231 protein-coding genes, 5 tRNA genes and 1 other RNA gene (2 of these 237 running past the window's edge) are annotated in these 223,846 nt (G+C 55.9%); 109 read left to right on the forward strand and 128 right to left on the reverse strand.

What is annotated here, in order from left to right:
- The 4 genes from recA to ACR0AK_RS06920 form a co-directional block, all read left to right on the forward strand.
- Window positions 1-530, forward strand: partial view of a recombinase RecA gene (gene recA / locus ACR0AK_RS06905; protein ID WP_170557243.1) — the 3' end only. The gene continues 538 nt to the left of window position 1, outside the view; only the last 530 of its 1,068 coding nucleotides appear in the window; the start codon falls outside the window, past its left edge; the stop codon is at window positions 528-530.
- Between the two features lie 218 nt (window positions 531-748).
- The gene (gene alaS / locus ACR0AK_RS06910; protein ID WP_480793643.1) at window positions 749-3,421 is read left to right on the forward strand and encodes an alanine--tRNA ligase; all 2,673 of its coding nucleotides are present in this window, start codon (window positions 749-751) and stop codon (window positions 3,419-3,421) included.
- A 1-nt stretch (window position 3,422) separates the two neighbouring features.
- Window positions 3,423-3,710 (forward strand): DUF1330 domain-containing protein, encoded by a 288-nt coding sequence (locus ACR0AK_RS06915; RefSeq protein WP_170557245.1) that lies wholly within the window; start codon window positions 3,423-3,425, stop codon window positions 3,708-3,710.
- A 366-nt stretch (window positions 3,711-4,076) separates the two neighbouring features.
- Window positions 4,077-4,700 carry a transglutaminase-like cysteine peptidase gene (locus ACR0AK_RS06920; protein WP_480792817.1) on the forward strand — a complete coding sequence of 208 codons (624 nt, stop codon included), beginning with the start codon at window positions 4,077-4,079 and terminating at the stop codon, window positions 4,698-4,700.
- Window positions 4,701-4,846: 146 nt separating this feature from the next.
- Here ACR0AK_RS06920 and ACR0AK_RS06925 read toward each other — a convergent pair whose 3' ends face one another.
- From ACR0AK_RS06925 to ACR0AK_RS06935, 3 genes are all read right to left on the reverse strand, one after another.
- Window positions 4,847-5,755 (reverse strand): hypothetical protein, encoded by a 909-nt coding sequence (locus tag ACR0AK_RS06925; RefSeq protein WP_480792818.1) that lies wholly within the window; start codon window positions 5,753-5,755, stop codon window positions 4,847-4,849.
- Between the two features lie 331 nt (window positions 5,756-6,086).
- Window positions 6,087-7,904: a translational GTPase TypA gene (gene typA, locus ACR0AK_RS06930; protein ID WP_480792819.1), complete on the reverse strand. Its 1,818-nt coding sequence runs from the start codon at window positions 7,902-7,904 to the stop codon at window positions 6,087-6,089.
- A 76-nt stretch (window positions 7,905-7,980) separates the two neighbouring features.
- Window positions 7,981-8,316, reverse strand: coding sequence for a multidrug efflux SMR transporter (locus ACR0AK_RS06935; protein WP_368040238.1), 336 nt, complete (start codon window positions 8,314-8,316; stop codon window positions 7,981-7,983).
- Window positions 8,317-8,520: 204 nt separating this feature from the next.
- On the opposite strand from ACR0AK_RS06935, the gene ACR0AK_RS06940 reads away from it, so the two are divergent.
- Entirely contained in the window at window positions 8,521-8,652 is a 132-nt protein-coding gene (locus ACR0AK_RS06940) for a hypothetical protein (protein ID WP_302477265.1), read from the forward strand.
- A 53-nt stretch (window positions 8,653-8,705) separates the two neighbouring features.
- Here the strand turns inward: ACR0AK_RS06940 and ACR0AK_RS06945 are convergent, their stop codons facing one another.
- Genes ACR0AK_RS06945 through ACR0AK_RS06955 form a run of 3 tightly spaced genes read right to left on the reverse strand, consistent with a single transcriptional unit; the run spans window position 8,706 to window position 10,758 of the window.
- Window positions 8,706-9,863: an HD domain-containing protein gene (locus tag ACR0AK_RS06945; RefSeq protein WP_480792820.1), complete on the reverse strand. Its 1,158-nt coding sequence runs from the start codon at window positions 9,861-9,863 to the stop codon at window positions 8,706-8,708.
- Window positions 9,860-10,105, reverse strand: a complete 246-nt coding sequence (locus tag ACR0AK_RS06950; RefSeq protein WP_170557255.1) for a hypothetical protein — start codon at window positions 10,103-10,105, stop codon at window positions 9,860-9,862. The genes ACR0AK_RS06945 and ACR0AK_RS06950 overlap by 4 nt, the downstream gene beginning before the upstream one ends.
- The gene (locus ACR0AK_RS06955) at window positions 10,105-10,758 is read right to left on the reverse strand and encodes an alpha/beta hydrolase (protein ID WP_170557257.1); all 654 of its coding nucleotides are present in this window, start codon (window positions 10,756-10,758) and stop codon (window positions 10,105-10,107) included. Before ACR0AK_RS06955 ends, ACR0AK_RS06950 begins: the two co-directional genes overlap by 1 nt.
- Before the next feature lie 177 nt (window positions 10,759-10,935).
- Here ACR0AK_RS06955 and iscR point away from each other — a divergent pair, with 177 nt between their 5' ends.
- The 10 genes from iscR to ACR0AK_RS07005 all read left to right on the forward strand — a co-directional run bounded on the left by iscR (window position 10,936) and on the right by ACR0AK_RS07005 (window position 19,451).
- Window positions 10,936-11,394 (forward strand): Fe-S cluster assembly transcriptional regulator IscR, encoded by a 459-nt coding sequence (iscR, locus tag ACR0AK_RS06960; RefSeq protein ID WP_170557259.1) that lies wholly within the window; start codon window positions 10,936-10,938, stop codon window positions 11,392-11,394.
- 60 nt (window positions 11,395-11,454) lie between these two features.
- Window positions 11,455-12,498: a cysteine desulfurase family protein gene (locus ACR0AK_RS06965; RefSeq protein ID WP_480792821.1), complete on the forward strand. Its 1,044-nt coding sequence runs from the start codon at window positions 11,455-11,457 to the stop codon at window positions 12,496-12,498.
- Between the two features lie 18 nt (window positions 12,499-12,516).
- Window positions 12,517-14,037 carry a Fe-S cluster assembly protein SufB gene (sufB, locus tag ACR0AK_RS06970; RefSeq protein ID WP_170557262.1) on the forward strand — a complete coding sequence of 507 codons (1,521 nt, stop codon included), beginning with the start codon at window positions 12,517-12,519 and terminating at the stop codon, window positions 14,035-14,037.
- 37 nt (window positions 14,038-14,074) lie between these two features.
- A complete protein-coding gene (locus ACR0AK_RS06975; protein ID WP_480792822.1) occupies window positions 14,075-14,950 on the forward strand; it encodes an FkbM family methyltransferase in 876 nt (291 codons plus the stop codon).
- 39 nt (window positions 14,951-14,989) lie between these two features.
- The gene (sufC, locus tag ACR0AK_RS06980) at window positions 14,990-15,745 is read left to right on the forward strand and encodes a Fe-S cluster assembly ATPase SufC (protein WP_170557265.1); all 756 of its coding nucleotides are present in this window, start codon (window positions 14,990-14,992) and stop codon (window positions 15,743-15,745) included.
- Complete coding sequence (sufD, locus tag ACR0AK_RS06985) at window positions 15,745-17,025, forward strand: Fe-S cluster assembly protein SufD (RefSeq protein ID WP_480792823.1); 1,281 nt, start codon at window positions 15,745-15,747, stop codon at window positions 17,023-17,025. Before sufC ends, sufD begins: the two co-directional genes overlap by 1 nt.
- Window positions 17,025-17,510: a YIP1 family protein gene (locus ACR0AK_RS06990; RefSeq protein ID WP_480792824.1), complete on the forward strand. Its 486-nt coding sequence runs from the start codon at window positions 17,025-17,027 to the stop codon at window positions 17,508-17,510. Before sufD ends, ACR0AK_RS06990 begins: the two co-directional genes overlap by 1 nt.
- Window positions 17,507-18,073: a Yip1 family protein gene (locus ACR0AK_RS06995; protein ID WP_480792825.1), complete on the forward strand. Its 567-nt coding sequence runs from the start codon at window positions 17,507-17,509 to the stop codon at window positions 18,071-18,073. Before ACR0AK_RS06990 ends, ACR0AK_RS06995 begins: the two co-directional genes overlap by 4 nt.
- A 14-nt stretch (window positions 18,074-18,087) precedes the next feature.
- Entirely contained in the window at window positions 18,088-19,308 is a 1,221-nt protein-coding gene (locus ACR0AK_RS07000; protein ID WP_170557272.1) for a cysteine desulfurase, read from the forward strand.
- A gap of 66 nt (window positions 19,309-19,374) precedes the next feature.
- Window positions 19,375-19,451: transfer RNA gene (locus ACR0AK_RS07005), tRNA-Arg, on the forward strand.
- Between the two features lie 111 nt (window positions 19,452-19,562).
- On the opposite strand, the gene ACR0AK_RS07010 is transcribed toward ACR0AK_RS07005, so the two are convergent.
- Complete coding sequence (locus tag ACR0AK_RS07010) at window positions 19,563-19,739, reverse strand: hypothetical protein (protein WP_170557273.1); 177 nt, start codon at window positions 19,737-19,739, stop codon at window positions 19,563-19,565.
- Between the two features lie 279 nt (window positions 19,740-20,018).
- The gene (mepK, locus tag ACR0AK_RS07015) at window positions 20,019-20,588 is read right to left on the reverse strand and encodes a peptidoglycan L,D-endopeptidase MepK (protein WP_170557274.1); all 570 of its coding nucleotides are present in this window, start codon (window positions 20,586-20,588) and stop codon (window positions 20,019-20,021) included.
- A 354-nt stretch (window positions 20,589-20,942) separates the two neighbouring features.
- On the opposite strand from mepK, the gene ACR0AK_RS07020 reads away from it, so the two are divergent.
- Genes ACR0AK_RS07020 through ACR0AK_RS07035 form a run of 4 tightly spaced genes read left to right on the forward strand, consistent with a single transcriptional unit; the run spans window position 20,943 to window position 25,183 of the window.
- Window positions 20,943-22,547, forward strand: coding sequence for a L,D-transpeptidase family protein (locus tag ACR0AK_RS07020; protein WP_480792826.1), 1,605 nt, complete (start codon window positions 20,943-20,945; stop codon window positions 22,545-22,547).
- 36 nt (window positions 22,548-22,583) lie between these two features.
- Window positions 22,584-23,675, forward strand: a complete 1,092-nt coding sequence (gene lpxD, locus ACR0AK_RS07025) for a UDP-3-O-(3-hydroxymyristoyl)glucosamine N-acyltransferase (RefSeq protein WP_480792827.1) — start codon at window positions 22,584-22,586, stop codon at window positions 23,673-23,675.
- 32 nt (window positions 23,676-23,707) lie between these two features.
- On the forward strand, window positions 23,708-23,965 hold the full coding sequence (locus tag ACR0AK_RS07030; protein ID WP_170557277.1) for an acyl carrier protein: 258 nt from the start codon (window positions 23,708-23,710) through the stop codon (window positions 23,963-23,965).
- A gap of 9 nt (window positions 23,966-23,974) precedes the next feature.
- Window positions 23,975-25,183 carry a beta-ketoacyl-[acyl-carrier-protein] synthase family protein gene (locus ACR0AK_RS07035; RefSeq protein WP_170557279.1) on the forward strand — a complete coding sequence of 403 codons (1,209 nt, stop codon included), beginning with the start codon at window positions 23,975-23,977 and terminating at the stop codon, window positions 25,181-25,183.
- 69 nt (window positions 25,184-25,252) lie between these two features.
- Here the strand turns inward: ACR0AK_RS07035 and ACR0AK_RS07040 are convergent, their stop codons facing one another.
- Window positions 25,253-25,861 (reverse strand): invasion associated locus B family protein, encoded by a 609-nt coding sequence (locus tag ACR0AK_RS07040; protein WP_480792828.1) that lies wholly within the window; start codon window positions 25,859-25,861, stop codon window positions 25,253-25,255.
- 432 nt (window positions 25,862-26,293) lie between these two features.
- Between ACR0AK_RS07040 and ACR0AK_RS07045 the strand changes: the two genes are divergently transcribed.
- Complete coding sequence (locus tag ACR0AK_RS07045; protein WP_480792829.1) at window positions 26,294-27,835, forward strand: helicase HerA-like domain-containing protein; 1,542 nt, start codon at window positions 26,294-26,296, stop codon at window positions 27,833-27,835.
- Window positions 27,836-27,879: 44 nt separating this feature from the next.
- On the opposite strand, the gene ACR0AK_RS07050 is transcribed toward ACR0AK_RS07045, so the two are convergent.
- The 8 genes from ACR0AK_RS07050 to ACR0AK_RS07085 all read right to left on the reverse strand — a co-directional run bounded on the left by ACR0AK_RS07050 (window position 27,880) and on the right by ACR0AK_RS07085 (window position 34,832).
- On the reverse strand, window positions 27,880-28,131 hold the full coding sequence (locus ACR0AK_RS07050; protein ID WP_480792830.1) for a hypothetical protein: 252 nt from the start codon (window positions 28,129-28,131) through the stop codon (window positions 27,880-27,882).
- Window positions 28,132-28,317: 186 nt separating this feature from the next.
- A complete protein-coding gene (locus tag ACR0AK_RS07055; protein ID WP_480792831.1) occupies window positions 28,318-29,631 on the reverse strand; it encodes a branched-chain amino acid ABC transporter permease in 1,314 nt (437 codons plus the stop codon).
- A complete protein-coding gene (locus tag ACR0AK_RS07060) occupies window positions 29,628-30,638 on the reverse strand; it encodes a branched-chain amino acid ABC transporter permease (protein ID WP_170557289.1) in 1,011 nt (336 codons plus the stop codon). Before ACR0AK_RS07060 ends, ACR0AK_RS07055 begins: the two co-directional genes overlap by 4 nt.
- A 116-nt stretch (window positions 30,639-30,754) precedes the next feature.
- Window positions 30,755-31,108: a hypothetical protein gene (locus ACR0AK_RS07065; RefSeq protein ID WP_480792832.1), complete on the reverse strand. Its 354-nt coding sequence runs from the start codon at window positions 31,106-31,108 to the stop codon at window positions 30,755-30,757.
- 222 nt (window positions 31,109-31,330) lie between these two features.
- Window positions 31,331-31,654 (reverse strand): hypothetical protein, encoded by a 324-nt coding sequence (locus tag ACR0AK_RS07070; protein ID WP_170557293.1) that lies wholly within the window; start codon window positions 31,652-31,654, stop codon window positions 31,331-31,333.
- Window positions 31,655-31,904: 250 nt separating this feature from the next.
- Window positions 31,905-32,735, reverse strand: a complete 831-nt coding sequence (locus ACR0AK_RS07075; protein ID WP_170413257.1) for an ABC transporter ATP-binding protein — start codon at window positions 32,733-32,735, stop codon at window positions 31,905-31,907.
- Window positions 32,732-33,520, reverse strand: coding sequence for an ABC transporter ATP-binding protein (locus tag ACR0AK_RS07080; RefSeq protein WP_480792833.1), 789 nt, complete (start codon window positions 33,518-33,520; stop codon window positions 32,732-32,734). The genes ACR0AK_RS07075 and ACR0AK_RS07080 overlap by 4 nt, the downstream gene beginning before the upstream one ends.
- Before the next feature lie 130 nt (window positions 33,521-33,650).
- Window positions 33,651-34,832: an ABC transporter substrate-binding protein gene (locus ACR0AK_RS07085; RefSeq protein WP_170557297.1), complete on the reverse strand. Its 1,182-nt coding sequence runs from the start codon at window positions 34,830-34,832 to the stop codon at window positions 33,651-33,653.
- Window positions 34,833-34,985: 153 nt separating this feature from the next.
- Here ACR0AK_RS07085 and ACR0AK_RS07090 point away from each other — a divergent pair, with 153 nt between their 5' ends.
- Entirely contained in the window at window positions 34,986-36,080 is a 1,095-nt protein-coding gene (locus ACR0AK_RS07090) for a PQQ-dependent sugar dehydrogenase (protein ID WP_480792834.1), read from the forward strand.
- A 7-nt stretch (window positions 36,081-36,087) separates the two neighbouring features.
- Here ACR0AK_RS07090 and ACR0AK_RS07095 read toward each other — a convergent pair whose 3' ends face one another.
- Window positions 36,088-37,092 (reverse strand): GlxA family transcriptional regulator, encoded by a 1,005-nt coding sequence (locus tag ACR0AK_RS07095; RefSeq protein WP_170557299.1) that lies wholly within the window; start codon window positions 37,090-37,092, stop codon window positions 36,088-36,090.
- A 169-nt stretch (window positions 37,093-37,261) separates the two neighbouring features.
- Between ACR0AK_RS07095 and ACR0AK_RS07100 the strand changes: the two genes are divergently transcribed.
- Complete coding sequence (locus ACR0AK_RS07100; RefSeq protein WP_480792835.1) at window positions 37,262-38,632, forward strand: class II 3-deoxy-7-phosphoheptulonate synthase; 1,371 nt, start codon at window positions 37,262-37,264, stop codon at window positions 38,630-38,632.
- Window positions 38,633-38,695: 63 nt separating this feature from the next.
- Here the strand turns inward: ACR0AK_RS07100 and ACR0AK_RS07105 are convergent, their stop codons facing one another.
- Window positions 38,696-39,370 carry a PAS domain-containing protein gene (locus tag ACR0AK_RS07105; protein ID WP_480792836.1) on the reverse strand — a complete coding sequence of 225 codons (675 nt, stop codon included), beginning with the start codon at window positions 39,368-39,370 and terminating at the stop codon, window positions 38,696-38,698.
- Between the two features lie 245 nt (window positions 39,371-39,615).
- On the opposite strand from ACR0AK_RS07105, the gene ACR0AK_RS07110 reads away from it, so the two are divergent.
- The 12 genes from ACR0AK_RS07110 (at window position 39,616) to ACR0AK_RS07165 (ending at window position 51,386) form a co-directional block, all read left to right on the forward strand.
- Window positions 39,616-40,506: a YicC/YloC family endoribonuclease gene (locus ACR0AK_RS07110; protein ID WP_480792837.1), complete on the forward strand. Its 891-nt coding sequence runs from the start codon at window positions 39,616-39,618 to the stop codon at window positions 40,504-40,506.
- A gap of 17 nt (window positions 40,507-40,523) precedes the next feature.
- A complete protein-coding gene (gene gmk, locus ACR0AK_RS07115; RefSeq protein WP_170557303.1) occupies window positions 40,524-41,165 on the forward strand; it encodes a guanylate kinase in 642 nt (213 codons plus the stop codon).
- Window positions 41,162-41,686: a gamma carbonic anhydrase family protein gene (locus tag ACR0AK_RS07120; protein WP_480792838.1), complete on the forward strand. Its 525-nt coding sequence runs from the start codon at window positions 41,162-41,164 to the stop codon at window positions 41,684-41,686. Before gmk ends, ACR0AK_RS07120 begins: the two co-directional genes overlap by 4 nt.
- A 31-nt stretch (window positions 41,687-41,717) precedes the next feature.
- A complete protein-coding gene (locus ACR0AK_RS07125) occupies window positions 41,718-42,764 on the forward strand; it encodes an ATP-binding protein (RefSeq protein ID WP_480792839.1) in 1,047 nt (348 codons plus the stop codon).
- A gap of 196 nt (window positions 42,765-42,960) precedes the next feature.
- Complete coding sequence (locus ACR0AK_RS07130; RefSeq protein ID WP_480792840.1) at window positions 42,961-44,001, forward strand: substrate-binding domain-containing protein; 1,041 nt, start codon at window positions 42,961-42,963, stop codon at window positions 43,999-44,001.
- 84 nt (window positions 44,002-44,085) lie between these two features.
- Window positions 44,086-45,558 (forward strand): phosphate ABC transporter permease subunit PstC, encoded by a 1,473-nt coding sequence (gene pstC / locus ACR0AK_RS07135; RefSeq protein WP_480792841.1) that lies wholly within the window; start codon window positions 44,086-44,088, stop codon window positions 45,556-45,558.
- On the forward strand, window positions 45,555-46,916 hold the full coding sequence (gene pstA, locus ACR0AK_RS07140) for a phosphate ABC transporter permease PstA (protein WP_480792842.1): 1,362 nt from the start codon (window positions 45,555-45,557) through the stop codon (window positions 46,914-46,916). Before pstC ends, pstA begins: the two co-directional genes overlap by 4 nt.
- A 12-nt stretch (window positions 46,917-46,928) precedes the next feature.
- Window positions 46,929-47,726, forward strand: a complete 798-nt coding sequence (pstB, locus tag ACR0AK_RS07145) for a phosphate ABC transporter ATP-binding protein PstB (protein WP_170557311.1) — start codon at window positions 46,929-46,931, stop codon at window positions 47,724-47,726.
- Window positions 47,727-47,742: 16 nt separating this feature from the next.
- Window positions 47,743-48,444 (forward strand): phosphate signaling complex protein PhoU, encoded by a 702-nt coding sequence (gene phoU / locus ACR0AK_RS07150; RefSeq protein WP_170557313.1) that lies wholly within the window; start codon window positions 47,743-47,745, stop codon window positions 48,442-48,444.
- Between the two features lie 12 nt (window positions 48,445-48,456).
- Window positions 48,457-49,146 carry a phosphate regulon transcriptional regulator PhoB gene (gene phoB, locus ACR0AK_RS07155; protein WP_170557315.1) on the forward strand — a complete coding sequence of 230 codons (690 nt, stop codon included), beginning with the start codon at window positions 48,457-48,459 and terminating at the stop codon, window positions 49,144-49,146.
- A gap of 125 nt (window positions 49,147-49,271) precedes the next feature.
- Complete coding sequence (locus tag ACR0AK_RS07160) at window positions 49,272-50,501, forward strand: acyl-CoA dehydrogenase (protein WP_480792843.1); 1,230 nt, start codon at window positions 49,272-49,274, stop codon at window positions 50,499-50,501.
- A 117-nt stretch (window positions 50,502-50,618) separates the two neighbouring features.
- Window positions 50,619-51,386, forward strand: a complete 768-nt coding sequence (locus tag ACR0AK_RS07165; protein WP_480792844.1) for an SDR family oxidoreductase — start codon at window positions 50,619-50,621, stop codon at window positions 51,384-51,386.
- Here the strand turns inward: ACR0AK_RS07165 and ACR0AK_RS07170 are convergent.
- Entirely contained in the window at window positions 51,383-52,252 is an 870-nt protein-coding gene (locus tag ACR0AK_RS07170) for an acyl-CoA thioesterase (RefSeq protein ID WP_480792845.1), read from the reverse strand. The genes ACR0AK_RS07165 and ACR0AK_RS07170 overlap by 4 nt on opposite strands.
- A gap of 49 nt (window positions 52,253-52,301) precedes the next feature.
- Window positions 52,302-53,477, reverse strand: coding sequence for a serine hydrolase domain-containing protein (locus ACR0AK_RS07175; RefSeq protein WP_480792846.1), 1,176 nt, complete (start codon window positions 53,475-53,477; stop codon window positions 52,302-52,304).
- A 249-nt stretch (window positions 53,478-53,726) separates the two neighbouring features.
- Between ACR0AK_RS07175 and ACR0AK_RS07180 the strand changes: the two genes are divergently transcribed.
- The gene (locus ACR0AK_RS07180; protein WP_480792847.1) at window positions 53,727-54,335 is read left to right on the forward strand and encodes a DsbA family protein; all 609 of its coding nucleotides are present in this window, start codon (window positions 53,727-53,729) and stop codon (window positions 54,333-54,335) included.
- 8 nt (window positions 54,336-54,343) lie between these two features.
- Here the strand turns inward: ACR0AK_RS07180 and ACR0AK_RS07185 are convergent, their stop codons facing one another.
- Window positions 54,344-55,369 carry a phosphotransferase family protein gene (locus tag ACR0AK_RS07185; protein WP_480792848.1) on the reverse strand — a complete coding sequence of 342 codons (1,026 nt, stop codon included), beginning with the start codon at window positions 55,367-55,369 and terminating at the stop codon, window positions 54,344-54,346.
- A 23-nt stretch (window positions 55,370-55,392) separates the two neighbouring features.
- Complete coding sequence (locus tag ACR0AK_RS07190; protein ID WP_170557326.1) at window positions 55,393-56,211, reverse strand: SDR family oxidoreductase; 819 nt, start codon at window positions 56,209-56,211, stop codon at window positions 55,393-55,395.
- Between the two features lie 134 nt (window positions 56,212-56,345).
- On the opposite strand from ACR0AK_RS07190, the gene ACR0AK_RS07195 reads away from it, so the two are divergent.
- The 3 genes from ACR0AK_RS07195 (at window position 56,346) to ACR0AK_RS07205 (ending at window position 58,675) form a co-directional block, all read left to right on the forward strand.
- Window positions 56,346-57,347: an NADPH:quinone oxidoreductase family protein gene (locus ACR0AK_RS07195; protein ID WP_480792849.1), complete on the forward strand. Its 1,002-nt coding sequence runs from the start codon at window positions 56,346-56,348 to the stop codon at window positions 57,345-57,347.
- Between the two features lie 126 nt (window positions 57,348-57,473).
- Entirely contained in the window at window positions 57,474-57,923 is a 450-nt protein-coding gene (gene aroQ / locus ACR0AK_RS07200; protein WP_170557328.1) for a type II 3-dehydroquinate dehydratase, read from the forward strand.
- Window positions 57,920-58,675 carry a LuxR family transcriptional regulator gene (locus ACR0AK_RS07205; protein ID WP_480792850.1) on the forward strand — a complete coding sequence of 252 codons (756 nt, stop codon included), beginning with the start codon at window positions 57,920-57,922 and terminating at the stop codon, window positions 58,673-58,675. Before aroQ (ACR0AK_RS07200) ends, ACR0AK_RS07205 begins: the two co-directional genes overlap by 4 nt.
- A 374-nt stretch (window positions 58,676-59,049) precedes the next feature.
- Here ACR0AK_RS07205 and tsf read toward each other — a convergent pair whose 3' ends face one another.
- From tsf to ACR0AK_RS07230, 5 genes are all read right to left on the reverse strand, one after another.
- Window positions 59,050-59,925 carry a translation elongation factor Ts gene (tsf, locus tag ACR0AK_RS07210; RefSeq protein WP_170557331.1) on the reverse strand — a complete coding sequence of 292 codons (876 nt, stop codon included), beginning with the start codon at window positions 59,923-59,925 and terminating at the stop codon, window positions 59,050-59,052.
- Window positions 59,926-60,001: 76 nt separating this feature from the next.
- Entirely contained in the window at window positions 60,002-60,805 is an 804-nt protein-coding gene (rpsB, locus tag ACR0AK_RS07215) for a 30S ribosomal protein S2 (RefSeq protein ID WP_170413159.1), read from the reverse strand.
- Between the two features lie 166 nt (window positions 60,806-60,971).
- On the reverse strand, window positions 60,972-61,826 hold the full coding sequence (olsA, locus tag ACR0AK_RS07220) for a lyso-ornithine lipid O-acyltransferase (RefSeq protein WP_480792851.1): 855 nt from the start codon (window positions 61,824-61,826) through the stop codon (window positions 60,972-60,974).
- Window positions 61,813-62,568 carry an L-ornithine N(alpha)-acyltransferase gene (gene olsB, locus ACR0AK_RS07225; protein ID WP_480792852.1) on the reverse strand — a complete coding sequence of 252 codons (756 nt, stop codon included), beginning with the start codon at window positions 62,566-62,568 and terminating at the stop codon, window positions 61,813-61,815. Before olsB ends, olsA begins: the two co-directional genes overlap by 14 nt.
- Window positions 62,569-62,666: 98 nt before the next feature.
- Complete coding sequence (locus ACR0AK_RS07230; protein ID WP_170557337.1) at window positions 62,667-62,849, reverse strand: DUF3553 domain-containing protein; 183 nt, start codon at window positions 62,847-62,849, stop codon at window positions 62,667-62,669.
- A 44-nt stretch (window positions 62,850-62,893) separates the two neighbouring features.
- Here ACR0AK_RS07230 and ACR0AK_RS07235 point away from each other — a divergent pair, with 44 nt between their 5' ends.
- Window positions 62,894-63,490, forward strand: a complete 597-nt coding sequence (locus tag ACR0AK_RS07235; RefSeq protein WP_170557338.1) for a histidine phosphotransferase family protein — start codon at window positions 62,894-62,896, stop codon at window positions 63,488-63,490.
- Here the strand turns inward: ACR0AK_RS07235 and ACR0AK_RS07240 are convergent.
- The 10 genes from ACR0AK_RS07240 to ACR0AK_RS07285 form a co-directional block, all read right to left on the reverse strand.
- Entirely contained in the window at window positions 63,487-64,749 is a 1,263-nt protein-coding gene (locus ACR0AK_RS07240) for a glutamate-5-semialdehyde dehydrogenase (protein ID WP_480792853.1), read from the reverse strand. The genes ACR0AK_RS07235 and ACR0AK_RS07240 overlap by 4 nt on opposite strands.
- Window positions 64,750-64,793: 44 nt before the next feature.
- Entirely contained in the window at window positions 64,794-65,900 is a 1,107-nt protein-coding gene (gene proB, locus ACR0AK_RS07245) for a glutamate 5-kinase (RefSeq protein WP_480792854.1), read from the reverse strand.
- Window positions 65,888-66,922, reverse strand: coding sequence for a GTPase ObgE (obgE, locus tag ACR0AK_RS07250; protein WP_480792855.1), 1,035 nt, complete (start codon window positions 66,920-66,922; stop codon window positions 65,888-65,890). The genes proB and obgE overlap by 13 nt, the downstream gene beginning before the upstream one ends.
- A 37-nt stretch (window positions 66,923-66,959) precedes the next feature.
- Window positions 66,960-67,496: a GNAT family N-acetyltransferase gene (locus ACR0AK_RS07255; RefSeq protein ID WP_480792856.1), complete on the reverse strand. Its 537-nt coding sequence runs from the start codon at window positions 67,494-67,496 to the stop codon at window positions 66,960-66,962.
- On the reverse strand, window positions 67,493-68,101 hold the full coding sequence (locus ACR0AK_RS07260; RefSeq protein WP_480792857.1) for a LysE family translocator: 609 nt from the start codon (window positions 68,099-68,101) through the stop codon (window positions 67,493-67,495). Before ACR0AK_RS07260 ends, ACR0AK_RS07255 begins: the two co-directional genes overlap by 4 nt.
- Window positions 68,098-68,598 carry a GNAT family N-acetyltransferase gene (locus ACR0AK_RS07265; RefSeq protein WP_480792858.1) on the reverse strand — a complete coding sequence of 167 codons (501 nt, stop codon included), beginning with the start codon at window positions 68,596-68,598 and terminating at the stop codon, window positions 68,098-68,100. Before ACR0AK_RS07265 ends, ACR0AK_RS07260 begins: the two co-directional genes overlap by 4 nt.
- Window positions 68,599-68,682: 84 nt before the next feature.
- Complete coding sequence (rpmA, locus tag ACR0AK_RS07270; RefSeq protein ID WP_058271644.1) at window positions 68,683-68,952, reverse strand: 50S ribosomal protein L27; 270 nt, start codon at window positions 68,950-68,952, stop codon at window positions 68,683-68,685.
- An 11-nt stretch (window positions 68,953-68,963) separates the two neighbouring features.
- Window positions 68,964-69,581, reverse strand: coding sequence for a 50S ribosomal protein L21 (locus ACR0AK_RS07275; protein ID WP_170557349.1), 618 nt, complete (start codon window positions 69,579-69,581; stop codon window positions 68,964-68,966).
- A gap of 208 nt (window positions 69,582-69,789) precedes the next feature.
- Window positions 69,790-70,590 carry a DUF2059 domain-containing protein gene (locus tag ACR0AK_RS07280; RefSeq protein WP_480792859.1) on the reverse strand — a complete coding sequence of 267 codons (801 nt, stop codon included), beginning with the start codon at window positions 70,588-70,590 and terminating at the stop codon, window positions 69,790-69,792.
- Window positions 70,590-71,432, reverse strand: coding sequence for a DUF2059 domain-containing protein (locus ACR0AK_RS07285; protein WP_480792860.1), 843 nt, complete (start codon window positions 71,430-71,432; stop codon window positions 70,590-70,592). Before ACR0AK_RS07285 ends, ACR0AK_RS07280 begins: the two co-directional genes overlap by 1 nt.
- A 123-nt stretch (window positions 71,433-71,555) precedes the next feature.
- On the opposite strand from ACR0AK_RS07285, the gene ACR0AK_RS07290 reads away from it, so the two are divergent.
- A tRNA-Ser gene (locus ACR0AK_RS07290) sits at window positions 71,556-71,645 on the forward strand.
- A 232-nt stretch (window positions 71,646-71,877) separates the two neighbouring features.
- Here ACR0AK_RS07290 and ACR0AK_RS07295 read toward each other — a convergent pair.
- Window positions 71,878-72,078, reverse strand: coding sequence for a hypothetical protein (locus ACR0AK_RS07295; protein ID WP_480792861.1), 201 nt, complete (start codon window positions 72,076-72,078; stop codon window positions 71,878-71,880).
- A 490-nt stretch (window positions 72,079-72,568) separates the two neighbouring features.
- On the opposite strand from ACR0AK_RS07295, the gene ACR0AK_RS07300 reads away from it, so the two are divergent.
- The 8 genes from ACR0AK_RS07300 (at window position 72,569) to ACR0AK_RS07335 (ending at window position 80,941) form a co-directional block, all read left to right on the forward strand.
- The gene (locus ACR0AK_RS07300) at window positions 72,569-73,063 is read left to right on the forward strand and encodes a hypothetical protein (RefSeq protein WP_170557353.1); all 495 of its coding nucleotides are present in this window, start codon (window positions 72,569-72,571) and stop codon (window positions 73,061-73,063) included.
- A gap of 183 nt (window positions 73,064-73,246) precedes the next feature.
- On the forward strand, window positions 73,247-74,275 hold the full coding sequence (locus ACR0AK_RS07305) for a zinc-binding dehydrogenase (protein ID WP_480792862.1): 1,029 nt from the start codon (window positions 73,247-73,249) through the stop codon (window positions 74,273-74,275).
- A 75-nt stretch (window positions 74,276-74,350) separates the two neighbouring features.
- Complete coding sequence (locus ACR0AK_RS07310) at window positions 74,351-75,226, forward strand: branched-chain amino acid ABC transporter permease (protein ID WP_170557355.1); 876 nt, start codon at window positions 74,351-74,353, stop codon at window positions 75,224-75,226.
- Between the two features lie 3 nt (window positions 75,227-75,229).
- Window positions 75,230-76,327 (forward strand): branched-chain amino acid ABC transporter permease, encoded by a 1,098-nt coding sequence (locus ACR0AK_RS07315; RefSeq protein WP_480792863.1) that lies wholly within the window; start codon window positions 75,230-75,232, stop codon window positions 76,325-76,327.
- A complete protein-coding gene (locus tag ACR0AK_RS07320) occupies window positions 76,324-77,088 on the forward strand; it encodes an ABC transporter ATP-binding protein (RefSeq protein ID WP_480792864.1) in 765 nt (254 codons plus the stop codon). Before ACR0AK_RS07315 ends, ACR0AK_RS07320 begins: the two co-directional genes overlap by 4 nt.
- Entirely contained in the window at window positions 77,085-77,858 is a 774-nt protein-coding gene (locus tag ACR0AK_RS07325) for an ABC transporter ATP-binding protein (protein WP_480792865.1), read from the forward strand. The genes ACR0AK_RS07320 and ACR0AK_RS07325 overlap by 4 nt, the downstream gene beginning before the upstream one ends.
- A 5-nt stretch (window positions 77,859-77,863) precedes the next feature.
- Window positions 77,864-79,750 (forward strand): AMP-dependent synthetase/ligase, encoded by a 1,887-nt coding sequence (locus ACR0AK_RS07330; protein WP_480792866.1) that lies wholly within the window; start codon window positions 77,864-77,866, stop codon window positions 79,748-79,750.
- A 30-nt stretch (window positions 79,751-79,780) separates the two neighbouring features.
- Window positions 79,781-80,941, forward strand: a complete 1,161-nt coding sequence (locus tag ACR0AK_RS07335; RefSeq protein WP_480792867.1) for an ABC transporter substrate-binding protein — start codon at window positions 79,781-79,783, stop codon at window positions 80,939-80,941.
- Between the two features lie 73 nt (window positions 80,942-81,014).
- Here ACR0AK_RS07335 and rpsI read toward each other — a convergent pair whose 3' ends face one another.
- Window positions 81,015-81,500: a 30S ribosomal protein S9 gene (gene rpsI, locus ACR0AK_RS07340; protein ID WP_058271904.1), complete on the reverse strand. Its 486-nt coding sequence runs from the start codon at window positions 81,498-81,500 to the stop codon at window positions 81,015-81,017.
- Window positions 81,501-81,505: 5 nt separating this feature from the next.
- On the reverse strand, window positions 81,506-81,964 hold the full coding sequence (gene rplM / locus ACR0AK_RS07345) for a 50S ribosomal protein L13 (protein WP_010440027.1): 459 nt from the start codon (window positions 81,962-81,964) through the stop codon (window positions 81,506-81,508).
- A 244-nt stretch (window positions 81,965-82,208) separates the two neighbouring features.
- On the opposite strand from rplM, the gene ACR0AK_RS07350 reads away from it, so the two are divergent.
- Entirely contained in the window at window positions 82,209-82,571 is a 363-nt protein-coding gene (locus tag ACR0AK_RS07350; protein ID WP_480792868.1) for a nuclear transport factor 2 family protein, read from the forward strand.
- A gap of 4 nt (window positions 82,572-82,575) precedes the next feature.
- Here ACR0AK_RS07350 and ACR0AK_RS07355 read toward each other — a convergent pair whose 3' ends face one another.
- Window positions 82,576-83,979: an aminotransferase-like domain-containing protein gene (locus tag ACR0AK_RS07355; protein ID WP_170557369.1), complete on the reverse strand. Its 1,404-nt coding sequence runs from the start codon at window positions 83,977-83,979 to the stop codon at window positions 82,576-82,578.
- A 99-nt stretch (window positions 83,980-84,078) separates the two neighbouring features.
- On the opposite strand from ACR0AK_RS07355, the gene ACR0AK_RS07360 reads away from it, so the two are divergent.
- Window positions 84,079-84,306 carry a DUF1127 domain-containing protein gene (locus ACR0AK_RS07360; RefSeq protein WP_170557371.1) on the forward strand — a complete coding sequence of 76 codons (228 nt, stop codon included), beginning with the start codon at window positions 84,079-84,081 and terminating at the stop codon, window positions 84,304-84,306.
- Between the two features lie 60 nt (window positions 84,307-84,366).
- Here the strand turns inward: ACR0AK_RS07360 and ACR0AK_RS07365 are convergent, their stop codons facing one another.
- The gene (locus ACR0AK_RS07365) at window positions 84,367-84,810 is read right to left on the reverse strand and encodes a PaaI family thioesterase (protein WP_170557373.1); all 444 of its coding nucleotides are present in this window, start codon (window positions 84,808-84,810) and stop codon (window positions 84,367-84,369) included.
- A gap of 39 nt (window positions 84,811-84,849) precedes the next feature.
- Here ACR0AK_RS07365 and ACR0AK_RS07370 point away from each other — a divergent pair, with 39 nt between their 5' ends.
- From ACR0AK_RS07370 to gluQRS, 4 genes are all read left to right on the forward strand, one after another.
- On the forward strand, window positions 84,850-85,653 hold the full coding sequence (locus tag ACR0AK_RS07370) for an enoyl-CoA hydratase (protein ID WP_480793644.1): 804 nt from the start codon (window positions 84,850-84,852) through the stop codon (window positions 85,651-85,653).
- A gap of 264 nt (window positions 85,654-85,917) precedes the next feature.
- Window positions 85,918-87,270 carry a methylenetetrahydrofolate--tRNA-(uracil(54)-C(5))-methyltransferase (FADH(2)-oxidizing) TrmFO gene (gene trmFO / locus ACR0AK_RS07375; RefSeq protein WP_480792869.1) on the forward strand — a complete coding sequence of 451 codons (1,353 nt, stop codon included), beginning with the start codon at window positions 85,918-85,920 and terminating at the stop codon, window positions 87,268-87,270.
- Window positions 87,271-87,279: 9 nt separating this feature from the next.
- Window positions 87,280-87,894 (forward strand): class I SAM-dependent DNA methyltransferase, encoded by a 615-nt coding sequence (locus tag ACR0AK_RS07380; protein WP_170557379.1) that lies wholly within the window; start codon window positions 87,280-87,282, stop codon window positions 87,892-87,894.
- The gene (gene gluQRS / locus ACR0AK_RS07385; RefSeq protein WP_480792870.1) at window positions 87,891-88,787 is read left to right on the forward strand and encodes a tRNA glutamyl-Q(34) synthetase GluQRS; all 897 of its coding nucleotides are present in this window, start codon (window positions 87,891-87,893) and stop codon (window positions 88,785-88,787) included. The genes ACR0AK_RS07380 and gluQRS overlap by 4 nt, the downstream gene beginning before the upstream one ends.
- 5 nt (window positions 88,788-88,792) lie before the next feature.
- On the opposite strand, the gene hisI is transcribed toward gluQRS, so the two are convergent.
- Window positions 88,793-89,182 carry a phosphoribosyl-AMP cyclohydrolase gene (gene hisI, locus ACR0AK_RS07390; protein WP_480792871.1) on the reverse strand — a complete coding sequence of 130 codons (390 nt, stop codon included), beginning with the start codon at window positions 89,180-89,182 and terminating at the stop codon, window positions 88,793-88,795.
- Window positions 89,183-89,230: 48 nt separating this feature from the next.
- Between hisI and ACR0AK_RS07395 the strand changes: the two genes are divergently transcribed.
- Window positions 89,231-89,683 carry an iron-sulfur cluster assembly scaffold protein gene (locus ACR0AK_RS07395; protein WP_480792872.1) on the forward strand — a complete coding sequence of 151 codons (453 nt, stop codon included), beginning with the start codon at window positions 89,231-89,233 and terminating at the stop codon, window positions 89,681-89,683.
- 59 nt (window positions 89,684-89,742) lie between these two features.
- On the forward strand, window positions 89,743-90,381 hold the full coding sequence (locus ACR0AK_RS07400; protein WP_170557387.1) for a MarC family protein: 639 nt from the start codon (window positions 89,743-89,745) through the stop codon (window positions 90,379-90,381).
- Between the two features lie 185 nt (window positions 90,382-90,566).
- Here ACR0AK_RS07400 and ACR0AK_RS07405 read toward each other — a convergent pair whose 3' ends face one another.
- The 5 genes from ACR0AK_RS07405 to sciP all read right to left on the reverse strand — a co-directional run bounded on the left by ACR0AK_RS07405 (window position 90,567) and on the right by sciP (window position 96,231).
- Entirely contained in the window at window positions 90,567-90,689 is a 123-nt protein-coding gene (locus ACR0AK_RS07405) for a hypothetical protein (protein WP_302477268.1), read from the reverse strand.
- A 111-nt stretch (window positions 90,690-90,800) separates the two neighbouring features.
- A complete protein-coding gene (recG, locus tag ACR0AK_RS07410; RefSeq protein WP_480793645.1) occupies window positions 90,801-92,891 on the reverse strand; it encodes an ATP-dependent DNA helicase RecG in 2,091 nt (696 codons plus the stop codon).
- Window positions 92,888-95,014 (reverse strand): NAD-dependent DNA ligase LigA, encoded by a 2,127-nt coding sequence (gene ligA / locus ACR0AK_RS07415; protein WP_480792873.1) that lies wholly within the window; start codon window positions 95,012-95,014, stop codon window positions 92,888-92,890. The genes recG and ligA overlap by 4 nt, the downstream gene beginning before the upstream one ends.
- 124 nt (window positions 95,015-95,138) lie before the next feature.
- Window positions 95,139-95,855, reverse strand: coding sequence for a response regulator transcription factor CtrA (gene ctrA / locus ACR0AK_RS07420; RefSeq protein WP_170557390.1), 717 nt, complete (start codon window positions 95,853-95,855; stop codon window positions 95,139-95,141).
- 97 nt (window positions 95,856-95,952) lie between these two features.
- Entirely contained in the window at window positions 95,953-96,231 is a 279-nt protein-coding gene (sciP, locus tag ACR0AK_RS07425) for a CtrA inhibitor SciP (RefSeq protein WP_480792874.1), read from the reverse strand.
- Between the two features lie 129 nt (window positions 96,232-96,360).
- Here sciP and mnmA point away from each other — a divergent pair, with 129 nt between their 5' ends.
- Window positions 96,361-97,506 carry a tRNA 2-thiouridine(34) synthase MnmA gene (mnmA, locus tag ACR0AK_RS07430; protein ID WP_480792875.1) on the forward strand — a complete coding sequence of 382 codons (1,146 nt, stop codon included), beginning with the start codon at window positions 96,361-96,363 and terminating at the stop codon, window positions 97,504-97,506.
- 10 nt (window positions 97,507-97,516) lie between these two features.
- Here mnmA and ACR0AK_RS07435 read toward each other — a convergent pair whose 3' ends face one another.
- The 18 genes from ACR0AK_RS07435 to ACR0AK_RS07520 all read right to left on the reverse strand — a co-directional run bounded on the left by ACR0AK_RS07435 (window position 97,517) and on the right by ACR0AK_RS07520 (window position 113,639).
- Window positions 97,517-98,092, reverse strand: a complete 576-nt coding sequence (locus ACR0AK_RS07435; RefSeq protein WP_170557393.1) for a hypothetical protein — start codon at window positions 98,090-98,092, stop codon at window positions 97,517-97,519.
- Window positions 98,085-99,251 (reverse strand): lipid-A-disaccharide synthase, encoded by a 1,167-nt coding sequence (gene lpxB / locus ACR0AK_RS07440; protein ID WP_480792876.1) that lies wholly within the window; start codon window positions 99,249-99,251, stop codon window positions 98,085-98,087. The genes ACR0AK_RS07435 and lpxB overlap by 8 nt, the downstream gene beginning before the upstream one ends.
- Window positions 99,251-100,045 carry an LpxI family protein gene (locus tag ACR0AK_RS07445; protein ID WP_480792877.1) on the reverse strand — a complete coding sequence of 265 codons (795 nt, stop codon included), beginning with the start codon at window positions 100,043-100,045 and terminating at the stop codon, window positions 99,251-99,253. The genes lpxB and ACR0AK_RS07445 overlap by 1 nt, the downstream gene beginning before the upstream one ends.
- 3 nt (window positions 100,046-100,048) lie before the next feature.
- The gene (gene lpxA / locus ACR0AK_RS07450) at window positions 100,049-100,834 is read right to left on the reverse strand and encodes an acyl-ACP--UDP-N-acetylglucosamine O-acyltransferase (protein WP_480792878.1); all 786 of its coding nucleotides are present in this window, start codon (window positions 100,832-100,834) and stop codon (window positions 100,049-100,051) included.
- Complete coding sequence (gene fabZ, locus ACR0AK_RS07455) at window positions 100,831-101,304, reverse strand: 3-hydroxyacyl-ACP dehydratase FabZ (protein ID WP_480792879.1); 474 nt, start codon at window positions 101,302-101,304, stop codon at window positions 100,831-100,833. The genes lpxA and fabZ overlap by 4 nt, the downstream gene beginning before the upstream one ends.
- 72 nt (window positions 101,305-101,376) lie before the next feature.
- Window positions 101,377-101,889: an OmpH family outer membrane protein gene (locus ACR0AK_RS07460; protein ID WP_480792880.1), complete on the reverse strand. Its 513-nt coding sequence runs from the start codon at window positions 101,887-101,889 to the stop codon at window positions 101,377-101,379.
- Between the two features lie 79 nt (window positions 101,890-101,968).
- On the reverse strand, window positions 101,969-104,329 hold the full coding sequence (bamA, locus tag ACR0AK_RS07465) for an outer membrane protein assembly factor BamA (RefSeq protein WP_170557400.1): 2,361 nt from the start codon (window positions 104,327-104,329) through the stop codon (window positions 101,969-101,971).
- Window positions 104,330-104,455: 126 nt separating this feature from the next.
- Entirely contained in the window at window positions 104,456-104,584 is a 129-nt protein-coding gene (locus ACR0AK_RS07470; protein ID WP_302477269.1) for a hypothetical protein, read from the reverse strand.
- Window positions 104,585-104,673: 89 nt separating this feature from the next.
- Window positions 104,674-106,026 carry an RIP metalloprotease RseP gene (gene rseP, locus ACR0AK_RS07475; RefSeq protein WP_170557402.1) on the reverse strand — a complete coding sequence of 451 codons (1,353 nt, stop codon included), beginning with the start codon at window positions 106,024-106,026 and terminating at the stop codon, window positions 104,674-104,676.
- A 4-nt stretch (window positions 106,027-106,030) separates the two neighbouring features.
- Window positions 106,031-107,203 (reverse strand): 1-deoxy-D-xylulose-5-phosphate reductoisomerase, encoded by a 1,173-nt coding sequence (gene dxr, locus ACR0AK_RS07480; protein ID WP_480792881.1) that lies wholly within the window; start codon window positions 107,201-107,203, stop codon window positions 106,031-106,033.
- A gap of 2 nt (window positions 107,204-107,205) precedes the next feature.
- On the reverse strand, window positions 107,206-107,988 hold the full coding sequence (locus ACR0AK_RS07485) for a phosphatidate cytidylyltransferase (RefSeq protein ID WP_170557406.1): 783 nt from the start codon (window positions 107,986-107,988) through the stop codon (window positions 107,206-107,208).
- The gene (gene uppS / locus ACR0AK_RS07490; RefSeq protein ID WP_170557408.1) at window positions 107,985-108,716 is read right to left on the reverse strand and encodes a polyprenyl diphosphate synthase; all 732 of its coding nucleotides are present in this window, start codon (window positions 108,714-108,716) and stop codon (window positions 107,985-107,987) included. Before uppS ends, ACR0AK_RS07485 begins: the two co-directional genes overlap by 4 nt.
- An 8-nt stretch (window positions 108,717-108,724) precedes the next feature.
- Window positions 108,725-109,288, reverse strand: coding sequence for a ribosome recycling factor (gene frr / locus ACR0AK_RS07495; RefSeq protein ID WP_058271567.1), 564 nt, complete (start codon window positions 109,286-109,288; stop codon window positions 108,725-108,727).
- A gap of 185 nt (window positions 109,289-109,473) precedes the next feature.
- Window positions 109,474-110,469, reverse strand: coding sequence for an acryloyl-CoA reductase (gene acuI, locus ACR0AK_RS07500; protein WP_480792882.1), 996 nt, complete (start codon window positions 110,467-110,469; stop codon window positions 109,474-109,476).
- Between the two features lie 59 nt (window positions 110,470-110,528).
- Window positions 110,529-111,632, reverse strand: coding sequence for a dimethylsulfoniopropionate demethylase (locus tag ACR0AK_RS07505; protein WP_170557412.1), 1,104 nt, complete (start codon window positions 111,630-111,632; stop codon window positions 110,529-110,531).
- Complete coding sequence (locus ACR0AK_RS07510) at window positions 111,633-112,139, reverse strand: DinB family protein (protein ID WP_480792883.1); 507 nt, start codon at window positions 112,137-112,139, stop codon at window positions 111,633-111,635.
- A complete protein-coding gene (locus ACR0AK_RS07515) occupies window positions 112,139-112,843 on the reverse strand; it encodes a DUF1326 domain-containing protein (protein WP_170557414.1) in 705 nt (234 codons plus the stop codon). The genes ACR0AK_RS07510 and ACR0AK_RS07515 overlap by 1 nt, the downstream gene beginning before the upstream one ends.
- Before the next feature lie 4 nt (window positions 112,844-112,847).
- On the reverse strand, window positions 112,848-113,639 hold the full coding sequence (locus ACR0AK_RS07520) for a DUF2182 domain-containing protein (RefSeq protein ID WP_480792884.1): 792 nt from the start codon (window positions 113,637-113,639) through the stop codon (window positions 112,848-112,850).
- Between the two features lie 86 nt (window positions 113,640-113,725).
- On the opposite strand from ACR0AK_RS07520, the gene ACR0AK_RS07525 reads away from it, so the two are divergent.
- The 7 genes from ACR0AK_RS07525 to ACR0AK_RS07555 all read left to right on the forward strand — a co-directional run bounded on the left by ACR0AK_RS07525 (window position 113,726) and on the right by ACR0AK_RS07555 (window position 118,474).
- Window positions 113,726-114,457, forward strand: coding sequence for a FadR/GntR family transcriptional regulator (locus ACR0AK_RS07525; protein WP_170557416.1), 732 nt, complete (start codon window positions 113,726-113,728; stop codon window positions 114,455-114,457).
- Between the two features lie 10 nt (window positions 114,458-114,467).
- Window positions 114,468-114,830, forward strand: a complete 363-nt coding sequence (locus ACR0AK_RS07530; RefSeq protein ID WP_170557418.1) for a DUF4345 family protein — start codon at window positions 114,468-114,470, stop codon at window positions 114,828-114,830.
- 36 nt (window positions 114,831-114,866) lie between these two features.
- Window positions 114,867-115,213, forward strand: a transfer-messenger RNA (tmRNA) gene (gene ssrA, locus ACR0AK_RS07535).
- Window positions 115,214-115,312: 99 nt separating this feature from the next.
- Complete coding sequence (locus tag ACR0AK_RS07540; protein WP_480792885.1) at window positions 115,313-115,744, forward strand: ester cyclase; 432 nt, start codon at window positions 115,313-115,315, stop codon at window positions 115,742-115,744.
- A gap of 126 nt (window positions 115,745-115,870) precedes the next feature.
- Entirely contained in the window at window positions 115,871-116,686 is an 816-nt protein-coding gene (locus ACR0AK_RS07545) for a chromate resistance protein ChrB domain-containing protein (protein WP_480792886.1), read from the forward strand.
- Window positions 116,683-117,936 (forward strand): chromate efflux transporter, encoded by a 1,254-nt coding sequence (gene chrA, locus ACR0AK_RS07550; protein WP_480792887.1) that lies wholly within the window; start codon window positions 116,683-116,685, stop codon window positions 117,934-117,936. Before ACR0AK_RS07545 ends, chrA begins: the two co-directional genes overlap by 4 nt.
- A gap of 76 nt (window positions 117,937-118,012) precedes the next feature.
- Window positions 118,013-118,474, forward strand: coding sequence for an SspB family protein (locus tag ACR0AK_RS07555; RefSeq protein WP_480792888.1), 462 nt, complete (start codon window positions 118,013-118,015; stop codon window positions 118,472-118,474).
- Window positions 118,475-118,507: 33 nt separating this feature from the next.
- Here the strand turns inward: ACR0AK_RS07555 and ACR0AK_RS07560 are convergent, their stop codons facing one another.
- On the reverse strand, window positions 118,508-119,071 hold the full coding sequence (locus ACR0AK_RS07560; protein WP_480792889.1) for a hypothetical protein: 564 nt from the start codon (window positions 119,069-119,071) through the stop codon (window positions 118,508-118,510).
- Between the two features lie 207 nt (window positions 119,072-119,278).
- Here ACR0AK_RS07560 and fumC point away from each other — a divergent pair, with 207 nt between their 5' ends.
- The 5 genes from fumC (at window position 119,279) to ACR0AK_RS07585 (ending at window position 122,246) form a co-directional block, all read left to right on the forward strand.
- Window positions 119,279-120,670, forward strand: coding sequence for a class II fumarate hydratase (gene fumC / locus ACR0AK_RS07565; protein WP_480792890.1), 1,392 nt, complete (start codon window positions 119,279-119,281; stop codon window positions 120,668-120,670).
- Window positions 120,670-121,191: a gamma subclass chorismate mutase AroQ gene (aroQ, locus tag ACR0AK_RS07570; protein ID WP_480792891.1), complete on the forward strand. Its 522-nt coding sequence runs from the start codon at window positions 120,670-120,672 to the stop codon at window positions 121,189-121,191. The genes fumC and aroQ (ACR0AK_RS07570) overlap by 1 nt, the downstream gene beginning before the upstream one ends.
- Window positions 121,188-121,364, forward strand: coding sequence for a DUF4169 family protein (locus ACR0AK_RS07575; RefSeq protein WP_480792892.1), 177 nt, complete (start codon window positions 121,188-121,190; stop codon window positions 121,362-121,364). Before aroQ (ACR0AK_RS07570) ends, ACR0AK_RS07575 begins: the two co-directional genes overlap by 4 nt.
- Window positions 121,361-121,579 (forward strand): ribbon-helix-helix domain-containing protein, encoded by a 219-nt coding sequence (locus tag ACR0AK_RS07580; RefSeq protein WP_480792893.1) that lies wholly within the window; start codon window positions 121,361-121,363, stop codon window positions 121,577-121,579. Before ACR0AK_RS07575 ends, ACR0AK_RS07580 begins: the two co-directional genes overlap by 4 nt.
- 64 nt (window positions 121,580-121,643) lie before the next feature.
- The gene (locus ACR0AK_RS07585) at window positions 121,644-122,246 is read left to right on the forward strand and encodes a DNA-3-methyladenine glycosylase I (RefSeq protein ID WP_480793646.1); all 603 of its coding nucleotides are present in this window, start codon (window positions 121,644-121,646) and stop codon (window positions 122,244-122,246) included.
- A 2-nt stretch (window positions 122,247-122,248) separates the two neighbouring features.
- Here the strand turns inward: ACR0AK_RS07585 and ACR0AK_RS07590 are convergent, their stop codons facing one another.
- From ACR0AK_RS07590 to ACR0AK_RS07605, 4 genes are all read right to left on the reverse strand, one after another.
- Window positions 122,249-123,130 carry a fructose bisphosphate aldolase gene (locus ACR0AK_RS07590; protein WP_480792894.1) on the reverse strand — a complete coding sequence of 294 codons (882 nt, stop codon included), beginning with the start codon at window positions 123,128-123,130 and terminating at the stop codon, window positions 122,249-122,251.
- A 72-nt stretch (window positions 123,131-123,202) separates the two neighbouring features.
- Window positions 123,203-124,552 carry a cytochrome P450 gene (locus ACR0AK_RS07595; RefSeq protein ID WP_480792895.1) on the reverse strand — a complete coding sequence of 450 codons (1,350 nt, stop codon included), beginning with the start codon at window positions 124,550-124,552 and terminating at the stop codon, window positions 123,203-123,205.
- The gene (locus ACR0AK_RS07600) at window positions 124,549-125,763 is read right to left on the reverse strand and encodes a hypothetical protein (RefSeq protein ID WP_480792896.1); all 1,215 of its coding nucleotides are present in this window, start codon (window positions 125,761-125,763) and stop codon (window positions 124,549-124,551) included. The genes ACR0AK_RS07595 and ACR0AK_RS07600 overlap by 4 nt, the downstream gene beginning before the upstream one ends.
- Before the next feature lie 63 nt (window positions 125,764-125,826).
- Window positions 125,827-126,579: a cytochrome c biogenesis CcdA family protein gene (locus ACR0AK_RS07605; RefSeq protein ID WP_170412974.1), complete on the reverse strand. Its 753-nt coding sequence runs from the start codon at window positions 126,577-126,579 to the stop codon at window positions 125,827-125,829.
- Between the two features lie 105 nt (window positions 126,580-126,684).
- Here ACR0AK_RS07605 and ACR0AK_RS07610 point away from each other — a divergent pair, with 105 nt between their 5' ends.
- Complete coding sequence (locus tag ACR0AK_RS07610) at window positions 126,685-126,918, forward strand: sulfurtransferase TusA family protein (protein WP_480792897.1); 234 nt, start codon at window positions 126,685-126,687, stop codon at window positions 126,916-126,918.
- A gap of 46 nt (window positions 126,919-126,964) precedes the next feature.
- Here ACR0AK_RS07610 and ACR0AK_RS07615 read toward each other — a convergent pair whose 3' ends face one another.
- The 7 genes from ACR0AK_RS07615 to purC form a co-directional block, all read right to left on the reverse strand.
- Window positions 126,965-129,802, reverse strand: coding sequence for an Rne/Rng family ribonuclease (locus ACR0AK_RS07615; RefSeq protein WP_480793647.1), 2,838 nt, complete (start codon window positions 129,800-129,802; stop codon window positions 126,965-126,967).
- Between the two features lie 509 nt (window positions 129,803-130,311).
- A complete protein-coding gene (locus ACR0AK_RS07620) occupies window positions 130,312-131,646 on the reverse strand; it encodes a sigma-54-dependent transcriptional regulator (protein WP_170557445.1) in 1,335 nt (444 codons plus the stop codon).
- 12 nt (window positions 131,647-131,658) lie between these two features.
- A complete protein-coding gene (locus ACR0AK_RS07625; RefSeq protein WP_480792898.1) occupies window positions 131,659-133,437 on the reverse strand; it encodes a sensor histidine kinase in 1,779 nt (592 codons plus the stop codon).
- Between the two features lie 36 nt (window positions 133,438-133,473).
- On the reverse strand, window positions 133,474-134,142 hold the full coding sequence (gene purQ, locus ACR0AK_RS07630; protein WP_170557449.1) for a phosphoribosylformylglycinamidine synthase subunit PurQ: 669 nt from the start codon (window positions 134,140-134,142) through the stop codon (window positions 133,474-133,476).
- A 22-nt stretch (window positions 134,143-134,164) separates the two neighbouring features.
- Window positions 134,165-134,395 (reverse strand): phosphoribosylformylglycinamidine synthase subunit PurS, encoded by a 231-nt coding sequence (gene purS / locus ACR0AK_RS07635; protein WP_109311572.1) that lies wholly within the window; start codon window positions 134,393-134,395, stop codon window positions 134,165-134,167.
- 118 nt (window positions 134,396-134,513) lie between these two features.
- Complete coding sequence (locus tag ACR0AK_RS07640; protein ID WP_480792899.1) at window positions 134,514-135,182, reverse strand: MarC family protein; 669 nt, start codon at window positions 135,180-135,182, stop codon at window positions 134,514-134,516.
- Between the two features lie 140 nt (window positions 135,183-135,322).
- Complete coding sequence (gene purC, locus ACR0AK_RS07645; protein ID WP_170557453.1) at window positions 135,323-136,078, reverse strand: phosphoribosylaminoimidazolesuccinocarboxamide synthase; 756 nt, start codon at window positions 136,076-136,078, stop codon at window positions 135,323-135,325.
- Window positions 136,079-136,265: 187 nt separating this feature from the next.
- Between purC and ACR0AK_RS07650 the strand changes: the two genes are divergently transcribed.
- Window positions 136,266-136,583: a DUF1476 domain-containing protein gene (locus ACR0AK_RS07650; RefSeq protein WP_170557455.1), complete on the forward strand. Its 318-nt coding sequence runs from the start codon at window positions 136,266-136,268 to the stop codon at window positions 136,581-136,583.
- A gap of 116 nt (window positions 136,584-136,699) precedes the next feature.
- The gene (gene bmt, locus ACR0AK_RS07655) at window positions 136,700-137,716 is read left to right on the forward strand and encodes a betaine--homocysteine S-methyltransferase (protein ID WP_480792900.1); all 1,017 of its coding nucleotides are present in this window, start codon (window positions 136,700-136,702) and stop codon (window positions 137,714-137,716) included.
- A 5-nt stretch (window positions 137,717-137,721) separates the two neighbouring features.
- On the opposite strand, the gene ACR0AK_RS07660 is transcribed toward bmt, so the two are convergent.
- From ACR0AK_RS07660 to ACR0AK_RS07705, 10 genes are all read right to left on the reverse strand, one after another.
- Entirely contained in the window at window positions 137,722-138,498 is a 777-nt protein-coding gene (locus tag ACR0AK_RS07660) for an enoyl-CoA hydratase-related protein (RefSeq protein ID WP_480792901.1), read from the reverse strand.
- 74 nt (window positions 138,499-138,572) lie between these two features.
- Window positions 138,573-139,028, reverse strand: coding sequence for a cytochrome c-type biogenesis protein (locus tag ACR0AK_RS07665; RefSeq protein ID WP_170557461.1), 456 nt, complete (start codon window positions 139,026-139,028; stop codon window positions 138,573-138,575).
- Complete coding sequence (locus ACR0AK_RS07670) at window positions 139,025-140,989, reverse strand: heme lyase CcmF/NrfE family subunit (protein ID WP_480792902.1); 1,965 nt, start codon at window positions 140,987-140,989, stop codon at window positions 139,025-139,027. Before ACR0AK_RS07670 ends, ACR0AK_RS07665 begins: the two co-directional genes overlap by 4 nt.
- Before the next feature lie 75 nt (window positions 140,990-141,064).
- Window positions 141,065-141,643, reverse strand: coding sequence for a holin family protein (locus ACR0AK_RS07675; protein WP_480792903.1), 579 nt, complete (start codon window positions 141,641-141,643; stop codon window positions 141,065-141,067).
- Window positions 141,634-142,245: a holin-associated N-acetylmuramidase gene (locus tag ACR0AK_RS07680; protein WP_480792904.1), complete on the reverse strand. Its 612-nt coding sequence runs from the start codon at window positions 142,243-142,245 to the stop codon at window positions 141,634-141,636. Before ACR0AK_RS07680 ends, ACR0AK_RS07675 begins: the two co-directional genes overlap by 10 nt.
- A gap of 122 nt (window positions 142,246-142,367) precedes the next feature.
- On the reverse strand, window positions 142,368-142,814 hold the full coding sequence (gene ccmE / locus ACR0AK_RS07685) for a cytochrome c maturation protein CcmE (RefSeq protein ID WP_480792905.1): 447 nt from the start codon (window positions 142,812-142,814) through the stop codon (window positions 142,368-142,370).
- A 7-nt stretch (window positions 142,815-142,821) separates the two neighbouring features.
- Window positions 142,822-143,850, reverse strand: a complete 1,029-nt coding sequence (gene argC, locus ACR0AK_RS07690) for an N-acetyl-gamma-glutamyl-phosphate reductase (RefSeq protein WP_480792906.1) — start codon at window positions 143,848-143,850, stop codon at window positions 142,822-142,824.
- A gap of 94 nt (window positions 143,851-143,944) precedes the next feature.
- A complete protein-coding gene (murI, locus tag ACR0AK_RS07695) occupies window positions 143,945-144,754 on the reverse strand; it encodes a glutamate racemase (protein WP_480792907.1) in 810 nt (269 codons plus the stop codon).
- 8 nt (window positions 144,755-144,762) lie between these two features.
- Window positions 144,763-145,641, reverse strand: a complete 879-nt coding sequence (locus ACR0AK_RS07700) for a lysophospholipid acyltransferase family protein (protein WP_480792908.1) — start codon at window positions 145,639-145,641, stop codon at window positions 144,763-144,765.
- A gap of 80 nt (window positions 145,642-145,721) precedes the next feature.
- A complete protein-coding gene (locus ACR0AK_RS07705) occupies window positions 145,722-149,141 on the reverse strand; it encodes an indolepyruvate ferredoxin oxidoreductase family protein (RefSeq protein ID WP_480792909.1) in 3,420 nt (1,139 codons plus the stop codon).
- 171 nt (window positions 149,142-149,312) lie between these two features.
- Here ACR0AK_RS07705 and ACR0AK_RS07710 point away from each other — a divergent pair, with 171 nt between their 5' ends.
- The 6 genes from ACR0AK_RS07710 to grxD all read left to right on the forward strand — a co-directional run bounded on the left by ACR0AK_RS07710 (window position 149,313) and on the right by grxD (window position 156,356).
- Window positions 149,313-150,218, forward strand: a complete 906-nt coding sequence (locus tag ACR0AK_RS07710; RefSeq protein WP_170557479.1) for a LysR family transcriptional regulator — start codon at window positions 149,313-149,315, stop codon at window positions 150,216-150,218.
- Between the two features lie 278 nt (window positions 150,219-150,496).
- Window positions 150,497-152,743, forward strand: coding sequence for a mechanosensitive ion channel domain-containing protein (locus tag ACR0AK_RS07715; RefSeq protein ID WP_480792910.1), 2,247 nt, complete (start codon window positions 150,497-150,499; stop codon window positions 152,741-152,743).
- Between the two features lie 189 nt (window positions 152,744-152,932).
- The gene (gene purL, locus ACR0AK_RS07720) at window positions 152,933-155,092 is read left to right on the forward strand and encodes a phosphoribosylformylglycinamidine synthase subunit PurL (RefSeq protein WP_480792911.1); all 2,160 of its coding nucleotides are present in this window, start codon (window positions 152,933-152,935) and stop codon (window positions 155,090-155,092) included.
- 137 nt (window positions 155,093-155,229) lie between these two features.
- A complete protein-coding gene (locus tag ACR0AK_RS07725; RefSeq protein ID WP_058277851.1) occupies window positions 155,230-155,466 on the forward strand; it encodes a BolA family protein in 237 nt (78 codons plus the stop codon).
- A 250-nt stretch (window positions 155,467-155,716) separates the two neighbouring features.
- Entirely contained in the window at window positions 155,717-156,007 is a 291-nt protein-coding gene (locus tag ACR0AK_RS07730; protein ID WP_108858707.1) for a hypothetical protein, read from the forward strand.
- Window positions 155,994-156,356: a Grx4 family monothiol glutaredoxin gene (grxD, locus tag ACR0AK_RS07735; protein ID WP_170557485.1), complete on the forward strand. Its 363-nt coding sequence runs from the start codon at window positions 155,994-155,996 to the stop codon at window positions 156,354-156,356. The genes ACR0AK_RS07730 and grxD overlap by 14 nt, the downstream gene beginning before the upstream one ends.
- On the opposite strand, the gene ACR0AK_RS07740 is transcribed toward grxD, so the two are convergent.
- From ACR0AK_RS07740 to ACR0AK_RS07750, 3 genes are read right to left on the reverse strand one after another with little or no spacing between them, the layout of a single operon-like run.
- The gene (locus tag ACR0AK_RS07740; protein WP_480792912.1) at window positions 156,357-156,707 is read right to left on the reverse strand and encodes an MliC family protein; all 351 of its coding nucleotides are present in this window, start codon (window positions 156,705-156,707) and stop codon (window positions 156,357-156,359) included.
- Window positions 156,704-157,099: a cell division protein ZapA gene (locus ACR0AK_RS07745; protein WP_170557489.1), complete on the reverse strand. Its 396-nt coding sequence runs from the start codon at window positions 157,097-157,099 to the stop codon at window positions 156,704-156,706. The genes ACR0AK_RS07740 and ACR0AK_RS07745 overlap by 4 nt, the downstream gene beginning before the upstream one ends.
- On the reverse strand, window positions 157,099-157,896 hold the full coding sequence (locus ACR0AK_RS07750; protein ID WP_480792913.1) for a hypothetical protein: 798 nt from the start codon (window positions 157,894-157,896) through the stop codon (window positions 157,099-157,101). The genes ACR0AK_RS07745 and ACR0AK_RS07750 overlap by 1 nt, the downstream gene beginning before the upstream one ends.
- Before the next feature lie 234 nt (window positions 157,897-158,130).
- Here ACR0AK_RS07750 and tkt point away from each other — a divergent pair, with 234 nt between their 5' ends.
- On the forward strand, window positions 158,131-160,155 hold the full coding sequence (tkt, locus tag ACR0AK_RS07755; RefSeq protein WP_480792914.1) for a transketolase: 2,025 nt from the start codon (window positions 158,131-158,133) through the stop codon (window positions 160,153-160,155).
- Window positions 160,156-160,211: 56 nt separating this feature from the next.
- Here tkt and ACR0AK_RS07760 read toward each other — a convergent pair whose 3' ends face one another.
- Window positions 160,212-161,174, reverse strand: a complete 963-nt coding sequence (locus ACR0AK_RS07760) for a DUF808 domain-containing protein (protein ID WP_170557494.1) — start codon at window positions 161,172-161,174, stop codon at window positions 160,212-160,214.
- A gap of 181 nt (window positions 161,175-161,355) precedes the next feature.
- Between ACR0AK_RS07760 and gap (ACR0AK_RS07765) the strand changes: the two genes are divergently transcribed.
- The 3 genes from gap (ACR0AK_RS07765) (at window position 161,356) to gap (ACR0AK_RS07775) (ending at window position 163,659) form a co-directional block, all read left to right on the forward strand.
- A complete protein-coding gene (gene gap, locus ACR0AK_RS07765; RefSeq protein WP_170557495.1) occupies window positions 161,356-162,357 on the forward strand; it encodes a type I glyceraldehyde-3-phosphate dehydrogenase in 1,002 nt (333 codons plus the stop codon).
- A gap of 71 nt (window positions 162,358-162,428) precedes the next feature.
- Window positions 162,429-162,572, forward strand: coding sequence for a hypothetical protein (locus ACR0AK_RS07770; protein WP_170557496.1), 144 nt, complete (start codon window positions 162,429-162,431; stop codon window positions 162,570-162,572).
- A gap of 82 nt (window positions 162,573-162,654) precedes the next feature.
- Window positions 162,655-163,659 carry a type I glyceraldehyde-3-phosphate dehydrogenase gene (gene gap, locus ACR0AK_RS07775; protein ID WP_480792915.1) on the forward strand — a complete coding sequence of 335 codons (1,005 nt, stop codon included), beginning with the start codon at window positions 162,655-162,657 and terminating at the stop codon, window positions 163,657-163,659.
- Here gap (ACR0AK_RS07775) and coaD read toward each other — a convergent pair.
- From coaD to ACR0AK_RS07790, 3 genes are all read right to left on the reverse strand, one after another.
- Window positions 163,651-164,142, reverse strand: coding sequence for a pantetheine-phosphate adenylyltransferase (gene coaD / locus ACR0AK_RS07780; protein WP_170557498.1), 492 nt, complete (start codon window positions 164,140-164,142; stop codon window positions 163,651-163,653). The genes gap (ACR0AK_RS07775) and coaD overlap by 9 nt on opposite strands.
- An 85-nt stretch (window positions 164,143-164,227) precedes the next feature.
- On the reverse strand, window positions 164,228-164,665 hold the full coding sequence (locus ACR0AK_RS07785; RefSeq protein ID WP_480792916.1) for a CBS domain-containing protein: 438 nt from the start codon (window positions 164,663-164,665) through the stop codon (window positions 164,228-164,230).
- Between the two features lie 60 nt (window positions 164,666-164,725).
- Window positions 164,726-165,628, reverse strand: a complete 903-nt coding sequence (locus ACR0AK_RS07790; protein ID WP_170557500.1) for a LysR family transcriptional regulator — start codon at window positions 165,626-165,628, stop codon at window positions 164,726-164,728.
- Between the two features lie 104 nt (window positions 165,629-165,732).
- Between ACR0AK_RS07790 and ACR0AK_RS07795 the strand changes: the two genes are divergently transcribed.
- On the forward strand, window positions 165,733-167,232 hold the full coding sequence (locus tag ACR0AK_RS07795) for a CoA-acylating methylmalonate-semialdehyde dehydrogenase (protein WP_480792917.1): 1,500 nt from the start codon (window positions 165,733-165,735) through the stop codon (window positions 167,230-167,232).
- Between the two features lie 62 nt (window positions 167,233-167,294).
- Here ACR0AK_RS07795 and ACR0AK_RS07800 read toward each other — a convergent pair whose 3' ends face one another.
- Entirely contained in the window at window positions 167,295-168,080 is a 786-nt protein-coding gene (locus tag ACR0AK_RS07800; RefSeq protein ID WP_480792918.1) for an EF-hand domain-containing protein, read from the reverse strand.
- Window positions 168,081-168,331: 251 nt separating this feature from the next.
- Between ACR0AK_RS07800 and ACR0AK_RS07805 the strand changes: the two genes are divergently transcribed.
- Window positions 168,332-168,931 carry a L,D-transpeptidase gene (locus tag ACR0AK_RS07805; RefSeq protein WP_480792919.1) on the forward strand — a complete coding sequence of 200 codons (600 nt, stop codon included), beginning with the start codon at window positions 168,332-168,334 and terminating at the stop codon, window positions 168,929-168,931.
- 53 nt (window positions 168,932-168,984) lie between these two features.
- Here ACR0AK_RS07805 and ACR0AK_RS07810 read toward each other — a convergent pair whose 3' ends face one another.
- Both ACR0AK_RS07810 and ACR0AK_RS07815 read right to left on the reverse strand, forming a co-directional pair.
- Window positions 168,985-169,461 carry a fasciclin domain-containing protein gene (locus ACR0AK_RS07810; protein ID WP_480793648.1) on the reverse strand — a complete coding sequence of 159 codons (477 nt, stop codon included), beginning with the start codon at window positions 169,459-169,461 and terminating at the stop codon, window positions 168,985-168,987.
- 71 nt (window positions 169,462-169,532) lie between these two features.
- Window positions 169,533-170,384, reverse strand: coding sequence for a class I SAM-dependent methyltransferase (locus tag ACR0AK_RS07815; RefSeq protein ID WP_480792920.1), 852 nt, complete (start codon window positions 170,382-170,384; stop codon window positions 169,533-169,535).
- 139 nt (window positions 170,385-170,523) lie between these two features.
- Between ACR0AK_RS07815 and ACR0AK_RS07820 the strand changes: the two genes are divergently transcribed.
- From ACR0AK_RS07820 to mmsB, 4 genes are all read left to right on the forward strand, one after another.
- A complete protein-coding gene (locus ACR0AK_RS07820) occupies window positions 170,524-171,639 on the forward strand; it encodes a carboxylate-amine ligase (RefSeq protein ID WP_480792921.1) in 1,116 nt (371 codons plus the stop codon).
- A gap of 117 nt (window positions 171,640-171,756) precedes the next feature.
- A complete protein-coding gene (locus ACR0AK_RS07825) occupies window positions 171,757-172,899 on the forward strand; it encodes an acyl-CoA dehydrogenase family protein (RefSeq protein WP_480792922.1) in 1,143 nt (380 codons plus the stop codon).
- 7 nt (window positions 172,900-172,906) lie between these two features.
- Entirely contained in the window at window positions 172,907-173,950 is a 1,044-nt protein-coding gene (locus ACR0AK_RS07830; protein WP_480792923.1) for an enoyl-CoA hydratase/isomerase family protein, read from the forward strand.
- A gap of 3 nt (window positions 173,951-173,953) precedes the next feature.
- On the forward strand, window positions 173,954-174,826 hold the full coding sequence (gene mmsB / locus ACR0AK_RS07835) for a 3-hydroxyisobutyrate dehydrogenase (RefSeq protein WP_480792924.1): 873 nt from the start codon (window positions 173,954-173,956) through the stop codon (window positions 174,824-174,826).
- Window positions 174,827-174,969: 143 nt separating this feature from the next.
- On the opposite strand, the gene uvrA is transcribed toward mmsB, so the two are convergent.
- The 3 genes from uvrA to ACR0AK_RS07850 all read right to left on the reverse strand — a co-directional run bounded on the left by uvrA (window position 174,970) and on the right by ACR0AK_RS07850 (window position 178,204).
- Window positions 174,970-177,828 (reverse strand): excinuclease ABC subunit UvrA, encoded by a 2,859-nt coding sequence (gene uvrA, locus ACR0AK_RS07840; RefSeq protein WP_480792925.1) that lies wholly within the window; start codon window positions 177,826-177,828, stop codon window positions 174,970-174,972.
- A 176-nt stretch (window positions 177,829-178,004) separates the two neighbouring features.
- Window positions 178,005-178,081: transfer RNA gene (locus ACR0AK_RS07845), tRNA-Asp, on the reverse strand.
- A gap of 46 nt (window positions 178,082-178,127) precedes the next feature.
- A tRNA-Asp gene (locus ACR0AK_RS07850) sits at window positions 178,128-178,204 on the reverse strand.
- A gap of 211 nt (window positions 178,205-178,415) precedes the next feature.
- On the opposite strand from ACR0AK_RS07850, the gene ACR0AK_RS07855 reads away from it, so the two are divergent.
- Window positions 178,416-178,490, forward strand: a tRNA-Val gene (locus tag ACR0AK_RS07855).
- 127 nt (window positions 178,491-178,617) lie between these two features.
- Window positions 178,618-180,204, forward strand: a complete 1,587-nt coding sequence (locus tag ACR0AK_RS07860) for an APC family permease (protein WP_170557515.1) — start codon at window positions 178,618-178,620, stop codon at window positions 180,202-180,204.
- A 45-nt stretch (window positions 180,205-180,249) separates the two neighbouring features.
- Here ACR0AK_RS07860 and lon read toward each other — a convergent pair whose 3' ends face one another.
- The 3 genes from lon to ACR0AK_RS07875 form a co-directional block, all read right to left on the reverse strand.
- Window positions 180,250-182,658 (reverse strand): endopeptidase La, encoded by a 2,409-nt coding sequence (gene lon, locus ACR0AK_RS07865; protein ID WP_170557516.1) that lies wholly within the window; start codon window positions 182,656-182,658, stop codon window positions 180,250-180,252.
- Window positions 182,659-182,869: 211 nt separating this feature from the next.
- On the reverse strand, window positions 182,870-184,000 hold the full coding sequence (tgt, locus tag ACR0AK_RS07870; protein WP_480792926.1) for a tRNA guanosine(34) transglycosylase Tgt: 1,131 nt from the start codon (window positions 183,998-184,000) through the stop codon (window positions 182,870-182,872).
- A 64-nt stretch (window positions 184,001-184,064) separates the two neighbouring features.
- Window positions 184,065-184,976, reverse strand: coding sequence for a nucleoside hydrolase (locus tag ACR0AK_RS07875; protein WP_480792927.1), 912 nt, complete (start codon window positions 184,974-184,976; stop codon window positions 184,065-184,067).
- Window positions 184,977-185,151: 175 nt separating this feature from the next.
- On the opposite strand from ACR0AK_RS07875, the gene ACR0AK_RS07880 reads away from it, so the two are divergent.
- From ACR0AK_RS07880 to ACR0AK_RS07890, 3 genes are all read left to right on the forward strand, one after another.
- Window positions 185,152-186,042: an SPFH domain-containing protein gene (locus ACR0AK_RS07880; protein ID WP_170557520.1), complete on the forward strand. Its 891-nt coding sequence runs from the start codon at window positions 185,152-185,154 to the stop codon at window positions 186,040-186,042.
- Window positions 186,042-186,320 carry an NfeD family protein gene (locus tag ACR0AK_RS07885; RefSeq protein ID WP_170557522.1) on the forward strand — a complete coding sequence of 93 codons (279 nt, stop codon included), beginning with the start codon at window positions 186,042-186,044 and terminating at the stop codon, window positions 186,318-186,320. The genes ACR0AK_RS07880 and ACR0AK_RS07885 overlap by 1 nt, the downstream gene beginning before the upstream one ends.
- Before the next feature lie 97 nt (window positions 186,321-186,417).
- The gene (locus ACR0AK_RS07890) at window positions 186,418-186,780 is read left to right on the forward strand and encodes an SUF system Fe-S cluster assembly protein (RefSeq protein ID WP_170412809.1); all 363 of its coding nucleotides are present in this window, start codon (window positions 186,418-186,420) and stop codon (window positions 186,778-186,780) included.
- Between the two features lie 105 nt (window positions 186,781-186,885).
- Here the strand turns inward: ACR0AK_RS07890 and ACR0AK_RS07895 are convergent, their stop codons facing one another.
- Window positions 186,886-187,221: a hypothetical protein gene (locus tag ACR0AK_RS07895; protein ID WP_254452873.1), complete on the reverse strand. Its 336-nt coding sequence runs from the start codon at window positions 187,219-187,221 to the stop codon at window positions 186,886-186,888.
- A gap of 200 nt (window positions 187,222-187,421) precedes the next feature.
- Between ACR0AK_RS07895 and ACR0AK_RS07900 the strand changes: the two genes are divergently transcribed.
- Entirely contained in the window at window positions 187,422-187,787 is a 366-nt protein-coding gene (locus tag ACR0AK_RS07900) for a HesB/IscA family protein (protein WP_170557523.1), read from the forward strand.
- Here the strand turns inward: ACR0AK_RS07900 and ACR0AK_RS07905 are convergent.
- Window positions 187,784-188,695, reverse strand: coding sequence for an isopenicillin N synthase family dioxygenase (locus ACR0AK_RS07905; protein ID WP_480792928.1), 912 nt, complete (start codon window positions 188,693-188,695; stop codon window positions 187,784-187,786). The genes ACR0AK_RS07900 and ACR0AK_RS07905 overlap by 4 nt on opposite strands.
- Window positions 188,696-188,816: 121 nt before the next feature.
- On the opposite strand from ACR0AK_RS07905, the gene tpiA reads away from it, so the two are divergent.
- Window positions 188,817-189,566, forward strand: a complete 750-nt coding sequence (tpiA, locus tag ACR0AK_RS07910; protein ID WP_480792929.1) for a triose-phosphate isomerase — start codon at window positions 188,817-188,819, stop codon at window positions 189,564-189,566.
- Window positions 189,567-189,568: 2 nt separating this feature from the next.
- On the opposite strand, the gene ACR0AK_RS07915 is transcribed toward tpiA, so the two are convergent.
- From ACR0AK_RS07915 to ACR0AK_RS07940, 6 genes are all read right to left on the reverse strand, one after another.
- Window positions 189,569-189,880, reverse strand: a complete 312-nt coding sequence (locus tag ACR0AK_RS07915; RefSeq protein ID WP_170557529.1) for a DMT family transporter — start codon at window positions 189,878-189,880, stop codon at window positions 189,569-189,571.
- Window positions 189,881-190,194: 314 nt separating this feature from the next.
- A complete protein-coding gene (locus ACR0AK_RS07920) occupies window positions 190,195-191,571 on the reverse strand; it encodes a TRAP transporter large permease (RefSeq protein ID WP_170557531.1) in 1,377 nt (458 codons plus the stop codon).
- A complete protein-coding gene (locus ACR0AK_RS07925) occupies window positions 191,571-192,248 on the reverse strand; it encodes a TRAP transporter small permease (protein WP_170557533.1) in 678 nt (225 codons plus the stop codon). The genes ACR0AK_RS07920 and ACR0AK_RS07925 overlap by 1 nt, the downstream gene beginning before the upstream one ends.
- Window positions 192,249-192,363: 115 nt before the next feature.
- Window positions 192,364-193,365, reverse strand: coding sequence for a DctP family TRAP transporter solute-binding subunit (locus ACR0AK_RS07930; RefSeq protein WP_480792930.1), 1,002 nt, complete (start codon window positions 193,363-193,365; stop codon window positions 192,364-192,366).
- Between the two features lie 370 nt (window positions 193,366-193,735).
- Window positions 193,736-194,965, reverse strand: a complete 1,230-nt coding sequence (locus ACR0AK_RS07935) for a sigma-54-dependent transcriptional regulator (protein WP_480792931.1) — start codon at window positions 194,963-194,965, stop codon at window positions 193,736-193,738.
- Complete coding sequence (locus tag ACR0AK_RS07940) at window positions 194,962-196,695, reverse strand: sensor histidine kinase (RefSeq protein WP_480792932.1); 1,734 nt, start codon at window positions 196,693-196,695, stop codon at window positions 194,962-194,964. Before ACR0AK_RS07940 ends, ACR0AK_RS07935 begins: the two co-directional genes overlap by 4 nt.
- Before the next feature lie 47 nt (window positions 196,696-196,742).
- Here ACR0AK_RS07940 and ACR0AK_RS07945 point away from each other — a divergent pair, with 47 nt between their 5' ends.
- The gene (locus tag ACR0AK_RS07945; protein WP_480792933.1) at window positions 196,743-197,924 is read left to right on the forward strand and encodes a cytochrome P450; all 1,182 of its coding nucleotides are present in this window, start codon (window positions 196,743-196,745) and stop codon (window positions 197,922-197,924) included.
- Here the strand turns inward: ACR0AK_RS07945 and ACR0AK_RS07950 are convergent.
- A complete protein-coding gene (locus ACR0AK_RS07950; RefSeq protein ID WP_170557543.1) occupies window positions 197,921-198,400 on the reverse strand; it encodes an Lrp/AsnC family transcriptional regulator in 480 nt (159 codons plus the stop codon). The genes ACR0AK_RS07945 and ACR0AK_RS07950 overlap by 4 nt on opposite strands.
- A gap of 143 nt (window positions 198,401-198,543) precedes the next feature.
- Here ACR0AK_RS07950 and cobA point away from each other — a divergent pair, with 143 nt between their 5' ends.
- From cobA to infC, 7 genes are all read left to right on the forward strand, one after another.
- The gene (gene cobA / locus ACR0AK_RS07955) at window positions 198,544-199,320 is read left to right on the forward strand and encodes a uroporphyrinogen-III C-methyltransferase (protein ID WP_480792934.1); all 777 of its coding nucleotides are present in this window, start codon (window positions 198,544-198,546) and stop codon (window positions 199,318-199,320) included.
- Window positions 199,320-199,634: a DUF2849 domain-containing protein gene (locus tag ACR0AK_RS07960; protein ID WP_170557547.1), complete on the forward strand. Its 315-nt coding sequence runs from the start codon at window positions 199,320-199,322 to the stop codon at window positions 199,632-199,634. Before cobA ends, ACR0AK_RS07960 begins: the two co-directional genes overlap by 1 nt.
- A gap of 68 nt (window positions 199,635-199,702) precedes the next feature.
- On the forward strand, window positions 199,703-201,367 hold the full coding sequence (locus ACR0AK_RS07965) for a nitrite/sulfite reductase (protein WP_480792935.1): 1,665 nt from the start codon (window positions 199,703-199,705) through the stop codon (window positions 201,365-201,367).
- Window positions 201,357-202,118, forward strand: coding sequence for a phosphoadenylyl-sulfate reductase (locus tag ACR0AK_RS07970; RefSeq protein WP_480792936.1), 762 nt, complete (start codon window positions 201,357-201,359; stop codon window positions 202,116-202,118). Before ACR0AK_RS07965 ends, ACR0AK_RS07970 begins: the two co-directional genes overlap by 11 nt.
- Window positions 202,115-202,522 (forward strand): DUF934 domain-containing protein, encoded by a 408-nt coding sequence (locus ACR0AK_RS07975; protein ID WP_170557552.1) that lies wholly within the window; start codon window positions 202,115-202,117, stop codon window positions 202,520-202,522. Before ACR0AK_RS07970 ends, ACR0AK_RS07975 begins: the two co-directional genes overlap by 4 nt.
- Before the next feature lie 107 nt (window positions 202,523-202,629).
- On the forward strand, window positions 202,630-203,463 hold the full coding sequence (locus tag ACR0AK_RS07980) for a ferredoxin--NADP reductase (protein ID WP_170557554.1): 834 nt from the start codon (window positions 202,630-202,632) through the stop codon (window positions 203,461-203,463).
- A 247-nt stretch (window positions 203,464-203,710) separates the two neighbouring features.
- Complete coding sequence (gene infC, locus ACR0AK_RS07985; RefSeq protein WP_438826307.1) at window positions 203,711-204,172, forward strand: translation initiation factor IF-3; 462 nt, start codon at window positions 203,711-203,713, stop codon at window positions 204,170-204,172.
- 98 nt (window positions 204,173-204,270) lie between these two features.
- Here infC and ACR0AK_RS07990 read toward each other — a convergent pair whose 3' ends face one another.
- Together ACR0AK_RS07990 and ACR0AK_RS07995 are read right to left on the reverse strand one after the other, a co-directional pair.
- Window positions 204,271-205,593: an aspartate aminotransferase family protein gene (locus tag ACR0AK_RS07990; protein WP_480792937.1), complete on the reverse strand. Its 1,323-nt coding sequence runs from the start codon at window positions 205,591-205,593 to the stop codon at window positions 204,271-204,273.
- Window positions 205,590-206,360 (reverse strand): beta-keto acid cleavage family enzyme, encoded by a 771-nt coding sequence (locus ACR0AK_RS07995; protein ID WP_480792938.1) that lies wholly within the window; start codon window positions 206,358-206,360, stop codon window positions 205,590-205,592. Before ACR0AK_RS07995 ends, ACR0AK_RS07990 begins: the two co-directional genes overlap by 4 nt.
- Before the next feature lie 89 nt (window positions 206,361-206,449).
- Here ACR0AK_RS07995 and ACR0AK_RS08000 point away from each other — a divergent pair, with 89 nt between their 5' ends.
- Window positions 206,450-207,349: a MurR/RpiR family transcriptional regulator gene (locus ACR0AK_RS08000; RefSeq protein ID WP_480792939.1), complete on the forward strand. Its 900-nt coding sequence runs from the start codon at window positions 206,450-206,452 to the stop codon at window positions 207,347-207,349.
- Between the two features lie 48 nt (window positions 207,350-207,397).
- Here the strand turns inward: ACR0AK_RS08000 and ACR0AK_RS08005 are convergent, their stop codons facing one another.
- The 5 genes from ACR0AK_RS08005 to ACR0AK_RS08025 all read right to left on the reverse strand — a co-directional run bounded on the left by ACR0AK_RS08005 (window position 207,398) and on the right by ACR0AK_RS08025 (window position 213,328).
- Window positions 207,398-208,189 carry an FAD binding domain-containing protein gene (locus ACR0AK_RS08005; protein ID WP_480792940.1) on the reverse strand — a complete coding sequence of 264 codons (792 nt, stop codon included), beginning with the start codon at window positions 208,187-208,189 and terminating at the stop codon, window positions 207,398-207,400.
- Between the two features lie 95 nt (window positions 208,190-208,284).
- The gene (locus tag ACR0AK_RS08010; protein ID WP_480792941.1) at window positions 208,285-210,645 is read right to left on the reverse strand and encodes a xanthine dehydrogenase family protein molybdopterin-binding subunit; all 2,361 of its coding nucleotides are present in this window, start codon (window positions 210,643-210,645) and stop codon (window positions 208,285-208,287) included.
- Between the two features lie 79 nt (window positions 210,646-210,724).
- Window positions 210,725-211,210: a (2Fe-2S)-binding protein gene (locus tag ACR0AK_RS08015; protein WP_109311614.1), complete on the reverse strand. Its 486-nt coding sequence runs from the start codon at window positions 211,208-211,210 to the stop codon at window positions 210,725-210,727.
- Between the two features lie 151 nt (window positions 211,211-211,361).
- Window positions 211,362-212,363 carry a molybdopterin-binding protein gene (locus ACR0AK_RS08020; RefSeq protein ID WP_480792942.1) on the reverse strand — a complete coding sequence of 334 codons (1,002 nt, stop codon included), beginning with the start codon at window positions 212,361-212,363 and terminating at the stop codon, window positions 211,362-211,364.
- Window positions 212,360-213,328 carry an XdhC family protein gene (locus ACR0AK_RS08025; RefSeq protein ID WP_480792943.1) on the reverse strand — a complete coding sequence of 323 codons (969 nt, stop codon included), beginning with the start codon at window positions 213,326-213,328 and terminating at the stop codon, window positions 212,360-212,362. Before ACR0AK_RS08025 ends, ACR0AK_RS08020 begins: the two co-directional genes overlap by 4 nt.
- Window positions 213,329-213,570: 242 nt before the next feature.
- On the opposite strand from ACR0AK_RS08025, the gene ACR0AK_RS08030 reads away from it, so the two are divergent.
- Window positions 213,571-214,071, forward strand: a complete 501-nt coding sequence (locus ACR0AK_RS08030) for a hypothetical protein (protein WP_254452874.1) — start codon at window positions 213,571-213,573, stop codon at window positions 214,069-214,071.
- A 3-nt stretch (window positions 214,072-214,074) separates the two neighbouring features.
- Here ACR0AK_RS08030 and ACR0AK_RS08035 read toward each other — a convergent pair whose 3' ends face one another.
- Both ACR0AK_RS08035 and ACR0AK_RS08040 read right to left on the reverse strand, forming a co-directional pair.
- Window positions 214,075-215,331, reverse strand: coding sequence for a vWA domain-containing protein (locus ACR0AK_RS08035; protein ID WP_170557572.1), 1,257 nt, complete (start codon window positions 215,329-215,331; stop codon window positions 214,075-214,077).
- Window positions 215,331-216,239 carry an AAA family ATPase gene (locus ACR0AK_RS08040; protein ID WP_480792944.1) on the reverse strand — a complete coding sequence of 303 codons (909 nt, stop codon included), beginning with the start codon at window positions 216,237-216,239 and terminating at the stop codon, window positions 215,331-215,333. Before ACR0AK_RS08040 ends, ACR0AK_RS08035 begins: the two co-directional genes overlap by 1 nt.
- A 154-nt stretch (window positions 216,240-216,393) precedes the next feature.
- Between ACR0AK_RS08040 and pyrC the strand changes: the two genes are divergently transcribed.
- Complete coding sequence (pyrC, locus tag ACR0AK_RS08045; protein WP_170557575.1) at window positions 216,394-217,431, forward strand: dihydroorotase; 1,038 nt, start codon at window positions 216,394-216,396, stop codon at window positions 217,429-217,431.
- Here pyrC and ACR0AK_RS08050 read toward each other — a convergent pair.
- Window positions 217,428-218,723 (reverse strand): MmgE/PrpD family protein, encoded by a 1,296-nt coding sequence (locus ACR0AK_RS08050; RefSeq protein ID WP_480792945.1) that lies wholly within the window; start codon window positions 218,721-218,723, stop codon window positions 217,428-217,430. The two genes, pyrC and ACR0AK_RS08050, sit on opposite strands and share 4 nt — an antisense overlap.
- Window positions 218,724-218,760: 37 nt before the next feature.
- On the reverse strand, window positions 218,761-219,207 hold the full coding sequence (locus ACR0AK_RS08055) for a type II toxin-antitoxin system RatA family toxin (RefSeq protein WP_170557578.1): 447 nt from the start codon (window positions 219,205-219,207) through the stop codon (window positions 218,761-218,763).
- A gap of 71 nt (window positions 219,208-219,278) precedes the next feature.
- Here ACR0AK_RS08055 and hpt point away from each other — a divergent pair, with 71 nt between their 5' ends.
- Together hpt and ACR0AK_RS08065 are read left to right on the forward strand one after the other, a co-directional pair.
- Window positions 219,279-219,821 carry a hypoxanthine phosphoribosyltransferase gene (gene hpt, locus ACR0AK_RS08060; RefSeq protein WP_170557580.1) on the forward strand — a complete coding sequence of 181 codons (543 nt, stop codon included), beginning with the start codon at window positions 219,279-219,281 and terminating at the stop codon, window positions 219,819-219,821.
- A gap of 131 nt (window positions 219,822-219,952) precedes the next feature.
- Window positions 219,953-220,312, forward strand: coding sequence for a hypothetical protein (locus ACR0AK_RS08065; RefSeq protein WP_480792946.1), 360 nt, complete (start codon window positions 219,953-219,955; stop codon window positions 220,310-220,312).
- A 4-nt stretch (window positions 220,313-220,316) separates the two neighbouring features.
- Here the strand turns inward: ACR0AK_RS08065 and ACR0AK_RS08070 are convergent, their stop codons facing one another.
- Together ACR0AK_RS08070 and lipA are read right to left on the reverse strand one after the other, a co-directional pair.
- Window positions 220,317-221,459, reverse strand: coding sequence for an amidohydrolase (locus ACR0AK_RS08070; RefSeq protein WP_480792947.1), 1,143 nt, complete (start codon window positions 221,457-221,459; stop codon window positions 220,317-220,319).
- Entirely contained in the window at window positions 221,456-222,406 is a 951-nt protein-coding gene (gene lipA / locus ACR0AK_RS08075; protein ID WP_170557586.1) for a lipoyl synthase, read from the reverse strand. The genes ACR0AK_RS08070 and lipA overlap by 4 nt, the downstream gene beginning before the upstream one ends.
- Before the next feature lie 264 nt (window positions 222,407-222,670).
- Here lipA and ACR0AK_RS08080 point away from each other — a divergent pair, with 264 nt between their 5' ends.
- The gene (locus tag ACR0AK_RS08080) at window positions 222,671-223,219 is read left to right on the forward strand and encodes a redoxin family protein (RefSeq protein ID WP_480792948.1); all 549 of its coding nucleotides are present in this window, start codon (window positions 222,671-222,673) and stop codon (window positions 223,217-223,219) included.
- 47 nt (window positions 223,220-223,266) lie between these two features.
- On the opposite strand, the gene ACR0AK_RS08085 is transcribed toward ACR0AK_RS08080, so the two are convergent.
- A protein-coding gene (locus tag ACR0AK_RS08085) for a hydrogen peroxide-inducible genes activator (RefSeq protein WP_480792949.1) crosses the window boundary here: on the reverse strand, window positions 223,267-223,846 show its 3' portion. It continues 344 nt past the right edge of the window; the window shows 580 of its 924 coding nt (coding positions 345-924); the start codon falls outside the window, past its right edge; it ends in the stop codon at window positions 223,267-223,269.

Here is a 223,846-nt window from a genome sequence, read left to right on the forward strand (position 1 = left end):
TGAGCCAGGCAATGCGAAAGCTGACCGGTTCCATTAACCGCTCAAACTGCATGGTGATCTTTATCAACCAAATCCGGATGAAGATCGGCGTGATGTTTGGCAGCCCCGAAACAACGACCGGTGGTAACGCGTTGAAATTCTACAGCTCGGTTCGTCTGGATATCCGGCGGATCGGCGCGATCAAAGATCGCGATGAAGTCGTCGGCAACCAGACGCGTGTGAAAGTTGTTAAGAACAAGGTAGCACCGCCGTTCAAGCAGGTTGAATTCGACATCATGTATGGCGAAGGCATCAGCAAGATGGGTGAGTTGCTGGATCTAGGCGTCAAGGCTGGCGTGGTTGAGAAATCAGGTTCGTGGTTCAGCTATGGAGACGAACGGATCGGGCAGGGGCGTGAGAACGCCAAGCAATACCTGCGTGACAACAGCCGTATTGCGCTGGATATCGAAGACAAAATTCGGGCCGCGCATGGGCTTGAGTTCGACATGCCACCCGGCTCTGCCGAGGAAGACGATATCCTCGAAGCATGACGGATGCGGTCGGGGCTGCATCCCCCCGGCAAGGCAAGGATTGAGATACTGAAGATAAGGCGGCCTTCGTGGCCGCCTTATGTCATTCTGAAAACGTCGCTCTTGTTAAAGGACTTTCCTGTACTTCGAAAAACATGGCTGACTTATCCTTGTGGACTATCCTTGGGGACGGGGATAAACCATTTCAGAACACTGAGATTGCGCGCCGAGAGAGCCTTATGCCCACGCTGAACGATATCCGCTCAACCTTCCTAAATTATTTTGCCAAACAAGGGCATGAAGTTGTCGCATCCAGCCCCCTGGTGCCACGCAATGACCCGACATTGATGTTCGTGAACTCAGGCATGGTGCAATTCAAGAACCTGTTTACCGGCGTTGAGACCCGTGATTACCAGCGCGCCACGACTGCACAAAAATGCGTGCGGGCAGGCGGCAAGCACAATGATCTCGACAACGTTGGCTATACCGCGCGTCACCACACATTCTTCGAGATGCTGGGTAACTTTTCGTTCGGCAATTACTTTAAACACGAAGCAATCCCTTTTGCGTGGGAACTGATCACCAAAGAATTCGGGATCGACAAGAACCGTCTGCTGACTACCGTATATCACACGGATGACGAGGCATTTGAGATCTGGAAAAAGGTCGGCGTGCCCGAAGACCGGATCATCCGTATCGCGACCAGCGACAATTTCTGGCAGATGGGCCCAACCGGTCCCTGCGGTCCGTGTACCGAGATTTTCTATGACCATGGCGATCACATCTGGGGTGGTCCTCCGGGATCACCGGAGGAAGACGGCGATCGGTTCATCGAAATCTGGAACATCGTTTTCATGCAGAACGAGCAGTTCGAAGATGGCTCGATGGTCGAACTCGATATGCAGTCGATCGACACCGGCATGGGGCTGGAACGGATCGGCGCATTGCTGCAGGGCAGCCACGACAACTATGACACCGATCTGTTCAAAACTCTGATCGAGGCTTCGGCAGAAGCGACCGGCGTCGATCCTTATGGTGATCAGAACGTGCATCATCGGGTGATCGCGGACCACCTGCGTTCAACCTCATTCCTGATTGCCGACGGGGTTATGCCGTCAAATGATGGCCGCGGCTACGTGTTGCGCCGGATCATGCGTCGGGCCATGCGTCATGCGCATCTGCTGGGTGCGAAAGACCCGATCATGTACCAACTGGTGCCCAGCTTGGTGCAACTGATGGGCGCGCAATATACCGAATTGGGACAGGCGCAGCCGTTGATCGAAGAAACCCTGCTGCTGGAAGAAACACGCTTCAAGCAAACCCTCGACCGTGGTCTGAAACTGCTGGACGACGAAGTTTCGGGCTTGTCCGAAGGTGCAGCTTTGCCGGGTGAAGCAGCTTTCAAACTATATGACACCTATGGTTTCCCTCTGGATCTTACGCAGGATGCCCTTCGCGAAAAGGGCCGGACCGTGGATACGGACGGTTTCGACGCGGCCATGGCCGAGCAAAAAGCAAAGGCGCGGGCTGCTTGGGCCGGTTCGGGCGAGGCTGCGGATCAGGCGGTGTGGTTCGACGTGCTTGATATTGCCGGGGCTACTGATTTCCTTGGCTATGACACGGAAAAGGCCGAGGGCCAGATTGCCGCTTTGGTGGTCGATGGCGCATTGGTCGACATAATTGAAGAGGGCGGTTCGGGCTGGGTGATAGTGAACCAGACGCCGTTCTACGGCGAGGCTGGTGGTCAGGTTGGTGATACCGGTGAAATCCGGCGCTTGGAACACAGCGGTGACTTGGCAAGGGTCGAGGACACCCGAAAATTCGCTGATGGCAAAGTTTATGCTCATAAGGTGTCCGTCGAACAGGGCGCTCTGTCCAAAGGTGATGCCGTCGAGCTTGAGGTCGACCACGCGCGCCGCACGGCCATTCGCGCCAACCACTCGGCCACGCACCTATTGCATGAAGCGCTGCGCGAGACGCTGGGTGATCACGTGGCACAGCGAGGCTCTCTGAACGCTTCAGATCGTTTGCGGTTTGACTTCAGCCATTCCAAGGCACTGAGCGGTGACGAGATTCGGAAGGTTGAGCGTGATGTGAATGAGTTCATCCGTCAGAACTCGACTGTCGAAACGCGTATCATGACACCGGACGATGCGCGGAAACTGGGCGCCCAGGCGTTGTTTGGTGAGAAATACGGCGACGAAGTACGCGTTGTTTCTATGGGCAAGGCTGCAACCGGTAAGGGCCAGGACGGAGAGACCTGGTCGATTGAGTTGTGTGGCGGCACGCATGTGCGCCAGACCGGTGATATCGGGACCTTTGTGGTACTTGGCGACAGTGCAAGCAGTGCGGGCGTGCGCCGGATTGAAGCGCTGACTGGTGATGAAGCGCTGCGGCATCTGTCACAACAGGATCAGCGTCTGGGTCAGATTGCCTCGGAGCTTAAGGCTCAGCCAGATGACGTTGTCGGTCGCGTCAAAGCGCTGCTCGACGAACGCAAGTCGCTACAGAACGAAGTTGCGCAACTGCGACGTGATCTGGCGATGTCTGGCGGGGCTGGGCAGGGCGGCGGCGGCGAAGCGCGCAACGTGAATGGCGTGTCCTTTCTTGCACAGGCGTTGAACGGTGTGTCCGGCAAGGATTTGCCAGCACTGATTGATGAGCACAAAAATCGGTTGGGGTCCGGAGCCGTTCTGCTGATCGCGGATGCCGGTGGTAAGGCAGCCGTGGCCGCCGGTGTGACCTCTGATCTGACCGATAAGGTCTCGGCCGTTGATCTTGTCCGTGCTGCTGTTGCCGAGCTAGGCGGCAAGGGCGGCGGTGGTCGTCCTGACATGGCGCAAGGCGGCGGCAAGGACGCCTCGAATGCAGATGCGGCGATCAAGGCCGCAGAACAGGTTTTGGGAGGATAAGATGGCTGCACTTTGGATTGCACACGTCACCGTGACGGACGCAGATGCGTATGCGAAATACGCGGAACTCGCAGGTCCCGCGATTGCCAAGCATGGCGGTGCATTTATCGCCAGAGCCGCCCGCTATGTTCAATTGGAAGGGAAAGAGCGTCCGCGCAACGTGGTCGCGAAATTCCCATCCGTCGAGGCCGCGGTCGAGTGCTATAATTCGCCCGAATACCAGCAGGCCCTTGATCACGCGCGCGGTGCGAGTGAGCGTGAATTGGTGGTTGTGGAAATCACAGACTAAAAATAACGCGTCTCTGATCGGCAGATTTCCTGTCGTTAGAAATGGCCCATGGGCGGAAATCAGCCGAACAGTTCACAAGTGAAGTGAACTGTATTGTGGCAATTTTGGACGCCTGTGGAATCTTCGTGATTCCAGCGCCTTAATATGATCCGACGCGAGTTGTTTGATTTATTCCCGCCTAGATTGTGGCGCTTTACTCTCATTTCCAGCGCGAAATGGTCATATTGAGTGACGAATTTCCGCCTTTTTTCCCGTTCACGTTCGCCCCAGATTGTACAAGCGCTACCGTTTACCGTTAGTTGGTTCTAATCGCATACGGTCCCGCTTGTAGGCAATCGTCTTGAGAACAGGGATCGAGGTACAGGCATGAAATCGGTAGATATCGGACTCAAAGCCGCTCTCGGGCGGTTAAAAACACATTCAGGTCGGGCAGTGGGGATTGCCGCATTGGTTTGCGGAGTCACGGTCGCCGGGTCGCAAGTGGACGCAAGCGAAGGCAGCTTCATCCGAACCCTCGCGGCGTCCCCCCCGCCAAGTGGGGCTCAACAATTGTGCCGTCAGTATTCTTGGGCGTGCGCCAGCAAGGCATCAGTACGCATGTCCTCGCAGCAGGAAATGCAGATCATTGAGCGGATCAATCGTCAGGTCAACGCGACGACGCGGGCGGTTACGGATCAGGTGCAGTACCGCACTACCGAACGATGGGCTTTGCCGACAACGCGAGGCGGAGATTGCGAGGATTTTGCCCTTTTGAAGAAAAGGGATCTGATCCGGGCGGGTGTTGATCCAAACAAATTGCTGATCGCGACGGTGTTGGATACGCGCCGGAACGCACATGCAGTTCTTGTCTACCGCTCGGCCAAAGGGGATCTGGTGCTGGACAATCTGACTAATCGGATCAAGCCATGGTCGGCCACGCGGTATTTGTTTCTTCGGATGCAAGATCCGGCGAAGCCCAGCAATTGGGTTGGTGTATACGGAAGAAGCTAGAATTTCGAACTGATCTATCAGTTCACGCATAGCGAAAGGGGCGACACTTTTGTCGCCCCTTTGTTTTTGATCGACGTCGAGACGTTTTCGACGTGATTGATCTCAAAGCCTGCAACGTCAGGCTGCTGTACTGTACGATTTTTGCGTCAGAGGGTTCCGCCGCTGCCATCGGCACCGCCGCCGCCGGCACCTCCGCCGCTGCCATCGCTGCCACCGCCGCCGTCTCCGCCGCCGCTGCCATCGGCACCGCCGCCGCCGTCACCACCGCCACTTCCGTCGCTGCCGCCGCCATCATTGCCGTCGCCATTGCTGCCGCCGTTGCCGTCGCCATCGTTGGAGTTTCCGCCGCCATTGCTGCCGCCGTTTCCGTCACCGCTGTCGGAGTTTCCGCCGCCATTGCTGCCGCCGTTTCCGTCACCACTGCTGGAGTTTCCGCCGCCGTTGCTGCCGCCGTTGCCGTCACCGCTGCCGGAATTGCCGCCATCGTTGCTGCCGCCGTTGCCGTCACCGCTGCCGGAATTACCGCCACCGTTGCTGCCACCGCCGCCGCTACCGCTACCGGAGTCCGCGCCGCCATTGCTGCCGCCGCTGCCATTGCTGCCGCCGCCGTTGCTGCCACCGCCGTTGTTGCCGCCGCCGCCATCGTCGGAACCACCGCCGCCGCCACCGTCATTACCGCCGCCGCCACTGCGGCCGTCGCCGCCATTGTCGCCTTCGCCACCATTTGTCGACGAACCTGAACCGCCCGAGCCGCCACTTCCACCGGTGCTACCTGCAGATGCGCCGCTACGGCTAACCGAGTTGTTGTCATCGTCATCGCGGCTGTTGCGATCGGTTCGAACCGTGGCAGTTGGGATGTCGGTCAAAATGGCCGCGAACAGGGGGCACGTCTGAGACGTGCGGGCCAGGATATCCTCAAAGTCGGCACGGCGCTGAATGTAACGCAGCATCCGCTTGTCGACGACCTTGCAACTACAAAGCGTTTCGGTGGATACAGATTGCCGGGCTGTTTTGACATTGCAAACCTCAGCCGCATGAGCTGTGCTTACTGCCATCAATGGGAATGCCGCGGATAAAAATACAAACGAATATAAACGGGACCTTACGCGCATAGCGCTACTCCTTTAAACTCATTACCAACACCTTTGAATTAAGTAATTGTGCCACAAATTTGACAAAAATACAGTCGAATCTTGCCTCATTTTTCATTGGGTTGTCAGCAAAAATTGCCGAGAAACATGCAACCTATTGGTGAAACTATATGAAAAACAACAAAAAAGCCCGTCGCGAGGACGGGCTTTGTTTTGTTGAATTTTTCCCTTTGGGAAGCAAAAATGTCACATTTATGGTATTGTAGCGCGATAAGAAACAGTTCCCCGGGTCGGATCAGGCCGATTTTGCCATCCGTTTCCGTTCATGCGGATCAAGGAAACGTTTGCGAAGACGAATGGCGTTCGGAGTGACCTCAACCAATTCGTCGTCATCGATATAGGCAATCGCTTCTTCCAGAGAGAACTGGATATGGGGCGTCAATCGTACGGCATCGTCGGATCCGCTGGCGCGTACGTTTGTCAGCTTTTTGCCTTTAAGCGGATTAACCTCAAGGTCGTTGTCGCGTGAGTGTTCGCCGATAACCATGCCCTGATACACGTCAGTCTGCGGGGCGACGAACATCCGTCCGCGTTCTTCCAGGTTCCACAGCGCATAGGCCACGGCTTGACCGTTTTCCATCGAGATCAAAACCCCCGCACGACGACCCGGGATCGGGCCTTTGTGTGCGGCCCAGCCATGGAACACGCGGTTCAGAACACCAGTTCCGCGTGTGTCGGTCAGGAATTCGCCGTGGTATCCAATCAGGCCACGCGAGGGCACGTGGGCGATAATGCGGGTTTTTCCGGCACCCGCCGGTCGCATTTCGGCCAGTTCGCCTTTGCGCGCGCCGGTGATTTTTTCAATAACAGAACCCGAGTATTCATCGTCAACGTCAATGGTGACCTCTTCGATGGGCTCCATGCGCTGACCATCTTCTTCGCGGAACAGAACCTGGGGACGCGAGATGCTGAGCTCGAACCCTTCGCGACGCATGTTCTCGATCAGAACGCCCATCTGCAATTCGCCACGGCCAGCGACCTCAAAAGCCTCGCCACCGGGTGTGTCGGTGATGCGGATGGCGACGTTCGATTCGGCCTCTTTCATCAGGCGGTCGCGGATGACCCGCGACTGAACCTTTTTGCCGTCCCGGCCGGCCAGCGGCGAGTCGTTGATGCCGAAGGTCACGGTGATAGTCGGCGGGTCGATAGGCTGAGCGGGCAGGGCCTCGTCAACCTGCGGCGAGACCAACGAGTCGGCCACAGTCGCCTTGCTCATGCCGGCGATGGTGACAATGTCACCGGCTTCGGCGACATCGATTGGCTGTTGGGCCAATCCGCGGAACGCCAGGATTTTCGAGGCGCGGAAGTTTTCAATCAGTGACCCGTCACGACTCAGCGCTTTCAGGCTGTCGCCTGCCTTCAGTGTTCCGCTTTCCACGCGACCGGTCAGGATACGACCGATGAACGGATCGCTGCCCAGCGTAGTGGCCAGCATGCGGAAAGGTTCGTCCTTCTTGTCGGCCTGCTTTGGGGCAGGGACGTGATCGACAACGAGGTCGAAGAGGGCGGTCAGATCTTTGCGCGGCCCGTCCAACTCCATATCGGCCCAACCGGACCGGCCCGAAGCGTACATTGCTGGGAAATCCAACTGATCGTCGTCGGCGCCCAGGTTGGCGAACAGGTCGAAACATTCATCCAGCGCGCGATCAGGCTCAGCATCGGGTTTGTCGACCTTGTTCAGGACCACGATTGGACGCAGGCCCAGAGCCAAAGCTTTGGACGTCACAAATTTGGTCTGCGGCATCGGACCTTCAGCGGCATCGACTAGCAGGACAACCCCGTCAACCATGCTCAGGATACGCTCAACCTCGCCGCCGAAATCGGCGTGACCGGGGGTGTCGACGATATTGATCCGCGTGCCTTTCCACTCGACCGACGTCGCCTTGGCAAGAATGGTGATGCCGCGCTCACGCTCCAGATCGTTGCTGTCCATGGCGCGTTCCGCCACGGCCTGATTTTCCCGGAATGCACCGGATTGTTTGAGCAGCTCATCCACCAGGGTCGTTTTGCCGTGGTCCACGTGAGCGATGATTGCGATGTTGCGCAGGTCCATGAGAGGTCAGCCTTTGAACGGGAAGTTGCCGCGCGAATAACGCGGTTTGACTGAATAGGCCAGCCCTAACCGGTCGTCAGTGGCCTGCTGTGCTGGAAAACAGGTGAATGACAAGAATTCCGGTCAAAATCATAGCCAGACCGATCACTGCGGGCCAATCCAGACGCTGCCCGAATACGATGTACCCGATGATGGCGATCAGAACGATCCCAAGCCCGGACCAAATGGCGTAAACTATGCCGACAGGCATGTATTTCAGGGTGAGGCCCAGAAGATAGAATGCCACTCCATATCCCACAACTACCAGAACAGAAGGCCAAAACCGGCTGAACTGCTGGCTGGCCTGAAGCGCAGAGGTGCCAATAGTTTCAGCGAGAACTGCCAACAAAAGAATAAAATAAGCTTTGGGCACAGGTGGTCTCGATACAGTTGCAATGTGGGTGGTTGAGCATAAATTCCCGTTTCCCGGCAAGAGAAATCTTGGGCGCGCATCTGGAAAAGTCAGGTGTTTGGTTATCGGGGATGCGTGTCTGACGGGTCAGGATAACCATACTATTTCAAAGAGAAAAATTTTGATAAGAATTTGGTGTTTTTAGTTTTCTTTTATGAGTTTTGAATGACGAAATTTGCGATATCCGTGATCGTTGCTTCGGCATTTATAGTGGCGCTTGGGTGGCTAGCGGGCGGGGGGTCCGTCGACATAAACGCAGCCAGTGGTGTTGAACGGTTTGACAGTAATCAGGTTTAAGTGCCTGCCGGAACGATTGGAAAAGGGGGCTTTGCGCCCCTTTTTCTATTGGCTTAACTGGCAGAATTTTCTGAAAAATATGAGCTGAGTTGGGGCTGCAACCACGACCACAATTCTGGTGCGCCGCGATTGACCAACGTTCCCACGCGCTGTTCGATCTGGGCAAGAGTTACGTTGTAATCCACCCAGGATCCTCCGCCGGTTTCAAGGTTTCCAATCGGGGTCTGAAACCGATCGATTGCTTTGGCAAATCGTGCATCTGTAGACTCGGCGGCCTCGAACTCTTCCCATAGTGCCCGAAAGGCTTGCTGGGGTGCGGTGGGCAGCAGACCAAAAAGCCTGTCAGCAGCGGCCTGTTCTTCAGCCTCTTGCGCGGCGTGGTCCACCTGACCGTGGATGGGGTGATCTCCGGCATCGATCTCAACAATGTCGTGCAGCAGCAACATCTTCAGGACACGTTCCAGAGACACGCCGGGCTGCGCGTATTCTGCCAATACCCAGGCAAACAGCATGATGTGCCAGGAATGCTCGGCCGAGTTTTCAAACCGCTCTCCGGACAACAGGCGTGACGCGCGGTACACGGATTTAAGGCGGTCTGCTTCAGCTAAAAAAGCCAGCCGCTCGGAAAACGCAGATTCGGACGCTGGTTCCTTGTTCAGCAGTGCGCTGGCTAAGCTGTGCGCTTCGGGGAATTCCTGCGCCAGATATGCAGCGCGACCAGTGCTGAGGTTCTCTCGGACAACCTCGGCATGGTCAGGGTTGGGAGTTGGTGCGCACATAACTTGAAACAGCGGTTGGCACCGGTCGAGGTATTTGGCGAATTTGGCGTCTGGTGTCGTGTCGGCCTCGAATTCTTCCCAGAGGCCACGAAAAACGATTGTCTGGTCGTCTGGCAAAAGCCCGAACAATTTATCCGCAGCGGCGCGCTCGGCCTGCTCAACTGCGCTCCAATCGGTGTCCAAATGAATGGGGTGATCGCCCACGATGATTTCAACCAGATCGTGCAACAGCAGCATGCGTATGACACGGTTGATGTCCACATCGTCGCCCGCCAGCGGCGCCATCGTCAGCGCCCATAGTGCTAGGTGCCAACTGTGTTCGGCCGCGTTTTCGGGACGCGACTGATCCAATAGCGCATTGGCACGATCGACTGATTTCAGCCTGTCCGCGCATTTCAGGAATTCAAGTTGCGCGGACAGTCTTTCAGTCATTTCTTTTCAATCGCTTTTACTTGGGATCGGTGTTTGGTCAGCCTGTCGATGACAAACTTGCGGGCCTTGCGCTCTGCCATTCGCACGCGAATCTCAGTCAGGAACGCTTCTTCCAGAGTCTGTGAGGACGCGCCTAAAAGCTCACCCACTTCGACAAAGAAGCGATCGTTGCCGGTTTCGTCCATCACTTTCATCGTGTCCTCGGCCAACTTAGCCGCGAGGTTACTGATGGTGTCGGACATTAGCGCGTGTTCTCAGTCAGGCGGCGCTTCACATAGTCGCTGACATCAGTGATCAACGTATCCATGTGACGGTCCTGAAAGAAGTGATCGGCGCCATCAACCTCATTATGAGTGATGGTGATACCCTTCTGTTCGTGCAGTTTGTTGACCAGCGACGTGGTGTCAGCCGGCGGCGCAACACGGTCGGCCGAGCCATTGATGATCAGACCGGATGAAGGGCAGGGTGCCAGGAACGAGAAATCGTACATATTGGCGGGGGGTGACACGCTAATAAAGCCCGTGATTTCCGGGCGTCGCATCAAAAGCTGCATTCCGATCCATGCACCAAAGGAAAAGCCGGCAACCCAGCAGTGCTTGGAGTTGTTGTTCATCGACTGCAGGTAGTCTAGCGCCGACGCGGCATCGCTCAGCTCACCTACGCCTTGATCGTATTCGCCCTGGCTGCGGCCAACGCCGCGGAAATTAAAGCGCAACACAGTGAAGCCCATGTTGTAAAACGCGTAGTGCAGGTTATAGACCACCTTGTTGTTCATGGTCCCGCCAAACTGAGGATGCGGGTGCAGCACGATGGCGATCGGTGCGTCTTTTTCCTTTTGCGGGTGGTAGCGGCCTTCCAGGCGGCCTTCGGGTCCGGGAAAAATCACCTCGGGCATGTGTGCTTTGGTCCTGTCTTTTTCTTCCTGATGCCATGATATACTTGACGGTATTCGTAAGGCACTTTAGAACGGTTCTAATTGTGATGCTATGCGCAAGGCGCTGCTTGTCGGAGATACGCACTGGCGGCGGCGGCGTCAATGTTTTCGCGTATAACCTGCCATGAGGGAAAGACAATGAAGCTTTCGACAAAGGGTCGTTACGCGATGGTCGCACTGGCTGATATTGCTCTACAGCCCTCAGATCGACTGGTAACGCTAGGTGAAATTTCCGAACGTCAGGATATTTCACTTCCTTATCTTGAACAGCTTTTCGTCAAGCTACGTCGTGCCGAATTGGTTGCGTCCGTGCGTGGACCAGGGGGCGGGTATCGTCTGGCGCGGCCTGCTTCCGAGATTCGGGTGGTCGAAATTCTGGCGGCGGTAGATGAAACCGTTGATGCGCTGCAGAAAGGTGCAGGGGCGTCTGGGGCATCGTCGGGGAGCCGGGCGCAGTCTTTGACCAACCGCCTGTGGGAAGGGCTTAGCGCGCATGTCTACGTGTTTTTGCACCAGACGCGTTTGTCTGATGTTATCAAAAACGATTTGGCCCCGTGCCCAGCAGTTCCCAGCCTGTTTTCTGTTGTTGATGAGTGACCCGATGCCGTTTGCATTTGGGATCGTTTGCCCGTTTCGCATCATAGAAAAGATGTATCCATGAATCGTGTTTATCTGGATCATAATGCAACAACACCGCTGCGCCCCGAGGCGCGCGACGCCATGTTGGCGGCGATGGATCTGTGCGGGAACCCGTCCTCCGTTCACGCCGAAGGCCGCGCGGCAAAAGCTCTGATCGAACGCGCCAGGGCGCAGGTTGCAACCGCATTTGGGGCTGATGGCGCGGACGTTGTATTCACATCTGGCTCGACCGAAGGGGCCGCGCTGACGCTTGCCAATCGTGAATTGCATGGATCGGCGATTGAGCATGATGCGATCAGGTCGTGGATCACCGAAGACTTACCCGCGTCGCAATCCGGTCAGGTGGATGTGTTAAACCCCGAGAAGTCGACCCTGCAGCTTGCGAATTCCGAGACGGGGATTGTCCAGTCGCTACCCAACGGGTTGGCCGTGACTGACGCGACCCAGGCGTTTGGAAAATTGCCGGTTGCTTTTAACTGGCTCGGCGCCCGGATGGCATTGATTTCAGCCCATAAACTGGGTGGTCCCAAAGGGATTGGTGCTGTTGTAATGAAACGCGGCACAGAATTGCCTTCCATGATCAAAGGTGGTGGGCAAGAGATGGGCCGACGCTCAGGCACTGAAAATGTGGTTGGAATCGCAGGGTTCGGGGCGGCAGCTGAAGCTGCTTCGCGGGATCTGTCCAACGGCGTCTGGGAACAGATCCGTGAATTTAGAAATATTCTAGAAAATGCCCTTGAGGCTGGTTCTAAATCTACTATTTTTGTCGGGAAAGGTCAGGATCGTCTGCCAAATACCTCGTGTTTCGCGACACCCGGTTGGAGGGGTGAAACACAGGTCATGCAGATGGATTTGGCGGGTTTTGCGGTCAGCGCAGGCTCTGCCTGTTCCAGCGGCAAGGTCCGGGCCAGCGCGGTGTTGACCGCAATGGGTTTTGAAGAGGTTACAGCAGCCAGCGCGATCCGCGTATCTCTGGGACCTTTGACTACTGAAGAGAACGTGCTGCGTTTCGCCGAGACGTGGCTTGAAAAAGAAAAGAAGCATCGCGCGCGCGCCGCGTGATCTGACGGAGGGTGTCAAATGGCCGCTTTGGACCAGACCCAGGTAAAAGAAGGTGTCGATCAGGAAACCGTGGACGCGGTACGTGAGGTCGGAACTTACAAATACGGTTGGGATACCGATATCGAGATGGAATACGCGCCCAAGGGCGTGAACCCGGATATCGTCCGGCTAATCTCGGAAAAGAATGAAGAGCCCGAGTGGATGACCGAATGGCGTCTGGCCGCGTTCGAACGCTGGACCAAGATGGACGAACCGAACTGGGCCATGGTTTCCTATCCTAAGATCGACTTTCAGGATCAGTATTACTATGCCCGTCCCAAGTCGATGGAGGAAAAGCCCAAGTCGTTGGACGAGGTAGACCCCAAGCTGTTGGCCACGTACGAAAAGCTGGGTATCCCGCTGAAAGAACAGATGATTCTGGCTGGCGTTGAAGGAGCCGAAGATATGCCGGCCGAGGGTCGCAAGGTCGCCGTGGACGCGGTGTTTGACTCGGTTTCTGTTGGTACGACATTCCAGGACGAGTTGGCGAAACACGGTGTGATCTTCTGTTCGATCTCCGAGGCGATCCGTGAACATCCCGAACTGGTCAAAAAGTACCTCGGCACCGTCGTTCCTGTGTCCGACAACTTCTACGCCACGTTGAACTCGGCCGTATTCTCGGACGGTTCGTTTGTTTACATCCCGCCGGGTGTTCGCTGCCCGATGGAGTTGAGCACCTATTTCCGCATCAACGCAGAAAACACGGGTCAGTTCGAACGCACACTGATCATTGCCGATAAAGGTAGCTACGTCAGCTACTTGGAGGGCTGTACTGCACCACAGCGAGACACAGCCCAATTGCACGCAGCGGTCGTCGAGATCATCATCGAGGAAGATGCCGAGGTGAAATACTCGACCGTTCAGAACTGGTTCCCCGGGGATGAAAACGGCAAAGGCGGCATCTACAACTTCGTGACCAAGCGCGCGGATTGCCGGGGCGACCGTTCCAAAGTGATGTGGACACAGGTGGAAACCGGTTCGGCCGTGACCTGGAAGTATCCGTCCTGCATCCTGCGCGGTGACGAAAGCCAGGGCGAGTTCTATTCGATCGCGATTGCCAACAACTATCAACAGGCCGACACCGGCACCAAGATGGTACACTTGGGCAAAAACACCAAATCGCGCATCGTGTCCAAGGGGATCAGCGCTGGCAAGGCCCAAAACACTTATCGCGGTCTTGTATCGATGCATCCTAAGGCCAAGGACAGCCGCAATTATACCCAATGCGACAGCTTGCTGATCGGCGACAAATGCGGCGCACACACGGTGCCGTATATCGAGGTCCGCAACAATTCTTCACGCGTTGAACACGAGGCGACGACATCCAAGGTGGATGACGATCAGCTGTTCTACTGCCGCCAGCGCGGCATGGACGAGGAAGAAGCCGTCGCGTTGGTTGTCAACGGATTCTGTAAGGACGTCCTGCAGGCGCTGCCGATGGAATTCGCTATGGAGGCGCAACAGTTGGTGGCGATCTCGTTGGAAGGCTCGGTCGGGTAAATCTCGTTTGATGTGTAGTCGCTAAGGATGCGTCGAAGTGCCAAAGTACTTTGATATCGACAGGACGAAGTACCTGATTGACATGATCTGCCCGGGTCGATTGACCCGAGTTGTCGATATAGGTGCAAATCCGCTTGATGAATCCCCCTATTACAGACTTAGGGATGCTGGCTTGTGCGAGGTCTGGGGCTTTGAGCCTCAGCCCGACGCATATGCGAAGCTGGTTGAAGCGGCAGGTCCACGAGAACACTATCTGCCTTATGCCGTTGGGCAGGGTGGGGAACAAACGCTAAATGTTTATCGCAGCGGCGGTTTTACCTCATTCTACAGCCCCAACCCGGATTGGTTGGCAACGATCGGAAACTGGAACAGAAAGCTTCGGCTGCGTCAGCAATTAGAGTTGGTTAGCCATCGGCTTGACGACATTGATGACCTGCCTGAATTCGATCTGCTTAAAATCGACGTCCAAGGGGCAGAAACCCAGATCTTCGAGGGTGGCGGCAAACATCTGAGTGAGGCCTGTGCGATCATCACTGAGGTTGCGGCGGTCCCGATCTACGAAGATCAGCCGCTGTTGAATGCCCAAATGGATGTGCTGGGTGGTTACGGATATTCGCTGCACAAGTTTCTGACGTTTATTCCAAGGCCGCTGCGCGGATGTGAACTTTCACTGCGACTACGCCCGCGGTTTCACGCAAACCAGTTGACCGATGGCGATGCCGTTTTCATTCGGAATTTGATGAAAATGAAAGAATTGGGCAGCGAAAAAGTAAAGCAACTTGCCATTCTGGCGGATTCTGTTTTCGAAAGTTTTGACATCACGACTCTTGCCCTCTCGGTTCTTGAAAACCGTGGCGAGATATCAATGGAAGCAGCAAATGGTTATGTGGACCGTTTGCATAAAACAACTTAAAATGGCGGGCGTCCTTTCACGGACGCAGAAAGAGAAAAAATGCTGGAAATCAAAAACCTGCACGTGAAGCTTGAGGAAGAAGAAAAGCAAATCCTCAAAGGTGTCGATCTGACGGTTGAGGCCGGAAAAGTGCACGCAATCATGGGTCCGAACGGGTCTGGCAAATCGACACTCAGCTACGTGTTGTCGGGCCGCGATGGGTACGAGGTAACCGAAGGATCCGCCACACTAGACGGCGAGGACCTGCTGGAAATGGAGCCGGAAGAACGCGCTGCTGCGGGCGTCTTTCTGGCATTCCAGTACCCGGTTGAGATTCCGGGTGTTGGCAACATGACCTTCCTGCGCACGGCCGTGAACGCTCAGCGCAAGGCGCGCGGCGAAGACGAATTGTCTGCTGCCGACTTCCTGAAAGAAGTGCGCGCCAAGGCAAAGTCGCTGAAGATCGACGCGGATATGCTCAAACGTCCGGTAAACGTTGGTTTCTCGGGTGGTGAGAAGAAGCGGAACGAAATCCTTCAAATGGCGATGCTGGAACCCAAGATGTGCATCCTTGACGAAACGGATTCGGGTCTGGACGTCGACGCGATGAAACTGGTGGCCGAAGGCGTCAACGCGCTGCGCGACGAAGGGCGTGGTTTCCTGGTTATCACCCACTATCAGCGTCTGCTGGACCACATCAAACCGGACGTCGTGCACATCATGGCAGACGGTCGTATCGTCAAAACCGGCGGACCCGAATTGGCGCTGGAAGTCGAAAACAATGGTTATGCCGACATTCTGGCCGAGGTGAACTGATGGCTTTGCCCGAAGTAAAACAAACCGCGACCGAGGCGCGGCTGGCCACGTTGACCATGCCCGATGCCGGATGCACCCGTGCCGCGCGCGAGGACGCATTGGCTCGCGTATTGGAAATGGGTCTGCCCGGACGGCGTGACGAGTATTGGAAATACACGCGTCCTGACACCCTGATTTCGCCTGAGGCACCTCGTGCCGCGCTGTTCAAATCAGATGAACCATTGCTGTTTGGCAATCTGGATCGGTTGAAAATCGTTTTTATCGATGGCGTGTTCAGCGCTGAAGATTCAGATGATCTGGAGCTTGAAGGTGTCAGTATCGATCGGATTGAGGATATCTGCTGCAAAGATATCCATTGGGCCAAGGAATTGTACGGCGTTCTTGAGGCGCGCGGGCAATCCCCGGTACAGCGGCCTTTGGCGGCTTTGAATACAGCTTTTGCTGCGGACGGCGTCGCAATCCATGTGACCGGTAAGCCGTCGAAGCCGATCAGCCTGATTTATCGCCATGCGTCCGAAACCTCTGACGCGATGCTGCACCACATCATCCGAGTCGAAAGCGGGGCCGAGGTGACGATCCTTGAAAACGGTCCGGCGGCGTCGCGCTTTAATAAGTGCATGGAAATCGACATCGCCGATGGCGGTTCGCTGCATCACGTTCGCGCGCAGGGCAGGGACCACGAACGCCGTGCCGCGACACACATGTTCACGCGTCTGGGGCAGGAATCTGTCTATAAGTCCTTTACCTTGACCGTGAATGGCATTCTGACGCGCAACGAACAGGTGGTCGAGCTGACTGGCGACGATGCAATTGCTCATGTGGCAGGTGCGTGTGTTGGCGATGGTGATTTCCACCATGATGACACGGTTTTTGTCACGCATGACGCTGTAAACTGTGAAAGCCGCCAAGTCTTTAAGAAAGTCTTGCGCAACGGTGCGACCGGCGTTTTTCAGGGTAAGATCCTGGTCAAAGAAGGCGCACAGAAGACAGACGGTTATCAGATCAGCCAATCCTTGCTGCTGGATGATGACAGTCAGTTCCTCGCCAAACCCGAGCTCGAGATCTACGCGGACGATGTTGCGTGTTCGCACGGCTCGACCTCGGGCGCAATTGACGAGACCGCGCTGTTTTACCTTCGCTCCCGCGGAGTATCCGTTAAAGACGCCACCAACATGCTGACACTGGCATTCCTGGCCGAAGCCGTTGATGAGATCGAGGATGAGTCATTGGCCGAGGCCATCGTGAACCGCCTAGAAGGCTGGTTGTCGCGGCATATCTGATGCCTTTGACTTCGGATATCGTGGCCACCTATCGGGGGCCGGGACGGGTCGTGCGGCGGCTTCTTGATCTTGGCCCGCGCGAGGACAGGGCACTGATGTTTGTCATGGCGTTCTGCGTTGTGGCTTTCATCGCCCAGTTGCCCGGCCTTGCGCGGCGCGCGCATCTCGAAGGGCTGGAGCTGGATATGCTGATGGGCGGTGCCTTGATGGGAACCGTTATAATTTTGCCGCTGGTTTTCTACCTTCTTGCGTTTGTTTCATATGGCGCTGCCCGACTGGTCGGCGGTCATGGGACGTCTTATGGCGCAAGACTGGCGCTGTTTTGGGCGCTTGTGGCGTCAACCCCTCTGGTTTTGTTGAATGGATTGGTCGCTGGTTTAATCGGATCCGGTCCGGCGCTGACAGTCGTTGGAATTGTCTGGTTCGGAGTGTTTCTCTGGTTCTGGCTGGCGGGTCTCAGTCAAGCACAAAGGCGGCAAGAATGAACCCCGTTGGCTTTGTCGATCTTGCGATGTTGACCCTGACAAACCCTGCGCAGGCAGCTAGACGCCTTTTGGACATGCGCCCGGGGCGCGAGGTTTTGTGGCTGGCTTTCTCTCTTGCAGTAGTGCTGCAAGGCCTTGTGCAACTGGGTATTGTTCATTTTGTTCCGATCCCCGCTGGTGAATCGGCACCGCCACCTACGCCTGCGCTACTGGGGCTGCTTCAAACAGCCGGCACTATGCTGCTCAGTGTTGGGGCTTTTCTGTTCGTGGGGCGGTTTCTGGGCGGTCGCGCATCATTCGATGACATCCTGACGCTGACGATCTGGCTGCAATACCTGCAGATTGCAGCGATGGTGGTCACTCTGGTCATCACTATCTTTCTGCCGTTTTTACTGCTCATGTTTATTTTGGCTACGGCAGTGATTAGCCTTTACGTAACGCTACATTTCCTGAATGAAGCGCATCAGTTCGGTTCGCTTGCAAAATCCTTCGGGGTTATTGTGCTGTCCATTTTGATCGCAGTTCCATTTGTCCTCGCACTAACGCCCGGTGGCCCCGTATAGGAAACAATAAGACCATGTATGACGTGCAGAAAATACGCTCGGACTTTCCGATCCTGTCGCGGGATGTGAACGGCAAGCCGCTGACTTATCTGGACAACGGCGCATCGGCGCAAAAACCGAAAGTCGTTATTGACGCCGTTACACGGGCTTATTCCGAAGAATACGCGAACGTTCACCGTGGCCTGCATTATCTGTCCAATCTGGCGACTGAGAAGTACGAATCCGTACGCGGAACAATCGCCCGCTTTCTGGGTGCGGCGGATGAGAATGAGATCGTCCTAAACTCTGGCACGACCGAGGGGATTAATCTGGTCGCTTACGGTTGGGCCATGCCGCGCCTGCAGGCCGGGGATGAAATCGTGCTGAGTGTGATGGAACACCACGCCAACATCGTGCCTTGGCATTTCCTGCGCGAACGTCAGGGCGTTGTCCTGAAATGGGTCGATGTGGACGCCGACGGCGGGCTGGATCCGCAAGCCGTGATCGACGCGATTGGTCCCAAAACCAAACTGGTTGCCGTAACCCAATGCTCGAATGTTCTGGGCACCGTGGTCGATGTCAAAGCAATCACGCAAGGCGCTCATGAAAAAGGCGTTCCGGTTCTGGTCGATGGCAGCCAGGGGGCCGTACATATGCCGGTGAACGTTCAGGATATCGGTTGCGACTTCTATGCCATTACTGGCCACAAGTTGTATGGCCCGTCCGGGTCTGGTGCGATTTACATCAAATCAGAACGCATGGCCGAGATGCGCCCCTTTATCGGTGGCGGCGACATGATCAAAGAGGTCAGCAAAGATCAGGTGATCTACAACGATCCGCCAATGAAGTTCGAGGCCGGAACACCCGGAATTGTCCAGACAATCGGTTTGGGTGTTGCACTGGATTACATGATGGATCTGGGGATGAAAAACATCGCCGCCCATGAAGCCGGGCTGCGCGACTATGCGATGCAGAAACTGACGGGTCTGAACTGGCTGCAGGTTCAGGGCACCCGTCCTGACAAGGCGGCAATTTTCAGCTTCACGATGGAAGGGGCAGGGCACGCGCATGATGTCTCGACCATTTTGGACAAGAAAGGCGTGGCCGTCCGAGCCGGTCATCACTGCGCCGGCCCGTTGATGGATTTCTACGGTGTTACCGCGACTTGTCGTGCAAGCTTTGGTTTGTACAACACCACGGATGAGGTGGACATTCTCATCGACGCTTTGGAATTGGCACACGATTTGTTTGCATGAAACCTGTCCGTTCCGGGTGGATTTGCAGTTGCGCCCGGATCGGAACAAGGTTAGCTAACAGCTCAGGCACCTGTAGCTCAGCTGGATAGAGCGCTGCCCTCCGAAGGCAGAGGCCAGAGGTTCGAATCCTCTCAGGTGCGCCACTTCTAAACAGTTTTGGTTCGGGCCCTCTTCAGGGATTATACCTTTTTCCGACGGCTGTTTTTGCGACGATGTAGAAACCTGAACAGACCACAGGTCGCTGACGAAAGTACTTATACAAGCACCAACAACAGATAAGCTGCAAATGCCACCACTATGGAAAACAAAACCACGGGCGGCAACCTATCGGTATCCTTGAGTTCGTGCTGAAACGAACCTGCGTAGTAAGCCAGATAAAGCGCGGCAACCAGCAGGAACAAAGCTATTATGTTAGCGACAATTGAGATCATTACACTTTTCCCTATTGCCGCAATATGACTCCTTTCATGTAAAAAAGCTCTTCATAAATCGCGGAGATTTTTATCATTTTAAAATAAATGGATGAGAGTAGGGCACCAGTTCACCGAAGATGGAGTTTTGGACCCGCAGGAAGCCACTTCTTGGAGCAATGGCCGGACTTAACGGCACGGCGTTTCGTGATCCCATTTTCGAGAAAAGCGCTTACCGCTGACGTCCAAAAACAAAGAGCGCCCAAGGGCGCTCGTCGTTGAAAAACAGTTGGGTGTGCTTTAGCCGCCCCAGCTGCGAACTTCTCCGCAATCCATGTGGACGAAGTTCGAACGGTGGTACTTACCGACACCACCAGCACGGCAGGAAATGGCCGCTTTGGCCATCTGAGAAACGGAACGCGAGGACAGGCGCAAGTCAGCAGCCTGGCCTTTCATATGCAGCGAATTCTTAGCCACACGGCGCGAGCGCGACCGCAACATTGCATTGGTTTGGGGAGAACGGTAGCCGGACAAAAGCGTGTAGGGTTCGTTCACGTCCAGCAGGTTGTGAGAGGCTGCCATGATGTCGATGGTTCGCAGGTCCATGGACTTTGACTGGTCAGTGCGCCAGTCGCGCATGAAGTGGTTCACTTCTTTGACAGCGTCCTTGATGTACTTTCCATCGACCCAATATATCATATCAAGCCGTTCGCCTGTGCGGCCTGAATACATACGAATGCGACGGATATCACCGCTGCCGCGTAAAAATCCTGCTGCGTTGGAATAGGTCGGTGCTGCTACGACTGCGGTTGCCGCAAATGCGCCCAATAGGGCACGCCGGGTCAAGCCCGATGTACTGCTCGTGGTCATTTGGTTTCGTCCCGTACTGTTCCTGCCTGCACACGATGTTACGCGCGCGGTATTAATTTTTTCCCATCCCAGATGCGGGATTTATGACACAGTCAGAAAGGCCAGCCAAGAAATCTTTCACATTCATCTTTTCAAGGGGGAATTTTCGGCAGTTTTTTGCGCAGGTGATGCAATTTGGTATAATATTGAGGCAATTAGGCATTGGCGCAACGCAGCCGATGCAAACGCGCATCAGGCACGAATGGATGCGTCGAATTGATGTATTTGTGAATGGACAAAACGTCCAGCCGAAAACCATATTCGTCCGGAACGCGCCTCAGAACGCGCAACGTATTGAATAACTAAGGTCATCCCATGCGAGCACTTTATCGGTTGCCTAAAAGTCTTTTCTTCGCCGCTTGCATCTCGGCGTCAGCCTCTTTGGCAGGCGCTCAGTCGGCGCCCGGAACAGCATTTCAAATGGCTGTTGCCGAGTTTGCGCCCGTTGGGTCGGGTCTTGCCGAATTTTACCGGACCAACGCGTTTGCCCCGATATGGGTCGGCGACACGCCCGAACATGAAGCGCGCCGGACAAGGTTGATCAAAGCACTGTCTTCCACAAACTTGCATGGCCTGCCCGAAGGGGCCTATGACGTTCAGTCTATCCTTTCACAAATGCAGGACGCCACATCGCTGCGGGATTTGGGTGCCGTTGAAATCGCTCTCAGCAAGGCATTTGTCAGCTACGCAAATGATCTATACTCGGGTGCTTTGCGCCCGGCGCAGATTGACGATGGGCTGGTCCGTAAAGTCTCGCGCAAGTCTGCCAACGATCATTTGGAGGGGCTGCTTGCCTCAGAAGGTGACGCATATTTCGATCAGCTAGCACCGCAGTCCACTCAATACCGTGCATTGATGAAGCAGAAAATCGCGTTGGAAGCTTTGGTCAACCAAGGTGGTTGGGGCGCTGGCGTACCAGCGGATAAGTTGGAATACGGAGATACCGGAGCCAATGTAATCAAGCTGCGTAACCGTCTGATTGCAATGGGGTATCTAAAACCAACGGCCAGCCCTGAATTCGATGATGCGATGCTTGCTGCCGTCAAGGATTTTCAACATTCGCATGGCCTTGCCCCCGACGGTGTCGCTGGTCAGGGCACCATCGCCGAGCTTAATCGCACTGCGTCCGAGCGTTTAAAGGCTGTATATGTTGCGCTCGAACGCGAGCGCTGGCTGCCGCGCGAACGGGGCGAGCGTCATATTCTGGTAAACCAGGCGGACTTTTCAGCGAAGATCGTAGACGATGGACGCGTTACCTTTGAAACCCGCGCCGTTATTGGCAAAAACGTGCATGACCGCCGAAGCCCCGAATTCTCGGACGAGATGGAGCATATGGTCATTAACCCAAGTTGGTATGTGCCGCGCTCGATCATTACCAAGGAATATCTGCCAAAACTTCAGTCAAACCCGAATGCGGTCGGCCATATTCAGATCACCGATCGCAGTGGTCGTCTTGTGAACCGGGGTGCCGTTGACTTCACCCAATTCAATACAAAGAACTTCCCGTTTGCAATGCGCCAACCCCCCAGCAAAAGCAACGCGCTGGGGTTAGTGAAGTTCATGTTCCCCAACAAGCACAACATCTATCTGCATGATACGCCTCAGAAATCTCTGTTTGCGCGTGAGTCGCGGGCTTTCTCGCATGGATGCATTCGCTTGGCGCAACCTTTTGAGTTCGCCTATGCGCTTTTGGCCAAGCAGGAAGAAAACCCAAAGGCGTTCTTCCAGCGGATACTGGCGACAGGAAAAGAAACAACTGTCCAGCTTGAACAGCATGTTCCGGTGCACCTGATATATCGTACGGCCTATATTGGCCCGAAAGGTGAAGTCCAGTATCGCCGCGATGTCTATGACCGGGATCGGAAAATCTGGGAGGCCTTGCAGAAAGCAGGGGTGGCCCTGCCGGACGTTCAAGGGTAATCACCGGGGGCAGGTCCTTAATCCGGGAAGCCCGTCATGCAGTACACAATTCAGCAAATCGCCGAAGCCTTGGGCGCGGAAAGTCAGGGCGATCTTAGCGTCGCCATTGAGCGTGCTGCAGAGCCGGCTGATGCCGGACCGTCTGATTTGGCAATGGCAATGTCGCCGAAATACGCAGAGGCGCTCAGCACGGGAGCAGCACGTGCTGCTGTTCTGTGGGAGGGTGCGGATTGGCAAGCCTTAGGGCTTAAAGCCGCTATTTTCGTGCCGCGCCCACGCATGGCGATGGCTGGGATCACGGCGATGCTGGATCGCGGGCAGGGGGTGGAACATGGCATTCACCCCTCGGCTGTCATCGATCCGACGGCCGAAATTGGTGAAAATGCCTCGATCGGTCCTCTCGCAGTCATTGGCGCACGTGTGCGCATCGGTAGAGGCGTGGTCATAGGGCCCCATTGCGTGATCGGGATGGATGCCGTTCTGGGTGACGATGCAGTGCTGCGCGAAATGGTCAGTATCGGCGCCCGCGCAAAAATCGGTAACCGTTTCATCGCGCAACCCGGTGCACGTATCGGCGGTGATGGGTTCAGCTTTGTGACACCCGAAGTGTCTGGTGCTGAAAACGCGCGCAAGACTATGGGTGATCAGGGCGAACTTCGCGCCCAAAGCTGGATGCGTATTCATTCTCTGGGTGCCGTTGAGATTGGTGACGATGTCGAAGTTGGTGCAAATTGCACCGTCGACAATGGGACCATCAGGAATACACGCATCGGCGACGGCTCAAAGCTAGATAACTTGGTTCACGTTGGACACAACACACGCGTCGGGCGGGATTGCCTGCTGTGCGGACAAACCGGAGTGTCCGGATCGGTTGAGATCGGCAATAACGTTGTGCTGGGTGGTCAGACCGGAGTAGTAGACAACATCTTTATCGGAGATGGAGTGATTGCCGGCGGAGGCACAAAAATTCTGTCCAACGTGCCCAAAGGACGTGTGATTATGGGTTATCCGGGGATAAAAATGGAAACGCATACAGAGATTTACAAAGCACAACGCCGTCTGCCTCGATTGGCACGTGACGTTGAGGCGTTGAAAAAGGCTGTTTCCAAACAGCCTCCAAGTGATTAAATCAACCTCAAGATAATAATCAGAGGATCGACATGAGCATCAGCGACCGCGTCATCGCAATCATTGCAGAGCAGGCCGTGCTGGAGCCGTCGGATGTGACACCCGAAAGCACGCTCGAAGATCTTGGCATCGATAGCCTTGGTCTGGTCGAAAGTATTTTCGCCATTGAGGAAGAGTTCGACATCTCGATTCCGTTCAATGCCAATGAGCCGACAGCCAGCGACTTTGATATCTCAAATGTTGCGGCCATCATCACCGGTATCGAAAAGCTGGTGTCGGAAAAGGTCTGACGTAATCCTATGAAACGAGTCGTTATCACCGGGGCCGGTACAATCAATTCGTTGGGCCATTCGGTGCCCGACACGTTAGAGGCTATGCGAGAAGGGCGCTGCGGGATTTCTGCCCTCGAATTTCGAGATGTGGAAAGGCTTGCAATCCAAATAGGTGGTCAGGTCCGCGGGTTCGAAGCCGAGGGTCGCTTTAACCGCCAGCAAATGACTTTGTATGACCGGTTCACCCAATTCACTTTGACGGCTGCGAAAGAGGCGATCGATCAATCCGGGATCGAGTTTCACGGTGATCTTGCCGCCCGTTCCGGCGTTGTTCTGGGTACGGCTGGCGGCGGCGTTTCGACTTGGGATGACAATTACCGTTCCGTTTATGAGGATGGTAAAAACCGGGTACACCCGTTTGTTGTTCCTAAATTGATGAACAACGCTGCAGCAAGCCACGTTTCGATGGAACATAACCTGAAGGGCCCCAGCTTTACGGTTTCGACGGCCTGTGCCTCATCGAACCACGCTATGGCGCTGGCCTTTCAAATGGTGCGCAGTGGCGCAGCTCCGGCGATGCTGACCGGTGGGTCGGAATCGATGTTGTGCTTTGGGGGGGTTAAAGCCTGGGAAGGGCTGCGGGTTATGTCCAAGGACGCATGCCGCCCGTTCAGCGCGAATCGCAACGGCATGGTGCAGGGTGAAGGCGCAGGCGTCTTTGTGTTCGAAGAATACGAACATGCCCATGCTCGCGGGGCCGATATCTTGTGTGAGGTTGTCGGTTTTGCGATGTCTTCAGATGCCTCGGATATCGTCATGCCAAGCAAGCAAGGCGCGGCGCGTGCCATGTCGGGAGCGCTGGCGGATGCACGTCTAAACGCGGACAGTGTCGGATATATCAACGCACATGGCACTGGGACTGCGGCCAATGACAAGACCGAATGCGCCGCCGTAGCTGATGTTTTTGGCCCTCATGCAGACGAGCTGATGATCTCGTCGACTAAGTCGATGCATGGCCACTTGATCGGCGGCACCGGCGCTGTTGAGATGTTGGCCTGTATAATGGCGCTGCGGGACGGCGTGATCGCTCCGACCATCGGATATGAAGAACCCGACCCCGAATGTGCGTTGGACGTTGTCCCGAACGAAGCCCGCGAAGCAAAGGTGGACGTAGCGCTGAGCAACGCGTTTGCCTTTGGTGGGTTAAATGCTGTTCTTGCCCTGAAACGCATTTAAACTCTGGCCACAAATCAAAAACGCCGCCGGTTATCACCAGCGGCGTTCTTTATTTGTTTGGCTTAATAATCAGTTCTGTAAGACTTTCAGGCCTTCAAAGCCGGCGGTGAAGCCCGACAGCGATACTTCCAGTTGTAGTAGTTGGTTCGGAGCTAGAACCGAGACAAGTGAAAGCGTTGCTTTGGTTCCGACTTTCATTGCGTCTACATCGCCTTGGGTAAAGCCCAGCTGCGCGAGGCAGCCAACTGGATTGCAATGGTGGTAGTCATATCGCTTACCCGGCGCACCGTCGATCGAAAGGGCCAGCTGCGCCTGCAGCATAGTTTCCAGCGGGACGACCACAGTTGCGCCTGCAACTGCGGCAGCACCTTCTGGCAGCTTTTCAAGGGTGATTTCGGCGATGGGCTGGCCCTGCTCGCCGGTCAGGATTTGACGCATCGCGCAGGGGTCTTCGTCGTTATCAGTCTTGATACAAAGGATCGCCCAATCGCCTTTTTCTTCCTTGACGTATTGCTCGCCGAGACGCGGGCCAGTTTCACCCAGGTCCAGGTCGCTGCCGGCTTCGGTCTGCGAGGTCGCGGGCTGTTGTTCGGTTTCCTGTGTCGCTTCCTGTGCGTACGCGGCCCCGCACCACAAGGCGGCGGTCATCAGGCTGACGGATAGGGTGTTCTTGATCATAAATGCCTCGGTAATGTGTTGGACTTTTTCACTCGTCTATCACCCTTGCCCGACACTGTCAGGGGCAAACGTGGGCCAATTCAAGATGTGAACGGTTTTTCGCCGGATCAAGGGAATACGCTGCGACGGCTAGAATGACAAAGGGAGCCGGTGGAGCGGCTCCCTTCGATATAATTTTCTCCCCGTCGGACTGGCCGACTTAGTTATGCGCAGACGTTACGAAAGGCAGGGGCTTCGGTCAACTGCTAACCTGAATTTTTAATGTAATGGCCATGATTTGTGAAAAAAACCGCGCCCGAGGGCGCGGCCAGTCGACAGGGAGGAAATATGCCGCCTCGTAACCTGAACCACGAAGGCAGCAATTAGACTTTCGCAGGTAAAGGTTAACTTTGTATGCTGGCCGCAGATCGGTTGAAACAAGGCCTTACATTCATGGACGAAAACATATTCTTGGGCGGTGGCGGCAACGACTATGGCCAACCGCAGTCATTGACGCTGAAATATGCCAACCGCCACGGCATGATCGCAGGGGCGACCGGAACGGGAAAAACCGTGACGCTGCAAATTCTGGCCGAGGGGTTTTCCCAGGCTGGTGTTCCGGTCTTCCTGTCCGACGTCAAAGGGGATCTGTCTGGTCTGGCAAAGGCGGGCAGTGAAAGCCACAAGCTTCACCAGGCGTTTCAGGATCGTGCCCAGCGGATTGGTTTTGCCGACTATTCGTACAGCGCTTGCCCGGTCACATTCTGGGATTTGTTCGGTCAGCAAGGGCATCCAGTTCGTACAACCGTGACTGAGATGGGACCGCTGCTGCTGTCGCGTCTGATGGATCTAAGCGAAGCGCAAGAGGGTATTCTAAACATCGCGTTTCGGGTGGCGGACGAAGAAGGGCTGCCACTGTTGGACCTAAAAGATCTTCAGTCCCTGCTTGTCTGGATCGGGGAAAACCGGGCGCAGTTGTCTTTACGATACGGTAACGTCTCAACCTCTTCGATCGGCGCCATTCAACGCCGCCTTTTGGTGCTGGAAAACCAGGGCGGCACCAAATTGTTTGGGGAACCCGCACTGGAACTCGCCGATCTGATGCGCGTTGATGAGAATGGTCAGGGCGTCGTGAATATCCTTGCCGCTGACAAGCTCATGGGATCTCCGCGTCTTTATGCAACTTTCTTGCTGTGGTTGCTGAGCGAACTGTTCGAGGAACTGCCAGAAGTTGGAGACCCGGACAAACCCAAACTGGTGTTCTTCTTCGATGAGGCCCATCTGCTGTTCGACGATGCCCCAAAGGTGCTGGTGGACAAGGTCGAACAGGTCGCGCGCCTCATTCGGTCTAAAGGGGTGGGTGTCTATTTCATCTCGCAGAACCCGGCAGACGTTCCCGAGGACATTCTGGGTCAATTGGGTAACCGGGTACAACATGCCTTGCGCGCATTTACCGCGCGGGATCGTAAGAACCTGCGGCTTGCGGCTGAAACCTATCGCGAAAACCCAGCCTTCGACACCGAAGAGGCGATACGCGAGGTTGGTGTAGGGGAAGCCGTCACTTCGATGTTGCAAAAGAAAGGCGTGCCCGGGATCGTGGAACGCACCTTGATCCGACCACCTGGATCGCAATTGGGGCCGATTACAAAGGCCGAGCGGAAGGCTCTGATGGATGCCTCTGCTATGAAAGCGAAATACGGGACGTTGAAAGACCGGAAATCTGCTTTTGAAATTCTGCGCGCTCGCGCTGATACGGCGGCGGAAGCCGCAGCTGCAGCCGAGGAGCAGTTGGAAAGTCAAACCACCGCCGAGCGTGAATTCGCGACAGCCAGACGCTATTCCGGCAGTAGGGTTGGACGGTCATCTTCTCGCGCGATGCGCAAGAAGGACACGTTCGCAACTGCGATGAGCGAGGCTGTGATTAAGGAACTTAAGGGAACAACCGGCCGACGCATTGTGCGCGGCATATTGGGCGGTTTGTTCAAAGCAAGATAAAGGTCTCGCGCCGGGCAGTGTTTTTTGCTGCCCGGCGCGCTCTGTTATTTCAGTCGGCGCTGGCCTTCCTGTTTGCAGTAGGCATCCGCTTCTGCGACCGACATTTTGGTCGCTGGGAAGTTGGTCGCCCGATCCCAGATTACACGATCTGGGCGATATAGCTGGCAGGTGACTTCACCCTTTGGCGTCTGCACTTTTACGGGAGGCGTTTCAAAATCTTCCGGAGAAGGGATACAGCCCGCAAGGGTAACGACTAGCGGAACGACAAGGGCGATTTTAGTGAAGGAAGTATTCATGTGCACTCTTCTTTACTCGTAAGTTTCCCGAATGATCGCGGGGCAGGTGTCAATTTAGCGTAAATACTGGCCAAAATGAGGGCTGGATCAAGGCGGTACTGGGCTTCGTCTAGTCGGTATACCCAACAAAATCAAGAAACCGCACCAATCCGTTGGCGTGGTTTCAAGATTTGATGGATTGTGATCTTATTTTTCCGGGATAAGCCCCCTTGGACTGAACCTGAGTACAATAAGCAGGATAAGGCCCATGGTGAACAAGCGCATATGTGCGGCACTGTCGATCAAGTGAGATTTAAGTGCGCTGCCATCCGGCATGCTGGAGGTAATCAAGTTCATGAACCACAGTCCCATTGGTTCGACCTGAACCCACAGGAACCAGATCAGGAACGCGCCCAGAACAGCGCCGAAATTGTTACCCGATCCACCGACAATCACCATCACCCAGACAAGGAAGGTAAATCGCAGCGGGTTATACGTTCCGGGGGTTAACTGTCCGTCCAGCGTCGTCATCATTGCCCCCGCAATTCCGCAGATGGCCGAGCCGAGCACAAAAATCTGCAGGTGCCGGCGGGTGACGTCCTTGCCCATAGCTTCGGCGGCGACCTCATTGTCTCGAATGGCGCGCATCATCCGGCCCCAAGGGCTTTTCAATGCCATCTGAGCCATCCAAAGCAAGACAAGCAACACGATCATGAACAGCAGCGAATAGCCCAGTTTGACCGACAGCGTCGACGCAATGACCGGGTCCAGCCCGAACCAATCGGCGCGCGCGATAAAGCCGGGATCGTTCTGCAATTCAACCTCGTAGCCGACCACGGGGGCGGGGCGCGGGATGCCGTAGACATTCTTGACGCCCCGCGCCAGCCAGTCTTCGTTCTTCATGATTGCGATGATGATTTCGGCAATGCCCAGCGTTGCAATCGCCAGATAGTCCGAGCGCAATCCAAGCGCTGTTTTACCGATTAGCCACGCCGCACCAGCGGCCAGTAAACCACCCGCTGGCCAGGCTAGGAGGACCGGTAGGTTCAAACCGCCAAGGTTACCGGCAATTGCCGGATCAATCGCTTCAACACCCGCGACGCTTCGATCGAAAATCGCCCGGTAGACAAAGAATCCTACGATGAGAATGGCGATAATCGTCAGTGTCTGTGCACGACCTTTGGGCATCCGGGTCGCCACCAGTACAGCGGCGACAACGGTGGCGGCGCCCAGTAGCAGCGCCAGAACAATTCCATAGCCACCCGAAGACCACGCGCCGGGGGTCGGAGGGGTCGAAACCAGCACAACGGCCAGACCACCCAAAGCGACAAATCCCATGACGCCAACGTTAAAGAGGCCCGCAAACCCCCATTGCAGGTTAACTCCAATCGCCATTATGGCCGAGATCAGCCCCATGTTCAGGATCAGGATCGCAGAGTTCCAGCTTTGGGTGAAACCGGTTAACAGGATCAAGCCGCCAACGACAACGAAAAGCAGCGAATTTTTGACGGATTCGGTCATACCGCTTTCCCTTTAAACAGGCCCGTGGGCTTGAACAGAAGCACGATCAGCAGGATGACAAAGCTGACCGCGAATTTGTAATCGGTGGACAGGAATTGCACCAACCCCGATGGCGCCAGACTTTCCGGTGCGACGTAAGTCAGCACTTTTTTCCAGGCATATGTGATGGTGACCTCGGAAAACGCGATGATGAAACCGCCCGCGATGGCCCCCAGGGGATTGCCCAACCCGCCGACAATAGCCGATGCGAAGATTGGCAGCAGAAGTTGGAAATAGACGAAGGGCTTAAAACTCTTGTCTAATCCGTAGAGAACTCCAGCGGTGGTCGCTAGTGCCGCCACGATAATCCAAGTGATCATGACAACGCGCTCGGGGTTGATACCCGAGAGAAGTGCCAGATCCTCATTGTCGGAATAGGCCCGCATCGATTTGCCCGTACGGGTTTTGTTGAGGAACCAGAACAGCAGCGCCACGGCGACAACAGCGACCACTAAGGTGATGCCCTGGGACGTCTTGATCGCTAGCCCCTCGCGCAATCCGGTCATTGCCTTGAAATCACGGGCCGAGACTATGAAGCGCGCACCATCCGAGAACCTTTGATCATCCGGTCCGATGATAAAGCGAACAAGCCCGTTCATGATGAACATGACGCCCATAGAAACGATCACAAGGATCACCGGTTTGGCCTTTTGTTCCCGGTAGAACCGATAGACCAGCCGGTCGGTTATCAGAACCAGAACGATGCAGCCCAGGATCGCAAATGGGAGGGCCAACAGCGCGGTGGGTAGTGGACCGAAGCTCACTCCGGCGGCTTGTAGGCCCCAAGTTACAAGTACGGCAATCATCGCGCCGAAGGCCATCGTATCGCCATGGGCAAAATTCGAAAACCGCAGGATTCCGTAGATGAGCGTTACACCCAGCGCCCCCAGAGCCAACTGGCTGCCGTAAGCAACCGCAGGCACGATCACAAAGTTCGAAAGCGCAACAAGCGCGTTTAGTAAGTCCATCAATTCTTCTCACTGTCCGGGTGCGGCTTTATGGCACGACGTTTATGACAGACACAACAATTTGCGCCCCCTTTTTTGGTCTGAAAGGGCCGGAATGTGAGAGAGTTATCGCTTTGTCAGCCTACAGGGTCTTCGCAAATGCCACGGTCGTTTGCACTGTGCTCTCCCTTGATGGTCATATCATAGTTTAGGTCGTCGAAATCGACGACAAAAGTGACCACGTCTTTGTCCATGATGTGGAGAAACGTCAGCGAGTTTACACCCGATAGAATCTTGGCCTCACCCCGAATTGTGTCCGTTACGATGAAGCCAGTGTCGGTGGCGCCCGAACGGGCCAGAGTAACGCTGCCACCATCGGTGTCGGAGATGCAGGTCACGACAAAATCAGCGCCGTTTAGCGGTCCGGGACCAGCAGCCAAACCAAATGAGGGGGCGAGAATGGCGAGTGTCAGTGCAGTCAGATTTTTCATGGTGTCCCTTGGTGGTTCGCTCCGCTTTCCATATTGGGGATTCTGCTGGAATGCGGGTGGTTGAGAGTGACGAGCGAGCGGTAATCTGTGTCGCCCTCATCTGACCTAGACAATATCATGCAAAAAAAAAGAGGAGTGAGTATGTGCTCACATCCTCTTGATATTTCTTGAGATATTAACTTCGATAGCCCCGATTTGTTTCGGGGTTCTCTGGGAGAGCACTTAGACTTCTTTACATGTCCCGTGATCGGTACCGGCATGCGGGCCTTTGACTGAAAGATCATAAGACATATCGTCATAGTGGACGACAAAGGTCATGACATCTGCGCCTTCGATATAGACAAACGTCATGTTGCCAACGCCTTTAAGCACCATGGCATCGCCGGAAATGTTCGCAGTTTCGATGTTGCCCTTGTCTCCTTCCGGTGCCCTGTTGAGGCGCACTTCGCTGCCGTCGCGGTCTGAGACGCAGACAAAGTGGCGCTCTTCCGCAGTTGCGGCGGTTGCGCACAAGGTGGCGACGGCCACACACATCCATTTTTTCATTTATGGGTCCTGAATAGAGTTTTTCATTCAGAAGGTTCGCTTGATTTCACGGAGCTAACTTTGGTTGACCGGGAAACCGTTTCCTTCACAAAGCCCGGCGCTAAACGCACAATGTGACCGGATTGCAGCCGACGCGTGGAAATCTTGGGATGGTAGGAGAATTTCGGGAACAAGGATGACATTGGAGAGCGCCATAATGGCATTGAGGAACTCCATTAAAACTCCAGTCCGCATTGCCACGGCCTTAAACTCACCCACCCAAGAAACTCTTCCGAACCTCCGGATCAGCCAACAGTTCCTTGCCCGTACCGGTATAGGCATTTCGCCCCTGAACCAGCACATACCCCTTGTCGGCGATCTCCAGCGCTTGGCGGGCGTTTTGTTCGACCATCAGGATCGGCAGGCCGGTGCGAGACACTTCGATGATCCGGTCAAATAGCTCGTCCATCACGATGGGCGAGACACCGGCAGTTGGTTCGTCCAGCATCAGAACCTTGGGTTGGGTCATCAGCGCGCGGCCGACGGCGACCTGCTGACGCTGACCGCCCGACAGCTCCCCGGCCGGCTGGTTGCGTTTGTCACGCAGGATGGGGAAAAGGTCATAGACCTGCTCCATCGTCTGGCTGATATCGTCGCGGCGGATGAAGGCACCCATCTCAAGGTTTTCTTCGACTGTCATCGACGTGAAGATATTCGAAGTCTGCGGCACAAAGCCCATGCCACGGATCACGCGATCCTGTGGAGTGAGGTTGGTGATATCCTCTCCATCCAGCCTCACCGCGCCGGAACGGACATCCAGCATACCAAAGACAGCTTTCATCGCTGTTGATTTACCAGCGCCATTGGGGCCAACGATGACTGCAATCTCACCCTTGTCGACGGCGATGGTGCAATCGTGCAGGATGTCCGGCCCTTTGCCGTAACCGCCGGTCATGGTGTCGCCGATCAGAAAGGGGCCGCCCTCTACCTTATGCGTTTCGCCGCTTTTCGTATGCGCAGGCGTCATGGTGCCAACCCCGTGGGTATTGGTGATTGAGGCATCCTTGTTGCCCTTGTCATCCTGATAGGGATTGTCGCTCACGCCCCGGCCTCCAGCTTGTCTTTGTTTTTCAGGCCGGTGCCCAGGTAGGCTTCGATCACATGCTCGTTGGCCTTGATCTCGTCCAGGGTACCTTCGGCCAGAACCTTGCCCTCGGCCATACAGATGACCGGGTCGCAGATCTTGCCAATGAAATCCATGTCGTGCTCGATGACGACGAAAGTGTAACCGCGTTCTTTATTGAGGCGCAGAATCGTGTCGGCGATGGTCATCAGCAAGGTGCGGTTCACACCTGCACCGACCTCATCCAGAAACACGATCTTGGCATCGACCATCATGGTGCGGCCAAGTTCCAGCAGTTTCTTCTGACCGCCCGAAACCTGACCCGCCTTGTGGTCGGCCAGGTGTTCGATGGTCAGGAATTCCAACACCTCATCAGCCTTGGCTTTCAGCGCGCGCTCTTCGTCTGCGATGCGTTTGCGCCCGAACCAAGTGTTCCACAGCGATTCCCCGGACTGTGCGCCGGGCACCATCATCAGGTTCTCCCGGCATGACATCGAAGAGAATTCGTGCGCGATTTGAAATGTCCGCAGGAGACCCTTGTGGAACAGGTCATGCGGGGGCAGGCCGGTGATCTCTTCGCCGCCCATGAAGACTTTGCCGCTGGTTGGCGGCAGGACGCCCGCGATCACGTTGAACAGAGTGGTTTTTCCCGCTCCGTTTGGCCCGATCAGACCCGTGATCGAACCTTTTTGGATTTCCAGCGACGCCCCATCCACCGCGTGAAACCCGCCGAAATGCTTGTGCACGTCTTCGACGACGATCATCTTTTCCCCTAGCCACCCTTGTCGGTGTTTCTGCTTCCCCATCCCCAAAAGGTGAGGTGCGGCCTTTTTTCATTGAAACAGCCCGGACACAAGGCCCGGGCTGCTTGATTTTATACCGTTTTGCGCCGGATCAACGGAAGTTGACGGTCTTGTTTTCGCCGTCAGTGACTTCGATCTCGCGATACGAACCGGCGCTTTCACCGGGGCCGATCAGCTCAACGCCCGACGCGCCGACGTAATCGATGTCCTGACCTGCGGCCAGCAGTTCCAGACCTTTGGCCAGTTCACCCGGATAGATTTTCTCACCCGGTTCGTTGGCGACGTCCATGATCTTGGCGCCATACTCGGCCGGGTTGGTCGAACCTGCGGCCTGCATGGCCAGCATGAACAGAGCCGCCGCGTCATAGGATTCAGGCGAGTAGGGCGATGAGCCGTCAAAGCCTGCAGCCTCGGCCATGGCAAAGTACTTTTCAGCACCTTCACCGCCCGAACCAGCGATCTGACCGAACGAGCCGTTCAGATCAGGGCCAACATTCGAGGGCAGCGAGTCACCGATCATGCCGCCCGGCAGACCGAACGTATCGAATGCGCCGCTATCCAGCGAGGACTGGATGATGCCCAGGCCACCCTGATCCAGGTAACCTGCGACAACCAGAATATCGCCACCCGCCGATGCCAGCGCACCAACTTCAGCCGAGTAGTCTGCCTTGCCGTCTTCGTGCGCGGCAACGATGGTCACTTCACCACCGGCTGCTTCGAACGAGGATTGGATCGCGTCTGCAAGACCCTTGCCGTAATCGTTGTTGGTGTAGGTCAGGGCGATTGAGTTAATGCCGCGATCCTTCAGGATGTCGGCCATCACTTCACCTTCACGCGCATCCGACGGAGCGGTGCGGAAGAACAGGCCGTTGTCTTCCATGGTCGACAGACCGGGCGATGTCGCCGACGGCGAGATCATGACCATGCCGTTTGGAATCGCAACGTTCTGCAGGATCGCGCCGGTCACGCCCGAGCAGTCGCCGCCGATGATGCCAGCAACGCCGTCCGCGATCATGCGTTCGCCGTTCGAGGTTGCCAGACCGTTGTCGATGCAGCCGGTGTCCGCGCGCGATGCAGTGACGGCGGAACCGTCCAGCAGTTTGCCAGATTCGGTTACTTCGGCCATCGCCAGCTCGGCACCCGAACCCATGGCAGGTGCCAAAGATTCAATCGGGCCGGTGAACCCAAACAGAACGCCCAGAGTGACGTCTTCGGCCAGCGCGGGGCCAGCCAGAAGGGCGGATGCTGCAGTTGCTGTAAGCAGCTTTTTCATATGGTTACTCCCTAATTGGAACGTTTTCGTTCTGCGCACGACCCTAGGCAAGCTGTCTGGAAAAGAAAAGTCCTAACGCAAATGTGTTTTTGCCAGGAATAAACCTATTTGTTTTGATGAACTTGTCTCGGTTTTTGAAAGGTGGAGATTCTCATGTTTAGGGCATTCGCGATTCTGGTCCTGTCGGTTTTTGCTGGACCCGCCAGCGCCGATACCCTGCAGACTTCAGCCGGGACCGTACAAGTCACGCCCGTGGTCACGGGGCTGGATGCGCCTTGGGCGATCGGTCTTGTGCCCGGCGGAAGTATTTTAGTCACGGAACGTGACGGAGAGCTTTTGTTCGTCTCGGAAGGCAAGGCAAAACGTGTTGCCGGTGTTCCCAAGGTGGCTGCAAACGGGCAGGGCGGGTTGCTGGATATCACCGTGGCCCGGGATTTTGCACAGACCCGAGAAGTGTTTCTGACCTTCTCCAAACCCCAAAGCGGCGGTGCCGGAACTGCAGTTGCTGTGGCGCGCCTGTCTGAAAACGGGAACCGGTTAGACAATGTGCGGGTCATCTTCGAAGCGGTTCCCGGAGGTTCCACCGGTCGGCATTTCGGTTCCCGTGTGGTCGAGGCGCAGGACGGAACGCTGTTTGTAACGATAGGTGATCGTGGCGACCGTCCAACGGCGCAGGACCGGTCAAACCATATGGGGACTGTCATTCGCATCAATCGCGATGGCACCGTGCCCGCCGATAACCCATTTGTCGGGCAAGATGGAATTCGGCCTGAGATCTGGTCATTTGGCCATCGGAACCCACAAGGCGCGGGATTGGACCTGAGCGGGCGACTGTGGATATCGGAACATGGCGCGCAGGGCGGGGATGAGGTGAATCTGATCCGTCCGGGGCGCAATTATGGCTGGCCGGTGATTTCCTATGGCGTCCATTATTCGGGTCAGAAGATTGGTGAGGGAACATCGAAACCCGGCATGGAACAGCCCGAACACTACTGGGACCCGTCCATCGCGCCTTCGGGCTTGTTGGTCTATTCCGGCAAACTGTGGCCGGAGTGGCGAGGCGATATCTTCGTTGGGTCACTTAAATTCGACTACATCTCACGCCTTGAAGGATCACCGCTGCGCGAGGTCGAGCAGATAAAGGGTCCTGAAACCGAACGTGTGCGCGACATAGTCGAAGCCGACGACGGGTCGATCTGGTTCATCTCTGTGGGACAGGGGGCCATCTATCGAATGACCCCCGGATAGGCGCAGATCAGACGGAAAGCCGACCGCTTTGTGCACCACGCTCGCGATAGGGCGTGGTGTTGTAGTGCGCACGGTAGCATTTTGAGAAATGGCTGGGCGAGGCAAACCCGCAAGCCAAAGCCACGTTGATCACACTCATATCCGTCTGCATCAGCAAGTTGCGTGCTTTGTGCAGGCGCAGTTCCATGTAGTAGCGCTTGGGCGAGCGACTGAGATACCGCCGGAACAGGCGTTCCAGCTGTCGCGTGGACATGCCTACGTCTTTAGCCAGAATCGAAGGCGAAATCGGCTCCTCTATATTCTTTTCCATCATCAGGATGACCTGGCTCAGCTTGGGATGGCGCACGCCGATCCGGGTCGGGGTCGACAGGCGCTGGGTGTCCTGATCGGTACGGATCGAAGAATAGATCATCTGATCCGCCACGGCATTCGCCAGATCTTCACCATAGTCGTCTGCGATGATTTTTAGCATCAAGTCGATCGAGGACGTGCCGCCCGCGGTTGTCATCCTGTTTCCGTCGATCTGAAACACGGATTTGGTAAGCTCGACCTCGTCGAATTCTTCAATGAAACTGTCCGAATTCTCCCAGTGGATCGTTGCGCGCTTGCCGTCCAACAATCCGGCTTTGGCCAACGTATAGGCTGCCGTGCACAGACCACCGATCCGAAGGCCGCGCCGAGCCTCGCGGCGGACCCAGTTCAGTACCTTTTTGGTCGTCGCCAGTTGAACGTCAACGCCACCGCAGATCAGAACCACATCATCTCGCTGCAACTCGTTCAGGTCGGAATCCAGCTTGAACGTAGTACCAGCTGAACAACTGACCGTGTCGCCGCCTTCACCGGCCAGTGTCCAGGAATAAAGCTCCCTGTCGCCCATGCGATTGGCGATCCGCAGGCTGTCCAGCGCCGAGGCAAAGGACAACAGAGAAAACTTGTCCAAAAGGACAAATACAAAATGGCGAGGATTGGCCTCAGCGCCTTCCACTGTGACAACTTGGCGTTGCTCTTGCATGGCTTGGTGTCCTTGATTCGGCGCCGTGTTACGTGGCGTCCGGCGTCGTTGTTGCCAGCCACCATGATCAAAGCTTGTTTCCCCCGTCAAGAGGCGCAAATCGTATATGGTCACTCTTCAATGCATTTTGTATAGAGACGACCTGACTACTTCAGCGGAGATCAAAGCTATGACCGAATGGCAAAAAACGAACTGGCGCAACAAGCCCCGGGTTCAGATGCCAGACTATACCGACGCGGCCGCGCTGGCCAAAGTCGAGGCTCAGCTTTCTCAGTATCCCCCGCTGGTCTTTGCTGGCGAGGCACGGCGCCTGAAACAACATCTGGGTGCCGCCGGTCGCGGCGAGGCTTTCCTGTTGCAGGGCGGGGATTGTGCTGAGAGCTTTGAGCAATTCAGCGCGGATGCAATTCGCGACACTTTCAAGGTGATGCTGCAGATGGCAATGGTGCTGACCTATGGCGCCAAGGTGCCTGTGGTCAAAGTGGGCCGCATGGCGGGTCAGTTTGCCAAGCCGCGCAGTGCGCCGACCGAGGTTCTGGACGGTGTTGAGCTACCCAGCTACCGCGGTGACATCATCAACGAGCTGGCTTTCACACCTGAAGCTCGCATTCCGAATCCCGGCAAGATGCTGCAGGCCTATACCCAAGCGGCAGCGACACTGAACCTGCTGCGCGCCTTTTCGACGGGCGGTTTCGCGGACATGAGTCACGTGCATTCCTGGACCTTGGGCTTCGCCGATGGGCAGGATGTTCAGAAGTATTCTGAAATTGCTGATCGCATTCAGGACTCCATTGATTTCATGGGGGCCGCTGGCATCACCGCGGATACCACGCATGAATTCTCGTCGGTCGAGTTCTATACCAGCCATGAAGGCCTGCTGCTGGAATATGAAGAGGCGCTGACCCGTCTTGATTCGACATCCGGGAATTGGCTTGCAGGATCCGGTCACATGATCTGGATCGGCGACCGTACACGTCAGCCAGATGGTGCACATGTGGAATTCTGCAGCGGTGTCTTGAATCCGATTGGTCTGAAATGTGGCCCGACCACAACCGCCGAGGACCTCAAGGTTCTGATGGCCAAGTTGAACCCGGAAAACGAAGAGGGTCGTCTGACCCTGATCGCCCGTTTCGGTGCCGGCAAAGCAGGCGAACACCTGCCGCGTCTGATCAAAGCCGTGAAGGAAGAGGGTGCCAAAGTCACTTGGGTCTGCGATCCGATGCACGGCAACACTATCAAGTCGGCAACCGGGTACAAGACCCGTCCGTTCGACTCTGTCCTGCGCGAAGTTCGCGACTTCTTTGGCGTCCATCAAGCCGAAGGCACTATCCCCGGTGGTGTGCATTTCGAAATGACTGGTTTGGACGTTACCGAATGTACGGGTGGCGTGCGGGCTGTGACCGAAGAAGACTTGTCTGATCGCTACCACACCGCATGCGATCCGCGCTTGAACGCATCGCAGTCGCTGGAACTGGCCTTCTTGGTGGCCGAAGAGCTGACAAACCAGCGTCGCAATGGCAGCAAGCGAGCGGCCAGCTAAGAGTCGCTTCAGAAGAACGCAAAGGCGGGCTGAAATGGCCCGCCTTTTTTTTTTCTTTTCGAGTTAGTCATCGCGCGACACAACCAACCGCAGATGTGAGCCAGGAGGATCAAAACTGTGCTGATCTTCGGCAAAACTAGCCTGAAGCGGCTGCGGCTTTTGTTGGCGAATCTGAATATCCGCAACCGGACGCATATTGTTTTCCGAAATCGTAAACCGCCTGGGTGTCGCCCCGATTGCACCGTCGCTGACCAATACTCCCAAAATGCGGCTGACATCACCCAGATCGCTTTTTAGAGGTAACAGAACCATGCGGGCCTGTAGTTCAACACGGCCCAACTGGCCCGAAGATTCCAAATTTAGGTTGGCTATCGTAGGCTGCGCAAATACCTGTTCTGAAACATTCTTGATCTTTTCCCGTGTGCCCGGTTCAAAAAAGGATGTTAGCGGCATGCCGCGCACTTCCATTCCGGCCAGCGAATTCAAATGGCTGCCAGCCAGACGGAACCGGGTCAAACCGGGGGCGATGCGTTCTAGAATGAACGTGTATTCCAGAATGTTCTCAAGCCCGCGAGGGTCGATTTGCGACCGCATGGGAACGCCGTCACCCGTCAGAAGTGCGGTCCAATACGCCTCGGCCTGGCGGATGGGCGAAAGGCTGCGCCCGCTGTCAAAACGATCCATAGCGACGATCTTTCCAAAACTTGCCCCGAAACCGTTCCCGAAAATGGTTTTCATCATTGTCACCCTGGCGTCTATCGACCGTCATTTTCCTAAAATTCTAACGACCGGGGACCTCCGTACGAGACCAGCGTTCGCAAGTGCTAGATTGACGCGGGTTGATTCAATTTTGGAGCAAATCTTTAACGAATGGTTAACGACTCGCGAACAAACGCAGAGTCAGCAAACTCTTGCCCTGTGCGTACAGTTCGCATTAGGTGCCCCCAGCAAACTGAAGACGGGCAGCTACGGAAAGGGCAGGCATGATAAAATCCATGACGGGTTTCGCCTCGGGCAAGGGGGCTTTCGGGCCACATAGCTGGACGTGGGAATTGCGCAGTGTGAACGGCAAGGGGCTCGACATGCGTCTGCGGGTTCCGGAATGGTTAACCGGGCTTGAGGCCGCTTTGCGCGCCACGATTTCAAAACAATTGAGCAGGGGCAATGTATCATTGTCCCTACGTGTCAGTCGCGATGAAACGCAGCCAGACCTTGTGCTGAACGAAGCCGCAATGGACGCCGTACTTGAGGCGGTGGCACGAACGCAGGAGATGGCCATCGCAAAGGATGTGACCCTTGGCCCTTCGACCGCCGCCGACCTGATTTCGCTCAAGGGGATGTTGGATGCTGGCAATGATGCCGACGATCCCGGCCCATTGGTTGGCCAGTTGACGACAGAATTCGGCGGCTTGTTGAGCGACTTTATCGAAATGCGCCGGACTGAAGGCCGGGCGTTGGCAACCGTTCTAGAAGAACAATTGGGCCAGGTGGCGGCTCTGACCTTTCAAGCGGCAGAACTGGCTGAGCAGCGCAAAGACAAGATGTCCGAAGCGTTGCGGGAAAATCTTGCGCGGGTATTGGACAACGCGCAAGGAGTCGATCCCGACCGCGTGGCGCAGGAACTGGCAATTATTTCCGTCAAGGCGGATATCACTGAAGAAATCGACCGACTGAAGGCTCATGTCGTGGCTGCGCGGGATTTGCTGGCTCAGGATACACCTGTCGGCCGCAAACTTGACTTCCTGATGCAAGAGTTCAATCGGGAGGCCAACACATTATGCTCGAAAGCCCAGAATGCGGAACTGACAGCGGTTGGCCTTGAGTTAAAGGTCGTAATAGACCAGATGCGCGAGCAAGTGCAGAACGTAGAATAAACACAGGAGCGCTTTTAATGGCGGATCGACGCGGCCTTTTAATCATTCTGTCCTCGCCATCAGGGGCCGGCAAATCGACACTGGCCAAACGACTGATGCAATGGGACACAGATCTTGAGTTTTCGGTCTCGGCCACCACCCGTGCACCGCGTCCGGGTGAAGAAGACGGGCGCGAATACTACTTCCTGAGCGAGGATGCATTCCGGCAGCAGGTGTCCGAGGGGCAGATGCTGGAACACGCGCATGTCTTCGGGAATTTCTACGGCTCACCGGCCGGTCCGGTTCGCGAGTCCATTACCGGGGGCAAAGACGTGCTGTTTGACGTGGACTGGCAGGGCGAGGTGCAGATTCGAAACTCGGACCTTGGCAAGCACGCTCTGTCGATCTTCATTCTGCCTCCCTCCATCCCCGAGCTGCGCCGCAGACTGGAAACGCGGGGTCAGGACAGTGAGGACGTGATCGCAAAGCGCATGCTCAAAAGCTGGGATGAAATCAGCCACTGGGGTTACTACGACTATGTTCTGATCAATGACGATCTGGATGCCACTGAAGAAAAACTTAAGACCATTGTCAGCGCCGAACGCATGCGCCGTATTCAGCAACCCACGTTACAGAACCACGTCCGCACGCTGCAAAATGAATTTGAGGGTTTGGCATGACCATTTACGCTCTGGGTAATCACGCTCCGCAAATCCACGAAGACACCTGGGTTGCTCCGGATGCCAATCTGATTGGGAAAGTCGTGCTTGAACAGGGGGCCTCGGTCTGGTTCGGGTGCACCATCCGTGCTGATCACGAAGAGATCCGCGTAGGCGAGGGCAGCAACGTTCAAGAAAACTGCGTCATGCATATCGATGCCGGATACCCGCTGACCATCGGTAAAAATTGCACCGTCGGGCACAAGGTCATGCTGCATGGCTGCGAAATTGGGGAAAACACGTTGATCGGTATGGGCGCAATTGTTCTGAACGGCGCGAAAATCGGAAAGAACTGTTTGATCGGGGCAGGGGCGTTAATCACCGAGGGCAAGGAAATTCCCGACAATTCGTTAGTCATGGGGTCGCCGGGCAAAGTTGTGCGGGAGCTCGATGAAGCTGCAGCAAAAAAGATCACCCTCAGCGCATTACACTATCAACAGAACATGCGCGCATTTCGAGACATGATGAAGCCCGTTCAATAGAGCGATCGCACCTGCATCGAAAGGCACCGTTATGTCAAACGACCTGCTTGCTGAAATTGTGTCGGCCATTCCGATACCGGCTTTGATGGTTGACCAGACCGAACGGATCATTGCAGTCAATACAGAAGCCAAAACCTTGCTTGGGCAGAACATCGAAAGCCGGCACTTTGCCACCATTCTCAGGCAGCCGCAGGTCATTGACGCGATAGAACAAAGCTTGCGCAGCAAAGGCCCGGCCAATACTCGGCATCTGTCGAACGACGGCGCACAGGATACGACGTTCGAAGTTCAGTGCCGTTATATGAACGGTGTTGGTGCTGTGGACGGCGGTGCGGTGATGGTCATTTTTCAGGACGTCACGCATCTGGAACAAGCCGGGCAGATGAGGCGCGACTTCGTAGCGAATGTCAGTCATGAATTGCGCACACCGCTGACCGCATTAATGGGGTTCATAGAAACGCTGCGCGGTCCCGCGCGCGAGGATGCAACTGCACGAGAACGGTTTTTGCAGATAATGGCTGACGAAGCCAACCGGATGAACAGGCTGGTTGGAGATCTGCTATCGCTGAACCGCGTGGAGAGCCAAGAAAGGGTCCGACCCAAGGAACTTCTTGATCTTACAGATTTGATGCAGTCGACACTGGCGACGCTACGCCCGCTTGCCGAGGCTGCAGATGTCGAAATGACACTGGTAGCATCATCGGAACCGATCTCGATAACTGGGGACAGCGATCAACTGCGGCAGGTATTTACGAACCTGATCGAGAATGCCATCAAATATGGCGGCAGCGGCGGCAGAGTAGATGTCCACATTCAGGTGTCAGAAAGCGACATTGCCATGCGCGGCCCTGCGGTGCGGGTGCAGATTGCGGACAAAGGACCGGGAATTGATGCGGTGCACCTTCCGCGTCTGACCGAGCGATTCTATCGCGCCGATAGTCACAGGTCCCGCGAATTGGGCGGTACAGGGTTGGGCCTGGCGATTGTAAAGCACATCGTCAATCGCCACAGGGGCCGGTTGCGTGTCGAAAGCACCCTGGGCAAAGGTTCTGTATTTACAGTGATTTTGCCACGCTGACCTCGGGCTTCCAGCGCAGGTCCATTTCGAACGCGAACGGTGTTCCGTGGGGTCAAGTTAAGAAAACGTAAGAAAATCGTTACGTGTCATAAAACCGTTACGAACTTGTCACAAAAGGCTTACCGACGCCTCTTAGGGGTTCGCCCCAAGATCATCATGGGGGTGATCAGAATTTACCTTTCTCAAGGAGACTGTAATGTCCTTTGTTAAACTGTCGGCTTCGGCTCTCACCATCGCTGCTGTATCGGCCACCACGGCCGCCGCTCGTGATCAAGTTCAGGTTGCCGGTTCGTCGACTGTGCTGCCATATGCCTCGATCGTGGCTGAAGCCTTCGGTGAAAACTTTGACTTCCCGACACCGGTTGTTGAATCGGGTGGTTCTTCTGCTGGTCTAAAGCGCTTTTGTGAAGGTGTTGGCGAAAACACCATCGACGTTGCAAACGCCTCGCGCGCGATCCGTGAAAAAGAAATCAAAGCCTGTGCTGAAAACGGCGTAACCGACATTATCGAAGTTCAGATCGGTTATGACGGCATCGTTTTCGCATCCGACATCAACGGCAACTCGTTCGAGTTCACGCCGGAAGACTGGTACAAAGCGCTGGCCGCGAAAATCGTTGTAGACGGTGAAGTTGTCGACAACCCGAACAAAACCTGGGCCGACGTGAACCCGGAATTCCCGGCACAACCTATCGCTACCTTTATTCCCGGCACCAAGCACGGCACACGTGAAGTTTTTGAAGACAAGGTTATCCTGGCAGGTTGTGAGCACTTGGGCGATTTCGAAGTGTTCAAGGCAGCCGCCGGCGACGACAAGAAAGCAGCTGAAAAGCAGTGCATCGCCATCCGTACCGACGGCGTTTCTGTCGACATCGACGGCGACTACACCGAAACTCTGGCCCGCATCGACAGCAACAAAGACGGCATCGGCGTCTTTGGTCTGGCATTCTACGAGAACAACACCGACAAGCTGCAAGTCGCAACCATGTCTGACGTTGTTCCTTCGACCGAGTCGATCGCAACCGGCGAATACCCGGTTTCGCGCCCGCTGTTCTTCTACGTGAAGAAAGCACATATCGGCGTGATCCCCGGCCTGAAAGAATACGCTGAGTTCTTTGTCGCTGACGAGATCGCTGGGCCCGACGGCCCGCTGGCCGAATACGGCCTGGTATCCGACCCTGAGCTGGTCAAGGTACAGGAAGCTGTTGCCAACGAAACCGTTCTGGGCGGCGGTTCCTAATCACTCTTACGAACGGAACCGGGGCGTTTTTTTGCACGCCCCGGTTCTTTTTGACTCCATCTCTGCCATCCCTACGGAGTTCTCATGGCGTTATCCTGGCTGTTGCTTATCCTGCTTGCGCTGGCAGTGATCGGACATTTCGCGGGTCGGTCCCGCGCACTGGCAAGTGCAGGTGGTGACGCCCGCGACTTGCATTCTCTGCCGTCTTACTATGGCTACAACGTCGCGCTGACGGCTTTGGTTCCGGCAATTGGCGTTCTAATCGTCTGGCTGCTTGCTCAGCCGATGATCGTGAACAGCACGGTGTCCGGCCTCATTCCCGATCAGGCAATTCCGGAAGGGTCGGATCGCAGCTTGACCATGAGCGAGGTGCGACGTGTCGCCTACGGTTTGGACGGCGCCGTCGCAGGCGGTGCGATAAGTGAAGTACAAGCGCAAGACAGCAATGCAGATATTGAAGCGCTAACTGAAACGCTGAAAGACGCCGGTCAGGTTCTGACGCAGGATATCACTCAACCCATTCTGATCGCGGCACAGAAATTCCGCAGCATGACATCGACTGGGACGATTGCGATGCAAGTCGTAGTTCTGGCGCTGGCTCTGCTCGGCGCAGCATTTGCCTATGTGCGGACGCACAAGGAATTCCGCGCCCGCAACGTGGTAGAGCAGGGAGTTCTTGCCCTGCTGTTGCTGGCTGCGTCGATCGCGATCCTGACGACTATTGGCATTGTCCTGTCGATGCTGTTTGAGACGATGAACTTCTTCCAATTGCATTCGTGGAAGGACTTCTTCTTCGGCAGCACATGGGCTCCGAACTTCCGCGGAGGCAGTGAACTGTCGATCCTGCCGCTGCTGTGGGGGACACTGTATATCTCTCTGATCGCGCTTCTTGTGGCGGTGCCGATTGGCCTGTTCGCCGCGATTTACTTGTCAGAGTATGCCTCGGGCGCGACACGGTCCATTGCCAAACCTTTGCTTGAAATTCTCGCCGGTATTCCGACCATTGTTTACGGCCTGTTTGCCTTGCTGACTGTGGGGCCTGCGCTTGTGTCGATGTTTGGCAACGGTGGCGCGTTGGGAGTAGACTGGATGGCGAGTTCGAACGCGGTTCTGACCGCCGGGCTGGTTATGGGGATCATGCTGATCCCGTTTGTCTCATCTCTGTCGGATGACATCATCAACGCAGTACCTCAATCTATGCGGGATGGCTCGCTGGGCCTTGGCGCCACTCATTCGGAAACTGTGCGCAATGTGATCCTTCCGGCTGCGCTGCCGGGTATCGTGGGTGCGATCCTATTGGCCGCCAGCCGCGCCATCGGTGAAACGATGATCGTTGTGATGGCGGCGGGTGCAATCGCCAAATTCTCGGGCAATCCGTTCGAGGCGATGACCACCATCACCACACGGATCGTCAGCCAGCTGACCGGCGATACTGACTTTGCCAGCCCCGAAACTCTGGTGGCGTTTGCGCTGGGTCTGACCCTGTTCATCATCACGCTGGGGCTGAACATCTTCGCCCTCTACATCGTACGCAAATACCGGGAGCAGTACGAATGACCGATATTTCCCACACGCCTGACGCTGCTCCGACCGCACAGCCCAAAGGTGGTTCGCTGTTCGAAAAAGACGCACGCACAAAACGACGCAACGCAGCTGAGAGCCGTTTCAAAATGTACGGCATCGCGGCCATCGGTATCGGGTTGCTGATGCTGATCGTTCTGGTGACCAATATTGTCACAGCCGGAACCGGCGCCTTTCAGCAAAGCTTTCTGGAACTTGATGTCGATCTAAAGGCCGACAAACTGGACAAGAAAGGCAACCGCAATATCGAGGACATCAAGAAGGTTTCGACCTTCGGTTATGCACCTCTGATCGCGTCTGCGCTGGAATCCGAAGTTGCAGAACTTGGTATTCAGACGGATTTGTCAGCTAAGGACATGGGCAAGATCCTGTCCAAGGCGGCTCAGGCAGAGCTGCGGAACTATGTGATTGCCAACCCCGACGAGATCGGCAAGACGGTCAGTTTCCGCTTTTTGGTCAACAGCCGTGTCGATGGCTACATGAAGGGTCGGGTAACCCGCGACTCGATCGCCAACGACAAGAGCATCTCGGTTGAGCAGCTGGATTTCGTAGACCAGCTGCTGGATGCCGGTGTTCTTTACAAGGCGTTTAACCCGGACTTCATTTTTGGTGCTGACGCCTCGGACCAACGACCCGAAGCTGCGGGGATCGGGGTGTCCATGCTGGGCTCTCTGTTCATGATGTTCGTGGTGCTTGCGCTGGCTCTGCCCATTGGCGTCGCCGCCTCGATTTATCTCGAGGAATTCGCGCCGCAAAACAGGCTGACCGATATCATCGAAGTCAACATCTCGAACCTGGCCGCCGTTCCATCCATCGTGTTCGGTATTCTGGGCCTGGCCGTGTTTATCAACTATATGCACCTGCCGACGTCCGCGCCGCTGGTGGGCGGTCTGGTTCTGACGCTGATGACTTTGCCGACGATTATCATCTCGACCCGCGCATCGTTGAAGGCGGTTCCGCCGTCGATCCGTGATGCGGCGCTTGGGGTAGGGGCCTCGAAAATGCAGGCGGTGTTCCACCATGTCCTGCCGCTGGCTGCGCCCGGTATTCTGACCGGTACCATCATTGGTCTGGCGCAGGCGCTTGGGGAAACCGCGCCGCTGCTGCTGATCGGCATGGTGGGCTTTATCGCCTCGAACCCGCCCGATGGCATTGTCGCGGGCTTCCTGTCACCGAACTCGGCCATGCCGGCGCAGATCTACGAATGGTCCAAGCGCGCCGATCCGGCCTTTTACGAACGCGCATGGGGGGGCATCATCATCCTGTTGATCTTCCTCGTCACAATGAACACGATTGCGGTGCTGCTACGTCGCCGCTTTGAACGCCGCTGGTAAATGGGGGCTATTATGAATGACATGACACGAGTGGAGAGAACCGTGGACTCCAAAGCCATCAAGATCGCCGCGAACAACGTTCAGGTATATTACGGCGACACCCACGCCATCAAAGACGTGGATGTTCAGATCGAAGACAAGACCGTAACGGCCTTTATCGGTCCGTCGGGGTGTGGCAAGTCGACCTTCCTGCGCTGCCTAAACCGGATGAACGACACGATTGATATCTGCCGGGTCGAGGGCGATATCCTGCTGGATGGCGAGGACATCTATGACAAGCGCGTCGACCCTGTGCAGTTACGCGCCAAGGTTGGAATGGTGTTCCAAAAACCGAATCCGTTTCCGAAGTCGATCTATGACAACGTGGCATACGGTCCGCGCATCCACGGTCTTGCCAAGAATAAGGCGGAACTGGATGATATCGTGGAAAAATCCCTGCGTCGCGGTGCCATATGGGATGAGGTCAAGGACCGTCTGGACGCCCCAGGCACGGGGTTGTCGGGGGGCCAGCAGCAGCGTCTGTGCATCGCGCGGGCTATCGCAACCGAACCCGAGGTGTTGTTGATGGACGAGCCGTGCTCGGCGCTGGACCCGATTGCGACTGCGCAAGTCGAGGAACTGATTGACGAGTTACGCTCGCGTTATTCAGTGGTGATCGTGACCCACTCGATGCAACAAGCCGCACGGGTCAGCCAGAAAACAGCGTTTTTCCATCTGGGCAACCTCGTGGAATTCGGAGAGACCGGCCAAATCTTTACCAACCCCGAAGATCCCCGCACGGAAAGCTACATCACCGGCCGTATCGGCTGAGGACAGGTATTTGAACATGACCGAACAACATATTGCATCTGCATTCGACCGCGACCTCGAAGCGGTTCAGGCCTACATCATGAAAATGGGCGGACTGGTCGAAGCAGCGATCATGAATGCCGCGCGTTCGCTTGAGACCCGCGATGTCGAACTTGCTCAGGAGGTGCGTCAGGGCGACAAGGCCATTGATGCGCTTGAGGACGTGATCAACGAAGAAACCGCGCGGTTGATCGCGCTGCGGGCGCCAACAGCGGGCGACCTGCGTCTGGTTCTGTCCGTGTTGAAGGTTTCAGCCAACCTGGAACGCATTGGCGACTATTCGAAGAATATCGCAAAACGCACAACGGTTCTGGTCGACGCTGGCGAGATTAACGGCAGCGCCGCCGCCTTGCGCCGCATGGCGCGCGAAGTTGAACGAATGCTGCGCGATGCACTGGACGCTTATATCCAGCGCGACGCAGAACTCGCCACCGACGTGATCGAACGCGATGAGGAAGTTGACCAGATGTATAACGGTCTGTTCCGCGAGTTCCTGACCTTCATGGCCGAAGATCCACGCAACATCTCGTCCTGCATGCACCTGCATTTCATCGCCAAAAACATAGAACGGATGGGCGATCACGTCACCGCCATTGCAGAACAGGTTGTCTACCTCGTGACCGGAGAGCGGCCGACGGAAGCACGCCCCAAAGCTGATATCACCTCGCAAACCGTCTAGGAGACAATGAATATGTCCGCTGATCAGCCCACGGTTCTGGTTGTTGAGGATGAGCCGGCTCAGCGTGAAGTGCTGGCCTACAATCTTGAAGCCGAAGGGTTTCGCGTATCCAAGGCGGCCAATGGTGACGAGGCGTTGCTATTGGTCGATGAAGACAGCCCCGATATCATTGTTTTGGACTGGATGATGCCCAATCTCAGCGGCATCGAAGTGTGCCGCCGCCTGAAGACACGTCCGGATACACGTGCAATACCGATCATCATGCTGTCTGCACGGTCCGAAGAGGTGGACAAGGTCCGCGGCCTGGAAACTGGTGCGGATGACTATGTGGTCAAACCGTATTCAGTTGTCGAACTCATGGCGCGCGTACGTACGCAACTGCGCCGGGTTCGCCCAGCAACGGTCGGTATCCGGCTGGAGTTCGATGATATCATTTTGGACTCCGAAACCCACAAGGTCAGCCGGGGCAGCAAGCCTTTGAAACTGGGCCCGACCGAATTTCGTTTGCTGAGCACGTTCATGGAGAAGCCCGGCCGTGTCTGGAGCCGTGAGCAGTTATTGGACCGGGTCTGGGGTCGTGACATTTACGTCGACACCAGAACGGTAGATGTTCATATCGGTCGCTTGCGCAAAGCGTTGACACAGCACGGTGGCAACGACCCGGTGCGCACTGTCCGCGGTGCAGGATACGCGCTGGGGTAAACTAAAGGGCAGGGCGGACAGCCCTGTTCTATGCGGTTTACTCATAGAACGATGCGAAACTGTGGCTGTTATTCGCATAAATCGCAGGGTATTTTGCCTTAAGTCTCATCAAGCGGAGAAGCAAAATGAACGCCCCGAACACCAAACCGACTTTGCGAGCCAAAGACGCACCTGATATGGGGACGTTCTCGTGGGATGATCCGTTTCGTTTGACGGATCAATTGACCGAAGACGAGCGTATGATCGCCGCCAGCGCACAGGCTTATTCTCAAGAGAAGCTTCAACCGCGGGTTCTGGAAGCCTTCCAAAGCGAAGAAACCGACCCGGAAATCTTCCGTGAAATGGGTGAGATGGGCCTTTTGGGCACGACGATCCCCGAAGAATATGGCGGCCTTGGCGGCGGATATGTGTCATACGGACTGGTCGCGCGCGAGGTTGAGCGTGTGGATTCCGGTTACCGCTCGATGATGTCGGTGCAAAGCTCTTTGGTGATGTACCCGATCTATGCCTATGGAAGCGAAGAACAACGCCGGAAGTACCTTCCGAAACTGGCCAGCGGCGAATGGATCGGTTGCTTTGGCCTGACCGAGCCTGATGCGGGTTCGGATCCAGCCGGCATGAAAACCCGCGCTGAAAAGATCGATGGCGGCTATCGGTTGACCGGCAGCAAGATGTGGATCTCGAATTCGCCAATCGCGGACGTCTTTGTCGTATGGGCCAAATCCGATGCACATGATGGCAAGATCCGCGGCTTTGTTTTGGACAAGGGCCTCAAAGGTCTGAGCGCGCCAAAAATTCAAAACAAAATGAGCCTGCGGGCGTCTATCACAGGTGAAATTGTTCTGGATGGCGTCGAAGTGGACGAGGGCGCTTTGCTGCCCCATGTTCAAGGCTTGAAAGGTCCCTTTGGTTGCTTGAACCGTGCTCGTTATGGGATCAGTTGGGGTGTGATGGGAGCTGCTGAAGGCTGCTGGCACGGCGCACGTCAGTACGGTCTGGACCGCAAACAATTCAATAAGCCACTGGCTCAGACACAACTGTTCCAGCGTAAACTGGCCGATATGCAAACCGAAATTGCCCTGGGCTTGCAAGCCAGTCTGCGCGTTGGCCGCCTGATGGATCAAGCCGAAGCTGCGCCCGAGATGATTTCAATCGTAAAGCGCAACAACTGCGGCAAAGCGCTGGAGATTGCACGGATGGCCCGCGACATGCATGGGGGCAATGGCATCTCGCTGGAATTCCAGGTGATCCGCCATATGGTCAATCTGGAAACCGTGAATACCTATGAAGGCACACATGACGTTCACGCGCTGATCCTGGGGCGGGCACAGACTGGTCTACAAGCCTTCTACTAGGATATTCCAAACATCGCATAATTGGTATTATGTAAAAAAGGCATTGCGCGATTGGGGCTTTCCTCTAATCGCCAATGCCTTACGATGTGTTTCTAAACGTGCAGTTTGGAGTCTCAGATGAATTTGAATGGCAAGACTGTGGTTGTCACCGGTGCAGCCAGCGGTATCGGTAAAGGCTTGGTGACCCGGTTTTCAAGCGAAGGCGCGCAAGTCGTTGGCGCTGACATCGACACTGCCGCCATGAAGTCCGTTGCAAATGACATCAACGGCCACGCGTTCACTTGCGATGTTTCTGACGAATCCAGCATTAAGGCACTTATCGATCATGTCGAAGATGAACTCGGTCCGATCGATCTGTTTTGTGCAAATGCCGGTATCCTGACACTTGGTGGCCTGGATACTCCGGATGCAGATTGGGACCGGATCTGGAAAATCAATGTCATGTCGCATGTCTGGACAGCGCGGCATCTGGTGCCGCGTATGATCGCGCGCGGCGGCGGTTATATCATGACGACGGCCTCGGCTGCGGGTTTGCTGAACCAACCTGGCGCTGCACCATATGGTGTTTCCAAACACGCCGCTGTGGGGTTCGCAGAATGGCTTTCGCTGACTTATGGCCACAAAGGTCTACGCGTTTCCGTTTTGTGTCCGCAAGCAGTTCGGTCTGAAATGACCCGTGGTTTTGAGGATTCGGTGGCATCAATTGACGGTATTTTAGAGCCAGAAGACGTGGCTGACGCCTGTGTCAAAGCCATTGAAGCCGAACAATTTCTGGTGCTGCCGCATCCGAAGGTGCTGGACTACATTCGACACAAAACCAGCGACTATGATCGCTGGCTGGACGGAATGAACAAGTTAAATCAACAATTTATCAATGATGATTAAGGTCTTTTTTGCGCTTTGCGCATCAGACCTTCCTGTGCGACCGACGCAACCAAAGTTCCATCTTGGGCATAAATGGAGCCTCGGTTAAAGTTGCGCCCTCGCCCGCTCCATGGTGAATCCATGGAATACAAGTGCCAGTTTTCGAAATGAATTGGCGCGTGGAACCACATAGCGTGATCCAGACTAGCCGCATTTACCTCGCCGGTGAACCAGCTGAGACCGTGGGGTCGCATGCCTGATCCCATTAGGTACATGTCCGAGGCATAGGTCATCAACAATTGCTGTGTGACAGCATCGGCGCCCGCCGCACCAGGCATGCGGAACCAGATCTGATTGCGATCATCCGTCTTTTCAGGATGAAACGGGTCCAGATGGCTGGCTTCTCGAACCTCGATGGGTCGCTCACGTGTCAACTCTCCACGCAGGTGTTTGGGCACCAGGTCAACATACTTTTGGCGCAGTTCTGTGCGCGACGGATAGCTTTCGGGCGCTTCCATCTGAGGCATCTCGTGATGATGATCCCATCCTTCATCCTGAATGTGGAACGATGCCGAAACGTTCAATATCTGTTTTCCATGCTGGATCGCGACCACGCGGCGCGTTGTAAAAGAACCTCCATCTCGCGCTCTATCAACCTGATAAATAACGGGAATAGACGGATCACCGGGGCGAATAAAATACGCGTGCAGAGAATGGCACAGTCGTTCATCAACAGTTCGACATGCAGCGGCCAGCGCCTGCGATACAACTTGCCCGCCATAGATACGTGTCGGAGTTTCACCACCTGACCCTGTGCCCCGGAACAAGTCCACCTCAAGCCTTTCAAGGTCCAAAAGATCCAGAAGGACACGTTCTGCTTCGGTCATTGGCGACTCTCCGTTTGGGCTTGAAAAAGGCGTATCAGTGCCACACGGGTCATTCAACCAATGCACCCATCACCAGTGCTTTCAGTTCGGATCGGGATGGGTAAGAACTGGATGGGGACAATTGTGTAAAGAATACGGCTGACAAGTCGTTGCAGCGATCTAACCAGAAGAACGTCGAAGCCATACCACCCCAACTGAAGTCCCCCACAGATCCTGGTGTCCGAGTTCTGCCAGGATTGATGATGACGGACCCGGCCAGACCAAATCCCATGCCTTCCATCGGTTGTTCGGCAAAGCTCTGCGGGCCCATTGAGGCAATATCGCTCGGTAAGTGGTTGTGCAGCATAAAGTCCACCGTCTTTGGTCCCAGTAAGCGGTTGCCGTTGCCCTGCCCCCTGTTCCGCATCATTTCGACGAATTTGGCGTAATCATCAATCGTGCTGACTAGACCACCACCGCCCGAAAACGTCGTTGCGTTTTCGAATGGCGAGGTGCCAGCCTCATCCGTCAATCGTAGAGGATTATCGCCGGTTTCCGCTGAATTCAGCGCCATCGCATCACCGGCCAATGGCGTATAGAGCGACGCAAACCGATCCCCTGCCCCCTTGGGTACGGAAAAGCCCGTCTCGGCCATTGCAAGCGGCTCAAGTATTTCTTCCGCGAAAAATTGATCCAGGGTTTTGCCGGAAACGACTTCGACTACGCGACCCAAAACATCAGTGGAAACCGAGTATTCCCAACGGGTTCCGGGTTGGAACGCCAGGGGGAGTTCGGCCAACGCTTCAATCCTCGCTTTCAACGGCCCTTGATTTGGCCCGAATATCAGCTTCCGCTCCTCCATTGCGGCCGGCAAATCACCGGGATTAAACGAATAACTGAAACCGCTTGTATGAGTCAGAAGCTGATGCAATGTCGGGGATGGTGCAGCCTCGGTTTGATCCAGCCGCTCTGCACCTGGAACAAGAGCTTGGGTTGCGGAGAATTCCGGTAAGAATTCAGAGAGTTGCGCGTCGAGGTGAAACAGCCCGCGCTCTGCCAGCATCATCACCGCGACTGAGGTGATAGGTTTTGTCATCGAATAGATGCGCACAAGCGTATCACGCTGGAACGGCAGATTCTTCTCGACGCTTCTGAGGCCACAGGTGTGAAAAAACGCCTCGGATCCGTGCTGGGTCAATAGCAACGAACTGCCCGCGTATTTGCGTTCATCGACATAACGCTGCATCCAGTCCCTTATGCGGTTCAGTCGGGCAGTATCTAGAGTCGTCTGGCTGCACATGGGATTTTGAACCTCCTCGATCGGTCTCGATAATCTTGACCGGTGACACACTGAATTAACAGAGGAATTCCAGATTTTTCGCACCGCGATCAACTGCTCGTGCGCGTCGGTCGTCACGCCTGTACACTGGGCACGTTACAGATTCGTCCGATGGTTCAGAGTTCGTTTCAAAGATCCTCGTTTCGGAGTTAGACAATGACGCAGACCATAGATTTCATTTTCGATTTCTGCAGCCCTAACGCATTTTTGGCCCACAAGGTTTTGCCCGATTTGGCGGAACGGCACGGTATGCAGGTAACCCATGTTCCTGTGCTACTGCCCACGATTTTCAAGGCGACGCATAATCAAAACCCGTTCGAGGCGTTCTCGGAAAATCGCCAGAAGTCGGCCTATCTGACCCATGACCTTCATCGATTTGCCCGCAGACGCAGTATTAACTTTCATATGAGCCCACATTTCCCGGTGAACACTAAATTCGCCATGCGGGGTGCTGTGTTCGCCTCGGGAAAGTCGTGGGAAGCCAAATATATAAACGCGATTTTTGATGCGATTTGGGTGCACGGTCAAAAGGTCGATGAACTGGGGGTGCTGATGGATATTCTGCAGGAAAACAGTCTTCCTACACGAAAGATCCGCGAGGCCATGACGGGTGCCGAGGTGAAACAGCAGCTGAAAGAACAATCCAAAGCAGCCGTAAAGCGCGGTGCGTTTGGGGTGCCCACGATGTTCGTGGGCCCCGAGATGTTTTTTGGCAAGAACAGCCTAGGCAATATGGAGCTGGAGCTTTCTAAGTCGACCGTCTGACAGGAGACTTACGATTCAAGCGCCGCAAGACCGTGCTTAGCGAATAACGGAACATAAGCCCCGAATACCTGCGCGCGTTTAGGGTCAGAGGCGTTGCCATCCAATGCGCGCTTGTAAACACCCTGTAGAATCCCAGCCATTCGGAAGAAATTGAACGCCAGATAAAACCCGAAGTTTTCGATGTTGGGGAGACCACGGCGTTGGCAATACTGCCCGATAAACTCTTGATCTGAAGGAATTCCCAGTGCCTGACGGTTGATGCCAGCCAGTCCGCGTCCCTCTTTACCGGGCGGCAATTGCCACTGCATGATAACAGCGGCCAAATCTGCGTATGGGTGTCCGATCGTCGATAGTTCCCAATCCAGGACACCGATACAGCGCGAACCGTTTTGCTCGAACATCAGATTGTCGATGCGATAGTCACCATGTACCAGAGTTCGCTGGCCATCATCGTCTGGAACAGATGACTCGAGCGCGGAAATAAGGGTATCCATCTCAGGGACCGTCGTTGTCTCGGACGCTCGGTATTGCTTGGTCCATCGGGCAATTTGGCGCTCAAAGTAATTGCCCGGAGGGCCATAGTCTGACAGTCCCACCGCGTCGATGTCGATCTCATGCAACTCAGCCAACACGCGGTTCATTTCGTCGAAGACACCGGTACGGGTGGCGTTGTCGCTTTCGTCCATCGTGGGTTCAAGGAACACCCGTCCCTGTAGGCGTTCCATGATATAGAACGCTGACCCGATGACGGCATCATCCTCACACAACAGCATCATCTGGGGGACTGGAACCGCGCTGTCCGTCAGCGCTCGCTGTACGCGAAATTCCCGTTCTACAGCGTGGGCTGATTTCAGCAACACGCCCGGCGGTTTTCGGCGTAGCACGTAAGACTTGGACGGCGTGCGCAGTTCGAACGTTGGGTTGGATTGCCCTATGTCGAACTTCGTCGCCTCTAACGGGCCCTGATAGCCATCTAGATTTGCGCTCAGGTACGTATTTAGAGACGTCAGATCGAGTTGTGATTTCGATTTCATTTCAAACAACTATGTCCTGTACTTTATAGCGCCGCTTCAAAGAGGTTGCCGGCTGTAACCACGTTTAGGCCTCCGGATACCGGGATCACAGCACCGGTCACGTAGCTGCCGCCACGCCCGCACAGGAACAGCATACACCCGGCGATATCCTCGTCGCGACCAACACGGCCCAGCGGGACAGTCTTGCCAACTTTTTCGCGCGTTCCCTCATCCGCCGTAGCAAATGCTGTCATACGCGACACAAACGGCCCAGGCGCAAGCGCGTTGACGGTGACGTGGTATGGCGACAATTCCTTGGCCAGAATTTTCGTCAGGTGCAGCACCGCAGCTTTGGACGCGGAATAGCTGTATGCGCCGTCACCCATCGGCACTTCACCCATAACCGATCCAACATTGATGACGCGCGACGGATCTTCAGGTGTTCCGGATTTTATCAGCATCGGCAACAAGCGTTGTGTCAGTTCAAACAGACCTGCAACATTGACAGAGTTAACCTTTTCCCACGCATGATGGGGAAACTGCCCGAGCGGTGAACCCCACGAGATGCCTGCATTATTCATAAGGATATCAAGGGTCTCTGTACGGTTTTTGACCTCACTCAACATGGCCTGAACACCTTCCTCGGTCCCGACATCGCCACTGAAACCTTCCGCGCTGCCCGGCGCATCCAGTGCATTCAGCTCGGCTGCGACGGCCTCACAGGCGTCACCCTTACGCGATGCAATCAGCACCCGTGCCCCTGCCCTTACCAGCGCTTCCGCTGCCATCCGGCCGATACCGGTTGCACCGCCCGTTACCAGCGCGGATTTTCCCTGCAGAGAAAATAATGTTTCAGGGGTCATGGTCTGCTCCTCGGTTTTGATTGCTGGCACAAGTTGCGGTTGCCGGCGAAACTTGCACCCAGCGGAATTCTTGACAACATCCAACGCTGCGCCAAAGTTCCTCCCAACCGAATAACAAGGACAACACAGCTATTATGCAAGCGTTACTCAGCGTCGCTCCGGGCGGACCGGAAACATTGGAGCTTACCACCCTGCCCGACCCAGTGCCCGGCAAGGGTGAATTGCTTGTGCGGGTCAAAGCCGCCGGGGTTAATTTTCCCGATACGTTGATGATCCAGGACCTGTATCAGATCAAGCCACCCAGACCGTTCGCTCCGGGCGGGGAAATCGCGGGCGAAGTTTTGGGAATTGGCGAAGGTGTCACCGGGTTCGAGGTTGGCGACCGGGTTCTGGCATTGACCGGATATGGCGGATTTGCCACCCAATTGACTGTCAAAGCCGCCGTAGCGGTCAAATTCCCGGACACGATGCCCTTTGATGACGCCGCGTGTTTCATATTCACCTACGGTACGTCCTACCACGCTCTGAAAGATCGCGCTGCTTTGCAACCTGGCGAAACACTATTGGTGTTGGGCGCGGCCGGTGGCGTCGGAAGCGCTGCTATTGAGTTGGGCAAAACAATGGGAGCCCGCGTCATCGCGGCGGTATCCTCATCAGAAAAAGCGGATTTTTGCCGTCAAATTGGGGCGGACGAGGCTATTGTGTACCCCCGTCAGATGGATCGCGACGCTCAAAAGGCTTTTTCAAAAGAAATCAAGTCCGTAGCAGGCGCGAATGGCGTAGATGTCGTCTATGACGCCGTAGGCGGGGAATACGCCGAACCTGCGCTGCGCAGCATGGCGTGGAATGGCAGGTTTCTTGTTGTCGGGTTTCCAGCTGGTATTCCCAAGATTCCACTCAATCTACCATTGTTGAAAGGCTGCCAGGTTGTTGGCGTGTTTTGGGGGGCTTCGGTCTATCGTGATCCCAAAGGCCATACCGAAAATATTAGCGAATTATTCGACTTATACGCAAAATCTCTGATAAAGCCGCAAATCAGTGCGCGGTTTTCTTTGGAGGATGCCCGCGAGGCCCTAGTCTTACTGAATGACCGTTCGGTTCTTGGTAAGGTTGTGGTCACGATGCCTGAAACCTGACTGCTCACCAATGCACAGTTCAAGATGTGATGGTATGTGAGACACGCTACTCGCCTGATGAGTGCGCGGGTTGGTGGACATCCATACCTATTCAAGTTTATCAACCAGTAATGGGACGGAGAACGAATGCATAAAGTTCTGATTTTGAACGGTCCGAACCTGAACTTGTTGGGCACACGACAACCCGAGGTTTATGGCCGTACAACACTGAAAATGGTTGAAGAAACCTGTGTAAAACACGGCGCGTCAATCGAGTTGGAGGTATCGCACCAGCAATCCAACCACGAAGGCGTGCTGATTGACGCGATCCACGCAGCCAAAGGCACGCAAGACGGGATCGTGCTGAACGCCGGAGCGTATACTCACACATCCATCGCTTTGATGGACGCGATTTCCTCGGTCGAATTGCCGGTTGTCGAGGTCCATCTGTCGAACATACACGCGCGCGAACCATTTCGGCACAAGTCCTATGTGGCCTCCGTTGCAGTGGGTCAGATTTGCGGTTTTGGCCTTCTAGGCTATGTGATGGCGTTGGACGCGTTGTCGGCGCATTTGAAAAATGAGGGGGCTGCATGAAGCTGGGCGAATACCTGAATTTCCTCAGCTACGTCAAAACTCTGGAAGAGCTTTGGGACGCTCACTGCCGCCAGATGGCCGAGTTTGGTTTTGACCGCCTTCTGTACGGCTACACACGCTACAGGACCGAGACGTCTTTGGGTGACCCCGAGGATTTCACCATCCTGACAAATCACGGCAAAGAATACATTGATGGGTTCGTGCGGGACGGGCTGTACTTTCATGCGCCCATGCTGAAATGGGCTTTGCATAACGAAGGCGCGGCCAGTTGGAAACTGATCCAGGATATGAATTCCGATGGCACGATGACCGCCGAAGAGCGTCAGGTGTACGAGTTCAACCGGTCAAAGGGCGTTGTAGCAGGATACACCGTTAGTTTCACCTCGGTTTCGATGCGGTCCAAAGGCGCGATCTCTCTTTCGGCGGGTGGGGCCGTGGGTCAGGATGAGGTCGACGCAATCTGGGCGGAGCATGGCGACGACATTCTGTTGATGAACAATGTCGCGCATCTGAAGATTCTCACCCTGCCCTACAACACCCCCAATCGTGCACTAACCAAGCGTCAGCGCGAGGCGCTGGAATGGGTTGGAGACGGCAAAACGACACAGGACATTGCGCTTTTGATGGGGCTGACGTCGGCTACAGTTGAAAAGCATCTGAGGCTCGCTCGTGAGTCTCTGTCCGTTGAGACAACAGCACAAGCAGTACTCAAGGCATCCCTGCAAAATCAGATGTTCATCATGGAAGCATGATGTGTCTAAATTGACGCTAAATTGCGTCAATTTACGTAGGGTAAGGAAATCATGACTTCCCGAATCTGAGCCCTAGTTGCACAGTGATATCGTTCCGTGAGTGGTGGCTTTAGCCTGGGAACGTTTTGATCGGATCTTTGCAATATCAAAGCTCTCCGGTCGCTCTGACATAAAGGCGTCTATTTGTACGCGTCTCTTAGTCGGAATTTTGGGGGGCCTCGACCATCCCCATCTGCGGGGCCCCTCAATCCTTCTTTTATTTTTGTATGAGATTCAGTTCACGCGCTGATTGGCGCAAAAAAAACCGACTACCAATATGGTAGCCGGTTTTTATCCTGTTCAGGGTGAGGCCCATCCAAGGGCCTCTGCCAGACTTAGCCTTGTGCGGCTTTGGCAACTTCGGCTGCGAAGTCTTCTTTTTCGACCACGATGCCTTCGCCAACTTCAAGACGAATGAAGCCGGTGATGGTTGCGCCTGCTTCCTTTGCCGCTGCTTCAACGGTCAGGTCAGGATTCACAACGAAAGACTGGTTCAGCAGGGTCGCTTCAGCCACGAATTTCTTCATACGGCCTTCGATCATCTTTTCGATCACCTGTTCCGGCTTGCCGGATTCGCGGGCGATGTCCATCTGAACCTGCTTTTCTTTCTCGACAACAGCCGGATCCATGTCGGCCTCAGACAAGGCCGCGGGGTTCACAGCTGCGATATGCATCGCAACCTGCTTGCCAATCGCTTCGTCACCACCGGACAACGCAACCAGAACACCGATTTTGCCCATGCCGTTGGTGGCGGCGTTGTGGACGTAGGATACAACGGTGTCGCCCGACAGTTTGGCCATGCGACGCACCGACATGTTTTCGCCAATAGTGGCGATCTTGTCGGTCAGGGTGTCTGCAACGCTTTTGCCGCCCAGATCAGCTGCCAGCAATGCTTCGACATTGTCGACGCCTTCGGCAGCGTAGGCGATCTTGCCAACCATTTCTTGGAAGTCAGCGTTTTTAGCGACGAAGTCAGTTTCCGAGTTCACTTCAACAGCAACACCGTTGCCGCCGTTGACGTGTACTGCAACCAGACCTTCAGCTGCGGTACGGCCGGATTTCTTAGCCGCCTTTGCCAGACCTTTGGTACGCAGCCAGTCAACGGCTTCGTCCATGTTGCCGCCGGTTTCGGTCAGCGCTTTTTTTGCGTCCATCATGCCTGCGCCGGTCGAGTCGCGCAGTTCTTTAACCATTGCTGCTGTGATTGCCATCTTTTGGCTCTCCTCAATTCAAACGGAATTGGGGCAGGTCTACCCTGCCCCATATGTCAATAACGTGACGGGCAGCTTACGCTTCGGCTTTGGCTTCCGGCGCGGCTTCTTCAGCAACAGGTGCCTCTTCCGCAACGACTTCTTCAACCGGTGCTTCTTCGAATGCACCCAGGTCAACACCTGCGGCACCCATCTGAGCGGTCATGCCGTCCAGAGCTGCACGAGCAACCAGATCGCAGTACAGAGCGATTGCGCGCGCTGCGTCGTCGTTGCCGGGGATGATGTAGTCAACGCCGTCGGGCGAGCAGTTGGTGTCGACAACAGCCACAACCGGGATACCCAGTTTGTTGGCTTCGGCGATGGCCAGTGCTTCTTTCTTAACGTCGATGACGAACAGCAGATCAGGAACGCCGCCCATCTCGCGGATACCGCCCAGCGATGCCTGCAGTTTGCCCTGGTCACGTTCCATGCCCAGACGCTCTTTCTTGGTCAGGCCTTCGGCGCCAGATTCCATTGCTTCGTCGATCTGGTTCAAACGGTTGATCGACTGGGAAACGGTTTTCCAGTTGGTCAACGTGCCACCCAGCCAGCGGTGGTTCATGTAGTACTGAGCCGACTTTTCAGCAGCTTCTGCGATCGGCTGAGCTGCCTGACGCTTGGTGCCAACGAACAGAACGCGGCCACCTTTTGCAACGGTGTCACGAACGGCCTGCAGAGCCTGGTCCAGCATCGGAACAGTCTGGGTCAGGTCCATGATGTGGATACCATTGCGCGAGCCGTAGATGAACGGGCCCATGCGGGGATTCCAACGCTGTGTCTGGTGACCAAAGTGAACGCCAGCTTCCAGCAGCTGACGCATGGTGAACTCGGGAAGAGCCATGCTATTTTCCTTTTCCGGTTTACGCCTCGGCGGGGGTGAAAGAAGCGGATGCTCCAACCGGCGGGCCAGATAGGGATGTCTCCCCTACAAAGCCCAAACCCCGCCTGCGGGTTTGAATGGCGCGCGTATACGGCAGGTTTTGATGCAGTGCAAGGACATTTCGCCCTTATTTTTCAAGCCGTGCCAATGCATGTGCGTGACGCACAGCCTCTTCGCAATGCGCTGCCAGTGCCTTGCGGTCAGCAAAGTCGCTGACCTTCGCAGGTGTATGGTAGATCAACTCGACCGATCCCTGTCGACGCGCACCCAGGGTCTTAAGCAGATGTGGGGCGAAATCCATGTCGCCCCACCAGCCATAAAACCTGTCCGGCTGTCCGGCAGGCGCGTGAAAGATCACCGAGACCGGTTGAACGTACATGAACTCCCGCAACTCTTCTGAAAAGAACGCGGCAAAAAGTGTTGTTTTAAAGGGCAAAACACGAAGTCCGTCGGTCGAAGTGCCTTCCGGAAAAAACAACAGCTTATGCCCGACTTTCAGCCGCTCTTCAAAGATCTGCGTCTGTTCGCGGGCTTTCTTTCGGTCACGTTCGATGAACACCGTACCCGTTGCACGGGCCAACCAACCAATACCTGGCCATTTAGCCACCTCGGCCTTGGACACGAAGTACACCCGCTTTCGGGCGTTCAGCGCAAAGATATCCAGCCACGAGGTATGGTTTGCGACCACCGCGCCGCGTTCGCGCATCAATTCGCCAGAACAGCGAAAACCGATGCCAAGAAGACGGAGCGCGTTGCGGCAGACAAACTGTACTATGAACGGGGTGATCGGCCGACGTAGCCCGAACATCGGGCGTTCAATCAGGCGAACTGTCAACAAGACAAGCAGTCCGCCAAAGACCAAAATTGCCACTGGGAGCCCGCGTAGGATCACCAGCATCCAGCCTAGGACACCCAATTCAATTGGATCCGGCGCGTCGTCGCTATTCCAAAGAGCGTCATTCACCAGATCAGGCTCCGCCATAGATACGCCGCTGGCGTTCGTTCATCCGTTCCGTGTCCAGAATCAGGCAAACATCGGTCGTGTTGAACGCATGGTCGATAAACGCCCCCTCACCCACAAAACCGCCCAGCCGCAGATAGGCTTTGATCAGTGCAGGCACCTGCACCATAGCCGCACGGCGATCCAACGCGTCCGGAGCGACCAGATCCATACTTTGAAATACAGCCGGTTGTGCCCGAACCCGCAAGTCCGGCGGGGCCAAATGATTGTGGTGCAACATCGATAATGGCTGCGCCAGTTCCTGAACATCGATACCGTGAAAACTGGCGACGCCAAACAGAACTTCGATCTCGCGTTCGTTCACATATCCGGCCAATCCGTTCCACAGATGATACATCGCCGTCCCACCGCGGTAATCGGGGTGAAGGCAGGACCGTCCAAGCTCCAACAACTTGCGACCGCTTTGTTTCAAAACGGTCAGGTCGTATTCATCCTCGGAATAAAACTGCCCAAGTTCCGCTGCACGTTCACCGGGTAACAGTCTGTAAACACCCACAACTTCGCCGGTCGCGTCGTCATAGGCCAACATGTGGTCAAAGTAAGGATCAAAACGATCTTGCTCCAATCCCGCCTCGTGGTCCACCATCTCGCCACCGCCGCCCAATTCACGGACAAACACGTCATAACGCAGCCGCTGAGCAGCGCGCAACTCGGCCTCGGAGTCGGCGAGTTTTACAGTGAAAGAAGGGCCTGAATCCGGCATCGGGGTTTCCGCTTTTGTTTGCGCGCTGATACCCCAGTTATCAGTCGAATGGCAACCAGCGCTGCGATTGCCGGTTGTTAACCATTCTTAAACCAGTTTCACAGATCAAAGACGGGCGTCAGGGCAATGCGGGTTCCGTCTATTACCACTTTTCCCTGATCGCGGAAATTCACGGTGACTTTGCCGCCGATGTTGGACTGCACCTGTCCGACGCCCCAGTCGGGGAAATCGGGGTGGCGGACATACATGCCCGGTGCAAGAATGGCATTGAGGTCTGTCATGATCGGGCTCCGGTCCGGCGGCAGATACAACAGGAGAGGTACGCATGGGCGACACCAACGTCAATCTGGCCGAGTTGATCGGGTCGCGGATTTGTCACGATCTGATCAGCCCCATTGGTGCAATTACCAATGGCCTGGAATTGCTCGAAATGGTTGGTGCTGTACATGGACCCGAGATGGAGCTGATCTCGGGCAGCGTCGGAAGCGCCGGAGCAAGGATACGGTTCTTTCGCGTGGCTTTTGGCTCGGCCAGCGATCAGCCATTGGGGCGGACAGAGGTTACAGAGCTGTTGAAAGATGTCGAAAGCGTTGGCCGCGTGCGTGTCAACTGGCACATTACCGACGCCATGCCTCGCAATCAGATCAAACTCGCCTTTCTGGCCCTAATGTGTTGCGAAAGCGCAATGCCGATGGGTGGTGACGTCTCAGTGGAAAACTACGGCGGCGGTTGGACGGTGACGGGGGTCGCGGACAAGTTGAAAATTGACGCTGATCTTTGGAAAAACCTGCCCAAAGGCCAGTTTGCCAACGCGGTGACACCGGCACATGTGCAGTTCGCGCTACTGCCTCAGACAGCAGTATCCATGGGACGGCGGGTTGCGGCGGAAACCACCTCAACCCGCGTCGCGATCCGGTTTTAAGAGCGCACCGTCCCGTTACCACGCACCAGATATTTGAAACTGGTCAGTTGAGCGGCCCCGACCGGGCCGCGCGCATGCATCTTGCCGGTCGCGATGCCAATCTCAGCTCCCATCCCAAATTCACCACCATCGGCAAATTGGGTCGAGGCGTTGTGCATCAGAATCGCACTGTCGAGGCGCTCAAAGAACCGGGCCGCGGCGTCAGCATCCTCTGTCATGATGCAATCGGTATGGTTAGAGCCAAACTGACGGATGTGTGCGATGGCCGCGTCAATGTCTGCGACCGGTTTGGCCGCGATGATGCTGTCGAGGAATTCCTTACCCCAGTCGTTTTCAGTGGCTTCGATGGTGCCGTCCACGGCCAAAGCACCTTCGGCATGGATCTCGACACCTGCAGCCAGTAAGGCGGAAATGATATCCCGACCAAGTGTTTCAGCTACATCCTGATGGATCAGAAGACATTCGGCCGCACCACAAATTCCGGTACGCCGGGTTTTCGCATTCAGTACGACATCAAGGGTTTTTTGCGGATCCGCGGCTTTGTCGATGTAGATGTGCACGATGCCTTCCAGATGAGCAAATACAGGCACCCTCGCCTCTCGCTGTACTAGCCCCACCAGACCTTTGCCACCGCGCGGAACAATTACGTCCACGCAATCTGTCATGGTCAGCAATTCTTGCACGGCGGCGCGGTCGCGCGTGGGTACCAACTGGATGGCGTCATCGGGCAGGTTAGCCGCTTTCAACCCTTCGACCAGACAAGCGTGAATAGCGGTGGAGGAATGGAAGCTTTCAGAACCACCGCGCAGAATAACCGCATTGCCCGACTTCAGGCATAGTGCGCCAGCATCAGCTGTGACGTTCGGGCGGCTTTCGTAAATCACACCGATAACGCCCAGCGGCGTACGTACCCGTTGGATGTTCAAGCCCGAGGCCATATCCCATTCGGTCAGAACCTCACCCACCGGATCGGCCTGATCCGCGACCGTGCGCAGCCCATCGACCATGCCGTGAACACGCGCCTCGTCCAGCATCAGGCGGTCCATCATTGCTGGGCTCAAGCCCTTTTCGCGACCAAACTCCAGGTCCTTTTTGTTGGCGTCGATGATATCTTTGCGTCTTGTCCAGACAGCATCGGCGGCCGCAATCAGGGCTGCGTGTTTACGCTCGGCACTGGCAAAGGCCAGATCGGCCGAGGCCGCCTTGGCACGTTTTCCAAGATCGGCCATCAGGGCGGGAATGTTGTCGAAATCCTTCATCTCAGATGCCTTTCGGTCGGTCTTTTGCTTCTATCATCGCGCAATTAAAGCGCCAAATCATCACGGTGGATAAGGACGGCCCGGCCCGGATAACCCAGTGTCGCCTCGATTTCCGAGGACTTGCGTCCCTTGATCGCATCCGCCTCTTGCGCGGTATAGCGGCTTAGGCCTTGGGCCAAACGCCGGGCTTGAGGGTCCATGATGGCCACCGGATCCCCGCGCCCAAAATCGCCGGTCACCTCAACAATGCCAGCAGGCAGCAGGCTTTTGCCGTTGTCCAACGCTTTGGCCGCCCCTGCGTCTACCACAATTTCTCCACGTGGTTTCATTGCCGAAATCCAACGCTTACGCGCGGCATGTGGATCCAGAGTTGCCGTGAACCAGGTGCAATTGGCGCCATCTTCAAGCGATTTTAGGGGGTTTATGATCGAACCTTCGGTAATGGCCATGTCGCAACCCGCGGCGGTGGCCATCTTTGCGGCCAACAGTTTGGTTTTCATTCCACCCTTGGACAGACCGGAACCAGCATCACCCGCCATCTCTTCGATCTCTTGCGTAATGGTCTCAATCACATCAAAACGCTTGGCGTCGCCGTCTTCATTCGGGTTTCCGGTGTAGAAACCGTCGACATCCGACAACAAGATTAATTGGTCGGCCCCCACGGTCACGGCGATCTGCGCCGCGAGGCGATCGTTGTCGCCATACCGGATCTCATCTGTGGCCACCGTATCGTTTTCATTTACAATCGGAACCACGCCCAAACTTAGCAAAGTCTCCAGCGTCGCGCGCGAGTTAAGATACCGCCGCCTATCTTCGCTATCTTCCAGCGTGACCAAAACCTGCGCGGTTGTGATGGTGTGCGGGGTCAGAGCCTCTTCATAGGCCCGCGCCAGTCGAATCTGGCCCACAGCTGCTGCGGCTTGAGATTGCTCTAAGGGCAAATCCGCCATCGGCAAGCCTAAGACACCTCGTCCCAAGGCAATTGAACCGGAGGACACCAGGATAACATCCGTCCCCTGCCCTTTGAGCCACGCAACATCTTGCGCCAGCGAGTGCAACCAATCCGACCGCAGTAAACCCGTGTCGCGGTCCACCAGTAACGCGGACCCGATTTTGACAACAAGTCGGCGTGCTGCAGTCAGGGTTGCCAAGACTTCGTCTCCTCAACGGGTTTTTGGCGAAGACGGTTCTCATCGATCTGCGCACGCAAGGCGCGCAGAATCTCAGTTACCCCCAAATGTGCCACACCAGACATGGTCATCACGGGACCGCCGACCGCCTCTTCCAGCTCAGCCCTTTTCAGCGCCAGTTCCTCTTCGTCCAGCGCATCGACTTTGTTCAGGACCGTAATCCGCGGCTTTTCCGCAAGCTCGCCGCCATAGGCTTCCAGCTCATGAATGATCGTCCGGTAATCCTCGGCCACGGTTTCCGAGGTTCCATCGACCAGATGCAACAGAACTGCACAGCGTTCGACGTGGCCAAGGAACCGATCACCGATCCCACGGCCTTCGTGCGCGCCTTCGATAAGGCCGGGAATGTCCGCGACGACGAATTCTACATTGTCGACACCCACAACACCCAAATTCGGGTGCAGTGTTGTAAACGGATAGTCAGCGATCTTGGGACGGGCGTTCGATGTTGCTGCCAGAAAGGTCGACTTGCCCGCATTGGGCATGCCGAGCAAACCCACGTCAGCGATAAGTTTCAGCCGCAGCCAGATCGTGCGATCAATCCCCGCCTGCCCCGGATTGGCGCGGCGCGGGGCCTGGTTGGTGGCCGATTTGAAGTGCAGGTTGCCAAAGCCACCATTGCCGCCCTTGGCCAGCAAGACCCGCTGTCCAACTTCGGTCAGATCACAGATGACGGTCTCTTCGTCCTCATCCAAAATCTCGGTTCCAACCGGCACGCGTAGGATGATATCGTCACCATCTTTTCCTGTACGCTGCTGACCACGACCGGGCTGACCGTTCTTGGCAAAGAAATGCTGCTGATAGCGGAAGTCGATCAGGGTGTTCAGCCCGTCCACAACCTCGGCCCAGACAGAGCCGCCTTTACCGCCGTCACCACCATCGGGACCGCCGTATTCAATGTATTTTTCGCGTCGAAAGCTGACGCACCCGCCACCGCCGGCCCCGGACCGGATGTAGACCTTTGCAAGATCGAGAAATTTCATGACTGTCCCCTAATGCAAAGGCCCCATCGGCCACAAGTCAGAGTTTTTTACTGTAAGTCCAGGTGGGCACATTTGCATCGCGCGCCACCGAATAACTTTCGGCATCACCCAGATATTGAAAACCGCAATGGGTCAGCACACGGGCCGAGGCCGGATTGTCCTGAAACACGCTGGCAAACATCGTCGCGTTTTCCAACGGGTTGGCCAGAACCAATGCCTCGACCGCCAGTGATGCGACACCGGTGTTCCAATAGACCGGAGCGACCCAGTAGCCGACCTCGGACTGATTACGATCCAGTTTTTCCAATGAGATCAGACCGATCAGCTCCGGGCCGTCATCTTTTGTAGCATCCAGCGCCCACACATCCTCTGTCCGTTCCTCGGACATCGAGCGCGCAATAAACGCCTCGACGGAACCCGGCGGCAGCGGATGTGGGATCGACGTGGTCATACGCGCCACCCGTTCATCACCTGCATAATGCTCGATGAGACCCATATCCGAACGACGCAGTGGGCGCAGATCGAACCGCTCGGTTTCGATGACCGGCTGGTTTATTATTGTCTCAAGTTTCATGAGTGCGTTCCTCCTCCGAACAACACAAAAAGTACGGACGCAACAGTGAGACTGGCTAACGTCCACATCAGATATTTTTCCACGGGCCGACCTTCAACCACGTGGGCAATTCTATCTCCGGCAAATGTCCAGATCGGATGTAAAATTACCTGGCAAAGCAACAAACAGAGAGCGATCGTGAATGTTGCGTTAAAGCTGGACGTGCCAGCCGCAACAAACCCGGTAAATCCGGCAATGATCATGGCCCAAGCCTTTGGATTAAGAGGGTGAACGATCAACCCCGCCCAAAAACCGGGCACCTCTCCGGTGGTATCGGTGCGCGACAACCGCAGGTTCGCGATTTTCCAGGCCAACCAGCAGATATATGCCGCCGAGGCGTATTTCAGCACGGTAAAGACCATTGGGGCCTGATCCGCGAGTTGCAACAGACCAAAGCCAACGGGCCAGATGATCAGCTGTTTACCCATGATCACACCAGCCACGAACGGCAATGCGGCACGAAACCCATAACGCGCGCCCGTCCCTAACAGGACCATGTTGGCGGGCCCCGGCGTTCCGACCTGAGAGGCTGCGAAGATCAGGAAACTGGTGGTGGCAACGGTCATTCCATCGCCTCCCAGTCCGCACGACGCAGCAAAACGTCCTGAACAGTCACATCTTCGTTGGTCGAACGTACCGTCGCACGGTGTTGCCCATCCGGTTTGAACCCAAGTTTTGACAAGACCGCTTTGGACCGTTCGTTGCCCAGATGATAACCAGAGGTAAGTTCCTGCCGATCAGATCGAAAGAACCTTGAGATCATCGCGCGGGCGGCTTCTGTCACATAGCCATGCCCCCAAGACGATTTCGCAATCCAGTAACCCAGCTGAGATCCGGTCGAGATGCAACCAATGAGGGCGTCCTCCCGGGTGATAGCAAAGGCATCATGCTCTGTGGCCATCGCGCCGACAAATTCGGCGGAATGTTCGGTTTCATAGGGGTGAGGAACGACGGTAAGCCAACGCACCACGTCAATGTCGTTCAGGAGCGTGACCAGACGCGACGCATCCTCACGCCGAAAACGGCGCAATGTCAGACGTCTTGTAATTATCACTTCGGTCATGGGACCGCTCCTGAAAACGAGAAAGGGGACCGGCACTTTGTGCCGGTCCCCCATGAAATTTTCTTAAACCTTCTGGGTTTCGGCTTACTCTGCGGCCTCCGCCACTGGCAGGACCGAAATAAAGGTGCGGTTTTTGAGGCCTTTGTGGAACTTCACAGCGCCATCAACAGTTGCAAAGATTGTGTGATCTTTGCCCATGCCTACGCCTTCGCCCGGCCAGAACTTGGTGCCGCGCTGACGCACGATGATGTTGCCCGAAATGGCGGCCTGACCACCATACAGTTTCACGCCAAGGCGGCGACCAGCTGAGTCGCGACCGTTACGGGAGGAACCGCCAGCTTTTTTATGTGCCATTCTCTCTCTCCTTAGCCTTTGGCCAGCTCTTTGGCCTGCTCAACCCACTCGGGTTTCACTTTGACCGTTTCGATAGCAGCAATCTGCTCGTCCGACAAGGCGGCCAGAGCAGCAAAGCTCTCGATACCGGCTTCTGCCAGCTTCTTGGCAGCGGCTGGGCCGACACCGTTCAGCTTGGTCAGATCGTCAGCGGCAGCAGCAGCGGCGGGTGCTTCTGCTTTGGCTTCAGCTTTCTTGGCAGGCTTTTTCGCCGCCGGAGCAGCTTCGCCAGCCGGTGCCGAACCGGTTGCAGCTTTGATGCCCGACTTGTCAGCGCCCGACGACAGGATGTCGGTGATCTTGACCAGAGTCAGCTTCTGACGGTGGCCAACGGTACGCTTCGAGCTGTGCTTACGACGGCGCTTTACGAACTTGATGACCTTGTCACCTTTGATCTGTTCGATCACTTCGGCTTGTACGCCTGCACCATCGACGAACGGTGCACCAACAACCGGAGCGTCACCGCCCAGCATCAGAACATCGTTGAATTGAACTTTTTCACCTGCGTCGGCAGCCAGCTTTTCAACACGGAGCACGTCGCCCGCCTGAACCTTGTACTGCTTGCCGCCAGTCTTGAGGACCGCAAACATGCGTCTTTCCTTTGTCTGATCGCGTTCTGTGGTCCCCGACTGGGTGTTGCTGGCTTTCGCCACCTCGAACAGCGCGCCCTTTTCGGGCTGTGTGAATGACCTTTAGAGTTTACTAAGGGTCAAATAATAACGATACCCGGCGCGGAATACCGGCCGGGATGCGCGCTTATCCATAGATTGGCTGAGAAAGTCAACATCAAAAACAGGGTCAAAGATCCGATGCGCTTAGCGCCCGCGAAACCGCCTGTCCCAATTGGAAATAGATCTGATCATACATCAAATCGAATCCCTCGAAAAAGGCTTCGTTTACGGCGCGCCCCGTCTCGGTCCGGGAAAAGGCGATGTTTTCGCGCATCTGAGCCTCATCCAGCGGCTGATAGGCCACCAGAAGGAAGGAATACAACCAGATACGGTTTTCCTCAGTAATACTGTCCTTGTCCGATAAGAGTTGCGCCAGAATATCTTCTGAACTGGTTCCGGCGTGCTCACTGAGTCCACGAAAGAAACTGTAGTCCGAGCTAAGCGAGCTTTGAACATTCCTTTCGATCAGATCATTGACTTCGATATACTCGCCAACAAGCCGATAAAGCTGGGTGCCGCCTCCTCCATTCAGGTAGTTCTCGCGCGCCATGTCCTTGATGGTCTCATCCGCGAAAGCTTCTCTGGCCGAATTTTCCAGCGTGATTATGGTCTGACCGACATCGCTTTCGAAGAAATGGATCGCACGATCCAGTTGACTACCTGTCAGGCTGGTTTCAAAGACCTGAGAAATCTGATCCTGCATCCAATCTGTATCGTAGATTGCGTCCACCTGATCTTCGAAAAGCGGCCCTCCGTTCCCGCCCAGAAACGTTTCGTTCAGACTTGCTGCCTGCGTTAGGCCCTCGTCGCGCAGGATGTCGACAACCTGTTGCAGTTGAACAGCCTGCATTAGGCGTTCCACCCTCTCGGACGCGGCCAGCGGTGCGGAGTAAAGGACAATGACGAAGCAGGCAGCGATAAGGCGCATCAGATATCCTGGGCCGGATGCAGTTCCGCCATCCGCGCAGCCAGATCTTCAAATTTCATGGCCATGATTTCATACTGGATTGCATTCAATAGCTCATAAACTTCTTGCATCAGGGGTTGTTCCAGCGCTTCGGCATAAGCGATGACCTCAGAGTCCGAGAAATCCTGATAGGTATAGGCTGCACCGGCCAGTGCAGAAAGCTGCAGCGCTTGCCGCATTCCGGTTTCTTGGCGCTTCATCATCAAGCGCAGCTCATCCGCACCCAGTTGCAAGTCGATCACACCCGAGGCGCTGGCGGCCAAAAGAAAGCGCACCTGAATTTCCTGCAATGCGCGCAATGCCGTCCCACTGGAATCAATCGCATTGTTCATGCGCTTCAGATTCTCGACCCGTTTTGAACCTGCCTTGATCAGGTCCGAGACGATTTCCTGTCCTTCCATCTGCTTGGCGTTGTCATCTTCAACCATGTGCGAGGCATTTTCGGCCTCAACCAGCCTTTGCCCAAGATCAGAAGCATAGAACTCAACCGCATGGGACAGCGCCTCATCGGTCAGCGTCTGTTCCAGAATTGAAACCGCCGTCTCGTGCATGTCCTTGGTGTCAAAGACCTCTTCCGTGAGGCGCGTCCAATCTGATCCGAACCCGTCTGGATCGATTCCCAACATTTGTGGGGCCGACGCTGATGCCAGCGCGATGCTCTCTAGAGCAACGTCAAACCCCGTGGTTGTCAAAAAGGCTTCGATCCGGTCTCGTCCGGCAGCAAGCGCGGACTGAGTCCCAGTGGTCACAATCAGAACGACGGCGAAAAGTGGAAGGATTGTGCGGCGCAGAATATAAGTCATACCTATGACCCTAGGGGAAATACGGCGTCAGGCAACGGAAAAACCCGGCTTTGTTAATTTCGGGAATTTTCTGCTTGCACCCCTTCGCGTTCATCACTAAATCCCCCCCTCACAGACCCCCGCGGAGAGGTGCCGGAGTGGTCGAACGGGGCGGTCTCGAAAACCGTTGTGGGTGCAAGCCCACCCAGGGTTCGAATCCCTGTCTCTCCGCCAGTCTTCTCATTGACTTAGGCCAGAAACGACAAGAGCCGCGAACCGCAATTCCGGGCCTCTGGTTGGTCGATGCATGTTGTTTTCGTTTTTCCAGATCTACCCAAATCCAGAATGACCCGTTTATTGCGTCACTGCGGTCACTCGACAAACCGGACAATCTACTTTCCTGCCACACGACCCCTTCACTGCCGTCGAATTTAGGCGAAACCAAAAAAGAGTTGGTAGGTTATAGCTAAGTTGTCGGATGCTCTGGCGCATCACCTAACGCCAGTAACAGAAGTATGGCCAGTATTGGCGACCCGACCAGTCCGATCAGAAACCAGATCAAGCCGGATCGATTGCGGGTTTGCGCCATTGTGATGGGCAAGACATATAACCAGATCACTGCAACTGCCAAAACGACAAAAAATAGTAGCCCAACAAAGCTTTCCATTTTTGTTACCTTTCGTCTGAATTTTTAGTTGTGTGGGTATTTGGGCATCACCATTCAAAGCGCCCGGTATTCCTTTAGCTTTTAGCTTTAGCCCGTTGCATGCTGCGGTAAAGTCTTTGCTGCTCAGCCGATACGCAATCAACCTTTGGCAAAAGCGCTTGATAAACATGGTTCTTCGGACTCGTCGAAAATGCAATAGAGCCTCCCGGTTCAGCGGGGTTTTCTTCTGAGTAATCTGCATTTTCTTTTCCGTGACCCGAGAAAAAGCTGTCAAATTTCCCACGAACGGCTGATTTACGTTTCAGGTTAAATTAAATTAGCAAGCTCTAGGGCAAAGCTATCTACGTGACGGCGTGTTATTGCCATCTGGTTTCATCAGATCGGCGCAGGCTGGCTCAAACCCCCGAATTGAAATGAATTTCGGGGAATTCCCCTTTGATCACTGATAATTTACCCTCATCTAAGCGGCACATATTTTAAGGAGAACCTCATGTCGCGTACACTCGTATTGGCTGTCATCGTCGCCGGACTTGGCGCCGGAGCTTACTATTACCTCAACCAACCCGAACCTACACCTGCCGAACAACTTCAATCGGCGGCGCAAGAAGCCGGTGAAGCAGTGAACGATGCCGTAGAAGCCGCGACCGAGCAGGCAAGCGAAGCTGCATCTTCCATCACAGACCAGGCCAACGAAGCGGCCGAGCAAGCTGGACAGGCGGCCACTGATCTGGCCAACCAGGCAAGTGATCAGGTCGCGTCTCTGGCCAATCAGGGACAAGACTTGCTGAATTCCTGGATCGAAGAAGGTACACTGTCTGTCCAAAATTTTGATTATGACGCGATGGTAACTTCGGTTCAGGATAGCCAGTTGTCGCAGGACCTCAAAACAAAGGCTCTGGGTATCCTGGATGAAATCAAAGCATCCCCCGAGTTGATTGCTCAGAAGATCGAAGAACTCCGTGTGCTTTTGACCGGACAACAATAATTTCCTAGGGCCGTTCGGAATTGAGCGGCCCTTTGTCCATGCAGCGCGAACGCTCCCGCAACGTCAGACGCAACTCTGATTGACCTCTCCGCGTCCGTTTGCTTGGCTGCCCCTAGATCCAAAGCAACATCGATTGCAACAGACCCGTTCTGTGCCATGTCCGGACCGGAGATAGGAGAAATAATGACCACCCTGCCCCGCACCATGTTCGCCGTCATTCAAACCCATGACGGATACTCCGGATCGGCCACGGGTCCGGTTATTGAAGTTGCCGCCGACTGGCTAGCCGAGGCCGAGCTTCCCGTGCCCGAACCCGGACCCGGTCAGGTTTTGATCAAGCTGCGGGCATCGTCGGTAAACCCCTCCGACCTCCACTTTATCAAAGGAGAATACGGTCAGCCACGAGTCAAAGGTTCGCCCGCCGGGTTTGAAGGCTGTGGCGACGTTGTAGCCACCGGCACAGGTGCCGAAGCGTTACAAGGTCAAAGGGTTGCCTTTGTGGCGGCTGGTTCCGGGGCATGGGCCGAGTATGTTGTGACGCAAGCGCTTATGTGCATCCCTTTACGGCCCGATATTTCGGACGATGACGGCTCAGCCCAGATCGTCAACCCTATGACTGCGATGGCGATGGTGGACATCGCGCGCGGTGCAGGCGACGCTTTTGTCGTCTCAGCTGCCACCAGCCAGTTGGGCAAGCTTATGTGTTCATTAGGGCGCGACCTTGGGCTTAAACCAATCGCCATCGTGCGCCGGGCCGAGGCCGTAAATAGCCTGAAAGAACTTGGCGCCCATGAAGTTTTAGTCTCCTCGGACCCCGACATGATGCAGAAGTTCCAGGCAATCAGCAAAGAGCTGAAACCGCGTGTCTTTCTGGACGCTGTGTCGGATCAGATGTCCGAGCAGGTTTTCTGCGCGATGCCCAACGGTGCACGGTGGGTCGTTTACGGCAAGCTTAGCCCCGAACTACCAAAGCTTACGCAGACGGGCCAATTGATCTTTATGAGCAAGCGGATCGAGGGGTTCTGGCTGACCAAATGGATGACCTCGACGCCTCCGGAGGATCAGATGCGGGTAGTTGCCGAAGTACAGGCCCGATTTGCCGATGGTCGCTGGAAAACGGATGTTTCTGAACGGCTTGGCCTGCGCGATGTGGTTACAAATCTGGCGGATGCGCTGAAAAAGAGTGACGGAAAGGTCATTATCGCGCCATAGTAGAACAAAGCCCCGGACGAAGGAGGATGTCCGGGGCGCAAATAACGCCGGACATACCGGCAAGGGAGGACAGACTTGGATAACGCGCAGCTGCTGATCAGCGGGCTGGCGAATGGCTGTGTCTACGGCCTTATCGCTCTTGGCTTTGTTCTGATTTACAAAGCCACTGAGGCGGTTAATTTCGCGCAGGGCGATTTCATGATGCTGGGCGCCTTTGTGACAATCGGGCTTACGAATACCGAATATATGGGCCTGCCTTTCTGGTTGGCTCTTCCGATTTCGCTGGGGATCATGGGGGCGTTGGGTTACCTGGTGGATCGCCTGATCATTCGTCGATTGTTTGGGGAAAGCCAAACAGCCGTCGTCATTCTGACCATCGCGTTGGGGTTCGTAATCCGGTTTGTGGCCGGGCTGATCTGGGGGCACGAGCCGCAGACGCTGCAAAACCCGTTGGCAGGCAAAGAAGTTCGATTTGGAGGGCTGGTGCTGGGGATGGAGGACGTCGCCGTTATTGTCGTTACCATCCTTCTGACCTGGGGTCTGTATGTTTTCTTCAGCCGGACCAAATTGGGCCTGGCGATGCAAGGCGCGTCACAAAACCAGTTGGCAGCATATTACATGGGCATCCCGGTAAAGCGCGTACAGGGTTTCATCTGGGCTTTGGCCGGGGTTGTCGCAGGGATTGCAGGGATCTTGTTCGCAGCGAAAGGCTCGGTTGACCCGACCACAGGATTGCTTGGCATCAAGGCCTTTGCCGCAGCCGTTATCGGTGGTTTCGGCAGCCTGCCCGGTGCCCTCGCGGGTGGACTGATCGTCGGGGTGATTGAACCCTTTGCCAGCCGTTACATTGCAGCAGGATACAGTCAGATCGCGCCTTATGCGCTGCTCTTGGCGGTGTTGATTTTCCGCCCCAACGGGTTGTTCAGTCAGGTTCGGGTCAAGAAGGTCTAAGTCATGCGGATTGTGTTCAAAACCAACTATATGCAGGATATCCGACCTTGGAAGGACACCTATCAGCTGTGCCTGTATATTATCTTACTGGCAGCCGTCGCAGCCGCGCCGTGGTGGCTGGATGATTTCTATCTAGGCGAGCTGACAAACGTGCTGATCTGGGCCATAGCGGGACTGGGTCTGATGATCTTAACGGGTCACACCGGTCAGGTCAGTCTTGGCCACGCGGCATTTCTGGCCTTTGGGTGCTATGCCAATGTCATTCTTTTGGAAGCGGGCGTACCGTTTCTGATCGCCTTTCCCTTGGCTGGCATCCTAACCGGATTGGTTGGCGTGACCGTAGCAATCCCGGCCCTGCGGCTGCACGGCATCTATCTCGCGATCTTCACAATGGCCCTGTCCATCCTGATGGATGACGTCATTGTTTTGGCCGAACCGATCACGGGGGGCGTTGCTGGAAAATATCTGGGCGGTGTCGAAATATTCGGGTTTCTGGTCGACCGCTGGGGCACTCCGGTTCAATTTTTCTGGTTGGTCCTAAGCGTGGCGGTTCTGGTGACGCTTGGCTACATCAACCTGTTGCGGGCACCTTTGGGACGTAGCTTTATCGCTGTGCGCGACTCAGAGGTATCGGCGCAGGCAATGGGCGTGGATATTGCCAGGACCAAGATGATCTCATTCGCGTTGTCCTGCGCTGTCAGCGGATGGGCGGGTGCGCTGATGGGCATGTTCTCGGGCGCATTCAACAACGAGACGTTCAGCGTCCTGATTTCAATCCAGTTGCTGATGATGATTGTGATCGGCGGCCTGGGGTCCATTCACGGCGCGTTTCTTGGTGCAATTGTAATCGGGTTCCTGCCTCAGTTCTTATCTATCTCCAAGGAGTACGTGGGTGCCCTTTTCGGTGGCAACACCGTCGCCATTCCGGGGCTGGAATTTGGCATCTTCGGAATGATCCTGATCGCCTTCATCCTATTTGAACCGATGGGTCTGTATGGGCGCTGGCTGAAAATCCGGACGTGGTTCGAGCTGTTTCCGTTTTACCGGAAAGACATGTTCAAACGTCAAAAGTCCTATCTCAAGACGGAGCGCCTGAGATGAGCTTGCTTGAGTTCGAAAACGTCACTCTGAAATTCGGTGGACTGACAGCGGTCAACGATCTGTCTTTTTCGGTCGAGGAAGGGGAAGTTTTTGCCATCGTCGGGCCCAACGGAGCGGGGAAATCCACTGTCTTCAACCTGATCTCGCGGTTCTACGATCCCTTTGCGGGTAATATACACTATGACGGGCATGATTTGCTTGCGGTGAAACCGTCAGGCGTGGCCGCATACGGCGTGGCACGAACATTTCAGAACATCGAACTGTTCGAACACGCCACAGTCCTGCAGAACCTTCTTGTTGGGCGGCACCGCCACCGAAAAACCAACCTGTTGTCCGAGGTGTTGTTTCTGCCCTCGGCGCGGCGGCAGGAACTGGAGAACCGCGAAAAAGTAGAAGAGATCATCGACTTCCTCGACCTTCAGGCATTCCGCGACAAGATGATCTCTGGCCTGCCCTATGGCGTGCGAAAGGTTGTCGAGGTGGCACGTGCTCTGGCCACCGATCCAAAGCTGCTTTTGCTGGATGAACCAGCCTCGGGTCTCTCGGTCGAAGAAACAACAGACATGCGCTGGTGGATTGATGATATCCGGCGGCAGATGGGGATCACGGTTTTGATGGTCGAGCATGACATGGGGCTGGTATCTGGCGTCTCAGACCGCGTTCTTGCAATGGCAGACGGCGCGAAACTGGCGCTGGGAACACCTGCCGAGGTTCAATCGCATCCGGCCGTGGTCGAGGCTTACCTAGGGAAAGCCTCATGAACGCTCCGATACTGACAATCCGCAACGTCGAGAGCTTCTATGGCCCGATCATGGCAATACGAGGGGTTTCTCTGGATGTGCACCCCGGCCAAATCGTTTCGATCCTTGGTGCAAATGGCGCGGGAAAGACAACGTTGATGAAAACCGTTTCGGGCGTGATGGACCCGGAAAAGGGTAAAATCACATTCGACGGCGACGAAATTCAGGGGTCCGAGCCGCACAAGGTTGTCCAAAAAGGTATCGTTCATGTGCCCGAAGGTCGCGAGGTTTTTCCGCTGCTGACGGTCAATGAAAACTTAAGCCTTGGGGCCTATACCCTCAAGGACAAGGGCCAGATCGACCACGACCGTGATTTGGTGTTTTCGTACTTCCCGATCCTCAAGGAACGTCGCAACCAAGAGGCGGGAACATTGTCTGGCGGGCAGCAACAGATGCTGGCAATCGGCCGTGGCTTGATGGCCAACCCTAAAATCATGCTTTTGGATGAACCGTCGTTGGGTTTGTCGCCGTTGTTGGTACAGGAAATCTTTGGCATCCTGGGGCGTCTGAACGATGAACAGAACATGACCATGATGCTGGTCGAGCAGAATGCCAACGCCGCCTTGGAGCTGGCCCATCATGGCTATGTGATGGAAGTCGGGCGCATCGTCATGGATGGCGCCGCGGATGTTTTGATGCAATCCGAGGACATCCAGAACTTCTATCTGGGCGTGCAGGAGGAAGGCGCACGCGAAAACCGCCGCTGGAAACGAAAAAAGACGTGGAGGTGAGACAGATGAACATCAGCACCCTGCCCCCTCAGATCACGGTCAACGGCGTTCGCCTGAACGCAACCCCCGGCCAACGCCCGGTTTGTGTCGACGGAAGCACCACGATTTGCGAACTGTTTCGGAACCGCTGCACTGAGCTTGGTGATCGAACGGCGCACCGAGAAAAGGACCTTGGCATCTGGAGGTCATATTCCTGGACGGACTATTGGCAGCACGCCAAGTGGATTGGGCTGGCCCTGCGCAAATTGGGGCTGCAACGGGGCGAGGTTGTCTCGATCCTGTCCGAGGATCGAAAGGAATGGGCCTGGTTCGACATGGGCATTCAGGCCGTTGGCGGCATCGCATCGGGCGTCTACACCACCGATTCTGCCAGCCAATTGAAATATCTCATAAATGACAGTGACAGCCGATTTCTGATCGTCGAAAACGAAGAGCAGCTGGACAAGTTCCTGCAGGTTGAAGACGAGGTTCCCGGCCTTCTGAATGTCATCATTCTGGACGATGAGGGGCTGCACGATCTGGACCACGCGCGCTGCATCATGATCGACGCGCTATATACTTTGGGCCAGCAGGCCGAGGCTGAAGAACCCGATCGCTTTGAGGCCGAGATAGCTCTGGCATCACCGCAGGACACTGCACTTCTGATTTACACCTCGGGCACCACAGGAATGCCGAAAGGCGCGATGCTGAGCCACGAGAACATATTGGCCGCGATTGAATGCGGGGCCCATGCGCTGCCCGCGCTCGAGTCTGACGAACAGCTATGCTTTCTGCCGCTGTGCCATATTCTTGAACGGGACGTATCTATCTATTTCCCGCTGGCTGCAAAATGCGTTGTTAACTTTGCCGAAAGCCCCGAGACGGTGTTTGCGAACCTGCAGGAAATCTCACCGTCGACCTTCACGGCCGTTCCACGGGTTTGGGAAAAGATCTATTCGTATGTTCAGATCATGACGCAGGACGCAACGCCCACTGGCCGCGCAGCCTTTGGCATGGCGCTGAAAGCAGGGTTCAAGCGTGCGGAATACATATTGGCTGGAAAACCCGTCCCTGCCGGCGTTGCTGCACAGTTCTGGGTGTGGGACAGGTTGGTTCTGCGTAATTTGCGCCGTATGTTGGGGATGGACAAGATGCGTCGTGGCGGTTCGGGCGCTGCCCCGATTTCGACGGACCTGCTAAAATGGTACTGGGCCATTGGCGTGCCGTTGGTCGAAGGGTTCGGGATGACCGAAACCTCGGGCTTGGCGACGCTTAACACAATCGAAAACAACAAGGTCGGAACCATCGGACGCGCGGTTCCCGGAAATGACATCCGGATATCCGACGACGGCGAGATTCAGCTAAAGGGCCTCAACATTTTTCAGGGTTATTGGCGCAATAACGCAAAAACGGCCGAAACTTTCACTGCCGATGGATGGCTGCGAACCGGCGACCTCGGGCATATTGATGAGGATGGCTACGTCACCATCTCAGGCCGAATGAAAGACATCATCATCACTGCTGGCGGCAAGAATATCACCCCGGCCGAGATCGAAAGCCGGTTGAAATTCAGCCACTACATCTCGGACGCGGTGATAATCGGTGATAAGCGAAAGTTCCTGACCGCGCTGATCATGATTGATCAGGAAAACGTCGAGAAATTTGCGCAGGATCGGAAAATCCCGTTTTCAAATTTTGCATCCCTCTGTGCGGCCCCTGAAATCAAAGATCAGATTCAAGGGGAAATCGATGCGGTTAATAAGGATTTTGCACGGGTCGAGCAGATCAAGGACTTTCGCCTGATTGATGTACTTCTGACCGCAGATGACGATGAACTGACCGCAACAATGAAGCTGAAACGCAGCTTTGTCGAAAAGAAACACGGCCATCTTATTGAAGACATGTACAATTAATAAACGAGATAACCTAAAGGGAGGAGAAAGATGAAGAATGTGATCATGCGGCTGGCGGCGGCCACCGCTTTGACGGCTTCGGCGACCCTTGCCAATGCACAGACCCAAGGTGTCACGGATGATGAGATCATCATCGGGTCGGTCAATGACCTGAGCGGTATCTTCGCAGCCGTCGGTGTTCCGGCGACCAAGGGCGCAAATGTGGTGTTTGACCGCGTGAACGCTAATGGTGGCATACACGGGCGGACGATCCGCTATGTTGTCGAGGACAATGGGTATCAGATGCCGCGTGCGATGCAGGGCTATAACAAGCTGCTGAACCGCGACAAGGTGTTCGCAATGCTGCAGTCGCTGGGAACGCCGATGAATGTCGCGGGGTTCAAGCTGTTGGATCCAAAAGGTATTCCCAATGTTGCCCCTTTGTCTGCTGCACGACAGATGTTGCAGGAGCCGATGGACAACAAGTTCACGGCCTTTTCCACGTATTTTGACCAAAGCCGTGTCGGTGTGAAATATCTCGCTGAGCAGTTTGGTGGTCAGTCTGTGTGTTCGATGTATCTGCCAACCGATTTTGGTGAGGAAATCGTCGAAGGCACCAAGGCCGGTGCCGAAGAAGCCGGGATCGCTTTCGTCGCTGAGACCACGCACAAACCGGATGAAACGGATTTCGTGGGCTCACTCAGCAAGTTAAAGGAAGAAGGCTGCGATATCGTAACGATCGCTCTGGGCGTACGACAGGCTATTACAGTTGTCGGCACGGCCAAAAAGATGGGCCTTGCAGATATGAAGTTCCTTGGCACCTCGGCCAGCTTCCTGACCGTTGTTGCGCAAGTGCCGGGCGGTGTGACCGACGGTTTCTATGCCGCCGCATCCTGGCAGGATCTGTGGTCCCGCGCGGAAGACCCCGCCCCTGCCGCCTTTATCGAAGAATATAAAGCGGCAACCGGTGAAGATCCCGTCGGGTTCGCAATGCTGGGATATTCTGCTGCTGAAACGATGGTCAAAGCGCTTGAGGTTGCTGGCCCCGATCTGACGCATGAAAGCTTTATCGCGGCCATGGAAACGCTGGACTATCAGGATGAACTGGTCGGAAACCACATGACTTTCGGACCTGATGACCATCAAGGAGCCGATTCAGTCTATGTGAATGTTGTCGAAAACGGTGCCTGGAAGATGGTGTACGAAGAATAGCGTCCAATCTACATCTCAAACGAAAAAGGGCTCGCGAATGCGAGCCCTTTAAATTTGTGCACTCGGCAGCGAATTAACGCTTCGAGAACTGGAACGAACGACGCGCTTTGCGCTTACCGTATTTCTTACGTTCAACAACACGGCTGTCGCGTGTCAGGAAGCCAGCGGCTTTCAGTGCGCCGCGCAGCGACGGATCGTACAGCTGCAGCGCTTTCGAGATGCCGTGCTTGACCGCACCGGCCTGACCGGTCAGGCCACCACCTTTGACGGTTGCGACAACGTCGAACTCACCTTCGACACCAGCAACCTGGAACGGCTGGCGCAGGATCAGTTGCAGAACGGGACGCGCAAAGTACTTGTCCTGGTCTTTGCCGTTCACGGTGACCTTGCCGGAACCCGGCTTGATCCAAACGCGGGCAACAGCGTCTTTACGCTTGCCGGTGGCATAAGAACGACCCAGCTCGTCACGTACGGGTTCACGTACGATGACTTCTTCGGCCACAACCTCAACGCCTGCAACGGCGCTCAGCTCTTCGAGAGTATTGATCTGATCAGCCATGGTCATTAGCTCCGGGTGTTTTTCTTGTTCATGGATGCAACATCCAGAACTTCGGGCGCTTGCGCCTCATGGGGATGCTCGGCACCGGCATAAACGCGCAGGTTGGTCATCTGCTGACGCGCCAGACGGTTGCCCGGCAGCATGCGCTTGACCGCTTGGGTCACGACGCGCTCGGGGTGCGCACCCTCGAGGATCTGCTGCTTGGTGCGCGACTTGATGCCGCCCGGGTGGCCAGTGTGCCAGTAGAAGTTCTCTTCGCGCTTCTTGCCGGTCATCTGGATTTTGTCAGCGTTGATCACGATGACGTTGTCGCCCATGTCCATGTTCGGGGTGAACGACGCTTTGTGCTTGCCACGCAGGCGCATGGCGACGATCGAGGCAAGACGTCCCAGAACAACGCCCTCGGCGTCGATCAGGATCCATTTCTTGTCGATGTCTGCAGGTGTTGCAGAAAAGGTTTTCATGGCAGGATAGTCCTGTTTGATGTGAAAGACCGCCCCCGTGCGGAGCGGTCCGAATTCGATGTTGGGTATTTAGAGGGACCCTTGTTGCGCGTCAAGAACATGAAATCTAAAATTATCATGCGATTACAAAGAGTTAAAAAATAGGTATCATTTTACCCCAAAAATTTGCCTTCGGTTTTCCGCAAAATGCTTGGTCCCGATATACTGTCGCTAATCAGCTATCGAAAAAGGGAGTGGATACAGAATGGATTGGCAACAAACCATCGCCGATTACGGGGCGGCATGGCAAGAAACGGATCAAGGAAAGCGTCTGGACCTTCTCAAACGATGTTTCGCCGCAGACGGTACATATGTCGACCCAACTGCCAAAGTCAGCGGGCGGTCAAACTTGTGCAACCATATAGGGGATGTCCTGCAAAGTTCTGACGGTCGGGTCGATCTGACCAGCAAACCGAATAATCACCACGATGTCGTCCACTTCACTTGGCACATGATTGATGCCGACGGCAGCGTTATGGTCACGGGCCACGATTTCGTTCAATTTGATGAACAAGGGCAGATTTCACATCTTGCCGGGTTCTTTGGGGATCCCGCCCCATTAACTTAGAATACTAGACGCTGATCTGTTCAGGTGGATTATCCAAAAGCGCCCGCAGGCGTTGCATCGCGTCTTCGAAGCGTTCCAGCGATACGTGCCCATTCATTGCAATGCGTACCGCGTTGGGGGCTCGTCCGTCCCGCAGCGCGAACTCGTCTGCGGACCGAAGCTGAATACCTTCCCGTTCGGCCGCACGGCTAAACGCTGCGGCGCGCCAGCCTGATGGAAGGTTCAGCCAGACAAACGGAACATCCGGCGCCCAGTTAAGATCAAAGCCTCCCAATGCGTTGACCGTGACTCTGACATAGTCACCCATCCGAGCGCGGACATCCCTTGCGATCTTTCGAGTGCGCGGATCGGACAGCAAGAGTCGGGTCAACTCGGCAAGAGGTTGCGCCAACCCAAAATAGCCGTATTCGGCCGAGCGTCGAAGGTCGACACTGCGTTCGCGCGGGGCGATGGCAAACCCAACCCGCAAAGCAGGCGTCAGGATTTTTGAGATCGACGAAACATGCCAACCCCGTTCGGGCGCAAGCGCGCGATAGCTGGGCTCGCGCGCGTCGCCCATCCGATAACAATCATCTTCGATGATCTGCAAATCATGGCGGCGGGCGACTTCGACAACCTCTTTTCGACGCTCCAGCGGTGTATGCGTTCCGGTTGGATTTTGCACTTCGGGCGAGACGCAAACCGCTTGCGCCCGGGTCTGACGCAAAATGTGATCCATAGCCTGAGGGTCGATGCCCCACTTATCCATCTTAACGCCGACGACCTCGGCCCGCATCAACTCACCCGCTCTGCGGAAACCGGCATAAGACAGATCCTCCACCAGGACGACAGGCTTAGGGCCGCGCAGGATGGTCTGAAACACCAGGCAAAGGCCGTTTTGCCCGCCGTGGGTCAAAACAACATCATCATGGGTCAACGCGCCAAGTGGCAGATCTGAGAGCCATTCAACGACGGCTTCGCGCATGGGTTGGTACGCATCACGTGTCGGATAATTCATCAGCAACTGGGGGTCGGCATTCGACACTTTCTTCAGACATTCTCGTATCAACGCCACCTGCCCCACATCCGGCAATCTTGGGCTGAACAGGCTGACATCAGCGTTGTACTTGTCGTCGCGCAAGTGGAGTTGTCTTGCCCATACATCGTCAAGCAACGGTGATTTTGGAGGAGCCACAAATGTACCACGCCCAACCTCGGCTTGTAGCAATCCTTCGTCCGTTAGAATCGTATACGCCCGGGCAACCGTGCCGGGCGTAATTTGTAATCGATACGCAAGTTCCCGGACCGGAGGTAGTTTGACCCCGACCTCCAGCGCCTTGTTCTCAATTGCTTTTCGTATTGTGTCGGCGACCAGAGTATACTTGGGACCTTTGGATTTTGGGAGCGCCTCTGGCCAAATTGTATCCATTACAATTCTTCCTTTGATTTTGACACAATCATGAATGTATCACACACATGTACCGAACAATTATACTTTGTGTCAATACAATTTGAAAGGAAACCCAAGATGACACGCCATATGCACAACCCCGCCCTCATGCTGCTGAACGATAGCCCTCGGCTGCCGATGATTGCCGCGCTGGCCGTGCGGTTTGCGGCGACTGTCACGAAATGGGAACGACAGCGCCGCAGCAGGATTAACCTGTCAAAGCTGGACGATCGGATGCTTAAAGATGTCGGATTGACCCGCCCAGAGGCTGACCGTGAGATCAAACGCTATTTCTGGCAGTATTAACCTATATCCCCAGTCCCTAACGGGACCTCTTCCTAGGCCGGGTTTCATACCCGGCCCTTTTTATCCGAATGCCGCCGCGGCAGACCCTTCGGGTGGCAATGAGTAGGTCATAGTTGCCCGCGCGACAGGCTTGTCAGAGCCTTCGGAGAACATCAGAACGTCCCCAACCGCCAGCGTCTTACCCAGCTTTAACAAGCTGCATCGTGCGATCATATCATTGGACCCATCCGGCTTTCGCATAAAGTCCATAGAACATCCTGTAGTTACAGCCAGCGATTGACGCCCTTTCAAAGCAAGAATCATGGCATAGACGCTGACATCGGCCAGACCGAACATTGACGGACCTGAGACCGTCCCACCGGGGCGAAGATGTCTATCCCCCACTTTCAGGCGCATAGTGATCGAGTTCTCGTCCAAACTGTCAATGACAAAGTCTTTCTCGACCTGCGGAAACACTTGGATCAAATAGTCTGATAGCTGTTCGCGGTTCAAAACCAACGACATACTTCCCCTCCTCGAATTGCCGCCCTAGAGTTGGCCAACATCAGATCGGAGAGCAAGATGGGAATTCTGGAACGTAACGACACGAACGGTGTCGCCCGGTTGAAAATGAACGCGCCCGAGCGCCTGAACGCCCTGAGCGATGAAATGCTGGCAGCCCTTCAGACTGAATTCGACGCCTTAAGCAACGACCAAAGTATTCGCGCCGTGATCCTGTCTGGTGAAGGCAAAGCGTTTTGTGCGGGGCACGATCTGAAGCAAATGACGGCTGGGCGTCAAAGCGAGGATGGCGGAAAGGCCTATTTCCAGGACCTGTTTGCGCGGTGCGCCAAGATGATGCTGTCGATACAGTCCCTCCCCCAACCGGTGATTGCCCAGGTCCATGGTATCGCCACAGCCGCCGGTTGCCAGTTGGTGGCAACTTGCGATCTGGCTATTGCCGCAGAAGGTACGCGCTTTGGTGTTAATGGGGTCAATATTGGGCTGTTCTGCTCGACACCTATGGTGGCCCTCAGCCGGAACATCCCGCGGAAACGGGCGTTTGAAATGCTGACCACGGGCGAATTCATCACCGCCGAACGTGCCGCCGAACTGGGCCTGATCAATCGCGCGGTTCCCGAAAAGGTGTTGGAGCAAGAGACAATGGCGCTGGCGGAACTGTTGGCGGCCAAGCTTGGATCAGCCGTCAAAGTGGGCAAACAGGCATTTTACAAGCAATTGGATATGCCAATCGAACAGGCCTATGCCTATACCGGAGAGGTAATGGCACAGAATATGATGCATCGAGATACCGAAGAAGGAATTTCTGCATTTATCGAAAAAAGATCGCCAAATTGGGATCAATAGAAGGATTATTTGGGGAATTTTTCTCCACTGTTCGCATTTTTGTACTTTCCAAAAGGGCCACACTGTGGCAAAGCTGAGACAAGGCTTTGGCCCAGATACGCTTTTGGGTCGCTGTAGGCGGAAGGTCCCTCCAAGCTGGTTTCTCTCACCGGCGCTGACATCCCCGCCGCGGCGACCCCAAGTACTCCCCCGAAAATACTAGGTATTTTGAGCGAAACTAAGCGTGTGTTGCGTTGCGCGGTGCAGTGCCCTATGTGGCACGTCATGACACAAAAATTGCACATCGTTGGCGGTGGCATGGCAGGATCCGAGGCGGCCTGGCAAGCGGCTGAAATGGGCGTGGACGTCGTTATCCACGAAATGCGGCCCAAAGTTGGTACCTTTGCGCACCAGACCGGCAATCTGGCCGAGATGGTGTGTTCAAACTCATTCCGCTCGGATGACGACGAACAGAATGCGGTCGGACTGCTCCATTGGGAAATGCGCGCGGCCAATGGGATCATAATGACCACTGCCGATACATATCGCCTGCCGGCCGGCGGCGCTCTGGCTGTGGATCGCGACCCATTTGCCGAAGCGGTGACCGCGAAACTGCAGGCCCATCCGCGGGTTGAAGTGACAGGCGAAGAAGTTACAGCCTTGCCCGAAGACGGCCACTGGATCATAGCGACCGGTCCGTTGACTTCGTCATCTTTGGGTGAATCGATACGTTCCGAAACTGGCGCCGAGGCTCTGGCGTTTTTCGACGCCATTGCCCCGATTGTCTATGCGGATAGCATCGACATGAGCCAGGCGTGGATGCAGTCCCGTTATGACAAGGGCGAGACAGAGGAAGAGCGCACGGCCTACCTGAATTGCCCAATGGACCGCGATCAGTACGAGGCGTTCATCGACGCCCTGCTGGCGGCGGATAAAACGGAATTCCATGAAGGTGAGACCGCTGGGTATTTCGACGGTTGCCTGCCCATCGAGGTTATGGCGGAACGCGGCCGTGAAACACTGCGCCACGGACCGATGAAGCCGGTCGGCTTGACCAATCCGCATCAGCCTGACGTCAAACCTCATGCGGTCGTTCAGCTTCGCCGCGACAATGCCTTGGGTACTTTGTTCAACATCGTCGGCTTCCAGACCAAGATGAAATATGGCGCGCAAACCGAAGTGTTTCGCATGATCCCCGGGCTTGAGAACGCCAGTTTTGCGCGTTTGGGCGGAATTCACCGGAATACATTCATCAATTCTCCGACATTGCTGGATTCGCAGATGCGGCTGAAATCAAAACCAAATATTCGGTTTGCCGGCCAAATTACCGGTGTCGAAGGATATGTGGAAAGTGCCGCCATGGGCTTGTTGGCCGGTCGAATGGCCGCCGCCGAGATACTGGGCCGTTCCCTGCCCGATATCCCGCAGGACAGCGCCATGGGCGCGTTGATCCACCATATAACGGGCGGAGCCGAGGCAAAGACATTCCAACCCATGAACGTCAACTTTGGCCTGTTTCGCCCGGTTGACGGCCTCAAAGGTGGTCGCCGAGGTCGTAAAGACCGATATAAGGCCTATACCGACCGGGCCAAAGCGGAATGGACCGACTGGCTGGCGCATTGTACTGAACCGGCCTAACATGCGGGTATGAGCGATAAATACCTCAAAGACGCCTACGGGCTTGATACGCCCGAGGCCACCCGCGCGCATTATCAGAAATGGGCATCGTCATACGACGCCGAAGTCGGCTCGCACGGATACGCCACACCCGGCCGTGTAGCCGACGCGCTTTGGTCCCAGATGCCCGAACCACAGACGCCTGTTCTGGACTACGGCTGTGGAACCGGTTTGTCCGGCAAGGCCCTGCATGATGCGGGATTTCAGGTGATCGATGGTATCGACCCCACGCCAAAGATGCTGGAGGGGGCACAGGCCAAAGAAGTCTATAGAAACCTCACGACGTTTGAGATCACCGATCCGGAACCGCTTGAGCAAGACGCATACAAGGCAATCACTGCAATTGGCGTAATCGGCACCGGCGCTGCCCCACCCGAAACATTCGACCTGTTGATGAAGGCGCTGCCCAAAGGTGGCCTATTGGCGTTTTCTTTCAATGATCACACGCTGGACGATCCGTCCTTCACCTCTCGCCTGAACGATTGGCTGGACATGGGTGCTGCGCGATTGTTGTTTCGCGAATACGGGCCACACCTTCCGGGAATGGACCTTAAATCTGACGTATATGTTGTTGAGAAGACGTGACATTCACAACCAGATTTGCCCCATCTCCAACGGGGCCGCTTCATCTTGGCCACGCGTATTCTGCTCTCCTCGCCGGTGATATGGCAGCCGCTGAAGGCGGGCAGTTTCTGTTGCGGATCGAAGATATCGATCGATCCCGCTGTCGCCCCCATTGGGAAGAACAGATTTACGACGACCTGAATTGGCTTGGGATAACCTGGCCGGAACCCGTGATGCGGCAATCGTCTCGTATGTCGACATATGAAGACGCGCTGAGATCCTTGTGGTCGCAGGGCCTGCTGTACCCATGTAGTTGTAATCGCCGGGACATTGCCGCTGCAGTCGGCGCACCGCAGGAAGGCGTTCCACTGCATGGGCCAGATGGGATCATCTATCCGGGCACGTGCAGGGATGCATCGGCCCGAGTTGGACCTATGCCCGTGGATTTACCCCTGCGACTGGACATTTCGAAGGCCGCAAACTCCTTGTCAAATCTATTTAAGATCACCGCCCAACAATCAGTAAAAACAGCGTTATTTGAAGAAAGTGGCGCCAGTCCATGCGGGCTGACAGGACAAATTCCCTTTACGGCCAAAGAGCTGACCGACACAATCGGAGACGTTGTTCTGTCCCGTCGTGAAATGGGAACGTCATACCATCTTTCCGTCGTTCTCGATGATGCCGCGCAAGGCATAACCCACGTCGTGCGTGGCCAGGATCTGTTCGAAGCAACGCGAATCCACGTCCTGCTGCAGGCTTTGCTTGGCTTGCCGACACCCTTCTATCATCATCACAAGCTGATCCGCGATGACGCAGGCAAACGCTTGGCCAAACGTGACGATGCCCGCGCCATTTCCAAATACCGCGCCGAAGGCGTTTCCGCGAAACAGATAAGGGCAATGGTCGGGCTTTAATCGCCCTATTCCATTGGGCCCATAAGTTCGACTTCTGCATCATCCCGAACAGCAGTGTAAAAACAGGTGCGTCGGTTGGTGTGACAGGCCGCGCCGGTCTGTCGCACCAGAACAAGCAGACAGTCTCGGTCACAATCGACCCGAAAATCAACCAGTTCTTGCACGTGGCCTGAGGTTTCGCCTTTGATCCAGAACGATTGACGCGACCGCGACCAATACGTTACGCGGCGCGTTTCCAGTGTTTTTTCAATCGCTTCCGCGTTCATCCACGCCATCATTAACACCTCGCCCGAGGCCTCATCTTGTGCGATGGCTGGAATCAGACCAGCGTCATTGTACGTCAGGTTGGACGGATCGAAGGTGACGGTCTCAGACATTGTAAAAACCTTTTGCATCCCGTTGGATGCTCACTATGTATGGGGAACACGCAACGAGGGAAAGCCATGTCTGGCGAGAACGACCTGATAAAGCTCTATTCCGGGCGCATTCTGGCCCTGGCTGCGGATATTCCGCATCTGAAACGGTTGGAAAACCCAGATGCAACCGTAAAGAAACGTTCGCCTTTGTGCGGGTCTACCGTAACCGTGGACGTCAAGGTTGAGGACGGCCGCGTATCCGGATTCGGTCAGGATGTTAAGGCCTGCGCCTTAGGCCAAGCTTCTGCTTCGGTTGTCGGTTCAGCGGTGATTGGCGCGACACGCGCACAGATCGAAACGGCGAGAGATCAGTTGTCAGCGATGCTGAAAAAAGACGGCCCTGCCCCAGATGCACCGTTTGACGGGCTCGAGGTTCTCATCCCTGCGCGTGACTACAAGAACCGACATGCATCTATCCTGCTGGCACTGGATGCCACAGCCGAAGCGATGGAACAGGCCGAACAGGCCAACTGCGCCTGATGATGGCAATTCAGTTCAAACCCATCTAACCTCTGCGCATATTTGGGGGAGAATTTGGTTTGAACAGTTTGCTGGAACATTTCGTAACCCTCTGGGTGGTCATTGATCCGATCGGCACGATACCCGTCTTTATTGCTGTAACGGCTGGACTTGGCGCCGCGGCGCGTCGCAAAACAGCCTTCCTGGCTGCGCTCATCAGTGCCGGGGTTTTGCTGTTCTTCCTGGTTTTTGGGCAGGTGGTGATCGAGGCGCTGGACATCGGCCTGAACTCGTTCCAGGTGGCCGGAGGAATCATCCTGTTCCTGTTTGCCCTGACCATGATCTTTGGTGAAAGCAAACAGGATGTTGAACAACGCGAGGCGGAAGACGATCAGGAAGATAGGTTCCACGAACACAACCCAGCAATCTTTCCGCTTGCCGTGCCGTCACTAGCGTCTCCGGGTGCGATGTTGGCGGTGGTTATCCTGACAGACAACAACCGCTACAGCGCTGCCGATCAGGGTATCACGGCATTGGTCATGCTGTCTGTCGTGGCCATCGCGTTTGTTTTGATGCTTCTGGCCGAACCGATCATTCGACTGATTGGTCATTCAGGTGCCGCCATTATCAGCCGCATCATGGGAATGATACTGGCGTCGGTTGCCGTGAATTCAGTACTGTCTGCGATGCTGGAAATCTTCAAAACCGGACAGCTATAAAAAAACCGCCGCACCTTCCGGGCGGAAAGGGCGGCGGCAGGTAATGCGTGTCTCGCGTGGGATCCGGATTTCCGCGCAGGGCCGAGGCATGGCCCTTTCAAGGGAAATGGGACAGGCAGGTCACCCTTGACTGATATGGGGACGACAGCGCGGTGTTTTCGGCACGAGATCGCAGGCAGAAAGGGTCAGAACGCTCCGGGCAGATGAAGGGCAACCACCAGCATCACCACTAACGAAACCGCACCCGCCGCATCCTGCAATAGCGTGGATTGCGAACGGCTAATGGCGGTTTTGATCTGGGTCAGCATAGTCTCACCTCCGGTTGGGTTTTAATCCTTTGTTGACCTTTTGTTCTCATATTTCGCCGAGTCAGTAAAGAACTTTTTGAGAACATTTGTGAACTTTTGGGGACTTATCCCCTAACCCACTGAAATTAAACGGATTGCCTGATCCTGTTTCATGAGCCATAGCAGAACACGGACAGCCTGGCCGCGTTCAGTGGTCAAGTTCGGGTCTTTGGACAGCAGGTTGCGAGCATCCGTCTGCGCAACAGCCATCAATCCGGCCTGACGCTCCAGATCCGCGATCCGGAACTTTGGTAACCCGGATTGAGCCGTGCCAATCAGATCCCCTGCTCCGCGCATCTGCAAATCGGTCTCGGATATTCGGAACCCGTCTTCCGTCTCTCGCAAAACCTCCAACCGCTTCCGCCCGCCCTCGCTTAACGGTGGTTGATACATCAGCAAGCAGGTCGAATCCGCCTCGCCGCGTCCAACGCGGCCGCGCAGTTGGTGTAACTGAGCCAAACCGAATATTTCTGCCCGCTCGATCACCATGATCGAGGCGTTGGGTACATTCACCCCGACTTCGATCACAGTCGTTGCGACTAGTACCTTTGTGTGACCTTCCTGAAACGCGGCCATTGCTGCGTCCTTGTCGGCGGCGGGCATTTGGCCATGAACAAGGCCGACAACGCCGTCGCCCAAAACCGTGCGCAGCCGTTTGAATCGCTCTTCCGCAGCTGTCAGGTCCGAGACTTCGGATTCGTCAACCAGAGGACAGACCCAATAACACTGTCGCCCCTCGTCAATGGCGCGACGCAAGTGCGCAACGACTTCATCCATACGCTCGGTGCTGATAATCGCCGTTTTAATCGGCTTTCGCCCCGGTGGTTTTTCATCCAAAACCGAGACATCCATGTCTCCGTATTGGGCCAGGGCCAGACTGCGCGGGATTGGCGTCGCGGTCATAACCAGAACATCAGCACCTTGCCCTTTTTCTGAAAGCTCCATCCGCTGACGAACCCCGAACCGGTGTTGTTCATCCACTATGGCAAGTCGCAGGGCGTGGAATTCCACATCACTCTGAAACACGGCATGGGTGCCAACGAGAATGTGGATATCGCCCTGTTTCAACGCGGCTAGTTTAGCGCGCCGTTCGGCACCTTTATCCCGCCCGGTCAGGATTTCCAGAACAACCCCTGCCTCTTCAGCGAGGGGGCGTAGGCCTTCCAGATGTTGCCGGGCCAAAATCTCGGTCGGCGCCATCATAACACCCTGTCCCCCGGCCTCGACTGCGACCAGAAGGGCCATGAACGCAACCAGAGTTTTTCCTGCGCCAACATCGCCTTGCAGCAGCCGGTTCATCCGCGTGTCCGATCCCATGTCGGCGGTAATCTCCGTGATCGCCCGCATCTGGGCCCCGGTAGGTTTGTACGGAAGGTTCGAAAGAACCTTGGACTGCAAAGCGCCACTTCCGACACTCACGATACCGCGGGCTTTCCGCTCTCGTTGTCGGGCAAGCGCGAGTGTCACCTGATGGGCAAACAGTTCATCATAGGCGAGCCGTTCTCGGGCCGGAGCGTGCGCCGCCACATCATCCGCTCCCTGCGGGTTGTGCGCCGCGGAGATCGCGGTTGCCCAATCCGTCCAGTCCTGTTTCGAAACCTGTGCGGGGTCAATCCATTCGGCCAGGTCGGGTGCACGGGCCAAGGCACTGCGCGCGGCCTTGTATGCTGTTTTCTGTGTAATGCCTTGTGTCAGATGATAAACCGGCTCGAACTCGGGTATGTCGCCCGCACTTTCCACAGGCAGCATATGATCTGGGTGGACCATCTGCGCCATACCATCAAACAGTTCAAGCTTGCCGGAAATCACGCGACGGCTGCCTTGCGGCAGTACTTTCTTTAAATAGTCGCCGCGCGCGTGGAAGAAGACCAATTGGAACTCGGTTTGCGTGTCTTCGACGTGAACGCGGTACGCTCCGCCCTTGTTTCGCGGTGGTCTGTGGGTGCCAACCGTGACCTCAACCGTCAATGTCGTCGGCAGGTCGGCCCCCTGGATTGTATCGCGCCGCCTGCGGTCCACGACAGCGTAAGGCAAACCGAACAGCACATCGCGCGGTGCCTCGATCCCCGTCTGCATCATGGTTTGAGCCGTCTTTGGGCCAACACCCTCCAGCGTCTCCAGCCCCGCAAACAAGGGAAAAAGTATTTCAGGACGGCCGCTCATGCGGTGCCGATCAAGTGCAGCCATTCATCTTCGTCCAGCGTCTCGATCCCGAGCTCCGCAGCCTTCTTGGCTTTGGACCCCGCGCCCGGTCCGGCAACAAGTAAATCGGTTTTCTTACTGACAGACCCAGAGACTTTTGCCCCCAATGCCTCAGCTCGGGCCTTTGCTTCGGCGCGGGTCATCTTTTCCAGCGTTCCTGTGAAGACCACGGTTTTGCCAGCCACCGGGCTGCCCGATGTGTCTGGCCGTTTCGCGTCCTGTACGTCCAATTGCGTGACCAGAGCGTCGATGCTGGCGCGTTCTGCGTCTTGCGCAAAGGCGGACACCAAAGCACGGGCCATAACGTCGCCGACGCCATCAATACTCAGAAGTTCATCCCATTCAGGTCCTTCGAATTCAGCCGCAGCAGTGACGGCGCACTCGAAATCGGCCCAGTTGCCATAATGGTTGGCAATCAGGTTTGACGCCGCTTCACCGACATGTCGGATGCCCAATGCAAAGAGAAGACGTCCGAATGGAATCTGACGTTTTTCGTCAATGGCAGCCCAAAGGTTCCCGGCGCTTTGCGCGCCCCAACCCTTGCGGTTGGCGAGCTTGTTGAGATTGGCCGCATCTCTGGTCTGCAACGTGAAGATGTCCACCGGAGTTTTGATCGGCAAGTCCGGGTCATCGTAGAACATTTCAACCTGCTTGGCGCCCAACCCTTCGATATCGAACGCCTTTCGAGACACGAAATGTTTCAGCTTTTCAACAGCCTGCGCCGGGCAGATAATCCCACCAATACAGCGTCTGACAGCATCGCCTTCTTCCCGAACCGCTTCACTGCCGCATTCCGGGCAGGATGTCGGAAAGTCGTAAGGCTGCGCATCCTCAGGGCGTTTTGAAACATCCACATCCGCCACTTTGGGGATCACATCGCCCGCGCGGTAAACCTGCACCCAATCACCGACCCTGATATCCTTGCCGTCGCGGATCGTACCACCCTTTGCGTCACGACCAGCAATGTAGTCTTCGTTGTGCAACGTGGCATTGGACACTACGACGCCGCCAACGGTCACTGGATGCAGCCGAGCAACCGGGCTGAGCGCACCAGTGCGGCCCACCTGAATGTCGATGGCCTCAAGCCTTGTCCACGCCAGTTCTGCTGGAAACTTATGTGCGATAGCCCATCTGGGCGTGGTGGACCTGAACCCCAATCGCGCCTGCAGCGCCAAATCGTTCACCTTGTAGACAACGCCATCTATATCATAACCAAGCGTGGCGCGCTGTGCTTCGATGCTTCGATAATGGTCGAGCATCTGATCCGTCGTTTCACATAATGCTGTCAGCAGGTTGGTCGAAAAACCTAATTTCGCCAACCGTTCGATCGCACCCATTTGTGTGGCGGCCAAAGGCGCTGACAACTCACCCCAGGCATAAGCAAAAAACCGCAGCGGACGGGAGCGCGTGATTTTTGCGTCAAGCTGCCTCAACGACCCGGCAGCGGCGTTTCGCGGATTTGAGAATACCTTTTCACCCAACTCTGACTGTCGCGCGTTCAACTTGTCGAAATCTTCATGCGACATGTAAACTTCGCCGCGGACTTCCAGAATATCAGGAGCGTTTTCGACCTTGTGCGGGATGTCCGAGATCGTGAGCGCGTTCGCAGTAACGTTTTCTCCTACTTCTCCATCGCCTCGCGTCGCTGCCTGGACAAGTTTTCCATGCTCATATCTTAGCGATAACGACAAACCGTCAATCTTTGGCTCGGCAGTAAAAGAAAGCTCGGCAGTGTCGCTTAGCCCCAGATATTTGCGGATCGACCGATCAAAATCTGCGACATCCTCATCATTGAACGCATTGCCTAAAGACATCATTCGGACGGCGTGTTCGAGCTTGGAAAACCCCTCGGCCGGGCGCGCACCCACCTGATCGGTAGGGCTGTCGAGCCGCTTCAACTGGGGGAACCGTGCCTCGATATCAGCGTTTCGTCGCTTTAGCGCGTCGTAGTCGGCATCCGATATGTCGGGGGCGTCTTCCGCGTGATACAGCGTGTTTGCCCGCGCAATAGCCTCCGCCAACCGCGCCAGCTCAGCACGTGCCTGATCTTCCGTCAGCTCTGATACCGCAATTGAATCGCTCATGGCCTTGCCCTGTCACTTAGTCTTTGAACCCAGTGATAGGGCGAGGCCAAGGCTAGGTCCAGATGTGCTGTTACGTGAGTGAGGGGGTCGCCCCAGACCAACGGCGACCAGATTTCATTGAAAGTCAGGCTCCAACAGCGATCCGCCGTTCATCCAAGCTGTTGCTTTGGGGATCGCGCAGCACATAGCCCCTGCCCCAAACGGTTTCGATATAGTTTTGGCCGCCTGTAGCATTGCTGAGTTTTTTGCGAAGTTTGCAGATGAAAACGTCGATAATTTTCAATTCGGGTTCGTCCATTCCGCCGTAGAGATGGTTGAGGAACATCTCTTTTGTCAGCGTTGTGCCTTTCCGCAGGCTCAGCAATTCCAGCATCTGGTATTCCTTGCCAGTCAGATGAACGGCTTTGCCTTCGACCTCAACCGTTTTGGCATCCAGGTTCACCGCGACACGGCCGGTATGAATGACAGACTGCGAATGTCCTTTGGACCGCCGAATGATTGCGTGAATGCGGGCGACCAGTTCCTCTCGGTGGAAAGGTTTGGTCATGTAGTCGTCAGCGCCAAAACCGAAACCCTTAATCTTGCTTTCGGTATCGTCAGCGCCAGACAGGATCAGGATGGGTGTTTCAACCCGTGCAATGCGTAGCTGTCGCAGAACTTCGTGACCGTTCATATCTGGCAGGTTCAAATCCAGAAGGATCAGATCGTAATCGTAAAGCTTGGCAAGATCGATACCTTCCTCGCCCAAATCCGTCGCATAAACGTTTAGATTGGCATGCGTCAGCATCAGTTCGATGCTTTTCGATGTGGTCGGATCGTCCTCAACAAGAAGTATACGCATTTACTGCTCCAATTCAGTCAATTTACCAATTTCAAAATGAGCCTGATCAAAAATGGTTAATCTGACGTTACCGTTGAATCATTTATTCACATTCATCTTAAAGTTGTCGATATTTTTTTAGTGTCGTGACCTTCAGAGCGTCTGTTCCGTGTTCGGCAACCGCAGAAACCCATGAATTGAATTCCTCATCGCTAAGCCCGTACCGTTTCTTGGCATCTGACAAGGAAATCAGCCCGTAAAGAACGCCGCGTACCACGACGGCCTTGCGCGATGCGACCCACCTGCTTGTTTCGGCAGGCGGCAGATCGGCACGCGATAAAACCGTTCCATCTGGCAGGGTTACGGACCTTGGCCCCTCGACTTTGTGCAAATACATCTCTCGACCCTTTTTCAGCTGCGACAAAGCTGCCAACAGCCTACTTAATGTCGCGTGAAACCGCCCCTTGAGAGTGTGTAGAATTTTCCTATATTCTGCCGGTCTTTCTTAACCCGTACTGGAATCGTCATGGCCCTCGATACCGAGACACCGCTGAACTCTCTTGGCTTTGCCAAACCCCCGTCGGAAACGCGGGTGGTTGTTGCCATGTCCGGTGGTGTGGACAGCTCTGTCGTCGCTGCTTATCTGGCCGATCAGGGCTACGACGTCGTTGGCGTAACGCTACAGCTGTACGACCACGGCGCGGCCCTAGCCAAAAAAGGTGCCTGTTGCGCGGGGATTGATATCCATGACGCGCGCCGTGTGGCGGAAGAACGCGGCTTTCCCCATTATGTTCTGGACTATGAGAACATCTTTAAGGACGCCGTGATCGACGAATTTGCCGACAGTTATCTGGCTGGTGCAACCCCTGTACCATGTATCCGTTGCAACGAACGCGTGAAATTCAAAGACCTGCTGGAAACCGCCAAAGACCTTGAGGCCGACTGCATGGCTACAGGTCACTACATCCAGCGCAAGATGGGTGAGAACGGGCCTGAGCTTCACAGTGCCGAAGACGCGAACAGGGACCAATCCTATTTCCTGTTTTCGACCACTCCGGAACAACTGAGCTTTTTGCGCTTTCCTCTGGGCCACTTGCCTTCCAAGGACGCAACGCGCGAGATGGCCGCACAGTATGGATTGTCGGTGGCAGACAAGCCCGACAGCCAGGACATCTGCTTTGTGCCAGATGGCAACTATGCCGGCGTTATCGAAAAGCTGCGCCCCGGTGCGGCGGAACCGGGTGAGATCGTTCATACAGACGGTCGGGTCCTGGCACAGCACAACGGCGTCATCCACTACACCATCGGTCAACGCCGCGGTCTGGGTATCGGCGGGTTGAGCGAGCCTTTGTATGTGGTGAAGCTGGACGTAGACAAAAAGCAGGTTGTGGTCGGCCCGAAAGAGATGCTGGCAACCCGTACTGTTCCAGTGCGGGAGATCAACTGGCTGGGGGATGAACCCTTCACATCGCGAGATGAATGGCATCTGTCTGTCAAAGTACGCTCTACCCGCGCCCCTCGTGAGGCGATTGTCCGGCCGTCGTCTGATACGACCGCCGAGGTCGAACTACTGACGCCCGAGGAAGGTATCTCACCCGGTCAGGCCTGCGTGTTCTACGCCAACGAAGGCAGCCGAATTTTCGGTGGCGGCTGGATCTGGCGCGGCTACTAAGGCGATCAGATTACAAAACGTCCGTCGGGCTGTTCACCAGAATGTACAGTCCGACTGCGACCATGATGAAAGGTGCAATCCGGTCGAGCCGGGCAAAACGCGGCCCCAACACCTGAGCACGTGGAGCGCCCCAACTTGCGATTGCGATCAGCGTTGCAAGTGCACATCCAGCTCCGATCAAAGCCGTCAATCGAAACGCGGGGGTAGAATCCGCGAACAAGGGCGTCATGGCCGCAAGCGTATCAATCGACAAGGTCAAAAACAGCGCAACGACCGAGGTGATGGCGCCCGTATCGGGCAGTTGACGTCCGTCCGAACCCATTCGTTGTTGCCAGATGCCATACAGGCCCAACGACAAAGGGATAATTCCAAGATAACCGACCCAATTTAAAAACCTGCTGTGATCAAGCCCACTGGCAATGACCAGCGACAGTGACAGAATAATCATCTGGGCTGCGGCAAAACCGAATACGGCGCGGCGCGTCTCCATCACCATGATCAGGCCGAAAAGGATGACCAGGTTGTCTATGTTGGTCGATATGGTCACGATCGCGGCAGAGAACGCGAACAGGATGTGTTCAATCATGGCGATTGGGCAACCTGTTTAACACTGCACGGGCTGCGCGCAGACCCGGTGCTTCGCCACCGCGCCCCAGACGGTCCATGGTTACATCCATAGCACTGCGCTGAGCCTCCGGGTTGGCGTCTACATCCGCCATTGCAGCGGCAATTTTGCCCGGTTCACAATCGTCCAAAAGGCATTCGGGAACCGCACGCGTTTCTGACACCAGATTGACAAGCGTCACCGTCTCCAGATCCACCATGCGCTTCGCGATCAGCGTGGTTAGCCAGTTAAGATTGTAAGCAATCACCATGGGTGTGGCTTGTGCAGCCAGTTCCAAAGAGACCGTCCCGGACGCCGCCAGTGCAAGGTCAGCCGCCGCAAATGCCGCCCTCTTCTGCGCCTGCGCCTGATCGGTGGGTAAGTCACGCGGGTCAACCACAACCGGCGCCCCTGGCCAGTGCTGAACATGTTCGCTGACCGCATCCACCATATGAGCAACCGCTGGCACGACAACGCGCGTGTCCGGTCGCTGCTTCAGAAACAGGCTTAGGGACTGACCAAAGACCGGAGCCAAACGATCGACCTCGCCCCGGCGGGAACCTGGCAAGGCCAGCACAATTGGCGCTTGCCCTAAGCCGTGCGCCTCGCGAAAAGCCTGTATGTCTTGATTGGCGGCAACCGGCTCACTGGCCACCGGATGCCCTACAAAATCGCATTCCATCCCCGCGCGCTGCATATAGGGAGGTTCGAAAGGCAACAGGGCCAGCACATGGTCGATGACCTTTGCCATCTTGTCCGCCCGCCCCGGACGCCACGCCCAAACACTGGGAGCAACGTAGTGAACTGTGCGGATAGTGCTTTGAGCTTTGACCAGTTTGGCAACCCGCAATGAAAAATCGGGGCTGTCGATGGTGATCAGAACGTCCGGTTTGCAGTCCAATACTGCCTGCGCAGTCTCGGCAATCCGGCGTTTGAGGTGAAAGAACTTGGGAAGAACTTCAACCAAGCCCATGACCGACAGTTCGGACATAGGAAACAGGCTGTCCAACCCTTGTGCCTGCATCAGCGGGCCGCCAACGCCCTGAAATTCAACTCCGGGTACAAGTGCGCGCAGGCCTTCCATCAAAGCCCCGCCAAGCCGGTCCCCCGAAGGTTCACCGGCGACGACGAAAACCCGCATCAGTTCGTCCGCTCGCGAACATACAAAAACAGGCCAAGCCGGTCACATTCCGAAATCACGCGGTCTTTCTCAAGCACAAGGACACCGCCCTTTTCGATCACAATTCCCGACAGTCCCGCCGCAACGGCGCCAGACACGGTATCGGGCCCGATCGCAGGCAGATCTGCACGAACTTCCTGATCCGGTTTCGGGGCTTTGAACAGAATGCCGCCGCCGGCATCGGGGCGCTGAGTCAGAGACTGCAACATCCATGCCGTGCCGAAGATACCCTCTATCGCCAGCGCCTGCCGTTTTGAAACCACACAGGCCTGCCCAACATCCGCAGAACCCATCGCCCGGACGACACCCGATGCACGGTCCGCATCAGCCAGATCGGCCTCAGATGGTTGCGCCTGCGTTAAGCACCCCAATTTTGGAAGAAGGTTCGGTGCGATTTCGTGGGCAGCCTTAACCTCTAGCCCCGAATCTTCGAAAATGCCGATGACCGCGCGAAGCGCCGCGTCATCGCCTGACATTATGGCCTGTTGCAGGATTGGCACCAAAGGCAATGTAGCCGCATCGATCCGCGCAGGATCAATGGGCGGACGCCCGACGGCACCCGCCATGCAGATCTGTGTCACGCCTTGCGCCTTGATGTCGGCGATAAAGGTTCCGACCTGTTCCAATGGGAACTCGACATCCGGCGTCAACGTATCCGGTCGGAACCCTTCCATGGCGCATACCACAGGGCGGTCGGGCAACTGCGCAACCACTTCACCCGGTAAAACGCCTGTTCCAGCAATCAACGCCAGCATGGTTTATTTCCCCGGTGTCAGGAATGACCGATCCGAATGTCCAGTAACGAAATCGACAATCCGCTGCACGTATTCGCTTTCGTTATCCGCGCCGACCCGATGCGCGCGTTCCATGAACGTGCCGTCACCCGTCGACAACTCGCGGAACGCCGCCCGCAATGCGGCGATATCGTCGCGTGAAACGCCCCGCCGCTTGAGTCCGACGAGGTTTAGTCCATCAAGTTCGCCCCGCGGCGCTTGAACGAGGCCGTAAGGGATCACGTCGTTCGGAACCATAGTCAGCGCGCCAATGATCGCACCGCGCCCAACGCGGACCCATTGATGCAAACCGGAGATGCCACCGACAATCACGTCATCCTCAATGATGCAGTGACCTGCAGCGCCGGCGTGGTTGACCATGATGACACGATTTCCGATTTGAACATCGTGGGCAACGTGTACGCCTGCCATCAGCAGACAATCATCGCCGATCCGCGTGACACCACCGCCACCATCGGTCCCGGTGTTTACGGTGACGTGTTCACGGATACGATTACGTTTACCGATCTCAAGACTCGTGTTTTCGCCGCCGAATTTAAGATCCTGCGGGATCTCTCCGATGACCGAAAAATTGAAGATCACGGTCTCTTCGCCGATCGAAGTATCGCCGGTTACGACAACATGCGACTTCAGTTCAACCCGATCAGCCAACGTGACTTGGGGCCCCACATAACAGAACGGGCCAATGACGCAGCCATCACCAATCTGCGCGCCGTCTTCAATGATTGCGCTTGGGTGGATGCCGCTCATGTGGTTTTTTCCATATCCCAGTCGACATAGGCCGAAAACTCGGCCTCGGCCGCGACCTCACCTTCGACTGTGGCACGACCAGAGAATTTGAAGATCTTGCCGCCTTTTTTGCCGCGGACCGTTTCGACATGCATTTCAAGCACGTCACCCGGGATCACTTTGCGACGGAATTTGCATTTGTCGATGTTCATAAAATAGATCAACAGTTCGCTGTCGATCACGTCCATACCCACACCCAGCATGACACCCGCAGTCTGTGCCATCGCTTCGACAATGGTCACGCCCGGCATGATCGGCGTCCCAGGGAAATGCCCCTGGAAATGCGGCTCGTTCATGGTGACGTTCTTGATGCCAACCGCCGATTGATAGCCCGAGATATCGACGACCTTGTCGACCAGCAGAAACGGATAGCGGTGGGGCAATATCCGCTGAATCAGCTGAATGTCTGCGCTTTTGGTTTCGGTGGTCATAGTGCAGTCGTCCCGTTCTGGATTTCTCTTTGTCGCGTGGTTAGCAACACCGCGCCCTAAGGGCAAGCAAACCTATTCTTTGCCTTCGGTTTCAAGTTGGCTGCCATCGCCAATCTGTTCATTAATCCGTGCAATGGCCGCCTCAGTTACGTCGGTTCGGTCCGAACTGAGAAAGACGTTTGACCGTTCGATGACGACCGATGCCCCGGACTCGCGCAACAACTCGATCAGGATGGGTTGCACAAGAACCAGAAAGGTCTGCCGCGCTTCTTCGCTTTGCCGCGCAAGCGCGTCCAGTTTCGCGCGTTGACTTTCGCGGTGCGACTGAACCTTGATGTCGAACGCTTCGGCCAAAGGCCGAAACTCATCCGTTGGCAATTCAGCGCGCTTTTCGGTCAGGTCTTTTTCTTCTTTGCTCAGCTCTGCGACGATCCGTTCATTCTCGGCCGCCAGTAATGCTCCTTCACTCTCAATCTCGCGCATGACGCGTCGTCCAAATAGCGACTCGGAAAACATCCGTTCGCTAGACAAGGTCAGAACATCTGCCTGAGGAGCACCCAATTGCTGCGCTTGAACAGTCGACACACTAGCCAGCGCCAAAAAAACGCACAGGGCCCGAAGCGGGCCCTGCACAATTACATTCATCAACTTAAGCATACGACGATCAGAACCGCGCCTGAACAGTCAGGTCAAAGTTCTGTTCCTTGTCGAAATCTTCCTTTTTCAAGGCTTTCGAGAAGTTGAAACGCAACGGCCCAAAAGGCGTATCCCACAGAACTGATAACCCGATCACGTGACGAACAGAACCGTCCGCGCCGACGATGTCAGCACCGGCAGTGTTCACGTTGTTGATGTTATAGACGTTACCAACATCGTAAAACACACCGCCGCGCAAACCCAATTCCTCTGGCAGGCCAAGCGGGAAATCGGATTCAAAACGCGCAACCCAGTAATAGTTGCCGCCAATCGCATCGTCCTGACCGTTGGAGAGGTCGCGCGGGCCCAGACCAGCAGGCTCAAAGCCACGGAACGTGTTCGGACCAATCAAAAAGCGGTCGATGGTCCGGCTAAAGTCGTCACCCTGCCAATGCAGCGCACCAACTTCCATCGTCGCACGCAAGACGACCTCTTCGTTCCAGACACGTGTCTGCGCGATACCGCGGGCTGTGGTCTTGTAGAACTCGTTGTCACCACCAAGACCAGCGGCATCAACACCGACCTCGAACAGAACGCCAGCATTCGGGTTCAAACCACCGCGACGGCTATCATAAAGGTATGACACACCCAGGGTGCTGGATGTCCGCTTACCTTGCTCAATTTCCGAAGCGATGACAGCACCGTTTACTTCATCATCCTGCTGCGTCATCTCGCTGCGGTCCCAGCCATAACGCAGACGAACCGATGACAATTCACTGATCGCATAACTCAGCTGCGGCTCGAAGAAGACGCGCTTGGTATCGTAGCTTGCAAAGCTTGAGTTCGTCGTTGCCAAACCAAGACCAAGATCGAACTGCAACCGGCGGCCCAGCAAATACGGTTCGGTGAAGTTAATTATGTACTGCTCGGAGTCCTGCGCTGTGGACAGCGTTACCCCTAGGTTTTGACCGCGACCCAGGAAGTTGGATTCGTTCAGACCGATTGCAATCCCGAAACCGTCGGAAATCGAGTAGCTACCCCCAAGGCTCAGCGAGCCTGTGGGCTGTTCTTCGACGTCCACATCGACAATCACCTGGCTGGGCGTAGACCCTTCGCGTGGCTCCACGTCAGCAACTGCAAAGAACCCAAGGGCGCGGATACGTTCAGCGCTCTGGCGGATTTCGCGCGGATTGAACGGATCACCTTCGACAGTGTCGAACTGCCGGCGGATCACACGGTCCAGCGTCGTTGTATTGCCTTCGATGTCGATGCGTTCAACAAAGATCCGAGGACCCCTGGTCAGAACAAACTGCACGTCCAAGGTCAGATCACGTGGGTTTCGCGTAACCCGAGGCTCGACCCGCAGGAAATCCACACCTTGTTTCAGACCCAACCGCTCCTGACGGGCAATCGAGCTTTCAATCAATGACGGAGAGTAAGTCACACCCGGGCGGATTTTCAGCGCAGCCTGATACGCGGCCGGATCGACCCCCGGAATTTCACTGACCGTAGAAATCTTGCCAAACGAGAACTTCTGACCTTCCGTGATGTTCATCACCAGGAAAAATGCGTCACGTTCGCGGGTGAATTCCACATTTGCGCTGTTAACGCGGAAGTCCACATATCCGCGAGACAGGTAAAAGTCGCGGATGACCTGCTTATCAAACTCGATACGGTCCGCGATAAACGTGTCGCCGCGTAGGAAAGTCCGCAGAATGTTGGCTTGCTTTGTTTCCAGAACCCGGCGCAAGCGGCGATCTGAATATGCCCGGTTGCCAACAAAGCTGACGCGTTCGACCTCGATCGTAGTGCCCTCGGCAATTTCAAAGACGAGGTCAACGCGGTTGTCGCTGCGGCGGATGATACGCGGGATAACGGTTGCGGAAACGCGGCCCTGCGCTGAGTAGATTTCGGCGATCTGATCTGCGTCGGCTTCAGCAAGCTGAGGCGTGAAAACCCGGCGGGGCTGAGAATTGATCGCATCCAGAAGTAAGTCGTCCTTTACGCGACGATTGCCTTCGATGCTGATCTGGTTGATCGTTGGATATTCCTCGACCTCGATCACCAGCGTGCTTCCACGCGGCGTCAGTTCAACTGTCTCAAAAACACCACTGTCAAGCAAACGCTGAAACGCGTCGTTCAATTGTCCGGCAGTCACTGTCTGACCAGGCTGGATCCCGGTCCGGGCAATAATTGTCGAGCTTTCGATGCGTCTGTTGCCCTCAACATCGAACGAATTGATTGTGTAACTTTGCGCGCGAGCGACCTCCGGAAGGAAGGTAAAGCTAGCTATAAATACAAAGGAAAAAATACGTAGCGTCTGCCACAAAATCTTGTTTGTTGGCTTCTGCCCCCCGCAGGATGTGCCTGCGCCTCGCCTATCAGTCATTTTTTTCTCTACCCAGAATTTTAGGACTTTATTGTTGAGTAGCGAGATTAAGTTTCGTTGTCAAAAGACGAAAACACAAAGCGGCCCAGTGGGCCGCTGTAACGTGTATTCAATTCTTGGCAAGAATCACATGCCGACTACAAAGGCCCAGCCACTGATAGCCAGCGCAGTCGCGCCGAAAAACAACAGGGCATCCCAGTTCAGCATGAACAAGAAACTAAAGCTCTGATACGATTTCCGGAGCGTCTTTGTCATTTGAGCCTCTGAAACAGAAAATAAGACGCAATAAACCTAGCTACTGATTGGGGCGAAATTACGGCTTTTCTTGGCGCGCCCAGCCACAATCAACAAAGCAGATCGTTCGAAACCGAAAAGATCATCAAGCCCAAAATCAGGGATATTCCCACGCCCATCAGAACCTTAAGCACTGCGTCGCTCGGCGGTTTGCCCGCTACGGCTTCGTAGGCGTAGAACACCAGGTGACCGCCATCCAGGGCCGGTATCGGAAATAGGTTCAACAGGCCAACCGCAGTAGACAGTACCGCGATAAAGAATATGAAACTTTGCGCACCCTGACTGGCCATAGCCCCCGAGGTTTCTGCGATACCAATCGGCCCGGACATGTTGCAGGTGCTGATGGCACCAGTAACCATATGCCATATACCTGACAGCGACCCTTCTACGATACGCAGGGTTTGACGTGCCCCGCCTGCAATGGATTCAAGAATACCAGCCGACTCTGTCGCAGGTTCAAGCATCATGCCGCCGACGATTCCAATTCGCCAATGGGTTACAAAGCCGCCTTCAGGTTGCGGTTCGTCCGTGCGTCTTGGGGCAAGTGCAAATTCAAGATCGGCCCCGTCTCGCCAGACGTTCAGCAACAGAACCTTCCCGTCAGACCCCTCGACGTATTCCTTAAGTTGATCGAAGGCAAATATCGGATCCCCGTTGACCGACGTGATGACATCGCCACGCTGAAGGTCGATATCCATTGCCGCACTACGGGGCGTAACCTGCTGAATCAGCGGCGGGAACAGCCACGGGGCCGAAACATCCAAAGTCTGATCGTCGCGGATGACGGTGTAATCCAGAATCGGTTCCATCGGAAGCGCGTCGACGAAATCGCTCCAAGCCCCTTGTTGATCGAAGTCCGGCACCGGTATGCCACCAATAGCAACGATTTCATCACCGTCCTGCAACTCCTGAACGGTTCCCGGCAAAGGATGCAGAGTTCCAACGGTCAGCGGGTCTTTGGTCACGCCCTGGGTTAGGAAAATCAGGCCAAACACCAGGATCGACATCACGAAATTGAACACCGGCCCGGCGGCGACCGTAGCCGAGCGGGCCCAAAGAGGTGCTCCGTGCATGGTGCGCCGCAGATCCTCCGGGCTTTGCTCGGTGATTTCGGTCATCGCGGTTTCGTCTTTGCCCGATGCCGCGTTCGCGTCACCCATAAATTTCACATATCCGCCAAATGGCAATGCAGCGACCTGCCAGCGCGTACCGCGCTTGTCGATGCGGCTCCAGAGAACTGGGCCAAACCCGACCGAGAACACCTCGGCGTGAATTCCGGACCACCGTCCAACGATATAGTGGCCGTATTCGTGCACAGCGACGATCACCGAAAGGGCGATCACAAAGGCAATGATCGTGTACAGCAAATTGCCAAACTGAGGGATCAGTGAAAGTACGTCCAAAATTTTATCCTGCTCGTTGGATGACGATGTCATCAACCCACATACGTGCCAAATGGTCCGTTTCCAGCACGCTATCAAGGGTTAAAGGGGCATTAATAAGGCCACTTGCGGCCTCAAACCTGTCAAGTACGGCCTCGACAATGTCGGCCATCTGAAGGAAACCAATTTCACGGGCGATGAACCGGTCCAAAGCACGCTCTTTAGCGGCGTTAAAAACCGCGCCCGACAGGCCGCCGCGTTCCATCACGGCGCGCGCCAGACGCAGCGCGGGGTAACGCGTCTCGTCGGGCGTGTTGAACTTCAACTGCCCTAGTTTTGCCAGGTCCAACCGCTCGACCGGCAATTCCTTTCGATTGGGCCAATGCAATGCATAGCCTATGGCATGACGCATGTCCGGGGACCCCATATGAGCCATAACACCGCCATCTCGGAAACCGACCATCGCGTGAACGATGGATTCAGGATGTACCAGAACCTCGATTTGGTCTGAGGACACTCCAAAGAACTCTTTGGTTTCAATAAGCTCCAGCGCCTTGTTGAACATCGACGCGCTGTCGATTGTAATCCGCTGACCCATGTCCCAATTCGGGTGGCTCGTGGCTTGTTCGACTGTGGCATGCGCCAACTTGCTCAACGGCCAGTCGCGGAACGCACCGCCACTTGCGGTGATGATGATACGCTCAACTGCGGTCATGTCCTCGCCGACCAACGCCTGGAACACGGCAGAGTGTTCGCTATCGACCGGCAAAAGCCGCGCATTGTTGACCTTGGCGGTTTCAAGAACCAGAGCACCCGCACACACCAGCGTTTCCTTGTTGGCCAATGCCAGCGTTCCACCTTGCCTGAGAACCTCAAGGCCCGGCTCCAGACCAGCAGCGCCTACAATGGCCGACATAACCCAATCGGCTGGCCTTGCCGCAGCTTCGATCAACGCCTTTTGACCTGCGGCCACTTCGACGCCTGAACCTGCAAGCGCTGCGCGCAGATCATCCAACCGGTCCTCATACGCTGTAACCGCAACGTTCGCCTTCAAACGCCGGGCGTCCTCGGCCAACTTCCCGATATTCGCCCCACCGGTAAGCGCGACGACGTCATAGGCCGCAGGTTCGCGATCAATCAGATCAATTGTGTTTTGCCCAATTGATCCGGTCGCACCGAAGATTGAGATCTTGCGCATCACTACATAGCTCCGGGAGAATAGATAAGCCCGGCTAACAAAACGAACAGAGCTGCGCCCATCATGCCGTCAAAGCGGTCCAGAAATCCGCCATGACCGGGAATCAGGTTGGAACTGTCCTTCACCCCAAATTTACGCTTTGTCGCGCTTTCGACAATGTCTCCGGCCTGACTGGCCATCGACGCAAGGACTGAGATCACCACGAACATGAAACCGAAACCGGCGTTCATGGCAAAAATTGCTCCGACTAAGGCCGCAGCAGCCCATCCGCCCGCAGTACCCGACCATGTTTTCTTTGGACTGACCTTTGGCCAGAACTTAGGTCCACCAAAGGTCTTGCCCACAAAATAGCCTGCAACGTCCGTCGCCACGACCACTGAGATCAGCCAAACCATCCAACCGAAACCCATACCCTCGCGGATTGAGATAAAACCCAGACCCGACGCAGCAATCCAAAAGGCAAAGAGAGCGTAAATCCCTTTAGAACGGCTGACCTGCCCTGCCCCAACCAAAGCCGGAGCCAGTAGGAACGGCAGCGTATAAAGCGGCGGAAGATGATAGCTGAGAACAACCGCTACACCGGTGAGGATGCCCAACTGGATTGCCACGCCATTGCGGTTCGGGTCGATCATCCGGACCAGTTCCCAGGTCATCAGACCGCAGGCAATTGCGATAAAGGCTTCAAACCACAATCCGCCCAGCCACACTTCGACAGAACCGATGCACACAAGCACCGCAGCAGAAGTGACGCGGGCGGTTAAGTCAGACCATCGGCCTTCGCTCATGCCGGAACCGCTCCAAACCGCCGGTCACGGGTGCCAAAGTTCCGGCACAGCCGTTCCAGTTCGGCCGAGGTGAAGTCGGGCCAGAGCGTGTCGATGAATTCGTATTCCGAATAGGCCGATTGCCACAGAAGAAAGTTTGAAATGCGGGCCTCGCCACTGGTCCGGATCACCAAATCCGGATCGGGAAGAACGTGCGTATCCAAGTACTTGGGAAGCGTTTCTTCATCCACGTCATCGGGTCGCAGGCGGCCTTCGGCTACGTCGCGCGCCAGACGCTTGGTTGCCCGTGCAACCTCATCCCGCCCACCGTAGTTAATCGCAATAGTCAGGTGTACCAAATCGTTGTGTTGAGTTGCGGCCTCGAGCGTATCCATCAGGTCGGTCAGCTTGGAATCCAAACGAACCCTGTCGCCGATAAAGCGTACACGAACTCCGGCTTTGGTCAGATTGCGTGCTTCTTTGATGATATACCGCTTAAACAAGCTCATCAGTCCAGCCACTTCGACCTGGGTCCGTTTCCAGTTTTCAGTCGAAAAAGCAAATACTGTCAGATACTTGATACCCAAACCCGGACAGGCCTCAACCACCTCCCTTACCCGCCGGGCGCCGGCCTGATGGCCAAACAACCTGGGCCGATTGCGCGCCTGAGCCCAGCGTCCGTTCCCATCCATGATGATGGCTACGTGGCGTGGTCCGGTAGCGGGTGAGGGTTGCGAGGTGTCAGGCATTTCGTGGATCAGACCTGCATGATCTCTGCCTGCTTGGTTTCAAGCGCGGCATCTACGTTCTTGATCATCTGGTCGGTCAGGTCCTGGACTTCGCTTTCCCAGAACTTCTGATCGTCTTCCGACATGCCGTCGGCTTTTGCTTTCTTGATCTGATCCATGCCATCGCGGCGTACGTTGCGGATCGATACTCGGGCGTGCTCGGCATATTGACCGGCAACCTTTCCCAGTTCGCGACGGCGCTCTTCGTTTAATTCCGGGATCGGCAGCATAATGATGGTGCCGTTCAACTGAGGGTTGATGCCCAGGCCGCTTTCGCGGATGGCCTTTTCAACCTTACCAACCAAACCCTTGTCCCAGACATTCACCGTCACCATACGCGGTTCGGGGACGTTCACGGTTCCGACCTGATTGATCGGGGTCATCGACCCATAGGCGTCAACCATGACCGGTTCCAGCATCGACGCCGACGCACGGCCCGTTCGCAACGAGGCGAATTCAGTTCTCAGGTTGCCCATGGCGCCATCCATCCGGCGCTTCAGATCGTCGGTGTCCAGTTCAAAATCGTCAGACATGCTGCTCATTCCCCGTCTTCAGGTGCTGTTTGCATGGCTCATAGTCCATCGCAATTGGGATGTATAGCAATGATGATCTGGAATTGCGCCAATGACCAGAGGTGTTTCGGGTATTTTCAGGTTCTTTCAAAGGCAAATGAACCGACTAACACGGGTGTCAGTCGGTTCGTCCAAACGCATAGGAATCAGCCGTTTACGTCGACAACAACACGGCCTTTGACTTGTCCTTTAAGAATATCCGCGCCCAATTGTGGCAGATCACCCAAGGTTGCCGGATGAACCATCGCCTCAAGCTTGTCCATCGGCAGGTCAGTCGCAACACGTTGCCACGCGCGGACCCGATTGTCATAGGGCTGCATCACACTATCGATGCCCAACAGGTTGACGCCGCGCAGCAGGAAAGGAATGACGCTTGCGGGCAACCCTGCCCCCCCGGCAAGACCAACGGCTGCGACCGAGGCTCCGTATTTCATCTGACCCAGAACGCGGGCCAGCATCTCGCCTCCAACCGCATCAATGCAGCCTGCCCAGGTTTCGCTTTCCAGAGGGCGTTTCACGGTTTCGTTGAGGTCTTCGCGCGGCACTATCGTGGTGGCGCCGAGTGATTTCAGATATTCACCGGCCTCAGGGCGACCCGTTACTGCGGCCACTTCATATCCCAGATTGGCCAGAATGGCGGTCGCAACCGAACCGACACCGCCAGCGGCGCCGGTGACAAGCACCGGCCCATGTCCCGGCTGCATCCCCTGATCCTCAAGTGCCATAACGGCCAGCATCGCGGTGAATCCGGCAGTGCCTACGGCCATTGCCTGCCGTGTATCCAGACCCTCGGGCAACGGAACCAGCCAGTCGGCCAGTGCGTTGGCCTTCTGCGAATATCCGCCCCAGTGCGCCTCACCCACGCGCCAGCCGGTCAGAACGACCTTGTCGCCTGGCTTGTAGCGGTCGTCCGAGGATGCCTCGACCGTACCGCTATAGTCTACGCCAGGGACATGTGGGTAGCTGCGCACCAACCCGCCGCCCTTTGGCGACATGCAAAGGCCGTCCTTATAGTTCACGGTCGAATACTCAACGGCGATGGTCACTTCACCATGCGGCAGATCTCCTTCGGAGAGTTGTTTGACCGAGGCGCTTGCCAGACCGCTTTCCTCGTCCTTATCCATTACCATCGCATTGAACATTTTGAACTTTCCTTTCTTTTCAATCAGTCATCAGCCCATGCTGATCTGAGATATGACGTTTAAATCCAGAATTTGTCCCGCACCGTCGCACCGCGCATCCCGTCCGGGGTTTCAACTTCAATCCGCGTGCCGGGTTCCCAATGGCTTAGCTTGACCATTCCTATCGACACATTGGTGTTGAAATCAGGGGACCACGCGGTCGACGTGATCTGACCAATCCGCTTGCCCCCTGCAACGACCGACCAAGGGCGGTCGCATGGAGGCACTGCATCCCCGTCAATCGAGATGGGACGGATTTGCTGTACTGGTCCTTCCTTGGCCACACGCAACAGAGCGTCCCGGCCAATGCAACCTATTGCCGTATGAGTATTGCAGAACTTGCCCAAACCGCATTCATGCGGGGTGTTGTCGTCTGTCATGTCGTTGCCGTAGGACAGCAAGCCGCCTTCTATACGCTCGATCAGATTTGGACAGCCTGCGCGAACGTGCAGGTCTTCTCCTGCCGCAAAAAGTGCGTTCCACAGGGGCATTCCAATATCCGAGCCCTCGACATAGATTTCGAAACCGCCCTGCTTGGAGTACCCGGAACGCGCGATTGCGAGTTCACGTCCCTCGAATTCGAACTTGTCGAACTTAAAGAAACGAACGTCGCGTACACGGTCACCAAACACTCGGGCCAACAGATCATCTGCCTTCGGCCCCTGTATTGCCAGCGGAGAGACGTCGGGTTCATCAACCAGCACATCCAGACGATACCCATTGGCTATACCCTTAACCCACAGCAGCAAGTCACTGTCGGCAATAGAAATCCACCATCGGTCCTCTGACAATTTCACAGCCACCGGATCATTCAGCATACCACCGGTTTCATCGACGATAGGGACATAAAAACACTGTCCGGGCAACATCCCCCGCAAATCCCGTGGTGTAAGCATCTGCATCAGCCGCGCGGCATCCGGCCCACGCAGTTCGACCTGCCGTTCGCAGGACACATCCCAAACCTGCACATGACTCTTCAGGTGCCGGTAGTCCGCCTCAACGGACTCAAAAACAGTGGGCAATAACATACGATTATATACCGTATATCCTTTGACCCCGGCAGCTTCGACACCATCAGAAAAAGGTGTTCGGCGCAGGCGACGCGAGAGTGAGATCTGAGCCACTTAAGCCTCCTTAGGCAGAAAAACCAGATCGCTCACCGGTGCAGCAGAACCTGTTTCGGTCAGCATTTGATGCAGCTGGCCCCGGTGATGTGTTTGGTGGTTGAAGAAATGAATTACGCACTGTGCGTAGGGTTTTGTAACATCGGCTTCTTTTGCGGCCGAGAACCACGTGAAGGGGCCGCGCAGGTCCTCGTCATTCAAGGACGCAGCCCATTGGGTGATCCGCTGGTCGACCTGATCGCGTAACGGCAACCATTCTGCCAGGTCGGCGCACAATGACGGACTATCCGGGATGCCGCCGCCGGGACCTTGCTCTTTGTCAAACCGCGACATCCATATCCAGTCCCCCCAAAGCAAATGATTGGCCGTACCCAGGATCGAACCAAAAAACGCTCCGCGCTCGCGGGTCAGCTCCTCGTTCGAAAGTGCTGCAAGGAAACCTTTCAACTGACTGTTTTGCCAGTGATTATATCGGGCCATCTCTTGCGCATAGGCGGCGGTGATCATCACTTTGGCCCATGCCAGTCGATTGGGCAGATTTCAGCAGATTTTCCACCAAAGTCCCAGACACGGCCGTAGTCGCGCACTTTGGACTTCGTACCACGCGCAACGATGATGTCTGGCCCCATCCAATACTTTGAGTTCGAAACCATGACCGGATGTTCCGGGTCTTTGCCGCCCAGCATCTCGATCTCACCCTGAATTTTGCGGCCAATCGCGATGCGGCGTTTGTTGCCGTCGCGCTCAATCTGGACCGGAGCACGCTCGGCGCCGATGATCTCGCTGACGAGCATGGTAAACAAGCCGGTGGTCCCGCCTGCCTGACCGCTGAAGATTTGCAACAAGCCATTGTAAGCCTTGCCGCTTGCCCGTTCGTCAACATAGGCGGCAACTTTCCACTGGCCCTCACCCATGCGGCCCGGAATATCGACCAGCAACCCGACGTTCAGACCGGACAGATCTTCGCCTTCATAGTGGCCTTCATCAATGATGACACCCATCCACGCGTGGCAATGCCCCTCGGTCGGAGGATGCGCACCCAATGAAACCACACAGGGGCAGAACACATCGCACGAGCAGTTCAGGATCAATTCGCCTTTGATTGCCCATTCCGTCGGACTCATCTCGCGCCGCTTGGGATTTGGCATACGGCTATCAATGCGCTGGCTGATCGGCAGCCTGTCGGCCTCGGGTTTTCTGTTCTTAGCCATAGGCTTATCCTCCGTAGCTTATTGGATAGACGAGCAGAACAAGACCGCCCGCAATCAATGCAAATCCCATAGGTCGGGTCACTGCGTGGCCGATCTGGGGTAGTTTTTCCAAAACCATGAACAAGGTCGCGAGACCCATCCACAAAAGGCTCATGACACCGCCAACAAAACCAAGCGCCATGAAGCCCCAACAGCAGCCCACACAAAATGCGCCCAGTCCCAACCCCATGCGCAAACCGCCAGTGAACCCGGTTTTCCAGTGCCCCAGGAAATAGGTCATGGGGGCGTGGCAGACACCGTGGCAAACCTCTTTCACGCGGGTGAACTGAAATGCGCCGACAGCGATCATCAGGCCACCCGCGAAATACCCGGATTTACCGATGCCCAACATGTCGATGATCCCACCGAACAACAGTGCCAGTTGAACACCGGTGATCAAAGCAGCAAAGCCGACCCACACAGCAAGATATCCTGTCAGTACACCTAACCAGCCTGCGCGCGAGCCATTGGCACTGCGGATCAGATCGTCATAACTGCGCAACGTCGGCACGAGCGTCGGCAGCATCATAGCTGCCATCATGATAGCCCACATCCAAAACAGCGGACCAAATTCGGCCATGGGCATATACATGTCCATCCGCGGGTCCATCGCGGCCATGGCCTGTCCCATTGGGCCGGGGCGACCGATCCAATCCAGATCCATGTCGCGGCTCATGGTGAACATTGCCCACCACGCGGACAGGATCAGGGCATAAAACCCTAGCCAAAATGCGTTGCGTAGAACTGTACGACTCACGCGCTCCTCCCGACTCAGTCCTTGCTTTTCAAATGTCAGACTTTTAAATGTCAGACAAATAAAAATTCACCAACGGTCCCCAGAATATGAAAATTGACCCCAAGAAGCCTGCTGATCTGTCTGCCCAGATCGCTCAGGCCATTCGCGATGCTATCATCTCGGGCGAATTGATCGTGGATGAACGCTTGCCGTCCGAAGCGGAATTGTCCGAACAGTTTCAAGTGTCACGCCCGACAGTACGCGAAGCTTTGAAACGTTTGGCAGCACAATCACTTATTCGCACACAGCGCGGTGCAAGTGGCGGTGCATTCGTGAACCGGTTGAGTTTTGAGGGCGCGTATTCGCAGCAGATCACGACCTCTACCCTGCTTTTGTCGATGAATGCCGTCAGCTTCGACACGGCCTGCGAAGCCCGCTTTGCTCTAGAGCGCGCCTGCGCCCCGTTGTCCGCTCAGCGACGGACAGCCGATCAGTTGGCTACAATGCGGGCCGAGATACACCGGCAGTCACAACCGGGCCTTACGGATGAGGCTTTCTGCGCCTCTGACGTAGCGCTTCACCGCGCCCTTGTTGATGGTGCCGGCAATCCCGTGCTGTCCTATCAATTGGCCGGAGCGGTTGAAGCCATGCAGCCTTTGATGAATATGATCACCTTCACGGCACGATCCCGCGAGGCAATCATTTCTCTGCACAACGAGATCGCTGACGCTCTGGAAGACCGAGACTCGACCAAAGTGGACGCGACGCTAGTTGAACTTGAGAATTACACAAGGCAGTTGGCGCAGGACGTAGCACAGCAGCGAAGCAAGCCTGCGTAAGGAGAATGGGATGACTACCGGTTTGAACGTGATTGCCGCGCTTCTGACTATTGGGTTTGGCCTTTTCGGGTTTCTGGCGCCCAGCTTTACCTTGGGTGCATTGGATCTGACCCCAACTGACAGCAATATGGGGCTGAGTGAAATGCGCGCATCTGTCGGCGGGCTATTCGTCGTCACTGGCGTGGCTGTTTTATATCTCAACAACCCCATGGCTTATGCCATGCTGGGTATTGTCTACGCAGGCGCGGCACTGGGTCGGTTCGTTTCGGTCTTTCTGGACAACCCACCACTGGTCAAAGCAGTCACATTTGGCGGAATCGAGCTGATCCTGGCGCTTTGGCTGATATTGGCGAACATCAACAGGTCTGCCTAAGCCACTGTTATTGCAGTGCACACCTGATCAAAATCACGGTTTGCATCCTCTTGCACCCTCACCTATATAGAGAGTGTCCTTCGGGACTATGGACATAAACGCGCTCGTAATAAGCGGATCGGACCCGGGGGCGGTACCCGGCGGCTCCACCAAATTCTTTCGTTTGAAGATCATGGGGCCGAAATAGGATCGACGAACGTCTAAAGGGGTTAGCTTTGTCTCGGCTGTCTGCCACCGTTACCGGCGAAAATAGTACAATTGCAAACGACAATCGTGCTCCGGTTGCAGTTGCTGCGTAAGCAGTAACAAGACCGAAACTTAAGCCCTTGCGCCTAGCCGCGTAAGGCGGGGTTCGCAGGTACCTGGCAACAGAAACCTGCACTTCCGAACTAAAGTCTGAGGTTTTTGCTGAGCATGTTCATGTTCAGAGTTTTTTCACGTTTTGGCCTCATGCTGACGCCAGCAGAATAAGGAGTGCTGGGATGGCGCACGCAGATCTACTCAGAGAATGGTATTCCGAGGTTTGGGAAAACGGCAATACCGACGCGATTGACCAATATTTCGCCCCCGAGGCGATGGCCGAAGGGCTTATTCCGGAAATGCAGGTCGGCGCGGATGATTTCCGTGATCTGGTCATGGCGTTTCGCCATATCCTGGGCGACATCCAAGTAGAAATGCCTAAAATCATCGAAAACGGCGATTGGGTATCCGCCATTATTCACCTGCGTACGACACGCGCCGACAACGGTGCCCCGATTCAGGCGACAGGCAGCGTCATGGGTCGGATCAAAAATGGTCGTATGGTTGAGGCATATAATCAATTCGACTTCATTTCACTCTTCGAACAACTTGGTCAGTTCCCGCAGGATACCTTGCCGGTGTGTATGACGGGACAAAGGCTGGTCTGGGCCTGATCGTCGACGCAATCTTGACCCCCTCGGCGCTTACGCGGTAGCTAGGGCCATGGGGTAAGATTGCGAACACCCCGTGAGGCGTCAGCCCAAGTTTCGCATGTATCCGACAAAACCAGGAGACATGCTGTGCCCGCGCCAAATTCAATCACGTCAAAGCAATTGTTAAGACTGATAGGCACGCCTCAGGCGCCCGTGCTGATCGACATCTGTATGGACGCGGATTTTGAGGCAGACCCCTATCTGATCCCTGGGTCCATTCGCCATTCTGCAACGGATCCAAAAGGGTTGGTCACCTTGATCGGCGACCGCCCAACCGTTGTGATTTGCCAGAAAGGCAAGAAGCTTAGCCAGGCCGTCGTCTCGTGGTTGCGGGGCGAAGGTGTTCAGGCCGAATTCCTTGAAGGCGGTGTGTTCGCATGGAGAGACATGTCGGACGCGCCTCGCGTGCCCGCGGCGGCATTGTCGATGCTGCAGCCTGAAGGATCCCTTTGGGTAACGCGTCACCGTCCAAAAATTGATCGCATCGCCTGCCCCTGGCTGATCCGGCGGTTTGTTGATCCCAACGCCCGTTTCCTGTTCGTTGCACCGACAGAGGTTGAAGCAGCCGGCGAGATGTTCGGTGCGACCCCTTTTGACATAGAAAACACCTATTGGAGCCACCGCCAAGATCGGTGCACCTTTGATACCATGTTGGATGAATTTGGGCTCCGCACGCCCGCGTTGGATCGACTTTCGACTGTCGTTCGGGCGGCAGACACCAACCGTCATGATCTTGCGCCAGAAGCTGCCGGTTTGCTTGCGGTCTCTGTCGGGTTGTCCCGGCAATACCGCGACGACCATGAAAACCTCGCGGCGGGATTGCACCTCTATGATGCGCTGTACCGTTGGGCACGCGACGGGTTTGAGGAACAACACGACTGGCCAACGGATCGCAAATCATGACCCCCACGCACTTGGAACTGGTCCGTACCTTTGGACGTATCGGATTGTTGTCGTTTGGGGGCCCTGCGGCGCAGATTTCATTAATGCATCAGGAGTTGGTGGAAAACCGACCGTGGCTGGACGAGCAAACGTACTTGAGGGCGCTGTCTCTTTGCATGCTGTTGCCCGGTCCCGAAGCCATGCAACTTGCCACCTATGCAGGTTGGCGTCTGCGCGGCGTGACCGGAGGGTTGATCGCCGGCGGACTGTTCGTATTGCCTGGCGCACTGATCATTGCCATTTTGGTCGGACTGTACGCAGCTTTTGGTAACTTGCCTCTGGTTCAGGCCGCTTTCCTTGGGGTGAAGGCAACGGTTATCATCATAGTCCTTCAGGCCCTCAAAAACCTGTCGCGCAAGGCCCTTACCGATATGGAACACCGGGCAATCGCAGGATTGGGTTTTGTTGCGATCTTCGCCTTTAACCTGCCGTTTCCCTTGATCATTCTGGCTGCGGCGCTTTGGGGGTATCTGAGTTTCAAGGGTGACGCCAACACAGCCCCAATACCCCCTGCCCCAAGTGCAACGCGCCCGCTGCGCACCTGTGCAATCTGGCTGACATTATGGCTTGGCCCATTGGTGTTTCTGAGCGTGACTGGACAAAAATTGTTGAGCGATCTCGGGTGGTTCTTTGCTCGCCTGGCCGTTGTTACGTTCGGCGGAGCCTACGCGGTTCTGGCATATATGACTCAGACTGTCGTGGACAAATATCAATGGATCAGCACCGACCAAATGATTGACGCGTTGGGGCTGGCTGAGACGACGCCGGGTCCTTTGATACTGGTGACACAATTCGTGGCCATGCTGACGGGGCAAATCTCGGGTGGGTTCTCTTTGGCTCTTGCTGCTGGCGCGGTTGCGCTTTGGGCCACCTTTGTCCCGTGTTTTCTGTGGATCTTCCTGGCCGCACCATATCTTGATCAATTGGCCGCCCGTCCACGGCTGTCCGCAGCTTTGCACGGTATAACAGCAGCGGTTGTAGGCGTGATTCTCAACCTTTCCGTGTGGTTTGCTCTTAACGTTCTTTTCGGGGCAATCCCGGAATTGGCATGGGGACCCTTAACCATCCCATGGCCCGAACTTGCGACGCTGAACATATCAGCGCTGCTTTTAACGATCATGGCCGGGGTGTTGATATTCAAACTAAAATTCGGCATGGGAATGACCTTGGCCGTGATGGCCGTGGCCGGGGTTGGATTTCAATTTCTTTGAACAATCCACCCACACCCGGTCTTTCGTTTCCGAACGAATCCCCTATGCTTGGGATAACCACTTTTGAGGATGACACATGTCGCAGGACATTGACTATGGAACCCTGATGCACACCGCGATGCGCGGCCTTATTCAGAAGGTTCTGACCAACGTTTCTGAAAACGGTCTGCCTGGGGCGCATCATTTCTTTATCACGTTCGATACACGGCAGGACGGAGTTGAAATAGCTGACTGGTTGCGCGAACGCTATCCCGAAGAAATGACTGTCGTAATGCAGCACTGGTTCGAAAACCTTGAGGTTGGCGACGACGGCTTTGCGATCACGCTAAATTTCGGCGACGCGCCCGAACCTCTTTATATTCCATACGATGCGATCAAAACCTTCGTGGACCCGTCGGTTGAGTTCGGGCTGCGTTTTGAAAGCCCGGATGACGAGGACGAGGTTGCGGCTCATATTGTTGAGGAAGCGATAGAGGTTGAGGAACCTCCGGTCCAGCAAGACGCAGATGTCGTTTCACTGGACAGCTTCCGAAAGTAAACTCAAACATACGAACCCCGCCTCTCGCGGGGTTTACTGTTTCTGTAGGAACGTATCGACCGAACGGGATTTCACACCGTTACGGAATCGCGAAAAAGACAGGTCCAGCCCCCCGTCAGCAAGCGTGCGGTCAAACTGCTGTAGTTCATACCCGCCGTTTTCATCAATAAACAATGAGAAGACCGTTAGCGTTTCGCCCTCGATCCGGCCCCAGACGAACGGTTCTCCCTGCATCGGGTCCAGGGGCACCTCGTGCCCGAACACATTGCGCTTCATTGCGGCTGAGTAAACGTCGGACCTGTCGGATTGTTTGAAGTCGATCGAGAAGGACTGATCCTTGACCCGGCCATCCGGCTTATAGGTTGTAGTCTTCCAGCTGACGTTGAAACCATCTTTCGTTTCATGGATTGAAACGCTCATATCACGGGGGGTTTCGGTTCCATCATCGTCCACCACATTGGCGGAACCAACGTAATCTCCGATAAAGGGTTCGATGTTACCCGCTTGGGCTTGAAGATTTCCAAAACCAAGCCAGAACACGGCACCCATCGCAAAAGCGATAAGCCGCAGCGGATTAATCCCGTTGATAAGCAGCACCTGACCCTCCAGCTTTTAGATCTTTCCATTCTACCTCAGCCACGGGCGCGCACAATGGCTCTAACGCGCGTGTCTCAAAGAAAAATGGCGCCTCCAAACGCCTATACCTTTGGCAGGGTTGCGCTTATGGTGCGCGCAACTGGCCGATTGCGCGAGGACGCTGTCACGGGTAAACGGCATACGACTGCATACTAGACGGAGTGACCGATGTCCCAGACCCGCACCGAATCCGACAGCTTTGGCCCGTTGGAAGTTCCCGCTGACAAGTATTGGGGTGCACAAACACAACGCTCGATCATGAATTTTCCGATCGGCTGGGAAAAGCAACCCGTCGCTATCGTACGGGCGCTGGGCGTTATCAAAAAGGCCTGCGCGATGGAGAATAAGGCCATCGGCAAGCTGGATGCCAAGATCGCCGATGCCGTCGTTCAGGCCGCCAGCGAGGTGATTGAAGGCAAGTTCGATGACAACTTCCCTCTGGTCGTTTGGCAAACCGGTTCTGGCACTCAGTCGAACATGAACGCGAACGAGGTCATCGCAAACCGCGCGATTGAGATCATGGGTGGCGTGATCGGTTCCAAAGAACCGGTGCACCCCAATGATCACTGCAACATGGGGCAGTCGTCAAACGACACTTTCCCGACCGCAATGCATATAGCCACAGCGATGAGTGTACGCGACGTGCTCATGCCCGGACTCGAGAAATTTGCGTCGGCACTGGAAGCCAAAGCAAAAGAGTTCGCGGGCATCATCAAAATCGGCCGCACACACACTCAGGATGCGACCCCTTTGACGCTGGAACAAGAGTTTGGCGGCTATGCGCACCAGATCCGCCAAGGTATCGCTCGGGTCGAGGCTGCAATGCCCGGCATCTATGAACTGGCGCAAGGCGGTACCGCTGTCGGCACCGGCCTGAACACGCATGATGGCTGGGATGAAGCCGTCGCCAAGAACATGGCTGACATCACTGGCCTGCCCTTCGTAACGGCACCGAACAAGTTCGAAGCCCTTGCCGCACATGACGCAATGGTCTTCCTGTCCGGCGCACTGGCGACCATTGCGGGCTCTTGCTACAAAATCGCGAACGACATCCGGTTCCTGGGCTCTGGCCCGCGGTCCGGTTTGGGCGAACTGATCTTGCCTGAAAACGAGCCTGGCTCGTCGATCATGCCGGGCAAGGTGAACCCAACGCAGGCCGAAGCGCTAACGCAGGTGGCCGCGCATGTGATCGGCAACGACGCGGCAATGAAATTTGCGGGTTCGCAGGGACACTTCCAGCTGAACGTCTACAATCCGATGATGTCTTACAACCTGCTGCAATCCATTCAGTTGCTGGGCGATGCCACCGACAGCTTTACCGAGCGTATGTTGTTGGGCATCAAGGCAAATGAGCCGCGGATTGACAAGCTGATGAAGGAATCGCTGATGCTGGTCACCGCACTAGCTCCGACCATTGGTTACGACAATGCGACCACCGTGGCCAAGACAGCGCATAAGAACGGTACGACCCTCAAGGAAGAGGCAATCGCGCTGGGCTTTGTCGACGAAGAAACATTCGATGCGGTTGTCCGACCAGAGCACATGATCGGCCCCAAATGATGGCATGGCGCAAGCCGGTATGTCTGTGCCTGCTGATAGCAGGCACAGCAACCTCGGCACACGCAGACCTGTTCGCCCTGATTGACGCCCGGTTGGAATGGATGCAGGACGTCGCCGCGTTCAAACATGCGAATGACCGCCCGGTTGAAGATCTTGAGCGTGAGAAAGTCGTGATTGACAAGACTCTGGAACAGGCGACGCTGGCAGGCGTTGATCCGGACAGCGCACAGCTGTTTTTCCAAGTTCAGATCGAAGCCGCGAAAGAGATCCAATCCTGTTGGATCGAACGGTGGTCCAAGGATCAAACCTCGGTTCCTGAAAGCTATGCGGATCTGACGACCGAGGTGCGCCCCGCTCTATTGGATCTGGGCGGGCAAATCCTTGACACATTGTCCAGTCAACCGCCCGTCTCATCTGCGTTGCAAGCTGATTTTTTGGACACTGTGAATGTCGAATGTCTTTCAGATGACAGCCGCGCAAAATTGTTCGATAGTCTGACAAAGGTGAGGCATTCGCAGTGACAGACCCAGTAAATCTGAACAAGTACAAAAAAGAAAAAGCACGGGCCGAAAACAAAGCGCGCGCTGACCAAAATGCCGTCGCTTTTGGCCGCACCAAGGCCGAAAAGGATCTGGCGAAAAAACAGCGACACAAGCTGAGCCAAGACCATGAAGGTCGTAAGCTGGACAAATGAGCGGTCGCCCGGTCAAACGTTCCCTGACGCTGAAAGGCCATCGGACATCCGTATCGCTTGAGGATGAGTTTTGGCAGGCATTTCGCGAAATCGCCAAGAAAAAAAACATGCCGATCAATGCTCTGGCGGCGGCAATTGATGTCGAACGCGATCCCGAAGTCGGGCTTGCCTCTGCCATTCGGGTTTTCATTCTGAACTGGTATCAATCCAAATAATTCAATCTTGCTTTGAGCTTGTGAAACTGCCTAAAGTGAATTGGAACAAAAGGGGTACATGGGGATGGTGCAGACAATCGAAGGGCCTGACGGAAAACCGCGCTGCGCGTGGTGTCAGGCAGCCCCCGAATTCTTTGACTATCACGATCAGGAATGGGGATACCCTGTTGGCGACGATCAACGCCTGTTCGAAAAACTCTGCCTCGAGAGTTTCCAGTCCGGCCTTAGCTGGCGCACGATACTGTCCAAACGTGAAAATTTCCGCAAGGCGTTCAAAGCATTTGATATCAACGCTGTAGCGGCATTTGATGATACAGATAGGGAAAGATTATTGAAGGATGCGGGGATTGTGCGGCATCGTGGAAAGATCGAGGCTGTGATCAACAACGCCCGTCGCGCGCAAGAACTTATCGCGTCCGAAGGATCCTTGGCCGCATATGTTTGGCGATACGAGGCAGACGCGCCGCCTGCCCCGCAAACCGCCTCAACATCGCCGGAATCCGAGGCGATGTCGAAGGACCTGAAAAAACGAGGCTGGAAGTTTGTCGGTCCGACGACCGCGTTTGCCTTTATGCAGGCAATGGGGCTGGTGAACGATCACGCTGAAGGTTGCGTCATGCGTGAAAAAGCGGCGCAGATGCGCCGCGAATTCGCCAAACCCCAATAGTGTTAGACCGACGCGCGGAAAATCTTGTCGATGTTACCGCCCAACGCTGCGTTGAACTCGGCATCTGATTGCTTTTTTGACAGGCCTTCGGTCAGCGCGCGCGAGAAAGACGCGATCATCTTACCATTCTGCCCCAGCAGATCGCAGGCCTGATCGGTCGAATAACCGCCTGACAGCGCAACCACGCGCAGAACACGCGGATGATCGGCCAACTCGTCATACAGGTTTGCTTGAGTAGGGATCGTCAACTTGAGCATGACGTCCTGCCCCTCGTCCAACTGATCCAGGTTCTTCAGGATTTCAGCCTTCAGGATGTCTTCTGCTTCGGCTTTTGTCGCCGAGTTGATATTTACCTCGGGCTCAATAATCGGAACCATTCCTGCGGCCACGACTTCGCGGGCCACATCGAACTGTTGCGCAGTAACAGCTGCGATGCCTTCCGCATTTGCTTCGTGAATGACTGAACGCTCTTTGGTGCCGAAAACACCGTCAGCTTTAGCCAACGTCTCGGCCAGACCCGGAATGGGTTTCATCAATTGAACACCATTCGCTTCGTCTTCCAACCCTTTGTCAATCTTAAGGAAAGGCACGATACCTTTAACCGACCAAAGATAGTCGGCAACTTTTCGGCCATCAATTTGCTCGCCCAGCGTACGCTCGAACAGGATCGCGCCGATCACTTTAGCCTTCGTGAAATCATTCGCCAGAATGATCCGCGCACGCATATTCTGGATTTCGCCGAACATCTCTTCGTCCGAGTTGTAGTCCGATGCGTCTACGCCATAAAGCGCCAGCGCTTTGGGGGTCGACCCACCGCTTTGATCCAGTGCTGCGATGAAACCTGCACCGTTTGACATTTGTGCGCGCTGTTCTGCTGATGACATAAGACTTTCCCGTTCAATATGATTCCGCGTTTTCAAACCGCATACAGCAAGGCGTGAAAGGATGGTAGTTTGTTAGCGCTCAACCAAGCGCAACCAAATTCCTTCCTTCGATCGGACAGTCAAATGCGCAACTGGTACAGGTGATTGCCCCTCGACCAGCTCAAATCGAAAGCGTCGCAGAAGCATGGACACCAAAAGCGGCCCCTCAATCATCGCGAACCCAGCACCAGGGCATACGCGGGACCCCGTTGAGAACGGAATGAAGGCGTTGCGCTGACACGACTTTCCATTCTCAGTCCCCCAACGGGTTGGATCAAATTCGTCCGGGCGATCCCAGAGCCTCTCGTGCCGGTGCAAATGCCAGGGGCTAATCACGACTTGCGAGCTTTCAGGCACATCCCTGTCTCGGAAACGTTCGGGGCAAGTCGCTTCACGGACCATCATTGGCACAGGCGGGTAAAGCCGCAATGCTTCACGGAACACATCCCGGCTAAGCCTGAGGCGCGATATTGCGGTAAATTCCGGCGTATCCAACGCCCCTGCTTCTTCGGCCAACTTGTCCTGCCATTCGGGATACATGGCCAACAGATACAGCATCCAGGCTAGTGCAGACGCGCTGGTTTCGTGGCCGGCAAGGAAGAAGATCGCGACCTGATCGACCATTTCCTGCGTGTCGAAACCACGCCCGGTTTCGGGATCACGTGTTGTCATGATCTTGGTTGCCAGATCGTCCGGCGCTTCACCCCGAGCGATCAGCGCAGCCCGATCCGCCGTAAGGCGCCGGATGAGCGCCCTGATATCCTTAGCATTTCTTTTGGTGCGCCGCGAATGCAACCTCGGCGACCACTTTGGCAGCGGGACAAAGGCTGCAATGTTCAAAATGGGTTGTTCGCGCTGAAAGCTGCGAAACTTGTCAAAGACCCGAGCGGCTATTTCATGCTCGATAGGCACCGAAAACAAAGTGCGAAAAATGACATCCGCAGCAATATGGCTGGTGACTTCTTCAAACTCAATGGCCTCGCCAGCCTGCGGGCGCAACCGATCCACGGCGGCCTGGCCTGCCGCGAGCATCGCCGGAAACGTGTCCTTCAGGCGCCCACCTTCGAACGCCGGGTCGATGATCCTGCGTTGCTGTTTCCAGGTATCCCCGTTCGTCAGGAAGACAGAATTTCCCAGCAAAGGACGCAGACCCTCACTTATTCGGTTCGACTTAGGGAAGTCGTTGGGGCGTTTTTTCAGAACCGTATCAACGAGTTCCGGCTGGTTCATCAAGTAAGACCTAAAAAACGGTGTTCGAAATTCAGCCATCCAGGCGCGGTACAGCCTATGGGGCTGGGCTGAAAGAATGTCTTTACGGAACAGTTTCAAGTATCGCCAAAGCGATACTTTGTCTGGACGCGCGGCCGGTTTGGGCGGTGTCATGCGGTCACCGTGGTGTGTTTTGAGACTGGCTTTTCCACGCGTGATTTCGACGGCACCCGCCCCTCAAACCTCTGCTCCAAGGTTTGTGGACCAGCGGTTATACGAAAATAGTCATACCGATCCGGCTTATCAAACGCGCAAAGATATTGGAAATGCAGCCGGAAGAACTTCCAGCGCAAATACTTCCATCGTTCGGGGGATAGGGTCTGTGTGAAAGCCGCAGATAGGACCAGCGGCCATTTCTTTTCTGCCGTGGCCACGCCGCTGACCGACACCGGATCGCAAAGGGCAAAAGAACAGCCGTCGCCGGGGGCCGAGACATCTACCCATGTCAGATTTTCCTGCGTGGATAGGAATTGCAAATCGGCCCTCAATTCATGGGCTTGGGGCAGAAAGGACACCATCGGCACGACCTGTCCCAACGTTAGAAACGAGAATACAGGGCCGTCGTCACGTTGACCATTGGCGCGGATAACATCGGCCAGAACGCTGACGCCCAGATGGGCGCCTGAGCTATGGCCGACGACCAGCACCTCATCTGCGTCTGAATTCAGCGCCTCTTGGATCAACGCACCGAATGCACGCAGGCGATGTCGCAATTCACCCGGCGTCGCCCCTTTGAGCTTTGCGGAATAGGCATAGTCATGCATCAGGTAATAAGCAAAAAGTTGACCGTCTTGCTGGCGAAACCATCGCATCAGAGCGTAAGCGACCCCAACAGCCAGGACTACGCCCAGCCAATCGATAAACGGCATCAATACCCATGTCATGGCCCCAGCTAGCAAGATCGCCAACAGCAGTTGAGCCACCAACATTCCAACTGGATACAGTGCGGCAATCACCGGTCCTTTGCGCAGCTGCATCAGGCGCCACAGCGTTCCAGAGGACATATAGATCCATGCAGTCTGCACCAATTGCAGATAAGTCGCCGGGATCGAATTTGACATGCTGTCACGCACCAGATCCGACCAGACCAAAACACTTACATCGGCTTGAACTTCTTCACCATCCTGCCGGGAAGTGACGTGCCACCCATACGGGCCATCGCCTGACTTGGCGGACACCGAAATCTCATAACCGGATATCTCCGACTGAAGCATGCCTTCGGTACGATAAAGCTCACGATACCGCCGCGGTGGTATCGGATCATAGCCAGGGATATAGAATACTTGGCGTTTACGCACCCGTGGATGATTATTCTGACTGCTCATGGCCTTACCTTCTGCAGCGCAGGTTAACGCAGCCTGAGCGTCAAGGTAAGTCAGATCAACAGATCATCCGAAATTCGCCAGCGCCGGGAAAGTTTCCAGCAGCCACCAGCTGAATTCTGTGAACAGGCCTGTGATCAGCATGATGCCCACGAAAAGCAACAAGCCCCCCATCACCTTTTCAATGGTACCCATGTAAGGCTTGATCCGGTTCATCACCGTCATCGACCGATTCAGGAACATCGCCGCCAGCAGGAACGGAATGCCCAAGCCAGCCGCATAAACGCCCAGCAACAGGGTCCCACGCGCGACCGATGCCTCAGACGCCGCAAGTGACAGGATCGCCCCCAACTGCGGTCCAATACATGGCGTCCAGCCAAAGGCAAAAGCCAGACCAAGAATATAAGCGCCAAATACAGATCCACCGGAATCACCGGTTTCAATCCGGGCTTCGCGGTCCAGAAACGGGATACGGAAGACATTCAGGAAATGTAGGCCAAAGACGATGACTACTGCGCCAGACACCTTCGCGAACAGCACCTGGTTCTGAAGGACAAACGCCCCGAACGCGGATGCTGTGAAGCCCAGCAACAAAAACACGGTGGACAGGCCCAACACAAAGAACAAGGCCGCCAATGTTGCCTTGCGCCGCGCTTGCGCCTCATCCTGCATTTCGTTGATCGTCACGCCACTCATATAAGCCAGGTACGGCGGAACGATGGGCAAAACGCAGGGCGACAGAAAGCTGATCAACCCGCCCAGCATCGCGATGAACATGGCAGGCAGCAAGCCCGCGTCGATGATATCTATTCCGAACATGTTTCAGCACATATGGTATGGGGCGGCCAACGTCACGGGGCCATTCGGTCACATCCTCGTGGTTGCACGCTGGACACCCTGCCAAAGTGGAAATATCTGAACCTTATGTCAAATCCATCCGAAACACTCGACGCGTTAGGTCTGCTGTGCCCTCTGCCAGTTCTCAAGGCACGCAAACGTTTGAAATCCATGCCGGCCGGTGCCGTTCTGCGCGTACTTGCAGATGATCCTGCTGCCATAATTGATGTCCCGCATTTCTGCGTCGAGAGCGGTCACCAACTGCTGTCGCAGGAGGACGCGGACGGCCATCAGGTCTATTTGATCCAGAAATCTAGCTGAGATTGGCTGAAACAAAAAAGGCGGGCACCTGGCCCGCCTTTTCCTTTTATTGGCCTAGTGACCACCAGCCACGCCGCTTTGGCTTAGCCGGCTGTTCGGGCTCTTCGGCTACAACCTCCAAAACCGGCTCGGGTGCCTCTTCAACCACGGCTTCCGCAGGCTCCTGCGGGTCGTCGGCGGTCACCTCGACGACTGGTTCGGGTTGTTCAACCGCTACAGGTTCAGCCTGTTCTTCGGTGGAAGTTTCCGCCTCAGTCTCAGGTTGTTTTGCCGCCGTTTCAGCTTTTTCACCGTCTTCTGCAGTTTCTGCCGCTACTTCTTCTGGTGCTTCCGTTACGCCAGTTTCCTGAGCCTCTGCTTCCGGAGTTACAATTTCACCATCCTTGCCCGCAGTCTCTTCAGAAGCGACTTCAGCAGTTGTTTCTTCTGCTACTTCAGAAGATTCCACGTCTTTCTTCTTGCGGCGCGGAGCACGACGACGCTTGGGCTTGGCGGTTTTTTCTTCCTCAACCGGTTCGGAGGCTTCACCTTCAGGCTTTGTTTCATCTGCCACGTCGGTCTTAGCTTCATCCGATGCCTCGGACGTTGCCGCATCACCTTCGTCAGCGTTCGCCTCGGAAGATTCGCCGGAACCATTGCCCTTTTTCCGACGACGGCGACGACGTTTACGCTTGGGCTTGGTGTCCTCTTCAGCCTGAACAGCTTCCTCTTCGACCTGCTCTTCTTCGCTGGCGTCAACAAGATCCATCAGGGACGCGTCTACCGAAACGACTGGAGCTGTGGCTTCCGGTACGATCCGGCTGGCGGTTTTGAACTTCTCCATCGAGAAATCCGGGCTGACCAAATGCACGTCACCTTCGACACGTACGGACAGGCCATACCGCGCCTCAATCTGCGCGATATGCTCGCGCTTCTGGTTCATAAGGAAGTTGGCGATGCTGACCGGGCAGCGCACAAGCACCTCGCGCGAGCGGCGGCGCGTGCCCTCTTCCTCGATCTGACGCAGGATCGACAAGGCCATGTTGTCGTCCGACCGGATTAGACCAGTTCCGTGACACGCCGGGCACGGCTGTGTCGTGGCCTCCAACATACCGGGACGCAGACGCTGGCGGCTCATCTCCAGCAGTCCAAAGCCCGAGATGCGGCCAACCTGAATGCGGGCCCTATCGGTTTTCAGCTTGTCTTTCAGACGCTTTTCGACGGCCGAGTTATTCTTCCTCTCGTCCATATCGATGAAGTCGATGACGATCAGACCGGCCAGGTCGCGCAGACGCAGTTGGCGCGCAACCTCTTCTGCGGCCTCGAGGTTGGTCTTGAGCGCGGTTTCCTCGATCGAGCCTTCTTTGGTGGCCCGGCCAGAGTTCACGTCGATCGCAACCAGCGCCTCTGTCACGCCAATCACGATATAACCACCAGATTTCAGCTGAACGGTCGGGTTGAACATCCCGGCCAGATAGCTTTCAACCTGATAGCGTGCGAACAAGGGCAACGCGTCTTCATACCGTTTCACGTTCTTGGCGTGGGACGGCATGATCATCTTCATGAAGTCCTTGGCGATGCGATATCCGCCTTCACCTTCGACCAGAACCTCATCGATTTCGCGATTATAGAGATCGCGGATCGACCGTTTGATCAGGTCGCCTTCTTCATAGATTTTCGCGGGCGCAATGGATTTCAGCGTGAGCTCACGGATCTGCTCCCACATGCGTTGCAAATATTCGTAGTCGCGCTTGATCTCGGATTTGGTGCGCTTGGCACCGGCTGTGCGAATAATTAAACCCGCCCCCGTGGGCACGTCGATTTCCGCAGCGATTTCTTTAAGCTTCTTACGATCCGGAGCATTGGTGATCTTGCGGCTGATCCCGCCACCACGCGCCGTGTTTGGCATCAAAACGCAGTACCGACCTGCCAACGACAGATACGTGGTCAGGGCTGCGCCTTTGTTGCCGCGTTCTTCTTTGACGACCTGAACCAGCAGAACCTGGCGAACCTTGATAACCTCTTGAATCTTATAGCGACGCGGACGTGGTTTACGAACGGGGCGGATATCCTCGCTGTCATCTTCGTCGGCGACGGATTCAATAGAGTCGTCCTTCGCAGTCGCATCAGCTCGTGCTTCTTCAGTCTTACTCTCGTCTTCTTCGGTCGCGTCTTCCGATGTTTCGGCCTTCGCTTCACTCACCGTTTCGTCAGAGTTCTCTTCAGCTTCTGCAGAGTCGGTCTCTGCAGCTTCCGCAGCAGGTTCTTCAACCTCTTGCTCAGGCTCGTGATCGTCTTCCGATGATGCAGATTCGCCTTCAGCTTCTGATGACTCAGCTGTTTCTGGCTGGTCCGGTGACGCTGCCTCATCAATAGGCTCTTCGACCGGCGTTTCGGCAACCCTGTCCGCAGGTGATGTCCCTTCGAGGACCGGGCCATCGGCTCCTTCTTCGCCTTCGTCCAGATCAATGGTTTCCATGCCAGTAGGTTCGTTCGAAACTTCGATCGACTCCACCGCATCGTCAGACTTCACATCCGCAGCTTTAGACCGCGACCGTGAACGGCGTTTTTTTGGCTTGGTGTCTTCCGCTTCGTCGCGCGCCTTCATTGCCTCAGCATAAGCGCGCTCTTCTTCCATCAACGCTTCGCGATCAGCCACGGGGATCTGATAGTAATCCGGGTGAATCTCGGAAAAGGCCAGAAACCCATGCCGGTTCCCGCCGTAATCTACAAAGGCCGCCTGAAGAGACGGCTCAACCCGGGTTACTTTTGCAAGATAGATGTTGCCAGCAAGCTGGCGTTTGTTTTCGGATTCAAAATCGAACTCCTCGACCTTGTTTCCGTCAACCACCACGACGCGGGTTTCCTCCGCGTGGGTGGCATCGATAAGCATTTTCTTAGCCATGTTTCCTTGGTGCACCGCGCCAAACGCGTTGTCCTTACCCGTCCAGGAGGACAGGCGCTTTTGGGGTGGTGTCTTGTCAGGGCGATATCGGACGGCGCGCGGCAGGGTCTGGCGCTTTGGCCCCCTGCCCGTACACTCAATCGTTGCGCGCGCGTCATCGCGGTTCTTCTCCGACAGGCGCGGATCTGGCCGCTGCCTGCCCATTTATTCCTTTCGCCCGCTGTAGCGGGCTCAGGCGTTCAGCTGCCCCCTTGGGGGCACAATCGGTCTGCTTTGCCATGCGGGATTGATCACCATCAGTAGCAGAGCAGCGAAACTCAAAGATTCGGGACTTTTGGGCGCAAAACAGCCCTGCCCGTCAGGACACAATAAAAGCAGTCCTGTGGAAAACACAATGGGCAAACTGCGAGAAGATCAATAGAAGGCCCCGAGATCTATTGATCTGACCTCAAATATCCCGGGGGCAAATTGAGCCGCGGGCTCAAGAGGGGGCTTGCCCCCTCTCTTTCCTAAAGATAGTCCGAACGCTGCAGACCGTACTTCGCCATTTTCTCGTTGAGTGTCCGACGTGGCAGGCAAAGTTCGTCCATCACGGATGCAATCGATCCCTTGTGCCGACGCATGGTATTATCGATCAGCATCCGCTCGAACGCTTCGACATACTCCTTGAGCGGCTTGCCCTCGGTCGTCATCACGGGCTGCATTTCCTCGTGATCGGACATCAAAAGCGATGCTATCGTCCCGGAACCGCGCCGTGACTGTAGGACGGCCCGTTCTGCGATGTTGATCAACTGCCTTACATTGCCCGGCCATGGTGCTTGCAACAACTGAGCCGCCTCTTGAGCGCTCACCTGAGGCGCTTCGCAGCCATACTCCTCAGAGAACTGCTCGCTGAGCCGGGTAAACAGCGTCAGGATGTCTTCACCGCGCTGGCGCAGGGGTGGCATGGTTATCCGCAATGCAGCCAGACGATAGAACAGGTCCGGACGCAGAACATCCTCGCTAGTCTTTCCCGCCTCCTGCAGGTTGGAAATCGCGATGATACGGGTTTCGGCTGGCGTGCCCTGATCGTTCATCACACTCAGCAAACGGGCCTGCAGCGTATCGCTCAGCGCCTCGACATCCTCTAGCACCAGCGTTCCGCCGCGGGCCTCTTCGATTGCGGGCAATTGCGCATCTTCCGGCATCATCGGGCCGAACAGACGTTTCGACAGCGCCTCTTCCTCAAGCGCCGCACAGCTCACCAAAACAAACTTCTTACCGGCACGGCTACCAACAGCATGCAACGCATGTGCCACCAGTGTCTTACCTGTGCCGGTTTCCCCGTCGATCAGTACGTGACCGTCCGCCTGGCCCAGATCCAGGATATCTTCGCGCAGACGTTCCATGACCGGGCTGGCCCCGATCAGTTTGTTCATGATCTGCGTTCCCCCCGACAATTCGCGCCGCAGGGCACGGTTGTCCAAGGTCAGTCGACGCGCGGTGCTGGCGCGTTTGGCCAGTTCCGACATGCGATCGGGGTTAAAGGGCTTTTCAAGAAAATCGAATGCCCCGACGCGCATAGCTTCTACCGCCATGGGCACATCCCCATGACCAGTGATCATGATGACTGGCAACGTACTGTCGGCCCCCATCAGCTTTTTCAACAGTTGAATGCCGTCCATGCCAGGCATTTTGATATCCGAGATCACGATACCCGGATATTCGGGCCCCAACACCTTCAGCGCGTCCTCGGCACTGGCGAAGGTTTCCGTGTCGTATCCCGACAGTGCCAGCCATTGGCTGATCGACTGGCGCATGTCCTGTTCGTCATCCACAATGGCGATCTTCATGGCCTGTGCCATAGTTATTCCTCGTTATTCCGCGGCCTCAAGGCCGTCGCTTCCCAGTATCGGCAACTGCATCTCGAACACGGCCCCGCCTTGCGGGCTGTTGCGTGCTGTCAGCCGTCCGCCATGGTCGTTCACGATCCCGGAAGAGATGGCAAGCCCCAGACCAACGCCGTCGCCGGGTTGTTTTGTAGTATAGAACGGTTCGAACAGGTTTTCGATGTCCTCGATTCCATAGCCATTGTCGCGCACTGTCAGCACCGCCATATCACCCGCTGCCAGTATGATTTCGACATCTGGTTCTGAGACTGACTTGGTGGCGTCCAGCGCGTTGCGCAAGAGGTTCACCATCACTTGCTCGATCCGCATCCGGTCGCCCATGACCGACACCGGTTCGTCTGGAAGTATCTGGGTGATTTTGACGTGACGCTGACGCAGTTGCGGCTCCATCATAGACAGCGACGCGGCCAGTGCTTCACTAAGGTTTACTGGGGAAAAAGTATCCGCACCTTTCCGCGCGTAAGATTTCAGTTGGCGGGTAATCGCCCCCATTCTTTCGATCAGACCGTCGATACGACCAAAGCTGGCCAGGGCCTCTTCTGGGCGGTTCCGACGGAGCAAAAGGCGCGCGCCGGCCAAATAGGTTTTCATTGCAGCCAGAGGTTGATTGAGCTCGTGACTCACAGCCGCCGACATCTCGCCCAGGGCGGCTAATTTTGAGCTTTGGGCAAGCGTCTGCTCGGCAACTTCCAGCGTTTTTTCAACCCGTTCGCGCTCAGCAATTTCCCGCTTTAGCCTTGTGTTCAATGCGCGAAGCTCTGCCGACTCACGCTGGAACAGTGCCATGCGGAAGGTAGCCCGGCGGCTGAGCGCATAAAAGGCCAGCGACAGAAGAATCGCAAATCCCATAATCTCGAGCGCGATTACACTGTTCACCTTTTCACGAATCGACTCGTAGGTGGTGAACGATGTCATTTTCCAGCCCCGGAACGGAATGCGTGTTTCCATCCGCATCACCGCCTCGCCTTGCAGATAGGCGTCCGGAGGCAACGCGGTCCAGTCTGTGGTGGCACGAATTGCCCGCTGGATTGCGCCTTGCGCAGGCTGGCGCAGCAACGCCGCGCTTTCCTCAAGTCCCCGCCATTGGGGTTCGGTCGACAAGATGATTGTTCCGGTACTGTCCGTCACCATTACAGCGTCGGAAATACCTGCCCAGGCGCGCTCAAACTTCTGCAGATCGACCTCAACAACGATGACGCCCAGAATCTCGGCATTGGACTCCATTCTTCTTGAATAGACAAAGCTGTAGCCGCCCGATTCTTTTTCAATCACGGTGAAGATCGTCGAATTCCCTCGTACCGCGTCAATGAAATACGGCGAGCTTCTGTGAAGCTCTCCCAGACGCGCACGATCGGTGGCCGCAACAGTGCGACCATCCCCATCCAACAACATCAATGAGGCCGCACCGATTTCTTCAACAAACGAGATCAAGCGCTGGGTTGACAGCGAGAAGTCACTGGATTGTAGCGCGGATATCAACGTTGGATCGCGGGCCAATAGCTGCGGAACAATTGCATTTCGGCGCAGTTCGCTCAGCAAATTGCCAGAATACAGCGCCAGTCGCACTTCGGCCCGGTTACGTGTGGATTCGGTAAAACGGTCCGTCAGCAGCCGATTGGTCACATAAACCGTGGTAACCGTGGCGATCAAAAGAAAAATGACCGCCAACCGCAGCCGCCAACCTAATGGCGCGCCACGAAATGGTTTTGTCAGAAAGGACCAGCCAGAGCGAACTTCGGAACTCATCCCGGAAAGTTACGCGGGCTGGAACGTAAGCTCAAGTCACGCCGGAGCGAGAACGCCAGACAATGCGCGGAACAATGCCGTCCCGTCGGTTCCACCGTGGCCGTCATCCGCCGCACGTTCAGGGTGAGGCATCATCCCCAACACCCGGCGGTTCTCGGACAGGATACCTGCAATGTTCCCGACTGAACCGTTGGGATTCTCGGTATAGGTGAACGCGATCCGATCCTGATCCTGCAGTTTGGCCAGCGTTGCATCATCCGCAAAATAGTTGCCGTCATGGTGGGCAATCGGAATGCCGATCACATCACCCGCGTTGTAACCTTCGGTGAACGCGCTATCGCTTGTTTCCACCTTCAGACCGACAGTGCGGCAGATATATTTCAGGCCGGCGTTGCGCAGCAGAGCACCAGGCAGGATGCCGGTTTCGGTCAGGATCTGAAAACCGTTGCAAATACCAACGGCGTAACCGCCGCGCTCAGTATGGTTTACTACGGCCTTACAAATCGGTGACTGCGCGGCGATAGCGCCGCAGCGCAGGTAATCCCCGTACGAGAAACCACCTGGCACGCCAACGATATCCACGCCTTCTGGCAGCGCGGCGTCCTTGTGCCAGACCATATCGACCTGAAAACCCGCCTGTTCAAAAGCGACGGCAAGATCCCGGTCACAGTTGGAACCTGGGAATACGATGACAGCTGCGCGCATGGTGGGTCCTCCGGGACTATGGTTAGACCAGTTCAATTTCGTAGCGTTCAATGACCGTGTTGGCCAACAGCTTTTCGCACATCTCGGTGATGTCCGCCTCGGTCGCGCCTTCGGCCAGCTCCAGATCGATCACCTTTCCCTGCCGCACGCCTTCGACCTGATCAAAGCCCATGGCACCCAATGCGTGACGCACTGCCTCACCCTGAGGGTCGAGGACCCCGTTCTTGAGCATCACATGCACACGTGCTTTCATTCTTGCAACTCCAGCTGAGGGCCTTGGTTTCCAGCCCGTTCCGATGCGCGGGGGATAACGTGCTTGATGAAGTTGGACAACCCTTCTTGAAGTGGGCAGATGACCGCAGTCGCCGTCGCTACCCGCCTCCGCCCGAAATCAGCTCGGGATAGTGCGCGTCAATTGCATTGAATGTGCCGGTCAAAACCATCTCGATAGCCACCGCCACCAGTATGAGGGCCATAACACGCGTGATGACATTGATCATCGTCATCCCCAATAGCCGCGAAATCGGATCGGCAAACAACAAGCCTATGCCGACGATCAAGCAGGCGATCACAATTGCCGTTCCAAGGGTCACCACTTCGGCACCATCGCTAAGGGTATGAGAATAAACGATTGTTATCGCAATAGTTCCAGGCCCTATAGTCAACGGAATAGCAAGCGGTACAACGGCGATGTTATCTTTTTTCTTATGCCCCTCATCCACGGCCTGTTGATCACCTTTTGGCCTGTCCGATGCGTTCAGCATCGACATACCAATCCCAAAGATAATCAGCCCTCCAGCGATACGGAACGAAGGTATGTCGATCCCGAAAACAGCAAGAATCTCTTCTCCGATCACAACCGCTATCAGGCCGATAATGATAACCGTGCCCGTCACGATAAGCGCTACCCGCCTGCGTTCGGAGGCCGAGTATCCTTTGGTCATGCTAAGAAAAATCGGGATACCGTAGAGCGGGTTGAAAATCGCCAGAAGGGCTGCAAGGAATTTTATAAAAACCGCCTGATCAAACAATTCGACCATGTAAAGCGCCACCCTCGTTTTCGTATTTGTCCGACAATGCCGGACAACCGACATTTCTGTCAAACTACCAGACACAAAGAAAAAAGCACTGCTTTGATTTAAGCAGTGCTTTTGAAAAATGTTGTGGTTCGTCCGCGTGATCAGTTGATCAGCGTAGGTTTGGCGACGTTACTTTGGGGCAGCACACCCAGACGGCGCGCGACCTCAGAATAAGCGTCCGTCAGACTGCCCAGATCCCGGCGGAATACGTCCTTGTCCAGCTTTTGGCCGGTTTCGATGTCCCAAAGGCGGCAGCTATCGGGGCTGATTTCATCAGCCACAATGAGGCGTTGGAAATCCCCGTCGTAAACTCGGCCGATCTCGATCTTGAAATCGACCAGTCGGATACCGACGGCCAGCATCATACCACTCATGAAGTCATTCACCCTCAGAGCAAGGCTCAGAATATCATCCATGTCCTGTTGGCTGGCCCAGCCAAAAGCGGCGATGTGTTCCTCGGTAACCAGCGGGTCACCTAATGCGTCGTCTTTATAGCAATACTCGACAATCGGACGCGGCAGTTGCGTACCTTCGGCGATACCCAGACGTTTCGAGATCGTACCGGCAGCATAGTTGCGAACGATCACTTCAAGCGGAATGATTTCGCAGTTGCGCACCAATTGCTCGCGCATATTCAGACGGCGAATGAAGTGGGTCGGAACGCCAATCTGGTTGAGACCGGTCATGAAGAATTCGCTCAGACGGTTGTTCAGCACACCTTTGCCATCGATGACGTCTTTCTTTTCCGCGTTAAACGCGGTGGCATCATCCTTGAAATACTGCACGATCGTACCCGGCTCAGGGCCTTCATACAGAATTTTCGCCTTGCCTTCGTAGATCTTCTTGCGACGCGCCATGAGCGACCTTTCCAGTCCGGGGCGAGGGAATGAGTCCCTTCGCGTTGGCGCCCTCATAGTCCAAGCCCCACTTTCCCGCAAGTTCAGCGGACCGAGAGGCTTTGACGCAGCGCAATTCCCTTGCACAGGCGCTCAGCTATAGTCATATCATCAATTAAGAAGATGTAAGCTATGAGGTCCGCAAACAATGACCACTTTTGACGAACGCGAAAACGCTTTTGAAGCTAAATTCGCTCATGACGAAGAAATGCAGTTCAAAGCTCAGGCGCGCTGCAACAAACTGCTTGGCCTTTGGGCCGCAGAAAAACTGGGCAAGTCTGGCGACGATGCCGATGCGTATGCCAAAACCGTAGTTATCGCGGATATGGAAGAGGTCGGCCACGAAGATGTCGTGCGCAAGGTGTCTGCTGATCTGGGCGCGCTGTCGTCCGATGATGAAATCCGCGCGAAAATGGCCGAACTTCTGCCCGAAGCAAAGTCGCAAGTGCTGAGCGAAACCGAGTAAAAAATACTCGGCTCATGATCTTCATGAGTTTTATGAATTTGATTTGATGCCCCGGTCATGAGACACGGGGCGTCTCTATTTTTAACGGCCCCTAACGGCCTTTTGGGAATACCCCCATGACAAATGCGCTCAATAAACTTCTGGAAACAAAAGATGCTTTGCTGGCCGACGGCGCCACGGGCACGAACTTGTTCAACATGGGTTTGCAGTCGGGCGACGCGCCCGAGCTGTGGAATGTCGATGCGCCAGACAAAATTCGGGCATTGTATCAGGGTTCGGTGGACGCAGGCAGCGATCTGTTTCTGACCAACACCTTTGGCGGCACTTCCGCCCGCCTGAAACTGCACGACGCCCAAAACCGGGTCGGTGAATTGAACCGGATCGGCGCAGAGCTGGGACGCGAAGTGGCCGACAAGGCCGGTCGTACCATTGTTGTTGCAGGCTCGGTTGGACCTACCGGTGAGATTATGGAGCCGGTTGGTAGCCTATCCCATGCTGGCGCGGTCGAGATGTTCCACGAGCAGGCGGAGGCACTCAAGGCTGGTGGCGCGGACGTTCTGTGGGTCGAAACGATCAGTGCACCAGAAGAATTCAAAGCAGCGGCGGAAGCATTTGCTCTGGCCGACATGCCCTGGTGTGGCACCATGAGCTTTGATACTGCCGGGCGCACCATGATGGGCGTAACCTCTGCAGATCTGGCTCAATTGGTCGAAACCCTGCCCAATCCGCCGATTGCATTCGGTGCCAACTGCGGCACAGGCGCGTCGGACATCCTGCGCACGGTTCTTGGATTTGCGGCTCAGGGAACGGAACGTCCGGTGATTTCCAAAGGCAATGCGGGTATCCCAAAATACGTCGATGGCCACATTCACTATGACGGCACGCCTGAATTAATGGGCCAATATGCCCAAATGGCACGGGATTCAGGTGCCACGATCATCGGTGGATGCTGCGGAACTATGCCAGAGCACCTGCGCAAAATGCGCGAAGCGCTGGACACCACCAGTCGCGGCACACGCCCGACGCTGGATCAGATCACAGATGCGCTGGGCCCTTTCTCATCGGCGTCAGACGGCACCGAAGCCGATGCGGTGGTTCCTGAACGGCGCAGTCGCCGTCGCCGTCGCGCTTAAATCGTTCAGCGCCCCTCGAATTTCGGGGGGCGTTTTTCCATGAAGGCAACAACGCCCTCGGAAAAGTCGCGTGAACGGCCGCAGTCACCTTGAAGATGCGCCTCGATCGCCAACTGCTGTGGCAGAGTGTTGTCGTAAGTTCCGCGGATTGCTTGTTTGATCGCACCGAACGCGGTGGTTGGACCATCGGCCAGATATGCCCCCCGTTTGCGCCAATGGGCGTCGAATTCTTCGTCGGCCACCGCTTCCCAGATCATGCCCCATTCATCCGCCTGTTTGGCGCTGATCTTATCGGCAAACAGGGCTGCCCCCATAGCTTTGGCGAAACCCATCTGGCGTGGCAGGAACCAAGTGCCGCCGGCATCCGGCATCAGGCCGATGCGGGAAAATGCCTGCAGGAAATACGCGCTTTCGGTGGCGATCACCACATCAGCGCTAAGCGCGATATTCGCCCCCGCACCTGCCGCTGGCCCGTTGACCGCCGCGATGGTCGGGACCGGACAGTTGTAGATGGATTCCAGCATCGGATCGTATTCGTCGCGCAGCGTTCGTTCCAGATCAATCCGGCCGGTACTGGACGAATCCCCCAGATCCTGCCCCGAGCAAAACGCACCCCCTGCCCCCGTCAGAACGATCGCCCGCGCGCGGCGGGCCGCATGGGTCATCGCATGAGTGACTTCGGCCCGCATCTGCGCGGTCAACGCGTTCATCTTGTCGGGTCGGTTCAGGGTTACCACAGCCAGATTGTCAGTGATATCCAGCAGTATAGCCTCATAGTCCATGCAGTCCTCTCCCCATGCTCACGACTTGGTGAACCCTGACTCAAATACAGGCGAAGGGAAAGAAATACGGTAGGTCAGTCGTCAAGAATCTGGCGCAGGCGTTCTTTCTCGGCGTCGCTGAGGCCTTCTTTGCTCTCAACGCCCGCAGCCTGAGAACGATTGCGTAGAAAATTCCACCCCATTGCGGCGGCGATCAACAGCATGATCGGTCCGGCCAACCATAGCATCAGGTTTGATCCGGTGACCGTTGGCTTCAACAGGACATATTCACCATAACGATCCACGATAAAATCAACCGCTTCTTCGTCCGTATCCCCTGCGACCAGCCGTTCGCGCAACAAAAGGCGCAGGTCGCGGGCAAGTTCGGCATTGCTTTCGTCGATACTTTCGTTGCGGCAAACAAGGCAGCGAAGACCGGTGCTAAGGTCGCGTGCGCGCTGTTCCAGAACCGGGTCTTCCAGTACCTCGTCCGGCTGAACTGCAAACAAAGGCGATGCGATCAGAGTGAAAATGAGGATCAAACGCTTCATTCTGCCGGTGCTCCGCCCGGGGGTGTTTTGCGCGCACCTGCAGCCACCCGGAACCGGCGGTCAGACAGGCTGAGGAGCCCGCCCAGAGCCATAAGGATACAGCCGCCCCAGATCCAGTTGGCCAGCGGTTTGATGTAAGTCCGCATGACCCAGCCGCCATCAGCTTGTTGGTCCCCGATCACGACGTAGAGGTCACCAAGGAAACGATAGTCGATGGCTGCTTCGGTGGTTGGCATCCGCGCCACCGGGTAATTGCGTTTTTCAGGATGCAACGTGCCCATTGACTGCCCGTTCTTTTCGACCTGTACATCCGCAGTGGTTGAGAAATAGTTGGGCCCCTGAACGTCCCGAACGTTTTCGAGCGTCAGAGTAAACTCGCCGACTTCAAACGGCTGACCGGGCTGTGCCACGCGAATATCTTCAACCTCCCACGCGGTTAGACCGGCGATGGCAAAGATGGTCACACCCAAACCGGTATGAGCCACGGCCTTGCCCCAGTCCGCGCCAGGCAAGCGGAACAAGCGCTGGAGGCTACCTTTGCGCCCCGTGCGATTCCACAGGTCCACGGCAGCACCAAAGGTTACCCACGCCCCCAAAAACAGACCGATTGGCCCAAGAGCACTGCGTTCGGTCTGCATAACCCATACCAACAGGGCCAGAGCGACAGACAAGATGAATACATAGCGCAGGGAATAGGCCGTCTTACCCAGTTTTCCTCGTTTCCACGGCAACATGGACCCGATCGGCAATGCGATACCCAAGGCCACCATGAAGGGCGTGAAGGCCGCGTTGAAGAAGGGCGCTCCGACCGAGAGCTTACGGTCGAACGCCATCTCGGCAACCATTGGCCACATCGTTCCGAAAAAGACTACGAAACAGCTGACGGCCAGCAGGATATTGTTCAGGACCAGCGCGCTTTCACGGCTGACCATGCTGAACACGCCTTTCGCTTCCATCGCTTGTGCGCGGGCGGCAAACAAAGTCAGCGCCCCACCAATGAACAGCACCAGAATAATCAGAATAAAGACGCCGCGTTCGGGGTCATTTGCAAAGGCATGAACCGACGTCAGCAAACCTGACCGCACGATGAACGTCCCGATCAGCGAAAAGCCAAATGCGATTATTGCCAACAAGATGGTCCAGCTTTTCAAAGCTTCGCGTTTTTCGACCACGATGGCAGAATGCAACAGCGCGGCGGCCAAAAGCCACGGCATGAACGAGGCGTTTTCGACCGGGTCCCAGAACCAAAAACCGCCCCAACCCAATTCGTAATATGCCCACCACGACCCAAGTGCGATTCCAATCGTCAGGAATATCCACGCGGCCAGTGTCCACGGACGCACCCATCGACCCCATGCGGCATCGACACGTCCCTCGATCAGGGCGGCGACGGCAAAGCTGAAGGCCATACTGAGACCAACATATCCCAGGTACAGAAATGGTGGGTGAAAGGCCAAACCGGGATCCTGCAGAAGCGGGTTCAGATCACGACCATCGAATGGGGCGACAATCAGCCGGTCAAACGGGTTCGATGTGAACAGGATGAACGCAAAGAAAGCGACCGCGATCATTGACTGAACCGCCAAAACGCGCGCCTTCAACGTCGGTGGAAGACCCGCTCCAAAGAAGGCCGCCATCGCGCCAAAAAGACTCACGATAAGCACCCACAAAAGCATCGAGCCCTCGTGGTTTCCCCATGTTCCGCTGATCTTATACAGCATCGGCTTGGCCGAATGACTGTTCTCGACGACAACGCGCAGCGAAAAGTCCGATGTAACGAACGCCCAGACCAAGGCCCCGAACGAGAATGATACCAGCAGGAATTGAACGATCGCGGCAGGTTCCGCGAAACTCATCCAGCCGACCCAACGTTTGGCAGCGCCAATCAAGGGGACGATCGACTGCACGATAGCGACAAGGAAAGCGAGGATCAGGGCAAAGTGGCCGAGTTCTGTAATCATGCCCCCGGATATAATCCTGTTGCACGGCAAGCACCAATCACTTTCGCCCTCATACCGCGAGCATAGTGTCGCGGGTCAGCCGGCGCTTTTTCTCCGCCAGGTCTCTAACGCAGGGTTTTCGTCGTGTTCCACGACTTCTTCTATCAACGACGCGTCGGTGTCGGGACTGGCGACATCCACGCTGTCGCTGCGCATTGCCGCCAGTGCCCCTAGGTTCTCGAGAACCTGCGGCGTTCGCATCATTGTCGCGGAAATTTCGCGTTGCAACTCTTGCACTTTGGCCTGATGCCGCGCGCCGAAATAGAAGGACACGATAACACCTAGCAACCACCACAAAGGCTCTGGTACCAAAGCGATCCCTTGCATGCGGGACGAAAACCAGATCGGGTCAACCATGGCTGCCACAAACAGGCAAAGCGTTCCCAGCGCCATCGCTGGGCGCGGCAGCCGATTGAGGCCGTCAATAAACCGGTCAAACGAAACTTTGCCAGCACCCCCAAACTCTGCGCTGAACTGGCTGACAGCCTGCTGTCGGATCAGCATATCCCTTTCAGCACCTGAATCGGTATTTTCCCAAAATACTTCAGCAGTTTCGCGTATGATATTGCGTTGGTTTCCGAACAAGAATCCCAATATGCCCGAAATCAGTCCCATCTTGAAATCCTCTTTTGAAACTCTGCCTCTGTCAGGTGATAAGATGGTGAAACAAACTCTTCCGCTCGCTTGATCCAGCCGCCTTTACCTCCTGCCCTGCTACGCGCGTATTTTCGGGATGCCGGCCTTCGGTCTGCGAGCCGAAAGTAATAATTTCTCCGCGCAATCCCATAGGCATCCGCGAACGTGGCCGGGTCGGGCTTGGCTGCGTCCATACATGCCTGAGCGGTTTGAGGGCCGACTGCCCCATCCACCACCACGTTAAAGCCCATTTCTCGAAGTAGCTGCTGCAGAAGGCGAACCGCTTGGACACCTGCATTGACATACATGTCAAACACCGACGGCTGGACTACCGTCGGCAAGAGCCCCAGGCGCGGAAGCTCGAAATAGTGCCGTATAAAGATATCGATCGCCTGAACTTTACTGAGTTTGCGCACATCAGCGCCATCAATTGCGCCATCGCCGGACAAATCCAGACCAAGACGCCGCATAGTATGAACCGTCACACCATACTTTGTCGCGCCGCCCGGGTCATCCGGATCATCTACAAACCCGCCCTCTCGCCCCACGATCTCAGTCGCAATTTGCCGAACCGTTTGCATCGCACCCTCCGCCTTTGGTTCCACAAAGGCTCGGGCAAATTTGTTAACCTGAAGAAATGAAAAAGGGCGCTGCATGGTAACCCACGCAACGCCCTGTACCAATTCATGGCAGATGATCTGGTTCAGCTCTGTTCGTCACCTTTATAGACGCCCTGCTCCTTCAGGGCATCCATCACTTCTTTCGGCATGTAGGTCTCATCGTGTTTGGCAAGTATTTCCGTGGCTTCGAAGACACCGTTCACATACGATCCAGTGCCGATCATCCCTTGGTTTTCCGAGAACAGATCCGGCAGAACTCCGGTAAATGCGACCGGGACACTTTCGCCGCCATCGGTCACGACAAAGCGCACCGTTTCGCCCTGTCCCCGTACGATGGATCCCTCTTCGACCAGTCCGCCAATCCGAAACACTTCGGTCGGTTGTGGTGGTTCGGCAATCACCTGACTAGGTGAACGGAAGAAGTTAATACCATCCCGCATGGCATACCCAATCAACGCCGTCGACAGCGCCAAAGCGACAGCTGCCAGCACAATAACCTGAATTCGACGACGTTTCTTGAGCGTTTTCATACCGTCCTCACGGGAATAGAGGGGCCATCATCAGACCCCGGGTTTCATCCTCACCTAACATCAGGTTAGCGTTCTGCAAGGCTTGCCCGCTGCTACCTTTTGTCAGGTTATCCAACGCGCCAATCACAATGGCCCGGCGTTCGATCCGGTCAGCCACCACTCCGATATGGCAGAAGTTCGAACCCCGCACATGGTGAGTCGAGGGCGCTTCACCAAAAGGCAACATCTGGATAAAGGGTTCATCTTCATAAGCCTTGGCCAATGTCTCATACACGCTGGCCGGATCGCCTTTTACGTAGGTTGTCGCAAGAATTCCCCGGTTAGCCGGGATCAGGTGCGGGGTGAACTGAACGTGCACCGTACGGCCTGCAAGCTCCGAGAACTCCTGGTCAAACTCGCCCAGATGCCTATGCGTTCCGCCGATGGCATAAGCGTTGTAGCCTTCGCTTAGCTCGGCATGCAGCAAGTTCTCCTTGAGCGACCGCCCTGCCCCTGACACCGCGCATTTCAGATCCAAAACGATATCATCCAGATCAATGACACCTGCAGAAATCAACGGGCGCAGCACATACTGCCCAGTCGCGGCATTGCATCCCGTTCCGGCCACAAGCCGGGCGTTGCGGATCTGATCCCGGTAGAACTCGGTCAGGCCATAGACGGCCTCTTCCTGTTGCTCCAAGGCCGTATGAGGGTTCCCGTACCATTTTTCATATTCGTCCGGATCACGCAGCCGGAAATCAGCGGACAGGTCCACGATTTTCAGGGTCTTGGGCAGGTCGCGAATGACCTCCTGGCTGGTTTTATGCGGCAAGGCACAGAAACAAAGATCGACCTGCGAAAAATTGATCTCAGAGATCTTGCACAGATCCGGAAGATCCATGTGTCTCAAATGCGGAAAGACCTGCGCCATCGACTGGCCTGCCTTACGCTCGGCGGACAGCGCAACGATATCCATATTCGGGTGCTCGGCGATCAGCCGCACCAGTTCAGAGCCGGTATAACCAGATGCGCCTAAAATTGCGATTTTATGGGTCATGTCAGACCTCTTGGTTCAGTGTGTCACAGGATGCGACCGCCGATGTGACGGTCGTTGAACTACGGGATCAAACAGGTTGCGTCCTTGACCTAAGTCAGGCGGCCTGAAAGGAGATTTGTCGTCGGAGGAATTGCGTTGCCCTGTCGCTGACGAACTCGGGCTTGCCGGTGGTCAAAAATCCACCCTCGCCGTTTCCTTGCATTTTCGGATGCCGTTGCAGGTAGTCCGCAAGGCTTTCGGCCACGAGATCACCCTGACTGTACACTTGAACATCTGACCCCAGCGCCTTTTGGAAGGTTTCAGCCATCAACGGGTAGTGGGTACAGCCTAAAATCGCGGCTTGCGGTTCTGGCATCTTACGCCTTAGCGCGTCCACATGGGACCGAACCAGCGCTTCGGCCAGGATCATGTCGCCGTCTTCAATCGCGTCTACGACGCCTCCACAGGCCTGCGCCTCAACATCTACGCCGATGGCCCGAAAAGCCAGTTCCCGCTGAAAGGCCCGACTGGACACTGTGGCGGGCGTCGCAAAAAGGGCCACGTGCTTGACCGCAACCTCACGCGGCGGGCTGTTGTCGCCCCACTGCCGTTCCGTCAGCGCCTCAATAAGCGGAACAAACACACCAAGCACGCGCTTGCCTTCGGGCACCCCCTCTTCCTGCATCCGGCGCAACGCCGCAGCGCTAGCGGTATTGCAGGCCAGAATCACCAGATCACAGCCCCGATTCCACAGATCGTTCACCGCCTTGCGTGTCAGGTTGTAAATGTTTTCAGCGTCCCGCACGCCATAAGGCGCGTGTGCGCTGTCCGCAAAATACAGAAAATCCACGTCCGGTAGACGTTTCTGCGCGGCGTTCAAGACGGTCAGGCCGCCCAATCCGGAATCAAAGATGCCTACTGCCATTTGCCCCTTTAGGCGCGATGCCGTTCCTCAAATTCATAGCCATAGTCATAAGACTTCAGCGGCTTCGGGGACAGCTCATACGTGGCTTTGCGTAAGAAATCCATCATCTTGCGTTTATCCCTTGCCAGCGGATCCAGAACGTCTCGGGAAATTGGCTCACCGATGACCACTTTTACCGGCGTATCGACGCGTTTTTTGAACTCTTTGATCAGCAAACCCATGCGCAATGTGTTGTGCAGATGGCTGGCGATCTGGAATAGGCGCGAGGTGTGACCGTCAAAGAAAACGGGCACTACGGTAGCCTCAGATTTGGCCACCATCCTAGCAGTAAACCCACGCCACCCCGGATCCATCGGATGGGAAAACGGCTTTAGGCCCGTACTGACAGTGCCACCCGGAAATATACCTATGGCGCCGCCTTCGCTAAGATAGTTCAGCGCGGTTTTTCGGGTTTCAATATTCTGCTTCATCGCCTCTTTCGTTTCATCAAACGATATCGGCAGGATAATGTTGTCCAAGTCTTCGGCTTTCCGAAACACGTGGTTCGCCAGAATGCGAAAATCGCCGCGCGTTTCTGACAAAATATGCCCCATCATCATCCCGTCCAGAATGCCATATGGATGGTTGGCAATTAGGATCAGTGGTCCGGTTTTGGGAATGTTGGACAAAGACCCGCCGACCACGTCCAGCGAAAGCCCGTACCTCTCAACCATGACCGACCAGAAATCACGCCCGTTGGCCACTTCTTTTTCATAGCCGTCTGCACGCTTGATCAGGCGCATGCGACCCGTTGTGTTCTCCATCAACTTAATGAGCATACGCCCGCCTTTGGTTTCGGCGGAATAGGCATAAGAGATGTCACGAGCAACGTGGCGGCGCGAAGGCATTTCGAACTCCGATACTTGGCACTTGCTAGATAGTGCCAAGTAACAATTTTGCCTAGCTATCGTGACAGGCTTGTGACGGACTATTCGGCCGCCGCTTGCATTTCTGGACCGCCATTTCGAATGGTCGCCAACAGTTCTTCGCGCCTTTTTGCGGCCTTAGCCTCGTTTTCAAGTAGAACCGGGCCAAAACCCTTTATTTCTAGTGGCAACTTGGCCAAAGCAACAACCGCATCCTTGGTTTGTGGTGTAACCAAGGGCGTTATCTCCTTGATGTCGCGTTCATATTGACGGATCAAGGCGCGCTCCATTCTACGCTCGGCACTGTAACCGAAGATGTCCAAAGGCGTTCCGCGCAGGCTTTTCAGTTTGGTCAAGAGCTTTAGCGGACCCAACATCCATTCACCGAAAGCGCGTTTGCGCGGCCTACCCTCGGCGTCTTTTCCGCCCAGAATTGGTGGCGCAAGGTGCAAGGTCATTTTGAAGTCGCCATCAAACTCGGCCTCGGCCTGTTCCCGACTACGCAGCAACAGGCGTGCAACTTCGTATTCGTCCTTGTAGGACAACAGCTTATGATACCCTCTTGCGACGGCTTCTTTGACGGTTTCGTCCTCGAAGCTGTCAACAAGTTTCCGATAACGCTTTGCCAAACGGGAGCTTTGGTAGTCGGTCAGATGCTGAGCCCGAAAATCAGTTACCTGATCCAGCGTTTTCGGCAGCTCGGCCACTTTAGGCTTCAGAATTGCGCTAACGTCTTCCGGGTGCAGAACTGCCCAGCGGCCAACATCAAACGCGCGCTTGTTGCGCTCGACCGCGGTCCCGTTCAACTCGATCGCACTAATCATCGCTTCATGGCTAATCGGCAACAGACCACGCTGCCAAGCCGCGCCCAACACCATCATGTTCGAATAGATCGAGTCGCCCATCACTGCGCGCGCCAGATCGGTGGCGTCGAACAGCGACAAACCCTCTTTCAGCCGCGCCTGCAGCGCAAGCTCAAGCCGATCCCCGGGGATTTGGAAGTTGGTGTCGCGCGTAAAGTCGCCCGTAACCGTTTCATGGCTGTTTACCACGGCACCGGTTTGGCCTGTACGCGTGAGCCCAAGTGTCTTGGCCCCAGCCGACACAACAAGGTCGCCGCCTATCAACGCATGGGCCTCGCCGGTGGCAACTCGAATAGCACTGATGTCTTCCGGCCGGTTGGCCAGGCGACAATGAATGTGCACCGCGCCACCCTTTTGGGCTAAACCCGCCATCTCCATCATCCCGGCGCCCATGCCGTCGATCTGAGCCGCCTGCGCCATTACAGCACCCAGCGTGACCACGCCAGTTCCGCCAATCCCAGTAATGACAACGTTATGTGTACCGTTGATTGTCGGCAAAACGGGCATCGGCAAGTCCGGCAAATCTATCTCAGTCGTGGCCTCTTTGCGGATCTTGGCCCCCTCCAACGTCACGAAAGACGGGCAAAACCCCTTCAGGCAAGAGAAATCCTTGTTGCAGCTGGACTGGTCAATAGCGCGCTTGCGCCCCAACTCGGTCTCTTTCGGAACGATCGAGACACAGTTCGACTGCACGCCACAATCGCCGCAACCCTCACAGATGTCCGAATTGATGAAAACCCGTTTGTCCGGATCCGGGAATGTACCCCGCTTGCGACGGCGACGTTTTTCTGCAGCACAAGTCTGAATATAAACGATGACCGATACACCCTCGATCTTGCGGAATTTCTTCTGCACGTTCATCAGTTCGGCGCGTTCAAAGATCTCGACGCCGGATGGCATCGCCTTGAAGTTCACGTCTTCTTTTTCGTCGTAAACCACCGCAACGTGCTGAACGCCCATGGCCCTGACCTCGGCCACGATCCGCTCCGCGCTCAGGTCGCCTTCGTTGTCTTGCCCGCCCGTCATGGCGACAGCGTCATTGAATAGTATTTTAAAAGTGATGTTGGTTCCGGCCGATAGCGCCGCACGGATCGCTTGCACGCCGGAATGGTTATATGTTCCGTCGCCCAAATTCTGGAAAACGTGATCGGTCGTCGAGAACGGAGCTTCACCGACCCAGTTCGCACCTTCTCCGCCCATTTGGGTAAAGCCGGTGGTTTCCCGATCCATCCACTGAACCATGTAGTGACAGCCAATTCCCGCGTAGGCCCGGCTACCCTCGGGTAGTTTGGTCGAACTGTTATGAGGACAGCCCGAACAGAAATATGGCAAACGAGTTGCGATCTCTTCCGCGTTATCCGCCCGGCGCGCCTCGGATAGCTTGGCCATTCCAGCGCGCACCCCGTCAGTATCGCGCCCTTCCTCGATCAGAATATCGCCCAGTTTTTCGGCGATCATGATCGGGTCCAATGCGCCACGTGTCGGGAACAGCTCTTCACGATGCAAGGTCCCGGCACCGCCCTTATACCAACCGTAGACCCGACGACCGCGGCGATCATCAAAGATGGCCTCTTTGACTTGAACCTCGATCAGTTTGCGCTTCTCTTCAACGATTACAATCAGGTCCAACCCTTCGGCCCAGTCATGAAACCCTGCCATATCCAGCGGAAAGGTTTGGCCGATTTTGTAGGTCGTGATGCCCAGGCGCTCGGCCTCAGCCTCATCGATATTGAGAAGCGACATGGCGTGCGTGAGATCCAGCCAGTTTTTGCCTGCGGCCACAAACCCAATCTTTGCGCCAGGCTTGCCCCAGATGCGCCTGTCCATCTTGTTGGCGCGCGAAAACGTCTCGGCTGCGAAACGTTTATAGTCGATAACCCGCGCCTCTTGCAGGTGTGGCGTATCGCCTAAACGAATGTTCAGACCGCCTTCGGGCATGTCAAAGTCGGGAACCACCACTTTCATTCGATCCGCGCTGCCATCAACGACCGAGGTGACCTCGATCGTGTCTTTCATCGTCTTCAGGCCAACCCAAACACCTGCAAACCGGCTGAGTGCGAACCCGTAGATGCCGTAGTCCAGTATCTCCTGCACACCAGCGGGGCTGACCACGGGCATATACATGTCGACCAATGACCACTCGGATTGATGCAATACGGTCGAGCTTTCGCCTGTGTGGTCGTCGCCCATCGCCATCAGAACGCCGCCATGCTTGGCGGTTCCGGCCATGTTCGCGTGACGCATCACGTCGCCGGAACGGTCCACACCCGGCCCCTTGCCGTACCAAAGGCCGAAGACGCCGTCGAACTTGCCGTCCCCGCGCAGGCCGGCCTGCTGGCTGCCCCACAGAGCTGTAGCTGCCAGATCTTCGTTCAGCCCGAACTGGAAGGTGACATCGCTTTCAGCAAGTTGTTTCTGGGCCCGCATCATCTGCTGGTCGACCGCCCCAAGCGGCGAGCCGCGGTATCCGGTGACCAAACCAGCGGTGTTCAGACCTGCCTCGGTATCCCGTGCCTTCTGCATCAGCATTAGACGCACCAGCGCCTGTGTGCCGTTCAAAAGAACGGGGTTTTTCTTAAGATCGAACCGGTCGTTTAGCGATATTTGTGGCTGACTCATCGGACGCCTCCCCTCGTCAGATCAGTGTGCTTCATTCTTTCGCATTTTAGGTCAAAAAAGCTGACCTGTATAGGACCTACCACTCTGTTATTATAACGTTTCAGCAGTTTGAATGTAGAACTTGTTACCTATTTCATATAGGGCTTCGGAAGGATAACGAAAGTTGCGGCGATGGATTGGGACAAGTTAAGGATATTTCACGCGGTTGCGGATGCGGGCAGCCTGACTCATGCGGGGGACAAGCTGAATCTGTCCCAATCCGCGGTCAGTCGGCAGATCCGTGCGCTGGAAGAGTCGCTTGATTCGACGCTTTTTCACCGCCACGCCCGCGGCCTGATTCTGACCGAACAGGGTGAGCTGCTATTTGATGCAACATCAGCTATGTCGAAACGCCTTGATGCCGCTGCAGCCCGCATTCGCGACAGCGAAGAAGAAGTGTTCGGGGTTTTGCGCGTTACCACCACGTTTGGCTTTGGCACACTCTGGCTAGCACCGCGCCTGCCGAAACTTTACGAACAATACCCAGATCTGAACATCGACTTGATGCTGGAAGAGCGTGTTCTGGATCTGCCGATGCGCGAGGCTGATGTGGCCATCCGCATGAAAGAGCCCAGCCAGGCCGATCTGGTGCGAAAGCGCCTGATGACAGTGCAAATGCAGCTTTATGCCACGCCGGAATACCTGGAAGAACGCGGCAGCCCGGAAAAACCGGAAGACATCTCTAAACACAGGTTGATCTGCCAGACCCCCTCGGCCCCGCAGGTTGGTGCAAGCGCGATGATGGTTCGGCACTTGATGACGTTTAATCCGACCTCGCTGTTGACGGTAAACAACTACTTTGGCGTTTTGCAGGGGGTACTGCACAACCTTGGCATCGGTGTGCTGCCGGACTATGTGACTCGGGATTTCCCGCATCTGCAGTCGATCCTGTCGGATATCGAAACCGCGGATGTTCCGGTTTATCTCGCCTACCCTGAGGAACTGCGCCATTCAAAACGCGTCGCGGCATTCCGCGATTTTGTGCAGGATGAGATCACCGCACAACGCAAGCAGTTGAAACAGATGGGAAAACTATAGCTATGCACCAATGTCATAGCGGACATGATCAACGATCAGTCTTAAAAACCTTGATAGTACACAAACCGCTCCCTAAATGAGCATTCGAAGGCGGTGATGCTGAAACGCTCATCATCTTCATACCTCCCTGTTGGACTACGGCCGAGCTTAGTGCTCGGCCTTTTTTTTGGTCACAACGCAAAACTCATATCCGAATGAGTGAAACATCTGGGAATATCCGGCACTTAATCTTATGATCACAAAAAAATCATCAAGACTTACGGTCGAGGACAGATTCGATGTTTCACCTCACTCGCCTGCTTATGGCGTTGTTTTCCATTGCGCTTTTGTCTGGTCCCGCTCTGGCTCAGGTCAGTAGTACCACCAGCGAACCTTCTACAGTTACAATCCCCGAGGATTTGACTCCCGAACAAGTTGATGGCTTGGTCGCGCGAATGTCCGACGATCAAGTCCGCGCCATCCTGCTGGAACGCTTGGACGCGGTCGCGGAAAAACAAGCCGCCGAGGCAGCAGATCGCGAAGATCCGATTACGGAACTCAATGAGATTTGGGCGGAAATGGTGGCATCTTGGACGCATGTTGCGGTCACTGTCCCGAACATTTTCACGGCTCAGGTTGAAGCAATCAACAACTTCGTCGGCACCTTTGGATCAACCGGCGCACTTACGCTTTTGGGATTGATCCTAAGCGTCCTGATTGTTGGGTATATTGCGGAAAAGCTGTTTGGTTTCTTTACCCGAAATTGGCTCAGCGGGGCCGAGATGGCCGACGAAAACGATTTATGGGGAGCCGTTAAATACCTGTTCCGGCGCTTCTGTCGCGAAATCGCAGGATTGGTCGTGTTCTACGTCGTTATCCGAGCACTCGGACGAGGTCTTCTGACGCACGAACAGATCGTTTACGCAGCACCTTTTGTTCTCTACCTGATCTGGATTCCCCGTCTAGGCGCAGCAGCGTCGCGGTTCATTCTGGCTCCGAACAAGCCTCACTATCGGTTGGTGAACATTGATGATCATTGGGCAAAGTACCTTCACCGTAATCTGATCGGCGTTCTGTTCCTGATCGGTTTCACGCTGTTCATTCTTCATTTCAACGAACTGAACGGGATTACTGGCGGCGAAACACGTATCGGATTCTGGCTGAACGCTGCGACGCACATCTATATTGGCGTCGTTGCCTGGAAGGCCCGCGAAGGACTTTCGCAGATGATGCTGGGCACGGACCCCGATCACACCAAGTTTGATGAAGAAGTCGCACACTATTACCCCTATTTCGCCATCGGCGTTTCGGCGGTGATCTGGTTGCTTGTCGAATTCCTGGTCGCGCAACGCAATCCTGTCTACTTGCACATGCTGGTTCAGGGCGCCCACTACACCACCATGTTCTGGCTGTTGATCGCGCCCGCTCTGGATACGCTGATACGTGGCTTGGTTCGTCACCTGCAGCCGCCTATGATGGGCGAAGGCCCCGTGGCCGAACGCGCATACAAGTCCACCAAACGCAGCTACATCCGCATCGGTCGGGTTTTAGCTGGTATTCTTGTCATCCTGATGATCGCAAGGGCTTGGGATCTTGACCTTAGTGAAATCGCGGGTGGCGGAGATGAATCCGGTAGCAAGGTTATCCAGTTCTTCATCATCATCGCTGTCGGTTACATCCTGAACGAAGTTGTTTCGCTCTGGATCAATTGGCGACTGGCTAAGGAACAAACTGCGGCCGAAGAAAGCCCCGATCAGGAGGCTGGCGAAGGCGGCGGTTCCGGTGGATCGCGTCTGGCGACGGTTCTACCTTTGCTGCGCGTCACTGCTCAGGTCGCGATTACGGTGATCTTTGCCCTGCTTGCACTGGGCGCGTTGGGTCTGGATATCACGCCGCTGCTGGCCGGTGCCGGTATTCTTGGTCTGGCCATCGGTTTTGGTGCGCAGAAACTGGTCTCTGACATTGTTGGCGGGATTTTCTTCCTGATCGACGATGCGTTCCGGGTCGGTGAATATGTGGATATCGGTGGTACCATGGGTACGGTCGAAAAAATCTCGATCCGCTCGATGCAATTGCGCCACCACCGCGGTCTGGTGCACACCATCCCCTATGGTGAGATTCAGAAGATCACCAACTTCAGCCGCGACTGGGTCATCATGAAGCTGAAATTCACCGTGCCCTTCGATACCGATCCAAACAAGGTGAAGAAGATCTTCAAGAAGATCGGTGCCGAGATGATGGAGGACGAGGTCCACAAGGATGGCTTCCTGCAGCCCTTCAAATCTCAGGGTGTGTTTGACTTTGACGATGTCGGCATGATCATCCGCGGTAAGTTCATGGCAAAACCGGGCAAGCAGTTCACACTGCGCAAAGAGATCTTCAACCGGGTCAAAGCCGCCTTCAAGGAAAACGGCATCGACTTTGCCCGTCGCGAAGTTCGCGTCGCTATTCCGGGGCTGGATGACGCCGAAAATCTGACCGAGGAGCAAAAGGCAGCCGTTGGCGCTGCGGCTGCAGATGCGTCCAAGGCGCAAAACCCGGCCTAGCGGCATCGGTTCAGCCGCTGAATAGACAGCGACTGACACCCGCATGCCCAAAACAACAGACGGAACCGGCCCAATCGCCGGTTCCGTTTTTTAGTGTCATTATTGGCCTGCGCTGACTTGACCCTTTCCACAGACTGCACCTTGCCCTAAAAGGCCCGCAATCCCGGCCAACCTGGACAAGGACAAACGATGCAAGAGCCCGCCATCACCCCGGATCTGATTGCCGCACACGGGCTAAAGCCCGACGAATACGATATGATCCTCGAGATCATCGGGCGCGAGCCGACATTTACTGAACTCGGCATCTTTTCGGCCATGTGGAACGAACACTGTTCCTACAAATCGTCCAAGAAATGGCTGCGCACCTTGCCCACCTCTGGGCCTCAGGTGATCTGCGGACCGGGCGAAAACGCAGGTGTGGTCGATATTGGCGACGGGCAGGCAGTGGTGTTCAAGATGGAAAGCCACAACCACCCTTCATACATCGAGCCCTATCAGGGCGCGGCCACAGGCGTTGGCGGCATCTTGCGTGACGTCTTTACCATGGGCGCGCGCCCTATCGCATCCATGAACGCGCTATCCTTTGGCGAGCCCGGCCACCACAAAACCCGTCAGCTGGTCAACGGTGTGGTCGAAGGCATCGGCGGCTACGGCAACTGTTTCGGAGTTCCATGCGTTGGCGGTGAAGTCCGTTTCCACCCAGCCTATAACGGCAACTGCCTTGTAAACGCGTTTGCCGCAGGTTTGGCCGACAGCGACAAGATTTTCTACTCGGCAGCCTCCGGTGTGGGTATGCCGGTCGTCTATCTGGGCGCCAAGACCGGTCGTGACGGTGTCGGTGGCGCGACCATGGCCTCGGCCGAGTTTGACGACACCATCGAAGAAAAACGTCCCACCGTTCAGGTTGGAGATCCGTTCACCGAAAAGCGCCTGATGGAAGCCACGCTTGAGCTTATGCAAACCGGTGCCGTGATTTCAATTCAGGATATGGGTGCCGCAGGTCTGACCTGTTCTGCTGTTGAAATGGGCGACAAAGGCGGTCTGGGTGTACGTCTGGACCTCGAGAACGTGCCCCAGCGCGAAGAAAACATGACAGCCTACGAGATGATGCTGTCGGAATCTCAGGAACGGATGCTCATGGTCCTCAAACCCGAGCTTGAGGCTGAGGCCCGTGCCGTGTTTGAGAAGTGGGACCTTGATTTCGCTATCGTCGGCGAAACCATCGCCGAAGACCGGTTCCTGATCGTGCATAACGGCGAAGTCAAAGCCGATCTGGTTCTGTCCAAGCTATCCTCAACCGCACCCGAATATGACCGTCCTTGGGTGGCCACTCCAGAAGCCGAAGAACTGGCTGAGGTCCCCCAGATCGATCCGATTGACGGCCTGCGCGCCCTGCTCGCGTCACCCAACTATGCAGGCAAGCAGTGGGTGTATGAGCAGTACGACACCATGGTTATGGCCGACACCGCGCGAACACCCGGGCTGGGTGCAGGCATGATCCGTGTTCATGGCACCGACAAGGCGCTTGCATTCACCAGCGACGTAACTCCGCGTTATGTTCGTGCAAACCCCGTTGAGGGCGGCAAGCAAGCTGTGGCCGAGGCCTATCGGAACCTGACCGCCGTGGGGGCAACCCCCTTGGCAACCACCGACAACCTGAACTTCGGCAACCCCGAGAAGCCCGAGATCATGGGCCAGTTCGTTGGCGCGATCCAAGGCATCGGCAAAGCGGTCGCCGCACTGGATATGCCGATCGTATCGGGTAACGTATCGCTTTATAATGAAACCGATGGTCAGGCGATTCTGCCGACCCCAACCATTGGCGCAGTCGGCTTGCTGAACCACACGGACGACATCATCGGTAACGAGGTTCGCGAAGGTCATGTAGCACTGGTAATCGGGGAAACCAACGGCCACCTTGGGCAGTCCGCTTTGCTTGCTGAAGTGTTCAACCGCGAAGATGGCGACGCTCCGCATGTTGATCTGGACGCTGAAAAACGCAACGGCGACTTTATCCGCGCCAATCGCGAGATGATCAAGGCTTGCACCGATCTGGGTGACGGCGGTCTGGCGCTGGCGGCTTTTGAACTGGCCGAGTCTGCAGGCGTCGGCGTCCACCTGGATGAAGCATCAACCGAGTTCTTGTTCGGCGAAGATCAGGCCCGCTATCTTGTTGCGTGCAACTTTGATCAGGCCGAGGCGTTGATGATCGCTGCCGGTCAGACGGGCGTCCCGCTGGTCTCAGTCGGCCGGTTCACAGGCGAAAGCGTTCGGGTTGGCGGCTCTGAAGCCTCACTCGAGGATCTGGCCGCTACATTCCGCAACAGCTTTGCCGAAGCCGTCGCTTAAGGCTCACGCACTTTCAAACACCTGAAACCTGCGCCCTGCCCGGCGCAGGTTTTGTCTTTTAAGGGGCGCCAACACACCCTTGCACGCCCCGTCCGGGCGCTCTACATCTTGGGAAAGACCTTTAGGAGAAGACCTACATGCCGATGAGCGCCCACGAAATCGAAGCCCTACTGCGTGAAACCTTTCCGGATGCGGAAATTCAGGTTGGCGGCAGCGATGGCGTGCATATGTCCGCAATGGTCGTGGACGAAAGCTTTCGCGGTAAGAACCGGGTGCAACAACAACGCGCGGTCTATGCGGCCCTGAAAGGCAAGATGGACGGCGCGGACGGCGAGTTACACGCTCTGGCGCTGACGACGAAAGTGCCTGAGTGAGCACGGCTTTTTGGGCATATTGTATTTGGGGCGCCGTGTTTGTCGGCATCGTGGGTACTTACGTCGTCGCCATTGTTAGGCGTAGCCGCTCCGCACGAAAACCTATCACTCGTGGACGCAAAGGCGCGACCCCCAGTCAGAATGCCAGCGTGGTCGCCTCAACGATGGACGGAGGCAGGGGAGGCGCGGTGAGTGCGATAGTTGTTCCGCGTGATCCGCAGCAATACGCAAAGACAATGGCTCCCAAAAAATGAACGGCTGGCTATTCTGGATAGGCATCATTGCAGCATTGATAGTTGCCGCGGCACTTATCGAAGCCTATGTGAAGCGCAACAGAAAGCGTAAGCTGGCCGACATGCGCCCGGACCCGGACAAGATCAGCAAGGTCGGCGGCATTGAAAGATACGGGCTGGATCCGCTGGCCCTGGCACAGGCCGAGCATCGGCGACTAGAGGAAGAAGGATGGGTCCCGGACCCGTCAAAGGATGAAACGACCGCCCCTGACGCGGGTGAAAAGGACAAGCAAGATGACCGACGTTAAGACTCAGATCGACGAAACCGTCAAAGCTAACGATGTGGTGCTCTACATGAAAGGCACCAAAGAGATGCCCCAATGTGGGTTCTCGTCCCGCGTGGCCGGCGTGCTGAACTACATGGGCGTAGACTATGCCGATGTTAATGTTCTGGCCGACGAAGAGGTTCGTCAGGGCATCAAGGATTATTCTGACTGGCCGACCGTGCCACAGCTGTACGTCAAAGGTGAATTCGTCGGCGGTTGCGACATCATCACCGAGATGACCCTGTCGGGCGAATTGGACACGCTGTTTGACGAAAATGGTGTCGAATTCAACAAAGAAGCGGCTGACAAAATTCGCGAAGCAAACGCCTGATCAGCGACTGCTGCAATTCTCCAAAACAACCTGCTCACTGGCGGCCCCTCCGGTCGCCAGAAAGCTGACGGTCGCATCCCACCCTTTTGACCGCAGTATATACGACCCGGTCTCTCCATCGGACTCATAGCGAATACCAGATCCGCTGGGCACTTGCTTTAAGGCAACCAATTGGTTGTCCACCATCATCGCCGCCGCACCAGAACCGTCAGCCGCATTGAAATACGCAACCTGCAACTCAACGCCATTCTGGCAGGTGAATGTAACCGGTAAGATATCCATATTCGCCCAGGCCAAGCCGGCCGGAAGACCGAACAAACTGGCCAATGCTGCCGTTTTCAACGCTTTCATTTCGCTGATTTCTCCTCGACCACTGTGGCCAAAGCCTCGGCGCGTGCAGCCAGCTCGGCCAGTGTATCGGTTACTGAAGGCGGGACAACGGCCACCTCAATCCGTTCGGGTTCAGGTTCAGGTCGATTGCGCAGGCTTTGCAATTCTGCTTCAACCTCGGCCAATTTGGCCTCTGCCTTCTTGAGTTTGTCATCGGTCGCAGCGGTTTTGTCGGCCAGCATCAGCCCTGCCATTAACAACATTCGGGCCTCGGGCATTCGGCCAATCTGATCGGACAAAACCTGCGCTTCGTCATCCAGCATTTTTGCGGCAGACTGCAGAAACGGTTCTTCACCGTCCTGGCACGAGACATCAAAACCGCGGCCACCAATATGAATGGTCAATTCGGGCATTACTCTACCTCTCCCTCAGCCAGCTTTGCCTGCGACAGCAACGGTTCAAGCCGGGCCAAAACGGCCTGGGCTTCGGCAGCGTCGGTGGCCTGCGCAGCCTTCGTCGCCTCAAGCTCAGCCACCGTCGCGCGGTTTAGCAGTTCAGCATCGGCCAGTCCGTTCAGGCTGGCGGCTCTCAATTCGTCTACTGAATTTCGCAACTGCTCATTCGCCTTGCGCATACGTTGTAGATCATCGTCCAAACGTGACATCGCCGCGCCATGGCTGGCGCGTTCGGCGCGCAGCATTTCCAGCTCTGCGCTCAACTCCGCAACGCGTTCGCTATCTGCCAATTCTGAACGGAGTTTCTTGTTTTCATCTTCAAGCGACTGCGCTTTGCTTGCGACCGCTTTAAGTTCATCGTTTTCCGTCTTGAGAACAATCAGTTCATCTTGGTTTTCTAATGCAGCTTTTGCCTCTGCCAACTCGGCTCTGGCCGCCTCAACCGCCGCCAACTTGGCGTTGGCCTCGGATAGCTGCTGACGTAAAGCACCGTTTTCGGGATCTTCAGCTGGCGCAGCTTTAAGTGCGTCCATGTCGGCGCGCATGGCGTCGACTTCCTTCTCGTGCCGCTCCTTGAGGGATTTCAGCCTCTCTTCCAACTGCGCATTCGCAACGCGTTCGTCTTCCAATGCCGAATGCAGAGCAGCGTCCTCACCGCCAGTTGCCGGTGCTGCGTCACGCAAGGAGTCAACTCCGGTTCCGATCCTCTCCATCGCGGCAACGATACGGCGCTGTAGTTCTTCGATCTGGCTCATGCCCCTGCCACCTCTTTACCAAGGTTCACTTTTTCGCGGCCCATCCGAATCAATACGGGCCGGGTATTGGCCTAGTCTAACCGAATGGGAGGGAAAATACCCACTGTTTGCTTTCAACCACTTGGACAGCATTCTTGAAGCACGAACGCGACGCAACCCCCAGTTCTGCTTGCACTTTGAGGGGTGGATGGTATTGAGCGCCTCATCTGCCTGTAATCCAAAGGAACAACGCCCGTGGACCTGACTGCGCTGCGCAATGCCAATCCTGAACACTGGAACAAGGCTGCGGCCATCCGCACCCTGACCCTTGACGCCGTCGCCGCCGCCAATTCCGGCCATTCCGGTATGCCGATGGGCATGGCCGACGTTGCGACCGTGCTGTTTGAAAAGCACCTGAAATTTGACGCCTCGGCCCCGAACTGGCCCGACCGCGACCGGTTCATTCTGTCCGCGGGACACGGCTCAATGCTGGTCTACTCGTTGCTCTACCTCACAGGCCACGCTGACGTGACGCTGGATGAGATCAAGAATTTCCGTCAACTGGGCGCGAAAACTGCCGGGCACCCCGAAAATTTCCTGGTGAATGGTATCGAAACCACCACCGGCCCACTGGGACAAGGTATCTCAAACGCCGTAGGCTTTGCCATGGCCGAGGAAATCCAGCGCGCCAACTACGGGAAAAAGGTGGTAGATCACTATACTTACGTGATTGCAGGCGACGGCTGTCTGATGGAAGGCGTCAGCCAAGAGGCCATCACCCTCGCGGGGCGTCATGAGCTGAGCAAGCTGATCGTTTTCTGGGACAACAACAATATCACTATCGACGGCACCGTTGATATCGCCGATCGCACTGATCAGGTGCGCCGTTTTGCGGCTTCGGGCTGGCATGTGATTGAAATCGACGGCCATGATCCGATCGCGATTGATGCAGCAATTGTACAAGCCAAAGCGTCCAACAAACCGACCATGATCGCGTGCGAAAGCCACATCGCGCTGGGTCACGCCGCTCAGGATACTTCCAAGGGTCACGGCGCATTGACCGATCAGGATCAGCTGAAAGCTGCTAAAGATGGCTATGGCTGGCCCCACGACGCCTTTGTGGTTCCCGCTGATGTCAAATCGGCTTGGGAGGCCATCGGCGCCCGCGGCGCTGCCGAGCGCGCAGCGTGGGAAGAGCGTTTTGCACAGATTTCTGAGCGCAAGCAGGCCGAATTCAACCGCGCCTATGCTCTTGAAGCGCCCAAAAAACTGGCCGGTGCCATCCGCGCGTTCAAGAAGCAGATGTCGGAAGATCAGCCGAAACTCGCCACCCGGGCGTCTTCGGAAAAAGTTCTGAACGTCGTGAACCCGATCATGACCGAAACCGTTGGCGGTTCAGCCGACCTGACCGGATCGAACAACACCAAATCTGCGGATATGGGCGTATTCCTGCCGGAAAACCGCAAAGGTCGCTACATTCACTATGGTATCCGTGAGCACGGAATGGCCGCGGCGATGAACGGTATGGCGCTGCACGGTGGTATCCGCCCATATGGCGGCACGTTTATGGCGTTCACCGACTATGCCCGCCCGTCCATGCGACTGGCCGCATTGATGAAGGTGCCTTCGGTCTTCGTGATGACCCATGACTCGATCGGTCTGGGCGAAGACGGCCCGACCCACCAGCCGGTCGAACATCTGGCCATTTCGCGCGCGACGCCGAACACCTATGTGTTCCGCCCCGCCGACGTGGTCGAAACTGCCGAAGCTTGGGAACTTGCGCTGACCTTCAAAGATAGCCCTTCGGTCCTGTCACTGACCCGCCAGGGCGTGCCGACCGTTCGTAAAGACCACAAGACCAAGAACCTGACTGCTCAGGGCGCGTATGTTCTGGCCGATGCGGACAGCAAACGTCAGGCTATCCTGATCGCCACCGGGTCCGAAGTGTCGTTAGCGATGGAAGCCAAAGCGATGCTTGAGGCTGAAGGCATTGGCACCCGCGTCGTCTCCATGCCCTCGATGGAACTGTTCGCCGAGCAGGATGAAGCCTATCGCAAGCGCGTCCTGCCAGGCGGACCCGTCCGCGTTGGGATTGAGGCTGCAGTCCGCGCAGGTGGCTGGGACCGTTGGTTGCTGGGCGAACGCGGTCGCGAAGCCAAAGCAGGATTCATCGGCATGTCCAGTTTCGGCGCCTCGGCTCCCGCCGGTGAGCTTTACAAACATTTCGGTATCACCGCCGAAGCGACCGTGGCCAAGGTCAAAGAATTGCTGAAGTTGTAAACCCATCACAAATAGAAGAGCAAAGGGCGGCATTGGCCGCCCTTTTCATTTGGGTTTCAGTGCGTCTCGGATTTTTTGGACATTAGCGGCCCAATCACCTTGGTCGCCAACGGGATAAGTACAAACCCCCAAGCCAGCCCAAAAATGCCATCCATCGTCGCCTTGGATACCCATTCAACAACGCCAGTCCACTGCTCGGACACGGAATGACCAATGGCATAAGCCCAGTCGTGGATGTGGTGCCCCAGCCAGCCAAAGCCCAAAACCTCCATCCCGTGAATGATAATGGAACCGCCGACCCATAGCATTGCTGCGGTGCCTACAATGGACAAGACCTTCATCACCACGGGCATGGCTTTGACCAATCCACGTCCCAGCCCTCGCCCGATAGGCGTCGGAGCGTTTTGCGCGAGGTACAGCCCAACATCATCCATCTTAACGATCAGGGCCACTGATCCGTAAACTGCGACAGTGACCCCGATCCCCACAACTGCCAACGTCGCGGCCTGCATCCACAGGTTCGGCGCCTCAATCGCGGCCAGTGCAATTGTCATGATTTCAGCTGAAAGGATAAAGTCGGTCTTGATCGCGCCTTTTACCTTTTGCTCTTCCAGATGACCGGGATCGCGTATGGCCATGTCTTCTTCGATGACGTGACTTCCATGAGGGAAAAGAACATGGAATATCTTCTCGGCCCCTTCGAAGCACAGATATGAGCCACCGAGCATCAGCAAAGGCGTAATCAACCACGGTGCAAAGTTCGCCAGCAGTAAGGCAACCGGCAGCAGCAGGATGATCTTGTTAAAGATAGATCCGCGCGCGATACGCCAGATGATCGGCAATTCCCGCGCCGGGGCGAATCCCTGAACGTATTTCGGGGTCACGGCGGCATCGTCAATGATAACGCCTGCAGTCTTCGCCCCTGCCTTCCCGGCAGCCGCGACCACATCATCCACAGACGATGCCGCTACCTTTGCAATACCCGCTACATCATCCAACAGGGCCAACAGACCGCTCATGGTGTTTCCTTTCAATTCACCTGCCGCACCCGGAGCCTACCCGATCCGACGGCTAGCGCAAGCGTTAGCGCAACCGGCGCAGGTTTGCGCTAACACGTTAAAAATATGTCACTTTTGGTCTTTTGAGAAAGCGCTTTGACCGCTATATGGCGTCCAACGCAAGCGCATTTGGAGACAGCACATGACCATCAAGGTCGGTATCAATGGTTTTGGCCGCATTGGCCGCTGCACGTTGTCGCATATCGCGGCATCTGCCCGCAACGACATCGAAGTGATCAAGGTCAACGCAACCGGCCCGCTGGAAACCACGGCGCATCTGCTGAAATACGACAGCATTCACGGTCGTTTCCCCCGTGATGTCGCAATCGATGGCAAAACCATGGATTTGGGCCGCGGCCCGATGGAAATGTTCTCGACCTATGACATGAATGAACTGGACTGGGATGGCTGCGACGTCGTTCTGGAGTGTACCGGAAAATTCAATGACGGTCTGAAAGCTAAAACGCACCTGGATCGTGGTGCGCAAAAGGTCCTGCTGTCTGCACCTGGCAAAAACGTCGACAAGACCATCGTCTACGGTGTGAACCACAACAGCCTTGTGACCGAAGACAAAATGGTCTCGAACGGCTCGTGCACTACGAACTGCCTTGCTCCGCTTGCCAAGGTACTGGACGAGGGCATCGGCATCGAGAACGGCATCATGACCACGATCCACGCCTATACCGGTGACCAGCCGACCCTGGATCGCCGTCACAGTGACCTTTACCGCGCGCGTGCCGCGGCGATGTCGATGATCCCGACCTCGACTGGTGCCGCGAAAGCTCTGGGTGAGGTTCTGCCTAACCTGAAGGGTCGTCTGGATGGCTCGGCCATCCGTGTACCGACCCCGAATGTTTCCGCTGTTGACCTGACATTCCGCGCCGCGCGCGATGTTACGGTAGAAGAAGTGAACGCCGTCGTGCGCGAAGCCTCGCAGGGTTCAATGCAGCGCGTTCTGGGCTATGAGCCCGCTCCGCTGGTTTCGACCGATTTCAACCACACCGAGGAAAGCTCGATCTTCGCTCCCGACCAGACCCGTGTTGTCGGAGACCGCATGGTTCGGGTGCTCGCTTGGTATGACAACGAATGGGCGTTCTCGGTCCGTATGGCAGACGTCGCGGTCGCCATGGGTCGCCTTAACTAAGGTTGTTTTGAAATCTTGAACCTTTTCGCCCGCTCAGGTTATCTGGGCGGGCGTTTTCGTCTGGGGCATGCATGACAAATCAAATCGCCATTTGGCTTGCCCTATTGATATTAGGCATGTTCATCGCCGACTACGCGCTGTTTGGCACCGAACATCTCGTATTCCTCGGCAAGAAACTCTACGCCTTTTTGGACTGGCTCGCCTTCTGGCGGTGACTGAGGTTTTACTTGACTTTTTCTCTGATCTGGCGTTGTTAGCGCTAACTTGGTATTAGCCGCATTTCGGACGGAGCAGGACATGACACTCAAGCTGGCAATCAACGGATTTGGACGGATCGGACGCGGAGTGCTGCGGGCGATTATGGAAACCGGGCGCACGGATGTTGAAATCGTGGCAATCAACGATCTGGCTAAACCGGAAATGAACGCACATCTGTTCGAATTCGACAGCGTTCATGGCCGATACAATAAACCCGTCACCCTGACCGAGGCGGGCCTTGATGTTGGAAATGGCCCGATCCGCCTGAGCAGTGAACGCGAGCCGGAAAAGCTGGATTGGTCCGACGTGGACGTCGTTCTGGAATGCACAGGTGTGTTCCGGACACGCGAGGCGGCGTCCCGTCATTTTGAAAATGGGTCAAAAAAGGTGCTGATATCTGCCCCCGCGCGCGGCGATGGTGGCGTGAAGACCATCGTATTCGGCGTGAACGACCACGAACTGACAGCCGAAGACACTGTGGTGTCCAACGCGTCTTGCACCACCAACTGCCTGTCACCGGTTGCCGCGGCGCTGGATGCGGGGCTGGGTATTGTACATGGCAACATGACAACTGTTCACGCTTACACCGCCAGCCAGCCCGTTCACGACACTGCCGGCAAAGACCCCTACCTGTCTCGCGCAGCTGCACTGTCTATGATACCGACCACAACGGGCGCAGCTTCGGCCGTTGGCCTCGTCCTACCGCAATTGGCGGGCAAACTGACCGGCCAGGCCATTCGCGTACCCACCCCAAACGTTTCCGTAGTAGATCTGGTCGCCGAAGTTTCACGTCCGACAACGGAAGAGGAAGTGAACGCGCTGTTTATTGAAGCCGCGGCCAAAATCCCCGGTGTTCTGGCGGCAGAAAATCGCCCGCTAATCTCAATCGATTTCAACCACGATGCGCACAGCTCGACCGTTTCGCTGCCCGAAACCAAAGTCACCGACGGCACGCTGGTTCGCGTGTTGGCTTGGTATGACAATGAATGGGGTTTCTCAAACCGTATGCTGGACACCGCCGCAGCGATGGGCGCCCTAGCCTAAACGGTCGCGCAGCGCCGCATTGACGCGGGGCGTGACGAATTTCGCCACGTCCCCGTCCAAACGGGCGATTTCCTTGACCAGTTTGGACGCAATGGCCTGATGCCGTGCCTCGGCCATCAGAAAGACCGTCTCGATCGAGTCGTCCAGCGCTCGGTTCATTCCAACCATCTGGAATTCATACTCAAAATCCGCAACAGCCCGCAGGCCGCGGACGATGATTTGCGCTCCAACATCGCGAGCGCAGTCGATCAGTAGATTTTCAAAGGGATGAGCAACGATTTCAGTACCCGTTTGCTCGGTCAGGTGTGAGCATTCCGCCTCAATCATGGCCACACGTTCTTCCAGCGAAAACAACGGCCCCTTGTCGCGGTTGATAGCGACGCCAATGACCAGTTTGTCGACTAATGCTGCCGCGCGTCGGATGATGTCGATATGACCCAGGGTGATTGGATCGAAAGTCCCGGGATATAATCCAACCCTCATCGTGGCCTCCTGCGCAATAAACTTTCTGCGCTAGCAAACATAACTTCGCCGCAGGTGCAAGTGGAAGCTATGGGGATCACGGGCATCAATGCCCCATGATCATGCCCTGCAGTGCGTCTTTTTCCATGGCCAGTTCTGCCAACTGCGCCTTCACCACGTCACCAAGCGTCACGATTCCCACCAGCTTGCCATCTTCGACAATGGGCATGTGGCGGAAACGTCCTTCGGTCATGCGTGTCATGATATCTTGCACTGTGTCTTGTTGCGTGGCCGTAACAAGATTACGGGTCATATAGGCGCTGACTGGCTGCGTTAAGCAACTACTGCCGCTTGCGGCCAGTTCTCTGACGATGTCCCGCTCGGAAAGGATACCAGTCGCCGTTTCGCCGCCATCTTCGGATACAACAACCGTCCCGATCCGTTTTCCCGCCAGGATTTTTGAGGCTTCAGTCACAGTGACAGACGGGTCAACAGTTTCCACCCCTCCGCTGGCCTTGGATTTCAGAATGGCCTGAACGAGCATAAGCGTTACCTCCGAAATAATGTCCTGTTTTCCAAAGCGTTGCCGGAATGCTTAAACCTGTCAAGGTGACACTTGGGCTTCAAGCCGCTCAACCTCCTCCCGAATGCCTTGTGACAGGGCTTGTGCAAAACGGTTCAGCCTTTCGTTTCGCTGATCCCCCTGATGACGAACTAAATGAAAACTTCGGGTCAAACTCACCTGATCCGTCAGGATTTTCTGCAGGTTTGGATGAAATGGCAGGGTAAAGTCATGCGCCACGCAAATCCCGGTGCCAAGCGTCACCTGCCGCAACTGCACCGACACCGAATTCGATGCAAGCGCGACACGGTCAACACCGATATCTACAAGGTAATCCAACTCCCGATCGAAGATCATATCCGGAATATACCCAATCAAACGATGACCGCTCAAATCCTGAACTGACCGGATTGATGGGTAAGAGGCCAGATAGTCCTGCGTCGCAACAAGGTGCAATTTATAGTCGGTAATTTTCTGGACCAGAAGGCTGCCTGCTGTTGGAGCGCTGACTGTCACCGCCATGTCGGCCTCACGCCGGGACAGGTTGATCACGCGCGGCAGGGCAAGGATCTGAATATCCAGGTCGGGGTTTGCATCGCTGATTTTCGCGCAAACCTGAGGCAAAAGATAGTTGGCCGATCCATCCGGTGCGCCAATCCGTATTTGTCCGCTGAGGGTTTTTGACGTGCCCGCCATCGCCCCAGCTGCCGCACGCATCGCCTCCTCGGCTTTTAGCCCGTGCTCCATCAAGCGTTCGCCCGCAGTTGTCAAAAGGTAGCCCTGCTGCGATTTGGTGAACAGCGGTGCTTCCAATGATGCTTCCAACCGGGCAATCCGGCGCCCGACTGTGGCTGGGTCGATCTTCAACTGACGACCGGCAGCCGAAAGGCTTTCTTCACGCGCGACGGCCAAAAAGACCCGCATATCATCCCAGTTGGGTGTCACCGTCACTCCTTTGCATTTTTGCAAAACATCTTTGAGACATTGCCTCTGTTCAAGTAATTTATGCAAGCCTATTGTGCGCGCAAACGCATCGGAGGAGATCTGCAATGACCGAGCTGACCCATTTCATTAACGGCGAGAATGTCGCCGGAACCTCAGGACGATTTGAAGACGTTTTTAACCCGGCCACCGGTGAGGTGCAGTACAAATGCCCGATGGCGAGTGCTGCTGAAACCACCGCCGCGATTGAAAGCGCCGCAGCCGCGCAGCCCGCATGGGGCGCGACAAACCCTCAAAAACGTGCGCGCGTCATGATGGCAATGGTCCACCTGATGAACCGTGACATGGACAAATTGGCCGAAGCGCTGAGCCGTGAGCACGGTAAAACCATCCCTGACGCCAAGGGCGACCTGCAGCGCGGTCTTGAGGTGATCGAGTACTGCATCGCCGCGCCGCAAATGCTCAAAGGTGAATTCACCGATAGCGCGGGTCCCGGCATTGACATGTATTCGATGCGCCAGCCGCTGGGTGTTGTTGCCTCGATCATGCCGTTCAACTTCCCGGCAATGATGCCGCTGTGGCACGTGGGCCCTGCCCTCGCCTGCGGCAATGCCGTGGTTCTGAAACCGTCCGAGCGTGACCCGTCGGTTCCGCTAATGCTGGCCGAGTTGTTCGTCGAGGCCGGATTGCCCAAAGGCGTATTCCAGGTAGTCAACGGCGATAAAGAGGCCGTTGATACCCTGCTGGACAGCGACACCATCCAAGGCGTCAGCTTCGTGGGTTCCACTCCGATCGCGCAATACATCTATTCGCGCGCAACCGCGAACGGTAAGCGAGCGCAGTGCTTTGGTGGTGCGAAGAACCACATGATCGTTATGCCCGATGCGGATCTGGATCAGGCCGCCGACGCGCTGGTCGGTGCAGGCTTCGGCGCAGCTGGCGAACGCTGCATGGCAATCTCGGTTGCTGTTCCCGTTGGTCAAGAAACTGCCGACGCACTGATCGAAAAGCTGATCCCGCGCGTCGAAAAGCTGAAGGTTGGCCCTTACACTGCTGGCGACGATGTCGATATGGGCCCCGTTGTGACCGGTGCCGCCAAAGAGCGTATTCTCGGTCTGATCAACTCAGGTGTTGAGCAAGGCGCAAAACTGGTCGTCGACAATCGCGACTTCAGCCTGCAAGGATATGAAGACGGCTTTTTTGTCGGCCCACACCTGTTTGACCACGTGACGCCAGAGATGGACATCTACAAACAGGAAATCTTTGGCCCGGTTCTTTCGACCGTACGCGCAGGCTCTTATGAAGAAGCGCTGAAGTTGGCGATGGATCACGAGTACGGAAATGGCACGGCGATCTTTACTCGTGACGGTGACACCGCGCGCGACTTTGCCAGCCGTGTTAACATCGGCATGGTCGGGATCAACGTTCCGATCCCTGTTCCGCTGGCTTACCACACCTTTGGCGGTTGGAAGAAATCCATGTTTGGCGACCTGAACCAGCACGGCCCGGACAGCTTCAAGTTTTATACCCGCACCAAAACCGTCACGGCTCGCTGGCCGTCGGGTATCAAAGAAGGCGGCGAGTTCAATTTCAAAGCGATGGATTGACGTCCCGCCCTCAAGAATACCAAAGGCCGCCCTTCCGGGCGGCTTTTTTGTTCACCGAGATATCAGTATTGAAGGAACTCACGCAGAGTAACCCGACCATCAAAATCTGCGTCGAGTTCAGCCATGACCATCCGCAACTCGTGCGCTGGCATACAGGCTTTGGCAATGCCTTCGATCTTTTCGCTTTCAACCATAGTCAGGCATTCCGCTGACAACGGTTCATCCATTTCCGGGTCAGGGAACTCGACCAGGTCTCGAGCCTCGACCGCCACGAATTCATCCTGAGATACGACACCATTTCCGTCGGCATCGTATTCCAGAAACTCCACCGCTCGCTCCGCGAGAAAGAAGATTTCGAATTCGGAATATTCAACGTGACCATCCGCGTTTGAGTCAGCCCGACTGATTTCTTCTGCTGCGATGGCTTCGGCCGTACAGGGTTCCGAAGCCGCGTCGCAGTCTTCTGGCACGAACAGGGCGTCTTCTTCCGTCAGGAATTCGTGGAATTCGGTTTGGGTAATATGCCCGTCGCCGTTACGATCTAGTTCAGCAAAAAACACGCGTGCAGTTGGGGTTGCTTGTGCAGGCGTCTGACCAGATCCCCAGTACAATCCGGCCAGCAAAAGGACCGGCAAGAGATAAAGCGATTTGGGGGCAAATCGGCTGAGCGTAGGAATTGGCATGTCATCATCTCCGACATTTTCAGGTGACGGCCCTGCAAGTTCGCGGTCGATCACACCACGCACAAGTTCGCTCATCGACGATCCGCGCTGCTCGCTAAGATCCGCCAATTTGCTTTTCAACTCATAAGATACGCGAATTTCCAAGGTTTCGGATTTCTTGGTCATATCGTGTGGTCTCCGAACTGCTGTGGGCCTGTCCCTAGGAGTTGGAGCAGACATGCTAGGAAAAATACCCCAAGCCGTGTCCGGCAGACAGTAAAAACCTGTCCGGACATCGTAGAATTCCCCATCCGGGCTGGCAGAAACTTGCGTGAAATAGGTAAATCTCACGGAAAATTTAAGCTAAACATCTGGCCCTAAGGGACTCCAGTTACTAAATTGCCGTCAACCCTCGAGCAGCCCTTCAGGAGGCATCCGTGTCAAGTTCCCGTTTTAATCGTCGTACCGTTCTGTTGGGTGCTGCGTCCGTCCTTGCGACGCCGACGCTGCTGCGCGCCCAAAGCACAGATGCATTCCCAACAAGCGAAGACGCGATCAGCACGCAGTTGCCTGTGCGCCGCAATGTTTCGTCCTTTTCACAGCAGAACTGGCAGGACCATTTTGATACGCTGGGCGTAGGCGCATTGCTGGCCGATATCACCAGCCGCGCGGTACACTATTGGGCACCTGATGGCACGTACAAGCTGTACCCGAGTTCAGTACCGATGAGCGAAGAGCTGACCAAGCGCGGCTATACCAAAGTTGTGCGCAAAGCGGAAAACCCAAGTTGGACGCCAACCGCTTCGATGCGCGAACGCGATCCGCTATTGCCGGTTCGTATGGAAGGCGGAGAGCCCGGAAACCCGCTGGGTACACGCGCCATGTATCTAGGTTGGCCGGCTTATCTTGTGCACGGAACCCATGACACACGGAAGATCGGACGCCAAAGTTCGTCTGGGTGCATTGGCCTCTACAACCAACATGTCGAGGAGCTTTATCCTCTGGTAAAAGTCGGAACCCAGGTCAGACTGGTCTAACGAAAAAGCCCCGGTCATCAGAACCGGGGCTTTCTTCTTCTCAGATGGGGGTCTTATTCCGGCAGGATCACCGCATCGACGACGTGGATCACACCATTGCTGGTTTCGATGTCGGCCTGAACGACTTTAGCGTCATTCACTTTTACGCCGTTCTTGGCATTCACGCTCAGACGGTCGCCTTGTACGGTAAGCACCTTCGCACGTTTGCCAGCGATATCACCCGACATCACCTTGGCCGGGACCACGTGATAGGTAAGAATTTCGACCAACTGATCTTTGTTTTCCGGCAACAGCAGCGTTTCTACCGTGCCTTCGGGCAATGCAGCAAAAGCCTCGTCCGTTGGCGCGAAAACGGTGAACGGTCCGTCGCTTTTCAGCGTATCGACCAGACCGGCGGCCTGAACGGCGGCGACAAGGGTGTTGAACGAACCGGCTGATACTGCGGTGTCCACGATATCTGCAGCCTGCGCCTTTACAGGCAAGGTCAGTGCAAGTGCGGCGGCGGCGCCCATAAACGTGCGACGAAACATGGCTGTCATCTCCTCTCCAGCTTGTTATGGAAAGGGGTACGGGCGCTTTGTCGCACCGGATCACTATCAGATCAATTTTCTTTGACCTGCACCCAGATGCTTTGGGCACGGCCGTCTTTCAAAAACGGCAAAGCTTCGACCGCGTCGGGGCGATCCTGTTGCAGGTAGTACCCGGGCCAAAGCATTGAATATGCACCGGATTGCAGCAAGGCGTGCAGCATGTACTGCTCTCCCCAACCCGGGCAGTCATAGAAGAACCGCTTGGGATATTCATAGGGCAGAAAAACATCGTGCACATGGATGACCACACCGGGCTTGAGCGCGGGAATGATACGGCAGAACAGATGCGCGACGTCATTGCTCATCCGAACAACATGGCTGGAATCTATGAAAAGAACGTCGCCTGCCTCTAGTTGATCGAACAGCGCCGGATCGACCTCTTCCAGACGTTTCTGTTCGAACTGATCCACCACATGCGCGATGTCTGCTCGTGGATATGGGTCGATGGCGGTGACTTCTGTCTGCAACCCGCCGTCGATTATCGCCTGACGCGTCACACGGGTTGAGTTGCCGCAACCCACCTCGATCACACGCTTCGGTTTGAATCTGCGTATCATCAGATACAACGCGTCCGCATCCGGGCTGTCGTAGTACCCGTTGTTGATACGATATCCGGTCTTGTTGCGTGCCGGGTCTTTAACAGCTTCTAGCGAAGCGGAGTGTTTTTGGTATTCCGACATCAATTGAGTGATGTCGAACCCGTCCATTCCTGGTGACAAGGCATAGGCCGGGCGGGTCAGCCCCCCTGCCCGTTCGAACGCCTCAAGGCGCGCACGCTCATCCCGTTCGGTTACTTTGTCGACCAGTTTGACACCAAACCGGTCAAGCGCGGCGTTCAGCCGGGGAAATTTCCTGGGTTTCACGGGAGGCTCCGGATTTGGTAACAATCTGGACGCATCCTTACCTTTGCGCACGGGGGCTTCGCAAGAACCCAGCAGGCAAACACTTGGCAAAAAGGCGATTTCCGTATTCACTGGTCCGAACACAGTTGCGAGGGCCGGAATGCAGCAGGAATTTACGCTGGGCATCGAAGAAGAGTATCTGCTGGTCGATCGCGACAGCCTGGAACTCGCCGAAGCACCTGCCGCCCTGATGGAAGCCTGTCAGGCCGATTTTGAAGGTCAGGTCAGCCCGGAGTTCCTACAATGCCAGATCGAGGTCGGAACGCGTCCGCATGTGACCATCAGCTCAGCGCGCGAGGATCTGAAACGCTTGCGTTCCTGTGTGTCGAAACGCGCAGCCGAACACAACCTTGCTCCGATTGCAGTATCCTGCCACCCGTTTGCTGACTGGAAAAAACAAACCCACACGCGAAAAGACCGATATGACGCGCTGCAACATGCGCTGGGTGGTGTGGCGCGACGCATGCTGATCTGTGGCATGCACGTTCATATCGGAGTGGCCGATTCGGCCTTGCGTGCCGACCTTGTGCCGCAACTTTCCTACTTTCTTCCGCACCTCTTGGCCTTGTCGACGTCATCGCCATATTGGAATGGAGAGGACACTGGACTGTCATCGTACAGGTTGACGGTGTTTGACAATCTGCCCCGGACCGGACTGCCGCCGGTCTTTTCCGGTTGGTCCGAATACGAACGCACCACGGGCATTTTGGTAGAACTGGGCGTTATCGAAGACACCACGAAAATCTGGTGGGATTTGCGACCGTCGCACCAATATCCAACGCTGGAGACCCGGATCATGGACGTGCAGCCCCGGCTGGAGCATGCGCTTTCACTGGCCGCGATGGTGCAGGCGTTGACGCGAATGCTGTGCCGCCTGAAAGATCGAAACCTCAGGTGGCGGCAATATGACCGGTTCCTCATTGGTGAAAACCGCTGGCGCGCGCAGCGTTATGGTGTCGGCGAAGGCATGATTGATTTCGGGGACCGCTCGATCAAACCCATGCCGGAACTCATGGGCGAGTTGATGGGCTTGCTCGCCGAAGATGCCGAAGCCTTGGGCACCATGTCCGAACTGGCAAAGCTCCAGCAAATTGCCCAGAACGGCACCTCGGCCACCCGTCAGCGCCGGGTACATGCCGAAGCTGCCGCAAAAGGCGATGATCCGGGAAAAGCCGTGGTTCAGCACCTGATCGACGAGTTTCATCAGGATCTCTGAATGTCCCTGACATTTCCTGCAGATGATTGTGCCAGTGATTGCTGGCCATGCAAAATTTCTGTAAGGATTGGGAAATAAACACTCGTTCAATTCACCGGGCAGCGTGGGAGGCAAGCCATGGATTTCGCAACGACCGAAGAGCAGAATGCGATCTTCGACATGGCCCATGATTTCGGGCAGGAAAACATCGCTCCATATGCCCGCCAGTGGGAGGCTGAAGGCACCATCCCAAAAGACTTGTGGCCGCGCATTGGTGAGCTGGGTTTCGGCGGTCTTTATGTGTCCGAAGACAGCGGTGGCTCTGGCCTGACGCGTCTGGACGCCACGCTTGTGTTCGAAGCTTTGTCGATGGCCTGCCCCTCGGTCGCAGCATTTCTATCGATCCACAACATGTGCGCCAAGATGCTGGACAACTTTGCCAGTGACGAGCTGAAGTCCCGCATCATGCCTGATGTGTTGAGCTTAAACACCGTGCTGAGCTATTGCCTGACCGAGCCCGGATCGGGATCCGATGCAGCCGCGTTGAAAACCCGCGCTGAACGCACGAACGAAGGCTACACCCTGAACGGCACCAAAGCATTTATCTCGGGCGGCGGATACTCGGATGCCTATGTCTGCATGGTGCGCACCGGTCAGGATGGACCTAAGGGCATTTCGACGGTCTATGTCGAAGATGGCACCGCTGGCCTCAGCTTTGGTGCGCTGGAACAAAAGATGGGTTGGAAAAGCCAGCCAACTGCGCAAGTACAGTTCGACGATTGCAAAATCCCTTCTTCCAACCTCGTTGGTGTCGAAGGCGACGGTTTCAAATACGCGATGATGGGGTTGGATGGCGGACGTCTGAATATTGCGTCCTGTTCGCTGGGTGCCGCGCAATCCGGACTGAACATGACGCTACAGTACATGTCCGAACGGAAGGCGTTTGGGCAGTCCATTGACCAGTTTCAGGCTTTGCAGTTCCGCCTGGCGGATATGGAGATTGAGTTGCAGGCCGCCCGGACATTCCTGCGTCAGGCCGCATGGAAACTGGATCAGGGCGCACCGGACGCCACAAAGTTCTGCGCGATGGCTAAAAAATTTGTAACTGAAACTGGGTCGAAAGTGGTTGATCAGTGCCTCCAGTTGCATGGCGGCTATGGTTATCTGGCCGATTATGGCATCGAAAAGCTTGTACGCGATCTGCGCGTGCATCAGATATTGGAAGGCACGAACGAGATCATGCGAGTTATCGTTGCGCGCCAGATGCTCTCTCAGCGCTGAGGACTTTATGTCGGACATCTATATTCGGACCGCAGGCCGTGCCGGCCGTATCACACTGACCCGGCAAAAGGCGCTGAACGCACTCAGCTATGACATGTGCCTGGCCATCGACACCGCCTTGCGTAATTGGCGCGAAGATGATGCGGTTGATCTGGTCATTCTGGATGCCGAGGGTGACAAGGCCTTCTGCGCAGGCGGCGATATCGCCGAGCTCTATGAGACCGGAGCAAAGGGCGATTTTGAATATGGCCAAAAGTTTTGGCGCGATGAATACCGTCTAAACGCACTGATTTTTGAGTATCCCAAGCCTGTAGTCAGCTTTCTCCAAGGCTTCACGATGGGCGGCGGTGTTGGCATCGGGTGCCACGTTAGCCATCGTATCGTAGGCGAAACGACGCAAATCGCCCTGCCCGAATGCTCGATCGGTTTGGTTCCGGATGTCGGCAGCACACTGATGCTGGCACTCGCGCCCGGACGGTTGGGAGAGTTCCTTGGTATCACCGGCCACCGCATGGGCCCTGCCGATTCTATCCTGGCCGGCTTTGCTGATCACTTTATCCCGCAAGATCAATGGTCCGATCTGATTGACATGCTCGAAGCCTCCGGCGACGCCGACACTATGGAACGCCACTCCGAAACACCACCGACAGGGGCGTTAGCCAACCTACAAGCTGACATCAACGCACATTTCGGTGGCGAAACACTGGGCGATATCCAGAACAGTCTTCGCACCTCAGGCGATAATGACGCCGCTGTAAATGCACTTAAGCTGATCGGACGCAACTCGCCTCTGTCCATGGCCTGCACGATCGAGATGCTGCATCGTCTGCGTACCCCAAACCTGACAATGCGCAAGGCATTGGAACTTGAGTATCGCTTTACCTATCGTGCGATGGAGCATGGGGATTTTCTGGAAGGCATCCGGGCACAAATCATCGACAAAGACCGCAACCCCAACTGGCTCCATAAAGATCAGGATGTTCCGGCAGTTGCCGTTTCGAAGATGTTGCAGCCTTTGGGCACGGACACGCTGACATTCGAGGAGGATTAAGGAATGAAAATCGGGTTTATCGGCCTAGGAAATATGGGTAATCCGATGGCAGCCAACCTTGCCAAAGCAGGGCATGATGTCACCGGCTTTGATATGGCGGACGTCACTGTTCCGGGCGTTAACATGGCCAATTCAGGGGCCGAGGCAGCCGCAGGTGCCGACGTCGTAATAACCATGCTGCCCAACGGGCAAATCCTGCGCGCAGTGGCGAATGAAATCATCCCTGCCATGACGTCCGGAGCGGTTTGGATTGATTGCTCAACCGTCGATGTCGACAGCGCCCGCGCCGTCGCCGAACAGGCCAGCACAGAGGATGTTCTGGCAGTCGACGCGCCGGTATCGGGTGGGATTGGCGGTGCCGCTGCGGGGACCCTGACTTTCATGGCAGGCGGCAGCGACGCCGCTTTTGAAAAAGCCGCTCCGCTGTTTAACATCATGGGGCAGAAGGCCGTGCATTGTGGCGACTCCGGCGCCGGTCAGGCTGCCAAGATCTGCAACAACATGATTCTTGGCGTCACGATGATCGCAACCTGTGAGGCATTTGCCCTGGCTGACAAACTTGGTTTGGACCGGCAAAAGATGTTCGATGTGGTCAGCACGTCCTCGGGCTATAGCTGGACGATGAACGCCTATTGCCCTGCCCCGGGTGTCGGCCCTGCCAGCCCTTCGGACAACGACTATCAGCCCGGTTTCGCGGCTGAACTGATGCTGAAAGATCTTCGCCTCAGCCAGCAAGCTGCTGAAAGCTCGGACGCAGACACTCCCATGGGACAGGTCGCGGCCGCGCTCTATGAGAAGTTCGTCGAATCCGAAGACGGCTTGGGCAAGGATTTTTCCGCCATGCTGCCACGGTTCGAGAAACGCGGACGATCGTAGATCGCAATAGCTAAGGGGCGAAAATTTCATTGGGTGGCCTTGCGTCGCCCAACAATATTTTGTCGCACCAAGCTAAATAACAAGCGACAGGGTAAATTCCCAAAAGTAAGAATCTGCCGCCAACGCTGTTCTTTGTGCAAAGTTCATTCAGCGGCTACTTTTTGTCCATCCAACATCGGCTTGAGGTACTTACCGGTGTGGCTGCGTTCGACCTCAGCCACATCCTCGGGTGTACCTGTCGCCACGATCTCACCCCCGCCGTCGCCGCCTTCGGGACCGATATCAATGATATGGTCAGCGGTTTTGACGACATCCAGATTGTGCTCGATCACAACAACTGTGTTACCTTGATCGACCAGTTCATGCAGCACTTCCAACAACTTGCGCACGTCTTCGAAATGTAGGCCAGTGGTTGGTTCATCCAGAATATACAAAGTCCGCCCGGTCGAGCGTTTGGACAATTCCTTTGAAAGCTTCACGCGCTGAGCCTCGCCACCCGAAAGCGTGGTCGCCTGTTGGCCGACCTTGATATAGCCAAGCCCGACACGGGCCAGCGCGTCCATTTTATCGCGGATCGACGGCACGGCCTTAAAGAACTCCTGCGCGTCTTCGACGGTCATATCAAGGACATCGGCGATAGACTTGCCCTTGAACTTAATCTCAAGTGTTTCGCGGTTATACCGCGCGCCCTTGCAGGTTTCGCAGGTGACGAAAACATCTGGCAAAAAATGCATCTCGATCTTGATCACGCCGTCGCCCTGACACGCCTCGCAGCGACCGCCTTTGACGTTAAAGCTGAATCGCCCGGGTTTGTATCCCCGCGCCTTTGCCTCGGGCAGACCGGCAAACCAATCGCGGATCGGTGTAAAGGCCCCGGTGTAAGTCGCTGGATTCGAACGCGGAGTTCGCCCGATAGGGCGCTGGTCGATATCGATGACCTTATCCAGATGCTCCAACCCTTTGATTGTCTCGCAGGGCGCCGGTGTTTGCCGCGCACCGTTCAGGCGCATCGACGCGGTTTTGAACAGTGTCTCAATTGTAAGCGTCGATTTCCCACCTCCGGATACACCAGTGACGCAAACAAACTTGCCCAGCGGAAACTCGGCCGTCACGTTCTTCAGGTTGTTCCCGGTTGCTTTGACAACAGTAACTTTCTTTTTGTTGCCCTTCCGCCTTTCCACAGGAACCGAGATTTCACGAGTCCCTGCCAGGTATTGACCGGTCATTGAAGCCACATCCGCCGCAATCTGATCCGGTGTTCCTTTGCTGACGACTTGTCCACCGTGCACTCCGGCCCCCGGCCCGATGTCAAAGACGTAGTCCGCTTCGCGGATCGCCTCTTCGTCATGCTCAACCACGATTACAGTATTTCCCTGATCACGCAGGTTCTTAAGAGTACCAAGAAGGCGGTCATTATCTCTCTGATGCAGTCCGATTGACGGTTCGTCGAGGACATACAAAACCCCCGTCAGACCCGACCCGATTTGGCTGGCCAAGCGAATGCGCTGGCTTTCACCGCCAGACAACGTACCACTTGAGCGGGACAACGTAAGGTATTCCAAACCAACGTTATTCAAGAATCCCAGCCGTTCACGTATTTCCTTGAGAATGGCACGGGCGATTTCGTTTTTTTGAACGCTCAGATGGTTCGGCGCATCCTCGATCCAGGCCAGAGCCTCTCTGATCGACATCTGAACCACCTGCCCGACATGCATCCCTGCAATCTTGACTGCCAACGCCTCAGGACGCAGGCGATAGCCTCCACAGGCGCCGCAGGGCCGGTTGTTCTGGTATCGCTCAAACTCTTCCCGAATCCAGGCGCTGTCAGTTTCGCGATAGCGGCGCTCCATATTCGGGATCACACCTTCAAAGCTGCGGGTCACCTGATAAACGCGCCCGCCTTCGTCATAGCGGAACTGGATTTCCTCATCGCCCGAGCCACGCAGGAAAACTTGCTGAACCTTTGCCGGAAGATCTTTCCATGGCGTGTTCTTGTCGAACTCATAATGCCGGGCGATTGCTTCGATAGTCTGCAGAAAATACGGCGACTTCCCCTTACGCCAAGGCGCCAACGCCCCGTCGTACAGTTTCAAGGTTTGATCCGGCACAACAAGGCGCTCGTCAAAGAACAACTCGACGCCCAGACCGTCACAATCCGGGCAGGCCCCAAACGGAGCATTGAACGAAAACAAACGGGGTTCGATTTCAGGAATCGTAAAGCCGCTGACTGGGCAGGCAAAGTTCTCGCTGAACGTAATACGCTCCGGATCGCCTTCGCGCGGGGCAGTCTCCAGAACGGCAATACCGTCCGCCAAATCCAGCGCAGTACGCAAACTGTCAGCTAGCCGGGTTTCCATTCCCTCGCGAACGACAAGGCGATCGACGACGACATCAATGTCATGGCGAAACTTCTTGTCCAGCGTGGGCGGTTCGTCCAACTCATAGAACTCACCGTCAACTTTAACGCGTTGAAAGCCCTGTTTGCGCAGTTCGAGGAATTCCTTTTTGTATTCCCCTTTGCGATCGCGGACGATCGGAGCGAGAAGATATCCGCGAGTCCCCTCTTCCATCGTCATGATGCGGTCGACCATGTCCTGAACCTGTTGGGCCTCAATCGGCTGCCCAGTGGCCGGGCTGTAAGGCGTACCGGAGCGAGCGAACAGCAGGCGCATATAGTCATAGATCTCGGTGACCGTTCCGACCGTAGAACGCGGGTTTTTGGACGTAGTTTTCTGTTCAATCGAAATGGCAGGCGACAGGCCGCTGATGTGATCCACATCCGGCTTCTCCATCATGTCCAGAAACTGACGGGCGTAGGCCGAAAGGCTTTCGACGTAACGACGCTGGCCCTCGGCATAAATCGTGTCAAAAGCCAAAGAAGACTTGCCAGATCCTGACAGCCCGGTGATCACCACAAGCTGATCGCGCGGGATGTCCACGTCGATACCTTTGAGGTTATGTTCGCGCGCGCCGCGCACTTCGATATTCTTCAGCTCAGCCATTTTTGGCCCCCAACACACAAGTGTCTTAGAAATAGGTGAACGACGCTGGAACTCCAACAGAAAAATCAGAACAAAGCAAGAACTGTCATCTATTCGCCTATCCGACAAAGCAGCATCGCAACTGACACGCCGAAGCGTGCAACAAGTTACGATTTCAACGCTGACTTTTGGGAAAATGGCGCGGTTGACGGGGCTCGAACCCGCGACCCCCGGCGTGACAGGCCGGTACTCTAACCAACTGAGCTACAACCGCGCATCTATTTTCGTGATCCATTTACCCGGATCCAGGCTGACAGCAGTGGCGCGGTTGACGGGGCTCGAACCCGCGACCCCCGGCGTGACAGGCCGGTACTCTAACCAACTGAGCTACAACCGCCCGCTGTCTGTTCATCGCTGAACGTTTGGGTGTATTATGGCTACGCCCCGACATCGTCAAGCGGCGTTTTGAAGTTTTTTCGAAGAACCTGTTTTTTTCCGATTTGCGCGCCTGCTCGCAGGACCAGAAAACCCGTCTTTCAAAGGTCGGCAGTAATTCACCATCGGCCATCTTGCCAACCGATCCGAGTCCCTGTAACTGCACCGCCTACGGGTGATTAGCTCAGTGGTAGAGCGCTTCGTTCACATCGAAGATGTCAGGAGTTCAAATCTCTTATCACCCACCATTCCCTTTTCTGAGAATCAACGTCCTTCAAGGTATTGAAACTACGAAACTTGCCAGCCTGCGTTTCGGCTGCGTATCGTCCCTGCATCTGCCGTGTAGTTGATCGGCGCCGCAGCACAGGATTTCGCATGGCCAAGTTGAAACGGGATATCGGCCTTGTCGGCCTGACTTTTATTTCGGTTGGCGGAATCATCGGATCGGGCTGGTTGTTCGGCCCCTTGCTTGCAGTGCAACACGCAGGGCCTGCCGCGATCCTGTCTTGGATCATTGGTGCAGTCGCCATGTTTGTTCTTGCCATAACCTTCGCCGAAATCTCGGCCATGCTTCCCATTCCCGGAGGGATCGCCCGTGTCCCACAGTTTTCGCACGGCAACATCGTTTCGATGGCAATGGGTTGGACGGCTTGGATTGGGTACAACACCACCGCCCCGATTGAGGTCGAAGCTATGCTGAAATACCTCGCACCCTATGCCCCCTGGCTGCACGCTGCCGAAACGGGCGATTTGACCGGTGCCGGTATCACCGTGGCGCTGTTTTTCATGCTGCTGTTCGTGGTCATTAACGCGTTGGGGGTGAAGTTTTTCACGCAGGTCAACGCAACGCTGACATGGGCAAAAATTGCTATCCCCATCGTGCTGTCGGTATTGCTGATCGCAAGCCGATTTGAAACTGGGAACTTCACCCAACCGGGTGGTTTTGCGCCTTATGGTCTACAGGGGATCATGGCAGCTGTTTCCACCGGGGGCGTTATCTTTTCCTTTATCGGTTTTCGCCATGTGGTCGATATGGCCGGCGAGGTTCGAAATCCCAAAGTAGCGATCCCAGCTGCCTTGGTGCTTTCCATCATTCTGTGTGCCGCCATCTATGTCGGTTTGCAGATCGCGTTCATTGGCGCGCTTGATCCGGCAATGCTGAAGAACGGTTGGGCGAACCTAAACTTCGGCGGTCAGGGGCCATTGGACGGAGTCATCCTATCAGTCGGAATCGTCTGGTTTCTAAGCTTTTTGAACATCGGCTCGGTCATCGGACCTTTCGGTAATGGTTTGGTTTCTACCGGCTCAAACGCACGGATCGCGCTGGCTTTGTCACAGAACGGGTTCCTGCCAAAACGTCTGCAAATGTTGTCCGCGTTCGGGGTGCCTTTGTGGGCATTGGCCCTGAACTTTCTGATCGGAGTGTTATTCCTTCTTACGGTTCCGTTTACCACAGTTATCGCCCTGAATGGTGCCGCCATCGTTGTATCGTTTGCCGTCGGACCAATCGCCGTAGTTTGCCTGCGCCGACTGATGCCGGACCACCCGCGTTCAATTCGCATCCCCTTTGTTAAAGTGGTGGCTGTCACGGCCTTCGCGGTCGCAACCCTCATCGTCTATTGGAGCGGATGGGACACCGTTTGGCGGCTTGGCATCGCGTTGGTCATCGGGTTCGTTCTGCTTCTTGCACGATTCCACAATCGACTGGACGAAATGGATGTAACTGAAGCCTTGTGGCTGGTTCCCTACTTCGTCGGGATCGGCCTGATCTCTTTTCTGGGACAGTTCGGCGAAGGTGCGCTAAAGCAAATTCCCTTTGGCTGGGACATCCTGCTGTGCGTGCTGTTTTCGACCGCCATCTTCGGCCTTGCGGTCCGATCCTCCCTGTCGGCCAAAAAATTTCGAATCTACATTGCAGAGGAAGAGGTTCTGGACCCGAAGAAACCCGTCATCGGATTCTGAACAGAAAAAAGGCGGGGAAGACCCCGCCTTTTCCTTGTTTATTTCTTAGTGTGTCGTCGCCGACGGGCTCGAGCTTTCCGTAGCCTTCGCAGCGGCTGCGGCAGCCTCTTCGGCGGCCTCATCCCATTCGATGGCTTCGGGTTCGCGCACCAGTGCCTCTTTAAGAACCTCGGACACGTGCTTGACCGGAATGATCTTCAGGCCTTCTTTCACGTTGTCCGGGATCTCGGCGAGATCCTTTTCGTTCTCTTCCGGAATCAGAACCGTCTTAATGCCACCGCGCAGCGCCGCCAGCAGTTTCTCTTTCAAACCGCCTATTGGCATCGCGTTACCACGCAACGAAACCTCACCGGTCATGGCGATATCCTTGCGTACCGGAATGCCAGTCAGGACCGACACGATCGACGTTACCATAGCCAGACCGGCCGATGGCCCATCTTTCGGTGTCGCGCCGTCCGGCACGTGGACGTGGATATCCAGCGAGTCAAACTTAGGCGGCTTCACCCCGATCTGAGGCGAGATTGACCGCACATAGGACGACGCCGCATCGATGGATTCCTTCATCACATCGCCCAGCTTACCGGTGGTTTTCATCCGACCCTTGCCCGGCAGTTTCAGCGCCTCGATATGCAGCAGGTCACCACCAACGGAGGTCCACGCCAGACCGGTAACAACACCGACCTGATCGTCCTGCTCAGCGAGCCCATAACGGAACTTCGGCACACCAAGGAAATCATCCAGATTGTCGGGCGTCACAGTGACCTCTTCCGCCTCTTTCTTGATGATCTTGGTCAGCGATTTCCGCGCAACCTTAGCGATTTCACGTTCGAGGTTTCGCACCCCCGCTTCACGGGTATACGTGCGGATGATCTTCTGCAGCGCCTCATCGGTCAGTTCAAACTCCTTGGCCTTAAGACCGTGGTTTTTGACCTGCTTGTCGATCAGGTGTTGCTTGGCGATCTCGCTCTTTTCCTCTTCGGTGTAACCGGCCAGCGGGATGATCTCCATCCGGTCCAGCAAAGGCCCAGGCATGTTGTAGCTGTTCGACGTGGTCAGGAACATCACGTTGGACAGGTCATATTCGACCTCAAGGTAGTGATCCATGAACGTGCTGTTCTGTTCCGGATCCAACACCTCAAGCATTGCCGAAGCCGGATCACCACGGAAGTCCTGCCCCATCTTGTCGATTTCGTCGAGCAGGATGAGCGGGTTCGTGGTTTTCGCCTTCTTCAGCGCCTGAATGATCTTACCTGGCATCGAGCCGATATAGGTCCGACGGTGACCGCGGATCTCGGATTCATCGCGTACACCACCCAGCGAGATGCGAATGAACTCGCGCCCCGTGGCTTTGGCAACGGACTTACCCAGCGAGGTCTTACCCACACCCGGAGGGCCGACAAGGCACAGGATCGGGCCTTTCAGCTTCTTCGAACGCTGCTGAACCGCCAGATATTCAACGATCCGCTCTTTGACCTTCTCAAGCCCATAGTGATCGTCATCTAGAATGGTTTGCGCGCGCGCCAGATCTTTCTTAACGCGAGATTTGGTGCCCCACGGCAAGGCCAAAATCCAGTCCAGATAGTTGCGCACGACAGTGGCTTCAGCCGACATCGGGCTCATATTGCGCAGCTTCTTCAGCTCGCCTTCGGCCTTTTCGCGCGCCTCTTTCGACAGCTTGGTCTCTTCGATCTTGGCTTCCAGCTCGGCGACCTCGTTGCTGCCGTCCTCGCCATCGCCAAGCTCCTTCTGAATGGCCTTCATTTGCTCATTCAGATAGTACTCTCGCTGCGTTTTCTCCATCTGGGTTTTGACACGGGTCTTGATCTTTTTCTCGACCTGCAAAACAGACATTTCGCCCTGCATCAGGCCATAGACCTTTTCCAGACGCTCGCTGACGCTGAGGGTTTCCAGTAGTTCCTGCTTCTGCTCGACCTCAATACCCAAGTGACCCGACACGAGGTCGGCCAGCTTGGCGGGTTCGGCAGTCTCGCCCACTGCAGTGAGTGCTTCTTCGGGGATGTTCTTGCGCACTTTCGCATAGCGCTCGAATTCGTCTGCAACCGTGCGCTGCAGCGCTTCGGTCGTCGTCACATCACCTGGAATCTCGGTCAGATATTCGGCGCGGGCCTCAAAGAACTCTTCGTTTTCAAGGAATTCCGTGATTTTCACACGAGCCTGGCCTTCGACCAGCACCTTCACGGTGCCGTCCGGTAATTTCAGCAACTGCAATACATTGGCCAGCACGCCCGACCGATAGATGCCGTCCTCGGTGGGGTCATCGTCACTTGGGTCGATCTGGCTGGACAACAGAATCTGCTTGTCGTCCTGCATCACTTCTTCCAGCGCGCGGACGGATTTTTCACGACCGACGAACAGCGGCACGATCATATGTGGGAAAACCACGATATCGCGCAACGGCAGCACTGGGTATGAGGAGTTCAGGGGCTCTTGCATGCTCTATCCTTATCATTGGCAAGACGGCTCTGGTCCCTCATCGAGGCAACGCCTGGCCGTCTCCTGTCTTGGACGATTAAGGTGGGGCAGTTAGTGCCCTATTTCAACCTTACCGTCATCTCTCGAAGTGAGAATGACCTGAGGTGTTCGGGACTGCAAGGCACCTAACGGACTATTCGGCGATTTTCATCATCATTGCGCCGATTGCCTATCAAACGGGCTCGATATCGCCTTGTTGGCGCTGCGCATGGAACTCTGCTCGCCAGGCCTCAAAAGTGCCGGCTTCAATCGCATCGCGCATGCCCTGCATAATCTCTTGGAAATAATGCAAGTTGTGCCAGGTCAGCAACATGCCCGAGATCATTTCGTTCGAGCGAAAAACGTGATGTAGGTAAGCACGCGAATAATTCGAGCATGCCGGGCACGTGCAGTTTTCGTCCAGCGGACGCGGGTCATCAGCGTGGCGGGCGTTTTTGATGTTCACAACACCGTAACGTGTAAAAACTTGCCCGGTACGCCCCGAACGGGAAGGCAGAACGCAATCCATCATGTCGATTCCGCGCGCGACCGCACCAACGATATCATCAGGCTTACCGACGCCCATCAGATAGCGCGGTTTGTCGACAGGCAACATGTCCGGCGCAAAGTCCAGCACGTCAAACATCGCTTCTTGCCCTTCGCCCACGGCAAGACCGCCGACGGCGTAACCCTCGAAACCGATCTCTTTCAGCGCCTCGGCTGATTCCTCGCGGAAATCCTTTTCCAGCCCACCCTGCTGAATACCAAACAGCGCATGGCCTGGGCGATCTCCGAAAGCATCGCGTGACCGCTGAGCCCACCGCATCGACAGGCGCATCGATTCCGCAATGCGATCCCGGTCCGCAGGCAATGCCGGGCATTCATCAAAGCACATGACAATGTCAGAGCCCAAAAGGCGCTGAATCTCCATCGACCGTTCAGGCGTCAACTCGTGACGCGAGCCATCGATATGCGATTTGAAGGTCACACCTTTGTCGGTCAGCTTCCGTAACCCAGCCAGCGACATGACCTGAAACCCGCCGGAATCCGTAAGGATCGGTCGTTCCCAGTTCATGAACTTGTGCAACCCACCCAAACGGTCGATCCGCTCGGCTGTCGGACGCAGCATCAAGTGATACGTGTTGCCCAGCAGAATATCCGCCCCTGTAGCGCGTACACTTTCCGGCATCATTGCTTTGACCGTTGCCGCAGTGCCGACCGGCATAAATGCAGGCGTACGCACTTCACCACGCGGAGTATTGATAACTCCGGTGCGGGCCTTTCCATCCGTGGCCTTCAGGTCGAAAGAAAAACGGTCTGTCATTTGAATGCCTCAGGATCGCTGAACCGGGCAGCAATTGCCCGATCTTCGCTACTAATGCAAGACGTCAGGGCAGTGACGCGACGCGGTCGGTGAAAAGGCTTACAACCCCCGCCCCGTCCACATCGCGGCATACGCGAACTGTTGGTCTATCCGTGTCTGGTCGGGTTGCTCCGATTTGCGTCCCTTCAACCACCACCCGAAGCCCGGTTTCGACCATCTCGAACATGGGTTCGTGCGTACAAGCTATCACGGCTGTGGAGTCGTGCAGGCCGCACCCCTCCAAACCACCAATATCCTTGTAGAATTTCAGGTAGAATTTCGCGATGTCACGAAGGAACCCACCCATATCAGCCGAACGTGCAGCCAGTGCCTCGAAATCTGCATTCGCGTACAGAGTTTTCAGCGTGACATCCAAGCCGACCAGAACCGTATCCGGCGGCGATGCGAACACCGCATCCGCGGCCAGTGCATCGTTATATATGTTGGCCTCGGCATGATCAGTGATGTTTCCGGGACAAAACACAGCACCGCCCATGATCACCAGCCGCTTAATGTTGCCCGCAAACTCAGGATCCAACTGCATGGCATCAGCGATATTGGTCAGTGGGCCAACGGCACAAACGACAAGCTCACCCTTGTGTTCCCGCGCCTGATCCACAAGAAATTCAGCCGCAGTCATAGTGTGATTTGATCCAACCTGGGGAATTTCGGTGATATCCCCAAACCCTTCGGGGCCGTGCACATGCTCGGACGGCGTATGCGAATCTGCCCCCCGCCGGTGCGGCGCGCCCTCTGCAACCGGGGCGTCGATCCCCAGTTTATGCAGCAGGAACCGCGCGTTGCGGCTGGACTGATGCACATGTGTGTTGCCAAAAACGGTGGTCAGGCCAACCAGGTCAATTTCTGGTGCAGCGGCGGCATAGGCAATGGCCATCGCATCGTCGATGCCCGGATCTGTATCAATTATCAGTTTCATCCCCGCCCGATAGCGCAATCACGACCGGATGCAAAGCAGCCACATTCAAAATTTTCCATGCCACATCTCGGGTTTCTGAGATTTGCATCCATCCCCGTTCCCGCCATACCAGAGTTGAAAATGGGCGAGTCAATCCCCAAGTGTATACCATAGTACACAATAAAAGAGGACAGATATGACCGAAGATCAGATAATCGGACTGCTAACATCGAACATCATTTACCTGCTCGCAGCAGTTCTGATCGTCGTTGTAATACTCAAGGGCATAAAAATTGTGCCGCAATCGGAAAAATATGTGGTTGAACGCTTTGGCCGCCTGCACTCGGTGCTTGGCCCCGGAATTAACTTTATCGTTCCTTTTCTGGATGTTGCACGTCACAAGATATCCATTCTTGAACGCCAGTTGCCAAATGCGACGCAAGACGCGATCACCAAAGACAACGTGCTGGTTCAGATCGATACATCGGTATTTTACCGCATTCTTGAACCTGAAAAGACTGTTTACCGGATCCGCGACGTCGATGGTGCAATCGCAACTACGGTTGCAGGTATCGTCCGTGCCGAAATCGGTAAGATGGATCTGGATGAGGTCCAGTCGAACCGCGCGCAACTGATTGAGCGCATTCAGGAAAGCGTAGAAACCGCCGTTGATGACTGGGGTATCGAAGTAACCCGGGCCGAGATTCTGGACGTGAACCTCGATCAGGCCACCCGCGACGCGATGTTGCAGCAGTTGAATGCCGAACGTGCCCGCCGTGCGCAGGTGACCGAGGCCGAAGGACAGAAACGCTCAGTCGAATTGCAGGCCGATGCAGAACTTTATGCGGCCGAGCAGACCGCAAAAGCCCGCCGTATTCAGGCCGAAGCTGAAGCATATGCAACCGGCGTTGTCGCCAAGGCCATTCAGGACAATGGTATCGAGGCTGCTCAGTATCAGGTTGCGTTGAAGCAGGTCGAAGCCCTGAACGCGCTGGGTAACGGTACCGGATCGCAAACCATTGTTGTCCCTGCCAACGCGCTTGAAGCCTTTGGCGATGCGTTTAAAATGCTGAAAGGAGGAAAGTAATGGCTGATCCCTTCTGGCTTACATGGTGGCTCTGGCTGGCCGGAGCGCTTGCTCTGGGCATACTTGAGATCGTCTTGCCGGGGTTCATCTTTCTTGGCTTTGCGATTGGAGCAGCTGTCACGGGGCTTTTGCTTGTGCTTCCGGGCTTTGCCCCAGGCCTACCGGTACTACTATTGATCTTTGCAGCACTATCGCTGGTGTCCTGGCTGATCCTGCGTCGCATGTTTGCCCTGCCCCACGGTCAGGTCAAAACCTTCCGCCACGATATCAACGAGTGATCCAAATCGACGCAGCGTCCCGGGGCCCCACGGCACCACTGGACGCTGCCACAGGCTTTCCCTATATAATTTATCAGGTAACAGCCCCGAGGCATGAATGACGCATCCAAGTGAACAGTTCGAAGGTACGCCGTTGATTGCGCCTTCGACCATCGATCATCCACTCTACGAATCTGTGGTCGAGGCTTGCAGAACCGTCTTCGACCCTGAGATTCCGGTAAATATCTACGATCTGGGTCTGATCTATACGATCGACATCACCAAGGAAAACGCTGTGAAGGTCATCATGACCCTGACTGCGCCTGGATGCCCGGTCGCCGGCGAGATGCCGGGGTGGATTGTCGAGGCGATCGAACCGGTCGCGGGCGTCAAGGAAGTTGACGTAGAACTGATATGGGAGCCCCCGTGGGGCATGGAAATGATGTCGGACGAAGCACGTCTTGAACTGGGCTTCATGTAGCCTCAGGTTTTCACCCTAAAGACATGCAAACAATATGTAATCAAGCAACAGGGCCGCTTTTTCGACAAAGCGGCCCTATTTGTATTTTTGGCAGAACCACGCAGCTTATTTTACGCCGCACGTCGCTTTGATTTCTTCCGCCCGCTCATCCAGTTTCTTGACATAGTCGCCGGAGAGCATCGTCAGTCTTTTCTGCTCAGTTCCAGTGGCCAGACCCAGCAAGGCGCCCGCAGGTGTGATTGCAATGACACTTTCTACCTGCTGATCTTCCGCATGTTTCTTTTCAGCTGCGATGGCCCGAAGATCACCCTCGGCTGTGGAGCAATTCACTGGGTGCACCTTGCCGTCTGTTTCGGCAGACACGAAATTCGCGGATAAGAAAAAGGCGCTAGCGACCTGCAGTAGAAGAGTTTTTCCGAATTTAATGCTAAAACCTGCCATGATTATTTGCCCTTTATCAATAAAGCCTGATACTGCGGTCAGGCTAAGGTGAACGTTGATTAAGATGCAAGTTTACTTTGAGCGGCCACCCGTGGGACAAGCATTTTGACGGTAAAAATTAGGTCAGCAGGTTTGCTATGTCTTGAGCCTGACGCGTCTCGGCCCTAAATTGGGGATAATGTAGCGCAACGGAGACCACCATGTTTGGCATTCCCGGCAAACAGGCCGTGACAATGACGCCCAAAGCCGCCGAGCAAATCGCACGCCTGATGGCGTCCGGCGGTCATGCTGGCTTGCGTATTGGCATCAAGAAGGGCGGTTGCGCGGGCATGGAATACACCATGGACTACGTGGATGAGGCCGAACCCAACGACGAGGTGGTCGAGCAGGACGACGCCCGCATCATGATCGCGCCCATGGCGCAGATGTTCCTGTTCGGAACTGAAATCGACTATGAAGTTTCGCTACTCGAATCCGGGTTCAAGTTCCGCAACCCGAATGTCGTGGACGCTTGTGGATGCGGTGAATCCATCAAATTCGACGACGCGCTGTCTTCACAAAACTAACTCGCCTTCAAATGCACATAGGTTTCGTTGTAACGCCGTGTGAGATGGTCACCGGCGCTGATTGTCTCGCCTGATTTCGGCGGAGCGACGTTAGTATCGTAGGACGGATTAAAGAAGAGTGGGACCGAAACACGTTCCTGCGTACCGCCCACAACGCGGTGTTCGGTGGCTTTTACTTTTCCGGCGGTCCAGAATTCCAGCATCTCGCCAAAGTTGATGATGAACGTACCCGGTGCGGCCGAGACTGGTTGCCAACTGCCATCCGGCATCCGGACCTCAAGTCCTGAAACTCCGTCGGTCGCCAGCAATGTCAGGCAGCCATAGTCAGTGTGCGCCCCAATGCCAAAATCCCGATCACCGGCCCATGCCGGGCGTTCTGGATAGAAGTTTCCGCGCAAAAGGGCCATTGGTGTGTCGAAGGCACGATCAAAGCTGGTTTCATCCCGGCCTAAAGCGACGGCAATTGACCTGAGAACGCGCATCGCAACCGAGCAAGCGTCGCTGTAATATGTTTGGATTACACCTTGAAATTCCTGGGGCTTTTCCGGCCACAGGTTCGGTGCATACACGCTCAGCCCATTGTCAGCATATGCGTTTCCGGCTGGCAGCTCATAGCCGCAATCGAACACTTCCTTGAAATCGGGATTGGCCATTGGGTCCACCTGTTCGGATCGCGGCGCGCCCCACCCTCGGTTCGAACCCGTCATTGCCATATCAACGGTCTTTTTGTGATGGTCAGGCAAATGGAAGAATTCACGATAGGTTTCGATTACGTTCCGTACCTGATCGGCATCAAGCCCGGTGTTGGACACCGTCAAAAAGCCAACCTCACCCACGGCATGCAACAGTTTTGCTAGCTCTGAAGCCTCACGGTCGTCCAGTTTCTTCAGATTCAGATCGTCGATCATACCGCCCTCCAATGTGAAGCGGAACCTGCCGTTATGATCTGACCTTTGCAACCGGAATTGTCAGGCTCGGCCGGTGGTGCTATCCGATGACCAAACAACGATTTATTTGGGGGTATGCGTTATGCGACGCAAGTTGGCGGCTGGAAACTGGAAAATGAACGGAACTGCGGCTGATTTGCCCGAGCTTCAGGCGCTAGCCGGGTCGTTTCCTGACGCATCAGTGGATGTTCTGATTTGCCCACCCGCAACCTTGCTGCACCGCGCGGCAGAAACGGTAAAAGACACCGGAATTTCGGTCGGTGGACAGGACTGCCACGCGGCCGAATCCGGCGCGCATACAGGCGATGTCAGCGCCCAGATGCTAATGGATACAGGGGCAAGCGCCGTCATTCTTGGCCATTCCGAACGGCGCGAGGATCATGGTGAGCAAAACGACGATGTTCGCGCCAAAGCCCGCGCTGCGATGGATACGGGCCTGAAAGCCATCATTTGTGTTGGCGAAAGCCTGGAGCAGCGCGAGGCCGCGAACACGCTGGACATAATCGGCGGACAGTTGTCCGGTTCGATCCCAGACCAGTCGACCGGCGAAAACCTGATCGTCGCCTATGAGCCAATCTGGGCTATTGGCACCGGCAAGGTCCCCACCCTGGACGAGATCGGAGAAGTGCACGACTTCATCCGCGCCCGGCTTGAGCGTCGATTTGGCGAAGGTGTCGGCCGCTCGGTCCGTTTGCTCTATGGTGGTTCGGTCAAACCGGGAAATGCAGCAGAAATCTTTGCTGTCTCCAACGTGGACGGGGCCTTGGTGGGCGGCGCAAGCCTGAAAGCCCAAGACTTTTCCGGCATTATCGACGCCCTGCAAAAGGCCTGAGGTCAGGCTAGTTTCATTGTCACCAGCCCCGTCACAATCAGGGCCGCCGCGATCAGGCGGGGCGCAGTCAGCGCCTCACCCAGAAACATTGCGCCGACCATGAACGCCCCTACAGCACCGATGCCAGTCCAGATCGTATAGGCCGTGCCCAAAGGCAAATCGCGCATCGCAAGAGCAAGCAATCCGAACGATCCGATCATCGACACACCCATCAGGGCCGTGGGCCATAAGCGCGTGAAACCGGCGGACTGCTTCATGGCAACGGCCCAGACAATTTCCAGCAGACCGGCGAACAACAAAAATATCCAGGGCATAGAGAAACCTCACATCGTTTCGGGTCGTCCCGAATGATCAACCAATGCGGCGAGGTCGTCCTCTTGTCCGTACATAAAGTCTCTTGATTGGCATTCAAGAGGATGCGTTGTGCTGGTCGCAAACTCGCAAAGGGTACGAGTCGAAAATTGCAGTATATGAAGAGTGCTTTGCCCCTTGATAACAGCGACTGTCACAAGGGCATGTGACGCCATCGCGCTGATGACAGGATCAAGCGGGTCACACTGGGAAGTAACGCGCAGCAAGAAGGCCGGGTCTGTCAAAGACCCGGCCTTTTTTGTCGCGGGCATGCCCGCTAGTTCGTCACGATTTCCGGACCCATAAAGGTATTGGGCAAGAAGGTCGAAATCCACGGAATATACGTCACCATGATCAGGAAGACGAACAGTACGGCCAGGAACGGCAGCGCCGCCTTCACAACACTCATCATTGGCATACCGGCCACGCCCGAGGTCACGAACAGGTTCAAACCAACCGGGGGCGTAATCATCCCGATTTCCATGTTCACCACCATGATGATGCCCAAATGGATTGGATCGATACCCAGCTCGATGGCGATCGGGAACACCAAAGGTGCCACGATAACCAGCAAGCCCGAGGGCTCCATGAACTGACCGCCGATCAAAAGGATCACGTTGACGACGATCAGGAAGGTGACCGGACCAAGACCCGCGGACAGCATGGCGCTTGCAATGTGCTGAGGCACCTGTTCATCCGTCAGCACATGCTTGAGGATCAGCGCGTTGGCGATGACGAACAGCAATGTCACCGTCAGCTTGCCTGCCTCGAACAGCGTGTGCTTGGTATCGGGGTGAAAGAACGCCGTGACCAGCGCATAGGGCTTTTTTAGCAGCGGAACGCTCTGGCCATCCCCAGCGGTGCTGAGCGGCCCCATGTCCTTGTAGACAAAGCTGGCGATAAAGAAGGCATATACGGCAGCCACTGCTGCAGCCTCGGTCGGCGTGAAGATACCACCATAGATACCGCCCAGAATAATCACGATCAGGAATAGGCCCCAACCGGCTTCGCGTGCGGAGGTAAAGATTTCTCCCCAACCCTTCCAGTCACCCTTCGGCAGGTTCTTAACCTTGGCCATGACGTAAATCGTGACCATCAGCATCAGGCCCGCCATCAGGCCCGGGATGACGCCCGCAAGGAACATCCTCCCGACCGAGACCTCAACGGCCGCAGCGTAAACAACCATCACGATGGACGGCGGGATCAGAATGCCCAGCGTACCCGCGTTACAGATCACACCAGCGGCGAATTCCTTGGAATAGCCAACCTGCCGCATACCGGCGATCACGATGGAACCGATGGCGACAACCGTGGCCGGAGAAGAGCCCGAAAGCGCAGCGAACAACATACAGGCAAAGACACCCGCAATTGCTAGGCCACCCGGCAAATGGCCAACGCAGGCAATCGAGAAACGGATAATCCGTCGCGCCACGCCGCCCGTTGTCATAAAGGATGAGGCGAGGATGAAGAACGGAATGGCCAACAGGGTAAAGTGCCCTTCAAAAGCTTCAAAAAGCGTACCTGCCACAGAAGCCAGCGAGCTGTCGGAGTAGATCAACAGGAACAGGGTCGAGCTGAGGCCCAAGGCCACCGCAATCGGCACACCGATCAGCAGCAGGCCAATAACCATTGAGAAAAGAAGTACGACGTCCATCAGTCATGCTCTCCTTGCTGAGCGCGGACTTCTTCGATCTCGTCCTCGACTTCGTGGCTGGCGACAAGACGGTCGGTCTCACCACGCCAGATTTGTACTGCGACCTGCGCAAAGCGGATCACCAGAAGCAGCATCGACACCGGCAGCACCAGATACGGCACCACCTTGGGCAGTTTTTCATACCCCTCGCCATAGTTGATCAGGTCCTCAAGAAAGCGCAGCGGTGCGACCATGGGAATATCGTCAACTTCGTAAAAGCTCTGGCTGCGTGCATCGAAATTGAAACCGGTCGGGAACCAGCGGCCCGAGGTGGGCGGCAGGTCGGCAAACACGGCCCAATAGTCATACGACCCTTTCAACAGCAGCAGCGAAAATGCCAGACAACACGCCACCGAGATCAGTGCCAAAATGCGGCGCGGCGCCGGGGCCAGCATGTTCAGGATTGCATCCACACCCAAGTGAGCGTGCTTTTTGACCGCGTATGACGCGCCCAGCAACACCAGCCACCCAAAGGCAAAAACCGTTAGTTCAAGTGCCCACAGGATGTTGGAATTGAATACAAACCGCGCGATTACATTGGCGAAGGTCACGACTGTCATCAGGCCCAAGAGCGATGCAATCAGAGTCTCTTCGATATGGTCGACCAGCCCGCCTTGGCCGGGTTTCGAACCAGACATTTATCTGTCCCCACATTATTAGTGATGAGAGTTTGGTGTGGCGGGCCAGATCTCGGCCCGCCCGGCCTGCGCGTCAGCAACTCCCCAGTCTTTGGACACGCGGCCTGAACCGGGATCAGAACCCGGCGTTGATGGCCTGAGCGGCGTCGATCTTGTCCTGACCTACGTCGTCTGCGAACTTGTCCCAAACGGGTTTCATCGCGTCGACCCACGCCTGACGCTGTTCAGGGTTCAGATCGCGGATGATACCGCCTGCATCGGTGATCGACGCTTTGGCCGCTTCATTCACAGCAAAGGCTTCCTTGTTCCGGGTCTCGGTCACCTCACCCAGGATGGTCAGAAACTGATCGCGAACTTCCGGGTCAAGGCTGTCCAGCCAGTCAACCGACGTCACAACCAGGTAATCAATGATACCGTGGTTGGTCTCGGTGATGCCGTCCTGCACTTCGAAGAACTTCTTACCGTAGATGTTCGACCAGGTGTTTTCCTGCCCGTCAACAACGCCCTGCTGTAGCGCGCCATAAACTTCCGAGAACGCCATTTTCTGCGGGCTACCGCCGATGGCTTCCATTTGGGCAACCAGAACGTCCGAAGACTGAACACGGAACTTCAGACCTTCGGCATCCGACGGGGACTCCAGCGGCTTGTTGGCCGACATCTGCTTCATACCATTGTGCCAGAAAGCCAGGCCCTGCAGGCCGCGGCGCTGCATGCTGTCTTTCATCGCCTGACCATCCGCTGAGGCCTGGAAGGCGTCCACGGCGTCGATGTTCTTGAACATGAACGGCAGGTCAAACAGGCGGAACTGCTTGGTAAACTTCTCGAACTTCGACAGCGATGGCGCAGCGAGTTGGACGTCGCCTTGCAGCATCGCCTCAAGAACCTTGTCATCATTATAGAGCGTGGAGTTCGGATAGACCTCCATGCACATTACGCCATTCATCTCGTCGTTCACGCGCTGTTCCAGCAGCGATGCCGCGATACCCTTGGGGTGTTTGTCAGTGTTCGTGACATGCGCAAACTTGACTACGATCTCGCCGTCGTCACAGGCGGCCATTGCAGCCGAGGCCGAAACGCTAAGCGCGAGTGCGGTGGCAGCAGTTGTAAGGAATTTCATCTGTCTTTTCCTCCCAGACTTCCATGAAACCTTCCGTCGACGCCGGATCGACGTCGCATGACGCGCAGTGAAGCGAATCAATGCCGACCGCTCAACTTTTTGTTCGAAATTCGAGAATTAGCATTATTATTATTCTATTTCTGATACTTAACAGGATCTTCTTCACTATCATCAGCCAGCGATGCATCTTTCTGTGCGGAATTCCGCACAGCCATATCCCCGGATGTGCGGATTTCCGCACGCGCCCCGAATCGGGTCGAACGACTCACCTGATGATTCTTGAACGAACACCCGCCGCCTCTGGATGCATGCTTATGGCCCAATGCCTTCAAATAGCTGATATTGCGACCAAAGGCGGCGGGTGCCCCTGTTAGCGCCGATAATCTTCGGGGCGAATCTGATAGCGCGCCAATTTGTCGTAAAAAGTCTTACGCGGCAGCTTCAATGCCTTTGCTGCATCTGACGCTTTCCCATTGTGCCGACCCAGTGCCGCAATCAGCAACGAACGTTCGACGCGCGCCATTTGCTCGCTCAGTCCCAGATCAGCCGCCTGTGCAACCTCCTCAGGCATCCCCAACACGAAGCGCATCGCCGCCGACATCAGCGATCTGGCATTGCCCGGCCAATCGCTGGCCATCAATGATGCCAGTCGCTCTGAGGTGATCTCGGGCTCGGCAATACCCGCCTGTTCTGCCGCTTGCGCGACATAATGGCGAAAGATCACTGGGATATCTTCGGGCCGTTCCGCTAGTGACGGGATCCGCACACGCATGACGTCCAGACGATAGAACAGGTCGGCATTGAATTTGCCCTGATCTGACAGCACGGCCAGATCGGCGGTCGTCCCTGCAACAATACGTGCGCCCGTACCCTGTTCTACCAACTCAAGTGCGGCGTATTGCGTCGCACTTGGCATGGCCGAAATCTCATCCAGAAACAAAGACCCACCGGCCGCATCTTCACACACTCGCGCCAGTCCCTCGGGCGTCATCCCCGAGGCCGGGCGCTTGACGAATGGACCCTGCCCGACCGGCGACATCAAATGCACGACCTCGGCAACTTTCGAAATCCCGCTTCCAGGCGGCCCGGTTACAAGAACCTCAGCCCCGGTGGGTGCGACGGATCGGACCCGTTCACGCAGCGCCTCGGCCTGTGCAGACAGACCGAACAACAACCGCGCGGCCGGGTCTCCGCGCTCAAGCTCTGATTTCAGGGCACGTTGTTCGATCACCTGGGCGCGCGCGTCCAGTGCGCGCTCTAAAACAGACAGCAGGTCTGCTGCCGCACATGGCTTTTCCAGAAAGCCGAACGCGCCCTGTCCCATTGCCTGTACCGCCATCGGGATGTCACCCTCTCCGGTCAAAAGAACAACCGGCAGGTCGGGATCAACCTCGCGCGCGTAGTTCAGCAGGTGAAACCCGTCCCGGCCCGGCATTCGGATATCTGAGACGATCACGCCGGGAAAATCCGCGCGAATATGGTCTTTTGCTGCAACAAAGGACCCCGCAGTGACGGGATCGTAGTCCGCCAGCTCAAGCGTTTGCGCCAAGGCCTCGCGAACGGCGGCATCATCATCAACCAGTAAAACTTTCCGCGTCATGCGACCTCGTGTTCCGTGAAAGGCTCAAGCTCGACCGTGAACAGCGCCCCGGTATCCAGATTTGCACCCCGGATATTACCCCCAAAGCTTTGCACCAAACCATACGAGATCGAAAGCCCAAGCCCCATCCCCTCAGAGGATCCGACGGCCTTGGTCGTGTAGAACGGCTCGAACAGCTTTTCCGAGTTTTCGATACCAGGACCGATATCGCGGACGGTAACGGCCAGCTTGTTGCCATGTTCGATCCTGATGCGAATAAGGCGATCGACCTGCCCGCCCATCGCGTCAGCAGCATTGTTGATCAAGTTCACGAACACCTGAACCAACCGTACTTCGCCGCCCCACGCGTAAACCGGGCTGTTGGGCGGTGCCCAATCCATACGGACATCTTCGGTCCGCAACCGAGCCTCGGTCAGTTCCACCGCCGTATCTATCACCTGAACCAGATTGACCTTACCCATCGGTTCGCTTTCGTTGCGAGCAAAAGCGCGGAGGTTCTTGATAATGCGTGCCATCCGGGCTGCCATGGCAGAGATACGGGTCAGGTTCTCTGAGGCTTTCTCATTCCGGCCGCGAGACAGAAATGCGGCGCCATTGTCGGCGAATTGCTGGATCGCCATCAGGGGCTGATTCAATTCGTGACTGATGCCCGCCGACATCTGGCCCAACGCGCTGAGTTTGCCCGCCTGAATCAGCTCTTCCTGAGCGTGCTTCAGCGCGGTTTCGGCATCCTCGCGTTCACGCACCTCGCGGCGCAGAGCGGTGTTCGCAGCCGTCAAAGCATGAGTCCGTTGCGCGACCCGGCTTTCCAATACAGCGTTGGCCTCGGCCAATGTGCGACGGCGTTCGGTCGCCAAATACAATAGTGCGCCGAAGGCCAAACAGATTGCGGCAACGGTTGCTGCCTGCAAACTCGCCAGGCGCTGCGCGGGTGCCACATCGACCAGAACCTCAGCTGTCATATCAATAACAGGCAGGTCCAACATCAGGTGCAACGCACGGCTGGGCAGGTATCGCCCCCAATTCAACTGCCATACCTCATGCGGACCGACCTGAACCGAGGCGAAATCGACCGCCCCGCCATCCGGAGGTGTCAGGCCCACTTGTCCCTCATCCCGGTGCCAAAACAGCAAATCTGATCGGTTCGAGATAAAGACGACGCCGTCACCGTCAATGAAAAACACCGCCTCGGTACTACCACGCCAGGTCTGTTCAACATCCTGCACATCGGCCACAACGATCAGTACGCCCTCGACCTGACCGACAGGACCAAAGGCAGGGGCGGCGTAAGAATATGTGCGATCTCCGCTGCCTTCCACAACACCATGCGCGCTGCCCATCGCACCCTGCATTGCACGCTGGAATGCAGGATGATCGGCCATGTCTTGGCGATCCACCGGCTGTGCCGAGGCCAGAACCCGCCCGTTTTGGTCCAGATACATCATGTTGACGGCCGAGGTCTTGTCAGCCACGTCCAGCAATATCTCGCGCGCGGTCTGTTGCTGCGCCGGCGTTTCAAGGGACCGCAGGACGGGATGCGTGGCCATCAACACCGCCAGTTCCTGATAGACCTGCATCTGAGTGCTCAGACGGTCTGCAGCCAGTTCAAGGTCGGCCTCGGCCTTTTCGCTAAGCTGCGACAGCGCCTGACGGTAGCCATAAGACCAGACGCCGACGGCCAATAGGCCGACAGCAAACAAAAATCCCAGAATGACCCAAACGCGTTGCATGACATAGGGTCTTGCATTCAGCGCGCTGCATGGCAAGTCTGCGCCGCATGAAGACGGTATTTCAATCCCCGGTCGATCCGGATTTCGTACAAAAACCCTACCCGTTCTATGATCAGGCGCGCGCGAGCGGTGACCTCGTCTTTTGGGACGATTATGGGAAGGTCGCAGCGGTGTCACATCGTGCAGTATCGGCCCTTCTGAAAGACCGCCGCTTTGGGCGTGAGGTGCCAGAAGAATTGCAAACACCTGGACCAGCACATCTGGCACCGTGGCTGGCGGTCGAGGCACACTCGTTGCTCGAAGCAGAACCGCCGAGGCATACACGCTTGCGGGCGCTGGTGATGAGGGCATTCACGTCGCGGGCAATTGCGGCGCTGGAACCTTCGATCCGCGACCTAACTCATTCTTTGATTGACGCTTTTCCCGATGAACCCTTTGATCTTCTTTCCGCCTATTGCACGCAAGTTCCGGTCATAACAATCTGCCGACTGCTGGGCGTGCCCGAGGAAATGTCACCCAACTTGCTGCGCTGGTCCCATGATATGGTAGCAATGTATCAGGCCAGCCGTAGCCCTGAGACCGAAACTGCCGCTGCTACTTCTTCTCAGGAATTCACCGACTTTTTGATCGGCTACATCGAGCAACGCCGCAACGATCCACAAGACGACCTAATCACACGATTGATTGTGGCCGAGGAAGATGGCGAGAAACTATCGCTCGAAGAGTTGGTCGCCACCTGCATCCTGCTTTTGAATGCCGGGCACGAGGCGACCGTGCACTCGCTTGGAAATGGCGTGAAGACCGTTCTGCAACTGGGTGTCAGCCCTCAAGTCTTTTTGCCTGACAGCATCGATTGCACAGTCGAAGAGATTTTGCGCTATGATCCGCCGCTACATATGTTCACCCGCTATGCTTATGAAGACATAGATGTTTTCGGGCACAGCTTTGAACGCGGAGATGAGGTTGCGCTGCTATTGGGCGCGGCAAACCGGGACCCTGCGGTCTGGGCTGACCCGGACAGGTTTGATCCCAGCCGGGCCATTGTCACGAACACCAGTTTCGGTGCTGGTCTGCATTTTTGCGTTGGTGCTCCGCTGGCCCGCATGGAAATGCGAGTCGCGCTGTCCACGTTGTTTGAACGCTGTCCGAACCTGCGCCTGAGCGCCGATCCGGAGTATTCGAACACCTACCATTTCCACGGGCTGACCAGATTGATGGTGCAGACTTAGCTTTGGATCAATGCGTTCAAGGGCAGCATGGTCGTCGATTTGATTTCTTCCATAGACAGCAAAGCAGTCACATTGTGCACACGCACTTCTGAAATCAGCGCCTGATAGAATTCGTCATAGGCACGCGCGTTCTTGACCCGCACCTTAAGGATATAATCGATATCCCCGGCCAACCTGTGGGCTTCTTGCACTTCGGGCCTGTCGCGCAGGGCTTTGAGGAACTTGTGCTGCCAGTCAGCCTCGTGTTCTGAGGTACGGATCAAAACGAAAAACGTAGCCTCAAATCCCAGTGCTTCAGCGTCCAATAGTACGGTCTGCTGACCGATCACACCGGCCCCTTTCAGCTTGCGTATCCGATTCCAGACAGGGGTTTTGGAACTACCGACACGGGCGGCTATTTCGTCAAGCGATTGGCTTGCGTCCCGCTGCAGCTCGACCAGAATTTTCCGATCCGTATCGTCAATCCGCACCGACATTCCAAATTTCCTTTCGTTTCGAAACGAACGTTCCCAAGGCCAGCCCAGACGGAACGTTTGTCCTTATTTACCCGCCCATATGGCGTATCGGCGGGAATATTTCCTATATTGCAACTCAAGTCAAACCACACTCGGGACAAGAAATGCAGCTTACGCAATCATACGATGGCACAGGACATGTCGACTTTGTCGGCGCGGGTCCCGGCGATCCGGAATTGCTGACGCTCAAGGCGCTAAATGCCTTCGAGCGCGCGGACGTTGTACTTCATGACCGTCTGATCAGCGCTGAGGTTCTGGCACTGGCCGGCAAGACCGCCCAACTGGTCGATGTCGGCAAGGCAGGTTTCGGCCCGTCGTGGAAACAGGAAGACATTGACGCCCTGCTGGTCGATTACGCCCTGAAAGGTCAGCGCGTCGTTCGCCTGAAATCCGGCGACCCGACCGTGTTTGGACGCCTGGATGAAGAGATTGAGGCGGTCGAGGCTGCTGGCATATCTTGGCGGATCGTACCGGGCATCACTGCTGCGTCGGCGGCGGTTGCAGGGATTGGTCAAAGCCTGACACGGCGAGGCCGCAATTCTTCGGTCCGTTTTCTGACAGGCCACGACATGAAAGGGTTTGCGGATCACGACTGGACTGCCTTGGCACGCGCCGGTTCAGTGGCCGCGATTTACATGGGCAAAAAGTCCGCTCGTTTCATTCAGGGCCGCCTGATCATGCACGGTGCAGATCGCCAGACGCCGGTGACGTTGGTTGAAAACGCTACGCGCCCCGACCAGCGCATTCTGGAAACGACTCTGGACCAGTTGCCCACCGATTTGAACGCCGCCGAAATGGACGGCCCTACCCTGACATTTTATGGCCTCGCCCCACGCCAGGCGGCCGTGGCCCTGACCGAATTCAAGAAGGAGCACGCCTGATGGCCCGCGCTTTTACCCCCAAAGTAGTGACCGCCAACGACTTGTTGGAAGGTGACGTTATTTACCTGACTGAAGACGACCGGTGGTCTCGGGAGTTGTCCGAGGCCGAGCTGATCACCGATGAAGCGCATGCTCAGGTCCGCCTGCTGGATGCCACGCGTCAGGCCAGCAAAATCGTTGGTGCCTATCTTGCCGATGCCGTCGCCGGCGACAACGGCCCCGAGCCCACCCATTTCCGGGAAGACTTCCGCCGCACTGGTCCGTCCAACTATGCCCACGGCAAACAGGAAACTTCCCCGCAGCCCCGGGCCTGACCTCTGGCCCTTCTCTCTCCCCTTCTCAAGGCCCCACGGTTCGGGGCTGCAACTAAGGACAGCTAATCATGTATCGCTACTCCGAGTTCGACACAGCATTTTTGGCAGAACGTAACGCGCAGTTCCGCGCGCAGGTCGAGCGCCGCATTGACGGCTCGCTGACCGAGGATGAATTCAAACCCCTGCGCCTAATGAACGGCCTGTATCTGCAGTTGCACGCATATATGCTGCGGGTCGCTATCCCCTATGGCACACTGTCCAGCGCGCAGATGCGCCAACTGGCCTTGCTGGCCGAGAAGTGGGACAAGGGCTATGGCCATTTCACCACCCGCCAGAACATCCAGTATAACTGGCCCAAGCTGAATGACGTGCCCGATATGCTGGACGCTTTGGCCGAGGTCGGCATGCACGCCATCCAGACCTCGGGCAACACTATCCGCAACGTGACTGCGGACCATTTCGCTGGTGCCGCCGCGGATGAGATCACCGATCCTCGCCCCTATGCGGAATTGCTCCGCCAGTGGTCGACCGACCACCCGGAATTCCAGTTCATGCCGCGTAAGTTCAAGATCGCCATCACCGGTTCGGAAAATGACCGTGCCGTGATCAAGGCGCATGACATCGGCCTGCAACTGGTCGAGCGTGATGGCGTACTGGGGGCCCGCGTTATCGTGGGTGGTGGCCTGGGCCGTACCCCGATGATCGGTAAAGAACTGTCCGAATTCGTCTCCTTTGACGACCTGCTGGCTTATCTGGAAGCCACTGTTTCCGTGTGGAACCAGATCGGTCGCCGCGACAACAAGTACAAAGCTCGCATCAAGATCACCGTGCATGAGCATGGCATCGACGCGATCCGCGCCAAGGTTAACGAACGCTTCCTGAAAGTTCGCCCGCAGTTCAAGGGCGCAGACATGAATCTGTTGGAAGAGATCAAGGGCCACTTTGCCCCGCCAACCTTCCGTGAAGCCTCGGTTGCGTCGTTCGAAAGTGCCTACACCAACGATCCGGTCTTCCGCTCTTGGGTCGATACCAATATCGCGCCGCACAAGAACGCGGACCACGCGATCGTCACGATCTCGATCAAGAAGCACGGCCAGACGCCGGGCGATGCAACCGCCGAACAGATGCGTGTAATGGCTGATCTGGCCGAAGAGTTCGCCTATGACGAATTGCGTATCAGCCATGAGCAGAACGTAATCCTGCCGCATGTCCACAAATCAGACCTGCCCGCGATCCATGCGAAGCTGAAAGAGTACGAACTGGCCACCGCTAATATCGGGCTGATCAGCGATATCATCGCCTGCCCCGGCATGGACTACTGCGCGCTGGCGACAGCCCGTTCGATCCCGGTTGCCCAAGAGATTGCGACCCGTTTTGATGAGCTGAAGTTGGAGCATGACATCGGTCACCTGAAGATCAAAATCTCGGGCTGCATCAACGCATGTGGTCACCACCATGTCGGTCACATCGGCATCCTGGGTCTGGATCGCGCTGGCGTCGAGAACTACCAGATCACTCTGGGTGGTGATGCGACCGAAACAGCCGCCGTTGGCGACCGCACCGGTCCAGGCTTTGCCTATGATGAGATCGTGCCAGCCGTTGAGCGCATCGTGGACACTTATCTGGAACAGCGTGACAGCGCCGAAGAAACGTTCCTGGAAACCTATCGCCGTGTAGGCATGGCACCGTTTAAGGCGGCGCTTTACCCCGAGGCGCAGGCCAATGCCGCTTGACCTGATCCAGACGGAACTGGGTAAAGATCGCGCAGAGCTAACCGAACAGGTCGACGCGCTTAACGCCCGGTTCCGCCATCACAGCGCCCATGATGTCATGCACGGCGCGCTGGAAGAGATCGAAGAACTGGCCCTTGTGTCCAGTTTCGGTGCCGAGTCGGTCGTGTTGCTGCACATGGCGGCGGTAATCGACAAAATGACGCCGGTGCTATTCGTAGACACGCAGATGCTGTTCACCGAAACGCTGGAATATCAGCAAGAGGTCAGCGAACGTCTGGGGCTGAAAAACGTCCGCATCATCCGCGCCGAGGATGAAGATGTGGAACGCGAAGACCCCTATGGGGCGCTGCGCTTGGGTGACACCGATGCGTGCTGCAACCTGCGCAAGACTTTCCCGCTGCAAAAGGCACTGGCGGGGTATGGTGGCTGGATTTCCGGTCGCAAACGGTTCCAATCAGGCACACGCGCCGCACTTGACTTCTTTGAGGTCGAAGACGGCACCGGCCGGATCAAGGTCAACCCGCTGGCCCATTGGGCGCCCGAGGATGTGCGCGCCTATATGGACGAAAACAACCTGCCCCGGCATCCGTTGGTGGCTAAAGGTTACCCCTCGATCGGCTGTGCGCCCTGCACCTCGCCGGTCAAAGAAGGCGAAGACCCCCGCGCCGGACGCTGGCGCGATCAGAACAAAGAAGAATGCGGCATTCATTTTGTCGACGGCAAAATGGTGCGCGCTGGAGAGAAAACATGAACGTAATCGTAACGGATGAGGGGTTCGCCCCCGATGACTGGACTGATGGCTTTGTTACTCTGGAAGACGCAGCCAATGATGTCGTGGCGCTGGACGTGGCCTCGGACACTGACCCCGATGAGCTTGTCGACCGCCTGGGCAGCGCCCGGATGGTCCGTGTGGACTTCCCGTCTTCGGCGGATGGTCGCGGCTTTACCATCGCCCGCGTGTTGCGCCTAAAAGGCTACACCGGTCGTTTGCGGGCCAGAGGTCATGTTCTGGCTGACCAATATGCCATGGCGCGCCGCAGCGGGTTTGATGAGGTCGAAATCGACGACGCGCTTGCCAACCGCCAGCCCGAAGATCAGTGGCTGGCCCGCGCCGATTGGAAAGACCACAACTATCAGGCCCGCCTGCGCGGCTAAGTTCGCCAATCGCCAGCTTGTGACTTCAAAGGGGCATTTAGCCCCTTTTCCTGACTTGGATCAAAGATTAAACGGAGATGTCGGTTTACCCAGCCGATAGTGAAACGATGACAGAGATGAAACCCGTGACCGAAGTAACCGCAGTCAAGGCCCCCGTCCTTCCGGACGCACAGACCGTAACAGACGTCAAACATTGGACCGACAGCCTGTTTTCCTTCAAGGTGTCGCGTCCCGCCTCGCTGCGGTTCCGGTCGGGAGAGTTCGTGATGATCGGCCTGCTAGGCGACAACGGCAAACCTTTGCTGCGCGCTTATTCCATCGCCTCGCCTTCGTGGGACGAAGAGCTGGAGTTCTACTCGATCAAGGTCCAGGACGGCCCGCTGACCTCAAAGTTGCAGCACATCAAGCCGGGTGATCAGATCATCTTACGGCCCAAGCCCGTTGGCACGCTGGTCCACGACGCCCTGCTGCCCGGTAAGCGCCTTTGGTTCTTCGCCACCGGAACAGGTTTCGCACCCTTCGCCTCGCTGCTGCGCGAGCCGCAGACTTATGAGGATTATGATGAGGTCATCATAACCCATACCTGCCGCGAAGTTGGCGAACTGGAATATGGACGTCAGCTGATCGAAAACATCCGTCAGGATGAAATGCTGGCCGAGCTGATGGGCGAAGGATTTGCGGACAAGATCCGCTATTATCCGACCACCACACGAGAAGAGAGCCCCAAGATGGGTCGCATTACCGAGCTGCTGAAAGATGGCACGGTCTTTGCCGATCTGGGCATCGAAGGCGGCATCAAACCGGATACTGACCGGGCGATGGTTTGTGGTTCGCTGGCCTTCAACCTCGACATCAAAGAGATTCTGGAAGAGTTCGGCCTGCGCGAAGGTGCCAATTCCGAACCCAAGGAATTTGTCATCGAAAAAGCCTTTGTTGGTTAATCCAACACGCCAGTCCGGGGCAATTTACCCCGGACTGGCGAAAAACCCCTGACAAAACCCGGAATTTTCGGACTGGCCTGTACTTATGCCGCTTGAAACGGCGTGCAGGCCAGTCTAAATTCCGACCTCGAAATTCTGCAATTATCAAAGGAATGAACCCATAGCTCGCAGACCTCACAACGCGCCGCCGCAGAGAGACACCGGCCCCCGCGTCAATGACAAGATCCGTGCCCCTGAAATTCGCCTGATTGGCGCCGAAGGCGAAAACGTCGGGGTGGTTCATCCCGCCAAAGCCATGCAGATGGCCGCAGATGCCGGACTTGATCTGGTCGAGATCTCGCCGAATGCGAACCCGCCGGTCTGCAAGATCATGGACTTTGGCAAGTTCAAATATGAGCAGCAGAAGCGCGAAAGCGAAGCTCGTAAGAAGCAAAAGATCATCGAGGTGAAAGAGGTCAAGTTCCGGCCCAACACCGACACGCATGACTACGATGTCAAAATGCGGAACGTGTTCAAGTTTCTTGAGAACGGCGACAAGGTCAAAGTCACTTTGCGTTTCCGTGGCCGCGAGATGGCGCACCAGAATCTTGGACGTGAGCTTCTGGAGCGTGTGGCAGCCGATACCAAAGAAATCGGCAAGGTTGAAAACATGCCGAAGATGGAAGGTCGTCAGATGATCATGATGATCGGCCCGCTGCCGCAGAAGTAATCGCGGTGCATATCGAATTCGAAACCCTGTCAGATACGCTCTGACAGGGTTTTTTGTTGGTATCAGGCACAGCGCGCGGCAATACCGCGCGGAACGCTTCAGCTCGGGATCGAGGCCGAGATTGCCCGGCTAAGCTTGCCGACAAGCTCGTCTAACTGCGTGTCTTCGATAATGAACGGCGGTGCCAGAAGGACATGATCACCGAGACGTCCGTCCCGGGTGCCAGACATCGGATAACAGATCAGCCCCTCGGCCAGCGCCGCCTTCTTGATTTTGCCCGCAACACCGTGGGACGGATCAAACGGCGTTTTTGTTTCTCGGTCGGCCACCAGCTCCAGCCCTCGGAACAAACCTCTGCCTCGGATGTCACCTACATTCGGATGCTGTGCGAACTCGGCCCGCAACGCCGCTTGCAGCTTGCCGCCCATAGCGTCGGCGCGTTGGGGCAGTTGGCGCGTGGTCAGTTCGGTGACAACAGCCAAGGCCGCAGCCGTTGCAACCGGATGACCGATATAGGTGTGACCGTGCTGAAAGAACCCGGATCCGTCGCGAATTGCTTCATAGATTTTTTCGCTACACATCATTGCACCAATCGGCTGGTACCCGGCACCCAACCCTTTGGCAATGCACAGAATGTCCGGTGCGACCCCATCATGATCGCAAGCGAATAAATGGCCGGTCCGACCCATACCGCACATAACTTCATCAAGGATCAAAAGAACCCCGTATTGATCACAGATTTCGCGAATACGCTGGAAATACCCTTCAACCGCAGGCACCGCACCCAGCGTCGCCCCCACGACAGGTTCTGCCATGAACGCCATAACAGTTTCAGGGCCCAAGCGAAGGATCTCTGCCTCCAACTCATTCGCGACGCGTTGACCGTAATCAAAACTGCTCTCATCATCGCGCTTTTCTGCGTATTCGAAACATGGCGCGACATGCGTCATCTCAATCAGCATCGGGGCAAACTGCGCCCGCCGCCATTCATTGCCCCCGGCCGACAACGCACCCAGCGTGTTCCCGTGATAGCTCTGCCGCCGTGCGATCACGCGGCGACGCTCGGGCTGACCAATTTCAAGAAAATATTGCCGAGCAAGCTTCATAGCCGCTTCTGTCGCCTCGGAACCGCCCGAGACAAAATAAACACGATCCAGGCCACCCGGCGCATGTTCAATCAGCAGATCAGCCAGCGCCTCGGCAGGTTCGGAAGTCATGAAACCAGTATGCGCAAATGCGATCTGTTCGACCTGCCGCTGCACGGCCTCAATAACAGCCGGGTTCGAATGGCCAAGGCACGACACTGCAGCATCACCACAATCCAGATAACGCTTCCCCTGATCGTCAATCAGGTAGCAGCCATCGCCACCAACAGCGACTGGAAGAATTGATTTGGTGTGACGTGGAAAAACGTGACTCATAGCAAAGTTCCTTTCAAAGCCGCGATCAGCGCCGAAACCGACGTCGCATTGTTTGCCCAAGTATTTCCGTCTCGGTCGGTCAGGCTGTTTTCAAATCCGACCCGTACATCCCCACCGCGCTCCGCTGCTGCCAAAAGACAAGCATGCTCTTGCCTTCCGAACGCACAAACCATCCAACGGGACGGGTTTTGCGGAAAGTGGTCAAGGTCTTTTGGCGTGGATTCCTGTCCTGAGGTGTACCGCCCCAAAACCAGCAACCGATCAGTTTGTCCGTCGCGCACAATCCCACGGGCCTGCCAATCCGCCAGCAAAGCCGCATCTTCATCGTTATAGAGAATGTGCTGAACGCGCGTCCCCTGCTCGGCGCACAATCCATATACCTTGTCCGCCAAATCTGGCGCTCGCGCAATTTCGCGGACCGAGATCGAGGCCCAATTGGGCTTCACTTGCTGCAAACACTGAAACTGGGCTGGGACATCAAATACACCCGCTGCTTCGGTCGTAATCTGAATGTCCACCGTGGGCACCGAACGACGCAATTCGGACATCGTCTCAAGGTAACGCCCGGCATCCAACGAGTGCTGCCCTTGATCATCGCGCACATGCAGGTGCATTCCATCCGCTCCTGCCTGATAGCAGCTTTGCGCGGCGGCTACGATTTCGGGCAACGAAACTGGAAGCTGGGCGTGATCTACGTGCCCCCTGCGTGCACCGTTCGGCGCTACCAAAACATAAGGCATTTGTGTTTGTGACAGTGTTTCGGACATAAGAATAACCTTTGCGACTGTTGATCCAGTTAACGACCTCACGCCCGTTTTCAATTTACATTTTTCATAACATTTGTTTTTCTTTTCGCATGTCCATAACCCCGAACCAACTCACCGACATCTTGCGACGGCAGATAGACCAGCTGCCTCCCGGATTGCAGATGGCCGCAAAGTACATTCTGGATCATCCTGCAGATTTCGGGCTGGATCCAATCCGGGAAACTGCAGCAAAGATCGGCATCAGCTCGAACGTTCTGGTGCGGCTGGCACATCGGATGGGGTTTGATGGCTTTGACGCCCTTCGTGCTCCGTTTCGCGATGCTTTGGTCACGGATAGCGAGGATAACCTCAGCCAAAGCTGGCTTGCCGACATGCAGGACGATGACACATTCAGTGCTGCGCAGTCGAAATTCGCACAGAACGCACAGAACGTAGTAATGCGATCCCTGCGGTTAATGAACCCTGACCGCGTCAGGCAGGCCGTCAAAATCATGACGTCTGCAGACAGGTGCTTTGTCACTGCCACGCGCGCAAGCTATGCCTTGTCTTACTATTTTTCTTATGCCGGGCGTATGGCGCATCCCGGTCTCCAGCTTGTTCCCCGTCACATGGGGTCCGCGTCAGACGATCTGCTTGATGCAAATCCAAACGACTGCCTGATCGCCATCACTGTCCACCCCTATTCCGCCGACACCATCCAATCGATGCGGCTGGCGCGGCGCATGAACATGCCGATCATCCTGATTGCCGATAGCGAAGTCATCGCACCCGGGATCGAACCGGACGTGGTCTTTCCGGTCAGCACGCGGTCCCTGCATCACTTCTCAAGCTATGCAGGGGCTATGGTGGTTCTGGAATGTCTACTGGGCCACCTGTTTCAAGCGGGCGGCGATGCGGCGCGCGATCGTGTGGACAGTTACCAGAAGTCCCGAGAGGACACCGGTGCCTATTGGCGGCCATCCCAACCGCCCAAAATAAGACGCACATGAAAAAACCCCGGCCACAAGGACCGGGGCTTTTGTTTGAGTGTTTTCAGCTCACATACAGGCTTCAATGGCCCGCTTGGTCATGACACTGACCAGATGCGCGCGATACGCCTTGCTACCGTGCAAATCGCCAATCATGTTCGCGGGATTGATGCTCAGCCCCGTCAGGGCATCCTGCCGAAACTCCTTGTTCAGGGCTTCTTCGGCCTCGGACCACCTGAATACACCGTCCTCGCTGGCGCCGGTCACGGCAACGCGAACACCGTCCGCGAAACGCGCCAGATACACTCCGACCAGTGCAAAGCGCGAAGCGGGTTGCAGGAACTTCTGGTAGCTGGCCGCTTGAGGTACCGGGAAATTGACCGTCGTGATGATCTCACCCTCTTCCAGAGCCGTCGTAAACATGCCCTGGAAGAAGTCGTCCGCGGTGATCTGGCGATTATTGGTGATGATCGTAGCACCTGATCCCAAAGCGCCCGCAGGATAGCAGGCGGCCGGATCGTTGTTGGCCAGCGATCCACCAATAGTGCCGCGATTGCGCACAGCAGGATCGCCGATCTGGCCCGCCAGCGCTCCCAGCGCCGGATAATTGCTGGCCGCCTCCGACGCGACAGTAGCATGGGTTGTTGCACCACCAATAGCCACCGATCCGTCATCCTCGATACAGACGCCCTGCATGTCAGGAATCCCACCAAGCGACACCAGTGTTGACGGCGCTGCCAATCGCTGTTTCAGCGTTGGGATCAACGTTTGGCCACCCCCCAACGCCTGTGCATCCTCGCCTCCCAATGCCGAAACGGCATCCGCAATTGTCGAGGGCTTCTCAAACTCGAAATTGTACATTTCGCTTTTCCTTTCCGAAAGGCGTGGATCCGCCCTTCATCTGGCTATAAATATCCCGGGGGTCTGGGGGCAGAGCCTCCAGCCTACCGAACCAATCAGCTGTTCATCGCCGCCCAGACACGTGACGGGCTCATCGGCATATCGATGTGATCGACCGCCTTGCCGCCCGAGTTCAGCGCGTCCAGCACTGCGTTTACTACTGCAGGCGGTGAACCGATTGCTCCGGCTTCGCCGCAACCCTTCACACCCAACGGGTTATGCGTACAGGGCGTCTGACTGGAATGATCGACACCATAGAAAGGCACGTCATCCGCCCGCGGCATCGCATAATCCATGAAAGATGCGCTCAGCAACTGACCGTTTTCATCATAGGCACAGTTCTCCAGCAGCGCCTGACCAATACCCTGACCGATACCGCCATGAACCTGACCGTCGACGATCATAGGGTTGACGATGTTGCCAAAGTCGTCAGCGGCGGTGAAAGACTCGATCGTCACCTGACCGGTCTCGGGGTCAACCTCGACCTCGCACGCATATGCGCCGGCCGGGTAAGTAAAGTTGGCCGGGTCGTAAAACGCGGTCTCCTCCAACCCTGGCTCAACTTCCAGCGGATAGTTGTGCGGAACATAAGCCGTCAGTGTCACATCACCCCAAGCCACCGATTTGTCGGTGCCCGCGACGCTGAACTGACCGTCCTTAAGCTCGATATCGGCTTCGGATGCTTCCAGAAGGTGGGCCGCGATCTTCTTCGCTTTCTCGATCACCTTTTCCGTCGCCTTGACCATAGCCGAGCCACAGACGGCCAGAGAACGCGAGCCATACGTGCCCATTCCAAATGGGATCTTGGACGTATCGCCATGAACGATCTCGACCATCGACTCGTCGATACCGATCATGTCAGCCACAACTTGCGGGAAGGCGGTCTCATGCCCCTGCCCGTGGCTGTGTGCTCCGACCATGACACTGATCGAACCGGTGGCGTTCACCCGCACTGTCGCCGCATCATAGAGACCCGCTCGGGCGCCCAACATGCCGACGATGTTCGACGGCGCGATGCCGCAGGCTTCGATATAGCAGTTGATGCCAAGGCCACGCAGCTTGCCGTTGGCCTCACTGGCAGAGCGGCGTGCCGCAAAACCAGCCAGATCGGCAGCAGCCTCAAGCTTGTCCATCGTACCGTTGTAGTCCCCGGTGTCGTAGGTCAGCGCGACCGGCGTGTCATAGGGGAACTGGGTGACAAAGTTCTGACGGCGCAGGGCAATCGGATCGACGCCCAACTCTCGTGCAGCTTTATCGACAACACGTTCCAGCTGATAAGTCGCTTCGGGACGGCCAGCGCCACGATAGGCGTCCACCGGCACCGTGTTGGTGAACATCGCCTTCACGTTCACCTGAATGACCGGCGTTTTGTAATTGCCCGCCATCAGTGTTCCGTGCAGCCAGGTCGGAACCGAGCTGGAGAAGGTCGACAGATAAGCTCCCAAGTTGGCATAGGTGTTGGTGCGCAGGCCGATGAAGTTGTTGCCCGAATCCAGCGCCAGTTCGATCTTGCTGACATGGTCGCGGCCATGGGCATCGGACATAAATGCCTCGGACCTGCTTGAGGTCCACTTGACCGGGCGATTACAGGCCTTGGCGGCGAAGGTGCAGAACGCCTCTTCCGCATAGTGGAAGATCTTGGTTCCAAAACCACCACCAACATCCGGGGCCACCACGCGCACTTTATGTTCGGGCAGGCCTAGAACAAAAGCACACATCAGCAGCCGGATCACATGCGGGTTCTGCGACGTGGTGAAAAGCGTGTACTCATCGGTGCCGCGCTTGTACTCCCCCACCGCCACACGTGGCTCCATCGGGTTGGCAACCAGTCGGTTGTTGACCAGATCCAGCGTCGTCACGTGGGCCGCGTTGGCAAAGACCTCATCGACCTTGGCGTCGTCCGTCTCACCCAATTGCCAGTCATAGCAGATGTTGTTCTTCAGATCGTCATGAACCAGCGTCGACCCATCCTGAGCAGCAGCTTTCATGTTCATGACAGCCGGCAGTTCTTCGATATCCAAATCGATCGCCTCGGCCGCATCACGGGCCTGTTCGAGACTGTCGGCCACAACGGCCGCAATCGGGTCGCCCACATGGCGCACCTTGCCTTGTGCCAAAATGGGGTGCGGCGGCTCCTGCATAGGTGCGCCGTGCTTGTCGGTCACTTCCCAACCGCAGGGCATCCCGCCCACACCTTCGAAATCCTTGCCGGTGAAAACCTTGACCACGCCCGGCATGCTTTCAGCTGCAGAGGTGTCGATGTTTTTGATCCGTCCATGCGCGATGTCGGACCGTAGGAAATGTACATAGGCCTGGCCATGTACGTTGATGTCGTCGGTATAATTGCCCGCTCCGGTCAGAAAGCGTACGTCTTCGCGCCGCTTGGAACTGGCTCCGATGCCACTGTCTTTGGGCATTGCTTGTTCTCCTCCCATAAACGGATGCTCTGCATCCTATGTCTTCCCACGGGCGCTTCATCGGACGCCCGCAGCGGCATCATTCGGCAGCGATGCTGCTGACGTCCTGACCAGATGCGGCCATGATCGCCTTGACAATGTTGTGGTAGCCGGTGCAACGGCACAGGTTGCCTTCCAGATACTTGCGCACCTCGGCTTCGGTCGGGCGCGGGTTTTCCTTCAGCAGTGCCGCAGCACTCATGACCATTCCCGGTGTGCAGAAACCGCATTGCAGGCCGTGATGGTCCTGAAATGCCTGCTGAATCACGTTCAGCGAGCCATCCTGGTTAGCCTGGCCTTCGATCGTGCCCACATCAGCCCCATCTGCCTCAAGCGCAAGCATATTGCAGGACTTCACGGCCTCGCCGTTCACATGAACAACACACGCGCCGCATTGCGCTGTATCGCAACCCACATGAGTGCCAGTGAGATTGAGATTCTCGCGTAAAAAACCGGACAACAGCGTCCGACCTTCCACCTCACCGCTCACGGTCTTACCGTTCACGGTCATTGAGACCTTGGTCATAAGATCCTCCCCTATTGGCTTTTATCGCTATCGCCGAGTTAAACACGGGAAAATTTGTTTGAGAACAAAAATATTTAGCGCCAATATCCGACGTTCGTAGGGGTCGTCTTTTCCATCTCAGCCGCCTAAGAAGAAAAGCTAAATTGCTACATCACCTTTTGCGCGATGCGCGTGGTTGCGGCCGTGTCGGGATTTCTTTCAACAGCCCGCCAACCCCCATCCCAGCAATGTCCGCGCCGGTTGTTTCGATGCCGCAAGCAACCCGCGACAGGACCCAATCCGCGCCGTTCAATGCGGGCGAACGGGCGCATCCGGGCAATCCGATTACTGGCCTTGGGCCGAGTGTTCCAAGAAACAGCAGATTACCAGGGTCGACTGGCATGCCGAACCTGTCCACCTGACCGCCAGCCGCCCTCACGGCCTGAGGTGCAACATCAAAAACATCAGATGTGGCAGAGCCGGTCAGGATCATCACAATGTCACCGGCAGCCTCTGAGATAGCCTGCGACAGCGGTTCGGCTTTGTGTGGAACAATCCGTACATCGCTGAGGTCCATGCCAAGGGTTTCCACCCGGCCGCGAATTGCTGCGATCCCCTTTTCGTTGGGGGGACCTCCGGGAATATCCGTGACGATCAGCCCTGCCGTTTTATGGACCGGTGCGATCAAACGAATCGAAGCCCTGGCCAGACCAGCGGCCTGCACGACGTCATCCTTTGGAACGGCATAGGAAATCACCTTGATCGTGGCGACCATCCCGCCCGGGCCCATCTGTTGATATTGCGGCACCGTCGCTACTGTGATCATCGGGTTGACGCAGTTGAACTCCTGCAGGGCCGCAACGTCCAATTCGACAACACCCGGCCCGTCGGCCAGCAGGTTCACGCGCCCGGTAAACGGCTGCGTTACACGTAATCCGGCGGCGTTTGGATCAGGCGCAAGTGCAGCGGCCAACATTTCAGCTGCCTCATCCTCATGGCAATCGCCAGGCTCAAGCTGCGCAACCGTGACCTCATCATATCCAGCTGCACCCAGCTGAGCGCCATGTTCGGCAGTCAGCAGCAGTCCTTTGCGCAACTTGGCATCCTGCACCTGGACGGAGTGTGCAAGGATCGCGCCGGTGGCCTCAGCGACAGGAACGGGGCCGAATTTCACGCCTTGCCCCGCAGCACAGCCGTCATCTGTGCGAGGATTGCCACCGCGATCTCGGACGGATCCGCCGCGCCGATGTCCAATCCAATAGGCCCGTGGATCTGAGCAATCTGTTTGTCCGTAAATCCCGCCTCTTTCATGCGTGCAACCCGCTTGGCATGCGTACGCGTGGACCCCAGAGCCCCGATATAGAACACGCCCGCCTTCAACGCAGATTCCAAAGCCGGGTCGTCCAATTTGGGGTCATGCGTCAGCAAAACAACAGCGGTTCGCGTGTCCATGCCCAGCTTGGCCACCGCCTCGTCCGGCCAATCAGTCAGGATGGTTTCGCCCGGAAAACGGGCTCCAGAGGCAAAGGCGTCGCGCGGGTCGATTATGGCCGGATCATATCCGGCGATCCGGGCCATTGGAACCAGCGCCTGCGCAATGTGCACTGCCCCCACTATTATCAATCGCAGTGGAGGGTTGTGGACTGCAACAAATGTCTGCCCGTCCTCCTCAAAACCTGATCGGTCCATGCGCATTCGGTCTGAATAAGCTTTGCGCCGCAAAGCCCGATGACCGGTTTCGGTATTAACTTCATAGGCCACCGGTTCCCGCTGTGCGCGGGCTTTGACCAGATCTCGCAACATGGATTCTGGCAGGACCGAACCGATAGGTTCCACTAAAACACGAATCGTTCCGCCACAGGCCAGACCCACAGCAAATGCATCCTCGTCACTGACACCAAATTCCAACAGACGTGCCTCACCCTCGTCCATCGCTTCAAGCGCTTCGACGATGACCGCTCCTTCGACACAGCCACCGGACACCGAGCCTTCGATGCGACCATCTGCGGCAATCACCAACTGAGCCCCGACACGGCGCGGCGCGCTGCCCCAGGTTTCAACCACCGTGGCCAGCGCGGTTGGATGGCCTTCGTCATGCCATTTAAGAGCCGTCTCTGGGCTGTTGTCGAATCTGTCCATTGCACCCTCCCGGCGTGTTCTGACCCAACATAGGCAGGTTTGGCGCAATGAAAAGTAAGCCTTAAGGCCAATATCGAATCTTCCCCAACCCTCAAACGCAACGACCTGAATCGGCGTATACAAGCCCAGATCAGCACGCCAACGACTAATCATTGATTGCACCTGACCCAGATTCTAGCCTACATGCGTAGCTGCTGCATTCCAGTATGCGCATATTAATTTTTCACAACGGAGACAGAGAGTTGAAACGCATTATTACACTCGGAATGGCATTTGGCCTGTTCACCGCAAGCGTTGCATCCGCGGACACTTTCCTGCGTTATGGCGAAGTTGAAGGTTGGAAAGTCTTTATCGACGAGGACAAGAAATCCTGCCTGATCGAAGCTGTAGATGACGCCGAAAATGTCGTTCAGATGGGTCTGACCGAAGACCGTAGCGTCGGATATGTCGGCGTCTTCACCAAGGCCAAGACCGACATCAAGCGCGGTGAAAAAGAAGCTGTCGCGGTCCTGCTGGGCGACAACATCTATGTCGGTGAAGCAACCGGCATGAAGGGCAACATCACCAAGGGTTACTCCGGTGGGTACGTCCTGTCTGACGATCCCCAATTCGCCGATGACCTCGCCAAGCAAAAGGTCATGGTTGTATTCCCGGAAAAGGAATTTGCCTTCACCGTTGATCTGACCGGTACTTACAAAGCCATGGAAATGGCCCGCAAGTGCAACGAAGAACAGTTGAGCTGATACTCAGTCGGAAAGCGCGGACAACAACCGCGCTTTCTCACCCACGTCATCGGGTTTCGAGATGACATTGGCCAGATCTTCCAACGACGCGATCGAGTGACCAGCACGGAAGCTGTCCACATGGGGCAGCATCGCAGCGACGCCTTGTGCCTTGGGTGCAAACCCGTCCCAACGCAGCAATGGGTTCAACCAGATCAGGCGTCGAGCGGACAAGTGCAATCGCTCCGTCTCTTTCCTCAGTGCCTCCGGGTCACCCCGATCCAGCCCGTCCGAGATCAACAGGACCACAGCACCTTGCCCCATGACCCGCCGCGACCAATCGCGGTTGAACGCGTGCAGACACTCGCCAATCCGCGTGCCCCCTTCCCAATCCTGCGCCTCGGCCCCGGCAGAGGCCAGTGCGGCATCTACATCTCGTTGCTGCAGATGGCGTGTTATGTTGGTCAGGCGTGTCCCGAACGTAAACGCATGAACCTTGGCCCAGCCTGCCCCTTTGGCATTCGAAACGGCATGAAGGAAATGCAGGACGACCCGACTGTATTGGCTCATCGACCCTGAGATGTCGCAAAGCACAACAAGGTTGGGCCATCGCGGCTTGGGCTTGAGCTTGGCAATATCGCGCAGCTCTCCCCCCTGCCGCATCGCCGCGCGCAGCGTCCGTGCCCGATCGATGCGATGGCCCAAATGGCTGGACTGACCGCGCCGGGACTCTATCGGCTTTACCGGCAGAGCAAGCCGAGACAGCATCCGCTTGGCTTGCGCGATCTCAGCGGTGCTCATTTGTTCAAAGTCCAGACTGCGCAGACGTTCTTCGGAAGACGCGGTTTGCGAGGCGTCGATTTCTAGTTCGGTCTCGTCGCCCTGCTCCGCCACTTCTGGCAGATCACGTTCAACCCCGTCCAAAAGCGCCTCAGCCGCTCGCTTTTCGGCCGCGTCCGCTTTGCGTTCTTCCTGTACGCCACGGATAGCGGGCAACATCATGGACATCATGTGTTCCAGATACCGCGGATCACGCCAATAAAGGCGAAAGACCTGCGCGAACACAGTGCGATGTTCGGGTCGGTTCACGAAACAGGCGTGCAGAGTCCAATAGAAATCGCGTTTCTCAGTGAACCCTGCGGCCTGAACCGCGCGGATGGCATCCACTACTCGACCCGTCCCAATCGGTAGCCCGGCCTTACGCAAGGCGCGGGCGAAATGGGTGATGTTTTGCGCCAGCTTGGGGTTTTCAGGGATGTCGATCGGAAATTGCTCGGCCATCAGGCCGGTTCCAGAGACGCTTTGGCTTGATCCAGAATCCGTTTTGCCTCGGACCCCTGCAATTTCTGGATGTCGTCCTGGTATTTCAGGATCGCCCCCAGCGTATCCCCGATGACTTCGGGGCTGAGGTTGATAACATCCAGGGCCAAAAGGCACTTGGCCCAGTCAATCGTCTCGGCAACACCCGGTTTTTTGAACAAATCCTCGGTGCGCAGGTGCTGAACGAAGGCCACGACTTCGCGGCTGAGGGCTTCGGCCGCTTCGGGTGCACGTGCGCGCAGGATTTCGATCTCGCGGTCGAAATCGGGATAGTCGACCCAATGGTACAAACAACGCCGCTTTAGCGCATCGTGGACTTCGCGTGTGCGGTTGGACGTGACGATGACAATGGGCGGTTCGGGCGCATTGACGGTGCCCAGCTCGGGGATCGTGACCTGAAAATCGCTGAGTGCTTCAAGCAGGAACGCCTCAAATGGTTCATCCGTGCGGTCAAGTTCATCAATCAAAAGAACAGGTGCGCCGTTTTCATCCGGACGCATCGCCTGCAGCAGCGGGCGTTCGATCAGATACTCGTCCGAGAACAGCTCGGACTGAAGCGCGCCCCGATCCGCCCCACCCGAGGCTTCGGCTGTGCGAATAGCCACCATCTGCGCCGGAAAGTTCCATTCGTAAACAGCGGAGGAGGCATCCAGACCTTCGTAACACTGCAGTCGGATCAGGCGGCGATTCAGTCCAGAAGCAAGAGCTTTGGCGATCTCGGTTTTGCCTACCCCGGCCTCACCTTCCAGAAACAGTGGCCGACCCAATTTCAAGGACAGAAACACTACTGTCGCCAGCGCCCGCCCGCAGACATAACCTTGCGCGCCCAGCATGGATTGGACGGCATCGATGGAATCTGGTTGTGTCATGTTCAATTCTCTCCTTCGCCACAACAGTTCACGGCAAGGGACGCGCGTCAAGACCGTGGTCTTTCCGGGACTTACGACGATCGAACAAGTTGACAAGGCTTACAACCGAATTGAAGGCCTTTTACCGTCGGGTCCGCTGTGCTAGCGGAAAGCCATGACCGATACCCTTACAATCCACCGTCCCGACGACTGGCATCTGCACCTGCGCGATGGCGCCATGCTGCAGGCCGTCCTGCCCGAAACCGCGCGCCACTTTGCCCGCGCGATCATCATGCCGAACCTCGTGCCGCCCGTTGTTCGCGGGGATCAGGCGGCCGCCTACCGAGACCGGATTTTGGCCGCACTGCCCGAGGGCATGACGTTCGAGCCGCTGATGACGCTGTATCTGACTGAAGATACGGATCCCGAAGACATGGCCGCAGCCCATGCCAGCGGTCTGATCAAAGCAGTCAAATTGTACCCGGCCGGCGCGACAACCAATTCGGCCTCTGGGGTGCGTGATTTCGACAAGGTCCGCCCAGTTCTTGAAAAGATGGCGGAGATTGGCCTTCCAATGTGCGTGCACGGGGAAGTAACCGACGCCGAAATCGACATCTTTGACCGTGAGGCCGTGTTCATCGACCGTGTTCTGGATCCGATCCGCAAGGCCACGCCCGGTCTTCGCGTGGTCATGGAGCATATTACGACCGCCAACGGTGTGGATTACGTCAAAGCCAATGACACCGATCTGGGCGCGACGATCACAGCGCATCACCTGATCATCAACCGCAACCATATTCTGGTTGGCGGGATCAAGCCGCATTACTACTGCCTGCCCGTCGCCAAGCGCGAAGAACACCGGTTGGCACTGCTGGCGGCTGCGACCTCGGGCGATGCGCGATATTTCCTGGGCACTGACAGCGCGCCGCATACTGACGCCAACAAGGAAATGGCATGTGGATGCGCCGGGTGTTTTACGGCGACCAACACGATGTCTCTTGTGGCTGAGATGTTTGACCGAGCGGACGCGCTGGACAAGCTGGAAGCCTTTGTCTCGCTGAATGGACCAGCTTTTTACGGTTTGCCGGTCAACGAAGACTTCATCACCCTGTCCAAGGGCGAACCGGTTGAATATCCCGACAAAATCGAATCCGCCGATGGCCCAGTCACAGTGTTTGATCCGGGCTTCCCGTTGCACTGGCGCGTGGCTTAACCCGTTAGGAACTTACACAGATCGCGGGCGCGACCTCCGGTGCGCAGCATCGACCAGATCGCGTCCGCGTCTTCTGCCCCAATCAGTTTGTTGGCTTTACCGCGCACGCGGTCTTCACGAACTGACAAGGTCATGGGGGCCAGCAGATCATGGGTAGCCTCACGCCGTGCCCCATCCCTGCGCAACAAGGTCAGTTGCGCCTGTGTTTCCGACAAACTGTCATCCGCTTCGACCGAGACGCGATCCCGCAAGGATATAAGGCGCGGGTCGGTACATATTTTGTCGGAATAGCTGCCAGGCAGGGCCGTATCGTACCCAAGCGCCTGCATCGCAATCACGGTTCGATAAGAGAACTTGGCGCCCAACCCGGTTGACGGGGACATCTGGTTACAGACACTCATCCATCTTGGATGCGTCTTGATCTTGATCTCGGCAACTTCCGGCTCTGCAATATCCAGATCGCGTGCCGCCTCAAGTGCTGCGTGCAAACCGTGGCAACACGCGTGATACTTGTGACTGACGCTTTCAAAAAACCATTCCTCACCCAACCCATCCAATGATGCCGCAACGTCGGACTGACCATTGTGGGTTGCGCCAAAACCGTCGGGTCCTTCCATCGCGTCTAAGTTTGGGTCGAAGCCCGATGCCACCAGCAATGCGGCCTCAACCCCGGCTGAGGCCGCCAAACCGGCGTTATACGGTTTGCCCATTGTTCCGAATTGCGCCTTTAGTCCCGCCGCCCGGGTCGCGGTCAGGCCCAGAACTTTTTGCATTTGCTCGACGTCAAACCTCAAGATTCGGCCAACCGCAACAGCTGCACCAAAGGCGCCGGAGGTTGCTGTTTGGTGAAAGCCCGCCTGATAATGATCGCGCCCAAGCCACAGGCCGATGCGAATAGACGTCTCCATTCCGATCAGCGCGGCCTCCAGGAAATCGACAAGAATACGGTCATCCCATTCGCTTGCAGCAAAAGCTGCTGGCAAAACGGCGACCGAAGGGTGGCCGATATGGGCGAAATGCGTATCGTCGTAGTCCAAGGCATGTGACACGGTTCCATTCACCAATGCGGCTCCGCGCAAGGGGGCGGCGCCTCCGCCAAACAGGTGTGCCTGTTCCGCGCCTAGTTCGCCAAGCACAAGGTTCCGCACGGTTTGGGACACGGGTTCCTCAACGCCGGCGCGCCCAACGGCAATCCAGTCCAAAACAGAAAGAGATGTCACAACCCGCGCCTGCAAGGTCGTCGTGATGGGCCCCGCCGCAAAGGCTGCCAAAGATGCGGTAAAATCGGTCATGGGCGCAGTCTAACAACCGCCAACCCGGGGTAAAGGCTTAGCTGTAAAGGTCCTTGGCGCGGGTCTCAAATGCCTGAACAATCCGGTGCATGGCCTCGTTGAAGACCACACCGATAATGCCCTGTAGGATGGCATTCTTGAATTCGAAGTCGACGTGGAACGAGATGTTGCAACCGCCGTCGTCGGCGTCCGCGAATTGCCAGTCGGATTTCATGTATTTGAATGGGCCGTCCAGATATTCGGTATCGATCCGTTTTTGATCGGCAAACAGGGTCACCCGACTGCCAAACCTTTCGCGGAAAACCTTGAACGAGATCACCAGATCCGCCTCCATCACCTGTGCCTCACCCGCCGCGTAAGTCCGTCGAATACGGGCGGCAGCGCACCAAGGCAGAAATTCGGGATACTTGGCCACATCCGCGACCAGCTCGTACATCTGCTGTGCAGTGTAAGGAAGGTGACGAGTTTCCGAATGTGTTGGCATGGCGTCCGGTTTTTCAGGTGACAATGGCGCGTCATGTCGTATGTTGCGCGCCAAAGATCAAGGGGGCAGCGATGAGCGACCGCGCATATGTGATAGATACGATGATCTCGGCCAAGGCCATTGCGGCCCGAATCGAGGAATTATGCCGGGAAATCACTGCGGAATTCGGCGGCACTGACAAGCTGGTTGTTGTCGGCCTGTTGCGTGGAAGTTTCGTCTTCATCGCCGACCTGGTGCGCGAACTCGACCTGCCGATCGAAGTCGATTTCCTTGAGGCATCCTCGTACGGCGATTCGATGGAAAGCAGTCGCGAAGTACGCATTCTCAAGGACTTGCGCGGTGCAATCGAAGGGCGCGACGTTCTGGTCGTCGAAGATATCGTCGACACGGGTCATACGCTGAACCACGTCACAAAGCTGCTGCAAAGCCGCAAGCCAAGCCGCCTAAAATCTATAGCCCTGCTAGACAAGCCCAGCCGACGCGAGGTCGATTTCCGGTCGGACTGGATCGGGTTTGAAATCCCCGACGAATTTGTCGTTGGATATGGGATCGATTACGCGCAGCGCAATCGTAATTTGCCGTTTATCGGCAAGGTAAGATTTGTCGAAGACTGAGAAGGACAATAATGTAACCGGATTCCAATAGTCAAAGTTGCTAGGCACCTTTGAATTCACCAATTGGAATATCATTGGACAACACCCTAAACAACAGATTACCCTCCAACCATCTTGGGAGGTTTCCGCTTATGAAAGTAATGTCTGTTGGTCTTCTAGCGACTTGCGCAGTCGCCGCTACGGTTGGTTTTGCGGACGCAAAAGACAACAAGGGCAAAGGCAAAGGCCCAGACAAGTCGAAAATCGAAAAGTCGATAAAGACCAATAATGGCGTTGGTGTACCGCCTGGACAGATCAAACGTTATACGCGAGGTCAGAAACTCCCGAACGATCTGAATTTCGACTATCTAGATGACCTGGACGGCTGGAAGTTGAAGCCACTGCCGGTCGGTCAGCGGTATATCCGCGTGAACGACGAAATCCTATCGATATCAGATGACACTAAGACAGTCATTGATGCCGTTGGGATAGTGAGCGATCTGGTAAACTGAAGTTTCAGCTAACAAGAGATCGAATTGCGGCGACAAAAACATCTACTCCTACCGGGATAAGTGCGTCCGGGAAATCGTAGTCTGGGTTGTGCAATTGTGGGTGATCCTGCCCTGACCCCAGCCAGAACATTGCCGCCTTCGCGCCTTTCCCAAATTGCCCAAAATCCTCTGAGAACTTTTGCGGTGTCTTGGTCAATTCGCAGGGAACACCGCGCTCGGTACACGCTGTCACGATGGTTCTCACAGCTTCATCATGGTTGGTGCAGGCTTCAAAGACATCGTCATAAGTGACTGCAACCGCCAGCCCATCAGCAGATGCAGCGTTCCGCGCCAACGCTTCCGCCTCGGCCATCAGGCTTTTCATCCGCCTGTCCGATACGGTGCGCAGTGTTACCCAAATCTCGGCCTGCCCCGGAGAGATACCGAATGTGGCCTCACCCAAACTGGCGTGCGTAACTGTTGTCAGCGCGAAATCGGTATCCAACGCGCCACCTGCACCCAAATCCGCAAGCTTCAACATCAGCTCAGACACCGCCCGCGCCGGAGATATTCCGTCCTGAGGTGCCGCCGCATGAGACGTCTTGCCAGTCAAGGTAACCCTCATCCCGCGTGAGGCGCAATTGGCCGGTCCCTCACACAGCTCTACCGCACCCAATTTCAACCCTGGCAGATTGTGCAACGAGAACACGTAATCCGGCGCGATCTGGTCGAATTTTAGGTCTGCGCGAAAGGCGATGGCCCCCTGTCCGGTTTCCTCAGCCGGTTGGAATATCAAAACCACCCGGCCCTTTGTCGGCCGCTGGCGCGTCAGTTCTTCCGCAACGCCAAGCACTATCGTCATGTGCCCGTCATGCCCGCACAGATGCCCCTTGCCAGGTACTTTCGACACATAAGGTTGCGTATTCAGTTCCTGAATCGGCAGCCCGTCCAGTTCGCACCGGATACCTACAGTCGGCCCCGGCTGTCCGCCGTCAAATATCGCCGCAACTCCATGGCCGCCGAGGCCGGTCAAAACCTGATCCGCGCCGTATTCACGCAGCAACTCCGCCATTCGGGCAGCGGTCTCACTCTCTTGCCCGGAAAGTTCGGGATATTGGTGAAGATCGTGACGCAGGCGTGTCAGCTGCGCATGCGTTTCAGGTGTCACCCCTGCTCCAGTTTCTTCTGGCGGGCATCACGCAATCGGGCAAAATCATCCCCCGCGTGATAGGATGATCGGGTCAGAGGTGTCGCAGAAACCATCAGGAACCCCTTGCCAAAGGCCGCCTTTTCATATGAGGCGAACTCTTCCGGCGTTACAAACCGGTCCACACCGTGGTGTTTGGGCGTGGGTTGCAGGTACTGGCCGATGGTCAGGAAATCGATGTCGGCGGCACGCATGTCATCCATGACTTGCCGGACCTCTTGTTCATTCTCACCTAAGCCAACCATGATACCCGATTTGGTAAAGATCGACGGGTCCAGTTCCTTGACCCGCTGCAACAAGCGCAGCGAGTGGAAATAGCGCGCACCAGGACGCACTTCGAGATACAAGCCTGGCACGGTTTCAAGGTTGTGGTTGAACACGTCCGGCTTGGCCTCGACCACAGTTTCAAGAACGGATGGGTCACATTTCAGAAAATCAGGCGTTAGGATTTCAATGGTCGTCTTTGGTGACCGATGCCGGACTGCGCGAATTGTCTGCGCAAAGTGTTCGGCACCGCCATCCTTGAGATCGTCGCGGTCTACAGAGGTGATCACGACGTGGTTCAAACCCAGCTTTTGTACGGCATGCGCAACGCGCCCGGGCTCAAACGCATCCAGAGAATCGGGACGACCAGTTGCAATATTGCAGAAGGTACAACCACGTGTGCAAATCTCACCCATGATCATCATGGTGGCGTGGCCCTGGCTCCAACATTCGCCGACATTCGGGCATCCAGCTTCTTCACATACAGTGACGAGATTATTCTCGCGCATGATCTTGTGCGTGTCTGCATAGCCCTTACCGCCAGGCGCTTTGACACGTATCCACTTGGGCTTTTTTGGCTGCGCATTGTCTGGACGATGCGCTTTTTCGGGATGTCGTTGTTCTGGGATCTTCAGATCACGCACGGCTGGCTTTCCTGACTTTGGGTCAATTTGCTTTGCCCTAACATAGTACGCTCACGCAGACTATGCCACCCGGGCATACCCGTCATGCAAGGCAGGTTTGCACTCGCAGTATTTCACGACCAAATTAATGCCGTTTCGGAAGATTTACGTATTAAATAGCAAGCCTTAAAAGTATATTGCAAATGCAGCATTTCAGGCGTTGAAGACAGTTTAGAACTGTTTTAATCCACTTCTAATTCAAATGTGAATCACAGGAGCCCGTAGATGAAAACCGGCGCAAAACTGCCTTCCGTTACCTTCCACACCCGCGTCCGCGATGAGGCAATCGAAGGATCCAACCCGTTCCGTTGGGAAGACAAAACAACCGCGGATTACTTCGCGGGCAAGCGCGTCATCCTGTTTTCCCTGCCCGGCGCGTTCACGCCCACATGCTCGACCTACCAACTCCCTGGCTTCGAAAACGGCTATGCTGATTTCACCGCCAAAGGTATCGATGAAATTTACTGCATGTCCGTGAATGACAGCTTTGTCATGAACAAATGGGCGCAGGATCAGGGCCTGAAGAATGTGAAGGTCATTCCTGACGGCTCGGGCGAGTTCACCCGCAAAATGGGTATGCTGGTCGATAAGGAGAATCTGGGCTTTGGCATGCGATCGTGGCGCTACGCTGCCATTGTGAACAACGGCGTGGTCGAGGCGTGGTTCGAAGAGCCCGGCCTGATGGATAACTGCCCCGAAGATCCCTATGGCGTTTCGTCGCCTGAAACCCTGATGAAACATCTGGACGAAGCCAAAGAACCGGCGCTGGCCTAAGAACTCTCAGGCTTATGCATCAAAGGCTCGCCAGTGGCGGGCCTTTTCTAATGGCGGGTCGCGGTCACGATGTCTTCGCCAACACGTCGAATAACGTCGGCCAGACTGTCGAACCAATCTTCATGCCCTGTAGAAAGGCGTCGAACCAACCCGACCGTCCGCGCAGGCTGGGGTGCCCCGAACCGCATAAGTTTGAGTCCCGGCACTGCTTCGGTTTCCGAGCGCGCCGCCAACTCGGGCATGAGTGTCAGGCCGAATCCTTCGGCGACCAGTCGCGACAGCGTCGCCAGCGAAGACGCCCCCATATTGATCAGCCCGCTGCTTCTGTCCTGGCCACAAACCTCAAGCGCTTGATCCGTCAGGCAATGCCCGTCATCCAACAACATGAGCTGTGCGGTTTGTAAGTCCACCGGGCGCAAGGCATCAGGATCCGTGCGCACCGTTCCAAGTCTTCCAGCGCTTCCGGCAAGCAGAAAGCGATCCTCAAACAACGGCAACTCGAACAATTCGCTTCCACCGGCGGGTAAGGCCATCACCCCGGCATCGATTTCTCCGGCGCGCAACATGGAAAGCAAGCGCTCTGTTCGGGCCTCACGAATCTGCACCCGCAGAGACACGTCGGCTGTG

It is taken from the genome of Ruegeria sp. BI12 (assembly GCF_056537985.1).

Bases quoted from the DNA above. Each gene is read 5' to 3' on its own strand.
- alaS (WP_480793643.1), top strand. From the start codon at position 749: ATGCCCACGCTGAACGATATCCGCTCAACCTTCCTAAATTATTTTGCC.
- ACR0AK_RS06915 (WP_170557245.1), top strand. From the start codon at position 3,423: ATGGCTGCACTTTGGATTGCACACGTCACCGTGACGGACGCAGATGCG.
- ACR0AK_RS06920 (WP_480792817.1), top strand. From the start codon at position 4,077: ATGAAATCGGTAGATATCGGACTCAAAGCCGCTCTCGGGCGGTTAAAA.
- ACR0AK_RS06925 (WP_480792818.1), bottom strand. From the start codon at position 5,755: ATGGCAGTAAGCACAGCTCATGCGGCTGAGGTTTGCAATGTCAAAACA.
- typA (WP_480792819.1), bottom strand. From the start codon at position 7,904: ATGGACCTGCGCAACATCGCAATCATCGCTCACGTGGACCACGGCAAA.
- ACR0AK_RS06940 (WP_302477265.1), top strand. From the start codon at position 8,521: ATGACGAAATTTGCGATATCCGTGATCGTTGCTTCGGCATTTATAGTG.
- ACR0AK_RS06945 (WP_480792820.1), bottom strand. From the start codon at position 9,863: ATGACTGAAAGACTGTCCGCGCAACTTGAATTCCTGAAATGCGCGGAC.
- ACR0AK_RS06950 (WP_170557255.1), bottom strand. From the start codon at position 10,105: ATGTCCGACACCATCAGTAACCTCGCGGCTAAGTTGGCCGAGGACACG.
- ACR0AK_RS06955 (WP_170557257.1), bottom strand. From the start codon at position 10,758: ATGCCCGAGGTGATTTTTCCCGGACCCGAAGGCCGCCTGGAAGGCCGC.
- iscR (WP_170557259.1), top strand. From the start codon at position 10,936: ATGAAGCTTTCGACAAAGGGTCGTTACGCGATGGTCGCACTGGCTGAT.
- ACR0AK_RS06965 (WP_480792821.1), top strand. From the start codon at position 11,455: ATGAATCGTGTTTATCTGGATCATAATGCAACAACACCGCTGCGCCCC.
- sufB (WP_170557262.1), top strand. From the start codon at position 12,517: ATGGCCGCTTTGGACCAGACCCAGGTAAAAGAAGGTGTCGATCAGGAA.
- sufC (WP_170557265.1), top strand. From the start codon at position 14,990: ATGCTGGAAATCAAAAACCTGCACGTGAAGCTTGAGGAAGAAGAAAAG.
- sufD (WP_480792823.1), top strand. From the start codon at position 15,745: ATGGCTTTGCCCGAAGTAAAACAAACCGCGACCGAGGCGCGGCTGGCC.
- ACR0AK_RS06990 (WP_480792824.1), top strand. From the start codon at position 17,025: ATGCCTTTGACTTCGGATATCGTGGCCACCTATCGGGGGCCGGGACGG.
- ACR0AK_RS06995 (WP_480792825.1), top strand. From the start codon at position 17,507: ATGAACCCCGTTGGCTTTGTCGATCTTGCGATGTTGACCCTGACAAAC.
- ACR0AK_RS07000 (WP_170557272.1), top strand. From the start codon at position 18,088: ATGTATGACGTGCAGAAAATACGCTCGGACTTTCCGATCCTGTCGCGG.
- ACR0AK_RS07010 (WP_170557273.1), bottom strand. From the start codon at position 19,739: ATGATCTCAATTGTCGCTAACATAATAGCTTTGTTCCTGCTGGTTGCC.
- mepK (WP_170557274.1), bottom strand. From the start codon at position 20,588: ATGACCACGAGCAGTACATCGGGCTTGACCCGGCGTGCCCTATTGGGC.
- ACR0AK_RS07020 (WP_480792826.1), top strand. From the start codon at position 20,943: ATGCGAGCACTTTATCGGTTGCCTAAAAGTCTTTTCTTCGCCGCTTGC.
- lpxD (WP_480792827.1), top strand. From the start codon at position 22,584: ATGCAGTACACAATTCAGCAAATCGCCGAAGCCTTGGGCGCGGAAAGT.
- ACR0AK_RS07030 (WP_170557277.1), top strand. From the start codon at position 23,708: ATGAGCATCAGCGACCGCGTCATCGCAATCATTGCAGAGCAGGCCGTG.
- ACR0AK_RS07035 (WP_170557279.1), top strand. From the start codon at position 23,975: ATGAAACGAGTCGTTATCACCGGGGCCGGTACAATCAATTCGTTGGGC.
- ACR0AK_RS07040 (WP_480792828.1), bottom strand. From the start codon at position 25,861: ATGATCAAGAACACCCTATCCGTCAGCCTGATGACCGCCGCCTTGTGG.
- ACR0AK_RS07045 (WP_480792829.1), top strand. From the start codon at position 26,294: ATGGACGAAAACATATTCTTGGGCGGTGGCGGCAACGACTATGGCCAA.
- ACR0AK_RS07050 (WP_480792830.1), bottom strand. From the start codon at position 28,131: ATGAATACTTCCTTCACTAAAATCGCCCTTGTCGTTCCGCTAGTCGTT.
- ACR0AK_RS07055 (WP_480792831.1), bottom strand. From the start codon at position 29,631: ATGACCGAATCCGTCAAAAATTCGCTGCTTTTCGTTGTCGTTGGCGGC.
- ACR0AK_RS07060 (WP_170557289.1), bottom strand. From the start codon at position 30,638: ATGGACTTACTAAACGCGCTTGTTGCGCTTTCGAACTTTGTGATCGTG.
- ACR0AK_RS07065 (WP_480792832.1), bottom strand. From the start codon at position 31,108: ATGAAAAATCTGACTGCACTGACACTCGCCATTCTCGCCCCCTCATTT.
- ACR0AK_RS07070 (WP_170557293.1), bottom strand. From the start codon at position 31,654: ATGAAAAAATGGATGTGTGTGGCCGTCGCCACCTTGTGCGCAACCGCC.
- ACR0AK_RS07080 (WP_480792833.1), bottom strand. From the start codon at position 33,520: ATGATCGTCGTCGAAGACGTGCACAAGCATTTCGGCGGGTTTCACGCG.
- ACR0AK_RS07085 (WP_170557297.1), bottom strand. From the start codon at position 34,832: ATGAAAAAGCTGCTTACAGCAACTGCAGCATCCGCCCTTCTGGCTGGC.
- ACR0AK_RS07090 (WP_480792834.1), top strand. From the start codon at position 34,986: ATGTTTAGGGCATTCGCGATTCTGGTCCTGTCGGTTTTTGCTGGACCC.
- ACR0AK_RS07095 (WP_170557299.1), bottom strand. From the start codon at position 37,092: ATGCAAGAGCAACGCCAAGTTGTCACAGTGGAAGGCGCTGAGGCCAAT.
- ACR0AK_RS07100 (WP_480792835.1), top strand. From the start codon at position 37,262: ATGACCGAATGGCAAAAAACGAACTGGCGCAACAAGCCCCGGGTTCAG.
- ACR0AK_RS07105 (WP_480792836.1), bottom strand. From the start codon at position 39,370: ATGAAAACCATTTTCGGGAACGGTTTCGGGGCAAGTTTTGGAAAGATC.
- ACR0AK_RS07110 (WP_480792837.1), top strand. From the start codon at position 39,616: ATGATAAAATCCATGACGGGTTTCGCCTCGGGCAAGGGGGCTTTCGGG.
- gmk (WP_170557303.1), top strand. From the start codon at position 40,524: ATGGCGGATCGACGCGGCCTTTTAATCATTCTGTCCTCGCCATCAGGG.
- ACR0AK_RS07120 (WP_480792838.1), top strand. From the start codon at position 41,162: ATGACCATTTACGCTCTGGGTAATCACGCTCCGCAAATCCACGAAGAC.
- ACR0AK_RS07125 (WP_480792839.1), top strand. From the start codon at position 41,718: ATGTCAAACGACCTGCTTGCTGAAATTGTGTCGGCCATTCCGATACCG.
- ACR0AK_RS07130 (WP_480792840.1), top strand. From the start codon at position 42,961: ATGTCCTTTGTTAAACTGTCGGCTTCGGCTCTCACCATCGCTGCTGTA.
- pstC (WP_480792841.1), top strand. From the start codon at position 44,086: ATGGCGTTATCCTGGCTGTTGCTTATCCTGCTTGCGCTGGCAGTGATC.
- pstA (WP_480792842.1), top strand. From the start codon at position 45,555: ATGACCGATATTTCCCACACGCCTGACGCTGCTCCGACCGCACAGCCC.
- pstB (WP_170557311.1), top strand. From the start codon at position 46,929: ATGAATGACATGACACGAGTGGAGAGAACCGTGGACTCCAAAGCCATC.
- phoU (WP_170557313.1), top strand. From the start codon at position 47,743: ATGACCGAACAACATATTGCATCTGCATTCGACCGCGACCTCGAAGCG.
- phoB (WP_170557315.1), top strand. From the start codon at position 48,457: ATGTCCGCTGATCAGCCCACGGTTCTGGTTGTTGAGGATGAGCCGGCT.
- ACR0AK_RS07160 (WP_480792843.1), top strand. From the start codon at position 49,272: ATGAACGCCCCGAACACCAAACCGACTTTGCGAGCCAAAGACGCACCT.
- ACR0AK_RS07165 (WP_480792844.1), top strand. From the start codon at position 50,619: ATGAATTTGAATGGCAAGACTGTGGTTGTCACCGGTGCAGCCAGCGGT.
- ACR0AK_RS07170 (WP_480792845.1), bottom strand. From the start codon at position 52,252: ATGACCGAAGCAGAACGTGTCCTTCTGGATCTTTTGGACCTTGAAAGG.
- ACR0AK_RS07175 (WP_480792846.1), bottom strand. From the start codon at position 53,477: ATGCAGCGTTATGTCGATGAACGCAAATACGCGGGCAGTTCGTTGCTA.
- ACR0AK_RS07180 (WP_480792847.1), top strand. From the start codon at position 53,727: ATGACGCAGACCATAGATTTCATTTTCGATTTCTGCAGCCCTAACGCA.
- ACR0AK_RS07185 (WP_480792848.1), bottom strand. From the start codon at position 55,369: ATGAAATCGAAATCACAACTCGATCTGACGTCTCTAAATACGTACCTG.
- ACR0AK_RS07190 (WP_170557326.1), bottom strand. From the start codon at position 56,211: ATGACCCCTGAAACATTATTTTCTCTGCAGGGAAAATCCGCGCTGGTA.
- ACR0AK_RS07195 (WP_480792849.1), top strand. From the start codon at position 56,346: ATGCAAGCGTTACTCAGCGTCGCTCCGGGCGGACCGGAAACATTGGAG.
- aroQ (WP_170557328.1), top strand. From the start codon at position 57,474: ATGCATAAAGTTCTGATTTTGAACGGTCCGAACCTGAACTTGTTGGGC.
- ACR0AK_RS07205 (WP_480792850.1), top strand. From the start codon at position 57,920: ATGAAGCTGGGCGAATACCTGAATTTCCTCAGCTACGTCAAAACTCTG.
- tsf (WP_170557331.1), bottom strand. From the start codon at position 59,925: ATGGCAATCACAGCAGCAATGGTTAAAGAACTGCGCGACTCGACCGGC.
- rpsB (WP_170413159.1), bottom strand. From the start codon at position 60,805: ATGGCTCTTCCCGAGTTCACCATGCGTCAGCTGCTGGAAGCTGGCGTT.
- olsA (WP_480792851.1), bottom strand. From the start codon at position 61,826: ATGGCGGAGCCTGATCTGGTGAATGACGCTCTTTGGAATAGCGACGAC.
- olsB (WP_480792852.1), bottom strand. From the start codon at position 62,568: ATGCCGGATTCAGGCCCTTCTTTCACTGTAAAACTCGCCGACTCCGAG.
- ACR0AK_RS07230 (WP_170557337.1), bottom strand. From the start codon at position 62,849: ATGACAGACCTCAATGCCATTCTTGCACCGGGCATGTATGTCCGCCAC.
- ACR0AK_RS07235 (WP_170557338.1), top strand. From the start codon at position 62,894: ATGGGCGACACCAACGTCAATCTGGCCGAGTTGATCGGGTCGCGGATT.
- ACR0AK_RS07240 (WP_480792853.1), bottom strand. From the start codon at position 64,749: ATGAAGGATTTCGACAACATTCCCGCCCTGATGGCCGATCTTGGAAAA.
- obgE (WP_480792855.1), bottom strand. From the start codon at position 66,922: ATGAAATTTCTCGATCTTGCAAAGGTCTACATCCGGTCCGGGGCCGGC.
- ACR0AK_RS07255 (WP_480792856.1), bottom strand. From the start codon at position 67,496: ATGAAACTTGAGACAATAATAAACCAGCCGGTCATCGAAACCGAGCGG.
- ACR0AK_RS07260 (WP_480792857.1), bottom strand. From the start codon at position 68,101: ATGACCGTTGCCACCACCAGTTTCCTGATCTTCGCAGCCTCTCAGGTC.
- ACR0AK_RS07265 (WP_480792858.1), bottom strand. From the start codon at position 68,598: ATGACCGAAGTGATAATTACAAGACGTCTGACATTGCGCCGTTTTCGG.
- rpmA (WP_058271644.1), bottom strand. From the start codon at position 68,952: ATGGCACATAAAAAAGCTGGCGGTTCCTCCCGTAACGGTCGCGACTCA.
- ACR0AK_RS07275 (WP_170557349.1), bottom strand. From the start codon at position 69,581: ATGTTTGCGGTCCTCAAGACTGGCGGCAAGCAGTACAAGGTTCAGGCG.
- ACR0AK_RS07280 (WP_480792859.1), bottom strand. From the start codon at position 70,590: ATGCGCCTTATCGCTGCCTGCTTCGTCATTGTCCTTTACTCCGCACCG.
- ACR0AK_RS07285 (WP_480792860.1), bottom strand. From the start codon at position 71,432: ATGACTTATATTCTGCGCCGCACAATCCTTCCACTTTTCGCCGTCGTT.
- ACR0AK_RS07295 (WP_480792861.1), bottom strand. From the start codon at position 72,078: ATGGAAAGCTTTGTTGGGCTACTATTTTTTGTCGTTTTGGCAGTTGCA.
- ACR0AK_RS07300 (WP_170557353.1), top strand. From the start codon at position 72,569: ATGTCGCGTACACTCGTATTGGCTGTCATCGTCGCCGGACTTGGCGCC.
- ACR0AK_RS07305 (WP_480792862.1), top strand. From the start codon at position 73,247: ATGACCACCCTGCCCCGCACCATGTTCGCCGTCATTCAAACCCATGAC.
- ACR0AK_RS07315 (WP_480792863.1), top strand. From the start codon at position 75,230: ATGCGGATTGTGTTCAAAACCAACTATATGCAGGATATCCGACCTTGG.
- ACR0AK_RS07320 (WP_480792864.1), top strand. From the start codon at position 76,324: ATGAGCTTGCTTGAGTTCGAAAACGTCACTCTGAAATTCGGTGGACTG.
- ACR0AK_RS07325 (WP_480792865.1), top strand. From the start codon at position 77,085: ATGAACGCTCCGATACTGACAATCCGCAACGTCGAGAGCTTCTATGGC.
- ACR0AK_RS07330 (WP_480792866.1), top strand. From the start codon at position 77,864: ATGAACATCAGCACCCTGCCCCCTCAGATCACGGTCAACGGCGTTCGC.
- ACR0AK_RS07335 (WP_480792867.1), top strand. From the start codon at position 79,781: ATGAAGAATGTGATCATGCGGCTGGCGGCGGCCACCGCTTTGACGGCT.
- rpsI (WP_058271904.1), bottom strand. From the start codon at position 81,500: ATGGCTGATCAGATCAATACTCTCGAAGAGCTGAGCGCCGTTGCAGGC.
- rplM (WP_010440027.1), bottom strand. From the start codon at position 81,964: ATGAAAACCTTTTCTGCAACACCTGCAGACATCGACAAGAAATGGATC.
- ACR0AK_RS07350 (WP_480792868.1), top strand. From the start codon at position 82,209: ATGGATTGGCAACAAACCATCGCCGATTACGGGGCGGCATGGCAAGAA.
- ACR0AK_RS07355 (WP_170557369.1), bottom strand. From the start codon at position 83,979: ATGGATACAATTTGGCCAGAGGCGCTCCCAAAATCCAAAGGTCCCAAG.
- ACR0AK_RS07360 (WP_170557371.1), top strand. From the start codon at position 84,079: ATGACACGCCATATGCACAACCCCGCCCTCATGCTGCTGAACGATAGC.
- ACR0AK_RS07365 (WP_170557373.1), bottom strand. From the start codon at position 84,810: ATGTCGTTGGTTTTGAACCGCGAACAGCTATCAGACTATTTGATCCAA.
- trmFO (WP_480792869.1), top strand. From the start codon at position 85,918: ATGACACAAAAATTGCACATCGTTGGCGGTGGCATGGCAGGATCCGAG.
- ACR0AK_RS07380 (WP_170557379.1), top strand. From the start codon at position 87,280: ATGAGCGATAAATACCTCAAAGACGCCTACGGGCTTGATACGCCCGAG.
- hisI (WP_480792871.1), bottom strand. From the start codon at position 89,182: ATGCAAAAGGTTTTTACAATGTCTGAGACCGTCACCTTCGATCCGTCC.
- ACR0AK_RS07395 (WP_480792872.1), top strand. From the start codon at position 89,231: ATGTCTGGCGAGAACGACCTGATAAAGCTCTATTCCGGGCGCATTCTG.
- ACR0AK_RS07405 (WP_302477268.1), bottom strand. From the start codon at position 90,689: ATGCTGACCCAGATCAAAACCGCCATTAGCCGTTCGCAATCCACGCTA.
- recG (WP_480793645.1), bottom strand. From the start codon at position 92,891: ATGAGCGGCCGTCCTGAAATACTTTTTCCCTTGTTTGCGGGGCTGGAG.
- ligA (WP_480792873.1), bottom strand. From the start codon at position 95,014: ATGAGCGATTCAATTGCGGTATCAGAGCTGACGGAAGATCAGGCACGT.
- ctrA (WP_170557390.1), bottom strand. From the start codon at position 95,855: ATGCGTATACTTCTTGTTGAGGACGATCCGACCACATCGAAAAGCATC.
- sciP (WP_480792874.1), bottom strand. From the start codon at position 96,231: ATGTATTTGCACAAAGTCGAGGGGCCAAGGTCCGTAACCCTGCCAGAT.
- mnmA (WP_480792875.1), top strand. From the start codon at position 96,361: ATGGCCCTCGATACCGAGACACCGCTGAACTCTCTTGGCTTTGCCAAA.
- ACR0AK_RS07435 (WP_170557393.1), bottom strand. From the start codon at position 98,092: ATGATTGAACACATCCTGTTCGCGTTCTCTGCCGCGATCGTGACCATA.
- lpxB (WP_480792876.1), bottom strand. From the start codon at position 99,251: ATGCGGGTTTTCGTCGTCGCCGGTGAACCTTCGGGGGACCGGCTTGGC.
- ACR0AK_RS07445 (WP_480792877.1), bottom strand. From the start codon at position 100,045: ATGCTGGCGTTGATTGCTGGAACAGGCGTTTTACCGGGTGAAGTGGTT.
- lpxA (WP_480792878.1), bottom strand. From the start codon at position 100,834: ATGAGCGGCATCCACCCAAGCGCAATCATTGAAGACGGCGCGCAGATT.
- fabZ (WP_480792879.1), bottom strand. From the start codon at position 101,304: ATGACCACCGAAACCAAAAGCGCAGACATTCAGCTGATTCAGCGGATA.
- bamA (WP_170557400.1), bottom strand. From the start codon at position 104,329: ATGACTGATAGGCGAGGCGCAGGCACATCCTGCGGGGGGCAGAAGCCA.
- ACR0AK_RS07470 (WP_302477269.1), bottom strand. From the start codon at position 104,584: ATGACAAAGACGCTCCGGAAATCGTATCAGAGCTTTAGTTTCTTGTTC.
- dxr (WP_480792881.1), bottom strand. From the start codon at position 107,203: ATGCGCAAGATCTCAATCTTCGGTGCGACCGGATCAATTGGGCAAAAC.
- ACR0AK_RS07485 (WP_170557406.1), bottom strand. From the start codon at position 107,988: ATGAGCGAAGGCCGATGGTCTGACTTAACCGCCCGCGTCACTTCTGCT.
- uppS (WP_170557408.1), bottom strand. From the start codon at position 108,716: ATGCCTGACACCTCGCAACCCTCACCCGCTACCGGACCACGCCACGTA.
- frr (WP_058271567.1), bottom strand. From the start codon at position 109,288: ATGTCTGACGATTTTGAACTGGACACCGACGATCTGAAGCGCCGGATG.
- acuI (WP_480792882.1), bottom strand. From the start codon at position 110,469: ATGTTCAATGCGATGGTAATGGATAAGGACGAGGAAAGCGGTCTGGCA.
- ACR0AK_RS07510 (WP_480792883.1), bottom strand. From the start codon at position 112,139: ATGATCACCGCCGCCTATGCGCAAGAGATGGCCCGATATAATCACTGG.
- ACR0AK_RS07515 (WP_170557414.1), bottom strand. From the start codon at position 112,843: ATGGCTAAGAACAGAAAACCCGAGGCCGACAGGCTGCCGATCAGCCAG.
- ACR0AK_RS07525 (WP_170557416.1), top strand. From the start codon at position 113,726: ATGAAAATTGACCCCAAGAAGCCTGCTGATCTGTCTGCCCAGATCGCT.
- ACR0AK_RS07530 (WP_170557418.1), top strand. From the start codon at position 114,468: ATGACTACCGGTTTGAACGTGATTGCCGCGCTTCTGACTATTGGGTTT.
- ACR0AK_RS07540 (WP_480792885.1), top strand. From the start codon at position 115,313: ATGGCGCACGCAGATCTACTCAGAGAATGGTATTCCGAGGTTTGGGAA.
- chrA (WP_480792887.1), top strand. From the start codon at position 116,683: ATGACCCCCACGCACTTGGAACTGGTCCGTACCTTTGGACGTATCGGA.
- ACR0AK_RS07555 (WP_480792888.1), top strand. From the start codon at position 118,013: ATGTCGCAGGACATTGACTATGGAACCCTGATGCACACCGCGATGCGC.
- fumC (WP_480792890.1), top strand. From the start codon at position 119,279: ATGTCCCAGACCCGCACCGAATCCGACAGCTTTGGCCCGTTGGAAGTT.
- aroQ (WP_480792891.1), top strand. From the start codon at position 120,670: ATGGCATGGCGCAAGCCGGTATGTCTGTGCCTGCTGATAGCAGGCACA.
- ACR0AK_RS07580 (WP_480792893.1), top strand. From the start codon at position 121,361: ATGAGCGGTCGCCCGGTCAAACGTTCCCTGACGCTGAAAGGCCATCGG.
- ACR0AK_RS07585 (WP_480793646.1), top strand. From the start codon at position 121,644: ATGGTGCAGACAATCGAAGGGCCTGACGGAAAACCGCGCTGCGCGTGG.
- ACR0AK_RS07590 (WP_480792894.1), bottom strand. From the start codon at position 123,130: ATGTCATCAGCAGAACAGCGCGCACAAATGTCAAACGGTGCAGGTTTC.
- ACR0AK_RS07595 (WP_480792895.1), bottom strand. From the start codon at position 124,552: ATGACACCGCCCAAACCGGCCGCGCGTCCAGACAAAGTATCGCTTTGG.
- ACR0AK_RS07600 (WP_480792896.1), bottom strand. From the start codon at position 125,763: ATGAGCAGTCAGAATAATCATCCACGGGTGCGTAAACGCCAAGTATTC.
- ACR0AK_RS07605 (WP_170412974.1), bottom strand. From the start codon at position 126,579: ATGTTCGGAATAGATATCATCGACGCGGGCTTGCTGCCTGCCATGTTC.
- ACR0AK_RS07610 (WP_480792897.1), top strand. From the start codon at position 126,685: ATGTCAAATCCATCCGAAACACTCGACGCGTTAGGTCTGCTGTGCCCT.
- ACR0AK_RS07615 (WP_480793647.1), bottom strand. From the start codon at position 129,802: ATGGCTAAGAAAATGCTTATCGATGCCACCCACGCGGAGGAAACCCGC.
- ACR0AK_RS07620 (WP_170557445.1), bottom strand. From the start codon at position 131,646: ATGGCACAGGCCATGAAGATCGCCATTGTGGATGACGAACAGGACATG.
- ACR0AK_RS07625 (WP_480792898.1), bottom strand. From the start codon at position 133,437: ATGAGTTCCGAAGTTCGCTCTGGCTGGTCCTTTCTGACAAAACCATTT.
- purQ (WP_170557449.1), bottom strand. From the start codon at position 134,142: ATGCGCGCAGCTGTCATCGTATTCCCAGGTTCCAACTGTGACCGGGAT.
- purS (WP_109311572.1), bottom strand. From the start codon at position 134,395: ATGAAAGCACGTGTGCATGTGATGCTCAAGAACGGGGTCCTCGACCCT.
- ACR0AK_RS07640 (WP_480792899.1), bottom strand. From the start codon at position 135,182: ATGGTCGAATTGTTTGATCAGGCGGTTTTTATAAAATTCCTTGCAGCC.
- purC (WP_170557453.1), bottom strand. From the start codon at position 136,078: ATGGCGCGTCGCAAGAAGATCTACGAAGGCAAGGCGAAAATTCTGTAT.
- ACR0AK_RS07650 (WP_170557455.1), top strand. From the start codon at position 136,266: ATGACCACTTTTGACGAACGCGAAAACGCTTTTGAAGCTAAATTCGCT.
- bmt (WP_480792900.1), top strand. From the start codon at position 136,700: ATGACAAATGCGCTCAATAAACTTCTGGAAACAAAAGATGCTTTGCTG.
- ACR0AK_RS07660 (WP_480792901.1), bottom strand. From the start codon at position 138,498: ATGGACTATGAGGCTATACTGCTGGATATCACTGACAATCTGGCTGTG.
- ACR0AK_RS07665 (WP_170557461.1), bottom strand. From the start codon at position 139,028: ATGAAGCGTTTGATCCTCATTTTCACTCTGATCGCATCGCCTTTGTTT.
- ACR0AK_RS07670 (WP_480792902.1), bottom strand. From the start codon at position 140,989: ATGATTACAGAACTCGGCCACTTTGCCCTGATCCTCGCTTTCCTTGTC.
- ACR0AK_RS07675 (WP_480792903.1), bottom strand. From the start codon at position 141,643: ATGGGACTGATTTCGGGCATATTGGGATTCTTGTTCGGAAACCAACGC.
- ACR0AK_RS07680 (WP_480792904.1), bottom strand. From the start codon at position 142,245: ATGCAAACGGTTCGGCAAATTGCGACTGAGATCGTGGGGCGAGAGGGC.
- ccmE (WP_480792905.1), bottom strand. From the start codon at position 142,814: ATGAAAACGCTCAAGAAACGTCGTCGAATTCAGGTTATTGTGCTGGCA.
- argC (WP_480792906.1), bottom strand. From the start codon at position 143,850: ATGACCCATAAAATCGCAATTTTAGGCGCATCTGGTTATACCGGCTCT.
- murI (WP_480792907.1), bottom strand. From the start codon at position 144,754: ATGGCAGTAGGCATCTTTGATTCCGGATTGGGCGGCCTGACCGTCTTG.
- ACR0AK_RS07700 (WP_480792908.1), bottom strand. From the start codon at position 145,641: ATGCCTTCGCGCCGCCACGTTGCTCGTGACATCTCTTATGCCTATTCC.
- ACR0AK_RS07705 (WP_480792909.1), bottom strand. From the start codon at position 149,141: ATGAGTCAGCCACAAATATCGCTAAACGACCGGTTCGATCTTAAGAAA.
- ACR0AK_RS07710 (WP_170557479.1), top strand. From the start codon at position 149,313: ATGGATTGGGACAAGTTAAGGATATTTCACGCGGTTGCGGATGCGGGC.
- ACR0AK_RS07715 (WP_480792910.1), top strand. From the start codon at position 150,497: ATGTTTCACCTCACTCGCCTGCTTATGGCGTTGTTTTCCATTGCGCTT.
- purL (WP_480792911.1), top strand. From the start codon at position 152,933: ATGCAAGAGCCCGCCATCACCCCGGATCTGATTGCCGCACACGGGCTA.
- ACR0AK_RS07725 (WP_058277851.1), top strand. From the start codon at position 155,230: ATGCCGATGAGCGCCCACGAAATCGAAGCCCTACTGCGTGAAACCTTT.
- ACR0AK_RS07730 (WP_108858707.1), top strand. From the start codon at position 155,717: ATGAACGGCTGGCTATTCTGGATAGGCATCATTGCAGCATTGATAGTT.
- grxD (WP_170557485.1), top strand. From the start codon at position 155,994: ATGACCGACGTTAAGACTCAGATCGACGAAACCGTCAAAGCTAACGAT.
- ACR0AK_RS07740 (WP_480792912.1), bottom strand. From the start codon at position 156,707: ATGAAAGCGTTGAAAACGGCAGCATTGGCCAGTTTGTTCGGTCTTCCG.
- ACR0AK_RS07745 (WP_170557489.1), bottom strand. From the start codon at position 157,099: ATGCCCGAATTGACCATTCATATTGGTGGCCGCGGTTTTGATGTCTCG.
- ACR0AK_RS07750 (WP_480792913.1), bottom strand. From the start codon at position 157,896: ATGAGCCAGATCGAAGAACTACAGCGCCGTATCGTTGCCGCGATGGAG.
- ACR0AK_RS07760 (WP_170557494.1), bottom strand. From the start codon at position 161,174: ATGAGCGGTCTGTTGGCCCTGTTGGATGATGTAGCGGGTATTGCAAAG.
- gap (WP_170557495.1), top strand. From the start codon at position 161,356: ATGACCATCAAGGTCGGTATCAATGGTTTTGGCCGCATTGGCCGCTGC.
- ACR0AK_RS07770 (WP_170557496.1), top strand. From the start codon at position 162,429: ATGACAAATCAAATCGCCATTTGGCTTGCCCTATTGATATTAGGCATG.
- gap (WP_480792915.1), top strand. From the start codon at position 162,655: ATGACACTCAAGCTGGCAATCAACGGATTTGGACGGATCGGACGCGGA.
- coaD (WP_170557498.1), bottom strand. From the start codon at position 164,142: ATGAGGGTTGGATTATATCCCGGGACTTTCGATCCAATCACCCTGGGT.
- ACR0AK_RS07785 (WP_480792916.1), bottom strand. From the start codon at position 164,665: ATGCTCGTTCAGGCCATTCTGAAATCCAAGGCCAGCGGAGGGGTGGAA.
- ACR0AK_RS07795 (WP_480792917.1), top strand. From the start codon at position 165,733: ATGACCGAGCTGACCCATTTCATTAACGGCGAGAATGTCGCCGGAACC.
- ACR0AK_RS07800 (WP_480792918.1), bottom strand. From the start codon at position 168,080: ATGACCAAGAAATCCGAAACCTTGGAAATTCGCGTATCTTATGAGTTG.
- ACR0AK_RS07810 (WP_480793648.1), bottom strand. From the start codon at position 169,461: ATGTTTCGTCGCACGTTTATGGGCGCCGCCGCCGCACTTGCACTGACC.
- ACR0AK_RS07820 (WP_480792921.1), top strand. From the start codon at position 170,524: ATGCAGCAGGAATTTACGCTGGGCATCGAAGAAGAGTATCTGCTGGTC.
- ACR0AK_RS07825 (WP_480792922.1), top strand. From the start codon at position 171,757: ATGGATTTCGCAACGACCGAAGAGCAGAATGCGATCTTCGACATGGCC.
- ACR0AK_RS07830 (WP_480792923.1), top strand. From the start codon at position 172,907: ATGTCGGACATCTATATTCGGACCGCAGGCCGTGCCGGCCGTATCACA.
- mmsB (WP_480792924.1), top strand. From the start codon at position 173,954: ATGAAAATCGGGTTTATCGGCCTAGGAAATATGGGTAATCCGATGGCA.
- uvrA (WP_480792925.1), bottom strand. From the start codon at position 177,828: ATGGCTGAGCTGAAGAATATCGAAGTGCGCGGCGCGCGCGAACATAAC.
- ACR0AK_RS07860 (WP_170557515.1), top strand. From the start codon at position 178,618: ATGGCCAAGTTGAAACGGGATATCGGCCTTGTCGGCCTGACTTTTATT.
- lon (WP_170557516.1), bottom strand. From the start codon at position 182,658: ATGCAAGAGCCCCTGAACTCCTCATACCCAGTGCTGCCGTTGCGCGAT.
- tgt (WP_480792926.1), bottom strand. From the start codon at position 184,000: ATGACAGACCGTTTTTCTTTCGACCTGAAGGCCACGGATGGAAAGGCC.
- ACR0AK_RS07875 (WP_480792927.1), bottom strand. From the start codon at position 184,976: ATGAAACTGATAATTGATACAGATCCGGGCATCGACGATGCGATGGCC.
- ACR0AK_RS07880 (WP_170557520.1), top strand. From the start codon at position 185,152: ATGACCGAAGATCAGATAATCGGACTGCTAACATCGAACATCATTTAC.
- ACR0AK_RS07885 (WP_170557522.1), top strand. From the start codon at position 186,042: ATGGCTGATCCCTTCTGGCTTACATGGTGGCTCTGGCTGGCCGGAGCG.
- ACR0AK_RS07890 (WP_170412809.1), top strand. From the start codon at position 186,418: ATGACGCATCCAAGTGAACAGTTCGAAGGTACGCCGTTGATTGCGCCT.
- ACR0AK_RS07895 (WP_254452873.1), bottom strand. From the start codon at position 187,221: ATGGCAGGTTTTAGCATTAAATTCGGAAAAACTCTTCTACTGCAGGTC.
- ACR0AK_RS07900 (WP_170557523.1), top strand. From the start codon at position 187,422: ATGTTTGGCATTCCCGGCAAACAGGCCGTGACAATGACGCCCAAAGCC.
- ACR0AK_RS07905 (WP_480792928.1), bottom strand. From the start codon at position 188,695: ATGATCGACGATCTGAATCTGAAGAAACTGGACGACCGTGAGGCTTCA.
- tpiA (WP_480792929.1), top strand. From the start codon at position 188,817: ATGCGACGCAAGTTGGCGGCTGGAAACTGGAAAATGAACGGAACTGCG.
- ACR0AK_RS07915 (WP_170557529.1), bottom strand. From the start codon at position 189,880: ATGCCCTGGATATTTTTGTTGTTCGCCGGTCTGCTGGAAATTGTCTGG.
- ACR0AK_RS07920 (WP_170557531.1), bottom strand. From the start codon at position 191,571: ATGGACGTCGTACTTCTTTTCTCAATGGTTATTGGCCTGCTGCTGATC.
- ACR0AK_RS07925 (WP_170557533.1), bottom strand. From the start codon at position 192,248: ATGTCTGGTTCGAAACCCGGCCAAGGCGGGCTGGTCGACCATATCGAA.
- ACR0AK_RS07930 (WP_480792930.1), bottom strand. From the start codon at position 193,365: ATGAAATTCCTTACAACTGCTGCCACCGCACTCGCGCTTAGCGTTTCG.
- ACR0AK_RS07935 (WP_480792931.1), bottom strand. From the start codon at position 194,965: ATGACGCGGAAAGTTTTACTGGTTGATGATGATGCCGCCGTTCGCGAG.
- ACR0AK_RS07940 (WP_480792932.1), bottom strand. From the start codon at position 196,695: ATGCAACGCGTTTGGGTCATTCTGGGATTTTTGTTTGCTGTCGGCCTA.
- ACR0AK_RS07945 (WP_480792933.1), top strand. From the start codon at position 196,743: ATGAAGACGGTATTTCAATCCCCGGTCGATCCGGATTTCGTACAAAAA.
- ACR0AK_RS07950 (WP_170557543.1), bottom strand. From the start codon at position 198,400: ATGTCGGTGCGGATTGACGATACGGATCGGAAAATTCTGGTCGAGCTG.
- cobA (WP_480792934.1), top strand. From the start codon at position 198,544: ATGCAGCTTACGCAATCATACGATGGCACAGGACATGTCGACTTTGTC.
- ACR0AK_RS07960 (WP_170557547.1), top strand. From the start codon at position 199,320: ATGGCCCGCGCTTTTACCCCCAAAGTAGTGACCGCCAACGACTTGTTG.
- ACR0AK_RS07965 (WP_480792935.1), top strand. From the start codon at position 199,703: ATGTATCGCTACTCCGAGTTCGACACAGCATTTTTGGCAGAACGTAAC.
- ACR0AK_RS07970 (WP_480792936.1), top strand. From the start codon at position 201,357: ATGCCGCTTGACCTGATCCAGACGGAACTGGGTAAAGATCGCGCAGAG.
- ACR0AK_RS07975 (WP_170557552.1), top strand. From the start codon at position 202,115: ATGAACGTAATCGTAACGGATGAGGGGTTCGCCCCCGATGACTGGACT.
- ACR0AK_RS07980 (WP_170557554.1), top strand. From the start codon at position 202,630: ATGACAGAGATGAAACCCGTGACCGAAGTAACCGCAGTCAAGGCCCCC.
- ACR0AK_RS07990 (WP_480792937.1), bottom strand. From the start codon at position 205,593: ATGAGTCACGTTTTTCCACGTCACACCAAATCAATTCTTCCAGTCGCT.
- ACR0AK_RS07995 (WP_480792938.1), bottom strand. From the start codon at position 206,360: ATGTCCGAAACACTGTCACAAACACAAATGCCTTATGTTTTGGTAGCG.
- ACR0AK_RS08000 (WP_480792939.1), top strand. From the start codon at position 206,450: ATGTCCATAACCCCGAACCAACTCACCGACATCTTGCGACGGCAGATA.
- ACR0AK_RS08005 (WP_480792940.1), bottom strand. From the start codon at position 208,189: ATGTACAATTTCGAGTTTGAGAAGCCCTCGACAATTGCGGATGCCGTT.
- ACR0AK_RS08010 (WP_480792941.1), bottom strand. From the start codon at position 210,645: ATGCCCAAAGACAGTGGCATCGGAGCCAGTTCCAAGCGGCGCGAAGAC.
- ACR0AK_RS08015 (WP_109311614.1), bottom strand. From the start codon at position 211,210: ATGACCAAGGTCTCAATGACCGTGAACGGTAAGACCGTGAGCGGTGAG.
- ACR0AK_RS08025 (WP_480792943.1), bottom strand. From the start codon at position 213,328: ATGGACAGATTCGACAACAGCCCAGAGACGGCTCTTAAATGGCATGAC.
- ACR0AK_RS08035 (WP_170557572.1), bottom strand. From the start codon at position 215,331: ATGGCCGAGCAATTTCCGATCGACATCCCTGAAAACCCCAAGCTGGCG.
- ACR0AK_RS08040 (WP_480792944.1), bottom strand. From the start codon at position 216,239: ATGACACAACCAGATTCCATCGATGCCGTCCAATCCATGCTGGGCGCG.
- pyrC (WP_170557575.1), top strand. From the start codon at position 216,394: ATGACCGATACCCTTACAATCCACCGTCCCGACGACTGGCATCTGCAC.
- ACR0AK_RS08050 (WP_480792945.1), bottom strand. From the start codon at position 218,723: ATGACCGATTTTACCGCATCTTTGGCAGCCTTTGCGGCGGGGCCCATC.
- ACR0AK_RS08055 (WP_170557578.1), bottom strand. From the start codon at position 219,207: ATGCCAACACATTCGGAAACTCGTCACCTTCCTTACACTGCACAGCAG.
- hpt (WP_170557580.1), top strand. From the start codon at position 219,279: ATGAGCGACCGCGCATATGTGATAGATACGATGATCTCGGCCAAGGCC.
- ACR0AK_RS08065 (WP_480792946.1), top strand. From the start codon at position 219,953: ATGAAAGTAATGTCTGTTGGTCTTCTAGCGACTTGCGCAGTCGCCGCT.
- ACR0AK_RS08080 (WP_480792948.1), top strand. From the start codon at position 222,671: ATGAAAACCGGCGCAAAACTGCCTTCCGTTACCTTCCACACCCGCGTC.